This is a genomic window from Streptomyces seoulensis (genome assembly GCF_022846655.1).
GTDB lineage: Bacteria > Actinomycetota > Actinomycetes > Streptomycetales > Streptomycetaceae > Streptomyces.
Genome location: NZ_AP025667.1, coordinates 2,489,957 through 2,715,852, shown reverse-complemented (window position 1 = coordinate 2,715,852; position 225,896 = coordinate 2,489,957). Strand labels below are relative to the sequence as shown.

The 225,896-nt window shown below is 71.3% G+C and carries 202 protein-coding genes, 8 pseudogenes and 1 riboswitch (2 of these 211 running past the window's edge); of the genes and pseudogenes, 114 read left to right on the top strand and 96 right to left on the bottom strand.

Annotated features, from left to right (window positions below):
• A protein-coding gene (locus HEK131_RS12645) for an ABC transporter ATP-binding protein (RefSeq protein ID WP_244335020.1) crosses the window boundary here: on the bottom strand, nucleotides 1–1,671 show its 5' portion. Its footprint begins 132 nt before the window's first position; only the first 1,671 of its 1,803 coding nucleotides appear in the window; the start codon lies at nucleotides 1,669–1,671; its stop codon lies off the left edge, out of view.
• Between the two features lie 115 nt (nucleotides 1,672–1,786).
• Here HEK131_RS12645 and HEK131_RS12640 point away from each other — a divergent pair, with 115 nt between their 5' ends.
• The 5 genes from HEK131_RS12640 (at nucleotide 1,787) to HEK131_RS12620 (ending at nucleotide 7,123) form a co-directional block, all read left to right on the top strand.
• Nucleotides 1,787–2,233, top strand: a complete 447-nt coding sequence (locus HEK131_RS12640; RefSeq protein ID WP_217463988.1) for a MarR family winged helix-turn-helix transcriptional regulator — start codon at nucleotides 1,787–1,789, stop codon at nucleotides 2,231–2,233.
• Between the two features lie 211 nt (nucleotides 2,234–2,444).
• Complete coding sequence (locus HEK131_RS12635; RefSeq protein WP_244335018.1) at nucleotides 2,445–4,304, top strand: ABC transporter transmembrane domain-containing protein; 1,860 nt, start codon at nucleotides 2,445–2,447, stop codon at nucleotides 4,302–4,304.
• Nucleotides 4,301–6,082, top strand: coding sequence for an ABC transporter ATP-binding protein (locus tag HEK131_RS12630; RefSeq protein ID WP_244335016.1), 1,782 nt, complete (start codon nucleotides 4,301–4,303; stop codon nucleotides 6,080–6,082). Before HEK131_RS12635 ends, HEK131_RS12630 begins: the two co-directional genes overlap by 4 nt.
• Nucleotides 6,083–6,346: 264 nt before the next feature.
• Complete coding sequence (locus HEK131_RS12625) at nucleotides 6,347–6,817, top strand: DUF5709 domain-containing protein (RefSeq protein WP_217463985.1); 471 nt, start codon at nucleotides 6,347–6,349, stop codon at nucleotides 6,815–6,817.
• A gap of 42 nt (nucleotides 6,818–6,859) precedes the next feature.
• Nucleotides 6,860–7,123, top strand: coding sequence for a type B 50S ribosomal protein L31 (locus HEK131_RS12620; protein WP_217463984.1), 264 nt, complete (start codon nucleotides 6,860–6,862; stop codon nucleotides 7,121–7,123).
• A 14-nt stretch (nucleotides 7,124–7,137) separates the two neighbouring features.
• On the opposite strand, the gene HEK131_RS12615 is transcribed toward HEK131_RS12620, so the two are convergent.
• Entirely contained in the window at nucleotides 7,138–7,932 is a 795-nt protein-coding gene (locus tag HEK131_RS12615; protein ID WP_244335014.1) for a metal-dependent hydrolase, read from the bottom strand.
• Between the two features lie 145 nt (nucleotides 7,933–8,077).
• Between HEK131_RS12615 and HEK131_RS12610 the strand changes: the two genes are divergently transcribed.
• Nucleotides 8,078–10,591 (top strand): DEAD/DEAH box helicase, encoded by a 2,514-nt coding sequence (locus HEK131_RS12610; protein WP_244335012.1) that lies wholly within the window; start codon nucleotides 8,078–8,080, stop codon nucleotides 10,589–10,591.
• 19 nt (nucleotides 10,592–10,610) lie between these two features.
• Nucleotides 10,611–11,477 (top strand): acyl-CoA thioesterase, encoded by an 867-nt coding sequence (locus tag HEK131_RS12605; RefSeq protein WP_161150534.1) that lies wholly within the window; start codon nucleotides 10,611–10,613, stop codon nucleotides 11,475–11,477.
• Here the strand turns inward: HEK131_RS12605 and HEK131_RS12600 are convergent.
• A complete protein-coding gene (locus tag HEK131_RS12600) occupies nucleotides 11,464–12,528 on the bottom strand; it encodes a DUF6397 family protein (protein ID WP_244335010.1) in 1,065 nt (354 codons plus the stop codon). The genes HEK131_RS12605 and HEK131_RS12600 overlap by 14 nt on opposite strands.
• A gap of 124 nt (nucleotides 12,529–12,652) precedes the next feature.
• Nucleotides 12,653–13,066 (bottom strand): roadblock/LC7 domain-containing protein, encoded by a 414-nt coding sequence (locus HEK131_RS12595; RefSeq protein WP_244335008.1) that lies wholly within the window; start codon nucleotides 13,064–13,066, stop codon nucleotides 12,653–12,655.
• Nucleotides 13,067–13,158: 92 nt separating this feature from the next.
• Between HEK131_RS12595 and HEK131_RS12590 the strand changes: the two genes are divergently transcribed.
• Nucleotides 13,159–13,587, top strand: coding sequence for a PPOX class F420-dependent oxidoreductase (locus tag HEK131_RS12590; protein WP_217463980.1), 429 nt, complete (start codon nucleotides 13,159–13,161; stop codon nucleotides 13,585–13,587).
• A 7-nt stretch (nucleotides 13,588–13,594) separates the two neighbouring features.
• Here the strand turns inward: HEK131_RS12590 and HEK131_RS12585 are convergent, their stop codons facing one another.
• The 5 genes from HEK131_RS12585 to HEK131_RS12565 all read right to left on the bottom strand — a co-directional run bounded on the left by HEK131_RS12585 (nucleotide 13,595) and on the right by HEK131_RS12565 (nucleotide 18,595).
• Nucleotides 13,595–14,197: a GTP-binding protein gene (locus HEK131_RS12585; RefSeq protein ID WP_217463979.1), complete on the bottom strand. Its 603-nt coding sequence runs from the start codon at nucleotides 14,195–14,197 to the stop codon at nucleotides 13,595–13,597.
• Between the two features lie 191 nt (nucleotides 14,198–14,388).
• On the bottom strand, nucleotides 14,389–14,802 hold the full coding sequence (locus HEK131_RS12580; RefSeq protein ID WP_217463978.1) for a DUF742 domain-containing protein: 414 nt from the start codon (nucleotides 14,800–14,802) through the stop codon (nucleotides 14,389–14,391).
• A 17-nt stretch (nucleotides 14,803–14,819) separates the two neighbouring features.
• Nucleotides 14,820–15,257, bottom strand: coding sequence for a roadblock/LC7 domain-containing protein (locus HEK131_RS12575; RefSeq protein WP_217463977.1), 438 nt, complete (start codon nucleotides 15,255–15,257; stop codon nucleotides 14,820–14,822).
• Nucleotides 15,254–17,773, bottom strand: a complete 2,520-nt coding sequence (locus tag HEK131_RS12570; RefSeq protein WP_244335006.1) for a sensor histidine kinase — start codon at nucleotides 17,771–17,773, stop codon at nucleotides 15,254–15,256. The genes HEK131_RS12575 and HEK131_RS12570 overlap by 4 nt, the downstream gene beginning before the upstream one ends.
• 48 nt (nucleotides 17,774–17,821) lie before the next feature.
• Nucleotides 17,822–18,595 (bottom strand): MHYT domain-containing protein, encoded by a 774-nt coding sequence (locus tag HEK131_RS12565; protein ID WP_244335004.1) that lies wholly within the window; start codon nucleotides 18,593–18,595, stop codon nucleotides 17,822–17,824.
• 172 nt (nucleotides 18,596–18,767) lie between these two features.
• On the opposite strand from HEK131_RS12565, the gene HEK131_RS12560 reads away from it, so the two are divergent.
• Complete coding sequence (locus HEK131_RS12560; RefSeq protein WP_244335002.1) at nucleotides 18,768–19,364, top strand: class I SAM-dependent methyltransferase; 597 nt, start codon at nucleotides 18,768–18,770, stop codon at nucleotides 19,362–19,364.
• A 59-nt stretch (nucleotides 19,365–19,423) separates the two neighbouring features.
• On the opposite strand, the gene HEK131_RS12555 is transcribed toward HEK131_RS12560, so the two are convergent.
• A complete protein-coding gene (locus HEK131_RS12555) occupies nucleotides 19,424–20,323 on the bottom strand; it encodes an oxygenase MpaB family protein (protein ID WP_244335000.1) in 900 nt (299 codons plus the stop codon).
• A gap of 95 nt (nucleotides 20,324–20,418) precedes the next feature.
• On the opposite strand from HEK131_RS12555, the gene HEK131_RS12550 reads away from it, so the two are divergent.
• Both HEK131_RS12550 and HEK131_RS12545 read left to right on the top strand, forming a co-directional pair.
• A complete protein-coding gene (locus tag HEK131_RS12550) occupies nucleotides 20,419–20,718 on the top strand; it encodes a hypothetical protein (protein ID WP_432215624.1) in 300 nt (99 codons plus the stop codon).
• 141 nt (nucleotides 20,719–20,859) lie between these two features.
• Nucleotides 20,860–21,723, top strand: a complete 864-nt coding sequence (locus HEK131_RS12545; RefSeq protein WP_244334998.1) for a hypothetical protein — start codon at nucleotides 20,860–20,862, stop codon at nucleotides 21,721–21,723.
• 97 nt (nucleotides 21,724–21,820) lie between these two features.
• Here HEK131_RS12545 and HEK131_RS12540 read toward each other — a convergent pair whose 3' ends face one another.
• Complete coding sequence (locus tag HEK131_RS12540; protein ID WP_161149906.1) at nucleotides 21,821–22,003, bottom strand: hypothetical protein; 183 nt, start codon at nucleotides 22,001–22,003, stop codon at nucleotides 21,821–21,823.
• Nucleotides 22,004–22,279: 276 nt separating this feature from the next.
• Nucleotides 22,280–23,446 (bottom strand): xylose isomerase, encoded by a 1,167-nt coding sequence (gene xylA, locus HEK131_RS12535; protein ID WP_244334996.1) that lies wholly within the window; start codon nucleotides 23,444–23,446, stop codon nucleotides 22,280–22,282.
• A gap of 159 nt (nucleotides 23,447–23,605) precedes the next feature.
• On the opposite strand from xylA, the gene xylB reads away from it, so the two are divergent.
• The 5 genes from xylB (at nucleotide 23,606) to adh (ending at nucleotide 30,451) form a co-directional block, all read left to right on the top strand.
• Nucleotides 23,606–25,072, top strand: coding sequence for a xylulokinase (gene xylB / locus HEK131_RS12530; protein WP_244334994.1), 1,467 nt, complete (start codon nucleotides 23,606–23,608; stop codon nucleotides 25,070–25,072).
• Between the two features lie 98 nt (nucleotides 25,073–25,170).
• Entirely contained in the window at nucleotides 25,171–26,379 is a 1,209-nt protein-coding gene (locus HEK131_RS12525) for an ROK family transcriptional regulator (RefSeq protein ID WP_244334992.1), read from the top strand.
• A gap of 483 nt (nucleotides 26,380–26,862) precedes the next feature.
• Nucleotides 26,863–27,459, top strand: a complete 597-nt coding sequence (locus HEK131_RS12520; protein ID WP_217463967.1) for an N-acetylmuramoyl-L-alanine amidase — start codon at nucleotides 26,863–26,865, stop codon at nucleotides 27,457–27,459.
• Between the two features lie 77 nt (nucleotides 27,460–27,536).
• Nucleotides 27,537–28,871 (top strand): GAF domain-containing protein, encoded by a 1,335-nt coding sequence (locus HEK131_RS12515; RefSeq protein ID WP_244334990.1) that lies wholly within the window; start codon nucleotides 27,537–27,539, stop codon nucleotides 28,869–28,871.
• A 56-nt stretch (nucleotides 28,872–28,927) separates the two neighbouring features.
• Nucleotides 28,928–30,451 (top strand): aldehyde dehydrogenase, encoded by a 1,524-nt coding sequence (gene adh / locus HEK131_RS12510; protein WP_244334988.1) that lies wholly within the window; start codon nucleotides 28,928–28,930, stop codon nucleotides 30,449–30,451.
• Between the two features lie 502 nt (nucleotides 30,452–30,953).
• On the opposite strand, the gene HEK131_RS12505 is transcribed toward adh, so the two are convergent.
• The 5 genes and pseudogenes from HEK131_RS12505 to HEK131_RS30275 form a co-directional block, all read right to left on the bottom strand.
• Nucleotides 30,954–32,768: a UvrD-helicase domain-containing protein gene (locus HEK131_RS12505; protein WP_244334986.1), complete on the bottom strand. Its 1,815-nt coding sequence runs from the start codon at nucleotides 32,766–32,768 to the stop codon at nucleotides 30,954–30,956.
• The gene (locus HEK131_RS12500) at nucleotides 32,765–34,849 is read right to left on the bottom strand and encodes an ATP-dependent nuclease (RefSeq protein WP_244334984.1); all 2,085 of its coding nucleotides are present in this window, start codon (nucleotides 34,847–34,849) and stop codon (nucleotides 32,765–32,767) included. Before HEK131_RS12500 ends, HEK131_RS12505 begins: the two co-directional genes overlap by 4 nt.
• Nucleotides 34,850–35,257: 408 nt before the next feature.
• A complete protein-coding gene (locus tag HEK131_RS12495; protein ID WP_244334982.1) occupies nucleotides 35,258–36,709 on the bottom strand; it encodes a hypothetical protein in 1,452 nt (483 codons plus the stop codon).
• Nucleotides 36,706–37,023, bottom strand: coding sequence for a hypothetical protein (locus HEK131_RS12490; RefSeq protein ID WP_244334979.1), 318 nt, complete (start codon nucleotides 37,021–37,023; stop codon nucleotides 36,706–36,708). The genes HEK131_RS12495 and HEK131_RS12490 overlap by 4 nt, the downstream gene beginning before the upstream one ends.
• An 87-nt stretch (nucleotides 37,024–37,110) precedes the next feature.
• Nucleotides 37,111–37,231, bottom strand: a pseudogene (locus tag HEK131_RS30275) (IS5/IS1182 family transposase); the annotation flags it as partial.
• 465 nt (nucleotides 37,232–37,696) lie between these two features.
• Here HEK131_RS30275 and HEK131_RS12480 point away from each other — a divergent pair.
• The 3 genes from HEK131_RS12480 to HEK131_RS12470 all read left to right on the top strand — a co-directional run bounded on the left by HEK131_RS12480 (nucleotide 37,697) and on the right by HEK131_RS12470 (nucleotide 42,265).
• A complete protein-coding gene (locus HEK131_RS12480) occupies nucleotides 37,697–38,659 on the top strand; it encodes a hypothetical protein (RefSeq protein WP_244334976.1) in 963 nt (320 codons plus the stop codon).
• Nucleotides 38,660–40,030: 1,371 nt separating this feature from the next.
• The gene (locus tag HEK131_RS12475) at nucleotides 40,031–41,320 is read left to right on the top strand and encodes a hypothetical protein (protein ID WP_244334974.1); all 1,290 of its coding nucleotides are present in this window, start codon (nucleotides 40,031–40,033) and stop codon (nucleotides 41,318–41,320) included.
• 234 nt (nucleotides 41,321–41,554) lie between these two features.
• The gene (locus HEK131_RS12470) at nucleotides 41,555–42,265 is read left to right on the top strand and encodes a hypothetical protein (protein ID WP_244334971.1); all 711 of its coding nucleotides are present in this window, start codon (nucleotides 41,555–41,557) and stop codon (nucleotides 42,263–42,265) included.
• 245 nt (nucleotides 42,266–42,510) lie between these two features.
• On the opposite strand, the pseudogene HEK131_RS12465 reads toward HEK131_RS12470, so the two are convergent.
• Nucleotides 42,511–43,690 (bottom strand): annotated as a pseudogene (locus HEK131_RS12465) (IS3 family transposase).
• Between the two features lie 615 nt (nucleotides 43,691–44,305).
• Between HEK131_RS12465 and HEK131_RS12460 the strand changes: the two are divergent.
• From HEK131_RS12460 to HEK131_RS12450, 3 genes are all read left to right on the top strand, one after another.
• The gene (locus HEK131_RS12460) at nucleotides 44,306–45,256 is read left to right on the top strand and encodes a hypothetical protein (RefSeq protein ID WP_244334968.1); all 951 of its coding nucleotides are present in this window, start codon (nucleotides 44,306–44,308) and stop codon (nucleotides 45,254–45,256) included.
• An 8-nt stretch (nucleotides 45,257–45,264) separates the two neighbouring features.
• A complete protein-coding gene (locus HEK131_RS12455) occupies nucleotides 45,265–45,762 on the top strand; it encodes a hypothetical protein (RefSeq protein WP_244334965.1) in 498 nt (165 codons plus the stop codon).
• Between the two features lie 273 nt (nucleotides 45,763–46,035).
• Nucleotides 46,036–50,538, top strand: a complete 4,503-nt coding sequence (locus HEK131_RS12450; RefSeq protein ID WP_244334962.1) for a NucA/NucB deoxyribonuclease domain-containing protein — start codon at nucleotides 46,036–46,038, stop codon at nucleotides 50,536–50,538.
• 69 nt (nucleotides 50,539–50,607) lie between these two features.
• On the opposite strand, the gene HEK131_RS12445 is transcribed toward HEK131_RS12450, so the two are convergent.
• On the bottom strand, nucleotides 50,608–51,216 hold the full coding sequence (locus tag HEK131_RS12445; RefSeq protein WP_244334958.1) for an SMI1/KNR4 family protein: 609 nt from the start codon (nucleotides 51,214–51,216) through the stop codon (nucleotides 50,608–50,610).
• A 231-nt stretch (nucleotides 51,217–51,447) separates the two neighbouring features.
• A pseudogene (locus HEK131_RS12440) lies at nucleotides 51,448–51,774 on the bottom strand (HNH endonuclease family protein); the annotation flags it as partial.
• Here HEK131_RS12440 and HEK131_RS12435 point away from each other — a divergent pair.
• The 3 genes and pseudogenes from HEK131_RS12435 to HEK131_RS12425 all read left to right on the top strand — a co-directional run.
• Nucleotides 51,770–51,922, top strand: a pseudogene (locus tag HEK131_RS12435) (NUDIX domain-containing protein); the annotation flags it as partial. The pseudogenes HEK131_RS12440 and HEK131_RS12435 overlap by 5 nt on opposite strands.
• Before the next feature lie 76 nt (nucleotides 51,923–51,998).
• Complete coding sequence (locus HEK131_RS12430) at nucleotides 51,999–52,358, top strand: hypothetical protein (RefSeq protein WP_244452184.1); 360 nt, start codon at nucleotides 51,999–52,001, stop codon at nucleotides 52,356–52,358.
• Nucleotides 52,359–52,423: 65 nt separating this feature from the next.
• Nucleotides 52,424–52,597 carry a hypothetical protein gene (locus HEK131_RS12425; RefSeq protein WP_244334955.1) on the top strand — a complete coding sequence of 58 codons (174 nt, stop codon included), beginning with the start codon at nucleotides 52,424–52,426 and terminating at the stop codon, nucleotides 52,595–52,597.
• A gap of 61 nt (nucleotides 52,598–52,658) precedes the next feature.
• Here HEK131_RS12425 and HEK131_RS12420 read toward each other — a convergent pair whose 3' ends face one another.
• Together HEK131_RS12420 and HEK131_RS12415 are read right to left on the bottom strand one after the other, a co-directional pair.
• On the bottom strand, nucleotides 52,659–54,443 hold the full coding sequence (locus HEK131_RS12420; protein ID WP_244334952.1) for a Shedu anti-phage system protein SduA domain-containing protein: 1,785 nt from the start codon (nucleotides 54,441–54,443) through the stop codon (nucleotides 52,659–52,661).
• Between the two features lie 80 nt (nucleotides 54,444–54,523).
• Nucleotides 54,524–55,323, bottom strand: a protein-coding gene (locus HEK131_RS12415) for an IS5 family transposase (RefSeq protein ID WP_244451996.1) whose coding sequence is annotated in 2 segments (ribosomal slippage) — nucleotides 54,524–54,985 and nucleotides 54,988–55,323 — 798 coding nt in all. Because the reading frame shifts where the segments join, the coding sequence is not laid out codon by codon here.
• A gap of 207 nt (nucleotides 55,324–55,530) precedes the next feature.
• Between HEK131_RS12415 and HEK131_RS12410 the strand changes: the two genes are divergently transcribed.
• Nucleotides 55,531–55,827: a hypothetical protein gene (locus HEK131_RS12410; protein ID WP_244334949.1), complete on the top strand. Its 297-nt coding sequence runs from the start codon at nucleotides 55,531–55,533 to the stop codon at nucleotides 55,825–55,827.
• Between the two features lie 212 nt (nucleotides 55,828–56,039).
• On the opposite strand, the pseudogene HEK131_RS12405 reads toward HEK131_RS12410, so the two are convergent.
• Nucleotides 56,040–56,331, bottom strand: a pseudogene (locus HEK131_RS12405) (phosphotransferase-like protein); the annotation flags it as partial.
• 11 nt (nucleotides 56,332–56,342) lie between these two features.
• On the opposite strand from HEK131_RS12405, the pseudogene HEK131_RS12400 reads away from it, so the two are divergent.
• Nucleotides 56,343–56,480 (top strand): annotated as a pseudogene (locus HEK131_RS12400) (IS110 family transposase); the annotation flags it as partial.
• Between the two features lie 98 nt (nucleotides 56,481–56,578).
• On the opposite strand, the gene HEK131_RS12395 reads toward HEK131_RS12400, so the two are convergent.
• The 4 genes and pseudogenes from HEK131_RS12395 to HEK131_RS30270 all read right to left on the bottom strand — a co-directional run bounded on the left by HEK131_RS12395 (nucleotide 56,579) and on the right by HEK131_RS30270 (nucleotide 58,452).
• The gene (locus HEK131_RS12395; protein ID WP_244334947.1) at nucleotides 56,579–56,884 is read right to left on the bottom strand and encodes a hypothetical protein; all 306 of its coding nucleotides are present in this window, start codon (nucleotides 56,882–56,884) and stop codon (nucleotides 56,579–56,581) included.
• Nucleotides 56,885–56,931: 47 nt separating this feature from the next.
• Nucleotides 56,932–57,255, bottom strand: a complete 324-nt coding sequence (locus HEK131_RS12390; protein ID WP_244334945.1) for a hypothetical protein — start codon at nucleotides 57,253–57,255, stop codon at nucleotides 56,932–56,934.
• 12 nt (nucleotides 57,256–57,267) lie between these two features.
• Nucleotides 57,268–57,984: pseudogene (locus HEK131_RS12385) on the bottom strand (IS256 family transposase); the annotation flags it as partial.
• A gap of 318 nt (nucleotides 57,985–58,302) precedes the next feature.
• Nucleotides 58,303–58,452, bottom strand: a complete 150-nt coding sequence (locus HEK131_RS30270) for an IS3 family transposase (protein WP_432215623.1) — start codon at nucleotides 58,450–58,452, stop codon at nucleotides 58,303–58,305.
• Nucleotides 58,453–58,976: 524 nt separating this feature from the next.
• On the opposite strand from HEK131_RS30270, the gene HEK131_RS30125 reads away from it, so the two are divergent.
• The 3 genes from HEK131_RS30125 to HEK131_RS12375 all read left to right on the top strand — a co-directional run bounded on the left by HEK131_RS30125 (nucleotide 58,977) and on the right by HEK131_RS12375 (nucleotide 63,185).
• Entirely contained in the window at nucleotides 58,977–59,111 is a 135-nt protein-coding gene (locus HEK131_RS30125; protein WP_279614252.1) for a hypothetical protein, read from the top strand.
• 478 nt (nucleotides 59,112–59,589) lie between these two features.
• The gene (uvrB, locus tag HEK131_RS12380; protein ID WP_244334942.1) at nucleotides 59,590–61,512 is read left to right on the top strand and encodes an excinuclease ABC subunit UvrB; all 1,923 of its coding nucleotides are present in this window, start codon (nucleotides 59,590–59,592) and stop codon (nucleotides 61,510–61,512) included.
• 293 nt (nucleotides 61,513–61,805) lie between these two features.
• Nucleotides 61,806–63,185: an MFS transporter gene (locus tag HEK131_RS12375; RefSeq protein WP_244334939.1), complete on the top strand. Its 1,380-nt coding sequence runs from the start codon at nucleotides 61,806–61,808 to the stop codon at nucleotides 63,183–63,185.
• 253 nt (nucleotides 63,186–63,438) lie between these two features.
• On the opposite strand, the gene HEK131_RS12370 is transcribed toward HEK131_RS12375, so the two are convergent.
• Nucleotides 63,439–63,648 (bottom strand): DUF6243 family protein, encoded by a 210-nt coding sequence (locus HEK131_RS12370; protein ID WP_244334937.1) that lies wholly within the window; start codon nucleotides 63,646–63,648, stop codon nucleotides 63,439–63,441.
• 754 nt (nucleotides 63,649–64,402) lie between these two features.
• Here HEK131_RS12370 and HEK131_RS12365 point away from each other — a divergent pair.
• On the top strand, nucleotides 64,403–64,822 hold the full coding sequence (locus HEK131_RS12365) for a hypothetical protein (protein ID WP_244334935.1): 420 nt from the start codon (nucleotides 64,403–64,405) through the stop codon (nucleotides 64,820–64,822).
• A gap of 205 nt (nucleotides 64,823–65,027) precedes the next feature.
• Here HEK131_RS12365 and HEK131_RS12360 read toward each other — a convergent pair whose 3' ends face one another.
• Entirely contained in the window at nucleotides 65,028–66,017 is a 990-nt protein-coding gene (locus HEK131_RS12360; RefSeq protein ID WP_244334932.1) for a helix-turn-helix transcriptional regulator, read from the bottom strand.
• Nucleotides 66,018–66,110: 93 nt separating this feature from the next.
• Here HEK131_RS12360 and HEK131_RS12355 point away from each other — a divergent pair, with 93 nt between their 5' ends.
• Complete coding sequence (locus HEK131_RS12355; protein ID WP_244334929.1) at nucleotides 66,111–66,509, top strand: VOC family protein; 399 nt, start codon at nucleotides 66,111–66,113, stop codon at nucleotides 66,507–66,509.
• 176 nt (nucleotides 66,510–66,685) lie between these two features.
• On the opposite strand, the gene HEK131_RS12350 is transcribed toward HEK131_RS12355, so the two are convergent.
• The 7 genes and pseudogenes from HEK131_RS12350 to HEK131_RS12320 form a co-directional block, all read right to left on the bottom strand.
• Nucleotides 66,686–67,378 (bottom strand): alpha/beta hydrolase, encoded by a 693-nt coding sequence (locus HEK131_RS12350; protein ID WP_217463960.1) that lies wholly within the window; start codon nucleotides 67,376–67,378, stop codon nucleotides 66,686–66,688.
• 98 nt (nucleotides 67,379–67,476) lie between these two features.
• On the bottom strand, nucleotides 67,477–68,751 hold the full coding sequence (locus HEK131_RS12345) for a serine/threonine-protein kinase (RefSeq protein ID WP_244334927.1): 1,275 nt from the start codon (nucleotides 68,749–68,751) through the stop codon (nucleotides 67,477–67,479).
• Between the two features lie 179 nt (nucleotides 68,752–68,930).
• Nucleotides 68,931–69,398 carry an aminoglycoside 6'-N-acetyltransferase gene (gene aac(6'), locus HEK131_RS12340; protein WP_217463958.1) on the bottom strand — a complete coding sequence of 156 codons (468 nt, stop codon included), beginning with the start codon at nucleotides 69,396–69,398 and terminating at the stop codon, nucleotides 68,931–68,933.
• A 58-nt stretch (nucleotides 69,399–69,456) separates the two neighbouring features.
• Nucleotides 69,457–71,073: a cation acetate symporter gene (locus HEK131_RS12335; protein WP_244334924.1), complete on the bottom strand. Its 1,617-nt coding sequence runs from the start codon at nucleotides 71,071–71,073 to the stop codon at nucleotides 69,457–69,459.
• Nucleotides 71,070–71,510, bottom strand: a complete 441-nt coding sequence (locus tag HEK131_RS12330; protein ID WP_244334922.1) for a DUF485 domain-containing protein — start codon at nucleotides 71,508–71,510, stop codon at nucleotides 71,070–71,072. Before HEK131_RS12330 ends, HEK131_RS12335 begins: the two co-directional genes overlap by 4 nt.
• 337 nt (nucleotides 71,511–71,847) lie before the next feature.
• Nucleotides 71,848–72,621, bottom strand: a pseudogene (locus HEK131_RS12325) (GH12 family glycosyl hydrolase domain-containing protein); the annotation flags it as partial.
• Between the two features lie 62 nt (nucleotides 72,622–72,683).
• A complete protein-coding gene (locus HEK131_RS12320) occupies nucleotides 72,684–74,816 on the bottom strand; it encodes a glycoside hydrolase family 6 protein (protein ID WP_244334917.1) in 2,133 nt (710 codons plus the stop codon).
• A 566-nt stretch (nucleotides 74,817–75,382) separates the two neighbouring features.
• On the opposite strand from HEK131_RS12320, the gene HEK131_RS12315 reads away from it, so the two are divergent.
• The 3 genes from HEK131_RS12315 to HEK131_RS12305 all read left to right on the top strand — a co-directional run bounded on the left by HEK131_RS12315 (nucleotide 75,383) and on the right by HEK131_RS12305 (nucleotide 77,866).
• Nucleotides 75,383–75,865 (top strand): RrF2 family transcriptional regulator, encoded by a 483-nt coding sequence (locus tag HEK131_RS12315; protein ID WP_244334915.1) that lies wholly within the window; start codon nucleotides 75,383–75,385, stop codon nucleotides 75,863–75,865.
• Between the two features lie 58 nt (nucleotides 75,866–75,923).
• Nucleotides 75,924–77,147, top strand: a complete 1,224-nt coding sequence (locus HEK131_RS12310) for an NAD(P)/FAD-dependent oxidoreductase (protein WP_244334913.1) — start codon at nucleotides 75,924–75,926, stop codon at nucleotides 77,145–77,147.
• Between the two features lie 206 nt (nucleotides 77,148–77,353).
• Nucleotides 77,354–77,866, top strand: a complete 513-nt coding sequence (locus HEK131_RS12305; protein ID WP_244334910.1) for a 2'-5' RNA ligase family protein — start codon at nucleotides 77,354–77,356, stop codon at nucleotides 77,864–77,866.
• An 85-nt stretch (nucleotides 77,867–77,951) separates the two neighbouring features.
• On the opposite strand, the gene HEK131_RS12300 is transcribed toward HEK131_RS12305, so the two are convergent.
• Nucleotides 77,952–78,728, bottom strand: coding sequence for a response regulator (locus tag HEK131_RS12300; protein ID WP_244334908.1), 777 nt, complete (start codon nucleotides 78,726–78,728; stop codon nucleotides 77,952–77,954).
• Between the two features lie 110 nt (nucleotides 78,729–78,838).
• On the opposite strand from HEK131_RS12300, the gene HEK131_RS12295 reads away from it, so the two are divergent.
• Nucleotides 78,839–80,434: a sensor histidine kinase gene (locus HEK131_RS12295; protein ID WP_244334905.1), complete on the top strand. Its 1,596-nt coding sequence runs from the start codon at nucleotides 78,839–78,841 to the stop codon at nucleotides 80,432–80,434.
• Nucleotides 80,435–80,485: 51 nt separating this feature from the next.
• On the opposite strand, the gene HEK131_RS12290 is transcribed toward HEK131_RS12295, so the two are convergent.
• The 3 genes from HEK131_RS12290 to HEK131_RS12280 form a co-directional block, all read right to left on the bottom strand.
• The gene (locus HEK131_RS12290) at nucleotides 80,486–80,827 is read right to left on the bottom strand and encodes a LysE family translocator (protein WP_244334902.1); all 342 of its coding nucleotides are present in this window, start codon (nucleotides 80,825–80,827) and stop codon (nucleotides 80,486–80,488) included.
• Nucleotides 80,828–80,880: 53 nt separating this feature from the next.
• Nucleotides 80,881–81,126 carry a hypothetical protein gene (locus HEK131_RS12285; protein ID WP_244334900.1) on the bottom strand — a complete coding sequence of 82 codons (246 nt, stop codon included), beginning with the start codon at nucleotides 81,124–81,126 and terminating at the stop codon, nucleotides 80,881–80,883.
• Nucleotides 81,127–81,203: 77 nt separating this feature from the next.
• Nucleotides 81,204–81,860: a class I SAM-dependent methyltransferase gene (locus HEK131_RS12280; protein WP_244334898.1), complete on the bottom strand. Its 657-nt coding sequence runs from the start codon at nucleotides 81,858–81,860 to the stop codon at nucleotides 81,204–81,206.
• A 316-nt stretch (nucleotides 81,861–82,176) separates the two neighbouring features.
• Between HEK131_RS12280 and HEK131_RS12275 the strand changes: the two genes are divergently transcribed.
• On the top strand, nucleotides 82,177–82,617 hold the full coding sequence (locus HEK131_RS12275; RefSeq protein ID WP_244334896.1) for a GtrA family protein: 441 nt from the start codon (nucleotides 82,177–82,179) through the stop codon (nucleotides 82,615–82,617).
• 23 nt (nucleotides 82,618–82,640) lie between these two features.
• Here HEK131_RS12275 and HEK131_RS12270 read toward each other — a convergent pair whose 3' ends face one another.
• The 3 genes from HEK131_RS12270 to HEK131_RS12260 all read right to left on the bottom strand — a co-directional run bounded on the left by HEK131_RS12270 (nucleotide 82,641) and on the right by HEK131_RS12260 (nucleotide 85,795).
• Nucleotides 82,641–83,177, bottom strand: coding sequence for a hypothetical protein (locus tag HEK131_RS12270; protein ID WP_244334894.1), 537 nt, complete (start codon nucleotides 83,175–83,177; stop codon nucleotides 82,641–82,643).
• On the bottom strand, nucleotides 83,174–84,472 hold the full coding sequence (locus HEK131_RS12265; RefSeq protein ID WP_432215698.1) for a molybdopterin-dependent oxidoreductase: 1,299 nt from the start codon (nucleotides 84,470–84,472) through the stop codon (nucleotides 83,174–83,176). Before HEK131_RS12265 ends, HEK131_RS12270 begins: the two co-directional genes overlap by 4 nt.
• A 114-nt stretch (nucleotides 84,473–84,586) precedes the next feature.
• Complete coding sequence (locus HEK131_RS12260; RefSeq protein WP_254641747.1) at nucleotides 84,587–85,795, bottom strand: cytochrome P450; 1,209 nt, start codon at nucleotides 85,793–85,795, stop codon at nucleotides 84,587–84,589.
• Between the two features lie 297 nt (nucleotides 85,796–86,092).
• On the opposite strand from HEK131_RS12260, the gene HEK131_RS12255 reads away from it, so the two are divergent.
• Nucleotides 86,093–87,769, top strand: a complete 1,677-nt coding sequence (locus HEK131_RS12255; protein WP_244334888.1) for an eCIS core domain-containing protein — start codon at nucleotides 86,093–86,095, stop codon at nucleotides 87,767–87,769.
• Between the two features lie 24 nt (nucleotides 87,770–87,793).
• On the opposite strand, the gene HEK131_RS12250 is transcribed toward HEK131_RS12255, so the two are convergent.
• Nucleotides 87,794–89,029, bottom strand: a complete 1,236-nt coding sequence (locus tag HEK131_RS12250; protein ID WP_244334885.1) for a hypothetical protein — start codon at nucleotides 89,027–89,029, stop codon at nucleotides 87,794–87,796.
• A gap of 259 nt (nucleotides 89,030–89,288) precedes the next feature.
• On the bottom strand, nucleotides 89,289–90,635 hold the full coding sequence (locus tag HEK131_RS12245; RefSeq protein WP_244334882.1) for a COG1470 family protein: 1,347 nt from the start codon (nucleotides 90,633–90,635) through the stop codon (nucleotides 89,289–89,291).
• Between the two features lie 217 nt (nucleotides 90,636–90,852).
• Between HEK131_RS12245 and HEK131_RS12240 the strand changes: the two genes are divergently transcribed.
• From HEK131_RS12240 to HEK131_RS12160, 17 genes are all read left to right on the top strand, one after another.
• Nucleotides 90,853–91,566 (top strand): response regulator transcription factor, encoded by a 714-nt coding sequence (locus HEK131_RS12240; protein ID WP_161151148.1) that lies wholly within the window; start codon nucleotides 90,853–90,855, stop codon nucleotides 91,564–91,566.
• A gap of 153 nt (nucleotides 91,567–91,719) precedes the next feature.
• Nucleotides 91,720–94,917, top strand: coding sequence for a hypothetical protein (locus HEK131_RS12235; RefSeq protein ID WP_244334879.1), 3,198 nt, complete (start codon nucleotides 91,720–91,722; stop codon nucleotides 94,915–94,917).
• On the top strand, nucleotides 94,914–95,621 hold the full coding sequence (locus HEK131_RS12230; protein WP_161151147.1) for a DUF4255 domain-containing protein: 708 nt from the start codon (nucleotides 94,914–94,916) through the stop codon (nucleotides 95,619–95,621). The genes HEK131_RS12235 and HEK131_RS12230 overlap by 4 nt, the downstream gene beginning before the upstream one ends.
• Complete coding sequence (locus HEK131_RS12225) at nucleotides 95,618–97,666, top strand: ATP-binding protein (protein ID WP_244334876.1); 2,049 nt, start codon at nucleotides 95,618–95,620, stop codon at nucleotides 97,664–97,666. The genes HEK131_RS12230 and HEK131_RS12225 overlap by 4 nt, the downstream gene beginning before the upstream one ends.
• Nucleotides 97,667–97,805: 139 nt before the next feature.
• Nucleotides 97,806–99,362, top strand: coding sequence for a phage tail sheath family protein (locus HEK131_RS12220; RefSeq protein WP_244334873.1), 1,557 nt, complete (start codon nucleotides 97,806–97,808; stop codon nucleotides 99,360–99,362).
• 48 nt (nucleotides 99,363–99,410) lie between these two features.
• Complete coding sequence (locus HEK131_RS12215; protein ID WP_030803419.1) at nucleotides 99,411–99,851, top strand: phage tail protein; 441 nt, start codon at nucleotides 99,411–99,413, stop codon at nucleotides 99,849–99,851.
• Complete coding sequence (locus tag HEK131_RS12210) at nucleotides 99,848–100,345, top strand: zinc-ribbon domain-containing protein (RefSeq protein WP_217463938.1); 498 nt, start codon at nucleotides 99,848–99,850, stop codon at nucleotides 100,343–100,345. Before HEK131_RS12215 ends, HEK131_RS12210 begins: the two co-directional genes overlap by 4 nt.
• Nucleotides 100,342–100,500, top strand: a complete 159-nt coding sequence (locus HEK131_RS12205; RefSeq protein ID WP_217463937.1) for a DUF6760 family protein — start codon at nucleotides 100,342–100,344, stop codon at nucleotides 100,498–100,500. Before HEK131_RS12210 ends, HEK131_RS12205 begins: the two co-directional genes overlap by 4 nt.
• Before the next feature lie 1,465 nt (nucleotides 100,501–101,965).
• Nucleotides 101,966–103,360 carry a hypothetical protein gene (locus tag HEK131_RS12200; protein WP_244334871.1) on the top strand — a complete coding sequence of 465 codons (1,395 nt, stop codon included), beginning with the start codon at nucleotides 101,966–101,968 and terminating at the stop codon, nucleotides 103,358–103,360.
• Between the two features lie 45 nt (nucleotides 103,361–103,405).
• Nucleotides 103,406–103,831 (top strand): phage tail protein, encoded by a 426-nt coding sequence (locus tag HEK131_RS12195; RefSeq protein ID WP_031181814.1) that lies wholly within the window; start codon nucleotides 103,406–103,408, stop codon nucleotides 103,829–103,831.
• Nucleotides 103,832–103,912: 81 nt separating this feature from the next.
• Nucleotides 103,913–104,635 carry a LysM peptidoglycan-binding domain-containing protein gene (locus HEK131_RS12190; RefSeq protein WP_244334868.1) on the top strand — a complete coding sequence of 241 codons (723 nt, stop codon included), beginning with the start codon at nucleotides 103,913–103,915 and terminating at the stop codon, nucleotides 104,633–104,635.
• Nucleotides 104,632–106,452 (top strand): VgrG-related protein, encoded by a 1,821-nt coding sequence (locus tag HEK131_RS12185; RefSeq protein WP_244334865.1) that lies wholly within the window; start codon nucleotides 104,632–104,634, stop codon nucleotides 106,450–106,452. Before HEK131_RS12190 ends, HEK131_RS12185 begins: the two co-directional genes overlap by 4 nt.
• 44 nt (nucleotides 106,453–106,496) lie before the next feature.
• Nucleotides 106,497–106,817: a PAAR domain-containing protein gene (locus tag HEK131_RS12180; protein ID WP_217463933.1), complete on the top strand. Its 321-nt coding sequence runs from the start codon at nucleotides 106,497–106,499 to the stop codon at nucleotides 106,815–106,817.
• Nucleotides 106,814–107,236: a GPW/gp25 family protein gene (locus HEK131_RS12175; RefSeq protein ID WP_086696358.1), complete on the top strand. Its 423-nt coding sequence runs from the start codon at nucleotides 106,814–106,816 to the stop codon at nucleotides 107,234–107,236. Before HEK131_RS12180 ends, HEK131_RS12175 begins: the two co-directional genes overlap by 4 nt.
• The gene (locus HEK131_RS12170; protein WP_244334862.1) at nucleotides 107,236–109,188 is read left to right on the top strand and encodes a putative baseplate assembly protein; all 1,953 of its coding nucleotides are present in this window, start codon (nucleotides 107,236–107,238) and stop codon (nucleotides 109,186–109,188) included. The genes HEK131_RS12175 and HEK131_RS12170 overlap by 1 nt, the downstream gene beginning before the upstream one ends.
• Entirely contained in the window at nucleotides 109,185–109,754 is a 570-nt protein-coding gene (locus tag HEK131_RS12165) for a phage tail protein (protein ID WP_217463931.1), read from the top strand. The genes HEK131_RS12170 and HEK131_RS12165 overlap by 4 nt, the downstream gene beginning before the upstream one ends.
• 5 nt (nucleotides 109,755–109,759) lie before the next feature.
• Complete coding sequence (locus HEK131_RS12160) at nucleotides 109,760–110,908, top strand: NADase-type glycan-binding domain-containing protein (RefSeq protein WP_244334860.1); 1,149 nt, start codon at nucleotides 109,760–109,762, stop codon at nucleotides 110,906–110,908.
• A 33-nt stretch (nucleotides 110,909–110,941) separates the two neighbouring features.
• On the opposite strand, the gene HEK131_RS12155 is transcribed toward HEK131_RS12160, so the two are convergent.
• A complete protein-coding gene (locus HEK131_RS12155; protein WP_244334858.1) occupies nucleotides 110,942–112,315 on the bottom strand; it encodes an NAD-dependent succinate-semialdehyde dehydrogenase in 1,374 nt (457 codons plus the stop codon).
• Nucleotides 112,316–112,780: 465 nt separating this feature from the next.
• Between HEK131_RS12155 and HEK131_RS12150 the strand changes: the two genes are divergently transcribed.
• The 3 genes from HEK131_RS12150 (at nucleotide 112,781) to HEK131_RS12140 (ending at nucleotide 120,613) form a co-directional block, all read left to right on the top strand.
• Nucleotides 112,781–118,675: a hypothetical protein gene (locus tag HEK131_RS12150; protein WP_244334856.1), complete on the top strand. Its 5,895-nt coding sequence runs from the start codon at nucleotides 112,781–112,783 to the stop codon at nucleotides 118,673–118,675.
• Nucleotides 118,672–120,237 (top strand): hypothetical protein, encoded by a 1,566-nt coding sequence (locus tag HEK131_RS12145; RefSeq protein WP_244334854.1) that lies wholly within the window; start codon nucleotides 118,672–118,674, stop codon nucleotides 120,235–120,237. Before HEK131_RS12150 ends, HEK131_RS12145 begins: the two co-directional genes overlap by 4 nt.
• An 88-nt stretch (nucleotides 120,238–120,325) precedes the next feature.
• Complete coding sequence (locus tag HEK131_RS12140) at nucleotides 120,326–120,613, top strand: hypothetical protein (RefSeq protein ID WP_217463926.1); 288 nt, start codon at nucleotides 120,326–120,328, stop codon at nucleotides 120,611–120,613.
• Nucleotides 120,614–120,637: 24 nt separating this feature from the next.
• Here the strand turns inward: HEK131_RS12140 and HEK131_RS12135 are convergent, their stop codons facing one another.
• Complete coding sequence (locus HEK131_RS12135; protein ID WP_161149824.1) at nucleotides 120,638–121,792, bottom strand: glutathione-independent formaldehyde dehydrogenase; 1,155 nt, start codon at nucleotides 121,790–121,792, stop codon at nucleotides 120,638–120,640.
• 469 nt (nucleotides 121,793–122,261) lie between these two features.
• Between HEK131_RS12135 and asnB the strand changes: the two genes are divergently transcribed.
• The 5 genes from asnB (at nucleotide 122,262) to HEK131_RS12110 (ending at nucleotide 127,770) form a co-directional block, all read left to right on the top strand.
• Nucleotides 122,262–124,103 carry an asparagine synthase (glutamine-hydrolyzing) gene (gene asnB / locus HEK131_RS12130; protein ID WP_244334852.1) on the top strand — a complete coding sequence of 614 codons (1,842 nt, stop codon included), beginning with the start codon at nucleotides 122,262–122,264 and terminating at the stop codon, nucleotides 124,101–124,103.
• A 608-nt stretch (nucleotides 124,104–124,711) separates the two neighbouring features.
• Entirely contained in the window at nucleotides 124,712–125,608 is an 897-nt protein-coding gene (locus HEK131_RS12125) for a glycoside hydrolase family 19 protein (protein WP_217463924.1), read from the top strand.
• Between the two features lie 172 nt (nucleotides 125,609–125,780).
• The gene (locus tag HEK131_RS12120; RefSeq protein ID WP_217463923.1) at nucleotides 125,781–126,446 is read left to right on the top strand and encodes a HemK2/MTQ2 family protein methyltransferase; all 666 of its coding nucleotides are present in this window, start codon (nucleotides 125,781–125,783) and stop codon (nucleotides 126,444–126,446) included.
• A 98-nt stretch (nucleotides 126,447–126,544) separates the two neighbouring features.
• Nucleotides 126,545–126,775, top strand: coding sequence for a CDGSH iron-sulfur domain-containing protein (locus HEK131_RS12115; protein ID WP_244334850.1), 231 nt, complete (start codon nucleotides 126,545–126,547; stop codon nucleotides 126,773–126,775).
• Nucleotides 126,772–127,770, top strand: coding sequence for an iron-containing redox enzyme family protein (locus tag HEK131_RS12110; protein WP_244334848.1), 999 nt, complete (start codon nucleotides 126,772–126,774; stop codon nucleotides 127,768–127,770). Before HEK131_RS12115 ends, HEK131_RS12110 begins: the two co-directional genes overlap by 4 nt.
• A 73-nt stretch (nucleotides 127,771–127,843) precedes the next feature.
• Here HEK131_RS12110 and HEK131_RS12105 read toward each other — a convergent pair whose 3' ends face one another.
• Nucleotides 127,844–128,548, bottom strand: coding sequence for a hypothetical protein (locus tag HEK131_RS12105; protein WP_244334846.1), 705 nt, complete (start codon nucleotides 128,546–128,548; stop codon nucleotides 127,844–127,846).
• A gap of 45 nt (nucleotides 128,549–128,593) precedes the next feature.
• Nucleotides 128,594–129,172: a hypothetical protein gene (locus HEK131_RS12100; RefSeq protein WP_217463921.1), complete on the bottom strand. Its 579-nt coding sequence runs from the start codon at nucleotides 129,170–129,172 to the stop codon at nucleotides 128,594–128,596.
• Between the two features lie 216 nt (nucleotides 129,173–129,388).
• On the opposite strand from HEK131_RS12100, the gene HEK131_RS12095 reads away from it, so the two are divergent.
• Nucleotides 129,389–129,733, top strand: coding sequence for a DUF6343 family protein (locus HEK131_RS12095; protein WP_244334844.1), 345 nt, complete (start codon nucleotides 129,389–129,391; stop codon nucleotides 129,731–129,733).
• 66 nt (nucleotides 129,734–129,799) lie between these two features.
• Here HEK131_RS12095 and HEK131_RS12090 read toward each other — a convergent pair whose 3' ends face one another.
• Together HEK131_RS12090 and HEK131_RS12085 are read right to left on the bottom strand one after the other, a co-directional pair.
• Nucleotides 129,800–130,987 (bottom strand): zinc-dependent alcohol dehydrogenase, encoded by a 1,188-nt coding sequence (locus HEK131_RS12090; protein WP_244334843.1) that lies wholly within the window; start codon nucleotides 130,985–130,987, stop codon nucleotides 129,800–129,802.
• Nucleotides 130,988–131,085: 98 nt separating this feature from the next.
• Nucleotides 131,086–131,322 carry a hypothetical protein gene (locus HEK131_RS12085; protein WP_244334842.1) on the bottom strand — a complete coding sequence of 79 codons (237 nt, stop codon included), beginning with the start codon at nucleotides 131,320–131,322 and terminating at the stop codon, nucleotides 131,086–131,088.
• A gap of 307 nt (nucleotides 131,323–131,629) precedes the next feature.
• Here HEK131_RS12085 and HEK131_RS12080 point away from each other — a divergent pair, with 307 nt between their 5' ends.
• The 3 genes from HEK131_RS12080 to HEK131_RS12070 all read left to right on the top strand — a co-directional run bounded on the left by HEK131_RS12080 (nucleotide 131,630) and on the right by HEK131_RS12070 (nucleotide 133,316).
• Nucleotides 131,630–131,941, top strand: coding sequence for a hypothetical protein (locus tag HEK131_RS12080; RefSeq protein ID WP_244334840.1), 312 nt, complete (start codon nucleotides 131,630–131,632; stop codon nucleotides 131,939–131,941).
• A 13-nt stretch (nucleotides 131,942–131,954) separates the two neighbouring features.
• On the top strand, nucleotides 131,955–132,158 hold the full coding sequence (locus HEK131_RS12075) for a hypothetical protein (protein ID WP_244334838.1): 204 nt from the start codon (nucleotides 131,955–131,957) through the stop codon (nucleotides 132,156–132,158).
• A gap of 111 nt (nucleotides 132,159–132,269) precedes the next feature.
• Nucleotides 132,270–133,316, top strand: a complete 1,047-nt coding sequence (locus HEK131_RS12070; protein WP_432215697.1) for a PucR family transcriptional regulator — start codon at nucleotides 132,270–132,272, stop codon at nucleotides 133,314–133,316.
• A gap of 52 nt (nucleotides 133,317–133,368) precedes the next feature.
• Here HEK131_RS12070 and HEK131_RS12065 read toward each other — a convergent pair whose 3' ends face one another.
• Both HEK131_RS12065 and HEK131_RS12060 read right to left on the bottom strand, forming a co-directional pair.
• Entirely contained in the window at nucleotides 133,369–134,904 is a 1,536-nt protein-coding gene (locus tag HEK131_RS12065; protein WP_244334834.1) for a flotillin family protein, read from the bottom strand.
• Between the two features lie 105 nt (nucleotides 134,905–135,009).
• Nucleotides 135,010–135,519: an NfeD family protein gene (locus tag HEK131_RS12060; RefSeq protein WP_244334832.1), complete on the bottom strand. Its 510-nt coding sequence runs from the start codon at nucleotides 135,517–135,519 to the stop codon at nucleotides 135,010–135,012.
• Nucleotides 135,520–135,780: 261 nt separating this feature from the next.
• Between HEK131_RS12060 and HEK131_RS12055 the strand changes: the two genes are divergently transcribed.
• A complete protein-coding gene (locus HEK131_RS12055) occupies nucleotides 135,781–136,290 on the top strand; it encodes an SRPBCC family protein (RefSeq protein ID WP_244334830.1) in 510 nt (169 codons plus the stop codon).
• On the top strand, nucleotides 136,283–137,914 hold the full coding sequence (locus HEK131_RS12050) for a phytoene desaturase family protein (RefSeq protein WP_244334828.1): 1,632 nt from the start codon (nucleotides 136,283–136,285) through the stop codon (nucleotides 137,912–137,914). Before HEK131_RS12055 ends, HEK131_RS12050 begins: the two co-directional genes overlap by 8 nt.
• 21 nt (nucleotides 137,915–137,935) lie before the next feature.
• Here the strand turns inward: HEK131_RS12050 and HEK131_RS12045 are convergent, their stop codons facing one another.
• From HEK131_RS12045 to HEK131_RS12015, 7 genes are all read right to left on the bottom strand, one after another.
• Complete coding sequence (locus HEK131_RS12045; RefSeq protein ID WP_217463911.1) at nucleotides 137,936–138,496, bottom strand: type 1 glutamine amidotransferase domain-containing protein; 561 nt, start codon at nucleotides 138,494–138,496, stop codon at nucleotides 137,936–137,938.
• 107 nt (nucleotides 138,497–138,603) lie between these two features.
• Nucleotides 138,604–139,452 (bottom strand): STM4011 family radical SAM protein, encoded by an 849-nt coding sequence (locus HEK131_RS12040; RefSeq protein ID WP_244334826.1) that lies wholly within the window; start codon nucleotides 139,450–139,452, stop codon nucleotides 138,604–138,606.
• Between the two features lie 10 nt (nucleotides 139,453–139,462).
• Nucleotides 139,463–140,809, bottom strand: coding sequence for an STM4012 family radical SAM protein (locus HEK131_RS12035; RefSeq protein WP_244334824.1), 1,347 nt, complete (start codon nucleotides 140,807–140,809; stop codon nucleotides 139,463–139,465).
• The gene (locus HEK131_RS12030; RefSeq protein ID WP_244451994.1) at nucleotides 140,806–141,618 is read right to left on the bottom strand and encodes an STM4013/SEN3800 family hydrolase; all 813 of its coding nucleotides are present in this window, start codon (nucleotides 141,616–141,618) and stop codon (nucleotides 140,806–140,808) included. The genes HEK131_RS12035 and HEK131_RS12030 overlap by 4 nt, the downstream gene beginning before the upstream one ends.
• 46 nt (nucleotides 141,619–141,664) lie before the next feature.
• A complete protein-coding gene (locus tag HEK131_RS12025) occupies nucleotides 141,665–142,810 on the bottom strand; it encodes an STM4014 family protein (RefSeq protein WP_244334822.1) in 1,146 nt (381 codons plus the stop codon).
• Nucleotides 142,811–142,820: 10 nt separating this feature from the next.
• Complete coding sequence (locus HEK131_RS12020; RefSeq protein WP_244334820.1) at nucleotides 142,821–143,777, bottom strand: STM4015 family protein; 957 nt, start codon at nucleotides 143,775–143,777, stop codon at nucleotides 142,821–142,823.
• A 104-nt stretch (nucleotides 143,778–143,881) separates the two neighbouring features.
• Nucleotides 143,882–144,229: a DUF1330 domain-containing protein gene (locus HEK131_RS12015; RefSeq protein WP_244334818.1), complete on the bottom strand. Its 348-nt coding sequence runs from the start codon at nucleotides 144,227–144,229 to the stop codon at nucleotides 143,882–143,884.
• A gap of 275 nt (nucleotides 144,230–144,504) precedes the next feature.
• On the opposite strand from HEK131_RS12015, the gene HEK131_RS12010 reads away from it, so the two are divergent.
• The gene (locus tag HEK131_RS12010) at nucleotides 144,505–144,708 is read left to right on the top strand and encodes a cold-shock protein (protein ID WP_007502648.1); all 204 of its coding nucleotides are present in this window, start codon (nucleotides 144,505–144,507) and stop codon (nucleotides 144,706–144,708) included.
• An 87-nt stretch (nucleotides 144,709–144,795) separates the two neighbouring features.
• Complete coding sequence (locus HEK131_RS12005) at nucleotides 144,796–146,490, top strand: DEAD/DEAH box helicase (RefSeq protein ID WP_244334816.1); 1,695 nt, start codon at nucleotides 144,796–144,798, stop codon at nucleotides 146,488–146,490.
• Nucleotides 146,491–146,561: 71 nt separating this feature from the next.
• Here HEK131_RS12005 and HEK131_RS12000 read toward each other — a convergent pair whose 3' ends face one another.
• The 8 genes from HEK131_RS12000 to kdpF all read right to left on the bottom strand — a co-directional run bounded on the left by HEK131_RS12000 (nucleotide 146,562) and on the right by kdpF (nucleotide 155,449).
• Nucleotides 146,562–147,008: a response regulator gene (locus HEK131_RS12000; RefSeq protein WP_161150517.1), complete on the bottom strand. Its 447-nt coding sequence runs from the start codon at nucleotides 147,006–147,008 to the stop codon at nucleotides 146,562–146,564.
• Nucleotides 147,005–148,546: a sensor histidine kinase gene (locus tag HEK131_RS11995; RefSeq protein WP_244451993.1), complete on the bottom strand. Its 1,542-nt coding sequence runs from the start codon at nucleotides 148,544–148,546 to the stop codon at nucleotides 147,005–147,007. Before HEK131_RS11995 ends, HEK131_RS12000 begins: the two co-directional genes overlap by 4 nt.
• A gap of 139 nt (nucleotides 148,547–148,685) precedes the next feature.
• A complete protein-coding gene (locus tag HEK131_RS11990; protein ID WP_217460620.1) occupies nucleotides 148,686–149,909 on the bottom strand; it encodes a PP2C family protein-serine/threonine phosphatase in 1,224 nt (407 codons plus the stop codon).
• Nucleotides 149,910–150,074: 165 nt separating this feature from the next.
• Complete coding sequence (locus HEK131_RS11985; RefSeq protein ID WP_217460619.1) at nucleotides 150,075–150,761, bottom strand: response regulator; 687 nt, start codon at nucleotides 150,759–150,761, stop codon at nucleotides 150,075–150,077.
• A 122-nt stretch (nucleotides 150,762–150,883) separates the two neighbouring features.
• Nucleotides 150,884–151,552: a potassium-transporting ATPase subunit C gene (locus HEK131_RS11980; protein ID WP_244334814.1), complete on the bottom strand. Its 669-nt coding sequence runs from the start codon at nucleotides 151,550–151,552 to the stop codon at nucleotides 150,884–150,886.
• 5 nt (nucleotides 151,553–151,557) lie between these two features.
• Nucleotides 151,558–153,657 (bottom strand): potassium-transporting ATPase subunit KdpB, encoded by a 2,100-nt coding sequence (gene kdpB / locus HEK131_RS11975; RefSeq protein WP_244334812.1) that lies wholly within the window; start codon nucleotides 153,655–153,657, stop codon nucleotides 151,558–151,560.
• A gap of 32 nt (nucleotides 153,658–153,689) precedes the next feature.
• Nucleotides 153,690–155,351: a potassium-transporting ATPase subunit KdpA gene (gene kdpA, locus HEK131_RS11970; RefSeq protein WP_244334810.1), complete on the bottom strand. Its 1,662-nt coding sequence runs from the start codon at nucleotides 155,349–155,351 to the stop codon at nucleotides 153,690–153,692.
• An 8-nt stretch (nucleotides 155,352–155,359) separates the two neighbouring features.
• Nucleotides 155,360–155,449 carry a K(+)-transporting ATPase subunit F gene (gene kdpF, locus HEK131_RS11965; RefSeq protein WP_009326374.1) on the bottom strand — a complete coding sequence of 30 codons (90 nt, stop codon included), beginning with the start codon at nucleotides 155,447–155,449 and terminating at the stop codon, nucleotides 155,360–155,362.
• Between the two features lie 576 nt (nucleotides 155,450–156,025).
• Between kdpF and HEK131_RS11960 the strand changes: the two genes are divergently transcribed.
• From HEK131_RS11960 to HEK131_RS11945, 4 genes are read left to right on the top strand one after another with little or no spacing between them, the layout of a single operon-like run.
• Entirely contained in the window at nucleotides 156,026–157,330 is a 1,305-nt protein-coding gene (locus tag HEK131_RS11960) for an NUDIX hydrolase (protein ID WP_244334808.1), read from the top strand.
• A complete protein-coding gene (locus tag HEK131_RS11955; protein WP_244334806.1) occupies nucleotides 157,327–157,929 on the top strand; it encodes an NUDIX hydrolase in 603 nt (200 codons plus the stop codon). The genes HEK131_RS11960 and HEK131_RS11955 overlap by 4 nt, the downstream gene beginning before the upstream one ends.
• Entirely contained in the window at nucleotides 157,919–158,962 is a 1,044-nt protein-coding gene (locus HEK131_RS11950; RefSeq protein ID WP_244334804.1) for a GNAT family N-acetyltransferase, read from the top strand. The genes HEK131_RS11955 and HEK131_RS11950 overlap by 11 nt, the downstream gene beginning before the upstream one ends.
• Nucleotides 158,959–159,612 carry a M15 family metallopeptidase gene (locus HEK131_RS11945; RefSeq protein WP_244334802.1) on the top strand — a complete coding sequence of 218 codons (654 nt, stop codon included), beginning with the start codon at nucleotides 158,959–158,961 and terminating at the stop codon, nucleotides 159,610–159,612. Before HEK131_RS11950 ends, HEK131_RS11945 begins: the two co-directional genes overlap by 4 nt.
• 15 nt (nucleotides 159,613–159,627) lie before the next feature.
• Here the strand turns inward: HEK131_RS11945 and HEK131_RS11940 are convergent, their stop codons facing one another.
• The gene (locus HEK131_RS11940; RefSeq protein ID WP_244334800.1) at nucleotides 159,628–160,896 is read right to left on the bottom strand and encodes a serine hydrolase domain-containing protein; all 1,269 of its coding nucleotides are present in this window, start codon (nucleotides 160,894–160,896) and stop codon (nucleotides 159,628–159,630) included.
• Nucleotides 160,897–161,063: 167 nt separating this feature from the next.
• On the opposite strand from HEK131_RS11940, the gene HEK131_RS11935 reads away from it, so the two are divergent.
• From HEK131_RS11935 to HEK131_RS11925, 3 genes are all read left to right on the top strand, one after another.
• Nucleotides 161,064–162,608, top strand: a complete 1,545-nt coding sequence (locus HEK131_RS11935) for a M1 family metallopeptidase (RefSeq protein ID WP_244334798.1) — start codon at nucleotides 161,064–161,066, stop codon at nucleotides 162,606–162,608.
• Between the two features lie 233 nt (nucleotides 162,609–162,841).
• Nucleotides 162,842–164,788: an N-acetylmuramoyl-L-alanine amidase gene (locus HEK131_RS11930; protein WP_432215696.1), complete on the top strand. Its 1,947-nt coding sequence runs from the start codon at nucleotides 162,842–162,844 to the stop codon at nucleotides 164,786–164,788.
• Nucleotides 164,789–165,011: 223 nt separating this feature from the next.
• Complete coding sequence (locus HEK131_RS11925; RefSeq protein ID WP_244334794.1) at nucleotides 165,012–165,374, top strand: DUF779 domain-containing protein; 363 nt, start codon at nucleotides 165,012–165,014, stop codon at nucleotides 165,372–165,374.
• A 10-nt stretch (nucleotides 165,375–165,384) separates the two neighbouring features.
• On the opposite strand, the gene HEK131_RS11920 is transcribed toward HEK131_RS11925, so the two are convergent.
• From HEK131_RS11920 to HEK131_RS11900, 5 genes are all read right to left on the bottom strand, one after another.
• A complete protein-coding gene (locus HEK131_RS11920; protein WP_030809112.1) occupies nucleotides 165,385–165,579 on the bottom strand; it encodes a hypothetical protein in 195 nt (64 codons plus the stop codon).
• A gap of 101 nt (nucleotides 165,580–165,680) precedes the next feature.
• On the bottom strand, nucleotides 165,681–166,772 hold the full coding sequence (locus HEK131_RS11915; protein WP_244334792.1) for an acyl-CoA dehydrogenase family protein: 1,092 nt from the start codon (nucleotides 166,770–166,772) through the stop codon (nucleotides 165,681–165,683).
• Nucleotides 166,769–167,950 carry an acyl-CoA dehydrogenase family protein gene (locus HEK131_RS11910; protein WP_244334790.1) on the bottom strand — a complete coding sequence of 394 codons (1,182 nt, stop codon included), beginning with the start codon at nucleotides 167,948–167,950 and terminating at the stop codon, nucleotides 166,769–166,771. The genes HEK131_RS11915 and HEK131_RS11910 overlap by 4 nt, the downstream gene beginning before the upstream one ends.
• Entirely contained in the window at nucleotides 167,947–168,918 is a 972-nt protein-coding gene (locus HEK131_RS11905) for an NADPH:quinone oxidoreductase family protein (RefSeq protein WP_244334788.1), read from the bottom strand. The genes HEK131_RS11910 and HEK131_RS11905 overlap by 4 nt, the downstream gene beginning before the upstream one ends.
• 98 nt (nucleotides 168,919–169,016) lie before the next feature.
• On the bottom strand, nucleotides 169,017–169,631 hold the full coding sequence (locus HEK131_RS11900; protein WP_217460607.1) for a helix-turn-helix domain-containing protein: 615 nt from the start codon (nucleotides 169,629–169,631) through the stop codon (nucleotides 169,017–169,019).
• 102 nt (nucleotides 169,632–169,733) lie between these two features.
• On the opposite strand from HEK131_RS11900, the gene HEK131_RS11895 reads away from it, so the two are divergent.
• The 7 genes from HEK131_RS11895 to HEK131_RS11865 all read left to right on the top strand — a co-directional run bounded on the left by HEK131_RS11895 (nucleotide 169,734) and on the right by HEK131_RS11865 (nucleotide 176,556).
• Nucleotides 169,734–171,272: an ATP-dependent DNA ligase gene (locus HEK131_RS11895; RefSeq protein ID WP_244334786.1), complete on the top strand. Its 1,539-nt coding sequence runs from the start codon at nucleotides 169,734–169,736 to the stop codon at nucleotides 171,270–171,272.
• Nucleotides 171,269–171,742: an NUDIX domain-containing protein gene (locus tag HEK131_RS11890; RefSeq protein WP_279614251.1), complete on the top strand. Its 474-nt coding sequence runs from the start codon at nucleotides 171,269–171,271 to the stop codon at nucleotides 171,740–171,742. Before HEK131_RS11895 ends, HEK131_RS11890 begins: the two co-directional genes overlap by 4 nt.
• 76 nt (nucleotides 171,743–171,818) lie before the next feature.
• Nucleotides 171,819–173,204 carry an NADP-dependent succinic semialdehyde dehydrogenase gene (locus HEK131_RS11885; protein WP_244334782.1) on the top strand — a complete coding sequence of 462 codons (1,386 nt, stop codon included), beginning with the start codon at nucleotides 171,819–171,821 and terminating at the stop codon, nucleotides 173,202–173,204.
• Nucleotides 173,205–173,229: 25 nt separating this feature from the next.
• A complete protein-coding gene (locus HEK131_RS11880) occupies nucleotides 173,230–173,463 on the top strand; it encodes a DUF6213 family protein (RefSeq protein ID WP_217460603.1) in 234 nt (77 codons plus the stop codon).
• 284 nt (nucleotides 173,464–173,747) lie between these two features.
• Entirely contained in the window at nucleotides 173,748–174,800 is a 1,053-nt protein-coding gene (locus tag HEK131_RS11875) for a type III polyketide synthase (RefSeq protein WP_217460602.1), read from the top strand.
• A gap of 12 nt (nucleotides 174,801–174,812) precedes the next feature.
• The gene (locus tag HEK131_RS11870) at nucleotides 174,813–176,027 is read left to right on the top strand and encodes a cytochrome P450 (RefSeq protein ID WP_244334780.1); all 1,215 of its coding nucleotides are present in this window, start codon (nucleotides 174,813–174,815) and stop codon (nucleotides 176,025–176,027) included.
• A gap of 7 nt (nucleotides 176,028–176,034) precedes the next feature.
• On the top strand, nucleotides 176,035–176,556 hold the full coding sequence (locus HEK131_RS11865) for a cupin domain-containing protein (protein WP_217460600.1): 522 nt from the start codon (nucleotides 176,035–176,037) through the stop codon (nucleotides 176,554–176,556).
• A 49-nt stretch (nucleotides 176,557–176,605) separates the two neighbouring features.
• Here HEK131_RS11865 and HEK131_RS11860 read toward each other — a convergent pair whose 3' ends face one another.
• Nucleotides 176,606–177,832: an acyl-CoA dehydrogenase family protein gene (locus HEK131_RS11860; RefSeq protein WP_217460599.1), complete on the bottom strand. Its 1,227-nt coding sequence runs from the start codon at nucleotides 177,830–177,832 to the stop codon at nucleotides 176,606–176,608.
• A 170-nt stretch (nucleotides 177,833–178,002) separates the two neighbouring features.
• On the opposite strand from HEK131_RS11860, the gene HEK131_RS11855 reads away from it, so the two are divergent.
• The gene (locus HEK131_RS11855) at nucleotides 178,003–178,647 is read left to right on the top strand and encodes a TetR family transcriptional regulator (protein WP_161146265.1); all 645 of its coding nucleotides are present in this window, start codon (nucleotides 178,003–178,005) and stop codon (nucleotides 178,645–178,647) included.
• A gap of 16 nt (nucleotides 178,648–178,663) precedes the next feature.
• On the opposite strand, the gene def is transcribed toward HEK131_RS11855, so the two are convergent.
• Entirely contained in the window at nucleotides 178,664–179,203 is a 540-nt protein-coding gene (def, locus tag HEK131_RS11850; protein ID WP_244334778.1) for a peptide deformylase, read from the bottom strand.
• Nucleotides 179,204–179,363: 160 nt separating this feature from the next.
• Here def and HEK131_RS11845 point away from each other — a divergent pair, with 160 nt between their 5' ends.
• The 8 genes from HEK131_RS11845 to rocD all read left to right on the top strand — a co-directional run bounded on the left by HEK131_RS11845 (nucleotide 179,364) and on the right by rocD (nucleotide 186,667).
• Nucleotides 179,364–180,602, top strand: a complete 1,239-nt coding sequence (locus tag HEK131_RS11845; protein WP_135788428.1) for a MurT ligase domain-containing protein — start codon at nucleotides 179,364–179,366, stop codon at nucleotides 180,600–180,602.
• A 23-nt stretch (nucleotides 180,603–180,625) separates the two neighbouring features.
• A complete protein-coding gene (locus HEK131_RS11840; RefSeq protein WP_217460597.1) occupies nucleotides 180,626–181,354 on the top strand; it encodes a type 1 glutamine amidotransferase in 729 nt (242 codons plus the stop codon).
• A 211-nt stretch (nucleotides 181,355–181,565) separates the two neighbouring features.
• Nucleotides 181,566–182,591: a 6-phosphofructokinase gene (locus HEK131_RS11835; protein ID WP_217460596.1), complete on the top strand. Its 1,026-nt coding sequence runs from the start codon at nucleotides 181,566–181,568 to the stop codon at nucleotides 182,589–182,591.
• A gap of 107 nt (nucleotides 182,592–182,698) precedes the next feature.
• Nucleotides 182,699–183,649, top strand: coding sequence for a cytochrome c oxidase assembly protein (locus HEK131_RS11830; protein ID WP_244334776.1), 951 nt, complete (start codon nucleotides 182,699–182,701; stop codon nucleotides 183,647–183,649).
• Nucleotides 183,650–183,740: 91 nt separating this feature from the next.
• Nucleotides 183,741–183,926, top strand: coding sequence for a hypothetical protein (locus HEK131_RS11825; protein ID WP_202494650.1), 186 nt, complete (start codon nucleotides 183,741–183,743; stop codon nucleotides 183,924–183,926).
• A 52-nt stretch (nucleotides 183,927–183,978) separates the two neighbouring features.
• Nucleotides 183,979–184,464: an Lrp/AsnC family transcriptional regulator gene (locus HEK131_RS11820; RefSeq protein WP_217460594.1), complete on the top strand. Its 486-nt coding sequence runs from the start codon at nucleotides 183,979–183,981 to the stop codon at nucleotides 184,462–184,464.
• Between the two features lie 167 nt (nucleotides 184,465–184,631).
• Nucleotides 184,632–185,444, top strand: coding sequence for a dimethylargininase (ddaH, locus tag HEK131_RS11815; protein ID WP_217460593.1), 813 nt, complete (start codon nucleotides 184,632–184,634; stop codon nucleotides 185,442–185,444).
• Complete coding sequence (gene rocD, locus HEK131_RS11810; protein ID WP_244334774.1) at nucleotides 185,441–186,667, top strand: ornithine--oxo-acid transaminase; 1,227 nt, start codon at nucleotides 185,441–185,443, stop codon at nucleotides 186,665–186,667. The genes ddaH and rocD overlap by 4 nt, the downstream gene beginning before the upstream one ends.
• A gap of 51 nt (nucleotides 186,668–186,718) precedes the next feature.
• On the opposite strand, the gene HEK131_RS11805 is transcribed toward rocD, so the two are convergent.
• From HEK131_RS11805 to HEK131_RS11790, 4 genes are all read right to left on the bottom strand, one after another.
• Nucleotides 186,719–187,342, bottom strand: coding sequence for a DUF305 domain-containing protein (locus HEK131_RS11805; RefSeq protein WP_244334772.1), 624 nt, complete (start codon nucleotides 187,340–187,342; stop codon nucleotides 186,719–186,721).
• Between the two features lie 84 nt (nucleotides 187,343–187,426).
• Complete coding sequence (locus tag HEK131_RS11800; RefSeq protein WP_244334770.1) at nucleotides 187,427–187,825, bottom strand: DUF6153 family protein; 399 nt, start codon at nucleotides 187,823–187,825, stop codon at nucleotides 187,427–187,429.
• A 173-nt stretch (nucleotides 187,826–187,998) separates the two neighbouring features.
• The gene (locus HEK131_RS11795) at nucleotides 187,999–189,309 is read right to left on the bottom strand and encodes a cytochrome d ubiquinol oxidase subunit II (protein WP_347881853.1); all 1,311 of its coding nucleotides are present in this window, start codon (nucleotides 189,307–189,309) and stop codon (nucleotides 187,999–188,001) included.
• A complete protein-coding gene (locus HEK131_RS11790) occupies nucleotides 189,310–190,746 on the bottom strand; it encodes a cytochrome ubiquinol oxidase subunit I (protein ID WP_217460590.1) in 1,437 nt (478 codons plus the stop codon). It lies immediately after the preceding gene.
• Nucleotides 190,747–190,943: 197 nt separating this feature from the next.
• On the opposite strand from HEK131_RS11790, the gene HEK131_RS11785 reads away from it, so the two are divergent.
• Nucleotides 190,944–191,654: a lysophospholipid acyltransferase family protein gene (locus HEK131_RS11785; protein WP_244334768.1), complete on the top strand. Its 711-nt coding sequence runs from the start codon at nucleotides 190,944–190,946 to the stop codon at nucleotides 191,652–191,654.
• Nucleotides 191,655–191,721: 67 nt separating this feature from the next.
• Here the strand turns inward: HEK131_RS11785 and HEK131_RS11780 are convergent, their stop codons facing one another.
• The 8 genes from HEK131_RS11780 to HEK131_RS11745 form a co-directional block, all read right to left on the bottom strand.
• Nucleotides 191,722–193,317, bottom strand: coding sequence for an alpha/beta hydrolase (locus tag HEK131_RS11780; protein ID WP_244334766.1), 1,596 nt, complete (start codon nucleotides 193,315–193,317; stop codon nucleotides 191,722–191,724).
• A 114-nt stretch (nucleotides 193,318–193,431) separates the two neighbouring features.
• Nucleotides 193,432–194,235: an urease accessory protein UreD gene (locus HEK131_RS11775; protein WP_244334764.1), complete on the bottom strand. Its 804-nt coding sequence runs from the start codon at nucleotides 194,233–194,235 to the stop codon at nucleotides 193,432–193,434.
• Complete coding sequence (gene ureG, locus HEK131_RS11770; RefSeq protein ID WP_244334762.1) at nucleotides 194,199–194,876, bottom strand: urease accessory protein UreG; 678 nt, start codon at nucleotides 194,874–194,876, stop codon at nucleotides 194,199–194,201. Before ureG ends, HEK131_RS11775 begins: the two co-directional genes overlap by 37 nt.
• A 30-nt stretch (nucleotides 194,877–194,906) precedes the next feature.
• Entirely contained in the window at nucleotides 194,907–195,581 is a 675-nt protein-coding gene (locus HEK131_RS11765) for an urease accessory protein UreF (RefSeq protein ID WP_244334760.1), read from the bottom strand.
• A gap of 8 nt (nucleotides 195,582–195,589) precedes the next feature.
• Nucleotides 195,590–197,311 (bottom strand): urease subunit alpha, encoded by a 1,722-nt coding sequence (locus HEK131_RS11760; protein ID WP_244334758.1) that lies wholly within the window; start codon nucleotides 197,309–197,311, stop codon nucleotides 195,590–195,592.
• Nucleotides 197,304–197,615, bottom strand: a complete 312-nt coding sequence (locus tag HEK131_RS11755) for an urease subunit beta (protein WP_217460583.1) — start codon at nucleotides 197,613–197,615, stop codon at nucleotides 197,304–197,306. Before HEK131_RS11755 ends, HEK131_RS11760 begins: the two co-directional genes overlap by 8 nt.
• Before the next feature lie 11 nt (nucleotides 197,616–197,626).
• Nucleotides 197,627–197,929 (bottom strand): urease subunit gamma, encoded by a 303-nt coding sequence (locus HEK131_RS11750; RefSeq protein WP_164188155.1) that lies wholly within the window; start codon nucleotides 197,927–197,929, stop codon nucleotides 197,627–197,629.
• Between the two features lie 160 nt (nucleotides 197,930–198,089).
• Nucleotides 198,090–198,392 (bottom strand): type II toxin-antitoxin system Phd/YefM family antitoxin, encoded by a 303-nt coding sequence (locus HEK131_RS11745; protein ID WP_217460582.1) that lies wholly within the window; start codon nucleotides 198,390–198,392, stop codon nucleotides 198,090–198,092.
• An 86-nt stretch (nucleotides 198,393–198,478) separates the two neighbouring features.
• Between HEK131_RS11745 and HEK131_RS11740 the strand changes: the two genes are divergently transcribed.
• The 3 genes from HEK131_RS11740 to HEK131_RS11730 all read left to right on the top strand — a co-directional run bounded on the left by HEK131_RS11740 (nucleotide 198,479) and on the right by HEK131_RS11730 (nucleotide 200,449).
• On the top strand, nucleotides 198,479–199,105 hold the full coding sequence (locus HEK131_RS11740; RefSeq protein WP_217460581.1) for an ATP-dependent Clp protease proteolytic subunit: 627 nt from the start codon (nucleotides 198,479–198,481) through the stop codon (nucleotides 199,103–199,105).
• Between the two features lie 7 nt (nucleotides 199,106–199,112).
• Nucleotides 199,113–199,418, top strand: a complete 306-nt coding sequence (locus HEK131_RS11735) for a hypothetical protein (RefSeq protein WP_217460580.1) — start codon at nucleotides 199,113–199,115, stop codon at nucleotides 199,416–199,418.
• 424 nt (nucleotides 199,419–199,842) lie between these two features.
• A riboswitch (cyclic di-AMP (ydaO/yuaA leader) is annotated at nucleotides 199,843–199,972 on the top strand.
• A gap of 3 nt (nucleotides 199,973–199,975) precedes the next feature.
• A complete protein-coding gene (locus tag HEK131_RS11730; protein ID WP_217460579.1) occupies nucleotides 199,976–200,449 on the top strand; it encodes a C40 family peptidase in 474 nt (157 codons plus the stop codon).
• A 93-nt stretch (nucleotides 200,450–200,542) separates the two neighbouring features.
• Here HEK131_RS11730 and HEK131_RS11725 read toward each other — a convergent pair whose 3' ends face one another.
• Nucleotides 200,543–201,013, bottom strand: a complete 471-nt coding sequence (locus HEK131_RS11725) for an ATP-binding protein (RefSeq protein WP_217460578.1) — start codon at nucleotides 201,011–201,013, stop codon at nucleotides 200,543–200,545.
• Between the two features lie 223 nt (nucleotides 201,014–201,236).
• On the bottom strand, nucleotides 201,237–202,367 hold the full coding sequence (locus HEK131_RS11720) for an 8-amino-7-oxononanoate synthase (RefSeq protein WP_217460577.1): 1,131 nt from the start codon (nucleotides 202,365–202,367) through the stop codon (nucleotides 201,237–201,239).
• 193 nt (nucleotides 202,368–202,560) lie between these two features.
• Here HEK131_RS11720 and bioB point away from each other — a divergent pair, with 193 nt between their 5' ends.
• The 10 genes from bioB (at nucleotide 202,561) to HEK131_RS11670 (ending at nucleotide 215,139) form a co-directional block, all read left to right on the top strand.
• On the top strand, nucleotides 202,561–203,727 hold the full coding sequence (gene bioB / locus HEK131_RS11715) for a biotin synthase BioB (RefSeq protein ID WP_217460576.1): 1,167 nt from the start codon (nucleotides 202,561–202,563) through the stop codon (nucleotides 203,725–203,727).
• Nucleotides 203,720–204,997: an adenosylmethionine--8-amino-7-oxononanoate transaminase gene (locus tag HEK131_RS11710; protein ID WP_244334756.1), complete on the top strand. Its 1,278-nt coding sequence runs from the start codon at nucleotides 203,720–203,722 to the stop codon at nucleotides 204,995–204,997. The genes bioB and HEK131_RS11710 overlap by 8 nt, the downstream gene beginning before the upstream one ends.
• A 1-nt stretch (nucleotide 204,998) precedes the next feature.
• On the top strand, nucleotides 204,999–205,718 hold the full coding sequence (bioD, locus tag HEK131_RS11705; protein WP_244334755.1) for a dethiobiotin synthase: 720 nt from the start codon (nucleotides 204,999–205,001) through the stop codon (nucleotides 205,716–205,718).
• Between the two features lie 192 nt (nucleotides 205,719–205,910).
• The gene (locus tag HEK131_RS11700) at nucleotides 205,911–206,765 is read left to right on the top strand and encodes an ABC transporter ATP-binding protein (protein ID WP_432215622.1); all 855 of its coding nucleotides are present in this window, start codon (nucleotides 205,911–205,913) and stop codon (nucleotides 206,763–206,765) included.
• Between the two features lie 5 nt (nucleotides 206,766–206,770).
• Entirely contained in the window at nucleotides 206,771–209,335 is a 2,565-nt protein-coding gene (locus HEK131_RS11695) for an ABC transporter permease (RefSeq protein ID WP_244334752.1), read from the top strand.
• A gap of 206 nt (nucleotides 209,336–209,541) precedes the next feature.
• Entirely contained in the window at nucleotides 209,542–211,233 is a 1,692-nt protein-coding gene (locus tag HEK131_RS11690; protein WP_217460571.1) for a DEAD/DEAH box helicase, read from the top strand.
• A 75-nt stretch (nucleotides 211,234–211,308) separates the two neighbouring features.
• Nucleotides 211,309–211,734: a GNAT family N-acetyltransferase gene (locus tag HEK131_RS11685; RefSeq protein ID WP_244334750.1), complete on the top strand. Its 426-nt coding sequence runs from the start codon at nucleotides 211,309–211,311 to the stop codon at nucleotides 211,732–211,734.
• Between the two features lie 162 nt (nucleotides 211,735–211,896).
• Complete coding sequence (locus HEK131_RS11680; RefSeq protein WP_244334748.1) at nucleotides 211,897–213,249, top strand: hemolysin family protein; 1,353 nt, start codon at nucleotides 211,897–211,899, stop codon at nucleotides 213,247–213,249.
• A complete protein-coding gene (locus HEK131_RS11675) occupies nucleotides 213,246–214,259 on the top strand; it encodes a hemolysin family protein (RefSeq protein WP_217460568.1) in 1,014 nt (337 codons plus the stop codon). The genes HEK131_RS11680 and HEK131_RS11675 overlap by 4 nt, the downstream gene beginning before the upstream one ends.
• Before the next feature lie 79 nt (nucleotides 214,260–214,338).
• Complete coding sequence (locus HEK131_RS11670) at nucleotides 214,339–215,139, top strand: SGNH/GDSL hydrolase family protein (RefSeq protein WP_244334747.1); 801 nt, start codon at nucleotides 214,339–214,341, stop codon at nucleotides 215,137–215,139.
• A gap of 45 nt (nucleotides 215,140–215,184) precedes the next feature.
• Here HEK131_RS11670 and HEK131_RS11665 read toward each other — a convergent pair whose 3' ends face one another.
• Nucleotides 215,185–216,123, bottom strand: coding sequence for an NAD-dependent protein deacetylase (locus HEK131_RS11665; protein WP_244334745.1), 939 nt, complete (start codon nucleotides 216,121–216,123; stop codon nucleotides 215,185–215,187).
• 140 nt (nucleotides 216,124–216,263) lie between these two features.
• Here HEK131_RS11665 and purB point away from each other — a divergent pair, with 140 nt between their 5' ends.
• Both purB and mug read left to right on the top strand, forming a co-directional pair.
• Complete coding sequence (purB, locus tag HEK131_RS11660; RefSeq protein ID WP_217460565.1) at nucleotides 216,264–217,706, top strand: adenylosuccinate lyase; 1,443 nt, start codon at nucleotides 216,264–216,266, stop codon at nucleotides 217,704–217,706.
• Nucleotides 217,707–217,759: 53 nt separating this feature from the next.
• Nucleotides 217,760–218,245, top strand: a complete 486-nt coding sequence (mug, locus tag HEK131_RS11655) for a G/U mismatch-specific DNA glycosylase (protein WP_244334743.1) — start codon at nucleotides 217,760–217,762, stop codon at nucleotides 218,243–218,245.
• 12 nt (nucleotides 218,246–218,257) lie between these two features.
• Here the strand turns inward: mug and HEK131_RS11650 are convergent, their stop codons facing one another.
• Genes HEK131_RS11650 through HEK131_RS11640 form a run of 3 tightly spaced genes read right to left on the bottom strand, consistent with a single transcriptional unit; the run spans nucleotide 218,258 to nucleotide 220,319 of the window.
• Nucleotides 218,258–218,644 carry a hypothetical protein gene (locus HEK131_RS11650; protein WP_244334741.1) on the bottom strand — a complete coding sequence of 129 codons (387 nt, stop codon included), beginning with the start codon at nucleotides 218,642–218,644 and terminating at the stop codon, nucleotides 218,258–218,260.
• Nucleotides 218,645–218,685: 41 nt separating this feature from the next.
• Entirely contained in the window at nucleotides 218,686–219,396 is a 711-nt protein-coding gene (locus HEK131_RS11645) for an ABC transporter permease subunit (protein ID WP_244334739.1), read from the bottom strand.
• A 2-nt stretch (nucleotides 219,397–219,398) separates the two neighbouring features.
• Complete coding sequence (locus tag HEK131_RS11640) at nucleotides 219,399–220,319, bottom strand: ATP-binding cassette domain-containing protein (RefSeq protein WP_244334737.1); 921 nt, start codon at nucleotides 220,317–220,319, stop codon at nucleotides 219,399–219,401.
• Nucleotides 220,320–220,426: 107 nt separating this feature from the next.
• Between HEK131_RS11640 and HEK131_RS11635 the strand changes: the two genes are divergently transcribed.
• From HEK131_RS11635 to HEK131_RS11625, 3 genes are all read left to right on the top strand, one after another.
• Entirely contained in the window at nucleotides 220,427–221,581 is a 1,155-nt protein-coding gene (locus tag HEK131_RS11635; protein WP_244334735.1) for a sensor histidine kinase, read from the top strand.
• 33 nt (nucleotides 221,582–221,614) lie between these two features.
• Nucleotides 221,615–222,268, top strand: a complete 654-nt coding sequence (locus HEK131_RS11630) for a response regulator transcription factor (protein WP_244334733.1) — start codon at nucleotides 221,615–221,617, stop codon at nucleotides 222,266–222,268.
• A 75-nt stretch (nucleotides 222,269–222,343) separates the two neighbouring features.
• The gene (locus HEK131_RS11625) at nucleotides 222,344–223,495 is read left to right on the top strand and encodes an ROK family transcriptional regulator (RefSeq protein WP_244334732.1); all 1,152 of its coding nucleotides are present in this window, start codon (nucleotides 222,344–222,346) and stop codon (nucleotides 223,493–223,495) included.
• Nucleotides 223,496–223,559: 64 nt separating this feature from the next.
• Here the strand turns inward: HEK131_RS11625 and HEK131_RS11620 are convergent, their stop codons facing one another.
• Nucleotides 223,560–224,318: a GntR family transcriptional regulator gene (locus HEK131_RS11620; RefSeq protein WP_244334730.1), complete on the bottom strand. Its 759-nt coding sequence runs from the start codon at nucleotides 224,316–224,318 to the stop codon at nucleotides 223,560–223,562.
• A 155-nt stretch (nucleotides 224,319–224,473) separates the two neighbouring features.
• Complete coding sequence (locus HEK131_RS11615) at nucleotides 224,474–225,388, bottom strand: RNA polymerase sigma-70 factor (protein WP_217460557.1); 915 nt, start codon at nucleotides 225,386–225,388, stop codon at nucleotides 224,474–224,476.
• 151 nt (nucleotides 225,389–225,539) lie between these two features.
• Here HEK131_RS11615 and HEK131_RS11610 point away from each other — a divergent pair, with 151 nt between their 5' ends.
• A protein-coding gene (locus HEK131_RS11610) for an alpha/beta fold hydrolase (protein ID WP_244334728.1) crosses the window boundary here: on the top strand, nucleotides 225,540–225,896 show its start. Its footprint extends 417 nt past the window's final position; 357 of the gene's 774 nt are visible here — the first part of the coding sequence; the start codon lies at nucleotides 225,540–225,542; the stop codon falls past the right edge of the window.

Here is a 225,896-nt window from a genome sequence, read left to right as displayed (position 1 = left end):
CCGGACAGTCGAGAGCCGGTGGGCGATGGTGACGGTCGTCCGGTCGGCCGACAGGGCGTCGATCGCGTCCTGGACCGCCGCCTCGGTGCGGGTGTCGAGAGCGCTGGTCGCCTCGTCGAGGATGAGCACGGGCGGGTCGCGCAGGATGGTGCGGGCGATCGCCAGGCGTTGTTTCTCCCCGCCGGAGAACCGGTGACCGCGCTCGCCGACGATCGTGTCGTAGCCGTCCGGTAGCGCGGTGATGTGGTCGTGGATCTGGGCGGCGCGGGCCGCCGTCCGCAGTTCGTCGTCGGTGGCGTCGGGCTTGGCGAAGCGGAGGTTGTCGGCGACGGAAGCGTGGAAGAGGTAGGTCTCCTGCGCGACGACACCGACGGCACGGGCGAGGGTGTCGAAGTCGAGATCGCGGACATCCACGCCGTCCACGGTGACGCGGCCCCCGGTGACGTCGTAGAGCCGGGGCACCAGACATCCGAACGTCGACTTGCCGGCGCCGGTCGGCCCCACGACGGCGAGGCTGCCCCCGGCGGGGACGACGAGGTCGATGCCGTCGAGGACGGGGCCGCTCTTGTCGTCGTACCGGAACTCGACCCCCTCGAAGCGGACCTCCCCCTTGATCTCGTCGAGATGGACGGGGTCCACGCGTTCGGTGATGTCGATGGGCAGGTCGAGGTACTCGAAGATGCGCTGGAACAGCGCGAGGGACGCCTGGATCTGGACGCCGGTGGACAGCAGGCTGACGGCGGGCCGGAACAGGCCCTGCTGGAGCGAGACGAAGGCGACGAGTGTGCCCAGCGAGACTTCGGGGCCGCCGAACTGGAGGGCCACGCCTGCGGCCCAGTAGATGAACGCGGGCATCGCCGCCATGACGATCGTGATCACCGCCATGCGCCAGCGGCCCGCCATGCTCGCCCTGACCTCGAGGTCGACCAGGCGCTCGGACTCCTCGGCGAAGCCTGCGGTCAGCGAGTCGGAGCGACCCATGGTGCGGCCGAGCAGGATGCCGCTGACGGACAGCGACTCGGTGACGGTGGCGGCCATCACCGCCATCTGTTTCTGCCGCCGGGTGGTGATTCTCTTGCGCTCGTCGCCGACGCGGCGGCTGATCCAGACGAACACCGGGAGCAGGAGCAGCGAGACGATCGTGAGCCGCCAGTCCAGGGCGACCATCGCGACGATCGTGGCGACCACGCTGGTGGTGTTGGAGACCAGGGAGGTGGCGGTGGAGGTGACGGTGGCCTGCATGCCGCCGATGTCGTTGGCGATGCGGGACTGCACCTCGCCGGTGCGCGTGCGGGTGAAGAAGGCGAGGGACATCCGCTGGAGGCGGCCGTAGACGGCGGTGCGGAGGTCGTGCATGACGCGCTGGCCGACGGTGGTCGAGATCAGCGTCTGGAGGACTCCGAAGACGCTGGAGAGGACCGCGCTGAGGATCATGCCGAGCGCGAGCAGGCTCAGCAGTCCGGTACGACCCTGCGGGATGGCGACGTCGAGGATCTCCCGCAGCAGGAAGGGCGTGGCCACCGAGACCAGCGAGGAGGCGCCGACCAGCAGGCCGACGACCGCGAGCCGACCACGATAGGGGCGGAAGAGCTTGAGGATGCGGCGCACCTGCCGGGGTTGCTCCCCGGCGTCCGGTGGCGGCGTCCAGGACGTTTCTCGTTCGGGACTCAAAGGACTCCTACGGAAGTGAGAAGGGCCGGTCCGAGGGAGGGCCGACTCCGGATCATTGATCATAGCTCATTGTTACCTTTACTCACAATGAATGGGGTCCTGATATTGTTCCCGCATGACGACCCCAGATCCCGAGGGTGTGCTCGCAGAGCAGTTGCTGCGGCTGACCCGCCGGGTGCACCGCATCCAGAAGCGCCACCTCGAATGGCGCGATCTGGGCGTCACCCCCGCTCAGTCCCGCCTGCTGCGCACCCTCGCGCACTACGACTCACCTCCCCGCATGGCCGATCTCGCCGAGCGCCTCGAAGTGGTGCCGCGCGCGGTGACGACCCTGGTCGACGGCCTCGAGGCGCACGGCAAGGTCCGACGGGTGCCGGACCCGTCCAACCGGCGGGTCACCCGGATCGAGCTGACCGCCGAGGGCCGCGCCACCCTGGGCGAACTTCGCGGAGTGCGCCGCTCCGCCGCCGAGGAGATCCTCGCTCCGCTGACCGAGAAGGAGCGGCAGGTGCTCGGCGTCCTGCTGGACACCCTCGTCGACGGTGACACCACGAAGCGGTGAATTCCTCCCCCTTCGTCCTCACTTTCATCCCCACGTCCTCGACCTGCGCGTAGCTGGGCGACGGCACGTGGCCGGAACCCGGTGATTGTCGTGTCACACCGGGAAAACCGTTTGAAATTCCCCTCCCCGCAAGGCGAACCTTTCACGGCTTGCCGCCACCTCCAGGTGTCGCCGCAGCCTGCCCTTCCCTGACACGAGCCACTGGGACGCCATGCAGATCCAAGACCTTCCCTATTCAGATCCAGGCGTACCGGACGCGCGTTCCGGCCCCCGCTTGCTGTGGTGGCTCGGGCGTAACCAGTTGGGCGGCCAGTGCAGGGCGCTGCTGTGGGGCGTGCTGCACTTCGTCTCCGTCTGCGCGCTGCCGTTCTGTATCGGCGTGGCCGTCCAGGCGGCCGTCGACCACTCCGCCGCCCGGCTCGTCCTGACGGGCGGCCTGATGCTGGTGTGCGGTACGGCCATCGCGCTGGGCGACACCTTCCTGCACCGCGCCGCGGTCACCAACTGGATCACGGCGGCCGCCCGGCTCCAGCAACTGCTGGGCCGCAAGGCCGCGCACCTCGGCTCCGCGCTGACCCGGCGGGTCGCGGCGGGCGAAGTGGTCACCGTTTCCACGGGTGACGTCGAGAAGATCGGGTGGTTCGTCGAGGCGGTGTCCCGCTTCACCGCAGCCGCGGTGACGGTCGTGGCGGTCTGTGTCGCGCTGGTGGTCTACCAGCCCGCTCTGGGGTTGGTCGTCGCCGTGGGCATGCCGGTCGTCGCGCTGGCGGCGCTGCCCCTGCTGCCTCGGGCCACGAGCCGCGCCGACGTCCAGCGCGAGAAGGCCGGCCGCGCCACCGAGCTGGCCTCCGACACCGTGGCCGGACTGCGGGTGCTGCGGGGCATCGGCGGCGAGGAACTGTTCCTCGACCGCTACCGCCACGCCTCACAGGAGGTACGCCACGCGGCCGTGCGCAGCGCCCGGATGTGGTCGGTCATCTCCGCCCTCCAGGTGCTGCTGCCGGGTCTGCTGCTGATCGTGGTCGTCCTGCGCGGTGTGCAGTTGGCCCGCGAGGGCCGGATCACGGTCGGTGAACTCGTCACCGTCTACAGCGCGGTCATGATCGTCAACTATCCGCTGCGGCACTTCGTCGAGATCGCCATGGCGTACTCCTTCTCGCGGCCGTCCGCCCAACGTGCCGCGCGGGTGCTGTCGTTGGAACGCCCCACGGACACCACGGGTTCGCGCGCGACCGGGGTTCCGGAGGGCGATCTGTCCGACCCGGCCACCGGCCTGCTCGCCCCTTCCCCGGGGTTCACCGCGGTGGTGTGCGGCGACCCGGACATGGCAGGCCGCCTCGCGGATCGCCTGGGCGGCCATCCCGCCGAGCCCGGCCCGTCGGTGCTGCTCGGCGGAGTGCCACTGGACGAGCTTCCTCTCGACCACGCCCGCACCGCCGTCCTGGTCCAGGACAAGGACCCGGTACTGCTGTCCGGCACCTTGCGCGAACTGCTCGACGTACCCGCCTCCGGCGCCGTCCGCGCCGAAGACGCGTTGGCGGCCGCACAGTGCGCGGACGTCCTGGACGCCCTGGTGCAGGGGTCGCTGGACGCGTCCGACCCGATGGACGCGCAGATCACCGAACGCGGACGCTCCCTGTCCGGCGGCCAGCGGCAGCGTCTCGCCCTCGCCCGCTCCCTCGTCGCCGACCCGGAGGTCCTGGTGCTGGACGAACCGACCTCCGCCGTGGACTCGCACACCGAGGCGCGAATCGCGGACGGGCTGAGCCGACTCCGCTCGGGCCGGACGACCGTCGTGCTCACCTCCTCCCCGCTGCTCCTGGACCGCGCGGACCGAGTCGTCTTCCTCCATGACGGCGTGGTCGCGGCGACCGGCACCCACCGGGAGCTGATCGGCACCGACCCCCGGTACCGCGCCGTCGTGACGCGCGAGACCGATGACGAGCAGCGCGAGGCAGCCGCCAGGGACACCTCCGCCCCGCCGTCCTCGCGGGAACGACCTGGCCTCACCGACGGAGCCGCTCTCCTGGGCGCTCTCGAACCGCTCGAAGAGATCGAGGAGAGCGCATGATCGGCGTAGCACCACCGGCCCACGACCCGGCGGCCCCGACGACCGCCACCACCCTGCCCGTCGGCGCGGCGGCGACGGTGCGCGACTACGTGACGGAACTCTTCCGCCGCCATCGTCGGGCCTTCCTCCTGCTCATCGGCGTCAACACGGTCGCGGTCGTCGCCTCCATGGTGGGCCCGTACCTGCTCGGCGGCTTGGTCGAGCGCGTGGCCGACCGGGCGCAGAACCTCCAATTGGGCCTGACAGTCGGGCTCTTCCTCCTCGCACTGGTCGTACAGGCGCTCTTCACCCTGCAAGTACGCCTGCAAGGCGCGATGCTGGGCGAGCGGATGCTGGCCGACCTGCGCGAGGACTTCCTGATCCGTTCGGTGCGACTGCCGCCGGGCGTGCTGGAACGGGCCGGCACGGGCGACCTGCTCTCCCGCATCACCACCGACATCGACCGCCTGTCCAACGCCATGCGGGAAGCCGTTCCCCAGTTGGCCATCGGGTTCGTGTGGGCGCTTCTGCTGCTCGGCGGACTCGTCGTGACGGCCCCGCCGCTCGCGGCAGCGGTCCTCCTCGCCGTGCCGGTGCTGGTGGCCGGGTGCCGCTGGTACTTCAAGCGCGCCCCTTCCGGTTACCGCTCGGAGGCCGCCGGGTACGCGGCCGTCGCCGCCGCCCTCGCGGAGACCGTGGACGCCGGCCGCACCATCGAGGCCCACCGCCTGGGCGCTCGCCGGGTGTCCCTCTCGGATCAGCGGATCAAGGAGTGGACGGCCTGGGAGCGGTACACCCTGTGGCTCCGCTCGGTGCTGTTCCCCGTGATCAACGCCGTCCACGTCATCGTGCTGGGCTCCGCCCTCATGGTCGGCGGATTCTTCGTCCTGCGGGGCTGGATGGACGTGGGGCAGCTCACCACGGGCGCGCTGATCGCCCAGATGCTGGTCGACCCGATCAACCTGATCCTGCGCTGGTACGACGAGGTGCAGGTCGCCCAGGTGTCGCTGGCCCGGCTCGTCGGAGTACGGGACATCGAGCCCGACGCCGGCGACGCGTCGCTGGTGCCGGACGGGCGTCATGTGCACGCGGACCGGGTGCACTTCGCCTACCGCGAGGGCGTCGACGTGCTGCGCGAGGTGTCCCTGCGGGTCGCTCCGGGCACCCGGCTCGCCCTGGTCGGCCCTTCGGGCGCGGGCAAGTCCACGCTGGGCAGGCTGCTCGCCGGTGTCTACGCCCCTCGGGACGGCCGGGTCACCCTGGGCGGCGCGGAGCTGTCCGGAATGCCCGCCGAGCGCGTCCGCTCGCATGTCGCACTCGTCAACCAGGAGCATCACGTCTTCGTCGGCTCCCTTCGCGACAACCTCCTGCTGGCCCGCACCGAGGCACGTGACGCCGAGCTGTGGGCGGCGCTGGGCGCGGTGGACGCCGACACCTGGGCGCAGGCGCTGGACGCGGGGCTCGACACCGAGGTCGGTTCGGGAGGTCTGCCTCTGACCCCGGCACAGGCCCAGCAGATCGCGCTGGCCCGGCTGGTGCTGGCCGACCCGCACACGCTGGTGCTGGACGAGGCGACCTCGCTCCTCGATCCGCGCGCGGCCCGCCACCTGGAGCGTTCGCTGTCCCGTGTCCTCGACGGGCGCACGGTGGTCGCCATCGCTCACCGCCTGCACACCGCCCACGACGCCGATGTGATCGCGGTCGTCGAGGACGGCCGCATCAGTGAGCTGGGCAGCCATGACGACCTGGTCGCGGCGGACGGAGCCTACGCGGCACTCTGGCGTTCGTGGCACGGGTGAGCGGTGACCCGCCGGGCCAGGGCGGAGCGCGGCACAGAGCCGGCTGAGGCTGCGCGGCGGGCGGGCCCCCACCCGGCTCGCCCCCGCCGCACAGTGTTGCCGTTGCGAGGTCCCGAACCGGAGTGGAAGGCTGGATGAAGGCACAGGGCCCGGAATCCGGGGGACGTTTTCCCGGCCGTTCCATGGGACAGCAGGGCTGTATGTGCCCGTGGGCCCGCGTTCGTCATCACGACGCCGGGCCGTGCTCACCGGATGGAGGTCTCCGTGAACAGCGCCGACGGATGGGGTGACGACGTCTACCAGCCCGACACCGACGAGATCCAGGAGGACTCGGGTGTGCTCGACGTGGAGGACACGTTGGACGCCGACGGCGTCGACGATCCCCTCGACCGGGGCTGGTCCCCGCCCGAGCGGCCCTGGGCCGTCGAGCACGACGGCGTGACGGCGGCGGAACGCGCGGCCGGGGAGACGCTGGACCAGCGGCTCGCCGAGGAGCTGCCCGAGCAGACCGCCCCCGACGGCGACGGTCTCGGCGACTGCGACGGCACCGACGGCGAACTGCTCGACAACGAGGTCGGCCTCCGGCGTTCCGGCCGCCTGGTGGCCCCTGACGAGGGCGCGCACGAGGACGAGGAGAGCGCGCTCGTGGCCACCGATGTCGGCATCGACGGGGCCGCAGCCTCCGCCGAGGAAGCCGCCGTGCACATCGTCGACGAGGACTCCCTCCCCGGCTGATCCGGAAGCCTCCCGCCCCACCGAATCGTGCGAGGTGCCGCCATGCAGCAGGACAAGCAGCCCGCGTACCGTCCCGTCGTCTTCCGTGACCGCTCGGCGGGCTACGCCTTCCTCACCCGGTCCACTGCGGTGAGCGATCAGACCATCGACTGGGACGACGGCGAGACGTACCCGGTGATCGACGTGGAGATCTCCTCCGAGAGCCACCCCTTCTACACCGGCAAGGCCCGCACGCTGGACAGCGAAGGGCGCATCGACCGGTTCGAGCGCCGGTACGGAGGGAAGCCCCCGGGCGCGACCGCCTGACGGGGAGCGGTCCGTCAGATGAAGTTGAGGGCCGCCGCGCAGCCCACTCCGCCGAGGATCATGAACGTCGGCATCAGCACCCGCAGCTCGACCCAGCTTCCCGCCCGGAAGCGCAGCGCCTTCGGCGGACCGAGCGGGTACCACCGCTTGCGGCCCACGGGGATGGGCCACAGGACGGGGCAGCCGGACACGGTCAGCGCGTCCCCGAGGTCGTGTACCAGGGCGCCCAGCACGACCGGCAGGCCCAGCCACATGTACTCCTGGCCGGGGGCGGTGAACAGCCAGTCGGCACCCTGGCCCGGCTTGTCCAGCATTCCCGCCAGGATCCAGGCACTGGTCGCCGCGAGCAGCCAGACCAGCACATCGCTGCTGGAACCACGTGCCGCCCGCCACAGCAGACCTTCGATGGCCAGCACCATGTGTACGAACAGGATGCCCAGGACACCCCAGCGGCCACAGGTGATCGCCACCACGGAGCTGCCGGCGCCGATCAGGACCGCCCACAGCCAGGTGTGGGTGAGCGTGCGGTGACCGCCCGTGCGGCGCGCGTCGCCCGGCTTCCGGGTCGCCTTGTAGACGGCGTAGGACAACTTGTCGACGATCTCGCAGACCCAGCGGGACACGGGTCCGAAGGCCCGCGAGATGGTGGCCGCCTTGTGGTCGAGATCGGGTGCGAGTGCGGCGCCCGCACAGATCAGGGCACCCACCAGCAGGACCGGCCAGGGCATCGGGTGTCCGAAGGCGGCTGCCGCCGCTCCGACACCTAGCCAGGCCGCGGCCCCCGACAGTGAGTGTGCTGGTCCCATCATGGCCGCGTCCCGCCCCATTCCTCTTGTGCCGCTGTCCAGTTGACCTGCGGTGCTTATGCTCTGCCGGCGACACAGCGTAGCCTCCATGATCTTGACACCCGTAGTCGATTCCCCGGTTGACGGCATGGGCAGGCAAGATGGGGGCGTGACCCTCATCGATCAGCTCCCGCGGACCGCCGACCCCGACGCCCTCTACGAATCCTTCGAGTCGTGGGCCCAGGAGCGCGGCCTCACCCTCTATCCCCACCAGGAAGAGGCGCTGATCGAGGTGGTCTCCGGGGCGAACGTGATCGTCTCGACGCCCACCGGCTCCGGCAAGAGCATGATCGCGGCCGGCGCGCACTTCGCGGCGCTGGCCCGCGACGAGGTCACCTTCTACACCGCTCCGATCAAGGCCCTCGTGTCGGAGAAGTTCTTCGAGCTGTGCAAGATCTTCGGCACCGAGAACGTGGGCATGCTGACCGGCGACGCCTCGGTGAACGCCGACGCGCCCGTCATCTGCTGCACGGCGGAGGTGCTGGCGTCCATCGCACTGCGCGACGGCAAGGACGCGGACATCGGCCAGGTGGTGATGGACGAGTTCCACTTCTACGCGGAGGGTGACCGGGGCTGGGCCTGGCAGATCCCGCTGCTGGAGCTGCCGCAGGCACAGTTCATCCTGATGTCGGCCACCCTCGGTGACGTGTCCTTCTTCGAGAAGGACCTCGCCCGCCGCACCGGCCGCCCCACGGCTGTCGTCCGCTCGGCCACGCGCCCGGTACCGCTCTCCTACGAGTACCGGCTCACCCCGCTCACCGAGACGCTCACCGAGCTGCTGGAGACCAGGCAGGCTCCGGTGTACATCGTGCACTTCACGCAGGCACAGGCCGTGGAACGCGCGCAGGCGCTGATGAGCATCAACATGTGCACGCGTGAGGAGAAGGACCGGATCGCCGAGCTGATCGGCAACTTCCGCTTCACCACCAAGTTCGGCCAGAACCTCTCCCGCTACGTGCGGCACGGCATCGGCGTCCACCACGCCGGCATGCTGCCCAAGTACCGGCGCCTGGTGGAGAAGCTGGCCCAGGCCGGTCTGCTGAAGGTGATCTGCGGCACGGACACCCTCGGCGTCGGCGTCAACGTGCCCATCCGCACCGTGCTGTTCACGGCGCTGACCAAGTACGACGGGAACCGCGTGCGCACCCTGCGGGCCCGCGAGTTCCACCAGATCGCGGGACGGGCCGGACGCGCCGGCTTCGACACCGCCGGACTCGTCGTCGCGCAGGCGCCCGAGCACGTCATCGAGAACGAGAAGGCTCTCGCCAAGGCGGGGGACGACGCGAAGAAGCGCCGCAAGGTGGTGCGCAAGAAGGCTCCGGAGGGCTTCGTCGGCTGGACGGAGAACACCTTCGAGAAGCTGATCGCATCCGACCCTGAGCCGCTGACCTCGCGGTTCCGGGTGACGCACACCATGCTGCTGTCGGTGATCGCCCGGCCCGGCAACGCCTTCGAGGCGATGCGCCATCTGCTGGAGGACAACCACGAGCCGCGCAAGCAGCAGCTTCGGCACATCCGCCGCGCGATCGCCATCTACCGCTCGCTGCTGGACGGCGGGATCGTCGAGAAGCTCGACAAGCCGGACGCCGAGGGCCGCATCGTGCGTCTCACGGTCGATCTCCAGCAGGACTTCGCGCTCAACCAGCCGCTGTCGACGTTCGCGCTGGCCGCGTTCGAACTCCTCGACCCCGAATCGCCGTCCTACGCGCTCGACATGGTGTCCGTCGTCGAGTCCACTCTGGACGACCCTCGGCAGATCCTCGCCGCCCAGCAGAACAAGGCACGCGGTGAGGCCGTGGCGCTGATGAAGGCGGACGGGGTCGAGTACGAGGACCGCATGGAGCGGCTCCAGGACATCACCTACCCCAAGCCGATGGAAGAGCTGCTCTTCCACGCCTACGACACCTACCGCAAGAGCCACCCCTGGGTCGGCGACCACCCGCTGTCGCCCAAGTCGGTCGTCCGCGACATGTACGAGCGAGCCCTGTCCTTCACGGAGCTGGTCTCCCTCTACGAGCTGGCCCGCACCGAGGGCATCGTCCTGCGCTACCTGGCCGGCGCCTACAAGACGCTCGACCACACCATCCCGGACGACCTGAAGTCCGAGGACCTGCAGGATCTGATCGAGTGGCTCGGTGAGATGGTCCGCCAGGTGGACTCCAGCCTCCTGGACGAGTGGGAGCAGTTGGCCAACCCGGAGGTGATGACCGCCGAGGAGGCCCAGGAGAAGGCCGACGAGGTGAAGCCCGTCACCACCAACGCCCGCGCCTTCCGCGTGCTGGTCCGCAACGCCCTCTTCCGCCGCGTGGAGCTGGCCGCCCTCGACCAGGTCGACCAGCTCGGCGAGATGGACGCCGACTCCGGCTGGGACGCGGACGCGTGGGGCGAGGCGATGGACAAGTACTGGGACGAGTACGAGGACCTCGGTACCGGCCCCGACGCCCGCGGCCCCAAGCTGCTGGTGATCGAGGAGCAGCCGCAGAACGCCCTGTGGCGCGTCCGCCAGATCTTCGACGACCCGAATGGTGACCACGACTGGGGCATCAGCGCGGAAGTCGATCTCGCCGCTTCCGACGCGGAGGGCCGTGCGGTCATCCGCGTCACCGATGTCGGCCAGTTGTGAACACAGGAGAAACCCACCGATGACGAATCCGGCCGAGAGCCTGGTCGATCTGCTCGACCTGGAGCAGATCGAGGTCAACATCTTCCGCGGCCGAAGCCCGCAGGAGTCCCTCCAGCGGGTCTTCGGCGGCCAGGTGGCGGGCCAGGCGCTGGTCGCCGCGGGGCGCACCACTGAAGGCGACCGCCCCGTGCACTCGCTGCACGCGTACTTCCTGCGTCCGGGCCGGCCCGGCGTGCCGATCGTGTACCAGGTGGAGCGCGTCCGTGACGGACGCTCGTTCACCACACGGCGTGTGACGGCCGTGCAGCAGGGCCGCACGATCTTCAATCTGACCGCCTCCTTTCACAAGCCTGAGGAAGGACCGTTCGAGCACCAGCTCCCGCCCGCCCGTGTGGTGCCGGACCCGGAGTCGCTGCCGCCGGTCGCCGAGGAGATCCGTAAGCATCTCGGCGCGCTGCCCGAGCAGTTGGAGCTGATGGCACGCCGTCAGCCCTTCGACATCCGTTATGTCGACCGGCTGCGCTGGAACGCCGAGGAGATCGACGGTGCCGAGCCGCGCAGCGCTGTGTGGATGCGCGCGGTCGGACCGCTCGGCGACGACCCGCTGGTCCACACCTGCGCGCTGACCTACGCCAGCGACATGACCCTGCTCGACGCGGTCCGTATCCCGATCGAACCGCTGTGGGGCCAGCGCAACTTCGACATGGCGTCGCTGGACCACGCCATGTGGTTCCACCGTCCGTTCCGCGCGGACGAGTGGTTCCTGTACGACCAGGAGTCGCCGATCGCCATCGGCGGCCGTGGTCTGGCCCGCGGGCGCATCTACGACGTGCACGGGCAACTGCTCGTGTCGGTCGTCCAGGAGGGGCTTTTCAGGTCCCTCTAGCGTGATCTCCGGTCGGCGCGCTCCGAGGGGTTCTGCGGCACAGCCATGTCAGCAGCCCTCGGGGCGGTCGCGGAGCATCCGGTGCGGGCACATGGTCGCCTCGGGCGTGCGGTCGGGAGGCCTGCGCCTCGGAGCACGCCCGCGGTGCGGCGGTGTCGGTCGCCACTGCTGGTGAGGAAGTTCGCGGCACCGACGCTGTGGGAAGTCGCCGAGCCTGTGGCCGTCGCGTCGCGTGTTCACGCAGGCGCGGCCCTGGTGGTGCGACGGAGGACGGGAGCCGCGCGGCTTCCAGTTGCCGGGCCAAGTCCGCACCCAGCCAGGCGATCTCGTCCGCGTCCTGCGCGGTCATGATCCGCTCGCCGAGCAGCGCGGACGGGGACCCGGCGGCACCATGCTCGGGGAGGGACGGCCGGAGCCGCTCCAGCCGGACTCGCTCATGGGGACTTCTGACGATCTCCGCGATCTCCGCGCTCGGCAGGAAGGCCGCGATCGCGCCGGCTCGCGCCCACGGGTCTTCGGCCTGCCGCAGCAGGAATCCGAGGTGCCGTCCCCGCCAGTTCCGCGGGCGCAGGTCGAGCCCGGACGCCAGTTGGCTCCTGAGTGTCTCGGGCGTCGTGCCCTTGATCAGGCCGGCGTGGTCACCGTCAGCCACGAACTGCCGCAGTTCCTCCGCCAGATACAGCCAGACCACGGCTCGGTACCGGTTGAGATAGAAGCGCACCGGCACCAGTAGTCCGAGTCGGGCCAGCCGGGCGAACCTGCCTTCGGAGACGCCCATGAGCGAGGCGCCCTCCTTCGTGCCCACGACCCGCACCCGTTCCCGGAGCGTCTCGGGAAAGCCGGCCTGTTCCTGGAGACGGGCGATCTCCGCCCGCGCGACCCGCGGGCCGCCGCCTCCCGCGTCGGGCACGGTACGGATGCGGCCGAGCTGGACGGCCAGGTCGAACTCGTAGCGTTTGAGGCCCAGTTCCCGAGCCGCGCGACTCGGCGCACAGTGCGTGGGGCGCTCTGGGGTCCAGGTGGTCACGGCTGCGATGGTGGTTCCCGGCATGGCTCTGCTCCCCCGTGGAGTCCGGCTCACGCCCTGTGCGTTCGCCGTGCACACACCGTAGCCATTTCCGCGCACTCCGGGGCAAGCCTGTGGATAACCCCTCGGACCATCGCGGAATCGCAGGTCAGAGCTCGGACGCCGGAGTGTGTTCGGGCTGCCGGACATTCACGCCGAGGTGCTCGCCGACCCGGTTCACGAGCAGCGTCATCTCGTAGGCGATCTGACCGATGTCGGCCTCCGCACCGCTGAGCAGGCACAGGCAACTGCTGGGCCCGGCGGCGGTGACGAACAGTACGGCGTCGTCGTACTCGATCATGGTCTGGCGGACGCGTCCGGCGCCGAAATGGCGCCCCGAGCCCTTGGCCAGGCTGTGCAGTCCGGAGGACACGGCCGCCAGATGCTCCGCGTCCTCGCGCCTTAGTCCGGTGCTCGCCCCGGTGACCAGTCCGTCGTTCGAGAGCACCAGCGCGTGCCGCACGTGGTCCACGCGCTGGGTGAGATCGTCCAGGAGCCATCCCAGTCCCTGGTTCTGCGCCATGTTCGTTCTCCCCGTGTGGCCTCTCCCCCTGGCTGGAGGAGCTTTCCGCAAGCCTTCCCCACCTCCGGCGTCCCGGCAAGCAGGATGGGCGTATGGCACACAAGATGACCGACGAGGAATGGCGGGCGTTCGTCTCGTACGGCACCCGAACCGGCAAGCTGGCGACCGTAAGAGCCGATGGAAGCCCCCATATCGCCCCGATCTGGTTCCTGCTCGACGGTGACGAGCTGGTCTTCAACACCGGTGAGGAGACGGTGAAAGGGCGCAATCTCGCCCGTGACCCGCGGGTCGCGCTGTGCGTGGACGACGACCAGCCGCCCTTCTCGTTCGTGGTGCTGAACGGTCAGGCCCGGTTGTCCGAGGATCTGGACGAGATCCGCCGGTGGGCCACCCGGATCGCCGCGCGCTACATGGGCGAGGACCGCGCCGAGGAGTTCGGCGCCCGCAACGGCGTTCCGGGTGAACTGCTGGTGAGGGTGCACATCGACCATGTGGTCGCCGTGCGGGATCTCGCGGACTGAGGCCGCCTCAGCTCACCGAGTCGAGAAGCCGGGCGGTGTGCATGCGCCCGGCGTACTCGACGAGGCGGATCAGGACTTCCTTGCCGGAGTCGCGGTCACGGGCATCGCACAGCACCACCGGTGTCCCCTGGTCCAGGTCCAGGGCGCGCGAGACGTCATGGGCGCCGTAGGGGCGTGCGCCGGGGAAGCAGTTGACGGCGACGACGAACGGGATGCGCCGGTGCTCGAAGTAGTCGACCGCCGGGAAGCAGTCCTCGAGGCGGCGGGTGTCGGCGAGGACCACGGCTCCCAGGGCGCCTTGCGAGAGCTCGTCCCAGATGAACCAGAAGCGGTCCTGTCCCGGCGTCCCGAACAGGTACAGGGCGAGACCGGAGCGGATGGTGATGCGGCCGAAGTCCATGGCCACGGTGGTGGTCACCTTGCGGTCCACGCAGTCGGTGTCGTCGACCAGTTGGCCCGCCTCGCTGAGCAGTTCCTCGGTGCGCAGGGGGCGGATCTCGCTGACGGAACCGACCAGGGTGGTCTTGCCGACGCCGAATCCCCCCGCCACCAGTATCTTCAGCGCCAAGGCGGAGATGTCGTCGGCGGCTTCGACGTGCTCAGAGGCCATGATCACTTCTCTCGGGAGGGCCGGCTGCGGTCGACGTGTTCGGGGCGTGAGGTGAGCATCATGACAACTTCGACACCGCCTCGGGGGTTCGGACTGAAAAGCACCAGATGTGACCGACTTCCGGCCGATTGATCACCGCAAGCGTGTGGAACGGCGACAGAAGAGGCTTCGGGTCGGTCGTAAGGGTTCATCTACAGGGCCCTCAACCCTTCGATGACCTCGCGCAGGATCCGCTCGTCCGGCAGATGCGCCGGCGGCACCGGGCGGCTGACGGTGACGCAGCCCAGTTCCAGCAGATCGCCGAGGAGCACCCGGACCACACCAACCGGCAGGTCGGCGTCCGCCGCGAGTTCCGCGACCGACTGGGTCTCGGTGCGGCACAGCTCGATCAGGGTCCGGTGTTCGGGACCGAGCGCGCTGCCGTCGTCGATGCCCTGCGCCGAGGGGTCGAGGGTGACGAGGGCGATGAGGTCGAAGGGCACGCCGGTGGGGCCGGGCTGGGTGCGTCCGCCGGTCATGGCGTAGGGGCGCACCAAGGGTCCGGCCTCGCCGTCGTACCACTGGCTGCCCTCGTCCCGGAGGTCGCCCGGCGGGTTCTCGGTCATCCGTTCCGGCCTTCCGGTCAACCTGCTGCGGGCGGCCGTGATACGACGCGCGGTGCCGTGTAGAGGTGTTCGCCGACGCGTCTGACCAGACGTGCCATCTCGTAGGCGACCAGGCCGATGTCGGCGGTCGCGGCCGTCAGGACGGCGAGGCAGGAGCCGTCCCCCGCGGAGACCACGAAGAGGAAGGCGTCGTCCAGCTCCACCATGGTCTGGCGGACACCCCCTGCGCCGAAGTGACGTCCCGTGCCCTTGGCCAGGCTGTTGAAACCGGAGGCCACGGCGGCGAGGTGTTCGGCGTCGTCGCGGCCGAGACCGGTGGAGGCGCCGACCGCGAGGCCGTCGTTGGAGAGGACCACGGCGTGGCGCACCTCGGCGACCCGCCTGACGAGGTCGTCCAGGAGCCAGTCGAGTTCGCCGGATCGCTGGTCCGCAGTGGTGTTCGGCTCCTGGATCATGCCGGTTCTCCTTCGGTGCTGTCACTGCCCCTCGCGGGCGCTGGTGCGACGCGGCCGGGGCGGCGGCCGCCGCCGCGGACCCAGCCGTCGCGGTAGGCCGCCATGCGGTCCCGTACGAGTTCTGGGGTGCGCCCCTCGTCGCCGGGGGGTTCGGGTTCCACTGCCGGTTCGGCGGGGCGTTCCTTTCGGAGCTGGGGCGCGATGCTGGCCTGGCGCACCCGGCGCGGAAGGTCGTCCGAGGATTCCGGGTCGGTCGGTGGACGGTGGGGCCTCAAGGTGCTGACTCCGGGAGGCGGTGTATCGGGGACGGGATCGGCGGGCGGGGGAACGGACACGGCCAGTGCGGGCCGCTCGGCCTGCGTGGTCACCGCGGCGGGGGCCGGCGCGGGCAGGTCGGGCACGCGCGCGTACTCACGTTCCGGCTCCCGGCGGACCGGAGGTTCGTCGGCGGGCGGCTCCGACGCGCCCTGGTGCACCAGGGCGGTGGGCAGCAGCACGACGGCGGTGGTGCCGCCGTACGGGGACGTGCGCAGGTGCACCTTGATGCCGTGGCGGGCAGCCAGTCGGCTGACCACGAAGAGGCCGAGACGGTCGCTGTCGAAGAGGTCGAGGGCCTCTGACTGCTCGATGCGCCGGTTGGCCTCCACGAGGGTCTCGGCGCCCATGCCCAGGCCCCGGTCCTCGACCTCGAGGACGTAGCCGTTGCCGACCGGTTCGCCGGACACGCGCACGCGCGTGTGGGGCGGCGAGAACTGAGCGGCGTTCTCGACCAGTTCCGCGAGCAGGTGGGTGAGGTCGGCGACCGCTGCCCCGATGACGGCCGCCTCCGGGAGCTGCCGGACCTCCACGCGCGCGTAGTCCTCGATCTCGGAGACGGCAGCACGGACGACGTTGGTCAGGGACACCGGCATGCGCCAGGCCCGGCCGGGTGCCGCTCCGGAGAGGATGATCAGGCTTTCGGCGTGGCGCCGCATGCGCGTGGTGAGGTGGTCGAGCCGGAACAGGTCACTCAGCTCGTTCGGGTCGTCGGACCGGCGCTCCATGCTGTCGAGCAGGCTGAGTTGCCGGTGGACCAGCACCTGGCTGCGGCGGGCCAGGTTGACGAAGACTCCGGAGATGCCGCTGGCGAGTTCGGCGCGTTCCACCGCGGCGTGCAGGGCTGCCCGGTGCACGGTCGTCAGGGCCTCTGCCACCTGTCCGGTCTCGTCCTCCGCGGGTGGCCCGGCGGGCGCCTCCGCCCGGATGTCGATCTCCGCGCCGGCGCGCAGTTTTCGCATGGCCGCGGGAAGTTTGCGGCGAGCGATCTCCAGAGCGTCGTTGCGCAGGCTGACGAGTTCGATCACGAGGGCGCGTCCGATGCGGACCGAGATCACGAGGGAGGCGACGACCGCGGCCAGGCCGAAGAGTACGGCGGCGCCGGCCGTGCTCAGCAGCCCGTGCGTGAACGGGTCCGCCCGCCCCGCGACCGCCCGGCTCGTGTCCGCCGCGATGGTGCTCATGTCCGCCTGCACACGCGCGTGGGCGGTGGCCCAGGCCGAACCCGGCGCCGTGTCGACCGCCTTGGCGCCGGATCCCGCGTCGAGGACGCGGTCCTCGGTGGCGGTGAGGGCGAGATAGCCGCTGCCGTGGGCGACACGGTTCCAGGCGGCGCGCTGGGGTGCGGGCAGGTCGGCCACGGCGACCTGGGTGAGAGCGCGCCGGTTGGCCACCGCGCCGCCCAGCAGCCGCAGCCGTCGACCGCGAAGCTCGTCGTCCGGGCGAGTACTGCCGAGGACGGCGTTCTCCTGGGCCAGCGCCTCGGCGGCCCGGGAGAACTCGAGCAGCACGCGCGCGTCGGAGCCGACGTCGGCCCGCTGGATGCCGGAGAGGGCACCGTCCACGGCGAACGCGGCGTCGATGGTCCTGGAGTACCGGTCGTACGCCTTCGACCAGTCCGCCTCGCGGTCGATCACGGCGGCCCGCAGGGTACGGAGCTGCTCGGCGCCGCCGACGAAGGTCTCCAGGCGGGTGCCGACACCGGCGGGGAGCTGCTGGCCGGCGGCGACGGTGCTGTCGTCGCCGAGCCGCAGCTCGGCCACCGCCCGGTCGGTGGTGGCGGCGAGGCCTCGGAGGTCGTTACCGCGTGCCGCGTCCGGTGCGGCGGCGTACCGCACGGCGGCAACCCGCTCCGCCTGCAGCGCGGCCACGGCGACCGCGACGGGAGTGCGCAGCTCGGCGTCGACGCGCTGGGACCGGCGCAGTTCGGAGACGTCCTGAGCGGTAGTCACGGTGGCGTACGCCCAGAGCGCGAGCAGGGAGACCACCGGCACCATCAGGAGGCAGACCACCTTGGCGCGCACGGTCCGGGGGCGCATGTGCCAGCGGCCCGCGCGCACGGGCGCGTAGTCCGGCGAGAGGTCGGCGAAGGCGTCCGCGCCCTCGTCGGCCGGTGGCCCGGCATGCGCGCGTCGGCCGCGTAGCGGGGTCGTGGACTGCGCCGGTGGTCCGGCTTTCGGGGTGCTACGGGGTGGGCGCATGGCCTCCTCGCTCGGGCAGTGGGTCGGGGATCGACGGCCGGGCTTCCGCTAGCGGGCGGTGCTCTCGACGGGCCGTTGGGCCGTGGCGGACGCCTGGCGCTCGTCCGCCGTGGGCGAGAGGGCGACGAAGGCCGAGGTGATGAAGAGGTAGGAGCCGAGGCCCACGGCGAGCGGGAAGATGAACTGCATGGCCGTGGCTCCCGGCAGGGTCGCGCCGGAGGGGCTGACATCGACGCTCACCGCGAACATGCCGCTGTAGTGCATGCTGCTGACGGCCGCCCCCATGACCAGGGAGGCGAGGGTGACCGCGAGCGGCGACTTGATGTTGAGGCCCGCCCACAGCGCCGCCGTCGCGGCCACCACCGCGATCACGATCGACAGCCCGACGAGGACGGGATCGTAGGTCACGTCCCCGTGCAGCCGGACCGCGGCCATGCCGAGGTAGTGCATGCTCGCGACACCGAGGCCGGTGGTGAGGCCGCCGATCAAGAGGGCCCGGTTGCGGTCCTTGCTGTAGCCGACGGCGAAGACGCCCGCGCAGACGACGACCATGGCGACGACGAGGCTCAGGATCGTCAGCGGCACGTCGTAGCGGATGTCGGTACCGCTGACGCGGAAGCCGAGCATGGCCACGAAGTGCATGGTCCAGATGCCGGTCCCGATCGCCGAAGCGGCCGTGATCAGCCAGTTGCGCCGCGCCCGGCCGGTCGTCGCCAGCGCACGCACCGTGCAGCGCAGGCCGAGCGCGGCGCCGATGCATGCCATCGCGTACGAAAGCACCGGAGTCAGCCAGCCGAAGGCCGCGTGGTCAAGGTGTCCCATGGCCCCCGGACGCTAGTCGCGGCAGAGGCGTACAGAGGGGGCGCGTTTCGAAAGCTGTCACAACATGACACAGGCGGTGTCCGAACATGACGTGGAGTTGCGGTGAAGGGGCGCATCCCGCTCGTTCCGGGTGCGGGCGGCATCAGCCGGGGTGGTGCGAGATCATCGGAGCATGAGTGACGACCACACGCACGTCCAGGAGTTCTTCGCCGCTCGGGCGGCCGACTGGGACAGCAGGTTTCCCGATGACGGCCCCGCCTACGCCGCAGGGGTGTCCGACATGGGTCTGGGCGCGGGTGACCGGGTGCTCGACGCGGGGTGCGGCACGGGCCGCGCGCTACCTTCACTGCGCGCGGCTGTGGGGTCTTCCGGGACGGTGATCGGGGCCGATCTCACCCCGGCCATGCTTCAGGCCGCAGCGCGGGCCGGGCGGGACCAGGACGGTGCCCTGCTGCTCGCGGACGTCACCGCGCTGCCCCTGCGCTCGGAGTGCCTGGACGCCGTCTTCGCGGCGGGTCTGGTCGCCCATCTGCCGGAGCCGAGCGAGAACCTGCGTGAACTCGCCCGTGTGGTGCGGCCCGGTGGCACGCTCGCACTGTTCCACCCCATCGGCCGGGCCGCGCTGGCCGCTCGCCAGGGCAGGCAGCTCACGCCCGGCGACCTGCGTGCCGAGGCCAATCTCGGCCCTCTCCTCGCGCGTTCCGGGTGGCGCATGACGTCGTACGTCGATGAGCCCGGCTACTTCCTCGCGCTGGCGGTCCGCGAGTAGCGGCCTCCACACCCCATGGAGGTGCAGCGGTCAGGGCTGATCGTCGGGCGCCGCTCGGCTCACTCCACCGCGTCGGTCGGCTTCAAGTGCCTCACCGGGCAGCCGCCCATCCCCGGCACCGGGCGCGTGCCCAGGTCGGCGGTGTCGTAGCCGTTCGGGTAGCTCTTGACCTCCCGGTTCTGTCGCGCGAAATGTGGCGCGCGGCGCGGTGGCAGCAGCCTGACCAGCCGTCCGCGTACCCGTAGGACGCGGCGGACCAGGAAGGTGATGGTGGCACTCGGCGTCTCGTAGCGGAAGGCTCGCAGCAACGGCTCGTCGAGGAGGGCGAGCATCGCCGTGCGCAACAGCGGTGCGAGCGGTCGCGGATACCAGGACGCCATCAGGCCGAGCGTCGCGTCGGACACCTGCCGGGCGCGTTCGTCCCAGGCGAAGTGCGCCTTCTCGTACGAGTCGAGGAGAGCCTCGAACTCCTCGAACGTCTCGGGGACGTCGGGGATGCCCATGTGCCGCCCGAGGGTGCGGTAGTACTCCGTGGCGGCGACGATCTCGTGCCGGGACAGACGCCGCCAGCCGTAGGCGTCGATCCAGCGTCTGGGCATCACGACGAAGGTCGACAGCACGTAGCGCATGTCGTCGTCGCTGATGTCGTAGCTGCGGTGCATCTGGTTGATGCGCCGGATCGCGGTACGGCCCTCGTGGGCGGCGAAGCCGTGTTCCATGACGGCGTCGAGCAGCAGGACGGTGTCGTCGTACCGGCGCTGCGAGCGCTCGGTCAGCTCCGCCGTCTGGGCGAGCAGCCGGCCGATGCTGGGGACGGCGTAGGTGCGGTAGAGGGCCAGTTCCAATGCTCGTGTGTAGTCCCAGGGGAATTCGAGCGCGGCACTGAGGCGGTAGATCTCCGGGGCGTCGGCGACCGGATCCATCCGCCGTATCCGATCGAGCCGCTCGAAGCGCTTCACCGTGGGGTCCCCTTATGTCGCAGAAATTTCAACTCTACTTTGAGTAAAGGGACATGCGCGATGGGCGAGACCCCGACCGGGGAAAGGTGGTTCGCGTGTTCGACATGATGCGCAAGTACGCCGCCAGGCTGGGCACTTCACCGCGTGGGGAGGAAGCCTCCGCCGAGCGGAAGAGGCGTGGACACAACCTTTTCGAGGCCGCGGCGGCCTACGTGACGGCCCGCGCGCAGGACGATCAGGACGGGGTGGACGAGGCGTCGTCGTGGGTGTCGCCGGAGGCGCTCTCCTTCGGTGTCGGGGAGTTGGCGAGCCGAGCCGTCGTCGCTCTGGCCCGCGAGCGTTCCATGACTCCGAGGGCGGTGGCCCGCGACTTGCTGGGTCTCCCATCGGACTGAGGAGGACTCGTGAGGGACAGGGGTGTTTCGCCCCCGTCCGGCAGGAAAACCGCAGCTCCACCCGGTGCACGGAGTCGTGACAAGCCTCTCCCCCGCGCACTAGGGTGCGCGCCGACGGACGAACCACTGGGGAGGCTTGAGATGGCCGGGTCGGACGATGCGCCCGTGGCTGCCGCTGAGGAAGCGCTGTACGTGTTGACGGCGGTTCTGCTGACACCGGCGCAGTTCCCGAGCGTGCTCGGCGACGACTACCCCGCGGCCTGTGCGGCGCTGGGTCTCACGCCGCTCGCCGAGGGGTACGGGCTGGTCCTCGGGCAGGACGGGGACGGTGCCCGGTGGACGGCCGTCATCGACGACGTCTCCCTGGTGGCGGTGGCGATCGCCTCCTGGGACTGCGGCATGGAGTACGAGCTGTCACCCGACGAGCGCACGCTCGTGGCAGCCCTTCCGGGGTGGCCCCTGGCACTGGCCGTGGCCGCACCGGATGTACCCGCCCCGCACGACCCTGACACCGGTGCCACCGACCGGCCTCCTCTCACCCCGCCCGACACCAGCACCTGGGGCTCGGCCCAGCGGCGTCTCGGTGCCGACGAGATAGCGCTCCAGTGGGCGGAGTGGCGCGGTCGCCTCGACGACGCCGACGTCCTGCCGGGCGAGCGGCATTCCGGAGCCGCAGCGCCCTCGCCGGAGACCGAAGCCGAGGTCGAGGTCGAGCCCGATGGCCCGGCCAAGTCCGGCCATCGGGGCGTGCGACAGGTGCTGGCCGAGGCACGCGCCTACATCGACGCCCCGCCGCCGCTCGGACGTGTCCGCTCGGCGTTCGCCTCCGGTGACGCACGGACGCTGCGTGCCGACGGTCCCGGCTGGTCGATCGTGGCCCGCACCGACGACATCGCGTTCGTACTGCTGGACGCGGAACCCGGAGAGGTCATCCCGGTGGGACGGGGCCCGGAGCTCCCCGGCCTCCTGGACGGGCTGGACAAGATCGCCGTGCGTCCGATCTGACCCCAGGGCGAGCCCTGCGTACGGAGGAGGACGAAGGCGTCCCTAGCCCCGGCCCCAGGTGCGGACGCTCACCACGCACTGCACCGGACCGCCGGCGTCAGCGGCCGACCTCCTTGCGCGCAACCCGGCGCAGCCTGCGCCGCTGAGAGGGGTCCAGCGTCAGGTACGCGGCGGCGGGCACGCCCACCACGATCAGGAGCGACACCCACCAGGGCAGCCATATCAACAGGATCAGCCCGACCGCCACGCCACCCACGGCGATCTTCGCGTTTCTCGACATGAGCTCCGCCTCCTTCGTCACGACCACTGCCGCTCTCTGCATGGAGAACGGCCCCGAGCACGCCACGGTTCCGCCCGCCGCCCCTGAGACATCCCTGAAGCCCGACCCTGAGGAACCCTGAGACGCCGTTCGGAGGGCGGGCGATCTCAGTGTTCAGGACAGTGAGTACCCGCCCTCGCCTCCGACGACTCCGCCGCTCCACCGCTCGTGGTCCCGGGCGGGAAACGCACCGCGCGCGTGGTCGGCCACAGGTGACCGACCACGCGCGCGTATGCCTCAGCCGCGAGCGCCGAGCAGGTGGTCCATCGCCAGTTGGTCGAGCTGTTCGAAGGCCATGCCACGGGTGGCGGCGGAGTCGACGTCGAAGTCCTCGAACGCCGAGCGGTCGGCGAGCAGGGCGTCCAGGCCGTCCGCGGCCGTGGGCTGCGCCAGCTCGTCCAGACGCGACGCGCGCAGTGCCTCCTGCACCTCCGGGTCGGCACGGAAGGAAGCCGCGCGGTCCTTCAGGATGAGGTAGTTGCGCATGCATCCGGCGGCCGAGGCCCAGACCCCGTCGAGGTCCTCGGTCCGCGGCGGCTTGAAGTCGAAGTGCCGCGGCCCCTCGTACCCGGCGCGCTCCAGGAGGTCGACGAGCCAGAAGGCGGCCCGGAGGTCACCGGCGCCGAAGCGGAGGTCCTGGTCGTACTTGATGCCCGACTGGCCGTTGAGGTCGATGTGGAAGAGCTTGCCCGCCCACAGCGCCTGCGCGATGCCGTGCGGGAAGTTGAGCCCGGCCATCTGCTCGTGCCCGACCTCGGGGTTGACGCCGAACAGCTCGGGACGCTCCAGCCGCTCGATGAAGGCGAGGGCGTGGCCGACGGTGGGGAGCAGGATGTCGCCGCGCGGCTCGTTCGGCTTGGGCTCGATGGCGAAGCGGATGTCGTAGCCCTGGGAGGTGACGTACTCGCCGAGGAGGTCGAACGCCTCCTTCATGCGGTCCAGGGCTGCCCGTACGTCCTTGGCGGCACCGGACTCGGCGCCCTCGCGGCCGCCCCAGGCGACGTAGGTCTGCGCGCCCAGTTCGACGGCGAGGTCGACGTTGCGGATCGTCTTGCGGAGCGCGTAGCGGCGGACGTCGCGGTCGTTGGCGGTGAAGGCGCCGTCCTTGAAGACGGGGTGGGTGAAGAGGTTGGTGGTGGCCATCGGCACGGCCATGCCGGTCGCGTCCAGGGCCTGGCGGAACCGCTTGATGTGCGACTCGCGCTCGGTCTCGGAGGCGCCGAAGGGGATCAGGTCGTCGTCGTGGAAGGTCACCCCGTGCGCGCCGAGGTCGGCCAGCCGCTGCACGGTCTCCACCGGGTCGAGGGCGCGGCGGGTGGCGTCGCCGAAGGGGTCCCTCCCCTGCCAGCCGACGGTCCACAGGCCGAAGGTGAACTTGTCCTCGGGGGTGGGCTGGTAGTTCATGCCGCGGCTCCTCGGTGCGTACGACTATTTCGTCATGGCCGTTTACAAATTAGTATGCGGAGGCGCCTCTGGGAAGAGACCGGATGTCTTCGACGCCGGGGCGCCATCGATGAACGGCGTCGCTGCCGGTCGATGACGCCGCGGAAGAGGGAGAGCCCGATGTCAGCAGCCGAGGGTCCGCTCGTCGTCGGTGTGGACACGTCCACCCAGTCCACGAAGGCACTGGTCGTCGACGTCTACACCGGGCGTGTGGTGGCGAGTGGCCAGGCCGCGCACACGGTGACGTCGGGCGCCGGGCGGGAGAGCGATCCGCGTCAGTGGTGGGACGCGCTGTGCGAGGCTCTGCAGCAGTGCGGCGAGGCGGCGCACGAGGCGGCGGCGATCTCGATCGGCGGCCAGCAGCACGGTCTGGTCACGCTCGACGCGCGGGGCGAACCGGTCCGCCCCGCGCTGCTGTGGAACGACGTCCGCTCGGCGCCCCAGGCCCGCAGTCTCGTGGAGGAGCTGGGCGGCCCGGACGCGTGGGCGGAGCGCACGGGCAGCGTGCCGGGCGCGTCGTTCACTGTGACGAAGTGGGCGTGGCTCGCGGAGCACGAGCCGGACGCGGTCCGTGCGACCAAGTCCGTGCGTCTCCCCCACGACTACCTCACCGAACGTCTCACCGGCCTGGGCACGACCGACCGTGGCGATGTCTCCGGTACCGGCTGGTGGGCGTCCGCGACCGAGTCGTACGACGAGGAAACTCTCGCGCATGTGGGACTCGACCCGACGCTGCTGCCTCGGGTGGTGCGGCCGGGCGAGGTGGCCGGCACCGTGCGCGACAGTCATGACCTGCCCTTCTCCAAGGGCACTCTGGTGGCGCCCGGCACCGGGGACAACGCGGCCGCCGCGCTGGGGCTGGGCCTGCGCCCGGGCACCCCGGTGCTCAGCCTCGGCACGTCGGGCACGGTGTACGCGGTCTCCAAGCGCCGCCCCGCCGACCCGACCGGCACGGTGGCGGGTTTCGCCGACGCGCACGGCGACTGGCTGCCGCTGGCCTGCACCTTGAACTGCACCCTCGCCGTGGACCGGGTCGCGGCCCTTCTGGGGCTGGACCGTGAGGCCGTGGAGCCCGGCACCTCGGTCACCCTGCTGCCGTATCTGGACGGTGAGCGCACCCCGAACCTGCCGCACGCCTCCGGTCTGCTGCACGGTCTGCGCCATGACACGACCGCAGGTCAGGTGCTCCAGGCCGCCTACGACGGCGCGGTGCACTCGCTGCTCGGCGCGCTCGACCTGGTCCTCGACCAGGACGCCGACCGCACCGCTCCGTTGCTGCTGATCGGCGGCGGCGCCCGCGGCACGGCCTGGCAGCAGACGGTACGACGGCTGTCCGGACGGCCGGTACAGATCCCCGAAGCGAAGGAACTGGTCGCACTCGGCGCTGCCGCCCAGGCGGCGGGTCTGCTGACCGGCGAGGACCCTGCGGCCGTCGCGCGCCGCTGGAACACGACGAAGGGACAGGTGGTGGACGCCGTGGAGCGGGACGAAGAAGCCCTGGCCCGCATCGCCGGGGTACTCTCCGACGCGTCCGCGCTTCTGGAACGAGGCACGGACACCCCCCTGAGCGCGTGCTCCGCATACTGAGGCACTGCCGGAAAGGGCGAGACGCGTAGCCCGGCGAGTACGACCGACCGGTCCGCGAGCCGCGCACCTGGCCACGGACACCGAGGATCGACGGAGGCATGACCGCACCGCCGCACGACACCCGACCGACGGGCACCGGACGCCCCCTGCCGGACACCCAGCAGGGCATGCGTCGTCGCAACCTGGCTCGGGTCATGCACACCGTCAGCTCGGACGGCCCTCTGTCGCGCGCCTCGGTCGCCTCGCGCATCGGTCTCACTCGTGCTGCCGTGTCGTCCCTCGTGGACGAGCTGATCCGCTGGGACCTCCTGGAGGAGCTGGGCCCGGAACGGCCGAGCCGGGTGGGACGGCCCGGCTCCGCGCTCGCGGTGAGCGGTCGCGGCCCCGCGGGGCTCGGGGCGGAGATCGGCGTCGATCACCTCGCCGTGTGCGCCGTCGATCTTCGTGGCGCGGTGCGTGCGCGGGCCGTACGGCGCGGCGCGAACCGGGGTCGTTCCCCGGAGTCCGTGGCCCGGGAACTGGCCCGGTTGATCCAGCAGGTCACGACCGCGGCGGAGAAGGACGGCCTGTGGGTCGCCGGGCTCGCGGTAGCCGTACCCGGCTTGGTCGCCCGCGACGGCCGTACGGTCGTGCGCGCCCCCAATCTCGGCTGGCACGACGTCGACCTCGGCGGCGTGCTGCACGACTCGGTGCCACTGACCGTGGACAACGAGGCCAACTTCGGTGCCCTGGCGGAGCTGTGGCTCGGTGCCGGCACACCGGGTGACTTCCTGCATGTGTCGGCGGAGATCGGCATCGGCGCGGCGATCGTCGTGAACGGGCAGTTGCTGCGCGGCACCCGCGGCTTCGCCGGCGAGCTGGGCCATGTGCCGGTCCGGCCGGACGGTCCTCCCTGTCCGTGCGGGGGGCGCGGCTGCCTGGAGCAGTACGCCGGGGAGGAGGCCGTGCTACGGGCGGCCGGCGTCGAGCCCCGCGAAGACGTGGTGGGGGTGCTCGCGGAGCGCGCCGCTGCGGGCGACGAGGGCGTGCGCTCGGCGCTGGGCGAGGCGGGTACCGCGCTCGGCATCGCCTTGACCGGCGCGGTCAACCTCCTCGACCCCGACACCGTCGTCCTGGGCGGGGCACTGGCCGCCCTTTCACCATGGCTGCTCCCTTCACTGCAGGTCGAGCTGCGCAGCCGCACAGCCGGTCCGCCATGTCCGGTGGCGGTCTCGGAGCTGGGCCCGCAGGGACCGCTGCTCGGTGCCGCCCATTCGGTGGTGCGGGCCGTGCTCGACGATCCGGCGACGGTTGCGGAACGGCCCTGACAGTTCGGCGGATGCCCGAGAGGAAAGGCCGCCACGCTCGCTGACGCCGGAAGCCCCTCGAACGAGTGGCTGACTTATCCACAATCCGCCAGTTGTCCACGGACTCGACGCTCACCCTTCTGCCCAACTCCCCCGCGCCGTAACGTGATTCACGCGAGCCGCAACCGCCCGACCGGGCGGCGGAAGCGCAGGCCGCAACACGTGCTGAGCAATGGCTGACACCGGCATCGGGGGAGACATGTACGCGGAATCGACCGGCGCGCGACGACAGAGCCGACACCACCACGGCCATTCCTGGTTCCCGCCGACACGAGCTGACACCCTGTCGGCCATACGTGCAGAACTCTTCTGAGCTGTGCGTGCCCCTCGACGCACACTCGCATCCGCAGGCGAATCTCAAGGGCCCGGACCCCGCACACGCACCTGCCTCCTCACCCGAGGCGGGTGCCACCTCATACTGCTGAAGGGCAGCCGACGATGGAGATGAACCAGCCCCGTACCCACCTCACCCGACGCGGCGTCTTGAAGGGCGCGGCACTGGCCGCTGTCCCCTACGCCCTCCTCCCCGGCCCGCAGGCGGCCGCGCAGGCGGCGGTGGACTACCCGTCCGGAGAGTGGCAGCCCGCGAGCAGCGGTAACTACACGGTCTCCAGCCGTCCCACGGCCTACAAGATCGACCGCGTGATCATCCATGTCACCCAGGAGACCTACACCGACACGCTGGCCATTTTCCGGAACACCGAGAAGAAGGTGTCCGCGCACTACCTCGTGCGCTCGGCGGACGGCCATGTCGCCCAGTGCGTCCGGGAGGCGGACGTCGCCTGGCACGCGGGCAACTGGTCCTACAACACCCGCAGCATCGGCATCGAGCACGAGGGCTGGGTGGACCAGCCCGCCTATTTCACGAACGCCCTCTACGAGCAGTCGGCCAGGCTGACGGCCGCGGTCTGCGACAAGTACGGCATCCCGAAGGACAGGGAGCACATCATCGGCCACTTCCAGGTCCCCGGCACCGACCACACCGACCCAGGAGTGAACTGGGACTGGGTCCGCTACATCAGACTTGTCAATTTCTCCTGACCTCACACCGCCCCGGTTGTCCGCGGGGAAACCGCGCGTGAGGATGTCCCAGTGGATTCCCGCGCAGGGAGGACCAGTTGACCGATCAGTGGGTGGCTCTTGAGCCGGGAGCCGACCCAGGCGAAAGAGTTCGAGCGCTGCATCGGGCGCATGAGACGTTCACGACCGTCGGCACCGTTCCGCGCCCGGTCCGACCCGTGGTGGCCGAGTCATGGCGGCGCAGTGCGCGGGCCGGCGTGGGGCCCGACGGCACGGCGAGCGTGGAACTGACCGATGACGACCTCGGCGCCTACCGCGCCGAGCACCCCCTGGCCCAGGTCATGCCGCTGGTCCGGGAACTGGTGGGCACGTTCGCCGCCGACGGCTCGCATCTGCTGGCGGTGTGCGACGCGCACGGCAGGCTGATGTGGGTCGAAGGGCACGCGACGACGCTGCGGCTGGCGGACCGGATGAACTTCGTGGCGGGTGCGCGCTGGTCGGAGGCGGCTGTAGGCACCAATGCGCCGGGCACGGCGGTGGCCGTGGACCGTCCGGTGCAGGTCTTCGCGGCGGAGCACTTCATAAGGCGGGTGCAGCCGTGGACCTGCGCGGCCGCGCCGATCCACGATCCGCACACCGGCCGGGTGCTGGGGGCCGTCGACATCACCGGAGGGGACGGCCTGGCCCATCCGCACAGCCTGGGCTTCGTACAGGCGGTGGCACGCGCGGCCGAGTCCCAGCTCACCCTGCTCACCCCACCGAGGCAGACGGAGAACAGCATCACGCTGAGCGCCCTGGGCCGGGACGAGGCGGAACTCCGCCTAGGAGGCGGCCGCAGGATCAGGCTGAGCCGTCGGCACAGTGAGATTCTCGTGCTCCTAGCCCGCCACCCCGAGGGCATGTCCGGGGACGAGCTGCTGTGCGCGCTGTACGCGGACGAGTCGGTGACACCGGTGACGTTGCGCGCCGAGCTGGCCAGGCTGCGTCCGCTGCTGCCACCCGGGCTGCTGGCATCCCGTCCGTACCGGCTGTCCCTGCCGGTCGAGTGCGACGCGACGCTGGTGGAGCGGCAACTGGAGACGGGTGCGCTCACGGCCGCGGCACGGGCGTACCGGGGTCCGCTGTTGCCGGGCTCCCAGGCACCCGCCGTCGTGCGGCTGCGGCGTCGACTCGCGAGCGCCCTGCGGACGGCGCTGATCACCCGCAGCGACCCGGACCTGCTGGCGGACTGGGCGCACGCACCCTGGGGCGAGCACGACCTGCTGGCCTGGCAGGCTCTGGCGGCAGTGCGGCCGACGGCTCCCGTGCGGGCACGACTTGCGGCGCTGGAAGCCGAACTGGCCGTATCAGGGCTGCCGAGCCGCCGCTCCGACGTCCGCCGGACTCCTTGGGCGACCAGCGGTGCAACATACTCGCAACGTCCGCCTGTCTAGCCTCACGACGGGAGCTGCCCAACGGCGGGCAGCGCTGCACCGGGAGGCAGACCAGCATGACCCGTTACGCGACGCCCGGCTCCGAGGGCTCGATCGTCTCCTACCAGCCGCGCTACGACCACTTCATCGGCGGGGAGTACGTACCGCCGGCGCGCGGGCAGTACTTCGAGAACCCGTCGCCGGTCAACGGGCAGCCGTTCACCGAGATCGCGCGCGGTACCGCGGAGGACGTCGAGCGGGCCCTGGACGCGGCGCACGCGGCCGCGCCCGGTTGGGGCCGTACGTCGGTGACGCAGCGTTCGGACATCCTGCTGAAGATCGCCGACCGGATGGAAGCCAACCTCGAAGCCCTGGCGGTGGCCGAGAGCTGGGAGAACGGCAAGCCGGTCCGCGAGACGCTGGCCGCGGACATCCCGCTGGCCATCGACCACTTCCGCTACTTCGCGGGGGCGGTCCGCGCGCAGGAGGGGTCGTTGGGCGAGATCGACGACGACACCGTGGCGTACCACTTCCACGAACCGCTCGGGGTCGTCGCACAGATCATCCCGTGGAACTTCCCGATCCTGATGGCCGCCTGGAAGCTGGCACCCGCGCTCGCCGCAGGCAACGCGGTCATCCTCAAGCCCGCCGAGCAGACCCCGGCGTCCATCCACTACTGGATGAGCCTGATAGCCGACCTGCTGCCGCCGGGCGTGGTCAACATCGTCAACGGTTTCGGCGTGGAAGCGGGCAAGCCGCTGGCCTCCAGCGCTCGGGTGGCGAAGGTGGCGTTCACCGGGGAGACGACGACCGGGCGGCTGATCATGCAGTACGCCTCCGAGAACATCAAGCCGGTCACGCTGGAGCTCGGCGGCAAGTCGCCCAACATCTTCTTCGACGACGTGTGGGCACACGACGACGACTTCCGGGACAAGGCCCTCGAGGGCTTCACCATGTTCGCGCTCAACCAGGGCGAGGTGTGCACCTGTCCCTCGCGGGCGCTCGTCCAGCGCGGGCACTACGCCGACTTCATGGAGGCGGCCGTGGCCCGCACCCGGCAGATCAAGCCGGGGCACCCTCTCGACACCGACACGATGATCGGCGCCCAGGCGTCCAACGACCAGTTGGAGAAGATCCTCTCCTACCTGGACATCGGCCGTCAGGAGGGCGCCAAGGTCCTCACCGGCGGCGAACGCATCGAGTACGACGGCGAGCTGAAGGGCGGGTACTACGTCCAGCCGACCATCTTCGAGGGTGACAACCGTATGCGGATCTTCCAGGAGGAGATCTTCGGCCCGGTCGTCTCGGTGACGTCCTTCGACGACTTCGACGACGCGATGAAGATGGCCAACGACACGCTGTACGGCCTCGGCGCGGGCGTCTGGACCCGCGACATCAACACCGCCTACCGCGCCGGCCGCACGATCCAGGCAGGCCGCGTCTGGACCAACTGCTACCACGCCTACCCGGCCCACGCGGCCTTCGGCGGCTACAAGCAGTCCGGAATCGGCCGGGAGAACCACAAGATGATGCTGGAGCACTACCAGCAGACCAAGAACGTTTTGGTTTCATACAGCCCGAAGAAACTTGGGTTCTTCTAGGGTTGCCTGGAGGCACCGATGCGCTCCAGGCAACCCGACACGATAGCTACCCAATACAATCAGTCGGGTTCTTCTAGTTACTCTCTGGCGCCCAGTGGAGTTCCACTCGGACCAGTCACGGACCAAATTTGTGCTGGAGAACGTCACCCCGCGAGCCGCACCCGGCGTGAACAAGGCCGTGTCAGTGCCGCATACGCCGGTGGCGTCCCTTGAAGGACACCGTTGGCGAATCCAGTGCTAGTAGGGTCAGATGCGGGTGAAGCGTACGGTCCTGGTGGGGGCGAGCGGTGTTTCGGTGAGCCATGCGTCGGTGCGGATGACCACGGCCTGCGAGGCGATCCGGTGTTTGACCGGCGCTCCGACCTTCGCCCACCTCCTCCGTGATCTTGGGCGACCGGGAGCTGCCCGAGGTCGTCATGAGGCGATCGCATCCGGGCGACCAGCAACCCAGGGCATCCCTTGTCGGGGTTGGCTTGGGGATCCATCCGGCCTGCCTCGTCCCTCATTCGCCACCCACCACCGTATCCCCGTCGAACCGCAGCGCCGTGACCCGCGACTCGCCGACCCAGTCCCGGAGGGTGTCCAGTGCAGCGGGCTCAAGTTTCGTGGTGAAGAGGATGGCCAGGTGCTCTCTGGCCCGTGAGCATGCCACGTAGAACAGGTTGCGTGCCCTGATGAACGCCTCCAGTTCCTTGTCCATCAGTTCGTCACGCCGGGAGAAGTTAGCCAGCATCTCGGGGATCTGGAATCGGGAGTGTCCCTTGCTGACCACGGCGAGGACCCGGTTGAACTCCATTCCCTTGACTCCGTGTTGTGTGGCGAAGGGCGTGCCGCCGCCGAGGTGCTCGTTCAACGCCAGCAACTCCGCGTACGGCACATGGCGCAGTTGTTGGTACTCCTTCGACCGCGCCACCGCCCGGGCTTCGGCCTTGTCGTCACTCACAGCCTGCGGGTCGGTGCCGGATGGTGACACGGCCTTCCGGTGACGCTCGCGCACCTTCCCCAGGCCGTCGAAGAGCTGCTGCTCAAGACAGAGGTCGAGGACGTCGCCGACCGTTCCAGTCTTGCGGGCCTCCCCCAGTTTCGTCAGGAACGCCATCCATTCCTGCTTGTCGGCCGACGAGTTGATGGGTGGGCGGCCACGGGGGTCGAGTGCGTCGAACATCGCGCCGTAGCGCTTGTTCCGGTGGTGGAGCAGGGCCGGTTCCAGCGTGTCCATGAAGAAGGCCATGGCGTGGTCCTCCTTCCTCACGTAGGAATCGTTGCGCCGAAAGGCCCCGTGGAGCTTCTGATATCCCAGTTCGCCGGCGATCGTCTCGTGCGTGAGCATGAGGATCTTCGTGCTGGGCTCCTCCGCCCGCGCCTGGGCATCGTGACCGGATGCCCCGGTGCTCCATAACCGGTCGCGGACGTCGTCCAGTACCCATTTCCGAGCCGCGTGGGCCGCGTCCCAGCCGAGCTGACCCTTCCGGTGGTGAGTGAGCCTCGTCCCGGCCCATTCGTTGGTGTGATAGACGGCGACGGTGCCCTCGCCAACTCCTGACGCTATGGTCTGCGTCAATTCGGGACGCATCGTGTTCAGGAGGTTCACGACGGCGCGCTGCGAGCGCCGATTGCGCCGTCTGAAGACCGGTGTCGGGCGGGCGTCCTCGAGTGCCCCGCACGCGTTGTCGTAAATCTGCTGCCAATGGTCCCCGAAGAAGCCGCAGAGGGGGCCGCGCGCGGTGGCCTCATCGCCCGGCGTGCCCAGCATGGCCTCCGCCAGACCGGCGGGGGTGTCCTGGTACTCGTCCACGAAGACGATCGGGAACCGGTCGGCAGCCAGGGCCCGGAACTTGGGAAGGGCGAAAAACGCCCTCGCGAGGATGGGCAGATCGTTGTGACCCAGCTGCACGCGACGGCTGTCGTGGTCCACTTTCTGGAAGCCGGTGCTGTACTCGACGGTGTAGCCGTCCAGTGAGGTGTGGCCCTCCATCTTCGACAGCATGATGTCCAGCTCGACGATGTGGCGCAACAGGTGCTTGCGGAAAGGGGAGAGCAGCTGCCACAGGAAACCATGGATGGTTTCGGCGAACACGTACGGGCTGCGGTCGGTACGGCTGATGATCTCGTCGCGGGCCACATTGGTGTAGGTGACGCAGGCGATGCGCTGGTGGGGCCGCGGGAGGTAGCGGGGGCGGTCAGCCAGGATGCTCTGGAGCGCCTCGATCAGTGAGCTGGTCTTGCCCGCGCCGGCACCGGCCTCCACCTTGAAGTGACGGCCCGCCTGGAGAGCCGTCAGGATCGTGTGCGTGACATCTTGCGCCTCGGTCGTCACTGGACGTCCACCTTCGTCGCCGTCCCGTCCTGTGCCATGAGCCACTCGAGGCCGCGCCTGATGTACTTCGGGACCTGCCAGTCGTGGTCTCCGAGGACGTGGTCGAGGGCGAAGTCGACCTTGCTGCGCCTGGTCTCCAGGCTGCTACGGGCCTGTTGTTCCAGTTCCTCGGCGGGAGCGGCACCCGTGGGGATACCGAACAGGCCCCGGTTGGCCAGCGCGAAGGCGTCCTCGAAAGTGCGGCCGCACGGACCGCCGGGCTCCTCCGGCACCTGGTAGGCGAGGCACATGCTGCCGCCGGCGATCGGCGGGTCCGTCTCGGCCCGCTGCAGCAGCTCGGCCACCGTGATGTCGGCCATCTCGGGGGACCACGCCCTGATGGACTGGTTGGACGTGCGTCCGGATTCGGACACCAGGCATTTGCGGATCTTGGGCTCCCTGTCGTCGACGGGATCAAGATCCGTGATGATCAGGGCTGGGATCCCGAGGACCTTCAGCAGCGGATAGAACCTGTGGGCATGCGCCCCGCCGACCTCCATCAAGGTCACGTACTGGTGCTGGGGCGTCTCTCCGGGCCTCCTCGCCGCCAGCTTCTCCTCCGCAGCCGGGACGAAGATACGCTCGCTGGCGCCCTCGACGAGGATGGCCTTGTCCGCGAAGTAGAGGTCGGCCCGGGTGAGGGTCAGGTACTTGCGGAGGAACCTCTCGTCGCCGGTCACCTGGGACAGGTCCTTGATGAAGGTGCGGGCCGGCCCCGGCTCGCTTCCGCTCTCCACGGTGTCCTCCTCCTTCCGGAAGTACCGGATGTCGGAGAAGTGTCCTCGGTTGGCCACGTGTGCCGAGTGGGTGGTCACCACGAACTGAGCGTTCCACCGGGGGCTGCTGTCGATTGCGGTGCTGCTCTCCTCGACCGCTCCCTTTTGCCCGGGCATCGTCGCTCTCATCTGCGCGTCGATCCGGGGGAACAGATTGACGGAGTACGTGAGTCGCTGGATGAACGCCTCCTGCATCTGCGGATGCAGATGGGCCTCCGGTTCCTCCAGGAAGACGAGATGGATCCCCGACTCGGGAGAGGTCGCCGTGTGGTCGCGGTAGCAAGTGAAGAGCCTGAGCAGAATCATCACCAAGTTCCGCGTACCGAGGCCGTTGTACGACTCCGGGAACCGCACACCGGCCACTCCCGGATAGTGAATGCGCGCGAAGTTCCTGAGCAGTCTCTTGGAGTCCAGCCGGGCGGCCGTGACGAACTCCTGGTTGGCCAGACCCGGATAGCCGAATGCCTTCAACGTCGGCGCCACCCGTTCGCGGACCTTCTGGAGGCTGCTGTCGAGACTGCCGGAGGTGTCCACGAGTGTCCTGTCGATGTTCGCGGCGAGCTCCTCCAGCCACGTCGCGTTCTGGCTCTTCTCCGCTGCGGTCAGCAGTTGCTCGAAGACCGCTCCGATTGGTGCGGCATGCCCGTCGCTCTCGTCGTCCAGCCCTCGCTGCGCCTCGACGAAGTCCACCCTCACCAGGGTGCGCACGTCCGCGAGGTCGACCGGTCGGACGTTCGCCTCATCGGTCGGGTCGACCGCCATCACCGACATCTCGAAGTGCTTCGGGATGCCTCTGCCCAGCTGCTCAAGCGTGGCCGTGGCATCCGGCCCCACCGGCACGCCGCCGAAGAACTCCTCCAGCGCACCTTCCCCCAACGCGAAGGCGAACCTGATCACCACCTCGGAGCAGTCGGGATCGAGGTCCACCACGAAGGGGGCCAGGGGTCCGTACTGGCCGCAGTCCTTGTCGTAGGAGATGTGGAGGGTGAGGGTGACTTCCGGAACCGTGTCGCGCGCCTGCTCCGCCTCACCCGAGGCGAAGAGGCGATGGGCGGCGAGGAACTCCTCGTAGCAGTCGGCGGAGAAGTCCTCGATGCGCAGCGCGGCCTTCTTCCTCGCCACGAAGAATTCGAACAGTTTTGCCAGCGAGGTCTTTCCCGTGTTGTTGCGGCCGACGCACAGTGTCACCTTGTCCGTGAAGGAAAGCTCGGTTCTGCGGAGCAGCCGGAAGTTGCGGATGACCGCCTTGGTGAGCCGAGGCGGCACCGGGACTACGGTCCCGTGTGGTTCGGCGGAGCCGTCTCGCGGGCCTGGGATGGCACGCGGATCACTGGGCTGGGTCATCGCGGCTCCTTGCTGCGCTCGTACACACCCTGGGACGTCCGGCGGGAACACACAGCAAAGGAAGCCACAAGCCCCATGAGATGCCGTCACCCCCTCAGGATCTGGGGCCGCATCTTGTCACCATAATTCTCTAAATGCACAGCGGTCGCATTTGATTCAGTTTCGGTCACCTATCGATCTGAATTCACTCCCGAATGTTCGAGATACGGCACCCATGCGGCCACCACCTCATAGGCCGACGGACCGGGTGAGGGATGGCCATGTACGAGGCGCACAGCGTGACCGGTGCTCAGCGAAGGCGTTGCACCAGGAGCGGTGAATGGGTCCGCATCAGGTCCGATGCCAGCCTATGTCCAGTCCCGTCGAGTCCTTGAGGACCTGGTTCAGCGCTTCGACTTGTCCGACGTCGTCGAAGAGGCTGCGGGGAAGGTGGTCGTGAGCGAGAGGGCCGACGCCGTGCAGGATGTCGTCGTACGCCGACGCCACCGCGGCACCTATCAGTAGGTCCGTCGCCTCATCGAGGCCCACGTGCTCCGCCGGCCACCGGTACTCACCTTGACTCACCTGGAACACCGGGAACAGCCACTGCATGTCCCGGTCGGGCTTGATGAACCTGGTCGCTCTCTCGCCCAGGAAATTGACGCCGTAGTGCGAGATCGAACAGACGTCTCTTTCCCGCAGGGCAAGCAGACGTGAAGCGCACATGAGGGACACGGCAGGCGTACGCGCGGACAGGTGCATGGGGGCCGTGGCGGCTTCCCGGAGGGTCGAGAGGTCGGATAGACGGGAAGCCACGCTTCCCATCCGGAGCCCACTGCGCTTGGCCAGCACGTGCTGGAAGTGGACCGTCGCCTCGTGGCTCGGATACTGGAACTCCAGGTCCGTCTCCCAGCCCGTCATCGCCTTGGCTGCCGTCACGAACCGGTAGGGAGGGTAGAGCTCTTTCCAGTCGACGGACGGGTCGTCGGAGTTCAAGCCCGGCACCACAGGGTTCAGTGCGAAGTCGATGAGGGCCAGGACGGTACTTCCGCCGAGGGTGCACCCTGCGAGAGCACGTGCCAGGCGACACGGCATCCCATACTCGCCGTTCAGCACCTCGAGCAAGAACTCGCGCAGCGCCGGGTCAGCTTTCCGTATGAAGGCGCCCTCGAACTGGAAGAGTTCGTCGAGCACCGCCGCGCACTCGAAGAGGACGCGAGTGGTGAGCGGGCCCTCGGAGGTGTGCACGAGCTTCAGGGGCCCGTCGATGCCGACGCGTACGTCATCGGGACACTCGACCATCTCCATGCCCGCACCCTGGCGCCACATGTCTTCGAGGGAGTGCTCCATTGCCGCCCGCGTGTCCCAGGTGGCGGTGTCGAACTCCGTCAGACCCTCCGGGTCCAAGAGGAGGTAGTAGGCGAAGTAGAGGTTGAGCCAATCCAATTCGCTGTATTTCAGTTCCCCCTGGGCGTGCTTGGGGTAGCGCTCGAGGGAGAAAAAGGGGAGTCCGCTGCTCCGGTCCTCGTGGAGATGCTCCACGTCTTGCCGGGGCAGGTGAGAGATCGTGTACGCGGCCAACTGGTCCCTCGTGCGCCGCAGCAGGCTCAGAAGAATGCCGACAGTGGATCCGTGATATCGCGCCCAGTGGCTGCTCTCGTGGACGTAGGTCTTGTGCCAGGAGCCGACCGCCGTCACAAGATCGCTGGTGCGCGTGCGGGTCTGATCCTGGAAGAGGATCTGGCTGCGCAGATTCAACTCGGCGCCGCTCGAGTTCCGCAGACGTGGAGAGTGGACGGTCACCGGTTCACCCCTTCCGAGCCGTCCGCACCCTGGTCGTCGTCTTCCGGTCGAGGAGGCGCCTCCTCCACTGGCCCCCGGTCACGCGCCCGCTCGACCAATGCCTTCAAGGCGTCATACAGGGTGTTCGTGGCCAGTCCGGCGGCGACGGAGATGGAGATCTCCGCCCAGTGGGCGTGGCGTAAGGAGTCGCGCCTGTTCTGCTGCAGGGGCGTGAGGGCGAGAGAGCACTTTCCGGCGAGGTGCTGATCCGCCTCTATTTCCCGTGCTAGCACCTTCAAGTTCGCGGCTTCGCACCGGTATTCAAAGATCGGCATGGCGGGAGCCTACAACTGGTCGCCGGTTCCCGGATCGGGACTCGGACACCGCCGTCTTCGCTGGAGGACCGCGGTAGCGCAACGTCGGGTGAGTTCGCCCCCGGGTGGTCGTTTGAGGCCGGCGGCGACGTGGAGGGCCGGCGCCGGTATAGGCGCGGTCGGCGAGGACAGGGACGCCTTGTCGCTCACAGATCCGGATGATGTGGTGGCCCACGCCGACGCTCACTTTCCAGCAACATACGGCTGTCGTGGGTCGCTTCGGTGACTGATGGCCGGCGCGGTCCGACGCGCCCGTCGCCATCAGGGCGGCACGCGGACACAGGCGCCTGGCGTGGCCGGAGCCATGCGGCGAGCCAGGGTTCCCGGGGGATCGCTTCCGTCTCCGCTGATGCCGGGGCGGACTGCGGACCAGGGTGATAGAGAGATGCCGGTACGACGATCCTCACGGTCGGTGTATGACGGCCCTGAAACCGGAAAGCGGCGACGATGTTCTTCAATGGCCCCGCGCACGTGCGCACCGATGCCACGCTCTTCCCAGCCAGTACCGGAGTCCCCGTCAAGCAGGCTCTGCCAGTCCTGCCGCAAGACTTGGCGCGCGTTGTTCATCACGGGCAGGGCCCCGTACGACCAAACCAAGCACGGGAGGCCATCGGCGTACGAGTGGTGCCACAGGGTGGCGGTCCTGCCCGCCTATCTCAACTGGAGCGATGATCCGATCCGTCGCATCACACGTACCGACCTCGCCCGCGAACTCGACCCCTCCGAGAAGGGCATGCTGTCCTACACCCTGGGGCAGGCCATGTGCCAGATCTTCGCCGAGAGGCAGCTATCCGTCCGGTTCTTCATGCACGTCGCCCGCTACGCCTCCGCCTACAACCTCACCTTCGCCCCCGGCCGGAGCCGGGCGGACTTCTTCGGAGAGCGGACCGTCGGCGGTTATGTCGTCGCGGAAGCCAAGGGCGGCTCAGGCCCGCTGACGAAGAAACTGCGCGAAGCCATGGAGGAACAGAAGAGGACAGTCAAGACCATTAAGGGCGAAGTGCCGAAGATCGCATACGCGAGCGCGGTGCACTTCTCCTCCCCCCATAGCCCCATGCGTCTGACGGCGATCGACCCGGACACAGCCGACCCTCGCGCCGTAGACCTTCCCGTCGACCCGGACCTACATGTGCTGGCCTACTACACGCCGTTCCTGGACGCCTTCGCCCATCAGGAACCACTCATTCTGGGCGACTACGTCGTGGCTGGCTTCGCGGCGCTCGGCGTGACGCTCGGGGTCTTGGCGCCGGTGCTGCAGCGTGTGGAACGGGCGGCTCGACGCAACGAAGTCGCGGGCCTTCGCGACGACATCCTGGGCCTGCTCGCCCGCCACCGGCCTCGCCAGGAGCGCACGCTCTACATCGACGGCACTCTTTTCGCGGCAGACTGGACGGTTCCTGAGGACCGGCGCCGCCCGGGCCGTCGGGACAGCGAGGTGCTCCCCGACTTCCTGCACGAGGCGTTCCGCAGCATGAACGAGGAGGACGACTGGCGAGTGGTGTCCGTGGAGGAGGGGGACCTCGACTGGCGGGATCTGTCCCCTGCCAGGGGCTACATGCCGGGAATCCTCCCCCAGGGTGATCTCCTCGATGGCTGAGGCATGGACGGCCGCCGGGCAAGGGTCATGCAGTGAGCAGCGATCCGTCGATACCCGTAAGCAGCGCCGAACCGTCGGCAGCACTGGGAGAGCTCTTGGACCTGATGGTCGCCCTGAACGAGTCCGTATCGCGAGTGAAGGCTCCTCGCGGCGGGAGCGGCCTGCCGATGTACGAGCTGCCGAAGACCACGAAGAGGACAGCCCGGAAAGGGCTGGGCAAGGAGAGCCCGCGATGAAGCCCGCCGCAAGCTCCTGACGTGAACAAGGCCGTTGTCAGTGCCGCGTGCGATCCTCACCCCGGAAGCGGGCACTTCAGAAGGAGGCCGGGTGGCGACGGGACGTCCGCGGAAGGATCCACGCGATCCGGTGCTGATTCTGCGGGATGCCGGGCTCGAACCACTGGAGCCCTATCCAGGAAGTGATAAGCCCTGGCGCTGCCGCCATGAAGCGTGCGGGAGAGAAGTGTCACCGCGGCTGGGCAACATTGCCGCGGGCCGGCAGGGCGGCTGCGGGTACTGCTCAGGCACGGCATCGATTCCTCCGGAGGAGGCGGTGGAGTTGATGCGCTCGGCCGGCCTGGAACCGCTGGAGCCGTATCCCGGGGCGACACCCCCTTGGCGCTGCCGGCACGTGCCGTGCGGTCGGGAGGTCAAGCCGCGCTACTCGTACATCAAACGCGGAGGGGGACCGTGCCGATGGTGCGCACCGAACGCGCCGGTCGATCCCCACCAGGCCGCCGCGCTCATGAGGTCGGCGGGTCTGGAACCGTTGGAGCCCTATCCCGGGACCGACATCCCCTGGCGGTGCCGCTGCGCAACATGCGGCACGATCGGGACACCCACCCATGGGTCGGTCAAGGGCGGACAAGGGGGCTGCGGCCCATGCGGGCGCAAGAACGCCGGGCAGGGCATCAGCCGGGCATGGTCGCGTCGCCGCGAACTGCCCCGCACGGACGGCGACCGGGCCGCAATTGAGGCGAAGGACTTCGACCTCGAGCCGCTGGAGTCCTACCCGGGACCGAGCGGGCTGTGGCACTGCCGCCACCTCCCGTGCGGCCGAGACGTCGAGATCAGGTTGAGCAACCTCAGGCGCGGCCTTCGGGCATGCCCATACTGCCCTCCCTCCCCGGGTGGCCGACGCCGCTGGCCCGCGGACGAAGCCGAGGCCCTCATGCGTGCCGCCGACCTGGACCCGCTCGAACCGTACGCCGGGCGTCGTGACAAGGCGTGGCGGTGTCGCTGCAACGGCTGTGGGCGAGAGACGTCACCGAGTTTGGGCGGCATTCTGGCGGGCCAAGGCGGCTGTCGGCACTGCGCCGACGTGAGGGGGGCAGCGGGTAGAAAGACCGAACCAGACAGCGCGGTGGCTGCCATGCGCGCGGCCGGGCTGGAGCCGCTGGAGCCCTATGCCACCTCGGTGACTGCGTGGCGGTGCCGTTGCACAACCTGCGGCAACGAGGTCTCCCCGACGCTCATGAAGATCCGTGCTGGTGGAGGATGCAAGTTCTGTGCCACCCACGGCATCGACCTGGCAGGACCGTCGAAGGTCTACGTGATCACCCACCAGGAGTGGAAAGCCGTCAAGATCGGGATCGGCGCCTGCACCGGCTACACCTCTCGCCTCATCCAACACGAACGCCAGGGTTGGCAACTGCATCAGGCCCGTGAATTCACCACCGGCGCAGCCGCCTACGACGTCGAGCAGGCCGTGCTGGGCCGCCTGCGTCAGGCCGGACTCGTTCCTTTCCTCACGAGCGACGTCATGCCGAACGGCTGGACCGAGACCTGCTCCGCAGCCCGCATCACGGCGGCCGAGGTCTGGGCCATGGTCGATGAGGAAACACGGAGCGCAGAAAAACCCTATGCGCCCCGAGTTGGCGGCCGACCACGTGCTGCGGTCCTCATCGACGCGGAGGCCGCAGCCGCTGAGATGCGGGCTTGCGGATACGAGCCACTCGTGCCATATCCCGGCCGCACCAACGCGACTTGGCCCTCGCGCTGCACGACCTGCGGGCACGAGGGGCGTCCTACGTTCAACGCCGTCCGTAACGCGGGCCAGCGCTGTCGCGTCTGCCGGGCAAAGGAGACCCAGGCGAAACGCGCCGCCACGAACGCGCCGAAGGCCCGAGAAACCATGCGCACCGCCGGACTCGAACCGCTGGAACCCTATCCGGGCAGCCAAACGCCGTGGCGGTGCCGCTGCACCACATGCGGTCGCGAAACCAGCCCCACCTACTCCAACGTCAACAGCGGTTCGAAGGGCTGCCGGTTCTGTGCCCTCAACTCGGCAACCGACGAGCGTGCGTCCGCCGAAGTGCGAGCGGCCGGGTTCGAGCCGCTGGAGCCGTACCCCGGCCGCACCACGGACCATTGGCGCTGCCGCTGTTCCTGTGGAAACGAAGTAGCGACGCGCCTGTCCTCCATCCGGTCGGGCACCACCGGCTGCAAGAAGTGCCCCCGATCCGGTGGCCGAACCGATCCCGCGACAGTCGCCGCGGAGGCACGCGCCGCCGGGTTCGAGCCGTTGGAGCCCTATCCGGGGAAGACCACCGACCGGTGGCGCTGCCGCTGCAGGTGCAGCACGGCCATCACCCTCACCCTGACCAGCCTCAGAGGAGGCCGTACCGCGTGCGGAACGTGCTCCCGAGGCGCGACTCGATAACCGTCGGTCACGATGCACCCCGCCGCTGCACCCAGTAGTCGAGCAAGCCCGGGTTCCGTCGTACCAACCTTCTTTAGGAGATCGCTGCCGCCCGACGGCATCCTCGGTATCGGCCCCTTTGAAGATGCGTTCGGCGGATCATGAGCGCCTCGGCGTCCAGCGATGTGCCGACGTCCTGTCGACGGTAGTCGACGTCAGCTGACATGGGCAGGCCGCACAGTCTTCAATGGCGTCATGGCCACGCCGATGCCAACACCCCCGCCTCCGCCCGCCACTCTGGAGACGATCGCGGGTAGCGCCACGCTGGACGAAGTCCTGGAGTGTCTACGCGCGCGGCGGCCGATGTTCCACTCCGAAGCCGATCTCCAGCACAGTTTCGCCCTCGCTGTAGGCGAGGTCGCACCGGATGTCAGGTGCCGTCTCGAGATACCGGTACGCGGAAGCAACGCCTCGGAGTACCTGGACCTACTGTGCCTGGGGCCGGCGAGCCGTACGGCAATCGAGTTCAAGTACGTGACCCGACAATGGTCGGGTACAGCAGGGACGCCTCCCGAGGAGTACGCCTTGCGCGGACACAACGCCCCAGACGTCGCACGTAGGGACTTCCTGCGGGACGTAGCAAGGCTGGAACGCTTCTGCGACCGCGAGGACCAGAACGGGCTGGCCCTGCTCATCACAAACGAGGCGGCCCTGTGGCGCCCCAGGCAACGCAGGATGCCCACCAGGGACGAGGAGTTCCGCATCCACCACGGGCGCCAACTGAGCGGCACCTTGCTGTGGGCCGGCGGTTCCTTCCCGGACAACACCCGAGTGCTGCGCGGTGCCTACACGCTCGCCTGGCGTCCGTACACCCAGTTTGAGGGCCCAAGTAGCGAATTCCGCTACCTCGCGGTGTTCATCACTCCAAACCCAGCACGGCCCCAGTCGTCACACGAGGCGCCATGAACAAACTCCCTAGCATGTCATTGACGCAGCGGCAGGAGCTTGCAGTAATGGCGTCCTTTACGCGCGACCATGAGCATGCCTGGACAGGTCACCTCACCTGACTAACCAAGTCCGTCGAGGATCAATTCGACCTCAGTCCGGGGACGGGGCAGGGCGATCAAGGCGAGGTTGTTGTGGAAGTGCTCTCCAACCGGCCTGCACGCCAACAAGCTTGGGACTGCTGCATGATCGGGTGACAGCGGGTTTTATGCAGCCAGGGCTGCGGCTGGGGTCATGATGGTCTCGTACTCGACGGGGGTCAATCGGGCCAGACGTCTCTGACGCCGGCGTCGGTGGTAGGTGCGCTCGATCCAGGTCACGATGGCGATCCGCAGCTCCTGGCGGGTGGCCCAGGTACGGCGGTCGAGGACGTTCTTCTGCAGCAGCGCGAAGAAGCTCTCCATGGCCGCGTTGTCGCCGGCCGCGCCGACCCGGCCCATGGAGCCGACCAGGCCGTGACGTGCGAGAACGGACACGAACTTCCGTGAGCGGAACTGCGGTCCGCGATCGGAATGCACAGTGCATCCGGCGACCTGGTCGCGACGGGCCACCGCGGATTCAAGGGCCCTCACCGCGAGGCTGGACTTCATCCGGGCGTCGATGGAATAGCCCACGATCGGCCGGAGTACACGTCCTTGACCGCGCAGAGATACAGCTTGCCCTCGCCGGTCGGGTGCTCGGTGATGTCCGTGAGCCACAGCCGGTTCGGTCCGGCTGCGGTGAAGTCCCGCCGCACCAGATCGTCATGGACAGGCGGTCCGGCCTTGGCGTTCTTCCCACGGCCTCTGGGCTTGCCGAAGGCACTCCACCAGCCGTTGTCCCTGCAGATCCGCCAGGCAGTCCGCTCAGCCATCGCCTCACCGGCGGCCCGGGCTTCGTCGAGCAGGAAGCGGTGGCCGAACTCAGGATCGTCGCGGTGCGCGTCGAACGGGGCGTTGGCCCGGAACGCCTCGGCGAGCTCGGCGTCGGTGACCGGCCTGGCCAGCCACCGGTAGTAGGGCTGGCGGGCCAGCCCGAGCACCCGGCACGTCACCGCCACCGGCACCCGGTGAGGGGCATCGGCGGCGGCCAGCTCGCGGACGAGCGGGTACATCATTTTGCCGGCAGGTTCGCCTGCGACAGATACGCCGCTGCCCCCTTGAGGACCTCGTTCTCCTGCTCCAGCAGCCGGATGCGCTTGCGGGCCTCGCGCAGCTCGGCCGACTCACCCGACGCCGCTGCGGGCCTGGCGCCCTCGTCGGTGTCGGCACGGCGCAGCCACTTCGACAGAGTGATCGGGTGGACGCCGAAGTCGGCGGCAATCTGTTCCAGCGTGACGCCGGGCTCGCGGTTGCGCGCGACCCGTACGACGTCCTCGCGGAACTCCTTCGGATACGGCTTGGGCACTGCAACATCCTTCCAGGCCGCCTCTCAGCAAGCCAGGTCAGGTGTCACCTATCCGTGCAGCAGTCCCAACCTGCGGCGCTCTCAGCCGCATCTCCCAACGCTTCCTGCCGATCACGGCGACGGGCTCGAGTGCCATTGCCCTGCTTGGCCTTCTCCGCCTTCCAGTCGGACTCCTGCTCCGGGTCCGGGCCGTCACGGAACTTCTTCAGGTCCAACCCTGCGATCCGGGCTCGGGTTCCCTGACCAGTGTCATAGGTGAGGAACTTAACCGGCTGCCCTGCTACGCCCTGCACGGCGGCGGAGCGATGACGACCACCCCGTCCGTGAACGACGCCAGCAACCCGCTGGAGGAGCTGGGCTGGCTGCTGCAGCAGTTCGCATGAGCGCCACCGTGCCTGGCGACCGTGACCCCTAAAAGGGGCGAACTTGCAGGTGCCGAAGGTGGGTCATCGAAGCACCACGTTCCGGCTGACCGGCTATCCCCCACTCAACCACCGCTATGAGCGGAAACCAGCCAACCATCTGGCCTCGTGATCGACGCGCATGGCTTCCGTGTGGCCACCCAGTGTAGGTTGTGCATGTCATGTACACATAGGTGTTTGTGAGGGGGATCGTATGCGTAACAAGCAAGTGCTTGCTGGCTCATTCGCAGCAGCGACGCTCTTCGCCGGTGTGGCTGTAAGCGCGGTCGGTAACGGTCCGGCACCGGATGAGACTTCACCGCAGACGGTGGCGGCCAACGCTGTCGACGAGAGTAAGTGGCCAAACCGGACGCCAGAGCGTGGACTGGCCAAGGGGTTGTCCCTACCCGTGGAGAAGTATCTCGTCGGCTATACGGACGTCGTGGAATGGCAGCGCGCCCAACGTGATCTTTGGGTAAACTGTATGGCTCGGTTCGGTTTTGACAAGTTCAACCCACCGGTCCCAGGGACTAACCCGCCCACCGAATTCAACGACGCCAACATGCCCAGGCGCTACGGAGCTTCCGACGCAGCGCAGGCCGCGGCGTACGGGTACCACCTGCCGCCGGAGCAAATGGACGAGCCGCCGGTATGGGAGCCGGCCGCCGGGCCGGAGGAAGACGTGTTCGTCGGAAGCGGTCCGGAGCTCTCGGGAGGCACGTACAACGGAGCAGCGGTTCCCGAGGGAGGATGCCGCGGAGAAACAGAGCGTCAGCTGGGACGTCTCACGCAGGGCGAAGACGCCTCGGGCATCAACGCGTCGAGCATGACCGAGTCTTTGCAGCGGCTCGCCGTTCAAAAGGGCATCGCCAGCTGGGCAGCGTGTATGAAGGACAAGGGCTACGCATACGATAGCCCATTCAAGCCCGCTGAAAGTTTCAATCTGTCGACGCCGACGGCGTCGACAGAGGAAACCGAAGTAGCCACCGCCGACGTCGCCTGCAAGAGTAAGACCGGTCTGACCGCGACCTGGTACGCGGAGGAAACCGCGATACAGGACCAGAAGATCGCCAACAAAAAGACCTCACTCGAGGCGGCACTTGCCAAAACGAACACCATTAAGGCGGCCGCGCAAAGGGTGGTCTCGGAAGATGCGAACAGGTGAATAAGGCCATGCGAAACCTGATCCGTTCCATTCCCGTCGCCGCGCTCATCGCCGGAAGTATCTTCTGCGCCCAGCCCGCGCAGGCTGCCACTACCTACGAATCCGATAGCTGCTCATCCAGCGACAACGCGTACTGCTTCGTGCTCTACTACAACAGCGTTGGCTCGACCACGAACTCCGGGCAGGGCGCCTGCTACGTATCGAACACGAGCGTCCCCGACCATTACGGCTACTCTAACGGCGCGACCCTGGTCCGCCTGGTCTTTGGCTACGGAAAACTTCCTGGCGGCACCTGCAAAAGTGAAAGCGGAGACGGGATAACCCTCAAGAACAACGCCGCTTCCATAGTGAATGGCGAATGCGGCGTCACCAACCGGGTCTACTTCAGTTCTGGTTACCAAGGTATCTCGCAAGCCAGTATCGCTACCTGCGGTGGTTACGGCGGCTTGGCGGAGACCCTCGTGCCCGAGTTGAAGAACGAAAACGCTTCCCATAAGAGATATTAGCCCCTCCTCCATACCGGTGTGTTATCGCACAAAACTAGGGCCGTGGCACTTAGGGATACCCGCAGGCAAGGCCCGCGAGGCTGCCCTGATCGGCTCGAAGAGTACGTGTCCCCTTCCGCAGGTGCCGAGGATCTACGTGGACGAGTTCAGTCCATCTCCCTAATCGATAGGAAATAGTCGGCCGGACGCGCGGCGTGAGTGCATTCCTCGCATCTCCCCCGCGCGTCCGGTGGTCCAGCCGGCGTAGCTCCGCCCTGGGCGCGCCGTTCTCCCGTGCGCAACATCGTGCGGCACCCATACCCCGGTGTCGGCCGATGGCGCACCCACAGAAGGGAAAACCCGGCGAACATGCGTAAACGTTACCGAGAGAGACGGATGATGCGGTCATCCGCTCTGGCCGTCACCGCGGCGATCGCGTTGATCGCTTCCACCTTCACCATTGATGCCGCCCAGGCAGCGACACGGGGAAGTCACCACAGCTCAGGCCGGCAGCAGGCCCGTACACCGGGAAAGGCGCCCACGTCGTCGGCAGTTCCGCTCAAGGACCGCGACCCGGTTCTGGGCAAGGGCTGGAAGGGCTCCGCCGACCGGGCCGTGACCACGGCCGCCGACAGTGACGGACTCCATCTCCTGGTCGCCGACAGCCATACCGGCTACGGGTGGCGCACCACCACGGTACTGAGCGAGCCTCAGCTCCCGGCGGACCTGTGGATCGGCAACCAGTGCCTCATGGACGACCACCACGCGGCCGTTGTGTACGCGCCCCGTACCTTCACCAACAAGCCGGACCTGATGATGGGCGGCGCGTTCACGGCCATCGTGAACCTCGACGACGGCAGCGTGACCAAGCTTCCTGTCACGGCGTCCCTCGCCTACTTCGACCCCTCGTGCAACCCGGCCACGCACACCGCCGTCTTCACCGCGCTGCGCGACAGCAGGACGCGTCTGGTCACGGTGGACAGCAAGGGCGCCACCGTCGCGGACACCACCGCAAGAGGCGAGATCACCTCCGCCGTGCCCTTCGAGCACGGGGTGATCGCGGCTGCCGGCAATCAGCTGGTCCGGGTCGACGGCAAGGGGAAAGTGGCTGAACTCGCCGCGACTGAGCACCCTCCATACGGCATCCGCGTCAAGCGGGACGGCTCGGTCGGCTATCTGGATCGTTCGGACGGCGACCACGTCAGAGTTCGCACCTACGCGCACGGCAAAAAGGCGACCGTCGCCAGCGGCGACCTTGCCGCCATGAGTCTCCGCCAGGGCACGGACGGAACGGTCTACCTGACCGGAAAAGCCAGTCACGACGAGGGCCTCACGGCAAGCGGCATCAAAGCCCTGAACGTTTCACCCGACGCGGAAGTCTCCACCCGCGGACGCCTCGCCGTCGACCCAGTCCTGTCACAGGCCGTCCTGGCAGGCGTCGATCACATCAAGGCTGCCGGCCGCGGGTTCACCAGGACCGCGACCACGGAACCGGCTGCCGAGACCACACCAGGCCGCACCAGTCACGCCCTGACCATCAGCGGTACGGTGCCGGGCACGGGCAGACACACCCACCACAAGATCGCCGAACCGGGCAGCACCGCAGGCGGCAGGCCGTCACCAGCGCTCACCGGCGCCTCGAAACCACAGGTCTCGACGATCACCGCACTCACCACGGCCGCCGACCCCCGGGCCAGTGACCCGGTCGACAGCGACCGCTGGTGCTCGGTGCCCCGCAACGATGTCGGCACGCAGGCTCTCCAGCCGACCCCAAATCAGGTCGAGTGGGCCGTGGACATGGCGATCCAGGGCAACCTGCGTTCCGGCTACCTCACGCAAGGTGGCTGGCGCGCGCAGACCGGACTGTCCACGATCGACCCGCAAGGGTTGTTCCCGAGACCCACGCTGACCGGTGGTGGGCGCATCCCCGCCCAGGTCCAACTGGGCATTCTTGCTCAGGAATCCAACCTCTGGCAGGCAGAGTCCGGGGCCATCCCAGGCCAGATGGGCAGCCCTCTCGCGGCCGTCGACGGCTTCTACGGACACCAGACCGGAGGGTCCCTCTCGGAATTCTGGACCATCCACTGGGACAAGTCCGACTGCGGCTACGGTGTCGGACAGGTCACCGACGGCATGCGCAAGGCCGGCTACGAGAAGCCGAATGAAACGTCCCTGCCAGCCAGCACGCAGCGCGCCGTCGCCATCGACTACACCACCAACATCGCCGCGTCGCTGTACATCCTCGCCGCCAAGTGGAACGAGGTCCATAAGTCCGACCAGACCATCGCCGTGAACAACGACGATCCGGCCAAGCCTGAGAACTGGTTCACGGCCGTCTGGAACTACAACCTCGGATTCAACACGAAAGCCGACGCGGGCACCAACGGCAACTGGGGACTCGGCTGGTACAACAACCCCGCCAACCCGGTCTATCCGCCGTCCCGGCTCGCGTTCATGAACACCGACCTCGACCCGCTGGCGTCCAAGGACGCAGCCCATCCGCAGAACTGGCCCTATGAGGAGAAGGTGATGGGCTGGGCCGCTTGGTCCATCGACACCGGTCACTCCTACGCCACCTCCGGACGGCAGGACTGGCCGGGCGAATCCGGCTTCTCCTCCGCCGGCTTCCGCCCCGCCTCCTGGAACGGCACCAATGGGACCGTCATAGAGACGACCAGCGCGAAGTACCGCCGGGCCCATGTAGTGCCCCCGCTCGACGCGTTCTGCAACGCCAAGAACAATTGCAACACGGCGAGCCCGCCCGACTGTCCCGACGCGAACTGCTACAAGCAGTACTGGTGGCACGAGGCCAAGACGACGTGGAAGTCCGACTGCGCCACCAGCTGCGGCTTCGAAAGCATCAAGTACCAGACGGTGGTCAACGAGCCCGGCCGAGGCACCCGCCTACAGTACGGAACCCCCGTCTGCTCCGGTGCCCCGTCGGGTGCGAAGGTCGTGACCTCCGTGCCCGACGGCACCAACAGCTGGAGCAGCTGCGGCACCACAACATCCGACGGCTCGTTCCAGTTCACCTTCTACCCTGACCCGAACGCCACCGGACCGGGGCTAGGGCAGTACGATGCGAAGGCTGACCTGCACCAGATCGGCGGCGGCTACCAGGGGCACTTCTGGTACACCCACGCCCGCGACGCCGCCCACCTCGGCGGCGACGGGGGACGTATGACCGTCCTCGGCGATTGGAAGCTGAACGCCGCCCTGTCCGGCAACCACCAGGCCAAGGTCTACGTACACATCCCGGACACGGGGGCACAGGTGTCTAACGCCTCCTACAAGGTGATCACGCCGTTCGGGGCGGTGAGCAAGACCGTCGATCAGGGATCGCAGGCCAACGCCTGGGTCTCCTTGGGTGCCTACAACTTCAACAACCAGCCACCGGAGGTCCAGCTCACCAGCTCCACGCCGGACGGCAACGCCGACAAGGACGTGGCCTACGACGCCGTCGCGTTCGTACCCGGCGACTACGACGGTTTGAACGCCGTGACGTTCCCTGCAGCGGACCCGAACGCCTCCGACGTCGACTTCGTAGCCGCGCAGCGAGCGAAGGACGTCAGCACCACATTGTCGCGCATGTCTCGGCCTCTCAGCGGCGCCTCGGGCAAGCAGTCCTGCTCACTAGGCAGTGACGATGTGACCATGTGTGCCAGCTACGAGCCGCTGAACGGAAAGGACCCTAGGAGCACAAAGCCCTCGCCCCCGACCGAATCGTCTCGGGCCGCCGCAGCGGGGGCGGGACCCGTCGGATGGTGCAAGGACAGCAGCGGCGCGGCCATGCAGTCCAGGACGCAAGGATGCCTGCGCGGGCTGCTCGTCCTCACCGCGACACGTGACGGCGCCCCTATCGGCAACGCGACCATGAAGGTGATCCAGGAGATCAACCTTGATCCGAAGTCCAACCAGTTCATCACATGGACCGAGCTGTCTCTGGTCAACATGGCGGGCATCGGTTCCACGACGCTGACGTCGTTCGCCGAGGAGTGCTGGACCACCACCGCCTGCACGGAAAGCAACGGCCTCTGGTCCGGCAGCACCACATGGACCGCGGGTGACCCACACGTCGCCACCCGCACCAACATGTACTCGTGGAACAAGGTCAGCGGTGGTGAGGATCTCCTCAACTTCACCTGGGAGACGAGCTGGTCCACCCCGGACGCCGCCGTCCAAGCGGTCCCGAAGTGGAGCAACAGCGGGTTCGACGTCCGGTGCGACAACAAGGTGGGCGGCAACACGGGCTGCGTATTCCCCAAGTACACCCCGACGCTGCAGCTCAATACGAAGAAATACCCCGCCGCGGCCGCCTACTACTGGGTGCTCATGGAGAAGCTGGCATCCCATCCAGGAAGCGAGCAGCACAACAAGCCGCTGCACCGCCTGGCCGATGATACGAAGGCCAAGGACAACCGCGACAAGATGTGCATGCTGTCCGTGGCGGAGTGGAACCCGAACCCAAACGCCGAGGGGACGAGCTGCGACGAGTACCCCTTCGCCAAGTCCCGTGAGAGTGGCGGGATGACGCTCACCTCGGGCAAATACTGCGTGCAGATGTATTCGGCCAAGCAGGCCGACGGCACCTCGACGCTGGAACTGGACAGCAACTACCCCCTCCCCACCTGGAACGAGATATGCGGCCGGGCCGCGGTGCCGGTCAAGCAAAACACCGATGCTGGCGGAGATCTCGGACGATTCACCTCGGAGGTCCGACTCCTGGACTCTGACGCCTACTTCGTACAGACCGGCTTCGAGTACTGCGACATAAATTCCGTCTGCAACATCAGCTAGCCGCCCGTCTCAACTGGTCGGTCCGCCGGACAGCTTCCGTCCGGCGGACCGACCCCGAGTCTGGGGAGATCACCCCGCGACCCACTCCAGCATGCGTCCCTCGTGAATGGACGGCCGACGGCCCAGTCTCCGCAGGGGGGACATGCCCTCGACCGACTCGCACAGGTCGTGGAGCACCGCCCCTATCCCCGGTCCGAGCCACAGGAATTCCGGATCACCGAAAGAAAGTTCGCCGATGTCCCCGTAGTGCTCGCCACGGTGGTCGATGAACAGCAAATCGCCGGTAAGGCTCTGCGCGAAGGGCACCCACCGATCGTGGGCGGTGCGCCCGACTACCTCCTCCTCGTAGTCGTCCTCCACGGCCTCCCGCGCGGTGGAGGCGAGGTTGCGCTGCCACTCGAGAATTCCGTCCGTGTCGAGAAGGCTGTAACCGAACAGGAAGGCGCCGGCCTCCACACTCGACCTGCGCGGGACGACTCCGTTGTGCTTCGAGAGCAACAACAACAGGTCATCGTTGACCGGGAACCCTATCTCCTTCTCCAACTCGGCCAGCTTTGCGGCGGACGCACCCGGCCGCAGCGCTTCGTGATCCTCGGGCGCATGACGCCGGAGCCACGCCTCGAATTTCTGCCATGAGGTCTGGACGTCATACGCGGCTCCGGACCCAGACTTGATCATTCGGCTGTCTCCGTTGCTCGGTGGTGGCCAGTACCCGACTCATGTCAGCGCGGCGCCGATCATAGCGCCGGATGCCGGGGCAGGAGGAGATCGATTGCCTCCCCACGCCGACGGTTGACCGCCATCAGCGAACCAGCCAGGCCCGTTGCCTGCTGGCAACGGGGCGCTCGGCGGATTCAGCCAGCCGGCGGCACGACCACGGGACAGTAGACCCTCGCCCGCGTTTTGCCTTCAGCGAGCAAACGTGACGGTCACCGGCACGTTCGGGCACTCCTCCAGTACATCACCGAGCGCTGCCTGCTCGGCGCCGTCCATGGTGAGCCCCCACCTGGTCTTGTCCGCCACCCAGTTGGTCACGTAGGTGCACCGGTAGCCGACAGCGGTCGGCAGCCACGTGCTGGGGTCCTGGTCCGCCTTGGAGCGGTTGCTCGTAGCTGACACCGCGATGAGGGCACGGCCGTCTTCGAGATCGTTCGCCTACGCCTTCCGTTCGGCCGGCGACCAGCCGAACGCGCCTGAGTCCCAGGCTTCGGCGAGGGGGACGAGGTGGTCGATGTCGCCGAAAGCGCACGCGGCCGTCGGCGTCGGAGCGATCCTGCTCAGTGAACAGGGCATCTTGTTGGGCCTGCACCGCCGCGGCACCCTCGAACTGCCTGGCGGCAACGTGGCGGCCGGGGAATCCTTCGAGGACGCGGTGAACCGCGAACCCACCGAGGAGACCGGTCTGGTCGCTCGCGCCAAGGACGTGGGGCTCCTGGGCACGCTCGTCGATCACGTCGCTGGTGTCATGCGGGTCACCGTCGGCGCGCTCGTCCACGACGCCGGCGTGGCTGCGTGTCGACCGCAAGTCGCTCAAGCTGGACTTCACGACATTGCCGACGGCGTTCGTCCCCACCGCCAAGCGCCTGTTCTACGCCCAGCTCACCCAGGACACTCCGCTCGGGGAGCAGCCGATCACCATCGCCAGCATCAGCACTTACTTCAGCTGCGTACGCCACGTCCTGCTGTGGGCCAACGCCCGCGGACGCACGCTCGCCCAGATGAGTGGCACGGAATTAAACGACTACCACCGTGAGCTGGTCGGCCTGCGTCTGTGCCTTACTTCCACCTGCCGCTACCGGCGTGCGGTGCGGCTTCTGTGAGCCTACCGCAGCCGTCTGCCCGATCACCTCGGAGCCGATCCGCTGCGGCGGCCGTCCTGGCAGGCGTGCGCCCGCGCGAACCGGCCCTTGCCGCCGACCTGCCCGCCGCAATTCTTGCCGACCTCCTCGGCCTCCACGTCAACACGGCCGTCCGCTGGGTCACCTACGGCCGCCGAGACTGGGCCGACTACCTCGCCGCCCGCCTTACACAAGACCACGAGCAGAGTTCAGGCCGGTAACACACGCTCGGCGGCATGAGAGTGCATCGACTTGTCCGCAGAGAGACCAGCGTGTACCTCATCAGGGTGCACTCTCGATACCAGGATTTTCGAGGTCGTCCTCGACGAAGCGGAGTGCTTCTTCCGCGCGTTCGATCAGATCCAAGTAGGTGAGTACCTGAACTCGGCTCTGGTCCGTGTTGAAGGAACGGATGGTACGGGCAACCATCTGCTGAGTGACTTCAGGTACCTCCACGTGATCAGGATTCCCGATCACAACGGTTCCCCGTGTACGAAGGTAATCGTAGTCAAGGTCAAGTGTGTTGCGGTGGATTGTTTCCAGTGTCGGTCCCGCGTCATCCATTCTCTGAACGTAGTTCCTGCACTGACTCACCGCCTCGTGCACCTCGTTCGACATGATCAGGCCGTTGCGGTGCCACCTGACAAGTGCGGCGCCAGGCTTCTTGAGTTCGACGACGTGAACGCTGCGGTCAGCGCGCACGAGAAGAATGTCGTGCTGGTCGAGGGGCACCAGGTCACGTCGTTCCGAGGCTTCTGTGTACTCACCCCCGAAGATCCAGTGATTGCGTCCGATTATCCGTTGAACTGCGGCTTCCGGCGCACTCCTGTCGCTGACGACCTTCCGAAGCTCCTGCAAGAGTTCGCGGCGTTGCCTGATGACCTTTAGCTCGGCCGATCGGTGGTCCTTCTCCGTCGAGTCCAATGCGGGAACTACGCTGCCGTCTTTCCGGTACGTGACGACCTGAATCCGCACATGTTCGTCGGCGCCCGAATCAGGGGGCCCGGATTCTTCGTCGGGTCTCGCCACCGCAATTACGTCATAGTGACCGCCGCCTGTCCAGTTCACTTCATGTGTGATGCCGCTTGAGTCGTCACCGCTGATCACTTTGTCCAGACGGTCGCGGACGACGTGCGACTCGCTGTCGACAGCGATCCAGTGGCGGCCAGTTTTGTGCGCGACCGCAGCGGCCGTTCCTGAGTCGCCGAAGTAGTCGAACACGAGGTCACCGGGGTTGGTCGCGATCGTGAGAATCTGTTGCAGCAGTTGTTCCGGCGACGGAGCCGGCTGGTGCATGTCATCGAGCAGTCCGCGCAGGTGCTGGCGCGCTTGGAGACTTGTCCCCACGTCGGCCGGGCTCCATACCGTGGAAGGCGGCTTGTCAGGGGCCTCCGATAGATAGAGCTTCAGCGTCGGACGGCCGCTGGGCGACCATGCGATACGTCCGTCGCGATCAAGTTCCTCGAAACGCTGCTGGGTGAATCGCCAAGAACGGCGGGCAGGTGGCTGCACGGCCGTGCCGAACGGACCTACCACTTCGTAGCGCAGGTTCTCACGAAGAACGGGGGAGGAGAGGTCGGCTGCTCGCCACGGCCCGCGGGGATCGTTGTCAGGGTTGCGGAAACTCGACTCTGATTCGGCTGTACGAGGGAGAGGGTTCGGCTGCCATGTCGAGGCGTCTTTCGCGAAGACAAGTAGGTAGTCGTGGCTGACCGTGAAGTGACGGGAGTTATTCCGTGCAGGCTTCGGAACGACGACTGTAGATAAGAAGTTCGATCGGCCGTAGACCTTGTTCATGAGCACATGGCAGTCAGCGAACTGCCGGTCGTCGACGTGCACCCACGCAGAGCCGTCAGGGGCGAGCAGGTCGCGCACTAGACGCAGATGCACCTGCATCATGCCGAGCCAGGACGCGCGGCCAGGAGCTTCGTGGTGCTCGAACCCCCATTGCGTGTCCCACGGCGGTCGCAGATATGCCGACTTGACCCTGCCTCGATACTGGCCGGTGTCCTTCAGGGTGCGAAGTGCGTTCTCGTTGCCGCCATGGATGAGCAGGTTGTCCGCCATCTGATCAGCTTAGGGCTATGGTCCGGTGCGGGCCGGGGAGCCGAGGCCGTGCACGTACTTCGGCACCATAAGAAGTCATCTCATTTGGCGAGTCTGCGGTAGCAGATGAGGGTGCAGGCGATGGCGGTGAAGGCGAGGAAGTGCTCGGCCTTGCGCTCGTAGCGACGATGGAGGCGACGGCATCCGGCGAGCCAGGACATCGTGCGTTCGATGGTCCAGCGGTGGCGGCCGAGCCGCTGCGAGGTCTCGATCCCCTTACGGGCTATGCGGTGCCGGATGCCTCGCTGGGATAACCATCGCCGCAGGTGGGAGTAGTCGTATCCCTTGTCGGCGTGCAGTTTGCCGGGCTTGCGTCGACGGGGACCTCGACGGGATCGGATCGGAGGTATGCCCTTCACGAGCGGGATCAGGGCCTGGCTGTCGTGGACGTTGGCACCGGAGATTCCGACAGACAGGGGCAGACCGGTCTGCTCGGTGATCAGGTGGATCTTCGAGCCGTACTTGCCCCGGTCGACAGGATTCGGACCTGTCAGGTCCCCCTTTCCAGGGCTCGCATGTTCACCGAGTCGATCGCGCAGCGGGACCAGTCCAGGTCGCCACGGGAGCCGAGTTCGTCGAGGACCAGGCGATGCAGCTTGGCCCACACACGGGCCTTCGACCACTCGGTGAACCGCCGGTGAGCCGTGGCACCGGACGGCCCGAACGATGAGGCCGGCAACTGCTGCCACGTGCAGCCCGACGTCGCCACAAATACGATCGCTGCCAGTACCCCGCGGTCGCCGTGCCGGCGTCGGCCGCCGCCTTGAGGCCGCGACGGCGCCTCCGGCACGACCCGCTGGAACAGTTCCCACAACTCGTCCGGCGCCAACCGCTCGACAATCTCCACCACAGCCGACAGCCTACTCAGCCAAATGAGATGACTTCTTAGTGGTGGTCGAGGGCGATGTGGGCGGATGGTGCCTCGATCGGGATGCGCTGACAGAGGCGATCCGCGCCCGGTGGCCAGAGGTCGAGATCGACTCGATGCGCCGCAGCGAAGTGCGCAGCTGCATATGGCAGTTCCAGACGGAGAACGGTCCGAGGGAGGATGTCCCAGCAGATGAACGCACCGGATTCGCCCGCCGAACTCGTCCGCGCGGCCGCCGAGAGCATCTCTGCCCGACTGACGGGAGAGAAGGGTCCCACGGCAGCGCTGAGATCGGTCGTCCACATGGTCGACAACGATGAAGCCGAACTGGCCGTGGACGACCTCGCGCGCGTGATCGAGTACCACTGCATCCGCATCCTGCGGACGGAGTACGACCAGATCGCCGCCGCGGCCGCGCGACTCGGAGCGCTCGACCCACTCACCGAAGTGCGGCTCGACCGCTTCATCAGTGACTGAGACACCCGGCACCCCTTCAATCACCCGCACATTTCGATGGCGGCGGCCCTCCAAGCCGCCGCCATCTGCGTCGTCGCGCTCCAAGACGACGGCCCGGTGCGGACTCGTCGTCCGAGGACCGCCATGGCGGCGTTGTGTCCTGGGATGCCGCCTTCGAGACTCGTCCCAGCGTCACAGCGACAGACGGCCCGGCTGTCGATTACATGACATGCGGAGGCGATGGTGCGTGCACACTCCATCGCCTCCGCATGTGTGGTGTCCACCTCCAGGTCACAGGCCACACCCTGATGGGACCACTTCCGCCTGCGATGCAGCCATCCCGATGGTTCGATCGCCACGTCCGACCTCACGGTCTGCGGCCACCGCCGCCTCACACTTGACGCCGACCCACAGCACCTGCAGTTCATCCAAGGCTTTCTGCCATCGCTGTTGTGCGTATGTTCCGCCGAGGAAGAGCTCGTCGACGATGACCCGGGCGCCTGCACGGGCCATCGCGGCGACTCCTCCCTACGGCCGATCCCGCCTCCCGCACCTACTACGACAAGAAGATCAAGTAGGGCAAGCATCACACCCAAGCCCTTCTCTGCCTCGCCAGACGACGAGCCGACGTGCGCTTCGCAATGCTCCGCGACGGCACCTTCTACGAGCCGCAGCCAGCGCGGTCACATGACCTGCGGGTCACCCAGCAGCACCACACGGTCGGCCTCGACGTCGAAGCCGAGAACCGGGTGGAGCGGATCAGACTCCGGGCTCAGCACAACACCGGCCTGCCGAGCCGACGCCCGATTGCCCGCAGCAGACGGCACAGCACATCCACGCCGTCCTGCCCCTGCAACTCCCGCAGATCAACGTCGAAGTCCACCGATCCAGCCTCATACGCCCGAAAGATCACTAGGAATCCAGGGACCGGCCAGACCCTCAGCAACGCGCCGGCATCCTCACCGCGGGCCAGCATGTCCGCAGCTCTCGGCAGCCGGACTGCAACACCGTCCTCGGAGTACTCGCACGACCACCCCTGCGACCGAACGAGATCAAGCACTGCCTGCCAGTCCTCCACCAAGGTATCCGGGGAGTAATTGTCAAGAGTTGTGGGTCAGCAGCGGCTCACCATGATTCGCGGCTCAGGTGCACGAGACCTTGGATGGTGCTCAGGCGGGTGTGCAGGGTGCGCTCTGGGGCCGGGGTATTGGTGAGCAACAGGACCAGGACCGCCGGGTGTTCCGGGGTGTAGAGGTCGTCCTGGCCGTCATCGCCAGGGATGGCATTCGGCTGGATCTCGATGCGTCCGTAAGTGCCCTGGGCGAGGTGGTAGACGCCCCGGTAGTCACTTTCGCGCTCGGTGAAGACCACATTGAGGTGGCCGGTGACGAGGCGGACCAGTTCACTCGCGGTGTGTGTGCTGGTGCCGTAGGTGTCGTAGTCGGTCATGGTGGCCTGACCTTATGCCGCGAGTGTCTCGGGGCGTTCGAGGAGCTGGCCGCGTTCGAAGCGGGCGCCGGCCCTCACCAGGGCGACGAGGTGGGGTGCGTTGACGGCCCGCCATCGTGCATGGGCGGACTCGACGAGCTTGAACACCATCGTTAGGGCGGCCGCGCGGGAGCCGGCACCCTTGGTGACCTTCGTCCGCAGCCGCACGGTGGCAAAGGTCGACTCGATCGGGTTCGTGGTCCGTAGATGGATCCAGTGCTCAGCGGGGAAGTCGTAGAAGGCCAGCAGCTCGGCCTCGTCATCCGTGATCTTCTTGACGGCCTTGGGGAACTTCGCCTTGTACTGCTTCTCGAACGCCTTGACCGCCCTGGCCGCGTACTCCTTGTCCTCGGCGTTGTAGATGTCCTGGATGGCCTTCTTCACCGCGGGCTGGGCGGACTTGGGCAGGCTGTCGAGCACGTTGGCCGTCTTGTGAACCCAACACCTTTGGTGGCGGGATTCGGGAAAGACCTCGTGAAGCGCCTTCCAGAAGCCGAGGGCGCCGTCGCCGACGGCGAGGACGGGAGCACGCATGCCCCGCCGGGCGGCATCCCGCAGCAGGCTCGCCCAGGACTCCGCGGATTCCCGGTAGCCGTCGGCCATGGCGATCAGTTCCTTGGTGCCGTCCACGCGCACACCCATCACCACCAGGACGGCGGCCTTGGCCTCCTCCAGGCATATGCGCAGGTGGTGCCGGACGGAGTGTGTACGAAGTTGACGGATGGAAGATCACGCTGGACATGCGACCCGACCTCCGCCAGGTGCCGCACGACACGCTTGAGCGCCCGCGGCTCGGTGCCCGCCAGTGTCGCGAGTCGGGCCAGTCCGTCACCCTCGTCCTCCTTGCCGTACCAGTTATGAGCAATTCCTTCTCTTCCGCCAGCGGGCGTCGAGAGCGTCCGGGGCGGGAGCGGAGGCGCGAACGACAAGCTCGGGCGGGACGGAGCCCCGGGTCGGGAACCGTGGTCAGCCGTTCCGTCTGCGGTAGGGGCCCTGCAGCGCGGCGCCTCACGTCAGTCGGGCAATGCGGCGCCGTCCGCACTGCTCACTCCGTCGCTGCAGGACAGCATGGACCCGTGGGACGCCGTAGGTTCCGCAGGACTGCCCACAAACCTCGATGATCTTTCTTGGGCAGCTCGGCTTTCTAGACCAGTGCATGCGGATACAGAGGGCGTAAGCAGCTCTGGAAACCTTCAGTAGTTACAAGCGCGCTTGAGGTCACACCCCTCCCGCGTCAACGGCCATCTGCAATCCCCAGTGGCGGCGACATGCCCATCGCGCTCATGGCCGACTCGATGCCCGCCAGTGGCGGCCAGACATCTCCCCGCCGCCCTGAGGGCTCGTTCACCTCAGAGGGATCACGCCCTTTCCAGTGGTGGCCTCGGCGAGTCGGATCCGTATCGCGGCCCAACGCGCCGACACGAGGGCTGCGGGCCGTGCAACGCCTACACCGATCGGCTTGTGCAACAACCGTGCAAGATCATCTTCGAAGGCCCGCCGACGCGGGGGTGTTCCGCGCCGATGGCCGCTCAGGCGGCCTACAACCAGGTCTTCCCCCGCCGACGCGGGGCGTTCCGCGAAGCCCGCTGGGGGGCCTGGGCGTTTCGCGCCCTCCCCGCCGACAACGGCAGCCGCCACTCATCCCGCTGGAGTACCAACTCACTGAGACCAAGATCCGGACCATGCGCGGGCCAACAGCCCAGACACAACACCCCCACGCCTCGTTTCCGCAGTTCAGAGACCTGGAGCTGATGTACCACCAGCAGACCAAGAACCTCCTGGTGTCGTACTCACCGAAGAAGCTGGGCTTCTTCTAAACACAGAGAAGGGGCGCCTGACCAGGGCAGATGCCCGGCAGGCGCCCCTCTTTGCCGCTAGTCGAAAAACGTCCTTACTCCCAATATCCCCCACTCGTACCCCAGCCCGGACCAGCAGTTCCGGGGCATTCCGGGCCAGCGAAGACCACTCAATGGTCGCCAACGCATCCGCCAGCGCGCATCGCGCATTCCCTGCCCGGAGTTCGGCAGACCCGTCCGAGACGTTCTGGGCCTCCCTGTACGGCCGCGCCACCCTGACCCGCGCGGGACATCTGCCGACGGGGGACACCGGGCAACGGCTGGACCGGCTGGCCGTGCCGCTACCCGCCCCGCACGGTCCCGCGAGTGCCATACCACACAACTCGACCGCAAACCTAGTTAGACATTGACAATATTGGACGCTACACGCAAACTGGACGGAGCCTAAATGGCTTTTGTCCGCTTCTGTGCGGTTACATCGAGTTACAGGAGCGAACCCATGGCATTCCCGTCCGAGAACCGGCGCATCACCCTCGCCGAGCACACCGCCGACCAGGTCATACGCGCCGGTCGGCCGTTCCAGGTGGTCTCCCCCCACACTCCGTCCGGAGACCAGCCGCAGGCGATCGCCGGGCTCGAGAAGCACGTCCGTGCCGGGGAGAGCGACGTGGTCCTGCTGGGTGCCACGGGCACCGGCAAGTCCGCGACGACCGCCTGGCTGATCGAGAAGCTCCAGCGCCCCACCCTCGTACTCGCCCCGAACAAGACCCTCGCCGGCCAGCTCGCCAACGAGCTGCGCGAGCTGTTCCCGCACAACGCGGTCGAGTACTTCGTCTCCTTCTACGACCACTACCGCCCCGAGTCGTACGCCCCGAGCACGGACACCTACTTCGCGAAGGAGTCGGTCTCCAACAAGGAGGTCGACCGACTGCGGCACTCGGCGACCTGGTCGCTGCTCAGCCGCCGTGACGTGATCGTCGTGGCGTCCGTGTCGTGCATCTACGGCCTCGGCACGCCCCAGTCCTACCTCGACCGCTCGTTCCAGTTGTCGGTGGGCGACACCGTAGACCGGGAGGAGCTGCTCGCGGCGCTGGTCGACATCCAGTACACCCGCACCGACGGCGAGCCGGCCGCGGGCCGGTTCCGCGTGCGCGGCGACACCATCGACATCCACCCCGCGTACGAGAACACGATGCTCAGGGTGGAGATGTTCGGCGACACGGTCGAACGGCTGACCGTCGCCGACCCGGAGACCGGCGAGGTGCGCGAGGTCATCGACCGCACCCGCGTCTTCCCCGCCACCCACTACTTCGCGGGCCCCGAGCGGATGCGCACGGCGGCCGACTCCATCAAGGCCGAGCTGGCGGAGCGCGTCGCGGAGCTGAGCCGGGCCGGCAAGCTGCTCGAGGCCGACCGTCTGCAGACGCGGACGGAGTACGACATCGAGCTGATCCGGCACACCCAGGTCGCCTCCGGGATGGAGAACTACTCCCGGCACCTGGACGGCCGCGCCCCCGGCGCACCGCCGTCCACGCTGCTGGACTACTTCCCCGAGGACCTGCTCGTCGTGATCGACGAGTCGCACGTCACGGTCCCGCAGCTCTCCGGTATGAGCCACGGCGACGCCGCGCGCAAGAACACCCTGGTCGAGCACGGCTTCCGGCTGCCATCCGCGCTGGACAACCGTCCTCTGACGTGGTCGGAGTTCGCCGCGCGCTGCCCGCAGCGGGTCTACCTGTCCGCGACGCCGGGCCGGTTCGAGCTGACCGCCGCGCGGGGCGCGGTCGTCGAGCAGATCATCCGGCCGACCGGGCTGCTCGATCCGGAGGTGACGGTCAAGCCGACCGCCGGCCAGATGGACGACCTGCTCGCGGAGATCCGCTTGCGGTCCGCCCGGGGCGAGCGGACCTTGGTGACGACGCTGACCAAGCGGATGTCGGAGGAGCTGACCGACTACCTCGACGCAGAAGGAGTCCGCGTCCGCTACCTGCACTCCGGCGTGACCACCCTGCGCCGCGTCGAACTCCTGGCCGACCTGCGCCGGGGCGAGTACGACGTGCTCGTCGGCATCAACCTCCTGCGCGAGGGACTCGACCTGCCGGAGGTATCGCTGGTCGCGATCCTCGACGCCGACCAGGACGGGATCTTCCGCAACGACACGGCACTGATCCAGATGATCGGCCGCGCGGCGCGCAACGTCAGCGGCGAGGTGCACATGTACGCGAACCGGCTGACCCCCTCGATGGCCCGCGCCATCGACGAGACCAACCGCCGCCGCGCCCTCCAGGCGGCCCACAACGAGACCCACGGCATAAGCCCGACCGCCCTCCGCAAGAAGATCCGGCACACGGTCTCCGCCCAGTACCCCGAGTCCCAGCAGCCGACGACCGGCACGTCGTACAACCGGAGGATGGCGGCGTGAACACACGGGGGGTGCGCACCCGCCTCGCCGTGAGATGAGTGCGCCCCCAGAACTGCACACCAGGCCACAAAGTGCCTGGCCAAAGCCTCTTTGTGGCCCACAGGGGCTCATGAGCAACGTGCCGCAGACCGGGAGGTCGGGCGCGTCCTGGCCTGGCGCCCGCGATCCCTTGGCATGATGGCCGCCCGGGTTCCCGAGGACAGAACGGAGCCGGTGTCGTGCCCTTCGCGGAGTCGACCGGTGGCGGTGCGTCCGGGGCCCCTGGAGCTGCCCCGCCGGCCGCGGAGCGGTCCGTGGCGCCGCTGCTGGCCGTGTGCACGGGATACTTCATGGTCATCCTGGACGTCACGGTCATCAACGTCGCCGTGCCCGTGGTGGGCCGGGAACTGCCGGCGTCGCTCACCGGCATCCAGTGGATCACGGACGGGTACACCCTGGTCTTCGCCGGATTCCTGATGACCGGCGGCGCGCTGGGCGACCGCCTGGGCAACCGGCGCGTCTTCCGGGCGGGCGTCGCGGTGTTCACGGTGGCCTCGGCCGCCTGCGCGTTCGCGCCGAATGCCGCCTTCCTCGTCGTGGCCCGGCTGGTGGAAGGGCTCGGTGCGGCGCTGATCGTCCCCGGCTCGCTCGCCCTGCTCCAGGAGGCGTACCCGCTGCCCGCCGCACGTTCGCGGGCTTTCGGGCTGTGGGGGTCGATGGCGGGTGTCGCGGCCTCCGCCGGGCCGCTGCTGGGCGGACTGCTCGTGTCCACCGTGGGCTGGCGCTGGGTCTTCCTGATCAATCTGCCCGTCGGCGCGGCCTGCCTGTTTCTGACGTGGCGGCACGTGGCGCCCTCACCGCGTCACGCCGGCCGGTCCCTGGACTGGCCGGCGCAGTGTGCCGTCGTGGCGGCGGTGGCCCTGCTGACCGGCGCGCTGAACGAGGCCGGCCGACGCGGCTGGTCCGACCCCCTCGTGCTCGCCGGGCTGGGCCTGGTCGTGCCCGCCGTCGCGGCGTTCGTGTGGCGCGAGCGGGTCGCCCGTTCGCCCGGCCTTCCGCCGCGCCTGCTCGGCTCCCGCACGATGGTCGGCGGGGCCGTCGTCGGCCTGCTGTTCAACTTCGGCTTCTACGGCATGGTGTTCACCGCCAGCCTGGACTTCCAGCACCAGCGCGGCTTCGGCGCCCTCAGGACCGGACTGGCGCTGTTCCCGGCCGTGGCGATGACGATGTTCGCCTCCATCTTGTCCGGACGGCTCGCCCGTCGCACCGGTCACCGTCCACTGGTGGTCTCCGGCATGCTCCTCGGCGCGCTGGGGCTGGCCGGCTGGGCCGCGGCGGGTACCGATCCGGCCTACGCCCTGCTGGTGGCCCCGATGATGGCCGTCGGGTTCGGTACGTCCTTCGCGCTCACCGGCTCGACCGCCACGGTGATGGGTGCCGCGCCCCAGGAGTACGCGGGGGCCGCCTCCGCACTGTTCAACACCGCCCGCCAGATCGGCAGCGCGACCGGCGTGGCCCTCGGCGGCAGCCTGCTGGCCACCGGCGCCGACTACGGCACCGGACTTCGCACCAGCATGGCTGCCGGAGCCCTCGCCTATCTGACCGCGGCGGCCATCGCTTGGGCATGCGTCCCGGGCGGGGCGAAGGCACCGCCCGAACGTCCCACCTCCCCCGCTGACCGCACGTCCCGCTGATCGAACGTCCCGCCTCCCGCCCCTACTGACCGGGCAACCACCGCCCTCCCCGGTTCCGCGTCCAGCGGCGGCATGAGAGTCACGATCAGGGTTGCTGCTGAATCCGCGGCTCCCCCGGTGAGGTCGGCAGCGACGCGGGTGCTGGGCCGAGAGCTGAGCGGGGCAGGCCGCGCCCGGTACAGCAGCAGGGCCCGGACCACGGGTCGTGGTCCGGGCCCTGCCTCATGCGGTGCCGTCCTGCGGTGGCGGCGCCTCAGCTCTGTGCGGCGTCGTCGCCCGTCTGCCCGGCGCCCTCGGCTGTGCCTGCCTTCTCGCGCATCTTGCGCACCAGCTCCGCCTTCTGGTCGGCGGCACCCTGGCGGTCGAGGTTGCGGTGCGGACCGTTGTTCTGCCGTTCGGCGCGCGACAGCCTCTTGCGCTGGCCGCCGCCCATGCCCACGGGGTTGTTGATGTTCTTGCTCACGGATTCTCCCGGAGTGTTGTGAACTGATCTACGGATTGATCGGTGGGGGACGGGCACGGCGACGTCGAAGGACGTCAGCGGGGGCCCGTCACGCTCTCACTCGTAAATCGGCGTCTGGAAGAACATGAGAAAGACGTTACCTGGTCCCGTCGGCTCCGCATACCAAGTTTTCGCCGTCCTGACGTCGGCCGGGTCCTCGGTGAGCGCCCAGGGGCAGCCGTTTCTTCCATAGCCAGCGGGGGGCTCCGCAGCGCCGTTCCTTTCACGTCCTTGCCACGCTGAGGCGGAGCGGAGAGCGTGGCCCGGCTCGAGTTACGGGCTCACGAATACGGCTGCTTGTCCTGTGCTTCCGTAGGCCCGTCGGCGACTTGCTCAATGAGTCGTCGCCGGTCTTCGGCCCGGAGGCGTAGGCATCCATTCCTGCGGCGGCCACGGAATGGAGGGGATCTGTCTCGAGATCGCCGTGCAGGCGCAGCAGGACATGGTCGTCACCGACCAGGCCGTCGGTATACGGGGTGCGCGACAGCAGGCGGTCGAAATCATCAGCTCGATGTAGATGCGGGTATCGGTCACCTGCTACCCGCCATCCCGCGATCCGATGGACTGGGGACCCTCGACCGTGACGGACGTTCGGGCAATCACGTCGCCCACCTGCTTCACACTCGGCATGCCCGGTACCCGAGCAGGTGACGATTCATCACATCACCTTCACGTCAGGCATTATGATCCCCCGCGCCATGCCTTAGGGGGGACCATGAACAACCGCACCACCGTCGCCGCCATCCTCGCGGCCACCGCGCTCTCGCTCACCGGCTGCTCCGGCACCGACACCGGTCACGGCCCCGGAGACGCCAAGCACACCGTCACGCCGAAAGTTGCCCCCAGCCCGGGTTGGAGCGCCGCGGAGAAGGCCGCCGGCATCCCGCCGAAGCCCACCGGCGCCAAGCGTGCTCAGCTCCTCCGGGCCTTGGCCGCCGCCAACCCGGACGTCGTGAAGTACGAGGACAAGGCCGTCGACGCTGCCCGCAACCAGTGCGCAGCGATCAACGGTGGCGCACACAAGCTGGAGTGGATCGCATCGCAGCGCTTCAGCTACAAGGACGTCACCACGAACGAGGCACAGGGCAAGCAGATCAACGAAGCCCTGAAGGGCCTCGACTTCTGCAAGGTGTGATCCAGATGGCCTGAGAGCCCGGTCGCCCCCTGCGGCCGGGCTCTCACCCGGTCGGAGCGATGGCGACCGTACCAACCTGCCGTGCAAGAGAGCGGTTCGTGACTCTTTGAGTTGTTCTGTGGTCGATTGATGGTGTGAGCGAGAACGGAATCCACTGGTCTGCCGCCCATGGCGCTCGATACGGACCCACAAACGACGCTCGCCGTCAGGCTCGGCGGGCGTACGACGTGAGGCGGTCGGCGAGGGCGGTGACGAGGTCGCGTAGTTCGTCGGGGCGTTCGATGACGAACGGCCGGTCGAGTGAGGCGAGTACCGGGGGCAACCAGTCGAGCCGCTCCGCCCTTAGCTCGACGCGCAGCCAGCGTTCGGCCGCACGGTCCTCGTCGGCCGCGGACTCGTACTCCTCCAGGCACGCGACGCTGGCCGGAAGGTGCGCGCGGATCTGCTCAACCGTCCCGTGGATCCGCAAGGTGACCTGATGCCGGTACTCGGCTGTGGCGAACCCTGACAACACGCGCTGTGCCGGGCCGGGCCCCGACGGCGCTTCGAACGAGCCGGGCAAGGCCCTCGTGGCCGCGATGCGATCGAGCCGGAAGGTTCGGTCCTCGCCGACCTGGGCGTCCTGGCCCGTCACGTACCACCGGCCCCCGTGGGCGACGATCCCGTACGCGTGCAGGGTGCGTTCGCTGCGCCGTCCGTCACGGTCGGTGTAGCGGACCGAGACCGGCCGGCGGTGGCGCACCGCATCGGCGATCGTGAGCAGGACCCCGGCGTCCGGGGTGTCGGACTCGCCGGGCTGATCGGTGAAGGCGAGAGCTTCCAGGAGTGCGTCGAGCCGACGGGCGATGTGCTTGGGCAGCACCCGCCGGATCTTCGCCGACGCCGTCTCGTTCGCCGTGCGTTCCGTCGTCGTCAACCCTGCCCTGCGGCCGGCGACCAGGCCGAGCAGCACGGCCAGCGCCTCGTCGTCGCTGAGCATGAGCGGAGGCAGGCGGTAACCGGGAGCCAGCCGGTACCCGCCGTAGCGGCCGCGCACCGACTCCACGGGTACGTCCAGGTCGATCAGATGGTCCACATACCGCCGCACGGTGCGACCTTCGACGCCGAGCCGGTCGGCGAGCTCGGCCACGGTGCGGGTGCCGCCCGACTGGAGCAGCTCCAGGAGTGTCAGCACGCGGCCGGTGGGTCGAGGCATTTTCGCAGCCTAACGCGAATACAGGACCGATTCTGTCCGCTATTCCTCCTAGCCTGCGACGTGCCCGCCTCCAGCACGACCAAGGAGAATCCCATGGAGTTCGTCTCGATCCGCATCATCACCGGCGACGTCGCGCGCCTCGTCGAGTTCTACGAGCGAGCCACGGGGGCGCGGGCGACGTGGGCCACCGAGGACTTCGCCGAGCTCAAGACCGCGGGCGCCACCCTCGCGATCGCCGGAACCCGCACCGTCCCGCTGTTCGCCCCGGGCTCCGCCCGTCCGGCGGACAACCACAGCGTGATCACCGAGTTCCTCGTCGACGACGTGGACCGCGTCCACCAGAACCTGACCGGCTTCGTCACCGACTTCGTCAACGGGCCCACCACGATGCCTTGGGGCAACCGGTCGCTGCTGTTCCGTGACCCCGACGGCAACCTCGTCAACTTCTTCACCCCCGTCACCCCGGCGGCTGTCGAAAAGTTCGCACACTGACGCACGCACAGCCGCTCACGCGGGGCCCTGAGATCCCAGGGCTCCCCGTGAACGCGGCCGCCGAGTCCCCGAAGCGCCACCGGCAGAAGACATCCGAACGCACCGTTGACGTGACCAGGTCGGACCATGGACTGATCTAAAACGGCGTCGACACCCCAGCGCTTTGACCGCAGCGATCAGGCAGCCGATCCCGCGGCTTCCTCGATGAGGTCCGCGACCGGGCCCGGCTGCGAGGCCAGGGAGGCGTGGCTGGCGTCCAGTTCGATGATCTTGCGGGGGTTCATGCGCTCGGCCATGCGGCGTTCGTTGTCGGGGTGGATCATGCGGTCGCTGGTGGAGATCTGGTACCAGCTCGGCTTCGCGCGCCATGCCGGGGCGGTGACGTTGTCGCCGAACGTGGATGCCAGCGGCGCCTTCTGAGTGACGGCCATGACCAGCGCTTCCTCCGCCGACAGGTCCTGGGCGAAGCTCTCGTGGAACTTGTCCTGCTTGACCCAGAGGTAGCCGTCCGAGTCCGGAGCGAGGTTCTCGAACGCCGCCGGGGGCTTCTCCTGGCTGATCTGGCCGGGGCTCTCGCCGGCGTCCGGAGCGAACGCGGCGATGTAGACCAGACCGGTGACGTTGGGCAGGTCTCCCGCCTCGGTGATGACCGCGCCCCCGTAGGAGTGCCCGACCAGGACCACGGGCCCGTCGATCTGCTCGACCATCTTGCGGGTGCGTTCGGCGTCGTCCGCGAGTGAGGTCAGTGGAATCTCCACCGCGTGAATCGAGTCGAATCCGCGACGGTGCAGCTCGGTGATCACCTTGCCCCAATGCGCGGCATCGCCCCAGAAGCCGTGGACCAGAACAATCGCGGGCTTCTCAGTCATGAGATCTACCTTTCACAGGCCGCGGAGATTCTGCCTCGTCAAGAGGATCACATTCCCGCACATTGCGCCCGCTCATAGCCTGCGCTCCTGTTGCGGGGTCAGTGCTTGCCCTTGCCGCCGTGCTTCTCGTGCTTGCCCCGCTTGTCGGGTGCCGGCCCGGTGTCGTCGGCCGGCGTCTGTGCCTCCTGCGCGGGGGGCTGGGGCGAGGAGTCGGCGGGTGCCACTGCGGAGGGGGAGGAGGAAGCCGGTGTGGACGGATCGGCCTGCGGCTTCTTCGCCGAGTCGGAGTCCGGGGAGAACCAGCCCATGCCGATGAGGAGCGCCCCGGCGAACAGGGCGACGGTGCCCAGCGCGGCCACGAGTCTGGAGCGGCGCAGGCGTGACGCGCGAGGGCGGCGGGGCACCGATCGGTGCACGCTCGTCGTCCATTCGGTGTCTGCCGCGGGAGGCAGGGCGCCCCCGATGGGAGCGGTGCGCGAGGACATCGCGGGTCCGGGGAGTGTCGCCCTGTGGGCGGGTCGCTCGTCGTGGCGAGCGTGTTCGAGCGGGAGGGGTGCCGGGGCTCCGCGCCAGTGGCCTTGTGCGAACCAGTGCGCCGCCTCCTCGGCCGTGGGCCGGTCCTGGGGCTCCTTGGCCAGCAGGCTGAGCAGGTAGTTCTCGAAGGCGGGCGAGAGACTGGCGCCGAGCTGTCCGGGCGGTACGGGTGCGGCGTCGAGGTGCTGGTGCAGCACCGCCAGCGCGGAGTCCGCCTGGAACGGCGGTCTGCCGGTGAGGAGTTGGTAGAGCACGCAGCCCAGGGAGTATACGTCGGAGGCCGCGCCGGCCGGGCGGCCCAGGGCGCGTTCGGGCGCGAGGTAGAGGCTGGTGCCGACGATCTGGCCGGCGGCGGTGAGGGCGTTGCCGGGGTCGTCCAGGAAGCGGGCGATGCCGAAGTCGCCTATCTTCAGGGTGCCGTCGGAGTCCAGCAGGAGGTTGGCGGGCTTGATGTCCCGGTGCACGATGCCCTGCCGGTGGGCGGCGGCGAGCCCGCCCGCGGCCTCGGCGGCGACCCGGGCGACCCGCTCGGCGGGGAAGGCTCCCTGAGTGGTGAGCGCTCCGGCGAGACTGTCGCCCTCGATGAGGTCCATCACCAGGAACAGGCGGTTGTCGTACTCGCCGAAGTCACGGACACCGACCACGTACGGGTGGTTGAGACGTCCGGCGGTCTGCGCCTCCAGCCGGAAGCGGGAGACCGCGGTGGGGTCGGCCTGCTGGGTGAGCATCAGCTTCACGGCGACCGGTCTGCCCAGTGTCTCGTCGAAGGCGCGCCAGACCTCGCCCATCGCTCCCCGTCCGATGACGTCCCGCAGTTGGTATCGGCCCGCTATCAGCACCGTGTCTCTTCCTCATGCCCGAAGACGCCTTGATCGCCGCAGGACATGACTCACCGCGAGAACACGGGAAGTGGGGTAGGCCGCTGCAACTGCCTTAGCGTACCTGCCCCGTGGGGGTCGTCCTCGGCACCGGCGTCCACCGCCCGCAGCGCGGGTCCACCCGCCGGTGACCACAGGAATCAGGTGAGTTCGCCTGCGAGCAGGTCCATCAGCAGTCCGTCGCGCCAGAGGCCGGTGCGGTGGTCGAGTTCGTAGGCCCGCATGACTCCCACAGGTCTGAACCCGACCTTGCCGTAACAGCGGATCGCCGCGGTGTTGGCCGCGGCGGGGTCGATGGTCAGCCGGTGGTGGCCGCGTTCGGTCACCAGCCAGCGGGCCAGTGTGCGCACCGCGTCGGTGCCGAGTCCCTGGCCGTGATGGCGTGCCGTCAGGAAGATGTCGATGCCGGCGTGGCGGTAGTCGGGGTCGGTCTTCTCGTCGGACTGGACGGCGCCGATGACGGCTTCGCCGAGTACGACGGCGAGCATGCCCTCGTAAGTGTCCGGAGGGGGCCACCAGACGGCGACCTCCGGTTCCCGCACGATCCTGTCGAGGACCTCGGTGTCGTCCCCGGTCACCGGCCTCAGCACAACCCTGTCTCCGTGCACTTCAGCACCTCCCCTTTCCGGAAGCCTGGCACATCCGGCTCATCCGGCACCCCCGGTCTCACGGCGTCCGGTCATGTGGTGGCGGTCCCGTCAGGAGGTGGCGTTCGGCGGATTCGTAGCGCGTGCGTTCCCGGTCGGCGGATTTCCTCCCGGAGAGCAGGGTGGTGAGCCAGCCGGCGAGGAAGCCCGCGGGGATGGAGGCGAGGGCGGGTGTGTTGTACGGGAACCAGTCGAAGTCGGCCTCGGGGAAGGCGGACAGGGGGGTTCCGGAGACGAGGGTGGTGCCCGGGGTGAGGGCCAGGACGGTGAGGGAGCCGACGATGAGCGTGGCGAGCAGGCCCTTCCGGGTGTAGCGGCGCCAGAAGAGGGTGTAGAGGAGCGCGGGCGCGATGGCCGAGGCGCCGAGTGTGAAGGAGAGGGTCGCCAGGGGCTGGAGGCTGCGGTGCTGGGCGAGGGCCGCCACCAGGATGACGGGGATGCCCACCAGCAGGGCGCACGAGCGGGCGAGGGTGAGTTCGCGCGCCGGTGACAGCGGGGTGGGGCGGGAGGCCGTCAGGTCGTGGGCGAGGGCGTTGGCGCAGGCGAGCGTCATGCTCGCCACGGAGGCGAGCAGGGTGAGGAAGACGGCGGTGGTGACGGTGGCGAAGAGCAGGCTCTCCGGCCGGGAGAGGCCGGTGCCGAACGCGGCGCGGGCGCCGAGCAGGTAGGCGGTGGTGCCGTGCGGGTCGGCTCCGGCGATGCGCGGGTGTCCGAGGAGGGCGGTGGCCCCGGTGCAGATCAGCACGAGCATCAGGATGAACAGGGTGACCGAGGAGACGGCCCAGGACATGGCCCGGCGCACCTGCCGCGGTGTTCCGGCGGTGTACATGCGCATGGTGACGTGCGGCAGGCAGGCGGCGCCCAGCACGATGGCGCACTGGGTGCTCGCCATGTCGAGAGCGGGGTGCGGGCTGCTGGAGTACTGCAGGCCCCAGCGCAGGTAGGCGGGGCCGGCTCCGCTCTGGCGTGCCGCCGTCCTGAACAGGGCCTCGGTGCTCCAGCCGAAGCTGTGCAGGATCAGTCCGCTGACGATGAGACCGGAGGCGAGGAGCATCACGGTCTTGAAGACCTGGACGAGCGCGGTGCCGCGCATACCGCCCAGCGCCGCGTAGCTGATCATGAGTATCCCGGCTCCGACCACGCAGCCGTTCTTCATGGCGGGTTCCGTGAACCCCATGACGTAAGCGAGGAGTTCACCCACCCCGGCGAGCTGGACGACCATCATCGGGACGAGCGCGAGAAGGGTGACGGCGCAGGCGACGATGCGGACGCTGCGTGCGGGATGGCGGTGGCCGAGGACGTCACCCATGGTGTAGCGGCCGGTGTTGTGGAGCGGCTCGGCGAGCAGGAACATCAGCAGGAGCAGGGACAGCACGGCGCTGAGGGCGAGGACCACTCCGTCGTAGCCGCACAGCGCGATGATACCGCCGATGGTGAGCACGGTGGCGGCGGATATGTAGTCCCCGGCGATGGCGAGTCCGTTGCGCAGGGGCGAGAGGGATCTGTAGCCGGTGTAGAACTCGGCCAGGTCGTCCGTGTCCGGGCCGGTGAGGACGCAGAGCAGCAGGGTCAGTGCGACGACGGAGCAGAAGGCGGCCAGGGACCAGGACTGCGCGGGACCGCTGAACTCCGTCACCGGCCTCCTTCCCGGTTCACGGGCACCGGGTACGACTGGCGGGCGCGGCGGGCCAGTGGGTCGACGAGCCGGTACGCGGTGGCTTCGTAGAGCAGGACGGCCAGCCAGGTGACGGGGATCTGCGCGAGGGCCATGAGGAGACCGGTGGGCAGGCCCCCCGGCCCCGGACGGGTCATGAGCCAGGGGGCCTTGACCGTGAGGGTGAGGAACGCGGCGAAGTAGCCCAGCGCGGTGAGGGCCGCCACGCGCCGCTGCCAGCGGTAGGCGCGGCGCAGCATGCGCAGGGTGCGGTGCGGGCCTGAGCGCCGGTCCGGCGGATCCGGCCGGGACGATCCGTGTCCCGTCGACCAACTGGGTGCTCGATGGGCTGTGCCGGCGTGGCCGGGGTTGCCGAACGGCGGTCGGTCAGGGGGAAACTCGGAGCTGTCGTGGGACATTTCGAGGTCTCCTGGCGGGGACTGGGCCCGGAAACAGACGGACCGCGTGCGCGGGTGGCGGCTCAGGGTTCGCGTGGCGCGCTGTTCGTCGCGGATCGAGGTGGCCGTACTGGGCGCGAATGTCGATGCGGATCGCGGTCGTGTGCCAATCACACCCCATACAGGTCGAGTTCATGGCGTGCGCGAATATGTCGGCTGACAGGGACAGCTACCCATGACTCCATGACTCCATGTCGACATGTCCCCTGACGGTGGCCGTTCTTCACCACGACAGGGATCAGCGCCCCCCGGCCGGCCGAGGGGCGCTGATCGCGGTGCGGTCCCGCTGGTTCGGTCAGTTGACGCTCACGGAGAACTTCGTGACCGCCAGGCCCGCGCCGTTCTGCCAGGGCTCGAATCCGGCCTGCACGCTGGTGAGGTACCAGTCAGGGGTGGCGAGCCCCAGCGACACCGCACCGTTGATGAAGTCCTTCACGTCGAAACTCAGGCCCGCAAGCGCCGAGGGGGCCACGTAGGACACCACGTCGTTCTGTCCGTTGCCGCCCCGCCAGACGTCCCAGGTGTGCCCGGCGATGGAGGTGGTCCCGGTCTTGGAGCCGATCGGCTGGACCGGGCCGTTCCGGTTCAGCCAGATCATGATCTCGGTCCGGTTGACGCCGTCCTTCCTCGGCGTCGGGTCCAGCCAGATGTCGTACGCGGCGTCGTACACCGCGCCACCGACGTACTGATAGGCGATGGTGCTGGGCACGCGGCCGATGGTCCTGATCTGCTTGGGGAGGTTCGTGCCCGGCGAGCAGTTGGTGTAGTGGCAGCCGGCGAAGATCGAGGGGTACGACTTCGGGGCTCCGTTCGTGGGCACGGAGCCGTCGGCACGCGTGAGCTTGAAGCCGTCGCCGATCTGGTTCACGCACTGCGGGGCGCTGGTGCCCCAGGCGTTGTTCTGCACGACGTAGCCGCCCGGCGTGGTGACCGAGCCGTACTTGTCGCAGACCTGTGCGTCCGCCTGGGCCGGGCCCGTGGTGGCGGTGAGGGCGGTGAGCGTACCGGCGGCCAGTACGAGCACGGCCGCGAGCCGGCGCAGGGGGCGGGACGTGCGGGACGTCGCGTTCACAGGAGTTCCTTCCGTCCGAAGGTGGGGGGGGGTGACAGACGACCTCTCCTCGACCACCGTGTCTACGGCTCGGTACCCCAGACGAGCGTGCCGGCCACGTAGACGGTCACCTTGGGGGCGTCGGCGTACGAGGTGCCGCTGCCTCGGCTGTGGTCGTCGGCCTCGTCGAAGCTGGACCAGTCGGACTTGGCCAGGCGGAGTTGGAGGTCACCGGTACTCGCGCCCGCGGCCAGCGAGCCGGAGGTGAAGGTGACGTCGAGCGTGTGGTCGGCGCCGGTGCGGGCCGCCGGGAGTGCCGTGACGGCCGTCCTCACGGCGGAGCAGCCGATCTGGGCGTAGTCGCACCACGTCTGGTAACCGGCGGAGGCGGACTCGCCGGTGAACCAGTACCGCACGGTCACCTTGGACAGGTCGACGGCGCCGGAGCCGGCGTTGACGAGCTGGACGCCGGGCCTGATCTGGTTGTCGGTGAGCGAGGCGGCGGTGGTCTTGTACTGCGCCTTCAGGCCGGTCGCCCCGCCTCCCCCGCCGGCCGTCCTCGTGGTCGCGGAGACCGCGGCCGAGGCCGCCGAGACGTTGCCGGCCGCGTCCTTGGCCTTCACGGTGTACGTGTAGGTGGTGGCGGCGGACAGGCCCGTGTCGGTGTACGAGGTGCCGGTGACGCTTCCGGTCCTGGTGCCGCCCCGGTAGACGTCGTACCCGGTGACGCCGGTGTCGTCGGTCGCCGCGCGCCAGGTGAGGGAGACGCTGTCGGCCGCCGTCCCCGAGACCGCGAGTCCCGTGGGGGCGGTCGGCGCCTGGGTGTCGCCACCTCCGCCGCCCGAACCGCCCACCGGCGGGTAGGCGTTGGCGAGCAACTGCCGGAATCCCGCCGAGAACCAGTGCCCGGCCAGCGGCGAGTCGGGCAGCGCCCCGGTCGGGTTGTTGCCGTTGCGCCCGTTCCCGGCGTACGTGGGGTCGCACATCCGGTCGAAGCCCTTGCCCTCGTCGTTGTCCAGGGGCTTGCTGGCGCCGTCGGACTCCCCCGGCGGCTTGGCCCACACATACGCGTCGATGCCGGTGTCGGGTGCGGTCGCCGGGCGTTCACCGAGTCCGGCGCCGCTCTGGTTGCACCAGTTCCCGGCGTGGATGCGGCGGTCGATCCGGCCGCCGTCGACATACGCGTCCACGCTGGTCGTGGGCCCGGGGGCGGTCGGCCGGGCGGAACCGCCCCAGCCGTTGCGGGAGGTGTCGATCAGCATCCCGATGCCGCTGTCGAAGCCCTGGGCGACGAGGGCGGACCGCAGCCCCTGGGCGTACGTCGTCTCGTCGTCGTACTGGTTCCAGTCGATCCACTTCGACTGGCGCACGGTGGTGCCGTTGACGGTGTCGGTGATCTTGACGTTGGGTTCGCGGGTGGCCGAGTAGTTGGCCGTGTTGACGATGAACCCCGTCACGTCGCTCACGGTGGCGCCGCCGGTCGTCGCGGCCTTCTTGAACTCCTGCGCGGAGGGGACCAGGTTGCTGTCCCAGCCGAGCCAGCCGTGGTGTCCGGCGTCGACGTAGTTGTAGGCGTTGGGCAGCGCGCCGAGCTTGTGCAGGGCGTAGCCGACGCCCTTCTCGTAGTTGCCGTTCGCCTTCATGGTGGCGCACTGGGGGGTGGACCCCGCCGTGCCGCCGGCGTTGGTGACGAGGTTCGGCAGCGAGTCGGGCTCGATGAGGTTGACGACGCGCAGGCTCGCGTAGGCCGGGTCGGCGAGGACGGCCGCGATCGGGTCGATGTACTCGGTCTGGTAGCGGCTCAGTTCGTCAGCGCCCAGCTCGCCGTTGGAGGCGAGGGCCGCGCAGTCCCGGCCCGGCAGGTCGTAGATGACGAGCTGGACGAGGTTGGCGCCCTGCGCCTTCGCCGCGTCGAGGTGGGCCTTGAGGCCGCGCGCCTGCGAGGTGCCGTTGATCGCGGCGATGCGGTCGAGCCATACGAAGGTCGGCTGGCCGGACACCGCCGAGCCACCCGGTTCCGCCGCGGCCTTGGCCGACCAGTCGGGGTTCACGTAGGGCTTGGCTCCCACGTAGGGGTTGTCCAGCTTGGCGGCGGCCGACGCCGTCTGTGGCAGGGCGGTCAGGGGCAGCGCGCCGAGGAGGGCACCGGCGGCCAGTAAGGCCGTCCGTCTCGGGCAGCGGCGGATCGTGGCGGCGTCGCGTCTACGGGAGGACATGGGGGTCTCCTGAAGGTGACGGTGAACGGGTGCGGGCGTACGGCGTCGCGCAGGGCATCGGGCTTGCGGCCCTGTGGGCGCGGGTGACTCGGACGATGTCGCACGGGGTGCCCGGCAGCGAGACGCCGAGGACAGGGCACCTGCCTTGGGAGCGCTCCCACGGTGCGCCTCCACGACGAAGCTGTCAACACCTGAGGCTCCGATGGGGTTCGGAACCCCCGGACGGGCGAGGTCGGGCCACCTTCGTCGAGGCTTTCTCGCCAACTTGCCTTGTCCATAGTGGAGTTGGATGTGTGGAGAGTTGACGGCCGCACGCTCCGTGGCTTCCATGGACGCAGTTCGGCTCCGACGAGTCGCGGCCACGGGGAGCGGGACACTCCCCGGCCGGCCTCAGGGAGCCGTCGAGCCGGACACAGGACCCTTCACCACGACCAGAGGTGCCGTACGGTCGCCGCCCGGCGGGGTGGTTCACACCCGTGACCAGCCCACAGCGGGACGGTGAGCCGGCCGCCCGCCACCCGCTTCCCGCTTTGACGACCCCGAACCTGGATCTATAAGGTCCAGGTATGCGGTTGAGCCGAGGAGTCGAGTGGGCCGTGCACACGCTGCTGAACCTGGCGTGGGCGGGCGGTGACGAGCCGGTGGCTGTGGCCACCCTCGCCGCGGGGCACGACCTGCCGCGCGCCTACCTCAACAAGCAGCTCCAGCTCCTGGTCAAGGCCGGTCTGCTGGAGTCGGTATCCGGTGCCCGTGGCGGCTTCAGGCCGGCACGGGACCTCGCGTCGATCACGCTCCTCGACGTGGTCGACGCCATCGAGGGCCGCGAGCCGGTCTTCCGGTGCGCCGAGATCCGGCGGTGCGGAACCGTCGGGGAGTGCACCGTGAGCGACTTCGCCACGGCGTGCGCGGTCAAGGCGTCGATGGACCAGGCGGAGCGGGCCTGGCGCGACGCCCTGGCCGCGCAGACGCTGGCGGACGTACGCCTCCGGGCGGACGCGCACGCACCCGCGATGGGTACGGCGGTGCGCCGGGCGTTCCGGCTGGACTGAACAGGATTCGATCAGGGCGAGGCTCCTGCCGCGCCCTTTTTTTGGAAGGTGAATCTGGATGAAAAATATCCTGGTTATCGGTGGCGGTTTCGCCGGCGTGTGGAGCGCCCTCGGCGCGGTCCGCACCGCGCGGGAGAACGGCACCGATCCCGCCGACATTCAGGTGACCCTCGTGAGCAGCGGCGACGATCTCGTGATCCGTCCCCGCCTGTACGAGGCCGCCCCCGAGAGCATGCGGGTGTCGCTGGACCGGGTGCTCGGTCCGGTGGGTGTCCGGCGCGTGGCCGCCACGGTCACCTCCATCGACACCGACGGCCGGACCGTGACCGCCATCGGGCGCGACGCACGCGAGATCGTCCTGCCGTACGACCGCCTGGTGCTGGCCGCGGGCAGCCAGGTCGTGCGCCCCGAGCTGCGCGGCGCCGAGCATCTCTTCGACATCGACACGATGGGTGCCGCCGCGCGCCTCGACCACCACCTGAGGCGGGTCGCCGAACAGGGCGCTTTCGACGGGCAGTTCACCGTCGTGGTCCTCGGGGCCGGCTTCACCGGCCTGGAGATCGCGACCGAACTGACCGAGCGGCTGCGGGAACTGGCCCCCGCGGAGCGGCGCGACGAGGTACGTGTCGTACTGGTGGAGCGCGCGGATGTCGTGGGGCCGGAGCTCGGTGAGGGACCGCGGCCGCACATCGTCGGTGTGCTGGCCGACCTCGGCGTGGAGCTGCGCCTCGCCGTGACCCTCGAAGAGGCCGGGGAGCGGTCGGTCATCCTGTCCGACGGAGAGGTCGTCCCCACCGCCGCCACGGTCTGGACGGCCGGGATGCGGGCCAGCGACCTCACCGCCCTCGTGCCCGGCGAGCGGGACCGCGTCGGCCGGCTGCTGGTCGACGACCACCTGCGCGTCCAGGGCGTCCCCGGTGTCTACGCGGCGGGAGACACCGCCGCCGCCCGCGCCGAGGGCGAACACATGGTGACGCAGAGCTGCCAGCACGCCGTGCCGCTGGGCAAGTTCGCCGGCCGTAACGTGGCCGCCGATCTGCTGGGACTCGAACTCGTCCCCTTCGCCCCCGACCCGTACGTCACCTGCCTCGACCTCGGTCCCGCCGGAGCGGTGCTGACCTCGGGCTGGGACCGTGCGGTGCAGATGACCGGGCAGGAGGCGAAGGAGCTGAAGCAGCGGATCAACAGCGACTGGATCTACCCGCCGGTGGACGACGCCGACAAGATCCTCAGGGCCGCCGACCACCGCACCACGTGGCCCACTGAGGAGGCCACCGGCTGACCCACACGCCGCCCCGGCCGCCCGGTCCCTCATGGGCCGGGCGACCGGGACCGGGCTCCAGGTCGCGGTGTGTCCCGCTGGAGCGGGGGCCTCCTGTGCGACTCACCGAGAACGCCCTGCCCCCGGTGACCGGACCGAGGCAGGGACGATGACAGCACGCCCACTCCCCCGCGCGTTCAGTCCGGCCCCCGGCCTACCGTGGTCCCGTGCGCACAGTGGAGCTACTGCCCGACGAAGCGACCGAGGCACGGGTGCGGCGGGTCTGGGAGCGGCTCGCGGAGGCGGGGATGCCCAGCCTGGCCGGCCACCGGCACCCCACGAACCGGCCCCACCTCACCCTGACGACGGCGTCCGAGCTGCCGTGGGACGCGCGGCCCGGGCTGACCTCGGCCCTCGCGGTGCTCCCCCTGCCGCTACGACTGGAGCACACGCTCCGCTTCGACGGGCGTACGGCGGTACTGGCCTGGCGGGTCGTGCGCGACGCCGGCCTGGCAGCCCTCCAGCGGCAGGTACGGGATCTGCTGCCCGATGCCGGAAACCCCCTGTTCGAGCCGGACCACTGGGTACCCCACCTCACCCTCGGCCGAACCCGCTCCAAGACCGACCCCTGGCCCCCGGAACTCCTGCCCACCGAGCTGTCCGAACCCTGGGAAGGCACCTTCACCGGCGCCCGGAGCTACGACACGGAGGAGCGGACGGTGGAGCAGCTCGCTCCGTAAGCCAGACGCTCTCCACCGAGCCCGTTCAGCGCTGCCTCAGGGCGAGGAAAGCCTCACTCGATGGCCGACCGCTTCGATTCCGAGTTCAGCCGCGCGGCGGGCGGGTCGCGGTTTCCAGGTAGAAGGCGTCGATGCTCTGGACGGCCCGCTCGAACTCCGCGAGGTTGACGGGCTTGGTGACGTAGGCGTTGGCGTGGCTGTGGTAGGCGCCGGTGACGTCGTCCGGGGCGGAGGAGGTGGTGAGGACGACCACGGGGATGGTCTGGAGTTTCTCGTCCGCCTTGAGGATCTGCAGCAGCTCGCGGCCGTTCATGCGGGGCATGTTGAGGTCGAGCACGATGAGGTCGGGACGCACGCTGTCCGGGGCGCGCAGGTACTCCAGCGCGGCGACTCCGTCGGTGACCTGGACCAGGTTGCGGGCGCCTCGCTCGGAGAGGGCTTCCTCGATGAGGAGGGCGTCGGCGACGTCGTCTTCGACGAGCAGCACGTCGAAGGGGCGAGTGGGGGTGGTCATCATCGGATGCTCCGTGGGTGCTTCATTGGAGTGGGTGAAGAGTCCCGGCCAGCGGCGCCGGGCGCCCTGGCGCGTCATGTCACTGGCCTCGCCGATCTGGGGGTAACCGGCGCCCGCGTGGGCCGCGTCCACCGCCGCCGCACGCTGGAGACGTTCGGCGGCGCGCTGGAGATGTGTCAGCACGTGCAGCCGGGTCAGAGCGTGCGAGGGGTCATCCGGTGACAGGGAGCGAGAGATGCCTTCCGTCACCTGATGGGCGATGCGCCGCGCGAGTTCGTCGACCGCAGCGTCCGCGAGCGCGGCCATGTCCTGCGGGGTGGTTGGCACAACGAAGTTCTTGCCAGGCATGACCAGCAGAGTAAGCCCTGAACATCACCCGCGACAACAACCGTTGTCGTCGTCCTCTAAGGTGTGGCTGCGCCGCTGTGAGCGCACCGTCACTGCGGAGGAGACAGACCATGGCCGTCGATGAGAGACCGCCGCATGTGCCGTCCGAGTGGACGACCCGGCGCTGGCTTCGTCTCGGCGTCACCGTCGCGATGTCCGTCCTGGTGCTGCTGGGGGCGACCGGGGCCTGGGTCCTGGACCGGAGTGCGTCGATCAGCAACAACCTCGTGGACGTGAAGTCCCCCGCGTTGACGACCTCGATCCGGCTCGAATCGGCGTTGCTCAACCAGGAGACGGGGATCCGCGGTTACGGGCTCACCGGTTCCACGGACTTCCTCGAGCCGTACCGGCGGGGGCTGAGCCAGCAGAAGACCTACACGGAGAGCCTGACGAAGCTCCTCGACGGCAACGCCGCACGCCTGCGTGATCTCGAGGCGGTCGAGGACCGTATCGAGAGGTGGCAGGCGCGGATCGCGCGGCCGATCGCGTCCTCGGCGCCCGGCAAGTCCTCGCCGCTCGCCGCCAAGAACGCGGCCGAGGGCAAGGTGGACTTCGACGCCATGCGGACGGCCATGACCGCCCAGCAGGACCGGCTGCGCGCCGAACGCGTGTCGGCCAGGGCGGAGCTGGCCTCCACGATGCGAATGCGGAACTGGATCTTCACCGCCATCGCGGCCGTCATCGTGGCCCTCGCGGTGATCGTCTCCGAGGCGTTGCGCCGGGGTATCACAGAGCCCCTGGAGCGGATCGGGGCGGACGCGCGGACCATCGCGGAAGGCGAATTCGGCCATCCGATCACCCCGACCGGCCCCGCCGACCTGCGACAGCTCGGCGGCGAGATCGAGTCCATGCGCCGACGGCTGGTGCGGGAACTGGAGTTCACCGAGGAGGCCCGTCTGCGGCTGGACGCGCAGTCCGCCGACCTCAAGCGGTCCAACGCGGAGCTGGAGCAGTTCGCGTACGTGGCCTCGCACGACCTGCAGGAACCCCTGCGGAAGGTGTCCAGCTTCACCCAGTTGCTCCAACGGCGGTACGGCGGGCAGCTCGACGGCCGGGCGGATCAGTACATCGACTTCGCGGTCGACGGCGCGAACCGCATGCAGACCCTCATCAACGACCTGCTCGACTTCTCCCGCGTGGGCCGCGTCCATCACGCCCACCAGAGCGTCGACCTCAACACGGTGATGAAGCGGACCCTCACCGCGATCAGCGTCAGCATCGAGGAGTCGGGGGCGGTGATCACGCGGGACGAACTGCCGACGCTGTTCGCCGACTCCACGCAGATGGGCATGCTGTGGCAGAACCTGATCGGCAACGCCATCAAGTTCCGCCGCCCCGGCGAGACGCCCGCTGTCCACATCTCCGCGGAGCAGGATGGTGACTTCTGGCGGTTCGCCGTCACCGACAACGGCATCGGCATCGCGGCCGAGTACGCCGAGCAGGTGTTCGTGATCTTCCAGCGGCTGCACACCAAGGACCGGTACCAGGGAAGCGGCATCGGTCTCGCGATGTGCAAGAAGATCGTCGAGTTCCACGGTGGAACCATCTTCGTCGACCTCGAACACACCGGCGGCGCCCGCATCGTGTTCACCCTGGCGAACAGGCCACCGGAGCCGGGCAAGTCCCAGGACGTGGATTCCGGCGCGGTGGCGCAGTACGAGCTGTAGCGACGCGTGCCAGTCATGGGCGGGGCGCCGACGACCTGGCCCAGGGAGAGGTCAAGCCCGCGCGCGGGCCGGGACCTCCCGGGCGAGGGTGAAGCCCTGGGCCGTGGTGTGGCCGCGTGCGGGATCGATGAACTGCGGGATGAGCGCGACGTACGGGATGGCGGCCTTCGGGTTGGGCAGGTCGGTGATCGGCCCCGTCTGCGGCAGTTTCCGGTGCGAGTCGCGCTGGGGACTGCGCGGCTCGAACAACCCGCGTCTTCCCTGCCTGAGCGTCTGCCAGGCCAGGTACGCGAGGTAGGCCGCGCCGACAGCTTTGAGACCGACCCGGCGTGAGCGCCATTCCCGCGAGGTCGCGCACCATGTCGAGCAGAGGAAGGTCAGCCAGGCGCACACTGCGGAGGACGGCCCAACTTGCCTACCCTGTAAGCCTGGTGACACCGCCCTGATCAGTCGTGGGCCGTCATGCGATGGAGCATGCCGCTGGCGGTCACCGAAAGCCAGTCGCGGGGTGTCAGGCCGTCTTCACCGCGCCACGCGCTGCGGGCCACGCCTGCCAGCAGGGCACAGATCCAGCAGCCCGGCACGGGGACGAAGGCGTTGGCGGGTGGAGTGGTCCAGGACGGCTCGTGATCCATGCGGCTGCCGTTCTGCGGCGCTCGGGGCGCGCGGGCGGGCACCCTGTCTTCCTTCACGCGGGGAATCCGTATCCGTAGCGAGCGCGGATTGGTCGGGACCCTCTGCCGGGTGAGGAGTGGTCCGGGGAGAGACTTCACCGGTGCGCGAGGGCCGCGAAGCAGCGGCGTCCGCTCATCCACTGGTCGGTGACGCGCAGGCCGAGGTCCTCGGCGGCTCCGTGGAGCGCGCGGAGTCCGAGTCGCGCCCAGGGGAACATGGGGCCGTTGTGTCCGTGGATGTCTTCGAACCGGGCGGTGAAGAACTCTTCGACGTCCTGGCAGACGACCTCGATGACGAGACGCCCGGTCGGGGCGATGAGGGCGCCGCAGCGGCGCAGCAGGCCGCGCGGATCGCCGCCGATGCCGATGTTGCCGTCGATGAGCAGAACGGTCTGCCAGCCGGTCTCGGCCGGCAGCCGGTCGAAGACGGAGCGGCAGAGCGCGAGTCCGCCCAGGGCGGTGGTCAGGGCGACCGCGCGCGGGGCGATGTCGACCCCGAGGGCGAGGACTCCCCGGCCGAGGAGCTCTCGGCACAGCCGGCCCGGCCCGCAGCCGACGTCCAGAACGGGACCGACGCAGCGTTCCAGCACGGTCTTGTCGGCCATGGTGGGCCGGGCGTACCAGCGGTGCACCGGCATCCGGATCCTGCGCCCGTCCGCCGACCGCAGGTACACCGGGCCGCGCCCAGGTCTCAGAGCCAGCGCGTACGGATCCTCGTCGCCGCCGTGCAGCCGGTCCTCGTCGGTCGTCATGGGGTGGTGCCGTGGGCTGGGGCGGGCCCGGAGAGTGCGCTCAGCACGCTGGTCGGCGACGCTCCGGACGGGGCCGGACCCGATGGCCTCGCGCCACTTGCCATCGGGTATCTCCTCCGGTTCCCTGGGCCGCTTTCACGAGGGGACGGCTCTGTGCCACGACCCCTGTCTGCCGACAGGGCACCTCAAAGCTGTCACAGGCCGGGGCGGCTGTCCGGCCCGGAGCCGCGAACGGGTTCCGGGCCGCGGCCGAACGGCCCAATCGCCGCTCGGGGCGATCCCCCAGGTCCTCGCCCTCGGACCTCATGATGGACGGGTGCGACGCTTCAGCACACGACGCCAGATCTCCACCGGCCCAGGCCGCGCCACGCTGCCCGCGCAGGCCGGCTGGTTCGTCGTGATCGGCGTCGCCTCAACGGCGGGTCAGGCGCTGCTCTACTGGCTGCTGCGCCACGGCGCCTCTCCGCCGGTGGCCAATCTCGCCTCGCTCGCCGTCATCACCGTCCTCAACACCGAGGCGAACCGGCGGCTGACCTTCCGCGGTTCCCCGGTCGGCGTCCTCCGGGCACAACTGGCGGCGGGCGCCCTGTTCGTCCTGGCCTACCTGGTCACCACCGGCCTGGTCCTGCTCTTCCGCCACGTGAGGCCCCATGCCTCGCCCGCGGCGGAGACCTGTGTGCTGGTGGCAGGCTTCGCCCTGGTGACCGTCCTGCGCTTCACCGTGCTCCGGCTGGTCGTCTTCGGGCGCGGCTCCTGAGCCCAGAGGTCGCCGCGGCCCGATCACTCACTCTTCGCCGCCCTGCGCGCTCGCGCCTGGGCCCGTCGCTGCTTGCGCTGCGGGCGCAGGCGTAGCCAGGTCCGCGTGAGCAGGACGGTGGCCGAGGCGAGGTACAGGGCGGCGGCGATCAGCAGCCAGCGGGTGAGGAATCCGTCGGCGGAGAGGCTGGTGTCGGCGGTGTATCGGCCTCCTTGGCGGAAGATCAGCGGCCACCACACCAGCAGCAGGACGGCGGCGACGAACGTCGGCACGCGGAGGTAGTTGACGCTCGGGCGGTCGGGGGTCTCGCCCGCGTCCCGGCCGCCGTGGAACAGGCGCTGGGCGGCTCGGTCGGTGACGGAGTAGAGGGGCAGCAGGATCAGGTCGTGGACCATCGCGGCCCCGACGAACCAGATGATCACCCCCAGCGTGTCCCCCGCCAGCAGCCTGATCCCGGCGTAGACGGCGAGGGCGAACGAGGCGAGGACGAGCAGGAGGTGCAGCGGTGACGCCCCGTAACGGTGGCGGAAGGCCGCCGCCGTACCGCGCCCGGCCTTCATGAGGGCTCTCCGAAGACGAGCTGGGTGACCCACTTGGTGTTGTGCACGCCCGGGGCCGCCGGGAGGATCACGCGGGCCGGGTAGCCGTGGTCGTGGGACAGCTCCGCGCCGTTGACCCGCAGCGCGAGCAGCGACCGCCGGTCGCGCACCTGGTTGGCGGCCAGCACCACCGAGGAGAAGGCTCCGCCGCGCTGGACGGATTCCACCAGGAGCGACGGGGGCCGGGTGCCGAGCCCGACGAGGCCGGCGAGGTCCGTGAGGCGGACGCCGCTCCACTGCTGGTCGGAGGTGGACCAGCCCTCCACGCAGGCGATCGGCAGCGCCGACTCGCTCTGGGGCATCGCCCGCAGCATGTCCAGGGTGAGGACCACCTGCCGTCCCCCGCCGCGCACCGTCAGCCGCCACGCCGGGCCGATGTCACTGGGCCGGATGCCGACCGAGGCCGCGGTCTTGTTGATCTGGAAGCCGTTGGGCCCCGGACCGGGGTCACGGCCATGCGGGGCGAGCAGTGCCGTCCTGCGCCACCAGCCGCCGATGCTCTGACCCGCCGTCACCGCCAGCAGGGCCAGCGAGCCCGCTCCGACCATGGCGACGGCGCCCCGCCGGGAGATCGTCGGCGGTGCCGGGTCCGGCGACACGAGCCCCGCCGCCTCGTCCGAACCGGGCGCCGGCTGGAAGTCCCGGCCGGCCCGCACCGCGCGCACCGCGCGGGACAGGCGGAAGGCGACGTGGAGGACGAAGGCGGCGATGAACACCCAGGCCCCGTAGAAGTGCAGGGGGTAGAAGGAGCCGGGGAAGACGTAGTCCAACTGGATGTTCAGGATCCCGGTGGCGAAGGTGAACCCGGCACCGCCCACCAGCAGGAGCAGCGAGAGACGCTCCAGGGCCTGACCGGCCGAGCGGACCGGCGGCCACGCGAAGAACTTCGGGATGACCGACCACAGCTTCGCCAGCAGCACCGGCACCAGCACCACGCCGAGGACGGTGTGCGTACCCTGCGTCAGCCGGTAGAGCCAGTACGGCGACGTCGGCCAGGTGAACAGGTAGAAACCCAGCCAGCCCTTGTCCGGCGTCGGGTCGTTGCGCGGGGCGAGGTCGGGGTTGTACGACGCGTACGACAGCAGCCCGGTCACGAAGACCAGCGTGATTCCGACCAGGAGCACCAGCCCGAACACCCCGGTCAGCCAGGGACCCCGCAGCGGACTGCGCCAGAAGCCCGGACGGGCCGGCCCCGGCGGCGGCCCCGCGGACCGGACCCGGTCCGCGGCGGCGCGCAGCCGGTCGGCCGGCCGCACCCTGGACGGGGGCGGCGGAGAGTCGCCGTCGGGACGCTCCGGCCGACCGTCATTCGCCTCCACCCAGGACACCTCCCACACGCGAGGGCGGGCCGAACGGCGACGAGCGCCGATTCACCAGGCCACGGGCAGCTTCAGGGGGAACCGCCGGATCGTCTCGGTGTCCCAGCGCACCTCCTCGGGCGGCACGGCGAGCCGCAGTCCGGGGAAGCGCTCCAGGAGCCGCCCGATGGCCACTTCGAGTTCCGCCATGGCGAGGGGCACCGCGATGCAGCGGTGCCCGCCCCAGCCGAACGTCATGTGCGGACGGCTGGGCCGGTGGACGTCGATGACGTCCGGGTCCGGGTAGCGCTCCGGGTCACGGTTGGCGGCCAGGTACGACACGTGGACGAAGTCCCCGGCCCGGATCTGCGCGCCGGCCAGTTCCAGGTCCTCCAGGGCCAGCCGGGGGATTCCGACGCCGTTGCGGAACGGGATGTAGCGGAGCATCTCGTTCAGTACGTCGGTCAGGTCCTCGGGCCGGTTCCTGAGGTGGTCCGCCAGTTCGGGGCGGGTCAGGAGGAGGTAGACGATGTTGCTGATCTGGCAGGTCGCCGTGTCCTGGCCGCTGAGTGCCAGGGTCAGGGCGGTGACCGCCAGTTCCCGGTCGCTGAGGCAGTCCTCGCCGTCGCGGGCCTCGGCCATCAGGCTGATGAGGTCCTCGCCCGACGACTTCCGGCGCTGCTGGACGAGTTCGCCGAAGTAGGACGTGAGGTCGGCCTTCGCCGCCGCGGCGGCCTCCTTGGTGCCGGCGCCGACGTTCAGCAGTCGGCGCACGGAGTCCTGCATGCGGGACCAGTCCTCGCGGGGGACGCCGAGGAGGTCCATGACGGTGTGCTGGGGAAGCGTGTCGGCCAGGATCTCCACCAGGTCGGCCGGCGGCCCCTGCTCCTCCATCTCGTCCAGGAGGCTGTCCGCGAGCCGGACGATCCGGGGCCGCATCTCGTCGGCCCGCTGCTGGGTGAACGCCTGCGAGGCCAGTTGGCGGACACGACTGCTGTGCGGCGGGTCCATGACGTTGATCGACTCGGGCGAGACGATGGGCTCCGGCGTCAGCCGGGGGTAGTCGTGGGCGGTGATCCCGGCCCGGCTCAGCCGGGGGTCCGTGGTCACCCTCTTGACGGCGTCGAATCCGGTGACGAGCCAGGCGTCGGCGTCTCCGTAGGGAAGCTTGATCCGGGCAGGGGAGTCCCGTCGCATCAGGTCAGCGAGCGCGGGATCGAACTCGAGTGCGTCACTGAAGTCGAACGGACACTCGACGGCCCTTTTGTCGCTGGGCACCAGTCGTCTCCTCCGGGTTCGGAACGGGTACGGGATCGGTGGCGTCCACGGCGTGACGGACCCGCGGGCTGTACGCGGTGTCGCCGGGAGCCCGTTGGTTACGCAGAGTAGGCGCGATCAGAGTGTGGCCGGGCACCACGGAACTTCGGAAGCCGCCACGCCACGCTGACGGACCAGGTTCTGCCGGACGGCCCCGCGCCGCGCGTGAGGGCAGCCCCTCTGCCCGAGTGGTGCCTCACCCGCCCTGGCGTCCCGGTGCGGGTCGCGTCCACGATGGAGCCACGCGACGGAAGGTGGGAGATGGTGGCGCACCAGCGGCGGAGCCGGCAGGGCGGCCGGGGCGACGAGGCGGCCGAAGGGCGGAGCGCGGGTCCGGCGCCCCGGACGGATGCCGTCGTGCCGGCCGGGCCCGAACGGGCGGTGAGTCCGGGCAGTGTCGCGGCGCTCCAGCGGTCGGCCGGGAACGCCGCCGCGTCGGCCGCCGTCCAGCGGTCGTCGGTGCACCGGGTGCTGCGCGGTGCCGGGCGGCCGCTCGACTCCTCCGTGCGCGGGGAGATGGAGGCCCGGTTCGGTACCGGCTTCGGGGACGTACGCGTGCACAGCGGGCCGGACGCGGAGCGGTCCGCCACCGAGATCGGGGCCCGCGCCTACACCGCCGGCAGCCATGTCGTGCTGGGGCGCGGCGGCGGTGACAAGCACACCCTCGCGCACGAGTTGACGCATGTCGTGCAGCAGCGCCAAGGGCCGGTGTCCGGCACCGACTCGGGGCACGGGTTCGCCCTGTCCGATCCCGGAGACCGTTTCGAGCGGGCCGCGGAGGCCAACGCGCACCGGGTGATGTCGGGGCCCACGCCGGAGCGGGACGGCTCCTCGGACGCGGTGCAGCGGGCCGCCGCCGCGGACCCCGGCATGGTGCAGCGCGCGCTGGACATGAAGCTGGAGAAGGCGCGCGTCTCGCACTACGTGCCGACGAAGAAGGGTGCGGGGACCGCGCAGGACCTGCCGATCGAGCGCCCTCACGAGGTGAGCGGCCCGGTCCACAAGACGGGTACGAAGGGCAGGGCCGCCGCTCCCAACCCGATCGCGGTGCGCAAGCTCCAGCAGGCGTACAAGGGCAAGGCGGGCCCCAACAAGTGGAAGGTGCCCAGCGAGGCGGACGTGTGGCGGGACCTGTTCGGCGGGGCCGGGTACGACCGCGGGCACGTCATGGGTCTGGAGGTCGGCGGCGTGGACGACCCCAAGAACATCGTCCCGCAGTGGTCGCTGAACCAGGGCACCGGCATGTGGCGGCGCATGGAGCAGGCGCTCGCCGATCTGGACGCGGGCACCGTGCGGTTCGTGGTGCACTACGCGTCGGCGAACGGCAACCACCGCGCGGTGATGGTGCCGACGCGGATCGACGTCTACCACGACGGCGCGCCCTACAAGCAGTGGAACAACGAGCCGGACACCAACGACCTGATCAGGTCCGGCGCCGACCCGAGCGACCTGTTCTTCTTCTACGAGCAGGCCATGGAGGATCTCGGCCGCCGCTCCGGCGAGGTCCTGACGAGCGCGGAGATGGACGCGTTCGCCCTGCGGGCGCTCGGCGTGGACCGGGCCGACATGCTCTCGCACAACGACTACCACGACGCGGTGGCCCAGGGCGGCACACCGGCCGCGGGCGCCGCCGACCAGCACGCGGCGGGCATGTCCAAGTCCACCATCCCGGCGGACCGCCGCAAGAAGCAGATCGAGAAGTTCGTGGCGGCGGACCTGGTCACCCAGCACGGTACGGGTGACACGGCCACCTACACGCTGCACGACGCTCCGGGCCCGTCGCCGGACAGCGACTCCAGCTCGTCGAGCAGTTCGGACGTGGAGATGTCCGAGGGGTCCCAGTCGCCGGGGCAGCCGTTCCTGACGATGACCTTCGACTCGCAGAGCAGCGGGGACGAGTACCAGGGGTCCGACGACCAGATGTCGACCTCTCCCTGAGCCCGGCTTCGCCCGGCGCCGCGTTCAGGCGCCGGGCGAGCCCGACCGGGGCGATTCACGGGCGGAGCCCGCCCGCGTGTTGGGCGGGGTGCTGGTGTCCCGGAAACGCAGGTCACGCCCGTGACTGCGGAACAGTTCGCTGACGAACACGTCGAGGGCGGCGATCTCCTCCTCGCGCGAGTGGATGTCGGCGAGGGCACCGCGCTGCTCCTGGTCGATGACGCTCTGCTTGTCGCGCCATGCCTGGTCGGTCGGCGCCTGGGGCAGGTCCTCGAACTCCTTCTGCGTACGGACGTGGAAGCTCTCGACCGGTTCGAGGACGGCCGGGCCGCCCGACGGGTCGTCATGGGAGTGGTAGACGACGAAGACCAGTCCGTCCACCGCACCGTCGGCGATCCGCTGACGCAGCTCGGGCCACTCCAGGGTGCTGAGCACGCTGTTGCCTACGGTGCCGTCCAGGGCGTGGGCGGTGACGGTGCCGGTGAGGGCCTGCACGTACGTCGTCGACAGGCGCTTCCAGAGCGCGGCGAGGGCATCGGAGGCGCTCCAGGTGGGCAGTCCGAAGAGGAGGCCGTCGAAGATGCGGCCCTGGACGGACGCCTCGAGGACCACGCCCCGGCCCACGCTCGCGTCCTCCGTGGGAATGGCGGAGTTCATCTTGGCCCAGAGCTGCCCGTGTTCGGCCGAGGCGGCGGCGACCCGGTCGAGCGACTCCTGGAAGCCCTCCTTGTCCTGCTGCTGGGCGTACCAGGAGTACTGGACGCGATGACCCTGCACCCGGGGGTCATGGAATCCGGTGATGATCCGGCTGATGGCGCCCTCGTCCACCCCGGTGGGCTGCCCGGCCCTCATGTCGGCCTCGATGTTGTCGAGGAAGCCCTCGATGCCGGACATGAAGCCGTCCATCTCCGTCAGCGCCTTGATCCTGCCGACGCGCCGGAGGAGTTCGGCCTTGTCCTGGGTGAACTTGATCTGCCGCCGGTCGGCCGGCGTCATCGAGTGGGCGGACGCCTGGGAGTTCTCGCTCCGCTGTGACTCCTCGGACTTCTGGGAGGCGCGCGAGGGCGGCCGCGAGGATTCGGGCGACCGCTGCACGACCTCCTCCGACCGGGCGTGCTCGACCAGGCGGGACACCGCGGCGTTGCCCGCCGACCGCTGGAGCGCCAGGAGGGGCGCGGCCGGTGCGCCGGTCCCCGGTCGTGTCGCGTCGGTGCCGTGCGTTCCGTCCCGGTCCGTCCCGTGCCTGTGCCTGCGCAACACGCTCCCTCACCCCACTCGAGCGGAACCGGATCATGAAGGTGACCCCGCTCCGGTAGGGAGAGGAGATCAAGCCAAGTTTTATTCGTCGTGAATCGCGCCTACACGCGGTTACCGAGAGAAATTCAGCCAAGACACCCGAACATAGCTGAGTAAATCGGTCACATGACCGACAGGGCCGGGGGTCCGTTTTCCGAACGCCCGGCCCTGTCGCGGCTTTGCATCACGGCGCGTGTCCGTGAGCATGTCCGTGACGCCCTTGTCACCTGGTGCTACTGAGCACCCCGCTGACGTTGAGCACCTCATGACACTCCTGTGCCCGCCTGCCGGTGGCCGGGGTGCCCGGCTTGGCGCAGGTGACCTGGGCGGTGACCGTGTCGTTCGCGGCGATCCTGATGGGGGTGACCCAGTGATAGTCCTGGTTGCGGAAGGTCTCCAGCGCGATCGTCGTGATCTTCCGCTCGCCGAAGTTGATCGTCAACACCCCTTCGTCGCCTTGGAAGTTGGCGACGACGATGTCGGTGATCCCGAACACCTTGCCCTCGGGGACCTTGTAGGTGCCGGTCTTGTCCGCACCGCCGGCCGTCTGCACGTCGATGGTGGCCGAGCCCTGCTGGCCACCGGCGACACCGCCGCCGCCACCGTCCGGACCGGTCTCGGTGCCCGCGCCGCCGCCACCGGTGCCCGGCTGGGTGCCCGCGCCGCCGCTGCCGGTGCCGGGCCGGCCGCCGCCACTGCCGGTGCCCTGCCCCGACTGCTCGTCGCCGCCAGGGGTGGGCCGCTGCTGGACGACCTCGTCGGCCGCCTCCTTGGCGGCACTGCGCACGGCGGGCCGCACGAGGGTGAACCAGGCGAGGAGCAGGGCGACCAGAGCGGCGAGTACGGCGAGCAGCCACTTGGGGAACACCGGGATCTGCACGAACTCCGCGTCCAGCGGCGTGCGGATGGTGTCGGCCGGCTCCGGCCGCGCCGAGTCGGGTTCCGCCGTCTCGGCGACGGTGACCGTGAAGGGCCAGATGACGGGGGCGCCGAACCACACGGGCTTGCCGATGCGCGCCCGCAGGCCCACCTCGGCGGACTCGCCCGGCTCCAGCTTCTGTTCGGCCGGCTTGACGGTGAAGCGCAGTTCCTCGCCGGGCTGGGCGGGGGTGAAGCCCAGCGTGACCGGGCTGTTGCCCTCGTTGCGCAGGGCGAGGCGGTAGCGGCCGCGCAGCCAGCCCCGGCGCCGGCGCGGAGCGATCTCCGCGCGCAGTTGCCTGAACTCCTCGACGTGGACGGTCGATTCGGGCACCCGTACCGCCTCGGGGTGCTCCGTCGGCAGCACGCGCACGGCGAGCGGCAGCTCACCGGCCCGGACCTCGGGGGACCTCGGGGGTTCGAGGCGGATGGTCACCGTCTCGGAGGTGCCCGGATAGAGGGACACGCGCGCGGGCTCCACCGTGGCCCAGGCCGCGCACTCGCCGACCACCTCGAGGCCGTATGCCTCGACGATGTCGCTGTCGTTGCGGACGGTCAGGGTGGTGGTGGCGAGGCCGCCGGGCGTCACCGACACCGCGGGGATGTCGGAACCGGGCGCGCCGGGGCTTGGGGTGGGTGCTGGAGACGTCACACGGTGACCGTATGACGCGGCCCCTTCTCCTCCGAGAGACGCGAGGGCAAGCCCACGGGCAGCGCTCGTGCCCCGGACAGCTCTCTCCGACTCCCCTCCGGATGGCCTCAGTTGGCCCTCGAAGACGGTGCGCGGGCCGACTTCCGCCGCTCGGTCCCGCACGTTGCTCCACGGCGCGCCGCTCCACCCCCCACACGTTTCGACGGAAACAGGACTCATGACCACGAGCTGCCCTCAGGCCAATCGTCCCGCCACCGCGGCCCCCGCGGCCCACACCGCTCCCTGGACCACCCCCGCCGGACGGCCCGAGCGGGTGTCCGTCACCGTCTACGCCCCCGATCCCGTCCTCTACGTCGGCATCGTGCACCAGTTGCGCCAGCGCCCCGAGATCGAGTTCGTCGACGCCGGGTCGGCCGACAGCGCCCAGGTCTCCCTGATCACCGTCGACACGGTGGACGACGAGACGTCGGCGCTGCTGAACCGGCTGCGCCACGACTCGGCGACCCGTACCGGCCTGGTGGTCGGCACCTTCGAGTCGGGTGACGCCCTCCAGCGCGCCATAGACAGCGGTGTCGCCGCGGTGCTCCGCCGCGCCGAGGCCGACCAGGACCGGCTGCTGCGTCTGGTCCTCGCCATAGCCAACGGAGAAGGCATGCTGCCCGGTGATCTGCTCGCCAAACTCCTCACGCATGTGGGCAGCATGCAGCGCTCGCCGCTCGATCCGCGGGCGGCGTCGCTGTCCACGCTCGCGCCGCGCGAGACGGAGATGCTGCGACTGGTGGCCGAAGGGCTGGACACCGGCGAGATCGCCCGCAAGACCTCGTACTCGGAGCGCACGGTGAAGAACGTGCTGCACGAGGTGATCACCCGGCTGCAGCTCCGCAACCGTGCCCACGCGGTGGGCTATGCCCTGCGTAACGGCTTGATCTGACAGGTGTATTGACCATCGGCTGTCGGCACACTGCCCGAAAGCCCCTCCGCCCCTTCCCCCGAGAGCGTCCCGACGGCCCTGCCGCACCAGGGACGGCGGCGCCAGGATGGCGGGCGGTTGTGGGAAGCGGAGTGCGGACGGTGAGGTGGGCCCGTGACGGGCACGGACAAGGCCGGCGGGTGGCGGTACCCGCTGGAGCGGATCGGCTTGGCATTGCTGCTGCTGGTCCCCCTGCTGGCGGTGACCGCGGCCGCCGGTCCCGGTACGGCGAAGGCTCGGCCACGGGCCGGTGACGGCTCGGTGACCCGGATCGCCTTCGCGGGCACCCGGCACCGGAGCCTCGGCCGGGTGGCGACCACGACGTCCAGCACCCCGCTGTTCGGCGCCGGCGCGACCCACTACGACGTGGACCCCTCGGCGCTGGGCGATCAGTTGGTCTTCGCCAGCCGCCGGGACGAGCGGAACCCGCAGATCTATCTGCGGGCCGCCGACGGCTCCGTACGCCGCCTGACCAGCGGCCGGGACGCGGCGCATCCGCGGCTGACGCCGGACGGCGGGGCGGTCGTCTTCGACTCGGCCGAACCCGGCGGCGCCGGCGGGACGACCCAGCGCGACCTGTGGCTGGTGCGTACCGACGGCACGGGTCTGACCCGGCTGACGAACACCCCGGCCGACGAGGAGTGCCCGACGGTGTCTCCGGACGGGCAGCGGCTCGCGTACTCCAGTGACGCCGATCCGCTCGCGGGTCAGCAGATCTATGTCCGCCCGCTCCAGGGCGGCACAGCTAACCGGGTCACCGATCCGGCGAACGGCACGGCGAGCGAGCCGGCGTGGAACCCGCTGGACAACCCGGACAAGCGCGACATCGTCGCCTACACCGCGACCGACGCCGACGGCCCCGAGCTGCGCTACGTCTACGCGAGTTCGGGTGACGGCGGTCCGCTGCTGGGCAGCACGGAGGCAGGCTGGCGTACCCATGGGGCAGCCTGGTTGCCCGACGGGAACCAGTTGCTGTTCCTCAGCCCGGACCGCGACTGCACCTGCGAGGGCGATTACGACCACGTCTTCAAGACGGTCGTGCACTCCGACGACGACGGCAACCGCTCGCTGGTGCTGAACGAGGACCGCGAGGTCGGGACGGCCACCTGGCTCGGACCGGTCCAGGGCGGCGGGGCCGTGGTGGACCGCACCACCGCCTCGGGACCGCACGTGGTGACCCTCCAGGACGCCCGTGCGGACGGCTCGGACCCGCGCGACCTGGGCCTGACCATCCTCAAGGAGGACCCGGCGGCCGACACCAACACCGATCCCACGAAGGACCCGCTGTTCCAGCCCGCCGCCGGGTCCGACCCGTGGACGGAGCGGCAGAACTACACCCCGGACGGGCGGCGGATCGTGCTGACCCGGTTCGAGGACTCCGACGCCGGACGCATCGAGCGGATCTGGCTGGCCGACGCCGACGGCTCGAACCCCCGGGCCCTGCCGCTGGCCGGGCGCGGCCCCAAGGACTGGGACACCGACCCGACCATCTCCCCCGACGGCAAGTCCATCGCCTTCCGGCGGACTTCACCGGGCGGGACCGGGGACGCGGCCGGGCCCAGCCGCGTACTCGTCGCCGACCTGGCCACCGGCGCGCTCCGGGGCACGATCACCCCGCCGGCCGGGCAGACGCAGGGCACCGACGCCCAGCCCACCTGGTCGTCGGACGGCACCCGGCTCGCCTTCACCCGTACGCAGATCATCGACGGCGGCAACGGCAACAAGCACATCTGGACCGTGCCGGTGGACCGGCTCGACCAGCAGCGCGACATCAGCGCCGCCGAGTGCCCCGGTGCCTGCGACGTCATCGACGACAGCCCGGCCTTCTCCCCCGACGGGCTGACCATCGCCTTCAACCGCAAGGCGGGCGGCGGCCGCGCCGACCAGCAGGGCGGACTCCTGCTCACCTCGGTGTCGGGCGACGACTGCCGGGTGCTGCTGCCCGCCGCCGCCCGCGATCTGCCGGGCGCCTGCGGCCGGGAGCTGCCGGACGCCACGGCGACGGGTCCCTACCAGCCGCGTGACGCCGCCTGGACGGCCGACGGCACGGGTCTGGTGTTCAGCTCGCGCGCCCGACTCGCGGTGAACAGCCCGGAGAAGCTGAGCCGGGTGGACGTGGAGTCGGGCGCCCTGACCCCGCTCACCACCGGGCTGGGGGGCCGTCAGAAGGAGCCGTCGGTCCAGCAGTCCGTGGACCTGGCGGTGCGGGCCCCCGACACCTCGGGCCAGGTGACCGTCGGCCGTACTGGCACCGTCCGCGTCGACGTCGTGAACCAGGGCCCGGCGGCCTCGCCCGGCACCCGGTTCACCGTGGCGCCGCCTCTCGGGGCGACCGTCACCGGGCTGACCGCGCCCGGCCGGAACTGCGACGCGCGCGCTCTCACCTGCGACCTGGGAGTGGTGCCGCCCGGCGCCACCGTCCCGGTGACCGTCACCCTCACCGGGGTCGCGCCTGGCGACCAGCCCGTCGACTGGTCGGTGACCGGCGCCGTGATCGACCCCGACCCGACCGACAACGCCGACCGGACGGTGGTGCCGGTGCGCGAGGCACCCGCGCCGCCGGACCCGACGCCGAGCCCGACCCCGCCCACTCCGACGCCGCCCACCACGCCGCCGGTGCCGCCCGCGCCCCCGGCACCCCCGGTTCCGGAGCCCCCGGCGCCGAAGGCCGGCCCGGGTGTGACGGTCACCGCGAATCCCAACCCCGGCTATGTCGGCGGCCGTGTGGTCGTCACGTACACCGTCCGCAACGGCCGCAACGCCCTGGCCACCGGGCTCCGGCTGCGCATCGGGCTCCCCGCGAACGTGCCGGACAACGGCCCCCCGCCGGGCTGCGACGCCGACTGGCTGTGCGCGCTGCCCGATCTGGCGCCCGGCGCCCGCAGCACCCTCCAGGTGGTGCTCAGCCCCAAGAAGGCGCTGACCGCCGAGGTCACCGGCACCCTGACCACCACCGGCACGGACGCCGACCGGGGCGACAACTCGGCCCGGCAGCGGTTGCGCGTCCTCCAGCCGAAGATCGTCGCCGTGCCGCCGATCGGCAAGCCCGGCTTCGTGACCTCGGTGCGCGGCAAGGACTTCCCGCCCGGCGTCCCGGTCCGGTTCCGCTGGAAGCCCGGCATCACGGCCGCCGCGGCGCCGACGGTGCCGCTGCCGGACGGCACGTTCATCGGGCAGCTCCTGATCCTCGCCAAGGACCAGACGGGTCCGCGCACCATCACCGCGAGCGGCCCCGGCTTCTCCCCGGTGAAGACGGACTTCCTGGTCGTCAACGGCAGTGTGCAGCCGCCCGACGAGGTGACCCGCCGATGATCCACGAGGTCGACGAGGCACTGCGGGGCCTGCTGGAGGAGTCCGGGCTGGCCGCGTCGGGCGTCGAGGTGGTCTTCGACGCGCCGACCAGCGACTGGGCGGCCCGGCGCAGCGCGCCCACGGTGTGCGCGTTCCTGTACGACATCCGGGAGGACAACACCCGGCGCAACAGCAGCGCGGGCGAGATCTACGACGAGGACGGTTTCGTCGTCGCCCGTCGCTCGCCCGCCCGCTGGTTCGAGCTGACGTATCTGGTCACCGCGTGGGCGAGCCGCCCGCAGGACGAGCACCGGCTGCTGTCCCAGGTGCTGACCACCCTGGTGTCCACGGACACCCTGGCCCCGCACCTGCTCACCGGCACGCTCGCCGAACTCGGCCTGATCGTGGGCATCGACGGGGGCGGCACCGGCCTGGACGCCCCGGCCGCGTCCGACGTGTGGTCCGCGCTCGGCGGCGAGCTGAAGCCCTCGCTCGGGGTCCGGGTACGGGCGCCGCTGGCCGGTATCGTGCGGGTCGCCGCACCGCCGGTGACCGAGGGCGTGGTCGTCCGGTCGGTGCCCCGGTCCCTGCCGGACGAGCCGGAGTCGGCGCGCCGACTGCGCTACGCGGAGATCGACGACCCCGGCGAGGAGGGCTTCGGCGGCTCCCGCGAGCGGCGGCCCGCGCCCGCCCGGCGACGCAGGCGGGGTGACCGTCAGCCATGACGCAGACCGTCGAGACGGAGCTGTGGCGGCGGCTGCGCGCCGTGGAGGAGCGGGTGCAGAAGGCGGTCGCCGCGCGGCGGGCCGTCGACCCCGACCCGGACGACCCCTACCGCGGCCAGTACCTCACCCCCGAGGCGGCGCAGCGCCTCCTCGACATCCGCCGCGAACCGTCCCCCGCCGAGCCCGAGCAGGCGGCGCAGGATTCTCCACTGGGCCGCCTGGCAAGGGACTTCGACCTCACCCCGCTCGATCTGGACCTGCTGCTGGTCGCGTTGGCCCCGGACCTGGACGCCCGCTTCGAGCAGCTCTACGGCTATCTGAACGACGACCTCACCCGGCGCAGGCCCACGGTCGGGCTGGCCCTCGAACTGTGCGGGCACGACGGGCTGTCCCCGGCCCGCTTCCGCCTCTCCCCCGGCGCGCCGCTGCTCGCGGGCGGTCTGCTGGAGGTCCAGGAGCCGGAACGGCCGCCGCTGTCGCGGGTGCTGGCGGTGCCCGACCGGGTGACCGCGCATCTGCTGGGCGACACCGCACCCGACGCCCGCCTCGGTTCCGTGCTCGGGGAGCACGCGGCCGACCCGGCGGCCGACCTCGAACTGGTCCGGCGGGCCGCCGGGGCGGCCCGGAGCGGCACCGGCCATGTGCACCTGCGGGCACTCGGCGGTGCCCCCGAGGGCCTGGCGGACGCGGCACTGCGCGAAGCGGGCCGCCTGCCGCTGGTCCTGGACGCGGCCGCGCTGGCCCGGCACGCCCGTGCGCTGCCGGAGCTGGCCGCGGCCGCCGCCCGCGAGGCACGCCTGACCGGTGCCGGGGTGGTGCTCGGCCCGCTGGACGACCTTCCCGACAAGCCGTCCGAGCGGACCGACGTCCTGCGCACGGTGTGCGCGGCGCTGTCCGGCATCCCGCTGTTCACGTACGGCGCGCAGGGGTGGGACCCGGGGTGGGCCGTCCGTACGCCGGTGTCCTTCGTGGTGGGCAAGTCCTCGCCGGAGCAGCAGGCCGTGCGGTGGCGGTTCGCGCTGGAGGCGGCCGGCGCCCCGCCGGACAGGACGGCGGGCGAGGAGCCGGCCCGCGCCGTGGCCGCGCACCGGCTCGACTCGGGTCAGCTCAGGCGGGCCGCGGACGCGGCGGTGCGCACGGCGGCCCTGGCCGGGCGGCCGGTGGGCGCGGAGGACGTCCGGACCGCGGTACGGGCGCAGAACGGCGCGGGTCTGGCCCGGCTGGCCCGCCGGGTGGAGCCCGGGGTCGGCTGGGACGACCTGGTGCTGCCGCCGCGGACCCTGAAGGGTCTGCGCGAGCTCTCGGTGCGTGCCCGCCACCGCGACCAGGTGCTCGGCCGGTGGGGCATGCGTCCCGGCGGGGGCCGGGGCCGCGGGGTGATCGCGCTGTTCGCCGGTGAGTCCGGCACCGGCAAGACGATGTCCGCCGAGGTGGTCGCCACCGACCTGGGCATGGATCTGTACGTGGTGGACCTGTCGACCGTGGTCGACAAGTATATCGGGGAGACCGAGAAGAACCTGGAGCGGATCTTCACCGAGGCGTCGGCGGTCAACGCGGTCCTGCTGTTCGACGAGGCCGACGCGATCTTCGGCAAGCGCTCCGAGGTGAAGGACGCCCGCGACCGGCACGCCAACATCGAGTCGGCCTACCTGCTCCAGCGCATGGAGTCCTTCGACGGCATCGCCGTGCTGACCACCAATCTGCGGGCCAACCTGGACGAGGCGTTCACCCGGCGGCTCGACGTGGTGGCCGACTTCCCGATGCCCGACGCGGCGCAGCGCCTGGCGCTGTGGGAGCGGTGCCTGGGCGAGCGGGTGCCGCGCGCCGCCGACGTGGACCTGAGGTTCTGTGCCGACCGGTTCGAGCTGGCGGGCGGTTCGATCCGGTCCTGCGCGGTGACGGCCGCGTATCTCGCGGCGGAATCCGGGCAGGAGCTGACGATGGGGCAGGTGGTGGAGTCGGTCGCGCAGGAGTACCGCAAGCTCGGCCGGCTGGTCCTCGCGGCGGAGTTCGGTTCCTGGCTGGCGCAGGTCACGGGCGCCTGAGCCTGCACGCACGGTGCGGCGCGCACGCCCGCGCGGGCAGGACGGCTGCCCCCGGACAGGGCCCGATGTCCCCTCCGGCGGCGGCGTCCACGGGAGAGGGTGAAGGGGACCCGGACCGCAGGACCGTGAAGGAGCGAGCATGCCGACGTACCTCACCCCAGGTGTTTACGTGGAGGAGGTGCAGTCCGGTGCTCGCCCCATCGAGGGTGTGGGCACCGCGGTCGCCGCGTTCGTCGGCTTCGCCGAGGACGGGCCGTTCCACGAGCCGACGCTGGTGACGAGCTGGGACCAGTACACCCGTCTGTTCGGCGGTTTCGTGCAGGGCGCGTACCTGCCGCACTCCGTCTACGGCTACTTCGCGAACGGCGGCGGCTCCGCCTACATCGTGCGGATCGGCGGCTCCGCCAAGGACTCCTCCGCCCCGGCCGGGAACGGCGACGCGCGGCGTGAGCAGGCGGCGCTCGCCGTCGAGGTGGGCGGCTTCCAGATCGCGGCCAAGCCCGGCGTGAGCGGCGTGTCCATCGAGATCGCCGACCCGGAGGGCGAGAACCCGCCGGAGGACCGCTTCCGCGTCCTGGTCCGCCAGGGCGAACAGGTGGCCGAGACCTACGACGCCTCGACCCGCCGGAACGTCAAGGGCTACCTGCCCACCCAGGCCCGCGCCTCGAAGCTGATCGAGGTGACCGAGCAGCGGGGCGGGAACGCGACGCGGCCGGCCACGCAGACGATCGCCGTGCCGGACGCCCCGGCCTCCCCCGCGCCCGCCGCCTCCGGCCAGGTGGCCCGGCTGGACCCGGCCGAGTACGTCGGCGACGCGGACGCCCGTACCGGCTTCGCCGGTCTGGAGAGCGTGGACGAGATCACGATGGTCGCCGTCCCCGACCTGATGAGCGCCTACCAGCGTGGTGACATCGACGCCGAGGGCCTGCGCACGGTGCAGCTCGCGGTCATCTCGCACTGCGAGCAGATGGGCGACCGCGTCGCCGTCCTCGACGCCCCGCCCGGCCTGTCCGCGCAGGCGGTCCGCAACTGGCGCAACGACGAGGCGGGTTACGACTCCCGCTACGCCACCCTGTACTACCCCTGGGTCCGGGTGCTGGACCCGGCCGCCGGACGCAACATCACCGTCCCGCCGAGCGGGCACGTCGCCGGCCTGTGGGCGCGCAGCGACGCCGAGCGCGGTGTGCACAAGGCGCCAGCGAACGAGGTGATCCGTGGCGCGGTCGACCTGGAGCTGCGGCTGAGCAAGGGCGAGCAGGACCTGCTCAACCCGATCGGCGTGAACTGCATCCGTACCTTCCCGGGCCGGGGTGTGCGGGTGTGGGGTGCGCGCACCCTCTCCTCCGACCCGGCGTGGCGCTACCTGAACGTGCGCCGGCTGTTCAACTACCTGGAGGAGTCGATCCTGCTCGGCACCCAGTGGGTGGTGTTCGAGCCGAACGACGACCGGCTGTGGTCGAGCATCCGGCGCAACGTCAGTGCCTTCCTCACCGAGGAGTGGCGCCGGGGCGCGCTGTTCGGGCGGACGGCGGCGGAGGCGTTCTACGTCAAGTGCGACCGGGACAACAACCCGCAGGAGTCCATCGACCAGGGACGCGTGGTCTGCGAGATCGGTGTCTCGCCGGTCAAGCCGGCCGAGTTCGTGGTGTTCCGGCTGGCGCAGTTCTCCGACAGCACCAGCCTCGTCGACGAGTGACCTCCGTCGCTTCCGGCACTTATCCACCCAGAAAGGTGACAGACAGTCATGGCTGAGGGCGATGCTCTTTCCACCCATATCTTCGGCGTCCAGCTCGGCGGCTACCTGGTCGAATCCATCCAGGAGATCAGCGGCCTGAGCGTCGAGGAGGAGGTGGTCGAGGTCCGGCAGGTCAGCTCCGAGGGCAAGCAGATCATCCGCAAGCAGCCGGGCGCCCGCCAGGCAGGCGAGATCACGATCACCCGTGGGCTCGACCAGAGCAGCGAGTTCACCTCCTGGATCAAGGAGACGCTGAACAACGGCGCGGTGGACACGGCGCGGCAGAACCTCACCATCGAGATCAAGGACTCCACCGGTGAGACCGTGCGGCGCATCCAGCTCATGCAGGGCTGGGCGTCCAAGTGGGAGGGCCCGTCCCTCAAGGCAGGCGAGTCGTCGGCCGCCACCGAGTCCGTGACCATCGTGTTCGAGGAGATCATCGTCGAATGAGGCGCCGTACGGTGACCGCGGGCAACCTGGACGAGATCCTCCAGGCGACGGCTCCCGCGAAGGACGAGGCGGAGGCGGTGTCCAAGCCGTTCACGCCCGCGGCGCCGCCGCGCCAGGAGCCCGCGCTGCGCACGGAGTTCGAGTTCGAGCTGCCGCGCGGGTACGTGGACGAGGCGGGCACCGTGCACCGGCACGGCTCGATGCGCCTGGCCACGGCCCGCGACGAGCTGCGCCCGCAGATCGACCTGCGGGTCAAGGAGAACCCCGCGTACCTCAGTGTCGTGCTGCTCAGCCAGGTGATCACCCGGATCGGCACGATCACCGATGTGCACGCGGGGGTCGTGGAGCGGATGTACGCGACCGATGTCGCGTTCCTCCAGGACTTCTACCGGCGCGTCAACAGCGAGGGCCACACGCGTGCGGCGGTCACCTGCCCGCACTGCGAGGGCGGCTTCGAGGTCGACCTCTCGGGTGGGCGCCTGGGGGAATCGTGACGTACGCGCTCCCCCGGCTGCGGGAGGAGATCGCGTACGTCGCCTACCACTTCCACTGGAGCCGCGACGAGATCCTCGACCTGACCCATGGCGAGCGCCGGGAGTGGGTCGGCGAGATCGCCCGCATCAACACCCGCGTGAACGAAGGCGGTTGACCGCATGGGATGGCGAGACAGGGTGCGTCGGCCCCGGCCGTCCACCGTCGAGAACGTCGGCAGCGCCGGCTCCGGTCCAGTGGAGCGGGCGCCTGCCGGCGTCGGCGTGCCCGAGGGCTGGGACGGTGGCTGGCGTGCGGCTTCCACGCCGGAACTGACTCTGGCCCGCGCCCCGTTGGCGGTCAGTGACGGTCTCGCCTTCCGCGCGGGGCTGGCCGCCTGGCGCGATCCGTCGTTCGACACCGGACTCGCGCACGGGGTGCTGCCTTCGGCCCCGGCCGGGCTGGTGCGGGGGGTCGCCCGGACGGCTTCGGGCTCCGGTGAGACGTTCAGTGGCGGAGGGCCGCTGCTGTTGCGTGCCGTGCGGCGAGAGGACCCGGAAGAGGTCGCGCCCGCGGGCGGGGAGCGGCTGGAGAGGGTCGTGACCGGTCGCCCCCGGCAGGCGGAGCGTCCGGCCGCGCGGGTTACGGCGGGCTCGGGCTCGGCGCCGGAGGGGGGCGCCGAGGCGGGGCGCGTCGGCATGCCCGCGGTGCAGCGGCGCCGGGCTTCGTCGGGACAGGGTCCGGTCAGCCGTGACGTACCGGGGGCGCCTGCGGCCCCTGTCGAGGAGCAGCGCGGCCTCACGCCCACATCGTCTCCGGCCGTGCTCGGCACTCCGGAGCCCACGGTGCAACGTGCGGCCACGGCGGCAGCACCCGCGCGGGCGCTCCCGGTGGTGCGGCGCGTCGCGGCGGTGGACCCCCGCACGGGCGGGGCGGTACCGGCTCCTCGGCCAACTCCCGCGCGTACAGCCACCGTTCCCCGCGCCGACAGCGCTCCGGCGTCGTCCGGCACGGGCGGCGGCCGGACGGCACCTGTCACCCCCGCGACGACCAGTGCCCCAGTGCGTCCGCTCCCGGTGGGGCGCTCGCTGATCGTGGCCCGACGGCCCGCCGGCCCGACGCGCCGCGTGAATCCTGTGCCGACGGCCGCCCCGAAGGTGACGGCCACCCCCGCTCCGCAGACCGAGCGGCAGCCGGAGGCCGCCCGGCCGAAGGAGGCGACGGTCCAGCGACACGAGGGGAGCCGCCCTCCGCTGGGCGCACCTATGTCCCAACTCCCGCCGACCGCCGTGCCGATGAAGCAGGGCGCGGTCGAGGGAAGCGCTCCGGGGCCCACGCTTCCCGTGGTCCAGAGCCGGCCGGAAGCGACGAGCGAGCGCTCATCGACCCCCGGTGGCACACCGACCACGCCCTCCACCGAGCCCGCCCGCCGCCGAGCTGCCGAGCCGACGGCCCCGCGTACGAGGACGGGACTGGGAGCACCTCTGTCGGCGCTCCCGGCCACGGCCGACGTGCCAGGCAACCGGCAGAGGTCGGGCCGGAACCCCGTGCCGCGGTCCGCCGCCCCCGCACCGGGAGCGCCTCAACAGCCCTCTCAAACGCCGTTGTTGGGCACCACCCAGCCCGACGTCACCAGCACGCCCGTGGGTCGGACGCCTTCCGACGCGCCCACCCCGACATCCCCGCCCGGCGCCCTCGTCCAGCGCCGCACGAGCCCGGACTCCGCACCGACCGGCGACCCCGCCCACTCGGCACCGCTGACCGTGGCGCGTACCGGCACTCCCGCGTCCGAGACGCCCCGCACCGCACCCCAGGACTCCCCCGCGCGCCGCTCCCCGGCACCCGGGGACACGGGGCGCACGGCACAACGCGCCCCGGCACCCCCGGCCGCGCCCCGCACCCCCGAACGCCCGACCCTCGGCTCCCCGGACCGCCAGACCCCCGTGTCCCCGGCCCCCGGCCGCCCCGCACCCGGCACGGCCCAGGGCGAGTCGCCCCTGCCCCCGGTGCGTCCGGGCACGCCGGCCCGCCAGGCGTCCGCCACCGGCCAGGGCCAGGCCCCCCTGACAACCGCGCGCCCAGGCACACCCGCCCACCACGCACCCGGCACCACCCAAGGCGCAAGCCCCCAGACCCCGGCACGTCCGGGCACGCCCGCCCACCACACACCCGGCGCCACCCAAGGCTCCACCCCCCTGCCCCCGGCACGTCCAGGCGCGCCCACCCACCACGCACCCGGCACCACCCACACCCCGGCAGCTCCGGCCTCGGGGCGTCCAGGCACCCCGACCCGCCGGGCGCCCGGCGCCAGCGGCCAGGGTTCAGCCCCGGTACGCCCAGGTGCCCCCGCCCGCCAGGCACCCGGCGGCACGCCCCTGGTCGTGGCGCGGGCGGTGACGGTCACAGGCAAGGCCGCCCCCGCCGCGCCGTCACCCACCCTGAGCCTCCTCCCCGCACGCCCCCTCACCCTGAGCACTCAGGCGGCACCCCCCATTGCCGCGCCCGCACAGCGCAGGGCCGCCGAACGTCCGGTCGTGGCTCCCCGCTGGACACGTGAGACAGCCGGGGCTCCCACCTCGGCCGCCGTCCAGCGCGCCCCCCAGGCGCCGGTCGCCCCCGCCCCCGCGCGTGCCGTCCGCCCGACCCCGTTGGCACCGGCACCCACCGCGCCCGCCGCACGCCCACTGCCCGTGACGGCGCCCCAACCCCCGGCGGTGCAGCCGTTCCTGGCGAACGCGCCCGCACGCGAGGCCACCCCGCCGAACCCCGCTCCCCCGTTGGTGCGCCCCGTGCGAATCCAGCGCGACGCGGACGGCACCACCTCGCCCCCCGCCGCCGGTCAGGTCAAAGCCGACTCTCCGCCCCCGGAGCAGTCCCGGACCGCCACCACGAGCCGCGCCAAGACCCCGGCCCCGGAGTCCGCCCCCGACCTCGACGACCTGGCCCGCCGCCTGCTGGACCCCGTCTCCCGCCTCCTGCGCTCCGAACTGCGCCGGGGCAGGGACCGCACGGGCCGTCCCTTCGACGGCCGTCGCTGAACCCCACGCCACCACCGAACGCACCACGGACGGAACACGAGCAGCATGACGGACAACATCTTCGCCACGAGCGTGTTCTTCCGCCTCGCCATCGGCGGCAACGACCTCGGCGCCTTCCACACGTGTTCCGGCATGGGCGCGCAGGTCGAGATGGAGACGTACGCGGAGGGCGGCAACAACGGGTTCACCTGGCAGTTGCCGGGCCGGGTCACCTGGTCGAACATCACCCTGACCCGGCCGGTCACGGCCGACACGGCGAAGATCGGCCGCTGGCTGGACGAGACGCTGCGCAGGGTGGAGCCCAAGGACGGCGAGATCGTGGCGCTGCGGCCCGACCTGAGCCGGATCATCGGCTGGCAGGTGTACGGGATCGTGCCGGTGCGCTGGCAGGGCCCGTCGTTCGACCCGGCCAGCTCGCAGGCGGCGGTGGAGACGCTGGAGATCGCGCACGAGGGGCTGGTCCCCTCCTAGGTCCCCCGGGCCAGTCCGTGTCCCTCGGGCCCGTCTGTGTCTCCCGTCTCCCGTCTCCCGTCTCCCAGGAAGGAACGCCCCATGTCCCCATCGGGCCGCGCCAGTCGGGCCAGGGCTCAGCTCACGCTCAAGGAGCCGCCGGCCTCCGTCGGCGCCCGGCCCGGCGGGACGCTCGCGCGGCTCGACCTGCAGTTCAACCCCTCCACGCTGGAGTTGAGCAAGTCCACCGAGTGGCGGCGCACCCCGGCCCGCATGGCGGGCGAGTCGGCGCTGCCGGAGTTCGTCGGCAGCGGTCCGCGGGTGCTGAGCCTGGAGGTGTTCCTGGACGCCACGGCCACCCACGACAACTCCGTGGAGCAGGCCGTGGAGAAGCTGATGAAGGCGTGCGTGCCGACCCAGGCGAGCCTGGGCCGCAAGAAGCCGGCGAGTCCCTGGGTGCGGTTCGAGTGGGGCACGGCGCGTACGACGTCCTTCGACGGGGTGCTGTCCAGCCTGTCGGTGTCGTACACGCTGTTCGACGTGGACGGGAAGCCGCTCCGGGCCACCTGCTCGCTGTCCATCGAGGAGGCGAGCGTCGACCCGCCGGGGCAGAACCCCACCTCGGGCGCGCGGACGGCCCGCAGCACGCACACGCTGGTGGCGGGCGACAGCCTGGCGATGCTCGCCTGGCGGGAGTACGGGGACGCGACGGCCTGGCGGGCCATCGCGGAGGCGAACGGCATAGACGACCCGATGGCGCTGGAGCCGGGGACCGAGCTGGTGGTGCCCGGACTGCGGGACGCCGGGTACGAGGAGGAGTTGTGACGGCTGCCGAGTCGGGGGACGTCCGGTCGTTCGCGGCCGATCCGGTGGTCGAGGCACCGGGAGAACTGCCGCAGACCTGGGCGACGCAGCTCGTGAGCTGTGTGGTCGAGGAGAGCGTGGGGCTGCCGGACACGGCGGTCCTCACCTACCGCGATCCGCAGCACGAGTTCCTCGCCGCGACCGGCGTCACGATCGGCACGCCGCTGCGCGTGTCGGTGGTGACGGTGAAGGGCCAGGCGCGGGAGCCGCTGTTCAGCGGTGAGGTGACAGCGCTGGAGCTGGACCGGGACGGCACCGGCACGTTCACCGTCGTGCGGGCGTACTCCAAGGCGCACCGGCTGCAGCGCGGCCGGAAGGTGGTGGCGTACCGGAACATGACGACCGCGGCGATCGTCCGCAAGGTCGCCACCTCGGCGGGGCTCGCCTGCGGCAAGGTGGAGGCTCCCGCGGTCACGCACAAGCAGCTTTCGCAGGCGAACGTCTCCGACTGGGACTTCCTGCAGTATCTGGCGGCCGAGTGCGGTGCGCAGGTCCGGGTGGACGACAAGGGTGTCCTGCAGTTCACCCGCCCGGTGAAGGCGTCCGGCGCGCCCGCTCCGTCGACGCCCGCGACGCGCAGTCCGCTGGTGCTGGAGTACGGGCGGAACCTGCTGGCGCTGCGGGCGTCGCTGTCGATGGCGGACGCGGCGCAGAAGGTGCAGGTGCGCGGTTGGGACGCGACCACGAAGCGGGCGGTGGTGGCCGAGCAGGCGTCCATCACCAGCGGCACGGTCGTACCGGGTCTTAATCCGGCGTCGGTGAACCGGTTCGGGAAGAAGACCCAGGTGACGGTGGCCGACACCCCGTACCGCACGCAGGCCGAGGCGGCGGCGGTGGCGCGGGCGACGGCGGAGCAGGTGAGCGCTTCGTACGGTGACCTGGAGGCGCTGACCACCGGCAATCCGGCGCTGCACGCGGGCAAGCCGGTCGCGCTGGGCAATGTGGGCCCGGCGTTCTCGGGGCGGTACACGGCGACGGCGGTGCAGCACGTCCTGGAGCCGCACGGCGGGTACCGGACGACCCTGTGGGTCAGCACCCGCCCTGATCCCTCGCTGACCGGGCTGACCGGTGCCGGAGGCGGCTCTCGCGGTCCGCGTATTCCGGGGCTGGCGATCGGCGTGGTCACCGACGTGCGTGAGCCGAACGGTGCGGAGCAGGGTGCGGTCCGGCTCAAGTTCCCCTGGCTGGACGACACCTACGTCTCGGACTGGGTACGTACGGTGCAGTGGGGCGGCAAGGGCGGCGGCGGCGTGGTCAGCCCCGAGGTCAACGACGAGGTGCTGGTCGGGTTCGAGCAGGGGCTGCTCGACAGCCCGTACGTCCTCGGCGGGCTCTACAACGGGGTGGACAAGCCGTCCAAGCATGACGTGCCGTTGGTCGACAAGACGAGCGGGAAGGTCAACCGGCGTTCGTTCGCGTCGCGTTCGGGGCACCGGCTGGAGCTGCTCGACGCGCCCCGGCCCGGTCCGTCGGGACTGCGTCTGGTCACGGCGGACAAGCGCCTGGAGGTGCGGATGGACGACCGCGAGGACCGCATCGAGGTGACCGTGTACCGGTCGCCGGGGCAGGCGGGCACGTCCATGGTGATGGACAAGCAGGACATCACCCTGAGCGCGCCGCAGGGCCAAGTGACCCTGAAGGGGCGCCGCGTGGTGCTCGAAGGCCAGTCGCGGGTCTCCGTGTCCGGCCGGGCGGTGGCGGTGTCCGGGCGCTCGTCCGTCGAGGTGGACGGCGGCCTGCTGGGCGTCCTGAAGGCCAAGCTCATCCGGATCAACTGAGCCGCTCCGCATGCCTGTTGTTGTCGATTACCGAGGAGTTCACGATGCCGGCCGCAGCCCGTACCGGTGATCCGACGAGCCATGGCGGCCGGATCACCACCCCGCCGCCCACGGCCGCCGCGAGGGTGGCGACCGTGCTGATCGGCGGCCGCCCGGCGGCGGTCGTGGGCAGCCTGCACGTGTGCGTGGTCCCGCCGCACGCGGCGACCGGACCGCTGAACGTGATCGTGCCGGACCCGATGGCGTTGGCCGGTCAGGGAGTCCTGATCGGCGGGCTGCCCGCCGCGCGGATGGGTGACAAGACGGCGTGCCAGGCACAGATCGTGATGGGTGAGTTGAGCGTGGAGATAGGTGGCTTGCTGTGAGCGAGCGGTTCATCGGCCGTGGCTGGGCGTTCCCGCTGCGGGTCGGCCCCACCGGCGGCATCGCCATGGTGGAGCGGGCGCGGGAGATCGAGGAGGCGATCCGGCTGGTCCTCGGCACGGCGCCCGGCGAGCGGCCGATGCGGCCCGAGTTCGGCTGCGGCATCCACGACTACGTGTTCGCGCCGGGTGACGGCGCCACGGCGGGGCGGGTCGCGCAGCAGGTGCGCGAGGCGCTGGAGCGGTGGGAGCCGCGGATCTCCGTGGACGACGTCGTGGTGGCCTTCGACGCGGTGGACGCCGGGACGCTCTACATAGACGTGCACTACACGGTGCGTTCCACCAACGACCGGCGCAATCTGGTGTTTCCGTTCTACACGATTCCCTCCGAGGAGGGTGTCGAGGAAGTGGTCGGCGACTGATGGTCCTGCCCTCCCCCAATCTGGACGACCGGCGCTTCCAGCAGCTCGTCGACGAGGCGAAACGGTATGTGCAGCAGCGAGCGCCCGAGTGGACCGACCACAACGTGTCGGACCCCGGCGTCACGCTGATCGAGACGTTCGCCTATCTGGTGGACCAGTTGCTGTACCGGCTCAACCGGGTGCCGGAGAAGAACTACCTGGCCTTTCTCGACCTGTTGGGCATCCGGCTGTTCCCGCCGTCGGCGGCGGCCGCCGAGGTCGACTTCTGGCTCTCCGCCCCGCAGCCGGAGACGGTGACGGTGACCGCCGGGACGGAGGTGACGACCGCGGCGGGCGAGGACGAGGACGCCGTCGTCTTCGCCACGACCGGGGAACTGCGCATCGTGCCCAGCGAGTTGGTCCGGCTGGTGACGGCGCCGCGCGGCGGCGAGCAGACCGACCGGACGAACGCGCTCTCCGAGGGCCGGGACGTGCCCTGCTTCCAGACGACGCCCGAGCCCGGTGACGCGCTGCTGTTCGGGCTGCCGACGGCGGTGCCGCGCTGTGTGATCGCCGTCCGCCTGGACAGCCGGGTCGAGGGCGTCGGTGTCGACCCTCGCCAGCCGCCGCTGGCCTGGGAGGCGTGGGACGGGTCGCGCTGGGTGGGGTGCGAGACCGGCGAGGACACCACGGGCGGGCTGAACCGGCCCGGCGAGATCACCGTCCACATGCCCGCTTCGCACACGGCGTCCGTGATCGGCGGGACGCGGGCGGGCTGGCTGCGCTGCCGGGTCGTGCCGGCCGAACCCGGCCAGCCGTTCTACTCCGAGTCGCCGACCGTGCGGGAGGCCGCCGTGTTCACCGTGGGCGGCACCATCACGGTGGAGCACGCGGAGACGGTGTCGGACGTGCCGCTCGGCGCCTCGGAGGGGGTCGCGGGGCAGACGTTCCGCCTCGAGAGGCCACCGGTGCTGCTCGACGGCGAGCCGCCCGTGGTGGAGGTGTCCTCGGCCGACGGCTGGCAGCGCTGGCAGGTCGTGGAGCACTTCGGGCGCTCCGGGCCCGAGGACCGGCATGTGCGGGTCGACGCCACCTCGGGCGAGTTCGGCTTCGCGCCCGCCCTGCGCGAGCCCGACGGCACGCTGCGCGTGTGCGGCGCGGTGCCGCCCAAGGGTGCCCAGGTGCGCGTGGCCCGCTACCGCACCGGCGGCGGGCCCGCGGGCAACGTGGCGCGTGGCGCCATCAACGTGCTGCGCAGTTCGGTGCCGTACATCGCCCGCGTCGGCAACCGGGAGGCGGCCCGCGGGGGTGTCGCGGGCGAGACCGTGGCCAACGCCCGGCTGCGCGCCCCGCAGGCGCTGCGCATGCAGGAGCGTGCGGTGACAGCCGAGGACCACGAGATCATCGCCCGGCAAGCGGCCCCCTCAGTGCGCCGGGTGCGCTGCCTGCCCGCCGACGGGCCGGGCGCGGTACGGGTGCTGGTGGTGCCGGACGCGGTGCCCGACGACGACGGCCGGGTCCGCTTCGAGCAGCTCATCCCGTCCGACCAGGTGCTCGCCGCGATCACCGGGGCGCTGGACGAGCGGCGCCTGATCGGCACCCGGCTCGTCGTGGAGCCGCCGGTCTACCAGGGCGTCACCGTGGTGGCCCGGCTCACCGCGCCGGCCGCCGTCGCGGACCGGGTGCGCGCCACGGCACTGGCCGCGCTCTACGACCACCTGGACCCGCTGCACGGCGGTCCCGACGGTACGGGCTGGCCGTTCGGGCGGCCGGTGCAGTACGGGGAGGTGTTCGGCGTCCTCCAGCGTGCCGTGGGCGACGTCCTGGTGGAGGACATCCGGCTGTTCCCGGCCGACCCGGTGACCGGTCGGCGCGGTACACCGGTCGACCGGGTCGACATCGGCGCGGGTGCGCTGGTCTTCCCGTACCAGCACCAGGTGGTCGTCACGGCGGAGCCGGAGGCCCGCGGATGAGCCGGGCCGCCGTCCCCGGTCTGCCCAGCCGCCATCCGATCGGCGGGCAACTGCCCGCGCTGTACGCGGAGGACGACTTCGCCCAGCGGTTCACCGCCGGCCTCGACACGGTCCTGGCCCCGGTGTTCAGCACCCTGGACAACCTGCCCGCCTACCTCGACCCGCGGGTGGCCCCGGCCGACTTCGTGGCCTGGCTCGCCTCCTGGGTGGGCGGGGTGGACGATCCGCGCTGGCCGGTCGAGCTGCGCCGCGAGGCCACGGTGCGGGCGATGGAACTGCACCGGTCACGCGGCACGAAGCGCGGCCTGCTGGAGGCGCTGGACCTGATCCTCGGGGTACGTGGCGAGGTCGTCGGCGACGGCGCCGCCGTCTGGTCCCGCACCCCAGGAACCGAGCTGCCGCCCGCGCCGGACGCCGAGATCGTCGTACGGGTGTGGCCGGGCCGGGAGGCGACGGTCGAGGAGTCGCGCGTCCATGAACTGGTCCGGGCACTGTGCCCGGTGCACACACGGTGCCGGGTGGAGGTCCTCTCAGCCGCTCCCTCCGGCTCCGGCGAAGGAGAGTGACGAAGATGCGCGAGTGTCCCGCCTGCGGGGCTTCGAACGAGGCGACGGACGACTTCTGCTGGAACTGCGGGAGCTACCTCGGCTGGTCGGAGGGGTCGGCGCGGGGGCGTGGCGCGGAGCCCGCCCCCGTGCCCACCCCCGCGCCCACCCCCGCGCCCGCGCCCGCGCCCGCGGAAGCGGAACGGGCCGTCGAGCCCAAGCCGGTGGCCGAGGACGCGGACCCGCCCGACGCGGCCCCCGTGCCGACGCCCGAGCCCGCCGCTCCCGTGGACTCCGCCCCGGTGGCGCCTGCTCCCCGGCCCGTCGCTCCCGAGCCCACCCCGGACCCGCCCCGCACGGCCGCCGTCCCGCCCCCCGAGCCACCGGCTCCCCCGGTGGCCCCGCAGCCCGTCAAGCCGGCCAAGGCGGTCGCGCCCCGGCCGGTGGTACGCCCGGTCGCGGCGGACGAGGAGACCTCGGGCATCCCGTGTCCGGTCTGCCGCACGCCCAACCCGGCGTACCGGCGTTTCTGCCGGAAGTGCGCCGCGCCGCTCGCGGCCGTGGCGGCGCCGGAGCGGCTGCCGTGGTGGCGCACCGTGTGGCCGTTCCGGCGGCGTACCCGCGGCGGTTCCGGCCGGCTGGTGCGGCTGCTGGTCATCCTCGCGGTGGTGCTGGCGCTGGGCGTGGCCGGGTTCCTGCTGCTCCCGGCCGGGCGGAACCTGATCGAGGACACGCGGGACAAGCTGGGCACGCCCAAGGCGGTCAGCCCGTCCCGCGTCACCGCGACGGCCGAGCTTCCGGGGCACCCGGCCCGGCTCAGCACGGACGGGCTCGCCAACCGCTACTGGGCGATTCCCGGCAAGACAGCGTCGGTGACGTACACCTTCGCCAAACCGTTCCGCCTGGTGGACGTGCTCGTCACCAACGGCCCGGCCAGGAACGCCGAGGACTACCGCTCCCAGGCCCGCGCCCTCCATCTGGACATGGACGTCACCTCAAAGGACGGCCGGGTGCGGCGCAAGGAGATCGACCTGAGCGACAAGGCCGGGTCGCAGACGATCATCGTGGGCATGAGCGACGTCACCACGATCCGGCTGACGCTGTCCTCCCCGGTAGGTCTGTCCGCCGGCCGGCATGTCGCGCTGGCGGAGGTGGAGTTCTTCCAGCGGACCTGACGTCCGGGGAGGCGGGGCGGGGGGGGCGGGGCGTCAGCGGGTGATGCGGACCAGCTTGTGGTTGGCGAACTCCTCCATGCCGAAGCGGCCCAGTTCCCGGCCGAAGCCGGAGCGCTTGACCCCGCCGAAGGGCAGCTCGGCCGCGGTGCCCGCCGGACCGCCGACGAACACCATGCCGGTGGCAAGGCGCTGGGCCACCCGGTCGGCCTGCTCGGCGTCGTCGGTCTGCACCGAGGCGCTCAGCCCGTACGGCGAGTTGTTGGCGAACTCGACCGCCTCGTCCTCGGAGCCGACCTTGAAGAGCAGCGCGACCGGGCCGAACAGCTCCTCCTGGTAGGCCCGCATCTCGGGGGTGATGCCCGCGAGGACGGTCGGCTCGTACCAGGCACCCGGCCAGTCCATGCGGCGGCCGCCGGCCAGTACGGTCGCCCCCTTGTCGACGGCGTCCCGGACCTGCTCGTCCAGGGTGTCGACGGCCTTCTCCGACGAGAGCGGGCCCATGAAGGTGTCGGGGTCGGTGGGGTCGCCGGGGACGATGGCCCGGACCGCCTCGGTGTACCGCTCGGCGAAGTCGTCGTAGTGCTCGTCCAGCGCGATGATCCGCTTGCTGGCGTTGCACGCCTGGCCCGCGTTGAACATGCGGCCCTGCAGGGTGTCCTTCACGACGCGGGACATGTCCGACACGCCGAGGATCAGATACGGGTCGGAGCCGCCCAGCTCCAGCACGACCTTCTTCAGGTTCCGGCCCGCGATCTCGGCCACCGCGGCACCCGCACGCTCGGAGCCGGTGAGGGAGACGCCCTGGACGCGGTCGTCGGCGATCACGTCCTCGATCTGCTCGTTGGTGGCGAAGATGTTGACGTACGCGCCCTCGGGCAGACCGGCGTCCTGGAAGATCCGCTCCATCTCCAGCGCGGACTCCGGACACTGCGGGGCGTGCTTGAGCAGCACGGCGTTGCCGAGCATCAGGTTCGGCGCGGCGAAGCGGGCGACCTGGTAGTAGGGGAAGTTCCACGGCATGATCCCGAGCAGGGTGCCGACGGCCTCCTTGCGGATGACGGCCCGGCCGCCGGAGGCCACGTCGAGCTCCTCCTCCTTCAGGAACTCCTCGCCGTGGTCGGCGTAGTACCGGTAGATCGAGGCGACGATGTCGATCTCGCCGAGGGCCTGCCTGACCGGCTTGCCCATCTCCTGGATGATGATCGCGGCCAGCCGGTCCCGGCGCTCCTCGTAGAGGTCGGCCACCCGGTGCAGTGCGGCGGCACGCTCCTCGGGCGGCCGGGCGGCCCAGTCGCGCTGGGCGGCATCGGCGAGCCCGAGCGCCTCGCGCAGTTCCGCGTCGGTCGCGGTGGGGTACTCCCGCACGGTCTCGCCGGTGGCGGGGTTGACGATTCGGTAGTGCTCCATGACGTCCTCTCGTTCTGCCGGTCCGGAAACCGCGGCGGGTGTCGGCGCCCGGGGCGTCCCGGACGGCACGGACGAGCGGCTACCCGTCGGCTGGCGCGAGACACCCGCACCAGCCGACCGCCTCCCCCAGGCTGTCCGAGGTCCGCCGGACTCGCTCGCCGGAGAGCGGACCGGGCAGGGCCGTCCGAGGCGCTTCTGAGCGACGTGCCACGAGCCACGCTGCCGCGAACGGTTCCGCCTCCGGAGTGCGTGGCTACCGTCGGGAATCTCTCGCCGTTGTCCGACCTGTTTGATATGACTGTCCATCACCGGAACTCCGGCACTCGCGCCGAGCCAGCAGGCTCGTCCTCATGAGCGGTGGGAGCCCGGGCGGGGGAAGGGCGCGCCACGCGCGCAGTTGGGGGGATCGTGACTTCCGTTTCGTCGTTCAGGCAATGGCTGCGGGACAGACCTGACCTGGTGCTCATGCTGTTCCGGCACGTCGAGAAGACGCACGGCCCCACCGCGCTGCACTACGACGGTGGCCCCGCCGCCTCGAAGCTGCGCAGGAACGCCGGTGCACGGATGTGGGTGACCCGGGCACCCGAACGGCTGATCCTCAGCCTCTGCGCGTGCGGAGTCAGGCTCGCTGACTCCCGGCTCACCGAGACGGGACACACGGCACGGCTGCCGGACGCCGGGCTTGAGCAGCTCACGCAGATGCTGTCGGAGCTGCCGCCGGACCTGGCGCGACTCGTCCTCCAAGGGCTCTCCCTCTTCGAGGACCTGCCCACCTGTGAGCTGGTGCGAGAGCACGCGGAGCAACTCCGGCAGGCCGCCGAGAGAGCCGCGGCTCCTCTGACGCAGCCCGACTACGAGCGCCTGTCCTGTGAGGACTGGGTACCGCGGGACACGGACAGCGGGGCGCCACCAAACACTGACACAGAGCAGACGACTCGACCGGAAGCGAGGGGGAGCCGGATCGTGGTGCGACGGGACACCGAGGAGATCGGGCAGCAGACGACGCGGCTGAAGGAGGCCGCGGAGCAACTGGCCGAGCGGCTCGACACCTTCGTCGCGGCCGTCCGTGCCGGACGGCTGGCCGGTGACCGGGAGCTGTTGCGCGCGACCGTGGAGTGGGTCGGAGAACGCCGGACTCTGGTCAGCGCGTTCAGGGACGCCTACGCAGGCGAGGTCTGGGCCGACGACCAGGGCTGGGACGCGGCCGAGTCGCTCGTCGAGCGGATCCGGGAGAACGAACGTCGCCGGGAGGAGGCCGACCGGGAGATCGAGGAGACCGAGCAAGCGCTCGGCGAAGCTCGCACCATCTACGAGTCTTCCGCGAGCGAGATGCTCCGGGGCCACCTGCGCGCCCAGATCACGGAGTACGAACAGCGGCTCCGTCAACTGCGCGAAGGCGAGCCGGAAGAGGTCCACGCCCCGCCACCTCTCGGTGAGGTTGGCCGTGCCGAGGCGGAGGCGGAGTCCGTCGACGACGTCGCCGCACGGCCGCCGGACGATGCGGGCACCGGCGCGGACGACGTCCCGGTCACGGCTGAGCCCGAGACCGTCGTGCTCGTGGCCGACGCCGGACACCACGGTGAAGTGGGACCTGCCCCGGAGGATGCGCACGCCGACGAGCCTCCGGCCGGCTCCGCCACGGACCCGGGTCCGCATCCGGAGGAAGAGCCGGAGGAGGAAGGGCTCGCCGGGTCCTCGGAGCACGAGGGACTGGACACGGACCGGGAGCCGGGCGAGTCGGCGGGGCCGGAGAAGCACGCGGAACTCGCGGTCCCCGGACAGGCCGAGGAATCGGCACGTGCGGCGGAGGCCGAGGAGACCGGACCCGGCACGCCCTGGGCCACGGGCGAGGCGCCTACCCTCACCGCCCAGGACGGAGCCGCGCGCAGGGAGACCCCGGCGATCGCGGTGAAGCACGAGGGCTCCACGCTCGCCCGGGACTGCGTACCCGCCCAGCGCCGTCCGGCCACGGCACCGAAGACGGCCGACGTGTGGTCCGGTGACTCCGCCCCGGTGGCGGATCTGGTCGGGAAGGGAAGGCTCGCCGAGTCCTACTGGCTGAGCCGCGCCGCCGGCGAGGACACACACCGCTCGGTCGCGCTGGCGTTCGCGGACGCCGCCTTCCACACGTCGTCGGGGTGGGCCTCCGATCTGCAGGTGGAGGCCGAGGAACGGATCGAGGCGGTGGTCGAGGAGCGCCCCTGGGACGACGACCGCGACGCCCACCTGGTTCTGCTGACCGCGGCCATCCGCAGCGGCCTGTCGGCGCGGTGGGCCGGCAGCGTCCTGACCGACTTCACGTCGTTGCCGGGTCTGTCCGGACCGTGGGCGACGCTGCTGGAGGAACTGGTGCACGCGGTGCGGCAGTCCGTCGAGATCCAGCCCGGCGCCCTGGACACACCCGCCGCGACGTCAGCCGTCGACAGCCGCGAGGAGATCGGTGAGCGGGCCCGCCAGCTCGCGCTCGACCTGCCTCAGCGCACCATCAAGTACCAACGCGCCACGATCGTGCTGCAGGCCCTGGCGGCGCCCGACGGTGTGCTGGGAGGCACGCTGGAGAAGATCCAGGGCTGGGCCGAGGGACGGGTCGAGGCCGAAGAACTCGTCACGGAGATGGAGGAGCGTTACAAGCGCTCCGATGCGGCCGACCGGATCATCGACGCCACGGACCGCGCGAAGCGGACGCCCAAGCAGGCGAAGTACCCGATCCACTCGGCCGCACGCGAACAGCTCCGGGGACACGTCAAGAGCGTCCAGGACCTGCTCACGGCAGCCCTGCGTATCGCCGCGTCCTCCCGCCCGTCCGGCAGCCGCGACGTCGGACGGGACCTGATGAAGGCGATCACGGCCGCGCGGCAGGCCGAGCCGGTGCCCGGTGTGGGTGGTGCGCTCCTCGCGCTGCTGCTGCGCTGGCTCGACGGCTCCTACTCCCCCGATCCGCGCGACACCCGGTTCCGCCCTCCCGCCGACGGCCTCCTCCACCTGCCCGGCCTGTCCTGGCGGGTCCACGAGGGCCAGGACGAGCCCGATCTCGAGAGGCCGGACGCCTTGGAGGCCATGCTCGGCCTGCTCGGTCCCACGGACATCGCCCTGGCGCTGCGCCGCCACCAGGGCGAGGGCGACCTGCACTTGGCGACCCGGCTGCTGGACAGGCTGGAGCAGGGGCTGCTCGTCGGGACGGCGCCTCAGCCGGCGCAGCTCGCGGACTGGCGGGAGCAGTTGTCGGACTCGGCCACCGGCTGGCGGCGCAAGTGCGCCGAGGAACACCGGCGCGCCCAACTCACCCTGGCGCAGATGCGGGTGCAGAACCTGCTGAAACCCGAGGACGAGCACGACTTCACCGTGCGTCTGCTCGATCTGGAGGCGCACCACGGGGACCGGCACGGAGAGAAGTTCCGCGCGACCGCCGAGATCGGCCGTCGCCTTCGTGCGCTTGAGGAGGAGCAGACCGCTCAGCTCTACCATGAGCTCGACGCCACGCGCCTGAGCGAGTCGGAGGAGCAGCGCATCCGCGCGCTTCTGGACCGCGGTGAGACGGTCGCCGCGGAGGAACTCCTGTCCTTCGCCCGTGGTGGCGACGCGCTGCCGGCCCCGACCGAGCCCGTCGGTCAGGAACTGTCGCGCTTCCTGGCCGGCGTCTCCCACCCCGAGGCTCCGCCGCCCACGCGGCACGGGGTGAGCGCCCGTTGGTGGGCACAGCACTACGCGGGCGACGACTCGCTGGTGCAGAACGCGGTCGCCGGGCTCGACTCCTGGGAGAACCTGATCCGCGAGCGCGACTCGCGCAAGATCCGCGGTCAGGCCAGGAGTGTGCTGCGCCTGCTCGGCCTGAGCGTGACCGAGTCCAATGTCGAGGAGGCCCGGCACGGTGTCACCAGACTGAGCGTGCGGGCCGACATCACCGAGAGCACGCCTGGCTACGTCGCCGCCCTGGGCTCCCAGGCCCGCCGCATGTACAAGGTCGTCGTCATCGCCGACGAGCTCCGGGGCGAGGGCCCGCTGCGGCACCTCCCGGACTCGGCCATCGGCGCCAACGTGATCCTCTACCTCCAGCCCCTCGGTGTCGAAGGGCGCCGCAAGCTGGCGCTCGCCTCCCGTAGCCGCGGTCAGCAGGCACTGGTGGTCGACCCGGCCGTCGTCGGCTGGGTCGCGGCCCGCGCCCCCCGGTCGTTCCGGGCCGCGCAGCGGGTCACACTGCCGTGGACCGGGTACACCCCGTACACCCCGCACGTCGCCGGGCTCGTGCCTCCGGAGGTCTTCAAGGGCCGTGCCGAGGAGATGCGCGAGGTCCTGAAGCCCGACGGCTCCATCTTCCTCTTCGGCGGACGTCAGCTCGGGAAGTCGTCCCTGCTCCGGCAGGCGGTCGAGGTGTTCCAGAAGGCCGACCCGGACAGCAACATCGCCGTCTACATCGACCTCCTCAAGGCGGACATCGGGCATGCCGAGCCCCCGGACGGCATCTGGCGGGCACTGCTCACGGAGTTGAAGCGCCGTGACGTCATCCCCGCGAGCACCTCCGACAGCAGTCCCGTCGACACCATCGCGGACAAGATCCGGCAGTGGATCGAAGCGGAGCCCGGGCGGCGCATCCTGCTGCTTGCCGACGAGGCCGACGCCTTCCTCACGGCCGACGCCCAGGCCGTCTACACGGGTGGCGGTCAGTCGACGTTCCGTACCGTCAAACGACTGCAGCGGCTGATGGAGGCCACCGCCCGTTCCTTCAAGGTGGTCTTCGCCGGTCTGCACCAGGTCCAGCGCTTCAACCACCTGACCAACGTCGTCACCGCCCACGGCGGCCCCGGCGTCCTGGTCGGTCCGCTCAAGCCGCAGGCCGCCGTCGCACTCGTCGAGGAGCCCCTGGCCGCCGTCGGTCTCGTCTTCGAGAGGCCCGACCTGGTCTGGCACATCCTGGGCGTCACCAACTACCAGGCGAACCTGGTGCAGATCTTCTGCGATCACCTCGTCGCCTACATGCAGCAGCGGGCCATGCCTGCCGACGGTCGCCGCGCACCGATCACCTGGGACGATGTCCAAGCCGTCGCCAACCTGGAGCGGGTACGCGAGCTCATCGCGGAACGCCTGCGCTACACCATCAACCTGGAGGACCGCTACCGCGTCCTCACCCTGCTGATCGCCCTGCGCGCCCTCGAACACGGCTATGCGCACGCCATACGGCCCGGCGAACTGCTGGAGGAGGCGCACGAGATCTGGCAGGAGGGGTTCCCGCTCAACAGCGAGCGCCAACTGACCATCTTCCTGGACGAGATGGTCGGTCTCGGCCTGCTGATCAAGCTCCCCGCCGAGGAGCGGGCCTACGCCATGCGCAGCCCCAACGTGGTCAACATGCTGGGCACCCGCAACGAGCTCAAGAGCGAGCTGAACGACACCGAATTCGATCTGCCCTACGACTACAACCCACGCTCCGCCCGCCGCTCCGTCGGCATCATGCGAGGCGTCCAGCGGATGAGTCCGCTGACCGAGGGGCAGTTCGACGAGATGCTCGCCCACTCCACCCGCACGAGCATCGTGCCCTGCACCCGGGCGCTCGGCGACCACCTCGTCGAAGGCGGCCTGCGGCTGTACGGCGAGGGGTACGGATTCGATGTCGTCACCGTGGATCCGGCCGACGACCTCGTCGACGCGATCACGGCGAACTCACGACGCCGGCGTGGGTCCAGGCTCCTCTTCGTCGACCTGCGCGGCCGAGCGGGGTCCGAGGTGAAGGAGGCCGCGGAGCGCCTGGTCGAGCACACGGGAGCCACGGCCATCGATGCCGAGGCCGCTTCCGGAGCGCCTCGGCGGTACGCGGTCGTCCTCTGCTCCCCGGACGCGGTGGTGCAGGCCGAGACGACGAAGGCCGGGCTCGTCGTGCCGCAGCGGTGGACCGTCGACAGCGTCCGCGCCTGGCCCGAGTCGCCGTTCGGGCTTCCGCAGGAACGCCGCAGTCTCATCGCCGCCACGGGGGGCTGGCCCGCTCTGGTCGAGCTCGCGATGCACAACGTGCGCTCCGGTATGCGGCAGAAGGAGGTGCTCCAGAGCCTGTGCGAGCGGTTCGACGCCTCCGACGCGGCCATGGCCCACCTGAATGCGGCCGGACTCGTCGAGGCGGACATCGCCCCCATCACGGCCTGGGCACAGTTCTACGGTATCGAGGAGTACCTCGGCGGTGACGCCGTCATCACCCCCGGAGACCTGGCGGCCGCGTTCTTCGAGGAGAGCGACGGCGACGAGGCCCTCCGCTCGGCCGAGCGCCTGCTGGAGCGCCTCGATCGGCTGGCGGTCCTCGACCAGGTTGGAACGGGTGTCCGGTTCGACGCCGTCACCTTCCGATCGCTGAAGACGATCGGCCCGGATCGGTGACCGCTGCCGACCCCTGGGCGCTGGGCGCCGAGCCCAGGGGTGCCCGGTCCTCGGACAGTGACGGCCGCGGCGCGCAGGTCCCGAAGGCGCGCGTTCCGGCTGCGGACAGCGGGGGCGCCACCTGGCAGGGCGACGACGAGGGCCTCGCGCAGCTCCCCGGACCGCGTCGACACCTCGATCTCCTGGAGGCGGACCTGCTGTCCGGGCGCAGTTGCGTCTGGTACTTCCCCGACCCCTTCGTGGAGTCCGGACGCGCCGACTTCTTCGTCGATGAACTGGCCCACCGCATCGACGGAGTGATCGCGGTCCCCGGGGCCGTGTCACTGACCACCCGCGGGCCCTCGCGCTCGGAGCGTGTCCAGTTACCCGAATCGCTTGCATCTCCCGATGCCACGAAATCGGCAGGGGGAGCGGATTTTCAGGACGACCCGTACGGCGATCTGCTGAGCGATCTCGTCGTCGCGATCGGTGCGGAGAGGCCGAAGGCGTCGCCCTCCGCACCCGTACCGGCCTCGACACTGCAGGACCGCCTGGCCAAGGAGCTGGGGGTCACCGGGGACCCCGTCGTAGCGCTGGCGGACCAGGCAGCAGCCGGTCTGGCGCCGCACACCGTCTTCGTCCGCTGCTGGAACGAGACCTCTCACGAAGAAGCGGCGAGAGTCCTCCGTGTCGCCGTGGCCACCTTCCACGAAGCCGGTCTCTCCGGCCGTGCCCAGCCGCGATTCCTCTTCGCGGCCCGAGCGGGCGACCTGCCACGCCATGTGCTCGGAGACCCCGGCCGGTCGTCCGTCCACTGGTGGTGGAAGGTCTGGAACCGTCTGGACACCGAGGTCCTCATGGCCTGGCGATCCCGCGGCCACACCGACAACCCGGCCGGCGCCCTTCTCCGACGCGTCACGGATGCCGTCGTCGCCGAGGTGTGCGGCCCCGACATCGACCGCGCTCTCGCCCTGCGGGACGCGTGGGGCGGCGGAGACCTGGACAGTCTGCGCGCGGCGCTCGTCGGCGTACTGCCTGACGAGCGGCACACCGAGGCGGAGTACGAGCCGAGCGTACGCATGTCGGCCGCCCACGCGTGGGCCCCCGACCCCGAGATCCACGATGCGTGGGCCGACGGCTCCGTCGACAGCTGGGACGGACGCATCAGGCTGGTGCACGGGCGTCGCCTGCTGGACTCCCGGTCGAACGAACTGCGCGTCCTCGTGTGCCACGCTCAGAACCGCGTTCTCCTCCCCCTCATCGAGGAGGCTCGCACAGCCCTCATCCACCTGGTGCCCGAACTGCTGCGCAAGGGCAGACACAGTATCGAGGACTTCTGCGCCAAAGCCCGTTCGCAGTACAAAAACAGGAACGATGAGACGACGGCGTTGCCCGACCTCCACGAACTGGAGATCGGCGGTCTTTCGGCCGCCGCCTACATGCTGAACCTGACCAGCCCGCAACGTCACCGCCTGCGATCGCTCCACACCGCCCGCAACACCCTCTCCCACCGCACTCCGCTCGGCCACGAGGATCTCGTGGCCCTGACAAAGGTGCTGACCACGGACTGGACCGCGAAATGACCGCCTCTGACCTGTGCGGTCTCGTCTGACGAGGACAGGGTGCGATCACAGGGTCGTGTGACGCGGGATCGGGGGTACACGGGCCCGCATGGCAGCGATGAACGATCACTCCAAGTCCCTGCGAGCCGTACGGCAGTTGCGCCGGGTGCGTGGTTTCTACGCGAGCGGTGTGCTCCTGTGGCTGACCGCCGCGATCTGGACGGGATGGATGCGTCCCGGCAGTCGTCAGATGTGGGTCTCCCTGCTCCTCCTCGCGCTCTTCGCCGGGCTGCTGGTCACGGCGACCCTGTGGCTCCAGCGCCTGCGCACCCCGGACGCGGAGGTTCCGGCCCACCATGCCGCGCCGGGACGGAAGATCACCGCCCGGCACGCCTGATTCCGGCGGGCCGGAGCCTCAAGGTCACGCCGCGAGGTCATGGCCGGGGTGCAGTACCACCTTGGTGTAGCCCTCGATCCGCTTGTCGAACTTCTCGTACGCCTGCGGGGCGTCCTCCAGCGGCAGTTCGTGGGAGACCACGAAGCTCGGCCGGGCGCGGCCGGAGGCGATCAGGTCGCGCAACTGGCGGTTGTACTTCTTGACGTTGCACTGGCCCGTGCCCATCTTCTGGCCCTTCTCGAACATCTTGCCGATCGAGACCAGGAGTTGACCGTGCTTGGCGTTCTCGTCGGGCCCGCCGGGGTCGGACGGCACGTACAGGCCCGGTATGCCGAGCCGGCCGGTCGGCCGGACCGTCTCCACCAGTTGGTTGAGGACGATCGCGGGCTCCTCGTGACCGCTGTCGTCGCCGGTCTGGGCCTGGTAGCCGACGGCGTCGATGCCCTTGTCGGTGCCCTCGCCGTTCGTCAGCGCCTTGATCTGCTCGGCCGGGTCGCCCTGGGTGAAGTCGATCGGGATGGCCCCGATCTCCTCGGCCTTGGCGAGCCGCTCGGGCACGCGGTCGACCACGAACACCTTGGACGCGCCGCGCAGCAGCGCCGAGTAGGCGGCCATCAGGCCGACCGGTCCGGCCCCGTAGACCGCGACCGTCTCGCCGGGTGAGACCTGGGCGAGTTCGCAGCCGTGGTAGCCGGTCGGGAAGATGTCGGCCAGCAGGATGTAGTCGGTCTCGTTCTCGTCACCCTCGGGCAGCTTCAGGCAGTTGAAGTCGGCGAAGGGCACCCGCAGCCGCTCCGCCTGACCGCCCGTGTACGGGCCCATGGCCACATAGCCGTACGCGCCGCCCGCGAAGCCGGGGTTCACGGTCAGGCAGAACCCGGTCTCGCCGGCGAGGCAGTTCTTGCAGAACCCGCACGCGACGTTGAAGGGCATCACGACCCGGTCCCCCACGGACAGGGAGGTCACGCCGTCGCCGACCTCCTCGATCACTCCGAGGTTCTCGTGACCGAAGACGATGCCCGGCTCGGCCGCCGTGCGTCCTTCGTACATGTGGAGGTCGGAGCCGCAGATCGCGGACGAGGTGATGCGGACGATCACGTCGTTCGGGTGCTGGATCTGCGGGTCCTCGACTTCCGTCACCGTGACGCTGAAGGGCCTTTCGTAGACGACGGCTTTCACCTGTGTCACCTCCGCGTCTAGTGCTGGATGACGGTGCGGGGCGAGCCGCTGCCGGGACGCGCGACGAGGTGCGACCGTGCCGGGGCCCGCTGCCCTCGCTTCACCGCCGTTGCTTCCAGGTAACGCCCCCACGCCGGGCGCTGCAACCCGCCTGCGGGGGTCCGGGAATCGACATCTGGCCGATTTCGCCCCCGAAGGAGCGGCCCACCTGGGGATTGGCGAAGTTTTTGCCTGTGGCCTGATCGCGGCGCCGATGACCAGCTCACCCGGCATGCATCGGTTTTCGCTTCGGCAAAGTGCGGCCGAAACCGTAAGGGGGCGGCGTCGTGCGTGTTACGGCGGCGTTGACCGGCGCGGCCGCCGGGCGGAGGCTCGTCATATAGGTGCTCGATACAACTGGTTCGGCCACCGGACACGGCCCGAGCGGGAAACCGCAGGCCGGGGGTGAGCCGCAGGCAGGAGGCAGCGCATGTGCGGCATCACCGGCTGGGTGTCCTTCGACCGTGATCTCGGCGCCGAGGACTCCGTATTGGATGCGATGACCGAGACGATGGCCTGCCGGGGCCCGGACGACCGCGGCACCTGGGCGCAGGGCCCCGCCGCGCTGGGGCACCGCCGCCTCGCCATCATCGACCTTCCCGGCGGGCGCCAGCCGATGTCCGTCCACACCCCGCAGGGGAACGTCGCCCTCGTCTACTCGGGAGAGGCGTACAACTTCACCGAGCTGCGCCGTGAACTCACCGACCGCGGGCACCGGTTCACCACCGACTCCGACACCGAGGTCGTCCTGCGCGGCTACCTGGAGTGGGGCGAGACGGTGGCCGAGCGGCTGAACGGCATGTACGCGTTCGCCGTGTGGGACGGCCGCCACGACAAGCTGGTGATGATCCGCGACCGCATGGGCATCAAGCCGTTCTACTACCACCCGACCTCCGACGGCGTCCTCTTCGGCTCCGAGCCCAAGGCGATCCTCGCCAACCCGCTGGCCCGGCCCCGCGTCACGCTGGACGGCCTGCGGGAGATGTTCACCCTGGTCAAGACCCCCGGGCACGCGGTCTGGGACGGTATGCGCGAGGTCGAGCCGGGCACCGTCGTCACCGTCGACCGCTCCGGTGTGCGCACCCGCGTCTACTGGCGGCTGGAGACCCGGCCGCACACCGATGACCAGGACACGACGATCGACACCGTCCGCGCGCTCCTGGACGACATCGTGCGCCGCCAGCTCGTCGCCGACGTGCCGCGCTGCACCCTGCTCTCCGGGGGACTCGACTCCTCCGCCATGACCGCGCTGGCGGCCCGGCAGCTCGGGGAGCGGGGCGAGAAGGTGCGCAGCTTCGCGGTCGACTTCGCCGGGCAGGCGGACAACTTCGTCGCGGACGAGCTGCGCGGGACCCCCGACACCCCCTTCGTCCACGACGTGGCCAAGCTCGCCGGGACCGAGCACCAGGACATCGTCCTCGACGTCCAGTCCCTGGCCGATCCCGCCGCGCGCGAGACGGTGATCCGCGCCCGTGATCTGCCCGCCGGGTTCGGCGACATGGACGCCTCCCTCCTGCTGCTCTTCCGCGCCATCCGGGACCAGTCCACGGTGGCCCTGTCCGGCGAGTCGGCGGACGAGGTCTTCGGCGGGTACCTCCAGTTCTTCGACGAGGAGGCCCGGCACGCGGACACGTTCCCCTGGCTGGTGGCCTTCGGCCGCCACTTCGGCGACGACACCGGTGTGCTGCGGCCCGAGCTGGTGGGGGCGCTGGATCTGGAGGGGTACGTCGCCGACGGCTTCCGTACGGCGGCCGCCGGCATCGAACGGCTCGACGGCGAGAGCGACTTCGAGTACCGCATGCGGCGGATGTCCAACCTGCACCTGACCCGCTTCGTGCGGACGCTGCTCGACCGGAAGGACCGGATGAGCATGGCGGTCGGACTGGAGGTGCGGGTGCCGTTCTGCGACCACCGGCTCGTGGAGTACGTCTACAACACGCCGTGGGCACTGAAGTCGTTCGACGGGCGGGAGAAGAGTCTGCTGCGTGAGGCGACGGCGGATGTGCTGCCCCGCTCGGTGTACGACCGGGTCAAGAGCCCGTACCCCTCCACCCAGGACCCCGGGTACGGACGCGCCCTCCAGGACCAGGTCAAGGACCTCCTGGCCCGGCCCTCCCACCGCGTCTTCGACCTCCTCGACCGGGAGAAGGTCCGCACGGCCGCGGAACGCCCGGACCTGGCGGGCACCCAGGCGGCCCGGCGGAGCCTGGAGCGAACCCTCGACCTCGCCGTGTGGCTCGACCTCTACTCACCCGAGGTGATCACCGGCTGAGGCGGGCGGGGGTGCGGAGGGCGCACCCCCTGACCGCACCTCCGCCGGCCACACGCCAGCCACTTGTTCCCCCGGTGCGGAGGACGACGCCGGTCTTCGCCGCCCGCCCTCCCGCCTGCTCCCCGGTCCCCGTGGAGGAGGCCGACCACGGATGCCCGGTGCCGCTCCCTGACGACACGCGATTGCGGGTGCGCTGGATCAACCCTCCTGTCCACGAACGCGCCCGCGCCGAGGCCCGCGTCGGCGACCCCCTCGCCCCCGCCCCGCTCGAAGCCCCTCCCTGACGCACCCTCATTCCAGCCACCCTGCTCAGGCACGGCACCTCCCGGCCAAGCGCGCCCGGATCGACACCCGCGCTGGTGAGACACGTCGAGCACGAGCGCCCTCCCTCACCCGACTCCTCTCTCTCACAGGCAAGTTGACCGAACTTCGCCCCTCCCCCACCCGCCCGCTTGACTGGTACATACCAATGCGTTTGAGTGTGGCCCCACACCCCCCATCACGGCCGCCCCCCACGCCTTCGCCGGTGTCTCCGGCATGCCCGCAGGAAGCCCGTCCGCGTGCGGTCCTGCGCTGGAACGGCCGTGGAATTTCGAGGAGTTGATTCAGTGTCGAGACGGCACATCTCCGCCGCGCTGGCCGCGCTCACGCTCGCCGTGGCCCCCGTACTGCTTCCGGCACCGGCCGCTTCGGCCGCTCCGGCGGCCTCCTGTTCGAGCTACCCGAACTGGGCGGCCGGTCAGTCGTACCGGGCCGGTGACATCGTCCGGTACACGGACGGCAAGGCGTACATCGCCGAGCACGACAACCCGGGCTACGACCCGATCATCAGCACCTGGTACTGGGACCCGTACTCCTGCGACGGCGGCGGCACCACGCCGGTCGGCAACTTCGTCGTCACCGAGGCCCAGTTCAACCAGATGTTCCCGAACCGGAACTCGTTCTACTCGTACAGCGGGCTCGTGAACGCGCTCAGCGCGTACCCCGGCTTCGCCAACAGCGGCAGCGACACGGTGAAGAAGCAGGAGGCCGCGGCCTTCCTCGCCAACGTGAACCACGAGACCGGCGGTCTGGTCTACGTGGTCGAGCAGAACACCGCGAACTACCCGACGTACTGCGACTGGAGCCAGTCGTACGGCTGCCCGGCCGGGCAGGCGGCGTACTACGGGCGCGGTCCGATCCAGTTGAGCTGGAACTTCAACTACAAGGCGGCGGGCGACGCGCTCGGCATCGACCTGCTCCACAACCCGAACCTGGTGCAGAACGACAGCGCCGTGGCCTGGAAGACCGGCCTCTGGTACTGGAACACCCAGTCCGGCCCCGGCTCCATGACCCCGCACAACGCCATGGTCAACCAGGCGGGCTTCGGGCAGACCATCCGCAGCATCAACGGCTCCCTGGAGTGCGACGGCCGCAACCCCGCCCAGGTGCAGAGCCGCGTCGACGCCTACCAGCGCTTCTCGCAGATCCTCGGCGTCTCCCCCGGCGGCAACCTCTACTGCTGACGAGGGCCCCGCTCCCGGCGCGCCACGGCCACCCCGGCCGTGGCGCGCTCGTGCGTCACCGGTCGGCTCCGCCCCGTCACACAGGGCCGCGCCGCCCCGGTCGAGGTGTGGCCACCGCAGCGAGGGGCACTCAGACACAGCCGCGCGAACGCCCGGCGTGCAGGAGGCGGACATGGGACCACTGGCAGCGCTGCCGACACCGCCGGGTGTGTACGCCCCGCAGCACGACACCGACCTCATCGCCCGCGCCCTGGCACACGAACGCCTCGACGCCGGCTCCGCCGTCCTCGACCTGTGCACCGGCAGCGGCGCGCTGGCCGTCCGGGCGGCGTTGCGCGGAGCCCGTGTCACGGCGGTCGACATCTCCTGGCGCGCCCTGGCCACCGCGTGGTGCAACGCGCTGCTCGCCGGGCAGTGCATCACCGTGCGCCACGGCGACCTCGTCTCGGCCGTGCCGGGCCGCAGATACGACCTGGTGGTGAGCAACCCGCCCTACGTGCCCGCGCCCGCCCCGAGCCCGCCGAGCCGGGGTGCGGCCCGCGCCTGGGACGCCGGTCCGGACGGCCGGGTCTTCGTGGACCGGATCTGCGACAGCACCGCCGGTGTACTGCACAGCGGCGGGGTCCTCCTGCTCGTGCACTCCGCGCTGTGCGGCACCGCGCCGACCCTGGACCGGCTCTCCGACGCGGGACTGGACGCCGCCGTGGTGAACAGGGCCACCGTGCCCTTCGGCCCCGTGCTGCGCGAGCGCCGGCCCTGGCTGCACAGCCGGGGCATGCTGCGCGACCGGCACGAGGACCGGGAGGAGCTGGTGGTGGTCCGCGCCGTACGCCGCTGAGCGCGGCCGGGCCGTTTCGGCGGCTTCCAGCGGGTACTCGTGGGACACGGGGGCCGCGAGCACGCACCAGGACGCGAGCGAGAGGGCGGTGGTCAGCCGTGGGCCGAGAAACCGAGACCGCGGTCGGCGTGACGATCACGCCCGACGGGCCGCTGCTGCTGCCGGGGCCGGTCGAGGTGACCTGTCCCGACGGCACGGTGGTCACCTCGCGCCGCTTCACGGTGGCGCTCTGCACCTGCCGCCGCAGCCGCATCTACCCCTGGTGCGACACCAGCCACCGCCGCCGCCGGAAGAACGCGAAGGACGAGAACGCCGAGGACGGCCGGTGACCGCGCCCCCGCTCCCCCGGCCGCGCGGCGGGCTGTCCGCGTCCGTCGTCTCCGCGCTGGCCGGCGACGGCACGACGGCCCTCGGGACACCCCCGGCCACCGCCGACCCGTACGGCGACGACCTCCAGCTCGCCCTGTACGTCCTCTACGAGCTGCACTACCGGGGCTTCGAGGGCGTGCCCGAGGAACTGGAGTGGGACCCCGGCCTGCTGGCCCTGCGCCGGTCGCTGGAGCGGCCCTTCCTCGCGGCCCTGCGCCGGGACGTGCCCCCGGGCACGAACGCCGAGGAGGCGCTGGACGCGCTGCTGGTCGAGCCCGTGGGGCACGACGACAGCAGTGTCAGCCACCACCTCCAGCGTGACGGCGAGTTGTGGCAGCTTCAGGAGTACGCGGCCCTGCGCTCGCTGTACCACCTGAAGGAGGCCGACCCGCACGCCTGGGTCATCCCCAGACTGCGCGGCCGGGCCAAGGCGGCCATGGTGGCCGTCGAGTTCGACGAGTTCGGCGCCGGACGCCCGGACGAGATCCACGCCCGGCTGTACGCCGACCTGATGGGCGACCTCGGCCTGGACACCACGTACGGCCGCTACCTGGACCGGGCGCCCGCCCCGGTGCTGGCCACGGTCAACCTGATGTCCCTCTTCGGCCTGCACCGCGCCCTGCGGGGCGCCCTGGTGGGCCATTTCGCCACGGTCGAGGTGACGTCGTCGCCGGGGTCCCGGCGGATGGCCGCGGCGATGCGCCGCACCGGCGCGGGGGCTGCGGCGCAGCGGTTCTACGACGAGCACGTGGAGGCGGACGCCGTGCACGAGCAGGTGGTCCGCCGTGACGTGGTCGGCGGCCTGCTGGCCGACGAGCCGCACCTCGAAGCAGACATCGCCTTCGGTGTGCACGCCACCGGCCTGCTGGAGGACCGGCTCGGCGCCCATGTCCTGAAGGCGTGGCGGCAACAGCACACCGCCCTGCGGACCGTGGCACCTGACGACACGGAATGAGCACGGCGCGTACGCCGCCGCGGCCCGGACCGACAGGGTCCGGGCCGCGGCGCCGTGCGACGTCAAGGCGTGCTCAGGCGTCCAGCAACTGGTTGAAGAAGGTGCGGTACTGCTGGAGCGCCACGCGCAGTCCCTCGGTCTCGACCTGCTCGCCCCGGCTCCACTGGCCCTCGAGGTCCTTCTTGTGGTCGGCGAACGTCGCGGCCAGCGACTGGATGACATCGGCGACCAGCGCGTCCGCCGAACGCACCGCGTCCTTCGGGTCGTCGACGAAGGTGCCCTGGATCTTCGCCCAGCGCTGGCGGTAGTCCTGGGCCTCCTGGTGGGCGATCAAGGGGTCGGAGCCCTCGTCCACCGAGCGGGGCCGGTCGCCGTCGTGGGACCGGTCGTGGCCGGCTCGGTCCGCGGGGGCGCCGGTCCGCTCGCCGGTGGCGTCCCGCGAGTCGTCGGTGGCCTCCCGCGAGCGCTCCTGCGCGGCCGTCGCCTCACCGGGGTAGGAGGGCGGGGGCGTGTCGGGCGTCCGGTCGGGGCGCGCACCGGACAGCGGGCCGGAGCGGGCCTCGGACGGCTCGTCGCGGCCGGTGTCGGACGGTGCGCCGGACCGCGTCCCGGTCGCCTCGGACAGCGGGCCGGAGCGCGCCTGGGAGGGCGCGTCGCGGCCGGCGTCGGACAGCGGGCCGGAGCGGCTGTCGGGGCGGCTGTCCCGGCCGGAGCGGGCCAGGTCCTCCGTGGTCAACTCGCCCTCGCCGGGGCCGCTGTTGGTGTGCCGATCTGACATGACAACCTCGCTTCCGCTGATGCCGTGATGGGGATGGGCGCCGGGTCAGGCCGCGTCGTGCCCGGTGCTCTCGTGGTGCGGGGGACGACCGCTGCCCAGCAGGTCGTCGAAGAGGGTGCGGTAGCGCACCATGGCGCCGCGCAGCTCCTCGGTGGTCGCCTCGCCGTTCTCGTTGCGGAGGCTCACCTCGTGGGCGTCGCGGTAGTGCTCCAGGGTCTGGGCGTGCTCGACGGACAGGTCCCTGAGCTGCTGCTCGTACCCCTCGGTGGGGTAGCCGCGGTCCCGCATGAGCTGGGTGACCAGGCGGTCGGCGTCGTCCACGCTCTGCGCCGGGTGGTCGACGAACCGCTCCTGGGTGCTGCTCCATTCGCCGGCGTACCGGTCACGCTCCTCGGGGGAGAGCTCCTTGAGGTCGAGGCCGCGGTGCCGCTTCTCGCGGGCCTGGAGTTCGCGCTCCGCGTCCCGCCTGCTCTCGCCGGACTGCACGGCCCGGTCGTACTCGGGGCCGAACCGTTCTTGGAGGTGGCGCCTGCGGCGGCGCGCCACGAGCCACGCTCCCGCGGCGATCAGGATCAGGATGACCACGATGAGGACCAGAATGCCGATCAGTGCTGCGGTGGACATCGCCTCTCCCGCTGGGTGAGTTGAGTGGAGGGGCCGCTTCGGTCGACGAGCAGCCTGTTACTCCGCCCGAGTACCCCGGCCCTGTTCCGGCACACCGGGGAAGGTGGTTGCCCGGCCGCGCCGACGGGTACGCGGAGGCGGCACCGGGCAGCCCGGCCGTCCGTCGTGCGGCGGGCCGCCCCTCCTTCGACCTTCGACGTGGACGGGGATGAGGGCATGAGCCGACGGCACACTCAGGACGACACGGCACGCGTGCCGCGCTCGCGTCCGGGGACGACCGGCCACCACCGGGAACGCACCGGGACCGAACCGGTCACCGCCCGCAGCCCGCTGAAGCTGCGACTGATACTCGGCGTGATCGGCCTGCTCGTCTTCCTGCTCGGTACGGCGCTCTTCGCCCTGTGGGCGGGCGCGGTGACGGAGCAGGACGTACCGGACCCCACGCAGCTCACGGTCCTGGCCGTCATCTGCGGTGTCCTCGCGCTGCTCGCCGCAGTGGACCTCGTCGTCGTCGTGCTGCGTCTGGCACGCGAGCGGGCCGGGCGGGCCCATCCGGGGTGATCCGGCACGCGCCCGCGACTCGACCCGACCGAGTGGCAGCCGGGTCGAGTCGCCGGAGCGTACGGCTCACCAGGGTTCGAGGACCGCCTTGATCATGCCGTCCTGCTTCGCCTGGAACGTCTCGTACGCCTGGGCGGCCTGTTCCAGCGGCAGGGTGTGGGTGGCGAAGGTGTCCACGCCCAGCGGATCCTCGTCGGTGAGCAGCGGGAGGATGTCGTCGACCCAGCGGTGGACGTTGGCCTGTCCCATGCGCAACTGGATCTGCTTGTCGAACAGGGTCAGCATCGGCATCGGGTCGGTCATGCCGCCGTACACGCCGGAGAGCGAGATGGTGCCGCCCCGGCGGACGATGTCGATGGCCAGGTGCAGCGCGCCCAGCCGGTCGATGCCCACCTTCTCCATGATGCGGTGGGCGAGGGCGTCGGGGAGCAGTCCGGTGGCGAACTGGGCTGCCTTGGCGAGGGGTGCGCCGTGCGCCTCCATGCCGACGGCGTCGATGACGGCGTCCGCGCCGCGGCCGTCGGTGGCGTCGCGGATCGCGTCGGCCAGGCTGTCGCCGTACTCCTCCAGGTCGTAGGCCGTGATGCCGTGTTCCCGGGCGCGCTGGAGGCGTTCGGGGACGAGGTCGACGCCGATGACGTTCTCGACGCCCCGGTGCCGGGCGATGCGGCAGGCCATCTCGCCGATCGGGCCGAGGCCGAGGACCACCAGGGTGCCGCCGGGCGGGGCGTCGGCGTACTCGACGGCCTGCCAGGCGGTGGGCAGTACGTCGGAGAGGTACAGGAAGCGCTGGTCGGGCGGGTCGTCGGGGATCTTCACGGGGAGCTGGTCGCCGAAGGGCACCCGGAGGAACTGGGCCTGCCCGCCGGGTACCTGGCCGTACAGCTTGGTGTAGCCGAAGAGGGAGGCGCCCTTGCCCTGGTCGTGGACCTGGGTCGTCTCGCACTGGGAGTGCAGGCCCTGGGCGCACATCCAGCACTCGCCGCAGGAGATGTTGAAGGGCACCACGACGCGGTCGCCGGGGGCGAGGGAGGTCACCTGGGGGCCGGTCTCCTCCACGATGCCCATGGGTTCGTGGCCGAGGATGTCACCGGCGTCGAGGAACGGCCCGAGGACTTCGTACAGATGCAGGTCCGAGCCGCAGATCCCGCTCGACGTCACACGGACGATCACGTCGGTGGGGTCCTGCAGTTGCGGGTCGGGGACCGTCTCGACCCGCACGTCCCTCCTGCCCTGCCAGGTGAGAGCGCGCATGTCTCCTCCAGTGATGTAGGTGCCGCGTCTCGCTCCCCGCCGGGTACCCGGCGCTCCGGTGCTCACCCGGACCGCGCCACGGCCGCCCGGCGGGCGCCTCAGCCGGAGGGCTCGTCGGGTACGGGCTGGTCCGGGCGCACCCCGGCCGGCTCCGGTGCCCCGCGCGGGCCCGCTCCCGCCTCGTCCGTGTCGGGCACGTCGGCACTCTCGCCTTGCGTGGGGGCGCGGCGCTCGTCCGGACGGGCGTCCCAGCGGTCGTCGCCGTGGCTCGCCTGCTGGTCGGGCAGGTCCCTCGGGACGCGCCGCGTACGGGGGTCGTGCTGCTGCTCGGACATGGCTTCTCCTCAACTGTCGTGAACCGGTTCCTCCGCGCGCGGACGCGGGCCGGGCGGGCGGTCCGTCGCGGGTACCCCGTCCCTCCCGGGGCATGCGGCACGAGGCGGGCCGGGATTCCGGGGCACCGAGTGAGCGCCTCGCTCCGGGCGAGGCGAGCGGTCCAAACAATTGAGCGATTCACGTTTCAGGACAAACAACCCGGATACCCGCAGGCAGTCGTACCAACAGCCCGAGGAAGTGTTCACGGTGGGCGCAGCAAGCCTTACCCCGCAGGAATGGCGCAAACTGACCGAGATAGAGCAGAGCTTGAGCGATGACGAGGTGCTCGCCCGGCGGCTGAGCACCATGCGCGTCGCGACCCGGTCCGTGACCTGGGTGCATCAGGCGCGGCGCCGGGCGCTCCCGCTCTGGGTGTCCGTGGGCGCGCTGCTGACCCTGACGCTGCTCGGCCTCGACATCGCGTTCCGCGAGACCTATCTGACCTGGGCCGTCGCCGTCGTATGGCTCGCCACCGTGGCCGGTCTCGTGGGTCTGGTCGTGCGGGCCTGCCGTCGCTGGGAAGCGGCGGAGCGGGCAGGCCTGAGGACCCCGTGGCCGATAGATCCGTCCCAGGTGTGAGGGGGGCCGGATCATGCCGGACGACCTGAACGGCGAGGACCCCGGAGAGGCGGAGCTGCCGCGCGCTCGGCGCCGGCTCACGGAGGAGGAGTTCCGTGAGCTGATGCGCGAGGCACGGCAGGAGGCCCGCCGGCTCCGGTACGGCAAGCCGCCCGAGGAGGATTCGGCGGTCGCGCTGCGCACCCAGCACGCCGAGTTCGGCGGCGCCGCCCACTGACCGCGGACCCACTGTCGGTGGGGGCGGATACGCTCGACCGGACGGACCACATCAGGGACACATCAACTGAGGTGGCGGGGAGTGCGGGAGGGCGCGGTGGCGGAGCTGGACATGGCCGAATACCTGGGCGGGTACGCCCCGATGCTGGCCGAGGTCTCCCGCACCGGACGGCGCCCCACCCGTACGGAACTGGGCGAGCGGCGCGCGCTCGGGGAGCGGGCCGCCGAGGCGGGACACAGTCTGCGGGCCCTGGTGCGCGGGCATCTGGCGGCCACCCGGAGCGACTGGCCGGACGGCACCCGGGTGAGTTCCGTGAACGGGGTGCTGGCCGCGGTCGAGCTGGCGGTGGACGCCTTCGCCGAGGGGTACGAGCGGGCACAGCGGCTGGCGGTGCGTCAGGAGGAGGCCGCGCGGCGGGAGTTCATCGACGACCTGCTGTACGGCCGCAGCGATCTGGGGCGGCTGGCCGAGCGGGCCGAGCGGTTCGGCCTCGTCCTCTCCCACGCGCACGCGGTCGCGGTCGCCGAGGGCCCGGAGGCGTTCGTCGACACCGCCCCGGTGACCCGGCAGGTGGAGTCGGCGCTGATCGCCCGGTTCAGTGAGCGGCGCATCCTGCTGACCACGAAGAACGGCAAGCTGATCTGCATCGCCCCCGGCGACCAGGAGGAGGTGCTGGCCCGTTTCGCCGAGCAGGTGCGGGCCACCCCGGACTGCGGCCGGGTCGCCATCGGCCGCCCCCGGCAGGGCCCGGGCGGGGTGGTGCAGTCGTACGAGGAGGCGCTGAGCGCGCTGGAGCTGGCGGAACGGCTCGACCTGGGCGAACCGGTGGTGCGCGCGGCCGACCTGCTGGTGTATCCGGTGCTGCTGCGGGACCGGCAGGCGATGACCGACCTGGTGCTCAGCGCGCTGGGCCCGCTGCGGGACGCCCGCGGGGGCGCGGAGCCGCTGCTGCGGACGCTGGAGGCGTACTTCGAGTCGGGGTGCCGGGCCGCCGAGGCGGCACGCCGGCTCGCGCTGAGCGTGCGCGCGCTGACGTACCGGCTGGAGCGCATCCACCAGCTCACCGGGAACAACCCGGCCGACCCGGTGCACCGCTACACGCTGCAGACGGCCGTCATCGGAGCCCGGCTGCTGGGGTGGCCCGCGCGGGAGCTGTGAGCACGGCGAAGGGGCCCGCCGCCGAGGCAGGCCCCCCTTTTTTTCCGGTGACTCAGCCCGTGATCTCGACCTTGCCGTTGTCGCCCTGCGCGGGGCGCTCCACCGGGGTGACGCTCGCGGCGGCGCGCTCGGTGACGCCCTTGAGGAGCTGGGTCAGGTCGACGCCGGTGGTGGAGCCGAGCAGTTCCATCCCCTGGGCCACGTTGTCGGCGACCGCGCGCGGGATCCGGCCGGCGCCGTCGGTGGAGATCACCGTCATCTTGCCGATGGCGCTCAGCGGCTCGGACGCCTTGGCGACGACCTCGGGCAGCACCGAGACGAGCATCTGGAGGACGGCGGCGTCGCCGTACTGCTCGTACGCGTCCGCCTTCTTGCGCATGGCCTCGGCCTCGGCGCTGCCCTTGGCGGTGATCGCCGCGGCCTCCGCGTCGCCCTCCAGCCGGACCGCCTCGGCGGCCGCCGCACGGCGGGACCGCTCGGCCTCACCCTGCTTGAGTCCTTCGACGGCGTCCGCCTCGGCCAGCGCGCCGCGGCGCTGCTTCTCGCCCTCACCGGTGAGCCGGGCCCGCTCCGCCTCGGCCTCGGCGGCCGCGATGGCCGCCAGCCGCTCCGCCTCGGCCTGCTTGACGCGGGCGACCCGGCGGGCCTCCGCCTCCTGCTCGGCGGCGTACCGCTTGGCGTCGGCGGGCTTGCGGACCTGGGTGTCGAGCTGACGGTCCGTCAGAGCCGCTTGGCGCTCGGCGACCTTCTCCTGCTCGGCGAGGATCTCCTGCTGACGGGCGGCCTCGGCGAGCGGTCCGGCGGCGGCCGCGCGGGCGGCGGCCTCGTCGGTCTCGGCCTTGATCTCCGCCTGCTTCAGCGCGAACGTCCGCTGGGCGACGGCGATCTCCTCCTCGGCCTTGAGGCGTGCCTGCTCGGCGGCCCGCCGGGCCACGGCCTCGGCGATGTCGGCCTCCTGCCTGGCGCGGGCGGCCTCGGGGCGGCCGAGGTCCTCCAGGTAGGAGCCCTCGGTGGTGATGTCCTGGATCTGGAAGGCGTCGAGCACCAGGCCCTGCCCCGACAGGCTGGACTCGGCCTCCTCGGCGACCTGTCCGGCGAAGGCGGCGCGGTCGCGGATGACGTCCTCCACGGACATCCGGCCGACGATGGCGCGCAGCGCGCCGGAGAGCACTTCCTGGGTGAAGCCGACGATGCCGTCCTGCTGCATCAGGAACCGCTGGGCGGCGGCGCGGATGGAGTCCTCGGTGCCGCCGACCTTGACGATGGCGACGCCGTCCAGGTTGGCCTTCACCCCGCGCAGGGTGACCGCCCCGCGTACCGCGACCGGGATGTGCCGCGAGGACAGGTCGAGGGTGAACCGCTGCTGCACGAACGGCACGACGAACACACCCCCGCCGACGACGACCTTCTGGCCGCTGTTGTCGGTGAAGACGCGCCCGGTCTCCGGATCGGTGGCCTTCTTGCCCCGGCGGCCGGTGACGATGAACGCCTCGCTCGGCCCGGCGACCTTGTACCGGCTGACCACGGTGAGCGCCAGCAGGACGAGGAGTACGACGACTCCGGCCACTGCGATGACGACAGGACTCATATCAATGCCCCCAGACACATGACACCCCGGCAGGGGTGGGAAAGAACCGCCCGCTTCAAGGGGCGGTGAGCTCATCGAGGTGGACGGCCGGACCGAGTGCCGCGGTCAGCGCTCCACCGGGCGCACCACGAGGGAGGTCGGCGACGGCACCGCTTCCACCCACACCTCGGCGCCACGCGGCACCGGCACCGTGCTGCGCGCGGCGAACTTGACGGTCTGCCCGCCGAGCCGGACGAGGACCTCGCCGTAGCCGGCGGCCGGGATGGCCGTCACCACGTTGCCCGAGGTCCCGATCAGGTCGCTCCCGGTCGGGGTGGCGTCCGTCTGGTCACGCAGCAGCATCCGGCTGAGGCGGTAGGTCAGCCAGGCCGTGGCCACCCCCGCCGCCGCGCCGATGGCGGTGGCCCCCGCCGGGGCGATGCCCAGGCCGTCGTGGGCGATGACCCCGCCGAAGCCCGTCATCGACAGGAACCCGGCGATGACCGGCAGCGACAGCCAGCCGTCGAGGGCGCCTTCCAGCGCGCCGTGGAACAGTCCGTCCAGCAGTCCGTCGAAGATCAGCGACAGGACGAGCAGCACGACCCCCGTGATGCCGATTCCAAGAAACCAGGCCATTCGCGCCGTCCCCCTCCCGCCCGCCGCTGATCTCCGGCTTGGCGGAAGCTTCACACAGGCTTTCGCCCTTTTCATTGCCTGATTCCGGCAATCTTTACGCTTCTTTTATGCCGCCTTCCCGCCGGCCGCACCAGTAGCCACAACGGCCGCTCCTGCCGTCCGTTCGGGGCGCGGACGCGTGATCCGTGGTCACCGGGTTACTCGGGCCACAGCGCGCGGGCGGCCCCGGCCCGCGGCGCGTCGTACGCGAAGGAGGCAACCGTGGCCATCAGGTACCAGCTCATCCGGCGTCCGCCGGCCGCCGTGTGGAAGGTCCTGAACCGGCCTTCCAGCTATGCGGACTGGGTCGTCGGGACCGACGAGTCCGCTCCCCGGGAGGGCCGCTGGCCCGAGCAGGGTTCGTCGCTCAGCTACACGATCAAGCTCGGCCCCCGGCGACTCGACGGCTGGACCGTGGTACGCCGCTACGAGCCGCCCCGGTACCTGGAACTGGAGGCCCACGCCCCGTTCGGCAACGCGCGCATCGCCATCGACGTACGCGAATGGGGCGACGAGACCCTCCTCATCGTGGACGAGCACCCGCTGCGCGGGCTGGGCGGGAAGCTGCACAACGTCGTGCTCGACTCGGTGATACAGCTCCGGCACCGGGACATGCTGGCCCGGCTGGCCCGGCTGGTCGAGCGGGAGACACCGCGCGAGTCCGCCGGGGGCGGAGGGCGGAAGGGTTCCAGGCCGGCGCCCTCGGCCGACAAGGAGGCGAGCCGTGAGTGACGCGGTGGTCATCGGGGCCGGGCCGAACGGGCTGGTCGCGGCCAACCTCCTCGCCGACCAGGGCTGGAGCGTGGAGGTGCTGGAGGCCCAGCCGACGCCCGGCGGCGGCGTACGCAGCGACCGCGCCGTCCATCCCGACTTCGTCAACGACGTCTTCAGCTCGTTCTACCCCCTGTCCGCCGCCTCGCCGGTCATCGACGGACTCCGGCTGGAGGAGGAGGGCCTGCGCTGGTCGCACGCCCCGCAGGTGCTGGCCAACCCCCTCGCCGACGGCCGCTGCGCGGTGCTCGACCGGGACGTCGACGTCACCGCCGAGGGGCTGGCCGAACTCGCCGCCGGGGACGGCCGGTCGTGGCGCGCCCAGTACGCGACCTGGGACCGGGTGGGCACGGATCTCGTCCGGGCGCTCTTCACCACGATGCCCCCCGTCCGGGCGCTCGCCGGCCTCGGCCTGAAGCTGCGCGGCGGCGGTGCCCTGCGCCTCGCCCGCGCCATGCTGCTGCCCGTGCGCCGGCTCGGCGAGGAGGAGTTCTCCGGCGAGGGGGCCAGGCTGCTGCTCGCGGGCAACGCCCTGCACGCCGACCTGGGCCCGGAGTCGGCGCTCGGCGGCGGCTTCGGCTGGCTGATGTCGATGCTCGGCCAGCAGTACGGCTTCCCGGTGCCGGTCGGCGGCGCGAACGCCCTGACGGACGCGCTGGTCAGCCGCCTGCGGCGCAGAGGCGGCGTCATCCGCTGCGGGGAGCAGGTGACGGAGATCGTCGTGGAGCGCGGCCGGGCCGTCGCGGTCCGCACGGCGGGCGGCGACACGGTCGGGGCCAGGCGAGCCGTACTCGCGGACGTGTCCGCGCCCGCCCTGTACGGCCGGCTCGTCGCACCTGAGCATCTGCCCTCGCAGGTGCTCGACGACATGCGGCGCTTCCAGTGGGACTTCGCCACCTTCAAGGTCGACTGGGCGCTGGACTCCACCATCCCGTGGAAGGCCGGGGCGGCCGCCGGAGCGGGCACCGTGCATCTGACGGACAGCGTGGACGACCTCACCCGGTTCGCCGCGCAGATCGCCATGGGGCTGGTCCCCGACCGGCCCTTCCTGTTGGTGGGCCAGATGACCACCGCCGACCCCACCCGGTCCCCCGCGGGCACCGAGTCCGCCTGGGCCTACACCCACCTGCCGCGCGAGATACGCGGCGACGCCGGGGACGCCGGTCTCACCGGCTCCTGGGACGCCACCGAGCGCGAGATCATGGCGGACCGGATGGAAGAACGGGTCGAGGAGTACGCACCCGGTTTCCGCGCCCGTGTGCTGAGCCGGCGCGTGCTGGCACCGCCCACACTGCAGTCCGCCGACGCCAATCTGAGCGAGGGCGCCCTGAACGGCGGCACGACCGCGCTGCACCAGCAGGCCGTCTTCCGGCCGATCCCCGGCACGGGCCGCCCGGAGACGCCGGTCCGCGGGCTCTATCTCGCCTCCGCCTCGGCACACCCCGGCGGCGGGGTGCACGGCGCCCCCGGCGCCAACGCGGCGCGGGCCGCGCTGGGCATCCGCGGCTCCTTCGGGGACGTGCTGGCCCTGCTGCAGCGGTCCCTGACCCGTGGAAGCGGGGCGGCCGCGGTCGGAAACCGCTGACCACCCCGCCTCCGGCCGGGCTCAGCCCGCGTCGCCGCCCAGGCTGCGGATGATCGCGGACGAGAAGGCGTCGAGATCACCGGGGTTGCGGGAGGTGATCAGGGGGTGGCCGCCCTCGGTGTCGACCACGACCTCCTGGTCGGTCCACGTGGCGCCCGCGTTCACCAGGTCGTCCAGCAGCGACGGGTAGGAGGTCATGTCGCGGTCCTCGGCGAGTTCGGTGTTCACCAGCAGCCAGGGGCCGTGGCAGATGGCCGCCACCGGCTTGCCCTCCCGTGCGAACGCGGTGACCAGGCGCTGCGCGTCCGCGTCGACGCGCAACTGGTCGGCGTTGAGGGTGCCGCCGGGGATCACCACGGCGTCGTGACCGTCCGAGGTCGCCTCGGCGAGCGTGGTGTCCGGCTCGACCTTGTCGCCGGGGTCCTTGTCGGAGACGAGGGTGGCGATGGCCTCCGGTTTCTGGGCCGCGATCACGACACGGGCGCCCGCCTCGCGCAGGGCCGCCACCGGCTTGAGAAGTTCGTCTTGTTCCGTCCCGTAGTTCGTCGTGAGGACGAGGACGCTCTTTCCGTCGAGAGCCATGGGTTCGTACTCCTCCCGGTCTCCCCCTGGTTCCCGGCACACGGACCCGCTCGCTGCGGCGTCCGGCACCGGTCTTACCCAGCACCGGCTGCCCCTTTGGCCCCGGTTCATTCGACGGCGGCCGGAATCCGTTCCAGCACCCCGCCCGCGAACACGTCGTACAGGGGCAGCGTCTCCAGATGGACGTAGCCGATGTGGCAGTCGCAGCTCGTCAGCGGGCAGGGCCGGGGGCGGAGCGCGGCACGGTAGGAACCGTCGTAGAGGTTGCCGAGCTCCGCCGGCACGAAGTGGCAGCGGCGGACCGTGCCGTCGCCGTCCACCGAGATCACGGACTCGCCGGTACGGCACGGCAGTCCGGCACTGGCGTGCGGGTGCCGGCTGTACGGGAACAGCGGGTCAAGGCCGGTCCACAGGGCCGCCTCCGCGTCGTCGTAGGTGTGCCCCTCGGCCGCGTTCACCCACAGGTACACCCGCGAAGGCAGCTCGGCGCGCAGCCGCCGGGCCGCCTGGAGATGCTCCGGGAGCCCGACGATGCCGACGCTGTACCGGATGCCGAGCCGGTCCAGCTCGCGGCACTTGCCGAGGAAGCGGTCGTAGGGGGTCTGGCCGGGGTGGTACGTGCACCACAGCGCCAGGGTGTCGGGGTCGGCGTCGGCCAGCCAGTCGGTGCGGCAGCTCAGGTTGGTCTGGATGGCGACGCGGCGGATGTGCGGCCGGTGGGAGAGGTCGGTCAGGGCGCGCCGGTACCAGGAGCGCACCAGGCCCTCGCCCCAGGGCGTGAACAGCAGCGAGAGCCGGTCCTCGGTGCGGGCGGCCGCCCAGGCGGCGAACCGCTCCAGGCTCGCCCGGTCGGCACGCAACTGTTCCCGGCTGTCGCGGCGCTTGGCGAACGGGCAGTACGGACAGTCGTAGTCGCAGGAGGCCAGCGGGCCCCGGTACAGCAGGGTCAGGTCCATGACGGCCGCCTCACTTGCGCTCGTAGGCGGCCATCGCGGCCCGCACGGCGGGGGAGAACAGCTCGGGGCCGAGGGCGTCGGAGTGGGCCAGCCCCTCCGGACTCAGGCGCAGCACCGGGTCCTGGCCCGGCTCCAGCCAGCCGCGCTCGGCGAACCGCTCCAGCTCGGCCGGGAAGTCACCGGCCGGGGTACGGCCGCCGAACCGGGCGCGGTAGTCGTCGCCCGCCAGCCCGTCCGCCTGGAGCAGCGACTGGAGCAGATGACGGCGGCGCGCCTCGTCACCGGTCATCCTGCGCCCGTACTCGGCGTGCGCGAAGTCGGCGGCGGGGCGGGCGCAGTAGTCGTCGATGATCGAGCGGATCTCGTGCATGCCGACGGCGTAGTCGAAGGAGTAGTGCAGCGCCGAGGTGTAGGACCGGGCTCCGCAGCCCAGGCCGATCATGCCGTCGGTCTGGCAGGCGTAGTCCTCCGCGCCCTCGGCCGGGGCGTCGGCACGGCGGAACATGCGCATGGACCGCTGCTCGTAGCCGTGCGCGAGGAGATGGTCGCGTCCGGCGCGGTACAGGCGCAGCCGCTGCTCGTCCCACTCCGGGTCGGCCGTGCCGGCGCGGCGTCCGAGGCCGGTGAGCGGGCGTATGTAGAGCGGGTAGAGGTACAGCTCCTCGGGCCGCCAGGCCAGGGCGGCGTCCAGCGAGCGCAGCCAGGTGTGCTCGCTCTGGCCGTCGATGCCGTAGATCAGGTCGATGTTGAGCACGGGTATCCCCGCGTCCCGGACCCGGCCGAGCGCCGCCTCCACGTCGGCGCGGCGCTGCGGGCGTACGGCGGCCCGCGCCTCGGTGTCGTCGAAGCTCTGCACGCCGAGGCTGAGGCGGGTGGCACCGCGCTCGGCGAGGACTTCGAGCCGGTCGGCGGTGGCCGTGGCCGGGGACGCCTCCACGGAGAGCGGGACGGCGCGCAGGTCGGCGCCCATGCGGTGCTCGGCGATGTCGCAGAGCCGGGTCAGTTCGGCGGCCGTGAGGAAGGTGGGGGTACCGCCGCCGAAGGCCGCGGTGGCGAACCGGACCGGCTCCCGCTCCCCCAGCGCCTCCCGCACGGCGCCCGCCTGTCGCTCCAGCGCGTCGAGATAGGCGCCGGTGAGACCGTCCGGGGCGCTGATGCGGGTGAACAGGTTGCAGAACCCGCAGCGGACCTCGCAGAACGGGATGTGCAGATAGAGCGAGAGCGCGTCCTTGGGCTCGCCCGCCCACAGCTCGCTCAGCCGCGGCCGGTCGGTGAGCTTCCGGTACGCGGTCTTGTGCGGGTAGGCGTACACATAGCTCTGGTACGGGGCCGGGGCGGCCGCGGTGGCCGGAGTCATCGGGTGGCCCCCTCTTCGAGCAGGAAGTGGGCGTAGGGCACGGTCCACACCGACTCGTGGCCGATGCGGTGGCCGCTCCAGCCGTCGTCGCCGTAGGCGGTGCCGTGGTCGGAGCAGACGATGGCGAGGCAGGGGCGGCGGCTGCTCATGGCGGTGAAGAGGCGGCCGATGTGCCGGTCCACGTACTCCAGCGCGGCGGCGTGGGTGGCGCGGGAGTCGCCGTCCGCCCTGCTCGCGCCGGGCAGATGGAACCAGTTGGGCTGGTGCAGCGCGGAGACGTTGACGAAGAGGAACAGCGGCTGTTCCGGTGCCGTCCGGGCGGCGATCTCCTCGGCGCGGGCCACCTGGGACTCGAATGAGGTCGGGGAGGCGACCCCGAAGTCCGGCTCCCAGTGCGACTCCTCGAAGAGTCCGGGCAGTACCGAGCCGAGCGCGCCCTGCTTGTTGAAGAAGCCCACTCCCCCGACGCACGCCGTGCGGTAGCCCGCCTCGGCGAGGCCGGAGACCAGGTCGGGGGTGTCGTAGACGTACGTGCCGTCGGCCGTGGTCTCGCTGCCCGCGAAGTCGGCGGCGAACAGGCGCGGGTGGCGGCCGGGTTCGGCCGGGGTGGGCAGGAAGCCCGCGAAGATGGCCTGGTGGGAGGCGTAGGTGAAGCTGCCGGGCGCGTGCCGCTTCTCCCAGCGGCCGGCGGGCAGATGGCGGGCGAGGTTCGGGATGCGGCCGGCCTCGGCGAGTTCGGCGGCCACGTCGAAGCGGAGCGTGTCGAGGGTGACCAGCAGGATGTCGTGGCTGCCGACGATCCGGTTCATGTCCGGTACGCCGGGGGCCACTTCGGGCAGGCGGGCGGTGGCCGGGTCAGGCGCTGACATGGGTGGTTCCTGTTCTGTGCGGGTGGTGCGGGCCGGGCCTCGCGGTGCGCGGGGCCCGGCGCAGGGCGGCGGCGACCTGCGCCGCGTAGGTGTCGAGGCCCTCGGCGCCGCTGCCGGGCAGGCCGGTGAGCCGGGGCAGCAGATCGCCGAAGGCGTTGACCTCGCCGACGAAGGCGCGGCGCCAGCCGACGGCGGGCAGCAGGTCGACGCCGACGCAGAGGGTGTCCGGGAAGCAGGCCGCGGCCCGCTCGCAGATCCCGAGCACCTCCGGCCAGCGCAGCCCCGCGCTCTCGGCCGCCTGCCGGGCCCCGGCAAGGTCGCCCCGGCGGCCGCCGAGGTGGAGGTTGGTGAGCGGTCCGGCGCTGGTGCGGACCACGGCGTGGGTGGCACGGCCGTCCACCACGACCACCCTGAGGTCGGCGGCGCGGCCGTCCTGGGACGCCTTGGGCACCCAGCGCTCCAGGTGCAGCCCGTCCGGGGCGAGGGTGTCCACGATGGCGGCGATGTCCCGCTCCCGCCCGTAGCGGCGCACCTTGAGGGAGTTGAACAGCCATCCGTCGGGGTCGAGTTCGACGGAGGTCGTGGCCCTGATCCGGCCCCCGCCCGCCGAGTCGACGGCGAGCACGCCGGAGGCCGACGAGCCGTGCGCGGGCTTGACGAACAGCCGGGGCATCCGGTGCTCGCGCATCAGCGCCCGCACGTCGTCCCAGCCACGCACCGGGGCGCCGGCCGCGCCGGAGGTGGGCGACTCCGGCACCGGTACGCCCGCCGCGGCGAGGAGTCCGTGGCAGCGGCGCTTGTCGAACATGACCGCCACGTCCTCGGCGCCGTCCAGGCGGATGCCGCCGCGCAGGGTGCCCAGGGCCGCCGTGAAGCGCTCGTACCAGCGGGCCGTGCCCTCCACGCGGGTCGGGTCGGCCACGCCGCGCAGGAGGAGGTCGACCTCGGGGTCCTCGCCGGGCGAGTCCACGCGGACGATCTCCTCCGGGCCGAAGCCGGCCCCGCCCGCGCGCAGCACCTCCAGCCAGGGCACCACGCGGGGCGCGGGCAGGCCGGCGGCCCGGACCGCCGCGGCGAACAGGGTGACCCTGCGGCCGGCGGGGTTGCCGACCACCGCGAAACACCGGTTCATGGACGGGACCTCACTCGCCGATGGCGACGAAGCGCTCCACTGTGCCGTCCTCGTTCTCGTACGAGTCGGCGTCGTCCGGGTCGAGGTCCAGCCGGACGCCCGCCGGTTCGAGTGTCTCCCGGAGGCGCTGCTGGAGGGGCTCGGTGATGTAGTGGTGGTGCAGGTCGAGCGAGCGCAGGTGGGTGAGCGGCTGACCGGCGAGCAGTGCGGCCGCGCCCTCGTCGCCCAGGGTGCCCATGGAGAGGTCCAGCGTGTGCAGCCGGGCCACGACCGGCGCCGAGGCGACGGCGGCGGCTATCTCGTCCTGGATCTCGCTGTTGCGCAGGCCCAGGTGGCGCAGTCCGGGCAGCCGGGTGCCCGAGAGGACGGGCTCCAGGTCGGACACCTTGGTGTCGGCGCCGTACTGGGAGTCGCCGAGCCACAGTTCGAGGTGCTCCAGGGCGGGCAGGTCGCTGCCGCCGACGCCCCGCACGACCTCGGCGGGCAGGCCGCCGGTCTCCACGACCAGCTTGCGCAGCGCGGTGTGGGCGAGCGCGGTGAACCCCAGCCCGGTGCCCCCGCGCACGCCGAACTCGGCCAGCTCGGGGAAGCCGGTGAGCAGTGCGGTGACGTCCGTCTGCTGGATCCAGGAGAGCTCGGCCTCCTCCATGACGAGGTCGCCGAGGAACAGCGCGCGCAGGGCGGGCAGCCGGTCACGGGCGCCGAGCAGCGCCGTCATCACGGCGGAGGAGTCCGTCTCGTACGCCTCCGTCCAGGCGCCGACGATCAGCGCCCGCACCCGTGTCGTGTCCACGGTGGCGAGGAAGCGGGCGAAGGCGTCCTCCCACTCCTCCTCCGCGTCGTACACGTCCCCGGCGATCCGCCAGGCGACGGCGTCGGGCTCGGGCAGCTCGGCCGTCTCGTCGGGTCCGGGGAAGGCGAACGAGGGGAGGCCGTACAGCTCCTCCAGGTGGTGACCGATGGTCATGCGGGCTGCTCCTGACGTGCGATGGGCGCGAACGTGTGCGGTCCACGGCGTACGCGGAAGTTCTACCAACCCGCACTGACAGCCCGGCACGCGGCTGTGGACGACTACTCGGCGGGCAGCGCCTCGCGGAGGGTCTTCGCGGTGGTGCCGGGGTCGTAGCCCTCCGGGACGCCGTCGACCAGGACGATGTCGCCGGCGATGTGGCGGGAGCGCAGCGGGGCGATCTCCCGGTAGGCGGGCGAGTCCCACCAGGCCCGCGCCTCGGTGATCCCCGGGAAGCCGATGATGACGACATGGCCGGGCCAGTCGCCCTCCTTCACCTCGTGCTGCGCGCCGTGGACGAGGAACCGGCCGCCGTACGGTTCGAAGGTGGCGGTGATGCGCTCGATGTATTCCGCGATCTCGGGGTGCGGCGCGGCTTCACGGAGATGGGCTACGGCGTAGGCGGTCATCGAGTCCTCCACAGGCGGCGGTCGTCGGATCTTCGCACCGGCGATGCTCCCACCCCCGCCGACCGGCGTCGATGGCCCGTCGGGTGATCGACTCGGACACGCCGGGTCGGCGCGGCCGCCCCGACCTCCGGGACGGATCTGTGCTAGTCTTTCTCTTGTTGCAGTTGTGGTACCCATGAACTTTATGTGCGCCTGACGGGAAATGTTTCTCTTTCAGGCGCATTTTGTTTTCCGGCATCTCCGGATGGGGCCTCTGCCATCCGAAGGAGAAAAAAATGGCACAGGGAACCGTCAAGTGGTTCAACTCCGAAAAGGGTTTCGGCTTCATCGAGCAGGACGGTGGCGGTCCGGACGTCTTCGCCCACTACTCGAACATCGCCACCCAGGGCTTCCGTGAGCTGCAGGAGGGCCAGCGGGTCTCCTTCGACGTCACGCAGGGCCAGAAGGGCCCCCAGGCCGAGAACATCGTTCCCGCCTGATAGCTCGACGCGTATTCCGCTCACCGGGGTCCGCACCGTCAAGGTGCGGACCCCGGTTTGTGCTGTTTTCAGGAAGGCAGTAACCGCATGCCCCGCAGGTCCCAGAAGCCGAACCGCGGCTCGTCCTCGTCCCGGCCCACGTCGTCCCCCCAGGCACCCCAGGAATTCCGCCTGCCGGAGAGCACGACGCCCGCACTGCCCGCCGTCGCGGAATTCGCCGACCTCGACATGCCCGCGGCACTGCTGAAGACCCTCACCGCGCAAGGGGTCACCACCCCCTTCCCCATCCAGGGCGCCACGCTGCCGAACTCGCTGGCGGGCCGTGATCTCCTGGGCCGCGGCCGCACCGGTTCCGGCAAGACCCTCGCCTTCGGTCTCGCCCTCCTGGCCCGCACGGCGGGACTGCGCGCCGAGCCGAAGGCCCCCCTCTCCCTCATCCTGGTGCCCACCCGCGAGCTGGCCCAGCAGGTGACCGACGCGCTGACCCCGTACGCGACGGCGGTCAACCTCCGGATGGCCACCGTGGTCGGCGGTCTGTCGATCACCAAGCAGGCCGCCACGCTCCGGCGCGGCGCCGAGGTGCTGGTGGCGAGCCCCGGCCGGCTGAACGACCTGGTGGAGCGCGGGGACTGCGTGCTGAGCGACGTCCGCATCACGGTGCTGGACGAGGCCGACCAGATGACGGACATGGGCTTCCTGCCGCAGATCACCAGGCTGATCCAGCAGGTGCGGCCCGACGGCCAGCGGATGCTGTTCTCGGCCACGCTGGACAAGAACATCGACCGTCTGGTGCAGCGCTTCCTGACCGACCCCGTGGTGCACTCGGTGGACCCGTCCGCCGGCGCGGTCACCACGATGGAGCACCATGTGCTCCACCTCCAGGACGAGACCGACAAGAAGGCCGTCACCACCCGTATCGCGGCCCGTGACGGCCGGGTCATCCTGTTCCTGGACACCAAGCGCTCCGCCGACCGGCTCGCCAAGCGCCTGCTGTCGGTCGGGGTCCGCGCCGCCGCCCTGCACGGCGGCCGCTCCCAGCCGCAGCGCAACCGCGCCCTGGACCAGTTCAAGACCGGCGAGATCACCGCGCTCGTGGCGACGAACGTCGCCGCGCGCGGCATACACATCGACGACCTCGACCTCGTCGTGAACGTCGACCCGCCGACCGACCACAAGGACTACCTCCACCGCGGCGGCCGCACCGCCCGCGCCGGTGGTTCCGGCAGCGTGGTCACGCTGGTGCTGCCCGAGCAGAAGCGGGAGGTGAACCAGCTCATGTCGGCCGCCGGCATCCGCCCGAAGACGGCACGTGTCACCTCCAGCGCCCCGGAGCTGGTCACCATCACCGGTGCCCGCGAGCCCTCCGGTGTGGCCGTCGTCATCGCGGCCCCGGAGCCGACGCAGCCGAAGGCGTCGCGTCCGGCCCGCCGGTCCGGTGCCGGGTCGGACGGCGGTGGCCGATCCGGCCGCCGGCGCCGTCCGGGCGGCGCCGCCGCCGAGGCCACGGGCGGCCAGGGCCGCAAGCCCGAGGGCCGCTCCAAGCCGGGCGCCTCCGCGACGAGCGGTGGCACCGCTTCGTCCGGCGGGCGCGGTACGGGCCGCCGCACGAGCGCGGAAGGCGCCAAGGCCGGCGGCGCGTCCGGCCGCCGTACCGCCGCCGGCGGCGCGGCTCCCGGCAAGGGGGCCGCAGCCCGTGGCAGCGGTCGCAGGGCGCCCGGCGAGCGGGCGGCGGGCACCGGCGGCTCCGACCGCCGCGGCGGCCGCCGACCCGCCGCGAGCTGACGACGGTAAAGCGAAAACACCCCCCGACCGGGCCGGTCGGGGGGTGTTTCACGTGCGGGGCCGTCGGGGGGTCACCTCCGCCGGGGCAGGCGGACCACCTGGACGAAGAAGTCGTCGATCTGGCGGACGGCGGCGATGAACTGGTCCAGGTCGACGGGCTTGGTGACATACGCGTTGGCGTGCAGCTTGTAGCTGCGGAGGATGTCCTCCTCGGCCGCCGAGGTGGTGAGGACGACCACCGGGATGTCGGCGAGGTCCTGGTCCGACTTGATCCGCTCCAGCACCTGGCGCCCGTCGTACTTGGGCAGGTTGAGGTCCAGCAGGATCAGGTCGGGCCGGGGCGCTCCGGTGTGGCCGCCGCGCCGGTAGAGGAAGTCCAGCGCCTCCTCGCCGTCGCGGACCACGTGCAGCGTGTTGCCGATCTTGTTGTCCTCGAAGGCTTCCCTGGTCATCAGCTCGTCGCCGGGATCGTCCTCCACCAGGAGGACGTCGATCGGAGTGGCGTCGGGAGTCGTCATGTCAGGGCCTTCTCCTGGGAATGGATGCCGGGCTCGTCCGGAGTGATGGCCACGGGCAGGGTGAAGCAGAAACGGGTGCCGTCGATGTACTCGGTGTCCAGCCAGATCCTGCCGCCGTGATGCTCCACGATCTTCTTGCAGAGCGCCAGGCCGATTCCGGTACCACCGTAGGCATCCCGGCTGTGCAGCCGCTGGAAGATGACGAAGACCTTCTCGGCGAACTCCCCGGGGATGCCGATGCCGTTGTCCGCGACGCTCACGCGCAGGCTGCCCGGCTCCTCCGGATCGGTCTCGCAGGTGACGGTGACCTGCGGGGCGCGGTCGGGGTGGCGGAACTTCAGGGCGTTGCCGATCAGATTCTGCCAGAGCATGGTGAACAGGGTCGGGTCGCCCACCACCTCGGGCATCTCCCGCGGCCGTTCGACCCGGGCGCCGGACTCCTCCACGGCGGTGCCCAGGTTCATCATCGCCTTCTCCAGCGCCTTGTCCAGGCCGACCGGCACGCGGTCGTCGGTGAGACGGCCGACACGGGAGAAGGTGAGCAGGTCGTTGATGAGCACCTGCATGCGCTTGGCGCCGTCCACCGCGAAGTCGATGTACTGCCGGCCGCGGTCGTCCAGGTTGTCGTAGTACCGCTTCTCCAGGAGCTGGCAGAAGGAGGCGACCTTGCGCAGCGGCTCCTGGAGGTCGTGGGAGGCGACGTAGGCGAACTGTTCCAGCTCCACGTTGGAGCGGCGCAGCTCGACCGCCTGGGCGTCCAGGTCGGCCGCCTGGGTGGTGAGGATGCGCTGCTGGGCGTGGGAGGCGTCCAGCTCGGCCACGATCCGCGTGCGCATGCCCTCCACGTCGACCGCCACGGCGGTCAGGTCGGCCGGACCGCCACCGGTGATGACATGGTCGAAGTCGCCGCCCGCGACGCGGCGGGAGGCGGTGCGCAGCCGCTCCAGGGGCCGGGTGACGAGCAGCCGCACGAAGACGGCGAGGGCCAGGCCGGTCAGCAGGAACGCGGCGACCATGGCGACGAGCACCGAGTTGCGCAGCGTGCGTTCCTGGGCGATGTGATCGCGCCCGTCCTCGACCGTGCGGGCCATGTGGGCGTTCTGGTCGGCCCAGGTCGCGCGCAGTTTGTCGAAGTCCTCCTTGCCGCGTTCGACCGTCCGCAGGTCGACGGCCTTCGGAGCTCCGGGGGTCACGGAGGCGACGAGCGGCTCGGAGTAGTGACGGCGCCAGTCGGCCGCCTGGCGTTCGACGGCGGCCAGGTCCGCGCGCAGCTCGGGCCGCTTCCCGAGCAGCTTGCTCAGCCGGGCCGCGGACTCCGCCTCGTTCCGCTTGCCGTCGGTGTACGGAGTGAGGAAGCGCTTGTCCGCGGTGATCGCGTAGCCCCGGATGCCGGTCTCCTGGTTGACCAGGGCGGCCTGGAGCCGGTACGCCTCCGTCTGGGCGGGCTGTACGCCCTCCAGCAGCGTGTCGGTCGCGTCGGCGGTGCGGTTGAGCAGGTTGGCACCGACCACGGTGCCGAGGAGCACCAGGAACGTCATGAGCGACAGCACCAGGTAGAACCAGCCCTGCACGGTCAACCGGCGTCCGGTCCACGGCTTGCCCGTGACGTCGTTCACCCTGTGCTCCGAACCGACTCTGCACTCACGCGTGTCACTCGTTTCTCTCGTCTCACGTATCTCAGTTCCAGCTCACATGGACGACGGCGACGTCGTCCGCGAGGCCCCCGCGGTCCTCGGCCAGCCCCTCGGCCTCGCCGATGAGCCGGTCCACGAACTCGTCCGGCGCGAGACCGGCCGCCTCGCGGGCGAGTCCGAGCAGCCCCTCCTCGCCGAGGCGCTGCGGGCCGTCGTTGACGTGCCCCTCGAAGAGCCCGTCGGTGAAGAGGACCACGGAGGCGCCAGGCGGCACGGACAGTTCCGCGATGGGCCAGCGCGCGCCGCCGGGGACGAGCCCCAGCGCGGGCCCGCCAGGCACCTCGACCCAGTCCACGTCGGCGCCGCCGCGCCGGAGCAGGCCGTGGTGGCCGGCCCGCACGACGCTGGCCCGGTGTTCGCCGGGTACGGCGGACAGGCTGACCAGGGTGGCGAAGACCTCGTCCCTGGCGCGTTCGGCGACCAGGATCTCCTCCAGGCGGCCGACCTGCTCGGCGCCGGTGATGCCGCTGAGCACCAGGGTGCGCCAGGCTATCCGCAGGGCGACGCCGAGGGCGGCCTCGTCGGGTCCGTGCCCGGAGACGTCGCCGACCAGGGCGTGCACGGTGCCGTCCGCGCTCTGCACGATGTCATAGAAGTCGCCGCCGAGCAGCGCCTGGGCGCGGCCGGGGCGGTAACGGGCGACGACCTGGACGCCGTCGGCGCGCAGCAGCGGGCGGGGCAGCAGTCCGCGTTCCAGGCGGGCGTTCTCCTGGGCCTGCATCAGGCTGGCCTGGAGAGCCACCGCCGACTGTTCGGCCTGCTTGCGTTGGATCGCGTAGCGGACGGCGCGTCCGAAGAGTTCGGGTTCCACGCGTCCCTTGACCAGGTAGTCCTGGGCTCCGGCGGTGACCGCGGCGAGCCCGGTCTGTTCCTCGGCCAGGCCGGTGAGGACGACGATCGCCACCCGGTCGGCGTGCGCCTTGACCAGGGAGACCGCTTCCAGACCGCTCGCGTCGGGCAGGTGCAGGTCGAGCAGGACGCAGTCGGGGCGCTCGGTCGCCAGCACCTCGGCGGCCTCGGCCATCGAGCGCACCCAGCGCAGCCGCATCTTGAGGGCGCTGTCGGCGACCAGTTCCTCGACCAGCAGCGCGTCGCCCGGATCGTCCTCGACGAGGAGCACGGACGGTTGCCGCTCGTCCCACGCGAGTTCCACACCGACCGCGGTCACCGGCGTCAGCGCATCGGCATCAGCCCGCGACGTCACCATGGTCTCGCCCTTTCGCCCACTCGTGCCGCCCGCCGTCAGAAGTTGTCGACCGACAACATTGGATGAGCATACTCAGTGCGAAGATCCGGATGTGACCAGTCCGAGTGACATCATTCACCCATCCGGACCCGGACGCGACGGTGCGGTCCGCGAAGGGCACGCGGTTCACCCCTCGAAGCGGTAACCCATGCCCGGCTCGGTGATCAGATAGCGGGGGTGGGAGGGGTCCGCCTCCAGTTTGCGGCGGAGCTGAGCCATGTACACACGAAGGTAGTTGGTCTTGTCGCTCAGGGAGACGCCCCACACCTCGCGCAGCAGGTGCTTCTGGCTGACCAGGCGGCCGGGGCTGGTGACGAGGATCTCCAGCAGATGCCATTCGGTCGGGGTGAGGCGGATGTCACGGCCGTCGCGCACGGCCTTCTTCGCGGCCAGGTCGAGGGTGAAGTCCGGCGTCCGCACCACCGTGGTCTCCGGCGCGGCGAGGCCGGCCTCCGTGCGGCGGACGGCGGCACGCAGCCGGGCGAGCAGTTCGTCCATGCTGAACGGCTTGGTGACGTAGTCGTCGGCCCCGGCGTCTAGGGCGGCGACCTTCTCCTCGGACGCCTGGCGGGCGGACAGGACGAGGATCGGCACGCGGCTGCCGCCGCCGCGCAGGGATCTGATGACCTCGGCGCCGTCCACGTCGGGCAGCCCGAGGTCGAGCACGACCACGTCGGGTGCGCGGGCGGCCGCCAGCCGGAGCGCGGTGGCGCCGTCGGGCGCGGAGTCGACGGCATACCGGCGGGCCTGGAGGTTGATCACGAGGGCCCGTACGAGCTGCGGGTCGTCCTCCACTACGAGCACCCGTGTCATGGACGCGCGCCCTCCTGTCGTACGCCGCTGGGATCAACGGCAGCAACTTACGGCATGCGGGCGGGAGTCGGCGGTCCCGGAGCGGCTCGGCGGACACCGCCGGCCACTCCGGGACCGCTTCGTCAGTGCCGGGCCGCCAGTTCCTCGAGCGCGATGTTCAGCTCCAGTACGTTCACGCGGGGTTCGCCCAGGAAGCCCAGGGTCCGTCCCTCGGTGTGGTCGCGGACGAGCCGGGCGACCTCGGTCACGGGCAGGTGGTTCCTGGCGGCGACGCGGTGGACCTGGAGCCGGGCGTACCGGGGGGAGATGTCCGGGTCGAGGCCGGATCCGGAGGAGGTGACCGCGTCGGCGGGGACGTCGGCCGGGCGGACGGTGTGGCCGGGCACCGAGTTCTCCTTCACGACGGCGGCCTTGGCGGCCCGGACCCGCTGGAGCAGGACCTCGCTGTCGGCGGCCAGGTTGGTGGCGCCGGACAGCAGCAGCGTGTAGCGGGTGTTCCGGCTGTTGGTGCCGAGGCCGTCCGCCGGGCGCCCCTGGAACCATCTCGGGTCCGGCTCCGGCGTCTTGTGGCCCTCCGCCGGGGGGAGCCGGTACGACTGGCCGATGAGGGAGGACCCGACGACGCGCCCGTCCGACCTCACCTCGGAGCCGTTCGCGGGGCCGGGGAGGAGGAGTTGGGACACACCGGTCACGGCGAGGGGGTAGAGCACGCCGGTGACGAGGGTGAGCACGAGCAGCGCGCGCAGGCCCGCGCCCAGTGACCGGGCTTTGCCGGTGAGGGAGTTGTTCATGGTGGTCAGCCGATCCCGGGGATCAAGGAGATGAGCAGGTCGATGAGCTTGATGCCGATGAAGGGCGCGACGAGGCCGCCGAGGCCGTAGACGGCGAGGTTGCGCCGCAGCAGACGGTCGGCGCTCACCGGCCGGTACCGCACCCCGCGCAGGGAGAGCGGCACCAGCGCGATGATGATCAGGGCGTTGAAGACGACGGCCGAGAGGATCGCGGAGTCGGGCGAGGACAGCCGCATGATGTTCAGCCGGTCGAGGCCCGGATACACGGCGGCGAACAGCGCCGGGATGATGGCGAAGTACTTGGCCACGTCGTTGGCTATGGAGAACGTGGTCAGCGCGCCCCGGGTGATGAGGAGTTGCTTGCCGATCCGGACGATCTCGATGAGCTTGGTGGGGTCGGAGTCGAGGTCGACCATGTTGCCGGCCTCCTTGGCGGCCGACGTGCCGGTGTTCATGGCCACGCCGACGTCCGCCTGGGCCAGCGCGGGGGCGTCGTTGGTGCCGTCACCGGTCATGGCGACGAGCTTGCCGCCCGCCTGCTCCCTCTTGATGAGGGCCATCTTGTCCTCGGGAGTGGCCTCCGCGAGGTAGTCGTCGACGCCCGACTCCTCGGCGATGGCCTTGGCGGTCAGCGGATTGTCCCCGGTGATCATGACCGTCCTGATGCCCATGCGGCGCAGCTCGGCGAACCGTTCCCGCATGCCCTCCTTGACGACGTCCTTGAGGTGGACGACGCCCAGGACGCGAGCCCCGCCGCCGTCCCGCACGGCCACCAGCAGCGGGGTGCCGCCTGCGCGGGAGACACGGTCGGCGGTCCGCTCGGTCTCGTCGGCCACCGTGCCGCCCTGCTCGCGCACCCAGCGCAGCACCGAGCCCGCCGCGCCCTTGCGGACGCCGCGCCCGTCCACGTCGACGCCGGACATCCGGGTCTGCGCGGTGAAGGGGATCCACTCGGCGCCGGTCAGCTCGCCCTGGTGGCGTTCGCGCATGCCGTACGCCTCCTTGGCCAGGACCACGACGGAACGGCCCTCGGGGGTCTCGTCGGCGAGCGAGGACAACTGCGCGGCGTCGGCGAGTTCGGCTTCCGTGGCGCCGCCCACCGGCTCGAACGCCGCGGCCCTGCGGTTGCCGAGGGTGATGGTGCCGGTCTTGTCCAGCAGGAGTGTCGACACGTCACCGGCCGCCTCGACGGCCCGGCCCGACATGGCCAGCACATTGCGCTGGACCAGGCGGTCCATGCCCGCGATGCCGATGGCGGAGAGCAGGGCGCCGATGGTGGTGGGGATCAGGCACACCAGCAGGGCGACCAGGACGACCATCGTGAGCCGGGTGCCGGCGTGGGCGGCGAACGGCGGCAGCGTGGCGCAGGCCAGCAGGAAGACGACGGTGAGCGAGGCCAGCAGGATGTTCAGCGCGATCTCGTTGGGCGTGCGCTGCCGGGCCGCGCCCTCGACCAGGCCGATCATCCGGTCGATGAAGGTCTCTCCCGGCCGCGTGGTGATCCTGACGACGATCCGGTCGGAGAGCACCCTGGTGCCGCCCGTGACGGCACTGCGGTCGCCCCCGGACTCCCGGATGACCGGCGCCGACTCGCCCGTGATCGCGGACTCGTCCACCGAGGCGACGCCCTCCACGACGTCGCCGTCCCCGGGGATCACCTCGCCCGCCTCGCAGACGACCAGGTCACCGACGCGCAGCGCGGTGCCCGGCACCCGCTCCTCGGCGGCCCCGGTCAGGCGGCGGGCGACGGTGTCCGCCCTGGCCCTGCGCAGGGTGTCGGCCTGCGCCTTGCCGCGTCCCTCGGCGACCGCCTCCGCGAGGTTGGCGAAGAGCACGGTCAGCCACAGCCAGACGCTGATCGTCCAGCCGAACCAGTCGGTGGGGTCGGTGCAGGAGAACGCCGTGGTCAGCACGGAGCCGGTCCACACCACGAACATCACGGGCGACCTGACCATGACGCGCGGGTCGAGCTTGCGGAAGGCGTCCGGCAGCGATCGGGCCAACTGCCGGGGATCGAAGAGGCCCCCGCCGACGCGTCCGTCCGCGGGCTGCTGTCCGGCGGGCGCGTCGCCGTGCGGCGCCCGGGCGGGAGTGATTGTGGACATCGAGTCCTCTGACTTCTCTGTACGGATGGTCATCACGCCAGCCCCTCGGCGAGCGGTCCCAGCGCCAGCGCCGGGAAGTACGTCAGGCCGGTGATGATCAGGATCGCCCCGACCAGCAGGCCCGCGAACAGCGGTTTCTCGGTGCGCAGGGTGCCGGCGCTGACGGGGACCGGCCGCTGTGCGGCGAGCGAGCCGGCCAGCGCGAGGACGAACACCATCGGCAGGAAGCGGCCGAGCAGCATGGCGAGCCCGGTCGTGGTGTTGAACCAGTCGGTGTCGGCGTTCAGCCCGGCGAAGGCCGAGCCGTTGTTGTTGGCGGCCGAGGTGAAGGCGTACAGCACCTCCGAGAACCCGTGCGCGCCCGGATTGAGCATGGAGTGCGGCGGGGTCGGCAGGGCCGTCGAGGCCGCGGTGAACACGAGGACCAGCGCGGGGGTGACCAGGATGTAGCAGGCGGCGAGCTTCATCTCGCGGGCGCCGATCTTCCTGCCCAGGTACTCGGGGGTGCGGCCGACCATCAGACCGGCGATGAACACCGCGATCACGGCCATGATCAGCATGCCGTACAGACCGGAGCCGGTGCCGCCGGGCGCGATCTCGCCCAGCATCATCCCGAGCATGGTGATGCCGCCGCCGAGCCCGGTGAAGGAGGAGTGGAAGGAGTCCACGGCGCCGGTGGAGGTGAGGGTGGTGGACACCGCGAAGAGCGCGGAGCCGCCGACGCCGAAGCGGACCTCCTTGCCCTCCATCGCGCCGCCCGCGGCCTGGAGCGCCGGGCCGTGGTGGGTGAACTCGGCCCACATCATCAGGGCGGTGAAGCCCACCCAGACGGTGGCCATGGTGGCGAGGATCGCGTGGCCCTGCCGGACGCTGCCGACCATCAGGCCGAAGGTGCGGGTCAGGGAGAACGGGATGACCAGGATCAGGAAGATCTCGAACAGGTTGGTGAACGGCGTCGGGTTCTCGAAGGGATGGGCGCTGTTGGCGTTGAAGTAGCCGCCGCCGTTGGTGCCCAGTTCCTTGATGGCCTCCTGGGAGGCGACGGCGCCGCCGTTCCACTGCTGGGTGCCGCCCATGAACTGACCGACCTCGTGGATGCCGGAGAAGTTCTGGATCGCGCCGCAGGCGACGAGGACCAGCGCGCCGAGCACGGCGGCCGGAACAAGGACGCGCAGCGTGCCGCGCACCAGATCGGTCCAGAAGTTGCCCAGTTCGCCGGAGCGCGACCGGGCGAAGCCCCGGACCAGGGCGACCGCGACCGCCATGCCCACGGCGGCGGACACGAAGTTCTGGACCGCGAGCCCGGCCGTCTGTACGACGTGCCCCATGGTCTGTTCGCCGTAGTACGACTGCCAGTTGGTGTTGGTCACGAACGAGACGGCCGTGTTGAAGGACTGCGCCGGGCCCACCGAGGAGAACGCGGGCGAGCCCGGCAGCACCCCCTGGAGCCGCTGGAGCAGATAGAGGAGGAGGACACCGGCGAGGGAGAAGGCGAGCACCGCGCGCAGGTAGGCGGGCCAGCGCATCTCGGTGTCGGGGTCGGCGCCGATCGCCCGGTAGATCCACCGCTCGGCCCGCAGGTGCCGGCGTGCGGTGTACACCTTGGCCATGTAGCTTCCGGCGGGCGCGTGGACGAGCGCCAGTGCGCCGATGAGGGCGAGGAGCTGGAGCACGCTCGCGAGTACGGAACCCATACCGGCTCTCAGAACCTCTCCGGGAAGATCAGGGCGAGGACGAGATAGCCCAGCAGGGCGACGGCCACGACCAGGCCGACGACGTTCTCGGCGGTCACAGCTTCGTCACCCCCTTGGCGACGAGTGCCACCAGCGCGAAGGCCGCGAGCACGGTGACGACGAAGGCCAGGTCGGCCATCTTGGGACTCCTGAACGGACTCGGGGTCGAAAGGGGAACCCTTCGAGGAAACCCCTGCTCCGCCCGGTCGGGACCCCACGTTGACGCCCCTCATACGGCGCGGGCGGCCGCCTTGACGGGACTCTGACGCGCGTGGGTGTCACGGGCGACGCTCCTGTCCCGCGCCGGGACGGCCTCCCGGAGCCCTGTCCAGGCGCCACACCGGCCGTTCCCCCGCAAGAGCGCACCTCCCCCGATCGAACGAGTTTGAGAACGGCACCCCTTGGCGCGCAGGGCCGAGCGGGCGGTGGGAACGCGTGTTCCGGATTTTTTCGCGGAACAGCCGTGACAAGGGCGGTGTCCGGCGCGTTTTTAGAGCACCAGTACCACTCGCCCCTCAGATGGAGGACGCCATGCATCCCGTACCCGCCCGCGCACCGCGGTCCTCCGGATTCGAACAGCGGGCTTCTGCCGGGGCGATGGCCCATTCGGGCGCATCCGGGCCGAGGTGGGCGGCATGAGCGCGTTCGCTCCGGGCTCCGCCCGCCTCACCTGCCGCGCGCTCGTCATCGACCGCGAGGGGCGGGCCCTGCATGTGCCGGACGCGGCCGGAGGTCCCGCGGTGGTGCCCGGCGCACGGGCCGGGGAGGGCGACCGTACGCTGCTCGCGGCGGCGGTGCGCGCGGTGACAGGGCGGACACGGCTCGCGCCGGGCGACCTCTGCCTGACTCCCTCGCTGCTCGGCGCTCCGGTCCAGGTCGAAGCCACCGCTCCGGCCGACTACGAGTTCACCTTCGCCCTGTACCTGTCCCGCGAACCGACCGAACCTCTGCCCGGCGCCGACTGGTTACCCCTCGACCGGCTCGAATCGGCCGCCTTGAGGGAGAGGTTGAGCGCGGCGGGGCTCGACGGCCGGCCGGAGCCGGTGAACGCCTCGGCGCTGATCCACGACGGCGAGGGCCGCTACCTGCTCCATCTGCGCGACGACGTTCCCGGCATCTGGGAGCCAGGCGCGTTCGCCCTGCTCGGCGGCGGCCGGGAGCCCGGGGACCGCACGCTGGAGGACACCCTCCGGCGTGAACTGGCCGAGGAGGTACCGGGACTCGAACCGGCCGGCCTGGCACCGTACGCCGTCGGGGAGGAGACCGGCACCGACGGGCTGTGCGTGCCGGTGCAGGTCTTCTCCGGCCGCTGGAGCGGCGATCCGGACGGGGTGGGGCTCGCGGAGGGCGTGCTGCTGCGCTGGTTCCGCCCGGACATGCTGCACCGGCTGCGGCTGAGCCCCGGCACGCGTGAACTCATCCTGCGCCACGCGGCCGGCCCGGCCGTGCGGACCCCGCTGGTCCCCCGGCCGGCGAAGGCTCCGGACGCGCGCGGTACGGAGCTGAACATCGTCGGGGTGCATCTCTACGCCGAGGACGGCGACGGCCGCGTCCTGCTCGGCCTGCGCCACCCCGACTCGGCCTTCGCGGGATCCACCTGGCACTTCCTGGCCGGGCACTGCGAGCGGGAGTCGGCCGTCGCCTGTCTGGTGCGGGAGGCGCATGAGGAGGCCGGCCTGGTCATCGTCCCCGCCGACGTGGAGCTGGCCCATGTGGTGCACGTGCTGCACGGACCGAGCGCGCGGCCCCGCCTGCAACTGGTCTTCCGTGCCCACCGCTGGCAGGGGACGCCGTCGCTGAGGGAGCCGGACAAGTGCCTCGACTGGCGCTGGTGGGACGCGGACGGACTGCCGGAGCCGCTCGTCCCCTACGCCCGCGCGGCCATCGACGGCATCCGCGCGGGCCGGGCCTACTCGGAGATGGGCTGGTGCCCGGCATGAGCGGGCACCAGCGGTACACCGTGCCGGTCGACGTACATCTGATCCTGCGCCGGGAGAGCGGGGCCGGTACGGAGGTGCTGGTGTCACGGCGAGCCGGGGCGGTGTACGCCGCCGGGCTCTGGCATCTGCCCTCCGGTCACCTGGACGGCCCGCACGAGGACATGGCCGACGCGCTGATCCGCGAGGCACGCGAGGAGACCGGTGTCGCCGTCCGCCGGGCGGACGTGCGCGGGGCGGTCACGGTCCACCACCGGGCCCCCGGCGGGGACGCCCGGGTCGGCTTCTTCTTCGAGGTCCGGCGCTGGGCGGGCGAACCCCGCCTGATGGAGCCGCACGTCTGCGACGCCATGGCATGGGCCCGGCTGGACGCCCTGCCCGCACCGATGGTGGCCTACTGCCGGGCCGGTCTGGACGCGTACCGCGCCGGGGAGCACCTGGCCGTGCACTTCCAGCGCCCGGACGACCCGATCGCCCATGACGCGACGGCCGTCCGGCTCCGCGTCCTCCCCGGGGTCGATCCTCGCCGCCCCGGCGGACTTCGGCAGGGCGCACGCCGGGCCGGCCCGCCGCACCCCTTGGAGACGCATCGTGAACAGTGACGCCCTGCACACCCGTCCCCGGCACCCCGGCACCGCGCACGCCGGGCCCGCCGCACGGCCCGCCACGCCCGCCGACGCGGAGGGCATCGCCCGTCTCCGGTCCGCCTTCGTGCTCGCCGAGCCCCTGGCGGAGGAGTGGATCACCCGGTCCAGCGCCGAACTGGCCGCCCGGCTCGCCCCCGGCGGCGACGCCCGCGCCTCGGTCGTCGACGCCCCGGACGGCACCCTGGCGTCCTGCGCGCTCGCGCTGGTCCACGCCGTGCTGCCGGAACCGGCCTCGCCCTCGGGTCGTGCGGCGCGGGTGCACGCGGTGGCCACACATCCCTCCTGGCGCCGCCGGGGATACGCCGGATCGGCGCTGACCGCGCTGCTCGACCGGCTCCGGGCGGAGCGGGTGTCACCCGTCGACGCGGACGTGTCCGGTGCCTCGGCGGCGCTCTTCCGCGCCTCGGGATTCTGCGGCAGCCTGGCGCCCATGCGGATGACATGGCCCGAGCCTCCGGTCCGGGGCCGGGTGGACGCGAAGACCGGCCATGTCTGGCTGCCGCAGGAGCAGTACGCCGAGACGGTCATGAAGGCGACCGGCTTCGCCTGCCTTCTCTTCACCGACACGCACGACCGCCCGGTGCAGCTCCACGCGGTCTACAGCCGGACCCACCCCTGGCAGTTGGCCGGCGGCACGATGGACCCCGGCGAGCGGCCCTGGGAGACGGCCGTACGGGAGTGCCGGGAGGAGACGGGCATCGAGATGACCGGGCCACCGAAGCTGCTGGCGACGGTGTACGGCCTGCCGGGCACCGAGTGGCCGTACAGCACGATGGGCCTCGTCTTCGACGGCGGACGGCTCGACGAGGCACAGATCCGGGACATCAGGCTCGACCCTCGGGAGCACGACGAGGTGCGGGTGCTGCCGCTGCCGCGGTGGCGGCCGCTGATGCCGGCACGGGACTTCGCGCGGCTCGCCGCGGTGCTGGAGGCCCGCCGCACCGGTGTGGCCGCCTACTTCGACACCTGGGACTGGGGGACGGAATGAGCGTCGTACTGATGGCGGACCGGCGGGTGGCGGCGATCCCGGTGCGGGAGTGCGGCGAACCGCTGGTCGACGTCCGGGCGCACGGCGGCCTGTGGGTCGACCCGCGCAGGCAGGACGCCGCAGGCGCCTTCGCGCACCTGCGCCAGGGCGTCCTGCACCGTCTGCTGCACGCCCAGTCGCTCCTGCCGGGCGGCCTGCGGCTGCTGTACGTGGAGGGGTACCGGCCGCCCGCCCTCCAGCGCCGGTATTTCGAGGAGTACGCCGGGGTGCTCGGCCGGGACAACCCCGAGTGGCCCCCGGCCCGCGTCCGGGAGGCGGCCAGCCGCTACGTCTCCCCGCCGGAGATGGCCCCGCACGGCGCGGGCGCGGCCGTGGACCTGACCCTGGTGGATGCCGACGGCCACGAACTGGACCTGGGCACCCGGCTGAACGCCGATCCGGAGGAGAGCGAGGGCGCCTGCTACACCGCGGCCTCGAACATCACCCCCGAGGCCAGGTCCCACCGGACCGTCCTGGCCGCCGCCCTGTCCGAGGCCGGTCTGGTCAACTACGCCACGGAGTGGTGGCACTGGAGCTGGGGCGACCGTTACTGGGCCCTCCAGACGAACAACCCCACCGCCCTCTACGGCCCGACCGACCTCGGGCACTGATGCCCCGGGGCTGGCTCAGTCGGCGTCGGTGGGCAGCGACAGCCCCGAGTAGACCTGGTTCAGCACGGTCGGCAGGAGCGCGTTGGCGGTGGTGTGGCCGCCCGGGGAGAGGGTGAGGTTGGTCCAGATGACGAGGGTGACGTCGTGGTCCGGGTCATGGCCCATGAAGGAGTTGAAGCCGGGCAGTTCGCCGCCGTGGTAGTACATCGCGGCGTCCGGGCCGAACCGCTGGTGGGTGATGCCGTACCCGTAGCTCTGCCCGTCGGGCGGTGTCGCGGGGTCTTCGGCCTGCGGGCTGTGCAGCCACTGCCGTTGGTGCGCGGGGTCGAGGACCCTGCCCGTCACCAGGGCCCTGGTCCAGGTGGCCAGGTCGTCCGCCGTGGAGACGGCGCCTCCGGCGGCGGTGGCGTACGACGGGTTCTGGTGGGTGTAGTCCAGTGGCCGGAGCTTCCCGGACCGCGCCGCCGCCTCCAGGTGGGCGGGGTAGGGCTGGTCGGTCAGCGCGTAGGCGGTGCCTCCGTACATGTACCCGTGCGCGTAGGGGGTCGGCAGGGAGGTGTCGGTGATGCCCGGCAGTGAGGTGCCCGCGAGGCCGAGGGGTGCGAAGAGGCGTTCACGGAACTGCCGCGCCAGGGGCGTGCCGCCCGCCTTCTCGGCGACGAGGCCCAGCAGGACGTAGTTGGTGTTGCTGTACTCGTAGGACGCGCCGGGCTTGAAGTTCGGCGGGTGCCGGAAGGCGAGGGCCAGCATCTCGCGCGGGGTGCGGGCCTCGGCGGGATCGGCGTCCAGGGAGGCGGCGAGCCGGGGGTCCTCGGTGTAGTTGTAGAGCCCGCTGCGCATCTTCAGCAGTTGACCGAGGGTGATGTGGTCACCGTTCGGGACGCCGGGCACGTAGCGGGACACCGGGTCGGTCAGCCGGAGCCTGCCGTCCTGGGCGAGCAGGAGGATCAGCGCCGAGGTCATGGTCTTGGTGTTGGAGGCGATCCGGAAGTGCTGGGCGGTGGTGGGCACCTGTTCCTCGCCGAGCCGGCTCGTGCCGACGGTCGCCCGGTAGGTGCCCTGCGGGGTGCGGAGCAGGACCACCGCACCCGGCACTTCGAGCTTGCGCGCCGCTCGCTCCACGGCGGACTGGAGAGCCGCCTGATCGACGGGTCTCAGCGCGGGGTCGGCGGGAGCCGGAGCGGCGACCGCGACCGGCACACCGGTGAGCACCGGCAGCCCCGCGCCCGCCGGCAGGAGGCAGCCCGCGACCAGCAGAGCCGCGTACGGCGCGGGCCGGGTCACGCGGCGCGGTGCACGGAGCCCGCGGGCTCGGAGAATCCTCATCCCGACGTCACTGTCCTGACGGTTTCTACGGGAATGCGCGGAACAAAGCACCCAATTTTAACAGTCGAGCCCTGTCGACCAGACATATAAGCCGCATATCGCTCTCCCGCTGGCATAGTGCCGCCATGACCCTCACGCCCGGTAAGAACGGCTCGCGGCGGGGCGGCGGCCGCCGCACGGCCCTCGCACTGGTCTGCGCGCTCGGGATCACGGGCGGTGTCGTCCTCGCGCTCGACCTGCCCTCGGACGAACCCCGGACGCCCGCGCTCCCCGGCCACCCCGCACCCGCTCCCTCGGACGCCCCCTCCCCCGGCGCCCCCGGCATCGGCGACCCGCTCATGCCGCTGGACGGGAACGGCGGCTACACGGTCCGCCGCTACACCCTGGACCTCGACTGGCAGGCCCCCCGGACACCCTTCGCCGCCGCCACCACGATCAGCGCCACCGCGACCCAGTCACTCTCCCGCTTCGATCTCGACTTCGCGGGCAACACCCTGCACGCCGTCACGGTCGACGGCGCGACCGCGCGCACCGTGCGCGAGGGTGACGAACTGGTAGTGACCCCGGCCAGACCGATCGCGCGGGGCCGCGCCTTCACCGTGCGCGTCGCCTACACCGCCGACCCCTCGCAGCGGCGGCACCGCACCGACGCCATCCAGGACTACGGCTGGGTGCCCACGGCCGACGGCACCCTGCTGTCGCCGCAGCCGAACGGCGCCAGGATGATCTTCCCGGCGGACGACCACCCCAGCCTGCGGGCGCCGTTCACCTTCCACATCACCACTCCGCCCGGTCTGACGGCGGTGGCCAACGGCCGCCTCGTCGCGCGCGCGCCCCGGCACGACGGCCGGATCCGGTGGACGTACGACTCGGAGCACCCGGTCGCCCCGCAGTTGGTGCAGATGGCCATCGGCCGGTTCGACGTGGTGAACGGCACCGGCCCGCACGGACTGCCCCTGCGGGACGTCGTGCCACGGGGACTGGTGGAGGAGACCGAGGCGTACCGGGCGCTGACACCGGACCACCTCACCTGGCTGGAGAAGCGGCTCGGCCCCTACCCGTTCCGGCGCTACGGCGTGCTGGTCGGCGACACCGAGCTGCCGGTGGCGCTGGAGACGCAGTCCCTCTCGGTGGTGCCGAGCGCGGATCTGCTGGGGGATCAGGTCGGCGCCGAACGCAACCTCGTGCACGAGCTGACCCACCACTGGACCGGGGACAGCGTGGCCATCCGCCGCTGGTCGGACCTGTGGCTGAGCGAGGGTCACGCCCGTTTCTACGAGCTGCTGTACGCCGACACCAGGGGCGGCCCGCGCCTGGAGGACATGATGCGTTCGGCCTACGAGCAGCACGACCAGTGGCGGCACGACGACGGCGCGCCCGCCGAGCCGCACGAGGAGGGCCTGTTCCGGCAGATGCGGTACGACGGCTCGGCGCTGGTGCTGTACGCGCTGCGGGAGAAGGTCGGCGCGGACGCCTTCGAGCGGGTGGAGAAGGCGTGGGTGACGGCGTATCGGGGACGCGTGGCCGGGACCCGGGACTTCGTCCAACTCGCCTCGAAGGCGGCGGGCGAGGATCTGACGGGTTTTCTGACTCCTTGGCTGTACGGGTCGCACACCCCGCCCATGCCGGGCCGGCCGGACTGGCGGGTGGACCCGGTCGAGGAGGAGTGAAGCGTTGCCCCCACCCGGCGGGGTCCGCTGCCGCCGACCGGGTGGCCTGGGCGTCAGGGCTGGTCCACGCCAGTGACGCTCGGCGCGACGCGACGCGCGAGGCAAGGAAACGTGAGCGGGGTGACATGCGGGGCGCGCCCTGGTTCGCGCCCTGGCCGCATGTTCCGGCCGCGCCGAACCTCGTTGGAGCCACCCGTATGAGAAAACGCGTCGCCCCCCGCCTGTCCAGTGCCATGCGCGGGCATCGGCGGATCGTCTGCGTGACCGCCGCGTCGGCGGCGCTCCTGGTGCCCTTGCTGATCGACCGCTCGGAGGACTCCGGGCCACCCGACCAGCGCCTCCAGGACGACTACACGGCCGCGGCGGACGAGTTCCATGTCCCGCGCAGCGTGCTGATGGGGGTGTCCTACCTGCAGTCGCGGTGGGACTCCCACCAGGGCGCGCCGAGCGTCATCGGCGGCTACGGGCCGATGCACCTGGTGGACTCCGCCGGGCCGCCGGCCGAGACGCCTCCGCACCACGTGACGCCCCGTCCGAAGGTGCAGAAGGCCAGTCCGTCCCCGGCGCAGAAGGCGGCCGAGGACGCGCAGCGCTCCGCCGACCTGCGGCGGGCGGCCGATCTGGTCGGTCTCCCGGTGGAGCGGCTGCGCACGGACGACGCCGCCAACGTGCGCGGCGGCGCGGCCCTGCTGGCGGCGGCCCAGCGGGGGCTCGGCAAGCCGCTCAGCACCGACCCGGCCCAGTGGTGGGACGCGGTGTCGCGGTTCCCGGGCACGACCGACGCGGGCTCGGCGGCGGCCTACGCCAACGACGTCTTCGACATCATCCGCCGGGGCGCGGACCGCGTCACCGACGCCGGTCAGCATGTCGTCCTGGCCGCGAGCCCCCGGGTGCGTCCCCACGCCGGGGCGGCGGGCTCGTCCCGTTCGAAGAACGTGGAGTGCCCGGCGGAGCTGGCGTGTTCCTGGCTGAGCGCGCCGTACGTCCGGATCGACGACGAGGCGTACGGCAACCACGACCTGGCCGACCGGCCCAAGGACCAGCGGATCGAGTACATCGTCATCCATGACACCGAGGCGCCGCTGGCCTCGATGCTGCTGACCGTCCAGGACCCGACGGAGGCGTCCTGGCACTACTCGATCCGGTCCAGCGACGGCAGTGTCACCCAGCACGTCAAGACCAAGGACGCGGCCTGGCACTCGGGCAGCCAGTTCGTGAACGGCCGCTCGATCGGCATCGAGCACGAGGGCTTCCTGCGGCAGCCGAACGCCTGGTACACGGAGCAGATGTATCGTTCCTCCGCCCGGCTGGTGCGGTACCTGACCAAGAAGTACGACATCCCGCTGGACCGGCAGCACATCTTCGGCCACGACAACGTGCCCGCGCCGACCGAGGACACCATCCCGGACATGCACGACGACCCCGGTCCGTTCTGGGACTGGCGGCACTACTTCGACCTGCTCGGCGCGCCGCTGAAGGCCACGGCGGGGCCGGACAGCGACACGGTGATGATCCTTCCGGAGTACGCCAAGCACCGGCCGGTGTTCACCGGCTGCGTGGAGAGCGGCGAGAAGTGCGCGCCGCACGGTTCCAGCGCGGTCCGGCTGCACACCGAGCCGAGCGCGGACTCCTCGCTGATCCAGGACCCGGGCCGCAAGCCGGACGGCGACGACACCACGGTGGACGTCAACGACCTGGGCTCACGGGTCTCCGCGGGGCAGACGTTCGCGGTGGCCGGGCGCAGCGGTGACTGGACGGCGATCTGGTTCCAGGGCCACAAGGCGTGGTTCAAGAACCCGAAGGACCAGCCGACCGCCGTGGGCGCGCGGGTCCGGACGGTGACGCCGAAGGAGGGCCGCCACGAGATCCCGGTGTTCGGGCGGGCGCTGCCGGAGGAGTCGGCCTATCCGGAGGGGGTGGACGAGGAGCAGGAGGCACCGCTGCCTTACACGATCGACGAGGGGCAGCGTTACGTGACGCAGTCCGTCGTCCACGGCACCTACGTCGACCGGTCCTCGTTCGGTGACGCCCCGGCGCCGGTGGTGAAGGGTCAGGAGGAGTACTACGAGATCCAGCTCGACCACCGGCTGGCCTATGTCCGGGCCAGCGACGTGGACGTGCAGGAGCCTCCGGCGGCCGCCGGTGCGCCGAAGCCGGCCGAGCCGAAGAGCAAGAACTGACACACTGCGGCCGTGGCCTGTCCCCCACCGGGACCGGCCACGGCCGTTTTGCGTGCCGGCCCGGCGAAGGAGACGTGTGATGTCCGTACGGCGTGTGGTGCCCACCGTTCCGGCGGCCGTGTGGTGAACGTCCTCAGCCATCGCTGACCACTGGACTGCCCGCCGGCCGGCGCCCAGACTGGGGGTGTCGGACGCTTCGCTCCTCCTTGCTGGGACGGTGACCGTGGAAACGCAGGAGAGTCGGCGCGTCGAGTTCACGCCCGAGGCGGCCGAACTGGTGCGGCGGCTGCGGGAGCAGCACGGTCCGCTGATGTTCCACCAGTCCGGCGGCTGCTGCGACGGCAGCGCACCGATGTGCTACCCCGAGGGCGAGTTCCGCACCGGCGGCTCCGACGTCCTGCTGGCCGAACTGTCCGTGGCGGGCGTCGCGGAACCGGTCGGCTTCTGGATGTCGAGGTCCCAGTTCGACCTCTGGAGCCACACCCGCCTCATCGTGGACGTGGTCCCCGGCCGTGGCAGCGGCTTCTCCCTGGAAGCCCCGGAGGGCGTCCGCTTCCTGCTCCGCTCCCGCGTGATGGGCGCCTAGCCGTCCCGCGTCAGGGCCGCAGCCCGCTCACCAGGTCCGCCGTGGCGGTGAGGCCGCTGCTGATGGTCGGGGCCATGCTGGTGCTGGCCAGGTAGAAGCCGAGCAGCATGCAGACCAGGGCGTGCGAGATCTTCAGTGCGCCGTTGCGCATGAAGACCACGGCCAGGATCAGGAGCAGCAGGACCACTGAGATGGAGACAGCCATCGAAACCTCCTCCGCCACGCCCGGTGTGCGGCGTTCGGCCGCAAGTGTGGCGTAGCGGAGGGTCCGTCCGGGGCGCTGACGTGTCCCCCGTACGGGTGGTGTCAGGGGGCGTCGAGGCCGGCCAGTGCGGCGAGGGCCTCGCGGTGGGCGCCCGCGGTGCCGTAGGCGAGGGAGTCCGCCTTGGCCCGCTTCAGGTACAGGTGCACGGGGTGTTCCCAGGTCATGCCGAGCCCGCCGTGCAGTTGCAGTGCCTCCTCGGTGGCGCGGACGGCGACGGGGGCGGCGTAGGACTGGGCGACGGCGACCGTGACGTCGGTGTCGTCGCCCGTGGTGAGCGCGTCGGCGGCGGCGCGGGCGGCCGCGCGGAGGTTGACCACCTCCAGCCACGACTGGGCGAGCCGGTGCTTGAGCGCCTGGAATCCGCCGACCGGACGGTTGAACTGCTTGCGCTCCTTCAGATAGCGCACGGTCTCGGTCAACGCCCAGTCCGCGATGCCCCATTGCTCGGCGGCGAGCAGCCCCGCACCGGCCCGCAGAGCGCGCCGTACGGCCACTTCGGCGGGGCCGAGACGGCGGCCGGACGCTCCGTCGAGGGTGACGGTGGCGAGCGGGCGGGTGAGGTCGAGCGGGATCTGCGGGGCGAGGGTGACCGCGTCGGCGGCCACGGCGTACAGGGCGCCGTCGTCGGCCGGGACGAGCAGCACGTCGGCCGCGACCGCGTCCGCGATGGAGGTCAACTCACCGTGCAGGGAACCGTTCTCGACCCGGACGGTGCCGAAGGCGGCGCCGGGGGCGGTGGTCAGGGAGACGGCGAGGGCGCCCACGGTACGGCCGGAGGCGAGCTGGCCCAAGAGCTCGGCGTCATCGCAGGCGAGCAGCGCCTCGGTGGCGACGACGGCACTGGTGAGGTACGGCACCGGTGCGACAGCCCGCCCCAACTCCTCCAGCACGACGGCGACTTCGCGGTGGGTCGCGCCCTGGCCGCCCTGCGCCTCGGGGATCAGCAGTCCGGCCAGGCCCATGCCCTCGGCGAGCTGCTTCCACAGGGCGGGGTCGTGCGGGGTGTCCGACTCGGTGCGGGCGATCACCGCGGCGGGCCCGCAGTGGTCGGTGAGCAGGTCGCGGACGGCGGCGCGCAGCGCCTCCTCCTCCTCGGAGTAGAGGAGGTCGGGCTCGGCGTTCGTCGTGCTCATCGGGCCAGGTCCTTCCAGGGGACGTCCTTGTCGGTGCGCGGTTCGGCGGGCAGGCCGAGGACGCGCTCGGCGACGATGTTCAGCAGGACCTCGCTGGTCCCGCCCTCGATGCTGTTGCCCTTGGAGCGCAGATAGCGGTACCCGGCGTCGCGCCCGGTGAAGTCGACCAGTTCGGGGCGGCGCATGGTCCAGTCGTCGTAGAGCAGCCCCTCCTCGCCCCGGAGTTCGACCTCGAGGCCGCTGATCTCCTGGTTGAGGCGGGCGAAGGCGAGCTTCATGCCGGAGCCCTCGTAGCCGGGCTGGCCGGCGTCGAGCTGCTGGCGGAGCCGTTCGGCGGTGAGCCGGGACACCTCGGCCTCGACCCAGAGCTTCAGCAGCCGCTGGTGCAGGTCGTGGGTGCGCAGTTCGGGGCGTTCCCGCCAGGTCTTGGCGACCGGGCCGATCATGCCGCCCTCGCGGGGCAGGCGCATGCCGCCGATGGAGACGCGTTCGTTCATCAGCGTGGTCTGGGCGACCCGCCAGCCGTCGCCGACGTCGCCGAGGCGGCGGCTGTCGGGGATGCGGACGCCGGTGAGGAAGACCTCGTTGAACTCGGCCTCGCCGGTGATCTGGCGCAGCGGCCGGACCTCCACGCCAGGGTCGGTCATGTCGCAGATGAAGTAGGTGATCCCGGCGTGCTTGGGCACGTCCGGGTCGGTGCGCGCGATGAGGATGGCCCAGCGGGCCAGATGGGCGCTGGAGGTCCACACCTTCTGTCCGTCGACCACCCAGGAGTCGCCGTCCCGGACCGCGCGGGTGCCGAGGGCCGCGAGGTCGGATCCGGCGCCGGGCTCGCTGAACAACTGGCACCACACCTCCTCGCCGGTCCACAGCGGGCGCAGGAAGCGGGCCTTCTGCTCGTCGGTGCCGTAGCGCAGCACGGTCGGGGCGGCCATGCCGAGGCCGATGCCGATGCGGCGCGGGTCGTTGTCCGGGGCGTCGGCGGCGGCCAGTTCCTCGTCCACGACGGCCTGGAGGGAGCGGGGGGCACCGAGTCCGCCGAGGCCCTCCGGGTAGTGCACCCAGGCGAGTCCGGCGTCGAAGCGGGCCTTGAGGAAGTCGAGTCGGCCGGTGGTGGCGGGCGGGTGCGCGGCCAGCAACTCCTGGGTGCGGCGGCGCAGTCCCTCTGCGTCGGTCATGCGGTGACTCCGTTCTGCGGCAGGACGGCGATCCGGCCGGTGGTCACGCCGTCGGCGACCCGCTGCACGGCGTCGGCGGCGCCGGCGAGCGGCACGCGCTCGCTGACCAGCGGCTTGATCGCGCCGCGCGCGGCCAGCCCGGTCAGCTCCTCGTGGCAGCGCAGCACCAGCTCGGGGTTCTTGGTGTTGTACAGGCCCCAGTGCAGGCCCACGATCGAGTAGTTCTTCACCAGGGCGTGGTTGAGGGCGGGGCTCGGGATCGCGCCGGACGCGAAGCCGACGACCACGATCCGTCCCTCGAAGGCGACGAGCTTGGCGGACTGCGCGTACGCGTCCCCGCCCACGGGGTCGTAGATCACATCGGCGCCCTTGCCGCCGGTGGCCTCCTTGACGGCCGCGACCACGTCCTCGGCGCGCCGGTCCACGACCACGTCGCAGCCCAGCTCACGGGCGACGGCGGCCTTGTCGGCGCCGCCCACGACGCCGATGACCCGCGCCCCGGCGGCCTTGCCGAGCTGTACGGCAGCGCTGCCGACACCGCCCGCGGCCGCGTGGACGAGCAGGGTCTCCCCCGCCTCCAGGTGGGCCCGGCGGTGCAGGCCGAACCAGCCGGTCTGGTAGCCGATGTGCAGGGCGGCGGCCTCGGCGTCGTCCAGCGCGTCGGGCGCGGGCAGCAGCGCGCGGGCGTCGGCGAGGGCGTACTCGGCGAAACCGCCGTACGGCAGTGCCGGGTTGGCGATGACGCGGCGGCCGTCCTCGGTCTCGCCGCATATCTCCACGCCGGGCGTGAAGGGCAGCGGGGGCCGGATCTGGTACTGGCCCCGGCAGAGCAGGGCGTCCGGGAAGTTGACGTTGGCGGCGCGCACTCGCAAGCGCACCTGGCCCTCGCCGGGCGTGGGGGTCTCCACCTCCGCCAGGCGCATCACCTCGCGCGGCTCGCCGTTCTCGTGCACTTGCCATGCCTGCATGCCGGGCCTCCACGGGACTGCGTCGTCTGAACCGGGGTCCCCGGCATACTAAGCGGTCGCTTGCCGATCAGGGAACAGTCCACCGGCCCCGGAAAGCCTCAGCCGTCCCCCTCGGCCCGCCGTCCCGCCCGCGCCCGCAGGTGCATCCGCTCGCCCTGCGGCCCGAAGAGGCTCAGGAACTCCACCGGCCCGTCCCACGCCGACCCGAACCAGTGCGGTACGCGGGTGTCGAACTCGGCGGCCTCCCCCGGCCCCAGAACCACGTCGTGGTCCCCGAGGACCAGCCTGAGGCGCCCGGAGAGGACGTACAGCCACTCGTACCCCTCGTGGGTGCGCGGGTCCGGCTGCCGGTCGCGGCGCGGTTCGATCACCTTGTACGCCTGAGGGCCGCCGGGGCGCCGGGTCAGCGGGTAGAAGGTGCGGCCGTCCCGCTTGACCGGCTCGGTGCGCACCCGGGGGTCACCGACCGGCGGGGCGCCCACCAGCTCGTCGAGCGGGACCCGGTGGGCCTGCGCGATGGGCAGCAGCAGCTCCAGGCTGGGGCGGCGCAGCCCGGACTCCAGCCGGGAGAGGGTGCTGACCGAGATGCCGGTGGTCTCCGACAGCGCGGCCAGCGTCACGTCCCGCTCCTTGCGGATGCGGCGCAGTCTCGGGCCCACGGCGGCCAGTACCTCGTCGGTGCTCTCCGCGCCCGGGTCGTTCGTGTCACTCATGCCGATATTGCAGATACGGCAAAGCCGTTTGTCAATCCGGCAGGTGCCGGTGAACCCCGCGGCGCGGGTGTGGGGCGGGCTCCCGCGGTGCACCATTGCTGCATGCTGCTCAACCGGCTCGCGGAGGTGTCGGGCCAGGTCGCCGCGACGGCGTCCCGGACCCGCAAGACGGACCTGCTCGCGGAACTGTTCCGGGACGCGGAACCGGAGGACGTCCCGGTGGTCATCCCGTATCTGGCGGGACGGCTGCCGCAGGGCCGGATCGGCGTCGGCTGGAAGGTGCTGAGCCTCGCGGTGCCGCCCGCCGCCGAGCCCACGCTCACGGTGCGGGGAGTGGACGCGCTGCTGAGCGAGCTGGGCGCGGTGTCCGGCGCCGGTTCCCAGGCGGAGCGGGCGCGGATCGTCGGAGAGCTGATGGGCGCGGCCACCGAGGACGAACAGCGCTTCCTGCGGGGGCTGCTGACCGGTGAGGTCCGCCAGGGCGCCCTGGACGCGCTCGCCGTGGAGGGGCTGGCCCGCGCGACGGACGCCGACCCCGCGACGGTGCGCCGGGCGGTGATGCTGGCCGGGTCGCTCCAGACGGTCGCCCGGACGCTGCTGGCCGAGGGGCCCGGCGCGCTGGACCGGTTCCGGCTCACGGTGGGGTGCCCGGTGCTGCCGATGCTCGCGCGCAGCGCCTCCTCGGTGGCGGAGGCGGTGGAGAAGCTCGGGACGTGCGCGGTGGAGGAGAAGCTCGACGGCATCCGCGTCCAGGTCCACCGGGACGGTGACGAGGTGCGGGTGTACACCCGCACGCTGGACGACATCACCGACCGGCTGCCGGAGGTGACGTCGGCGGCGCTGGCGCTGCCGGGCGAGCGGTTCGTGCTGGACGGCGAGGTGATCTCCTTCGGGCCCGACGGGCGCCCCCGCTCCTTCCAGGAGACGGCGGGCCGGGTCGGCTCCCGGGTGGACGTGGCCAGGGCCGCCGAGGAGGTCCCGGTCGCCCCGGTGTTCTTCGACGCGCTCTCGGTGGACGGCCGGGACCTGCTGGACCTGCCCTTCACCGAGCGGCACGCGGAGCTGGCCCGGCTGGTGCCGGAGCCGATGCGGGTGCGCCGGGCCCTGGTGGCCGGGCCCGAGGACAGCGCGCGGGCGGAGGAGTTCCTGGCCGGGAGTCTGGCCCGCGGGCACGAGGGGGTGGTGGCCAAGGGGCTGGACGCGCCGTACAGCGCGGGCCGGCGCGGGGCCTCGTGGCTGAAGGTCAAGCCCGTGCACACCCTCGACCTGGTGGTGCTGGCCGCCGAGTGGGGCCACGGCCGCCGCACCGGCAGGCTCTCCAACCTCCACCTCGGCGCCCGCACGGCCGACGGGGGGTACGCGATGCTCGGCAAGACCTTCAAGGGCATGACGGACGCGATGCTCGCCTGGCAGACCGAGCGCCTCGGCGAACTCGCGGTGGAGGAGAAGAGCTGGGGCGTGACCGTACGCCCCGGCCTCGTCGTGGAGATCGCCTACGACGGGCTGCAGCGCTCCACCCGCTACCCGGCCGGGGTGACCCTGCGTTTCGCGCGGGTCATCCGCTACCGCGAGGACAAAAGGCCCGAGGACGCCGATACGGTGGAGTCCCTGCTCGCGGCCCACCCGGAGGTCAAGGCGTGACAGTGCGTGCGACGAAGCGCAGTGCGGGACTTCTGTTGTTCCGCCACACCAGCCAAGGCATGGAGGTGTTGCTCGGCCATATGGGCGGCCCCCTCTGGGCCACGAAGGACGAGGGGGCGTGGTCGGTCCCCAAGGGCGAGTACGAGCCGGACGAACCCGCCTGGGAGGCGGCCCGCCGGGAGTTCCAGGAGGAACTGGGCGTCGCCCCGCCGGACGGCACGGCGCTGCCGCTGGGCGAGATCGCACAGCGCAACGGCAAGATCGTCACCGCCTGGGCGATGGAGGCCGACCTCGACCCGGCGACCATCGTGCCCGGCACCTTCACCATGGAGTGGCCGCCCCACTCGGGGCGCGTCCAGGAGTTCCCGGAACTGGACCGGGTGGCCTGGTTCACCCCGGAGCAGGCCCGGCCGCTGATGGTCTCCGGACAGGGCACGTTTCTCGACCGTCTGGCGGAGCACTCGGGCTGAACAGGGGACCGGAGCGTTGCGGTACCGCATGCCGCGCGCGATGGTCGACGCACACCCCGGTACCAGGAGGTCAGCCATGCCCATCGCCACGGTGAACCCGGCGAACGGCGAGACGGTCAAGACGTACGAGCCGATGGACGACGCCGAGGTGGAGCGCCGGCTCCAGCTCGCCGAGGCCACCTTCCGGACGTACCGGACGACGTCGTTCGCCGAGCGCGCCGAGCGTCTGAACCGGGCCGCCGACCTGCTGGAGGCGGACAGGGACGAGGTCGCCCGGGTCATGACGACCGAGATGGGCAAGCCCCTCGCGCAGGCCCGCGCGGAGGCCGCCAAGTGCGTCAAGGCGATGCGCTGGTACGCCGAGCGGGCCGAGGGGCTGCTCGGCGACGAGGTGCCGGACGAGGCGGACGTACGGGACTCCGGGGCCTCGCGGGTCCGGGTGGTCTACCGCCCGCTGGGCCCGGTGCTCGCGGTGATGCCGTGGAACTTCCCGCTCTGGCAGGTGATCAGGTTCGCCGCGCCCGCACTGATGGCGGGCAACGTCGGACTGCTCAAGCACGCCTCCAACGTGCCGCAGACCGCCCTGTATCTGGAGGACCTGTTCCAGCGGGCCGGGTTCCCGGTCGGCTGCTTCCAGACGCTGCTGGTCGGCTCGGCCGCCGTGGACGAGATCCTCCGGGACGACCGGGTCAAGGCGGCCACCCTCACCGGCAGCGAACCGGCCGGGCGCGCGGTCGCCTCCGCCTCCGGCGAGATGATCAAGAAGACGGTGCTGGAACTGGGCGGCAGCGACCCGTACCTGGTGATGCCCTCCGCCGACCTGGACCGGGCGGCGAAGGTCGCGGTGACGGCGCGGGTGCAGAACAACGGGCAGTCCTGCATCGCCGCGAAGCGGTTCATCGTGCACACGGACGTCTACGACGCCTTCGTGGAGCGGTTCGTCGCCGGCATGAAGGACCTGACCGTCGGCGATCCCATGGACGACCACACCGACGTCGGGCCGCTGGCCACCGAGCAGGGCCGGGCGGACGTGGAGGAACTCGTCGACGACGCGCGCCGCAGCGGGGCGGACGTGCTGTGCGGGGGCGAGCAGCCCGAGGGGGTCGGCTGGTACTACCCGCCGACCGTGATCGCGGACGTCACGCGCGAGATGCGCATCCACCGCGAGGAGGCGTTCGGACCGGTGGCGACCGTGTACCGGGCTGGCGACCTGGAGGAGGCGATCCTCATCGCCAACGACTCCCCGTTCGGGCTGAGTTCGAGCGTGTGGACCGAGGACGAGGACGAGATGGCGCACTGCGCGCGGGACCTGGAGGCCGGAGGCGTCTTCGTCAACGGGATGACCGCCTCGCACGCCGCTTTCCCCTTCGGCGGGGTGAAGCGGTCCGGGTACGGGCGTGAACTGTCCGCGCAGGGAATCCGGGAGTTCTGCAACATCACCACCGTTTGGCAAGGAGCGTGAGGATCGCACGGATACGATCCGGTCTGTGAACGGCGAAGTGACCCTGCCCCTGATCGTGGACGAGCGTGGTGCGCTGCGGGTGTCGGCGTCCGACGTCAGCAAGTTGCTGCGCAGCGTGGGCGCGCGGTGGGTGCATCTGGTGGAGGCCGGTGAACGGGGGCTGGACGAGGACACCGTCGCCGAGCTGACGATCGAGCTGGCGAAATTGGCGGATCGGATCGATGTGGCGTGCATCGCTCACAGCAGCGGGGCGCCCTAGGGGTCGGGGGTGTGGCGGGGTGCCGCGTCGTCGTGGCCCGTGGCGCAGTTCCCCGCGCCCCTCGGGGCGGACCCCCCGTGGCGCAGTTCCCCGCGCCCCTCGGGGCGGACCGGCCCCGCACATTCAAGCGGCTCTGAGCTGCCCAAACGGCCTTTCGTCACTGTCTGTCGTCCCCGGTTCGGAGTAACTCGGCGCGAGATCGTCGGCCTTCCGGGTGAGTGTGGGTGGACCACCTTCTGACCGGCGGACGAAGGCCCGCCGGACGGCGAAAGCAGGGACCGCTCATGGCGACTTTGTGCAGACCCTCGGTGTCCGTGCCGGAACACGTGATCACCATGGAGGAGACCCTGGAGCTGGCCCGCACCCACCACGCGGACAACCCACAGCTCCCGCTGGCCCTCCGACTGATCGAGAACACCGGAGTACGCACCCGGCACATCGTGCAGCCGATCGAGGAGACCCTGAAACACCCCGGCTTCGAGCAGCGCAACAAGCTGTACGAGTCGGAGGCCAAGGCCCGCGTGCCCGCGGTGATCCAGGAGGCCCTGGACTCGGCCGAACTCCTCACCACCGACATCGATGTCATCGTCTACGTGTCGTGCACCGGCTTCATGATGCCGTCGCTGACCGCGTGGCTGATCAACGAGATGGACTTCTCCAGCACCACCCGGCAGTTGCCCATCGCCCAGCTGGGCTGTGCGGCCGGCGGTGCGGCCATCAACCGGGCGCACGACTTCTGCATGGCCTACCCGGACGCCAACGCCCTCATCGTGGCCTGCGAGTTCTGCTCGCTCTGCTACCAGCCCACCGACCTCGGCGTCGGCTCCCTGCTCTCCAACGGCCTGTTCGGCGACGGCATCGCGGCCGCCGTGGTGCGCGGTCGGGGCGGCACGGGTGTGGAACTGGAGCGCAACGGCTCGTACCTGATCCCCAAGACCGAGGACTGGATCTCGTACGACGTCCGGGACACCGGCTTCCACTTCCTGCTGGACAAGCGGGTGCCGACCACGATGGAGCCGCTGGCCCCGGCGCTCCAGGACCTCGCGGGCACCCACGGCTGGAACGCCTCCGACCTGGACTTCTACATCATCCACGCGGGCGGCCCCCGAATACTCGACGACCTCAGCAAGTTCCTGAAGGTCGAGCCGCACGCGTTCCGGTTCAGCCGGGCCACGCTCACCGAGTACGGCAACATCGCCAGCGCCGTCGTCCTGGACGCGCTGCGCCGGCTGTTCGACGACGGCGGCGCCGAGAACCGGGCGCGCGGGCTGCTGGCCGGGTTCGGCCCCGGCATCACGGCGGAGATGACCGTCGGCCGCTGGGCCGACCGGGACTGAGAGGGGAGCGCCATGAGCGACGAGACGCTCACCGAGACCCCGCCCCCGATCCGGGAGTGGCCCGCGACCGACCTGGCGGGCACCGACTTCGACCCGGTGCTGACCGAGCTGATGCGTCAAGGCCCGGTCACCCGCATCCAGTTGCCCAACGGCGAGGGCTGGGCGTGGCTGGTCACCCGGTACGAGGACGTACGCATGGTGACCAACGACCCCCGCTTCGGCCGGGAGGCGGTGATGGAGAAGCCGGTCACCCGGCTGGCGCCGCACTTCATCCCGGACCGTGGCGCGGTCGGCTTCCTCGACCCGCCCGACCACACCCGGCTGCGCCGCTCGGTCGCCGCCGCGTTCACCGCGAAGGGTGTGGAGCGGGTCCGGGAGCGGTCGCGGATCATGCTGGAGGAGCTGGTGGACGAACTCCTCCAGGACGGCCCGCCGGCCGACCTCACCAGCACGGTGCTCAGCCCGTTCCCCATCGCGGTGATCTGCGAGCTGATGGGTGTTCCGCCCGCCGACCGGCACGCCATGCACGACTGGACCCAGTTGATCCTGTCTTCCGCGCACGGCAAGGAGGTCAGCGAGCAGGCCAAGCGGGAGATGAGCGCCTACTTCACGGATCTCATCGGGCACCACGCGCACGGCGCGGGCGACGACGTCTGCTCGCTGCTGAGCGCGGCCGTGGACCGGGACGAGGTCACGCTGGTGGAGGCGGTCGGCCTGGCCGTGCTGCTCCAGATCGGCGGCGAGGCGGTCACCAACAACAGCGGGCAGATGTTCTATCTGCTGCTGACCCGGCCGGAGTTGGCGGAGCGGCTGCGCTCGGACCCGGCGATCAGGCCGAGGGCGATCGACGAGCTGCTGCGCTACATCCCGCACCGCAACACGGTCGGCCTCTCGCGGATCGCGCTGGAGGACGTGGAGATCCGAGGCGTCCGCATCCGCGCGGGCGAGGCGGTCTACAACTCCTACCTGGCCGCCAACCGCGACCCGGACGTCTTCCCCGACCCGGACACCATCGACATCGAGCGCAGTCCCAACCCGCACGTGGCGTTCGGCTTCGGCCCGCACTACTGCCCCGGCGGGATGCTGGCCCGGCTGGAGTCCGAACTGCTGGTGGACGTCCTGCTGGACCGGATCCCGGGTCTGAAGCTCGCGGTGCCGCCGGAGGAAGTCCCCTTCCGCAAGGGCGCGTTGATCCGGGGCCCCGAGGCCCTTCCGGTCACCTGGTGAGGCGGCCATGACGGCGACCGAGGGACTGCTCGTACCGCCGGGACACGGCCGGACCGTGGAGACGGCCGCCCAGCGGGTCACGTTCAAGGTCACCGGCACCCACTCGCGGACGGCCTCCACCTTCGAGGTGGAGGTCCCGCCGGGCTTCGACGTGGGCGCCCATGTGCACACCCGCAGCGAGGAGTTGTTCTACGTCCTCGACGGGGAACTCGACGTCCTCGCCTTCGAGCCCCGCATCCGCACCCCCGACAACTGGCAGAGGTGGGAGTCGGCTTCGGGCAACCGGGTCGTACGGGCCACACCGGGCACGGTCATCGTCGTCCCGCCCGGCTGCCCCCACGCCTTCGCCAACCCCACCGACACCCCGGCCCGCATGTTCTTCCAGGCATCTCCCCCACCGGACCACGAGCGCTACTTCGAGGAGCTCCTGGAGATCCTGGACGCGGGAGGCCCCCCGGACCACGCGGCCATCGAGGAACTGAGGAAGCGCTACGACATAGACCAGCTCACCCCCTTGAAACACCGGTGAGCGTCCATGTCCTGAAGGGGCGCGGGGCTGACCCCGCGCCCCCGGAGCGCTACCGGATGGGCACCCCGGCCAGGGTCCGAGCGATCACCAGGCGCTGGATCTCACTGGTGCCCTCGAAGATCGTGTAGATGGCCGCATCCCGGTGCATCCGCTCGACGGGGTACTCACGGGTGTAGCCGTTCCCCCCGAGGATCTGGATCGCCTGCCCGGTGACCTTCTTCGCCGTCTCGCTGGCGAACAGCTTGGACATCGACCCCTCGGCCGCGGTGAACGGCTTGCCGTTGACCGCCATCCAGGACGCCCGCCACACCAGCAGCCGGGCCGCGTCGATGGACGTCCGCATGTCGGCGAGCTGGAAGGCGACTCCCTGGTTGTCAACAATGGGCCGCCCGAACTGCTCACGCGTAGTGGCGTATTCGAGGGCGACCTCATAGGCGGCCCGAGCGGTACCCACGGCCATGGCGCCCACGGCGGGCCGTGACGCCTCGAACGTGGCCATCGCCGCGTTCTTCACGCGCTCGCCGCCGCTGCGGGCCCGCTCCCGCGCCCGGGCCAGCCGCTCGTCCAGCTTCTCCTTGCCGCCGAGCAGGCAGGAGCCGGGCACCCGCACGTTCTCCAGGACGACCTCGGCGGTGTGCGAGGCGCGGATGCCGTGCTTCTTGAACTTCTGGCCCTGGCTGAGACCGGGCGTGCCGGGCGGGACGATGAAGGAGGCGTGCCCCTTGGACCCCAGCTCCGGGTCGACCACCGCGACGACGACATGGACGCCCGCGATACCGCCGTTGGTGGCCCAGGTCTTGGTGCCGTCGAGCACCCACTCGTCCTTGGCCTCGTCGTACACCGCACGCGTGCGCATGGAGGCCACGTCGGAGCCGGCGTCGGGCTCGGAGGAGCAGAAGGCGGCGACCTTGACGTCGTTCACGTCGCCGTACATCTGCGGGATCCAGGTGCCGATCTGCTCCTCGGTGCCGTTGGCGAGGACGCCCACGGCCGCGAGGCCGGTGCCGACGATGGAGAGGGCGATGCCGGCGTCCCCCCAGAACAGCTCCTCCATGGCCATCGGTATGCCGAGGCCGGTGGGGTCGAAGTACTGCTGGGCGTAGAAGTCGAGGGAGTAGACGCCGATCTTGGCGGCCTCCTGGATGACCGGCCAGGGAGTCTCCTCGCGCTCGTCCCATTCGGCGGCCGCGGGCCGGATCACATCGGCGGCGAAGCCGTGCAGCCAGTCCCGGACCTCCTTCTGTTCGTCGTTGAGCTCCATGGTGAACTCGGCCATGTCCCCTCCAGCGGCGCACGTACGGTGTTACTAGCGGTAACCAGAGTGTGTTACCGACCGGTAGACAAAGTCAACTCCGGATGACGCCTCGGTATCCCGTTCGATGTCAGGGCCGCAGTGGGTGTTAGTTTGCGCAGGCGTCACCGAATCAGCACGGGTGGGGAGACCACATGGACACCACACAGCGGACCGATCAGCAGAGGTCCGCCGACCGACGACGGCGGGAGCTGCTGGAGGCCGCCGACCGGGTGGTGCTGCGCGACGGCCCGCAGGCGTCGATGAACGCCATCGCCGCGGAGGCGGGCATCACCAAGCCGATCCTCTACCGCCACTTCGGCGACAAGGGCGGCCTCTACGCGGCCCTCGCCATGCGGCACACCGACGCCCTGCTCGACTCGCTGCGCGCGGCGCTGGACGCCCCGGCCGACCGCCGGGAGCGCGTGGAGTCCACGCTCGACACCTACCTCGCCGCGATCGAGGCCCGGCCGCAGGTGTACCGCTTCCTGATGCACCCCTCGGAGGGCGGGCAGGGCGGCGAGGCCGGCTTCGACGTCGGCAAGCACAGCGCCCCGCTGCTGCGCCGGATGGGCGAGGAGCTGGCCCAGGTCATCGAGGAGCGCGTGGACCTCGGACCGGGCAGCCAGCAGCTCGCCCGCGTCTGGGGGCACGGGATCGTCGGCATGATGCACGCCGCCGGGGACTGGTGGCTGGGCGAGCGCCCCTGCTCGCGGGCCGAACTGGTGCGCTCCCTGGCCGACTTGCTGTGGGGCCGCCTCGCGGCCGCCGGGGACCGCGTCGGCGGTCCGGGCTTCTGACCCGTCCCGCCCGCCCTCACGCGCCCCAGGGGGCCCGTCGCACCTGCCGGTCCAGCCTGCGCCGGCGGCGTCCCGTCACGCGGTCGGCGTAGACCGTGCCGTCCAGATGGTCGCACTCGTGCTGGAGGCAGCGGGCGAAGAACCCGGTGCCGTCCACGGTGACCGGCTCCCCCGTCATCGTGACGCCCTCGACCACCGCGTGGTCGTACCGCACGGTCCCCGCCTCCAGGCCCGGCAGCGACAGGCAGCCCTCGGGCGCCAGGAACTCCAGCCCGTCCGCGGTCACCAGCCGGGGGTTGACGACATGGCCGAGGTGGCGGACCTCCTCGTCGTCCGGGCAGTCCCACACGAACACCCGCAGGTCCACGCCGATCTGGTTGGCGGCCAGACCCACGCCCTCGTTGGCGTACATGGTGGCGAACAAGTCCTCCACGAGCGCCGCGAGTTCCGGGCCGAAGTCGGTCACGTCCCGGCAGGGGGCGTGCAGCACGGGGTCGCCGAGGACGGTGAGGGGCCGGACGCGCCCGTGGGCACCCGGTATCGAGCGGTGTCGCATGGCGGCAAGGGTACGGTTCGTTCGGCCCGCGCCGAACGCGCGAGGGCGGGCAGGGTGGACCGGGATTCGGGTGTGCGAACGGTTCTCGATAGGCTGAGGTCCACACCACGCTGCCGGATGGCCCCAGGCGCGGCGCGTACGCAAGGAGGATCGAGGACTGATGGCAGGCAACTCGGACCCGCTCTCGCCGCGGGCCAAGCTGGCCGTGACCGCGGGCAAGGCGGTCGCGGCGGCATCGCGCGCCGCGGGGCGCGGCAGCGGGTCGGTGATCGGCGGAAAGGTCGCCCTGCGGCTCGACCCTGACCTGCTCGCCCGGCTCGCCACCCACCTGGACGTGGTCCTGGTGTCGGCGACGAACGGCAAGACCACCACCACCCGGCTCATCGCCGAGGCACTGCGCGCCGCCGGGCCGGTCGTGTCCAACGCGCTCGGCGCCAACATGCCGGCCGGCATCACCTCCGCCCTCGCGGGCGGCTCGGACGCCAAGTTCGGCGTCATCGAGGTGGACGAGAAGTACCTGGCCGGTGTGGCGCGCGACACCAGCCCCAAGTGCATCGCGCTGCTGAACCTCTCCCGCGACCAGTTGGACCGCGCGGCCGAGACCCGGATGCTCGCGGAGAACTGGCGCGAGGGCCTGTCCGGCTCCAAGGCCGTCGTCGTCGCCAACTGCGACGACCCGCTGGTGGTGTGGGCGGCCTCGTCCTCCCCGAACGTGGTCTGGGTCGCGGCCGGCCAGATGTGGAAGGACGACGCCTGGTCCTGCCCGTCCTGCGGCGGCGTGATGCAGCGCCCCGGCGACGACTGGTTCTGCGGCGAGTGCGGCTTCCGCCGTCCGACGCCGACCTGGGCGCTCTCCGGCGACCACGTCCTCGACCCGCACGGCTCGGCCTGGCCGATCCACCTCCAGCTCCCCGGCCGCGCCAACAAGGCGAACGCGGCCAGCTCGGCCGCCGTCGCCGCCGTGTTCGGGGTGCCGCCGCAGGTGGCGCTGGAGCGCATGTACCAGGTGCAGGCGGTCGCCGGACGCTACGACGTGGTCCAGTTCCAGAACCGCGACCTGCGTCTGCTGCTGGCGAAGAACCCGGCCGGCTGGCTGGAGACCTTCTCCCTGATCGACCCGCCGCCCACCCCGGTGATCCTCTCCGTGAACGCGCGCGGGGCGGACGGCACCGACACCTCCTGGCTGTGGGACGTGGACTACACCCGGCTCACCGGCCACCCGATCTTCGTGGTCGGCGACCGGAAGCTGGACCTCGCCGTGCGTCTGGAAGTGGCGAACCAGCACTTCCAGGTGTGCGAGAACCTGGACGAGGCCGTCGCCGCGGCCCCGCCGGGCCGTATCGAGGTCATCGCCAACTACACCGCGTTCCAGGACCTGCGCCGCCGCGTCGGCAACTGAGCCAGAAGGGCGAACACCTCCTCATGAGCGACAACCAACTGCGGCTGGTGTGGATCTATCCCGATCTGCTGAGCACCTACGGCGACCAGGGCAACGCCCTCGTCGTGGAGCGCCGGGCGCGCCAGCGCGGCCTGGACGTGGCCCGTCTCGACGTGCGCAGCGACCAGCCGATCCCGACCTCGGGCGACATCTACCTGATCGGCGGCGGTGAGGACCGTCCGCAGCGGCTGGCGGCCGAGCGGCTGCGCCGCGACGGGCACCTCACGCGTGCGGTGGAGAACGGCGCGATCGTGTTCTCCGTGTGCGCCGGGTACCAGATCCTCGGCCACGAGTTCATCAACGACCTCGGCCAGCGCGAGCCCGGCCTCGGCCTGCTCGACGTGACATCGACGCGCGGCGAGGGCGAGCGGTGCGTGGGCGACGTGCTCGGGGACATCGACCCGCGCCTCGGCCTGCCGCCGCTGACCGGCTTCGAGAACCACCAGGGCGTCACCCATCTGGGCCCGTCCGCCCGCGCCTTCGCCCAGGTCCGTCTGGGCCGGGGCAACGGCACCGGGGACGGCACGGAGGGGGCGTACAACGGCACCGTGTTCGGCACGTACATGCACGGCCCGGTGCTGGCCCGTAACCCGCAGATCGCGGACCTGCTGCTGAAGCTGGCGCTGGACGTGAACGCGCTGCCGCCGATCGACGACCACTGGTACGAGGCCCTGCGCGACGAGCGCATCGCCTCGGCGCAGCAGCCGGCGTAATCACCGCGAGAACCGCATATCAGTACATCCGTCAGGCGGGCCCGCGCGTATGCGCGGGCCCGCCTGACGCGTCGTCCGCTCACCTGTGCGGGTGCGTCCAGCAGGCGGACGCCCGCTGGGTGAGGGGCCCCTGCCGCCGGTAGTCTGGCCGGGAACCCGCCGGACAACGTGGTCCGGCCTCCCGGCCCACGTCGAGAAGGTAAATCGGGCTATGCGCATTGGTGTCCTCACCTCCGGCGGCGACTGCCCCGGCCTGAACGCCGTCATCCGGTCCGTCGTGCACCGAGCCCTCGTCGACCACGGCGACGAGGTCATCGGCTTCCGCGACGGCTGGAAGGGCCTCCTCGAGTGCGACTACTTGAAGCTCGACCTGGACGCCGTGAGCGGCATCCTGGCGCGCGGCGGCACGATCCTCGGCTCCTCCCGCGTCCGCCCGGAGCATCTGCGCGGCGGGGTGGAGCGGGTCAAGGGCCATGTCGAGGAACTCGGTCTCGACGCGATCATCCCGATCGGCGGTGAGGGCACGCTGAAGGCGGCCCGGCTGCTGTCCGACAGCGGGCTGCCGATCGTGGGCGTGCCCAAGACCATCGACAACGACATCGCGGCGACCGATGTCACCTTCGGCTTCGACACGGCGGTGGGGGTGGCCACCGAGGCGCTGGACCGGCTGAAGACCACCGCCGAGTCCCATCAGCGGGTGCTGATCGTGGAGGTCATGGGCCGCCACACCGGCTGGATAGCGCTGAACTCCGGCACGGCGGCCGGCGCGCACGCCATCGTGGTCCCGGAACGGCCCTTCGACATCGAGGAGTTGACGCGCCGGGTGGGCGCCAGGTTCGAGGCGGGCAAGCGCTTCGCCATCGTGGTGGCCGCCGAGGGCGCCAAGCCCCGCGCCGGTTCGATGGAGTTCGACGAGGGCGGCCGGGACATCTACGGCCACGAGCGCTTCGCCGGGATCGCCCGCCAGCTCTCCGTCGAGCTGGAGCAGCGCCTCGGCAAGGAGGCGCGGCCGGTGATCCTCGGACATGTGCAGCGCGGCGGCACGCCGACGGCGTACGACCGAGTGCTGGCGACCCGGTTCGGCTGGCACGCGGTGGAGGCGGTGCACCGGGAGGAGTTCGGCCGGATGACCGCGCTGCACGGCACGGACATCGTGATGGTTCCGCTGGCCGACGCGGTCAGCACCCTGAAGACGGTCCCGGCCGAGCGGTACGCCGAGGCGGAGTACGTGCTGTAGCGGACGGCGCGGGGTGCGGCGGACCCCGCTCACGGCCGGGCGCGGGGGCGCCCGTACCCTGAGTGCGGACAGAAACCGCTCAACCCCCACGAACCAGGAGCCGCAGGATGGACCACAGCGGGCACGGCATGATGCCGGATCTGCCGCCGTTCACGCTGGGACGGGGGCTCGTGTGGTCGGCCGACCCGTTCTTCCTGGTCGCCTGTGCGGCCGGGCTGGCCCTGTACGGCTGGGGTGTTCTTCGGCTGCGGCGGCGCGGGGACGCGTGGCCGGTGTCGCGGACGGTGTCCTACGTGGTGGGTGTACTGACCATCGGGCTGGTGATGTGCACCCGGCTGAACGACTACGGCATGGTCATGTTCAGCGTGCACATGGTGCAGCACATGGTGATCAGCATGCTGTCGCCGATCCTGATCCTGCTCGGTGCGCCGGTGACACTGGCGCTGCGGGCGCTGCCGACGGCCGGCCGGGACCGCACCGGCCCGCGTGAACTGCTGCTGACGCTGCTGCACAGCCGGTACATGCGGTTCATCACGCATCCGGCGTTCACGATCCCGCTGTTCATCGCCAGCCTGTACGCGCTGTACTTCTCGCCCGTCTTCGACTTCCTGATGGGCTCCAGGGCCGGGCACATCGCCATGATGGTGCACTTCCTGGCGGTGGGCGTGGTGTTCTTCTGGCCGATCATCGGCGTCGATCCGGGCCCGCACCGGCCCAACCATCTGATGCGGATGCTGGAGCTGTTCGCGGGCATGCCGTTCCACGCCTTCTTCGGCATCGCGCTGATGATGGCGTCGGAGCCGATGGTGGAGACGTTCAAGAACCCGCCCGCCTCGCTCGGCATCGACGCGCTCGCGGACCAGGGCGCGGCCGGCGGCATCGCCTGGGCGTTCAGCGAGATCCCGTCGGTGCTGGTGCTGATCGCGCTGCTGTTCCAGTGGTACCGCTCCGAGCAGCGGCAGGCCCGCCGCAAGGACCGGGCGGCGGAGCGGGACGGCGACCAGGAGCTGGCGGCGTACAACGCCTATCTGGCCTCGCTGAGCGCGCGCGAGGGCTGATCCCGCGCGGATCCGCGGGGTGCACCGGTGTGCCGGTGGCGCCGGAACCAGGGCACGATGGTGGTGGACGGACCACGAGGAGGGTGCCGCGATGCCCGGTTCCATGCGAGGTTCCAGCAAGGCGGACGGTTCCACCAGGGCGATGGGGGCGCTGACCGTGGGCGGTCTCGTCGTCGTCACGGCGTACACGGTCGCGCTCGGCAGCAACGGCTGGCTCTGGTTCGGGTGGGTGGTGCTGGGTCTGCTCACCCTGGCGCTGGCCGTCACACAGTCCTAGTACGCCGCGTCGCCGTGGCGGGAGGGCGGCCGCGGCTGATTACAGTGCCCGCATGAACAGCAGGGCCGCGTCCTTCGACGACCTCGACCGCAAGATCATCACCGCGCTGATGGCGAACGCCCGGAGCAGTTTCGCCGAGATCGGCGCGGCCGTCGGGCTGTCGGCCACGGCGGTCAAGCGGCGGGTGGACCGGCTGCGGGAGACCGGGGTGATCACCGGGTTCACGGCGACCGTGAAGCCCGTCGCGCTCGGCTGGCGCACGGAGGCGTACGTCGAGGTCTACTGCGAGGGCGCGGCGCCGCCCCGGCGGCTGGCGGAGGTGGTCAGCAACCATCCGGAGATCACGGCCGCCATGACGGTGACCGGGGGCGCGGACGCCCTGCTGCACGTACGGGCGCGGGACGTGGAGCACTTCGAGGGAGTGCTGGAGCGCATCCGCGCCGAGCCCTTCATCCGGAAGACGATCAGCGTCATGGTGCTGTCCCACCTCCTCCCGGAAAGCCCGGAGGCGGGCGCCACCCAGGCCGCTCCGGAGTGATCGCCGCCCAAACCCGCCGAGCACGCAAGTGTCGTGCGTTCTTGCCGGTGAATGCGCAACGATGGTGCGCGATCGCGCAGCTTTCGTCGCTTGTCGCGCGTCGCCCGGAGTTTCTACCGTGGTGTCACCCCCGTGAGTAACACAGTGGAAAGCGGAGGAAACCCTCTGTGGCCGAAACCCGAGTGCAGCGCCCCCGGCGCTTCCTGGTCTGTGAACCCAGGCACTTCACCGTCCAGTACGCGATCAACCCCTGGATGCGCCCCGACTCCCCCGTGGACGTCGATCTCGCCCAGTCCCAGTGGCAGGCGCTGATCGACGCCTACCGCGCCCATGGACACACCGTGGACGCGGTCGACCCGGTGCCGGGCCTGCCCGACATGGTCTTCGCGGCCAACGCCGCCTTCGTGGTCGGCGGCCGGGTCTTCGGCTCGCTCTTCCACGCGCCCGAGCGGCGTCCGGAGTCCGTCCACTACGACTCCTGGTTCAAGACGGCGGGGTACGACGTGTACCGCCCGCTGGCGGTGACCGAGGGCGAGGGCGACCTCGTGTGGACCGGCCGGTACGTGCTGGCCGGGACCGGCTTCCGCACCACCCGCGACGCCCACCGCGAGGCGCAGGAGTTCTTCGGCCACCCGGTGATCGCCCTGACCCTGGTGGACCCGTACTTCTACCACCTGGACACGGCGCTGTTCGTGCTGGACGACGACAACATCGCCTATTACCCGGAGGCGTTCTCGGCGGGCAGCCGCGAGGTGCTCCAGCGGCTCTACCCGGACGCGGTGCTCGCCACCCGCGACGACGCGATGGCGTTCGGCCTGAACTCGGTGTCCGACGGCCGGCACGTCTTCATCGCCCCCCAGGCCGAGGTGCTCGCCGAGCGCCTGGCCAACCACGGCTACGACCCCGTGCCCGTCGACCTGTCGGAGCTGCACAAGGCAGGCGGCGGCATCAAGTGCTGCACTCAGGAGATCCGCTCATGACCGCACCCGCGCACGCGCGCACGTCCGCCGACCTGATCCGGGCGGAGGAGCCGGTGCTCGCGCACAACTACCACCCGCTGCCCGTCGTCGTGGCACGGGCCGAGGGCGCCTGGGTGGAGGACGTCGAGGGCCGCCGGTACCTCGACATGCTGGCGGGCTACTCGGCCCTCAACTTCGGCCACCGCCACCCGGCGCTGATCCAGGCCGCGCACGACCAACTGGACCGGCTGACGCTGACCTCCCGCGCCTTCCACAACGACCGGCTGGCCGAGTTCGCGGAGCGGCTCGCGGCGCTGACCGGACTGGACATGGTGCTGCCGATGAACACCGGCGCGGAGGCGGTGGAGAGCGGCATCAAGGTGGCCCGCAAGTGGGCGTACGACGTGAAGGGCGTGCCCGAGGGGCAGGCCACGATCGTGGTCGCGGCGGACAACTTCCACGGCCGGACGACGACCATCGTCAGCTTCTCCACGGACGAGACGGCCCGGGCGGGCTTCGGCCCCTTCACCCCCGGGTTCCGGATCGTGCCGTACAACGACCTGGCCGCGCTGGAGGAGGCGGTCGACGAGACCACGGCGGCGGTGCTGATCGAGCCCATCCAGGGCGAGGCCGGGGTGATCATCCCGGACGAGGGCTATCTGGCCGGGGTGCGGGAGCTGACCCGGCGCAAGGGGTGCCTGTTCATCGCCGACGAGATCCAGTCCGGGCTCGGCCGCACCGGCCGCACCCTGGCCGTCGAGCACGAGTCGGTCGTGCCGGACGTGCTGCTGCTGGGCAAGGCGCTGGGCGGCGGCATCGTCCCGGTGTCGGCGGTGGTGGCCCGGCGCGAGGTGATGGGCGTACTGGGTCCGGGCGAGCACGGCTCCACCTTCGGCGGCAACCCGCTGGCGGCCGCGGTCGGCACGGCGGTGGTCGGACTGCTGGAGACGGGCGAGTTCCAGCGCCGGGCCGACGAGCTGGGTCTCGTCCTGCGCGAGGGGCTGGAGGCGCTGCGCGGTCACGGGGTGAGCGGGTTCCGCGCGCGGGGCCTGTGGGCCGGCGTGGACGTGGACCCGGCCCTGGGCACGGGCCGGGAGATCAGCGAGCGGCTGATGCGGGAGGGCATCCTCGTCAAGGACACCCACGGCTCCACGATCCGGCTCGCTCCCCCGCTGACGGTCACGGCCGACGAGCTGCGCTCCGCGCTGGGCACGCTGGAGAAGGTGCTGGGACAGGCGGGCTGAGCCCGCGCGGGCGGGGCCGGGGCCTTCCAGCACCGGCCCCGCCCGCCTTTCTCACCTGGCGGCGAGCAGGCCCTTCATCTCCTTGATCTCGGCGCTCTGCGCGGTGATCACGTCGTCCGCCATCCTGGTGGCGCGGGCGTCGCCGCCCTTGTCCTTCTCCGTGGTGGCCATCTCCACGGCGCCCTGGTGGTGGGCGGTCATCAGGGTCAGGAACTTCCTGTCGAAGTCCGCGCCGGTGCTGTTCTCCAGGGACGTCATGTCGTCGGCGCTCATCATCCCGGACATGCCCGTCATGCCGCCGTGCCCCGAGTGGTCCATGCCCGCCATGGGGGCCTCTTCACCCCAGGACGTGAGCCAGCCGGTCATGGTGCGGATCTCCGGGTCCTGCGCCTTCTCGACACGGGCGGCGAGGGCCTTCACCTGGGCGGAGGCGGAGCGGCCGGAGGCCAGCCGGGCCATCTCCAGGGCCTGCTGGTGGTGCGGGATCATGCCCTGCGCGAAGGCGACGTCCTGGGCGTTGTGGGCGTCCGCCCCGGTGGAAGCGGCCGGGGCTCCGTGGGCGCCGGTCGCTCCGTGGGCGCTGGTGTCCTTGCCTCCGCAGGCGGCGAGGAGGACGACGGCACAGGCGGTGGCGGCGCCGAGCGCGGCACGGCGGATCGGGTGAGAGGTGGTCATGCTGGAACTCCTGCTGGTGGATGGGTGTCGGGCACGTCTGAGCACGGCCGCGCGGTCCGTTCCGGGACGCGGTCGTGGGTGCCTCTAGATCCGCAGGAGCTGGAGTTCGGCCAGTGAGGGTGGTGCTCGCGCGCCGTCCGGCGCGCCGGCGGTACGGGTGCGGGGTTCACCGCACGGCTCGTACGCACGCACCGGGCCCGCGACCGGCCCCGGCAGCTCGGGCCCGCCACCGACGGCGCCCGAGGCGCAGCTCGGGTCGGCGTGGTGCAGGTGGTGGCCGCCGCAGTGGCCGTCGGGGCAGTCGCCGGGCGCGTCCATGACGACACCCCGGTGGGCGGCGTGCGCATGCTCCGGGTGCCCGGTACCGCCGACGGGTGCCAGCGCGTGCATCCCGAGCAGTCCGGCGAGCACCGCGAGCACGAGCAGCCCGAGCGGGCGCCGCAGTGGCGCTCGCGGGGCGCGCTGGGGCGCGGTGCCGGGCATGCCGGTCATCCTACGAGCAGCGCGCGGGGTCACCGCGGCGGGCTCGCCGCCCCGGCACGTGAGCGGGGCCCACGGCAGGCGGCGCACATGCCGTGGGCCCAGCGGACCGGCCGTCGGCTCGGCCGGTGTCCCGATGTCTCGAACGGTGTCCGGGTGTTCGCGTGCGCGGGGGTTCAGTTCGCGGAACCGGGGGACTTACCGCCGTACCGCGTGTGCTCCCGCGACCGGCGGACCACGCGCACTCCCGCGACCGCGGTCGCGGCCACCGCCCCGGCGCACAGGGCGTAGGGCACCCAGCGGGGGCGGGGCTCCTGCTGGACGGCGGTCCGGTCGAGCGGTACGGCGGGGACCTGGTCGCCGCCGCCCTTCGTCAGAGAGGCCCGGCCGCCTGCCGTCCCGGCATCGTGGTGGCCCTTGGCCGCGACAGCCAGGCTCCCCTCCGTGCCGGCGCTCCGGTCCCCCTCCTTCACAGCGCCCCGAAAGGGCCGGTCACCTACCCCCACGGTGCCGCGGCCGCTGAGCCGGAACAGGAGCACCAGGGACGGCACGATGAGCACCGCCGCCACGATGGCGACGCCGACGACCACGGCCAGGGTGGAGTTCGGGGCCGCGGCCTCGTTGATGGTGAGGTGGGTGCCGAGGAGGTACGGCGTCTGCGCCACGCCCCAGCCGATCACGACCAGTGCGACGGCGCCCGCCGCCGCCACCCGGGTTCCGATGGTCCGCTTGGCCCGCAGCAGGGCCAGTCCGACCAGCCCGGCGGCGGCCGCGAGGACCACCAGGGGCAGCGCGGGGCCGCTGAGGCGATCGAAGAGGCGCGGCGAGTCGGCCTGCAGGACGAAGATGCCCGCGATGGTCACCGCGCCGGTCACCGCACCGGCGGCCAGCGCCCGGTTGCGGTAGTACCGGTACAGGGTGTGGTCGTCGCGGTGCAGCGCCTCCACGGTCAGATAGGTGGCGGCCAGGTAGGAGCAGGCCAGGATCGCGAGGATGCCGCCGAGGATGCTGGTGGGGTTGACCCAGCTCGACACCGCGTCGCCGTTGCCCGCCGTGGGCACGCGGCCGGAGGCCAGGCCGCCGGCGACGGCGCCGAAGCAGTACGGCGTCAGCACGGAGGACAGCGCGAACGCGGCGCCGTAGAGGCGTTGCTCCTCGGTGCGGACGGTCGCCTTGCGGAAGGCGAACCCGGCGCCGCGCAGCACGATGCCGAGCAGGGCGAGTACCAGCGGGATGTAGAGCGTGGTGGTGATGGCGGCGAAGGCGGTGGGGAAGCCGCTCCACAGGACCACGAGGCAGTAGATCAGCCAGGTGTGGTTGGCCTCCCACACCGGCGCCAGGGAGACGTCGATCAGGTGGCGTGGCTCGCGGCCGCGCTTGGCGCCGCCCGCCATCAGGTCCCACAGGCCCGCGCCGAAGTCGGCTCCGCCGAGCACCGCGTAGGCGACGACGCCGATGAAGAGGAATACCGCGACCAACTCGGCCATTTACAGCACCTTCCCCTTGGAGCGTTCCAGCCGGGAGCCGGGTGTGGCGTCGGGTCCGTAGGGCACGTGGACGCTCTCGTCACCCTGTTTCTGCCAGCGTCGCTTCATCGACAGCAGCACCCAGATGGCACCCGCACCGACCGCGGCATAGAGCACGATCACCCCCGCGAAGGTGGGCCAGAGGTTGCCCTGGGTGGTCACCGCGTCTCTGGTGCGTAGCAGCCCGACGACGATCCACGGCTGCCGGCCGACCTCGGTGGTCACCCAGCCCGCTTCCAGGCTGAGGATGGAGACGATGCCGCACACGGAGGCGGCGCCCAGGAACCAGCGGTTGGTCTGCAGGGTGTTCCGGCGCTTCCACCAGATCCAGACGAACCAGGCGGCCACGGCCAGCATCAGCATGGAGGTGCCGACCATGATGTCGAACGCCCAGTGCACGATGTTGACCTGTGCGGTGGTGGGTCTGACGTCGGCGGGGACGGCTTCGAGTCCCTGGATGCGGGTCGAGGGTTTGAACCCGGCGAGGATGGAGGCCACCCACGGCACCGAGATGCCGTAGCGGACCTCGCCGTCGATGAGCACACCGCCGAGCGTCTCGGGCACATGGGTGCCTGTCGTGGGCAGCAGCTCGATGGCCGCGAACTTGGCGGGCTCGTCGTCGAAGACCTGCCGGGCGATGGTGTCACCGACGAAGATCTGCACCGGCAGGGCGACCGCGGCGGTGATGAAGCTGATCAGGAAGCCGAGCTTCTGGTAGTGGCCGCGCCGCCCTCTGATCATGCCCACCGCGTAGACGCTCGCCACGCAGAATCCGGCGACGATGTAGGCGGCCAGCAGCATGTGCCAGAACTGGAGCCAGAAGGCGTTGTTGAAGAAGACCTCGCCCGGTCTGACGTCGACGAGCTTGCCACCGCGCATCGTGATGCCGCCGGGCTGGTTCATCCAGCTGTTCGCGGCGATGACGGCGCCCGCTCCGCCGATGCTGGCCAGCGCCACCGGTACGCCCGACCAGAAGTGGGCCCAGGGTGGCATCCGGTCCCAGCCGTAGATGTAGATCGCCACGAAGATCGCTTCGAGGAAGAAGAACAGGCCCTCGATGGCGAAGGGGAAGCCGAAGGCGGCGCCGTACTTCCCCATCAGCCCCGGCCACAGCAGACCGAGCTCGAAGGACAGGACCGTTCCGGTGATGGCGCCGACCGCGAAGAGCAGGGCGGCCACCTTGGACCAGCGCCGGGCCAGCAGCAGCGCGGCCTCGTCACCCTTGCGCAGTCCCCGGTAGTTGGCGATGAGCATCAGGCTGGTCAGCGCCACGCCGAAGGGCACCAGGATGATGTGGAAGCCCAGGGTGAAGGCCATCTGTTCTCTGGCCGGCAGTAGCTGATCCGGCTCGGCGGCGGCCAGGAGCATGGGGTACCTGGCCAGGTCGACCGTCAACATGGACGGGCCCTCCTCTTCGCTGGTTCAGCCGTCTTCTGACGAATCTGCCACTATTTCTCCCGCTTCGCCCGATACGGATGCACCGGGTGAGCGGGACGGGACAGAGCCGCTTCCGCGAATTCAGCGCTCGGTGAGCATGAGCCCGGCCGCTCGCGGTAACAGGTGACTGCACAGGCCGCTGCGGGCGAGGGGGAGCCGTGTTCTACCACTTGCTGAAGTACGTACTGCTGGGTCCGGTGCTCAGGCTGCTCTTCCGGCCCCGGATCGAAGGGCTGGACCATGTGCCGGACTCGGGCGCGGCGATCATCGCCGGGAACCATCTGTCGTTCTCCGACCACTTCCTGATGCCCGCCATCCTCAAGCGCCGGATCACCTTCCTGGCCAAGGCGGAGTACTTCACCGGGCCGGGGCTCAAGGGGCGCCTCACGGCGTTCTTCTTCCGCAGCGCGGGCCAGATCCCGGTGGACCGTTCGGGCAAGGAGGCCGGTCGGGCGGCCGTCCGGGAGGGGCTGAAGGTGCTGGGCCGAGGCGAGCTGCTGGGGATCTACCCCGAGGGCACGCGGTCGCACGACGGGCGGCTGTACAAGGGGAAGGTCGGGGTCGCCGTGATGGCGCTGAAGGCCGGGGCGCCGGTCGTGCCCTGCGCCATGATCGGCACGTTCGAGGCCCAGCCGCCCGGCCGGAAGATCCCGAAGCTGCGCCCGATCACCATCCGCTTCGGCGAGCCGCTGGACTTCTCCCGCTACGAGGGCATGGAGGACGAGAAGGCCGTCCTGCGGGCCGTCACGGACGAGATCATGTACGCCGTTCTGGCGCTCTCGGGCCAGGAGTACGTGGACCGGTACGCGGCCGAGGTGAAGGCGGAGGCCGAGGCGGCGCGCACCCGCCGGTTCCCCCGGCGGCGCTGAGCCGTACGGGGAACGCCGGGAGGGGCGGCCGGGATGCCGGCCGCCCCTCCCTCGTCGCTCCGGGCCGTTACGGCTGGGGCGTGGCGTGCGGTGCGCAGGTGACGTCGGAGCTGTCGAGCTTGCCGCTCAGCAGGTAGGCGTCGACGCGCTGGTTGATGCACGGGTTGACCAGTCCGGTCACCCCGTGGGAGCCCGCGCCCTTCTCGGTGATCAGGCGGGAGCCCTTGAACCGCTCGTGCAGCGAGACGGCGCCGGCGTACGGCGTCGCCGCGTCATTGGTGGACTGCACGATCAGCACGGGCGGCAGCCCGCGGTGGGTGCCCACCTCGACGGGGGTGTGCTGCTTGGAGCCCCACGTGGCACAGGGCAGGTTCATCCAGGCGTTCGCCCAGGTCATGAACGGGTAGTCCTTGTGGAGCCGGGTGTTGTCCCGGTCCCAGGTGTGCCAGCTCGTGGGCCACTTGGCGTCGGCGCACTCGACGGCGGTGTAGACCGCGTTGCCGTTCTCCGCGGAGATGTTGCCCGCGGTGTCCGACAGGTCGGGCGCGGCGGCGTCCACGAGAGCCTGGGTGTCACCGGCGACGTACTTGCTGAACGCCGTGGCGACCGGCACCCACGAGGAGTCGTAGTACGGGGCGCTCTGGAAGAAGGAGATCAGCTCGGCCGGGCCGACGACCCCGCCGAGCGGGCTCTTCGCGGCGGCGGCGCGCAGCTTGAGCCACTGCGCCTGCACGGCGCCGCGGGTGGTGCCGAGGTGGAAGGCGGCGTCGTTGGCGGCGACCCAGTCCTGCCAGTCCTTCCAGCGGCCCTCGAAGGCGATGTCCTGGTTCAGGTTGGCCTGGTACCAGATGTTCTCGCGCGCGGGGTCGACGACGCTGTCGACGATCATCCGGCGGATGTGCCCCGGGAAGAGCGTGCCGTAGACGGCGCCGAGGTAGGTGCCGTAGGAGACGCCCAGGTAGTTGAGCTTCTTCTCGCCGAGCGCGGCCCGGACGACGTCCAGGTCACGGGCGGTGTTCGGCGTGGTCATGTGCGGCAGCATCGCGCCGCTGCGCTCGGCACAGCCCTCGGCGTACTCGCGGGCCAGCTTGCGCTGGGCGCGCTTGTCGGCCTCGCTGCCGGGCACCGGGTCGGCCTTGGGCGCCTTGACGAACTCCTGCGGGTCGACGCAGGAGATGGGGGTGGAGTGGCCGACGCCGCGCGGGTCGAAGCCCACGAAGTCGTACGCCTTGGCCGTGTTGGCCCACAGCGCGCTCTTGGTGGTGACCCGGCGCGGGAAGCGCAGGCCGGAGCCACCGGGGCCGCCGGGGTTGTAGATGAGGGCGCCCTGGCGCTCCTCCTTGGTGCCGGTGTTGCCGATGCGGTCCACGGCGAGCTTGATCTGCTTGCCGTTCGGCTTGGCGTAGTCCAGCGGCACGGAGACCCAGCCGCACTGGATGGGCTTCTCAAGCCCCCAGTCGGCGGGGCAGTCCTGCCAGTCGATGCCGGCCTTGGCGGCGCGGGCGGCGGCCGTGGCGGCGCCGCGGGCCTCGCGGTCCTGGCCGTGGCGGCTGTCGGCGCTGGCCGCGGGTGCCGTCACCGCGCCGGCTATCAGCGTGGCGGTGACGAGCGCGCCGGCCGAACCGAGCGCCAGCAGGCGGCTCTTCGGTTTGTTCTCCCTCAAGGGGTCCCCTCCCCGTGACTTCACTGCGAGTGGTCAGGCGGGGAATCCTCTCGGCTGTGAGCCGTCCGGGAACAGGGGTGACGGACCTTCTTTACCAATCCGATAAACGGATGGTCAGCTCCGATCGGCGGTCAGTAGCGTCAGCGCCTCGTCCAGGCGGCGGCGCAGGGCCAGCGCGTCGGGCGCCACGGCGCTGACGAGGACCGCCGGCCCGGCGAGCGGCATCAGCGCGGTGCCCTCCCCCAGCATCCGGGGCTCCGCCGGGATATCACGCAACTCCGGTGACACGAGGACCAGTTGCCCGACCGAGCGATGTCCGCCCAGTACGGCGGGGCCGTCCCAGCCGCCGGGTGCCCCTGGACCGCAGCACAGCTCCTGGTCGAGCAGCGTGGCGCCCGCGAGGCGGACGGTGAGCCTGCTGGTGAGCCGCCCCGACTCCTCCCCGGCCCGCCCGAGCACCTGCTCCTCGCGCAGCAACAGTCGTGCTCCGGGTGCCAGTTCGGCGCGCGTGGTGACGTGCAGGTCGCTGCCTCGGGCCGAGATCAGTTGCTCGGGCAGCCAGTGCAGCTCGCCTCCGGCTGCCACGTCGAGCCGTACGTCGTAGCGGGCCTCGCCCTTGGCCTGGCCGGGCAGTGCGAGGGTGGCGGCGGCCGACCCCAGGTGCAGCCGGGCGCCCTCCCCCACCCGGGTCTCGACGGAGAAGCGGTCGCCGCCGAGCGGGCCGCTCATCGCGCCGACCAGCAGGACACGGGCCTCGGTGCCGTGGGCGCGGGTACGGCGCGGGGCCAGCGGGCCGTCCCCCTCCAGCACCGGGAGCGCGGTGCCGCCCCGGCCGTCGGCGCGGGCCTCGATCCGGGCGCGGGCGCGGACCCCGGTGGCGGTCACGCCGTCCACGCGGCGAGCCGCTCGCGCACCCATCCGGCCACCTCGCCGACTCCGTCCTCGACGCGCAACGTCTGGAAGACCACCGGGAGTTCGGCCCGCTGCGCCTTGGCGTCGGCGGCCATGCGGGCGAGGTCGGAGCCGACGTACGGGGCGAGGTCGGTCTTGTTGACCACGAGCAGGTCGGCGGTGGTGACGCCGGGGCCGCCCTTGCGCGGGATGTCGTCCCCTCCGGCGACGTCGATGACGAAGATCTGGGCGTCCACGAGCCCCTTGGAGAAGGTGGCCGTGAGGTTGTCACCGCCGGACTCGACGAGGATCAGGTCGAGAGGGCCGACCGCCTCCTCCAGGTCCTCCACGGCTTCGAGGTTGGCGGAGATGTCGTCGCGGATCGCGGTGTGCGGACAGGCGCCGGTCTCCACGGCCGTGATCCGCTCGGGCGGCAACACGGCTTCCCTCAGGAGGAATTCGGCGTCCTCACGGGTGTAGATGTCGTTGGTGACGACAGCGAGGGACAGCTCGTCGCGCAGCGCCCGGCACAGCGCGGCGACGGTCGCGGTCTTGCCGGACCCCACCGGGCCCCCGAGGCCGATGCGCAGGGCGCGCCGGGCACCGTCGGGGCGGTGCGCGTCGGCGCTGACGGCGGCGGGACCGGGGTGGGTGTGGTCGAGATGCATGTACGGCTCCAGTTGCGTTTCGGTGAGGCCCTACGAGGCGAAGAGGCGGACCGGCCAGGCGGCGTGGCCCTCTGCGCCGATCTCCAGCAGGGGCGCGGAAGCGGCGGGCAGGGCGCCGGTGCCCTCGGCGGACGCGCGCCGGGCGGCCTCCACGGCACGGTCCGCCACCCGGTCCAGCTCGGGTGCCAGCCGGGCCAGTACGCCGGTGGCGTCGAACGGGTCGAGGCTGAGCAGCCGTACGGTGGCGCTCGCGGGGCCGCTCACGCTCTCGTACAGCGCACAGTGGGCGGCGTCGAGCGGCTCCAGACCGGCCGCGCGTGCGGTGAGGCCCAGGACGACCGGCTGGTGGGCGCCCTTGGGGAACTCCTGGGCCAGTGCGTCCAGTTCGGGGTTCGGCCAGGTGGCACGCGCCGCCCGGAGCAGTTGGCGCCCGAGCCGGCGCGCGGCGGTGCGCAGCGCGGGCGACGGGGTCCGGGCATCGGCAGCCGCGTCCAACTCCCCCACCGGCAGGCCGAGTACGGCCGCCGCCGCGAGGGAGGCGGCGACCAGGCCGGTGGTGTGCAGCCTCCCCCGGCAGAAGTCCTCCAGGCTCGCGGCGTCGGCGATCCGGCCCGCCTTGACGGCGGCCTCCGCCCCGCCGGAGTGGGCGTGCCCTCCGGCGGGGAAGCGGCCGTCGGCGAGGACGAGCAGCGCTGCTCTCGACATCAGCGGCCTCAGAAGAGGAAGTAGCGCTGGGCCATGGGCAGTTCGGCGGCCGGTACCGCCTCGACCAGCTCACCGTCGATGTGCACGGCGAAGCTGTCGGGGTCGATCCGTACGTCCGGCATGGCGTCGTTCTCGCGCAGGTCGGCCTTGGTGACCGCGCGCGTGGACCGGATCGCCACGAACCGCTTGCCGAGCCCGAGCCGTTCGGGCAGGCCGTCCTCGATCGCCAACGGCGAGACGAAGTTGAAGGAGTTGGCGGCCGGGGCCCGTCCGATGGCGCCGAACATCGGGCGGGGCAGGATCGGCTGAGGGGTGGGGATGGAGGCGTTGGCGTCGCCCATCTGCGCGTAGGCGATCTGGCCGCCCTTGAGCACGAGCAGCGGCTTCACCCCGAAGAACGCCGGTTCCCACAGCACGAGGTCGGCCAGCTTGCCGGTCTCGACGGACCCGATCTCGGCGGCGAGGCCCTGCGCGAGCGCCGGGTTGATCGTGTACTTGGCGACGTACCGCCGCACCCGGTGGTTGTCGGCGCGGCCGTCGCCGGGCAGCGCCCCCCGGCGGCCCTTCATCACATGGGCGGTCTGCCAGGTACGCAGGATCACCTCGCCGACGCGGCCCATGGCCTGGGAGTCGGAGGAGATGATCGAGATGGCGCCGAGGTCGTGGAGGATGTCCTCCGCGCCGATGGTGGACGGCCGGATGCGGGACTCGGCGAAGGCGAGGTCCTCGGGCACGGCCGGGTTGAGGTGGTGGCAGACCATCAGCATGTCGAGGTGTTCCTCGGCGGTGTTGACGGTGAACGGCCGGGTCGGATTGGTCGAGCTGGGCAGCACGTTGGGCTGCGAGACGACCGTCATGATGTCCGGCGCGTGCCCGCCCCCGGCACCCTCGGTGTGGTACGAGTGGATGCCCCGCCCGGCGATGGCGGCGAGGGTGTCGCCGACGAAACCGGCCTCATTGAGGGTGTCGGTGTGGATGGCGACCTGGACGCCGGTGCGGTCGGCCACGGTGAGGGCCGCGTCGATGACGGCCGGGGTGGAGCCCCAGTCCTCGTGCAGCTTCAGGCCGACGGCGCCGCCTCTGATCTGGGACAGCATCGCCTCGTGCGAGACGGTGTTGCCCTTGCCGAGGAAGCCGACGTTGACCGGGTACGCCTCCATCGCCTCCAGCATCCGGGCGAGGTGCCAGGGGCCCGGTGTGACGGTGGTGGCCTTGGAGCCCTCGGCCGGGCCGGTGCCGCCGCCGACCAGTGTGGTGACGCCGGAGGAGAGCGCCTCGTCGGCGATCTGCGGGCAGATGAAGTGCACATGGGCGTCGATGGCGCCGGCCGTGAGGATGCGTCCGTTGCCCGCGATGATCTCGGTCTCGGGGCCGATGACGAGGTCGGGGTGGACGCCGTCCATGGTGTCGGGGTTGCCGGCCTTGCCGATGCCGGTGATCCGGCCGTCGCGGATGCCGACGTCGGCCTTGATCACGCCCCAGTGGTCCACGATGACGACACCGGTGATCACGGTGTCCGGGGTGCCCTCGGCGCGAGTGGCGCGGGACTGGCCCATGGACTCGCGGATGACCTTGCCGCCGCCGAAGACCGCCTCGTCGCCGGAGGCGCCGGGGCCGCCGGAGCGGTCCTCCTCGATCTCGACGAGCAGGTCGGTGTCGGCGAGGCGGATGCGGTCGCCGGTGGTGGGGCCGAACAGGTCGGCGTAGGCGGCGCGGGAGATCTCAGGCATCGAGGGCGCCTCCGGTCTCGCCGCGCAGTCCGGGCACGATCCGGGCGCCGCCGAGCGGGACGAGTTCGACCTCGACGGGGATGCCGGGCTCGAAGCGGACGGCCGTACCGGCGGCGATGTCCAGCCGCCTGCCGTGCGCGGCGGCCCGGTCGAAGTCCAGGCCGGGGTTGGCCTCGGCGAAGTGGTAGTGGGAGCCGACCTGGACGGGCCGGTCGGCGGCGTTGAGGACGGTGAGCCGGGTGGTCTCGCGGCCCTCGTTGCAGACGACCGGGCCGTCCGCGAACAGCACTTCTCCGGGAATCATCGCGGGGCCCCTCAGACGATCGGGTCGTGGACGGTGACCAGCTTGGTGCCGTCCGGGAAGGTGGCCTCCACCTGGACGTCGTGGATCATCTCGGGGATGCCATCCATCACGTCGTCGCGGGTGAGCACCTTGCGGCCGGAGGACATCAGCTCGGCGACGGTGCGGCCGTCGCGGGCGCCCTCCAGGATGTGCGACGTGATGAGCGCGACCGCCTCCGGGTGATTGAGCTTCACGCCGCGGGCCCGGCGCCGCTCGGCCACGTCGGCCGCCACATGGATCAGCAGTCGCTCTTGCTCGTGCGGGGTCAGTTGCACGTCCCACCTCACAGTCCTCGCTCCGGACCGTGCGGGGCCCGGACGCCGCGGCCACGACGCGGGGCGGCTCGTCACGAAAACCCCTGGTGGCGTGGGAGCGAAGGCTAGTTGGCCGGCGTTTCGGCGACGTTAACCGCAGGGTGTTCGGCGCGCCTCGGCCTCAGGAGGTGCCCGGCCGGCGGTGCTCGGCGGCGATGCCGAAGCGCTGCCGCTCCAGCGGCGGGGAGGCGGAGACCTCGTGCACGCCGGAGACGGAGCTGATCACCTGCTCGTCGCGCTCCGGCGCGTCGGAGGCGGCCTGCGCGTCGAGCGCCTCCAGCCGCTCCAGGTCGGCGGCCGAGACCAGCGCGACGAGCGGCTTGCCGTGCCGGGTCACCGTGACGCGCTCACCGCCGTACACCACGCGGTTGATCAGGTCGGCGAGCTCAGCCCTGGCTTGCGTCACCGGAATCTCGTAGGCCATGACCCCATTCTAACGTCACGTACGTCCTGTACATTTTTTACAGAAGCGGGGTCTGAAGCGGCCCCGCCGATCAGGAGGGGTGTGCCATGACCCGATCGAACGCCCGACATGTCCTGCCCGAGTTCACCGAGCGCGAGGGCGGCGTGCGCCGCACGCTCGACCCGTACTCCAAGCTGTTCGAGCACCGGATCGTGTTCCTCGGGACGCCGCTCGACGGCGCGGCGGCCACGGATGTGATCGCGCAGCTCATGCAGCTCGAACACGCCGCCCCGGACCGGGACATCACGCTGTACCTGAACTGCCCCGGCGGCGACTTCCATGCCATGACGGCGGTGTACGACACGATGCGCTACATCGGCTGCGACGTGGAGACGTACTGCCTGGGCCAGGTCGCCTCGGTGGCCGCCGTGCTGCTCGCGGCCGGAGCGCCCGGCAAGCGGTTCGCGCTGCCCGGCGCCCGGGTGGTGCTCCGCCAGCCGGAGCTGGCCGAACCGGTGCGGGGGCAGCCCAGCGACCTGGCCATCAAGGCGGCGGAGCTGGTGCGGGCGCGGGATCTGATGGAGGAGATGTTCGTCCGGCACACCGGGCGGGACGCCGCCACCGTCCATGCCGACCTGGAGCGCGAGCGGGTGCTTGACGCCGCCGGCGCCCTGGAGCACGGCCTGGTGGACGGGATCGTGGGCGACCGCAAGAGCCTGCCCGGCGCCCGGTGAGCGGGCCGTGCTGCCGGAGCTGCCACCACTGCCCGCGCTGACCCGCGCCGAGGGCGAGCTGATAGACCGTTACCTGGAGGCGGCAGACCTGCTGGGCCGGATCAACCCGGCCCGGCACGGAGACACGTACCGGGCACTCAGGGCGGCGCAGGCGCTGGCGCGCACGGCGGCCGCACTCCGTGACGCGCTCGCGCTGATGCACGGGCGGGGCGAGACGGAGCTGCACGGGGGCACGCTGGCACACGCGCTGCGGGTGCTGGACGGGGAGCGCCGGACCGCGCGCGTCGCGCTCCCGCCCGATGGTGTCGGCTGACCCGGACACCGCCTCCGGCCGGGCGGCCCCCCACATACCGCCCGCCGAGCCGAAACGGGCCGAACGTGGTACCGCCGACCGGTGTATCTCCGCGCCCGTTTCCGTGCTCGCCGAGTTGCGCGCGGCGCGCCCCACGGGCCGCCGCGCGGCTGACGAACCCCAGGTCCGGGCCTACGGCGGGGAACTGACGGGGGCTCGAAAACGCCACTGTCCACCCGAACGGGTGAGTGGTGAGTAACGCCACAAACCACCGGTTCCATTGGGATTTTCGGACAGGAGTGGGCCAAGATCCCTGTCTGACGACAAGCCCCCGCCGCAGCGGCGGGGCGGTCCGGGCGGACGCCGAGTCCTGCCGCCGCCCGGATGCCCGGTCGACAGAAGTGCATCGGCAGGAGTGGAGGACCCGAGCAAGACGGGTCGCCGGGACGGATGTCCGCCAACAGCGGGCAGTCGTGCCGAGCAGCCCTTGGGGTGAAGCCGTGGTGACACGGCCGGGCAACTTCGCCAGCCCGAATCCGACAGGTCATCCTTCACAGGCGGCTGACGAAGGGTTGCGCATGACTGCGCTCAATCGTGTCCCGTCGCTGATGGCCCGGGCCGGTACGGCCTCGGCTCTCACCCTGGCCGCGGTCGGCGGCTCCATCGTGGTGCCGGGACTGGCCACCGACGCCTCCGCCGCGACCACCGCGACGAAGGCACTGAACGTCGCGGCTTCCAAGAAGGGCGCACCGTACCGCTACGGGGCCACCGGTCCCCGCAGGTTCGACTGCTCGGGCCTGACGCTGTACTCGTTCAAGAAGGCGGGCAAGTCCCTGCCGCGTACGGCCGCACAGCAGTACAACAAGACGCACCACATTTCCTCAGGCCGCCGCAAGGCCGGTGACCTGGTGTTCTTCCACTCGGGTTCCAGCGTCTACCACGTCGGCATCTACGCCGGTAAGGGCAAGATCTGGCACGCGCCCAAGACCGGGGACGTGGTGAGGCTGCAGAAGATCTGGACCAAGAGCGTCTGGTACGGCCGGGTGAACTGACCCACGGAGCGCGGCGGGAGCGGTTCCCCACGGGCGTACAGGCCCCTGGAGCCGCTCCTGGCCCCGGCGGGCCTCCCAAGGCCCCCGGGCGGCTCAGCGGGCCGGGGAGGGCTCCGGCCGGGCCGCGGTGGCCCGCGGCTGGCTCGGGACGCTCCAGGGCAGCTCGACGAAGACCGTCTTGCCGCCCTCGCGGGTCGGACGGACGCGGAGCTTGCCGCCGCACTCGACGGTGAGACAGCGGATGATGGCCATGCCGCGCCCGTTGTCCTGGGCGACGGCGGCCGGAAGTCTCTTGGGCAGCCTCGGATGGCTGTCCGTCACGCCGATGAGCAGCAGCTCGTCCCTGGCCAGCACGACGTCCACGGTGAAGGTGGGCGACTGGCCCAGGGTGTGCTGGACGGCGTTGGTGGCGAGTTCGGAGACGATGAGGCGGACGGTGTCGGTCACCTCGTCGTCCGAGGGCAGCCCCCAGCCGGCCAGGGTGCCCACCACATAGGACCGGGCCGTGGAGACCGAGGCGGGATCGCTCGGCAGCGTGACGGATGCTTCCAGGTGGTCTGCCATGGCGACGTCGTCCCTTTCCCACGGGCCCGCCCGCCGGCCTTCCACGGGCCGCGCGGCGACGCGGGGCGGAGGGTTCGGGGACGGTCCCGCACTGATGCCTGCACGTCACCCTGCCATCAAGGGGCCGGTCCGGGGAACCAACCCCCCAGATACGCGGACATCTGTCGCTCAACGGGGTGAACTCTGCGACGCGAGACCGTATTTGACGGGGTTTTTCCCGGCCTCAACAGGGCCGAACAGCGGTGATGACCCTTACGGCCTGTTCGATCTGGGCCTCTGACAGGTCCGCGCGGGCGGTCAGCCGCAGCCGGGACACGCCGTCCGGGACGGACGGCGGGCGGAAGCAGCCCACCGACAGTCCCTCGGCACGGCAGTCGGCGGCCCACCCCACGGCCGCCTCGGGCGACGGCGCCCGCACGGAGACCACGGCCGCGTCCGGGCGTACCGCCGCGAGGCCCTCGGCGGTCAGGCGGGCGTGCAGTTCGGCGGCGACCGCGCGGACGCGCGCCGGGCGCTCCGGTTCGCTCCGCAGCAGCCGCAGCGCGGCCAGCGCGGCCCCCGCGGCGGCGGGAGCGAGTCCGGTGTCGAAGATGAACGTCCGCGCGGTGTTGACCAGATGGCCGATCACCCGCGCCGGGCCCAGCACCACCCCGCCCTGGCTGCCCAGCGACTTGGACAGCGTCGCCGTGACCACCACGTCGGCCGCGCCCGCGAGGCCGGCCGCGTGCGCCGCGCCCCGGCCGCCCTCCCCCAGCACGCCGAGACCGTGCGCGTCGTCCACGACCAGTCCGGCGCCGTGTTCCCGGCAGGCTTCGGCCAGTCGGCGCAAGGGGGCCGCGTCGCCGTCGACGGAGAACACCGTGTCGGAGACGGCGATCGCCTCGCCCCGGTGTGTCGCCAGCGCCTTGGCGACGGCGTCCGGGTCGGCGTGTCCGACGACCTGTGTGGTCGCGCGTGCCAGGCGGCACCCGTCGATCAGGGAGGCGTGGTTGCCCGCGTCGGAGACGATCAGCGAGCCGTGCGGGCCGAGCGCGGTGACGGCGGCCAGGTTGGCGGCGTACCCGGAGGACAGCACGAGGGCCGCCTCGAAGCCGCAGAACGCGGCGATTTCGGCCTCCAGCCGGGCGTGCAGCTCGGTGGTGCCGGTGACCAGACGGGAGCCGGTGGCGCCGCCGCCCCAGGTCCTGACCGCCTCCGCCGCGCCCGCGACGACCTCCGGGTGACGGGCCAGGCCCAGGTAGTCGTTGCTCGCCAGGTCCAGCAGGGGCGAGTCGGCGGCACGGGGGCGCAGGGTCCGCAGGAGTCCGGCGCGGCGGCGCGCCTCGGCCTGCTCGTCGATCCAGCCGAACGCCATGGGCTCCTCCGGGCTTTCGCGGACGCGTGCCGTGGCCGGCACGGTCTTCGGGACACGGGCTTTTGTAGACAACAGACAGACACTAGCGGCGCGGAGAGCCGCCCATGATGTGGCAATACCCACACGGTGAACCCCGGTCGTTGTGTGAAGTCTCCTTGGCCCGAGGCGGTCGCGTAGGACAGGATCGGGCCTCATGGACCTGCTGAACACGCTGGTGGACAAGGGACTGCGGCGCGAGACGCCGACGCGCGAGGAAGCGCTCGCCGTACTCGCCACCTCCGACGACGACCTGCTCGATGTGGTGGCCGCGGCCGGGAAGGTGCGGCGGCACTGGTTCGGCCGCAGGGTGAAACTCAACTATCTGGTCAACCTCAAGTCGGGCCTGTGCCCGGAGGACTGCTCCTACTGCTCCCAGCGGCTGGGCTCCACGGCCGGCATCCTCAAGTACACCTGGCTCAAGCCGGACGAGGCCTCCGCGGCGGCCGCCGCGGGGCTCACCGGGGGCGCCAAGCGGGTGTGCCTGGTGGCGTCCGGGCGCGGGCCCACGGACCGGGACGTGGACCGGGTGTCCGACACCATCAAGGCCATCAAGGAACAGAACGAGGGCGTGGAGGTGTGCGCCTGCCTGGGTCTGCTGTCGGACGGTCAGGCGGAGCGGCTGCGCGCGGCGGGTGCCGACGCCTACAACCACAACCTCAACACCTCCGAGGCGACCTACGGGGACATCACCACCACCCACACCTACGCCGACCGGGTGGACACGGTGCACAAGGCGCACGCGGCCGGCCTCTCGGCCTGCTCGGGGCTGATCGCGGGCATGGGCGAGCGCGACGAGGACCTCGTGGACGTGGTGTTCGCGCTGCGCGAGCTGGACCCGGACTCCGTTCCGGTGAACTTCCTGATCCCGTTCGAGGGCACCCCGCTGGCCAAGGAGTGGAACCTCACCCCGCAGCGCTGCATGCGCATCCTGGCGATGGTCCGCTTCGTCTGTCCGGACGTGGAGGTCCGGATCGCGGGCGGCCGTGAGGTGCACCTGCGCTCGCTGCAGCCCCTCGCGCTGCACCTGGCCAACTCGATCTTCCTCGGGGACTACCTGACCAGCGAGGGCCAGGCGGGCAAGGCCGACCTGGAGATGATCGCGGACGCCGGGTTCGAGGTGGAGGGCGCGGACGAGGTGACGCTGCCGGAGCACCGGACGGCGGGCGGTTGCGGTTCGCGGGCGGCAGAAGCCGGGTGCGGGTCGCACGCCGGGGGCGGGGTGTGCGGCACGGCCGAGGCGCCGGCCACCGCCGAGCCGCGTACCGACCTGGTCGCCGTGCGCCGCCGGGGTGCCGGTACGGACCTCGCGCCCAATGCCTGAGCCGGGCACGGCCGAGCTGCTGGAGCTGGACCGGCGGCACGTGTGGCATCCGTACGGTCCGATGCCGGGCCGGACCGAACCGCTCGTCGTGGAGTCGGCGAGCGGGGTCCGGCTGCGGCTGGCGGACGGCGGTGAGCTGGTCGACGGGATGTCGTCCTGGTGGTCGGCGATCCACGGCTACAACCACCCGGTGCTGAACGAGGCGGCGCGGGAGCAGTTGGGGCGGATGAGCCATGTGATGTTCGGCGGGCTCACCCACGAGCCCGCCGTCCGGCTGGCGAAGCTCCTCGTCGACATGGCGCCGGAAGGTCTCGAACACGTCTTCCTCGCGGACTCCGGCTCGGTCTCCGTCGAGGTGGCCGTCAAGATGTGCCTGCAGTACTGGCGTTCGCTCGGCCGCCCCGGCAAGCGGCGCCTGCTCACCTGGCGCGGCGGCTACCACGGCGACACCTGGCACCCGATGTCGGTGTGCGACCCGGAGGGCGGCATGCACGGGCTGTGGTCCGGCGCGCTGCCCCGCCAGGTCTTCGCGGACGCGCCGCCCGCCGTCTACGAGGAGGCGTACGCCGAGCATCTGCGGTCCGCGATCGAGCGGCACGCGGACGAGCTGGCCGCCGTGATCGTGGAGCCGGTGGTGCAGGGCGCGGGCGGGATGCGGTTCCACTCCCCCGCGTACCTGCGGGTGCTGCGCGAGGCGTGCGACGCGCACGACGTACTGCTGGTGTTCGACGAGATCGCCACCGGCTTCGGGCGCACGGGCGCGCTGTTCGCGGCGGAGCACGCGGCGGTCTCCCCGGATGTGATGTGCGTGGGCAAGGCGCTGACCGGCGGCTATCTGACGCTGGCGGCGACCCTGTGCACCGCGCGGGTGGCCGACGGCATCTCGCGCGGCGAGGTGCCGGTGCTCGCGCACGGGCCGACCTTCATGGGCAACCCGCTGGCCGCCCACGTGGCGCGCGCCTCCATCGAGCTGCTGCTCGGCCAGGACTGGCGGGCCGAGGTCAAGCGGATCGAGACCGGCCTGCGGGACGGTCTGGCCGAGGCGGCGGAGCTGCCCGGTGTCCGGGACGTGCGCGTGCTGGGCGCCATCGGGGTGGTCCAGCTCGACCACGAGGTGGACATGGCGGCCGCGACGCGGGCCGCCGTGCGGGAGGGCGTGTGGCTGCGCCCCTTCCGTGACCTGATCTACACGATGCCGCCGTTCGTCACGGACGACGCGGACGTGGCACGGATCGCGCGCGCGGTGTGCGCCGCCGCGCGGGAGGGATGACATGCCGGTACTGGTGATCACGGGGACGGGCACGGAGATCGGCAAGACGGTGGTGACGGCCGCCGTGGCGGCGTCCGCCCTCGCGGCCGGCCGCTCGGTGGCGGTGCTCAAGCCCGCCCAGACGGGCGTACGCCCGGACGAGCGCGGCGACGCCGACGAGGTGGCCCGCCTGGCGGGCGCGGTGACGGCCCGCGAACTGGCCCGCTACCCCGACCCGTTGGCCCCGGCCACGGCCGCCCGCCGCTCCGGCCTCCCCCCGGTCCACCCGCACGACGTGGCCGAGGCGGCGGCCAAGCTCGCCACCGAGCACGACCTCGTCCTGGTCGAGGGCGCCGGCGGCCTGCTCGTCCGCTTCGACGCGGAGGGCGGCACCCTGGCCGACGCGGCGGCGCTCCTCGGCGCCCCGGTCCTGGTCGTCGCCCCGGCGGGCCTGGGCACGTTGAACTCCACCGAGCTGACGGCGCGCGAACTGCGTTCCCGCGAACTGGAGTTGGCCGGTGTGGTGATCGGCTCCTGGCCGGCCGGCCCCGACCTGGCCACCCGCTGCAACGTGGCCGACCTGCCGGAGGTGGCGGGGGCGGGGCTGCTCGGCGCGGTCCCGGAGGGCACGGCCCGGCTCACCCCGGCCGAGTTCCGCAGGCAGGCACCGGCGTGGCTGGCGCCCCGGCTGTGGGGGACGTGGGACGCGGAGGGGTTCCGGAGGCGGGAGGGGGCGGGGTAGGGACGGCTGACGGCGCACACCCGCGCTTCGGTCGGGCCGGAGCCATCGCGCGGGCGGCTCGCCCCGTGACCGGTACGGATCGCTCCCCGCTCACCCCGCGACCGCGTACAGATCGCTCCCCGCTTGCATCCGCCGCTCCGCCGATTGCCGAACACCGTTTCAGGTGTGGTTCGGGTCACACTAGGCTCGGCCATGGCCAAGGAGTCGGAACGTCGAGGCGACGGGGAGACCATCTTGTTCACATCTGCTGCTCAGGACGCGCCGGGTGCTGTGCCGGGTGACGGGACGGTGGCCCGTGCCCGGGGGCTGACGAAGGCGTACGGCACCGGCGAGACGGCCGTGATCGCACTGGACTCGGTGGACGTGGACATCGCGCGGGGGCGGTTCACCGCCGTGATGGGGCCCTCCGGGTCGGGCAAGTCCACGCTGATGCACTGCCTGGCGGGGCTGGACACGGTCTCGGCCGGTCAGGTGTGGCTCGGGGACACCGAGATCACGGGGCTGAAGGACGGCGAGCTGACCAGGCTGCGCCGGGACCGGATCGGGTTCGTCTTCCAGTCGTTCAACCTGATCCCCACGCTGACGGCGGCCGAGAACATCACGCTGCCGATGGACATCGCGGGCCGCACGCCCGAGCCCGGCTGGGTGGACCAGGTGATCGACCGGCTGGGTCTGCGTGACCGCCTCGGGCACCGCCCGGCGCAGTTGTCCGGCGGCCAGCAGCAGCGCGTCGCGTGTGCGCGGGCGCTGGCCTCGCAGCCGGAGCTGATCTTCGCGGACGAGCCCACCGGCAACCTGGACTCCCGCTCGGGTCTGGAGGTGCTGGGCTTCCTGCGCAGCGCGGTGGACGACCTCGGGCAGAGCGTGGTCATGGTGACGCACGACCCCGGCGCGGCCGCCCACTCCGATCTGGTCCTCTTCCTCGGTGACGGCCGGATCGTGGACCGCATGGAGCGGCCCACGGCGGACGCCGTGCTGGAGCGGATGAAGGCGTTCGACGTGGTCCGGGGCCGGCTCGGCGACGACGCCGTGGCACAGGAGGACTGAACCCCGTGCTCAAGGCGACTCTGCGCAGTTTCCTCGCGCACAAGGGGCGGCTGGCGCTCTCCGCGCTGGCCGTCGTGCTGTCCGTGGCGTTCGTCTCGGGCAGTCTGATCTTCTCCGACACGGTGACCCGTACCTTCGACCGGCTGTTCGCCTCCACGGCGGCGGACGTGACGGTCGGACCGAAGCAGGACCTGCGCTCCCCGGTGCCCGGCGGCGCGGTGCAGACGGTGCCCGCGGACCTCACGGACCGGGTGGCGAAGGTCCCCGGTGTCGCGTCGGCGCACGCGGACGTGTCGGTGCAGAACGTCACGGTGATCGACAGCCGGGACAAGTCGGTCGGCCCGACCACCGGCGCCCCGACGATCGCCACCTCCTGGTATGTGACCGACCGCAGCCCGGTGGAGCTGACCTCCGGTCACGCGCCGCGCGGTGCGGGCGAGGCGCTGCTCGACGCGGACACCGCGAGCAAGAAGCATGTACGCGTCGGCGACGCGCTGACCGTGCAGGCGCAGCCGGGGACGTTCCGGGTGCGGGTCGTGGGCATCGCCACCTTCCGGACCACCAACCCCGGCGCGGCGCTGGTCTTCCTGGACGGGGCCACGGCGGGACGGCAGTTGCTCGGTTCGGCGGACCGGGCCACCGCCATCTCGGTGGACGCCGCGCCGGGTGTCACCGACCCGGAGCTGAAGGGCCGGGTCGGTGCCGCGATCGGCGGCGGCTACGAGCTGAAGACCGCCGCCGAACAGGCCAAGTCGGCCGCGGCCGACCTCGGCGGGTTCCTCGACGTGATCAAGTACGTGATGCTGGGCTTCGCCGGGATCGCGGTGCTCGTCGGGATCTTCCTGATCGTCAACACGTTCTCCATGCTGATCGCGCAGCGCACCCGTGAGCTGGGCCTGCTGCGGGCGCTGGGCGCGGACCGACGCCAGGTGCGGCGCTCGGTGCTGCTGGAGGCGCTGCTGCTCGGGGTGGTGGGCTCCACGCTGGGGCTCGCGGCCGGGATCGGGCTCGCGTACGGGCTGATCCGGCTGATGAGCCTGTTCGGGATGAACCTGAAGGCCGCGGAGATGGTGATCGGCTGGGGTACGCCGGTCGCCGCGTACGTGGTCGGTGTCGGCGTCACGTTCGTCGCCGCGTATCTGCCCGCCAGGCGGGCGGCGACGGTGTCGCCGATGGCGGCGCTGTCGGACGCCGAGATCGCCGGGGTGGACAAGCCGCTGACGGGCCGGGCGGTGGCGGGCGGGGTCATGGGCGTGGCCGGGGCCGCGGCACTGGCCGGATGCGTGGCGGCGACGAAGACCGCTCCGGCGGCCTCGCTGCTGGCGCTCGGCGTGGTGCTGACGCTGATCGCCGTGGTCATCGCCGGGCCCCTGCTGGTGCGGCCGGTGATCCGGGTGCTGGGCGGCGCCTTCCCGGCGCTGTTCGGTTCGGTGGGCCGGATGAGCCAGCGCAACGCGCTGCGCAACCCGCGCCGTACGGGCGCCACGGCGGCCGCGCTGATGGTGGGACTGGCACTGGTCGGCGGGATGTCGGTGGCCAGCGCCTCGATGTCGGCCTCGTTCGACCGGCAGATCGACCGCACGCTGGGGGCCGACTTCATCGTGCAGAGCACCAACTTCACCCCGTTCAGCGACGAGGTGCGGCGCACGGTGCTGGGCACCGAGGGGGTCGGGCTCGTCGTACCGCAGCGGATCACGCCGCTCGCGGTGCGGATGCCGGACGGCAGACGGGTGCAGACGGCCGCCGCGGCCTACGGGCCCCGCCTGGACGACGTCGTGCACCTCACGTACGCGCGGGGCGGCACCGGGTCCGCGCTGGCGGACGGGCGGCTGGCGATGGACGCGGGGTTCGCGCGGGAGCACGGCGCGCGGGTCGGCAGTGTGCTGCCGGTCGAGTTCCCCGGCGGACGCGTGGCGCGGCTGACGGTCGGCGCGCTCACCAACCTGGAGTCGCCGGAGGGCTTCGGCACGCAGGGCGGCATCTTCCTGGGACTCGGCACGGTGGACGAGTACGTCCCCGGCGGCCAGGACTCGGTGCTCTACGTCGACGCGGCGCCCGGCACCGACGCGGCCGCGCTGCGGTCCTCCCTGGAGTCGGCGCTGAAGTCCTACCCGCAGCTCCAGGTCCGCGACCAGGCCGACTACAAGAAGCTGGTGCACGACCAGATCTCGGTGCTGCTGTTCCTGGTGTACGCGCTGCTCGGGCTGGCGATCGTCATCGCGGTGCTCGGCGTGGTCAACACGCTCGCGCTGTCGGTGGTGGAGCGCACCCGTGAGATCGGGCTGCTGCGGGCGATCGGGCTGAGCCGCCGGCAGTTGCGCCGGATGATCCGGCTGGAGTCGGTGGTGATCGCGGTGTTCGGCGCGGTCCTCGGTCTCGCGCTGGGACTGGTGTGGGGCGTGTGCGGTCAGCAGGTGCTGGCGCTGCGCGGGCTGAAGGAGCTCCAGGTGCCCTGGGGCACCATCGTCGCCGTGGTCATCGGCTCGGCGGTGGTGGGCGTGGTGGCGGCCCTGCTCCCGGCGCTGCGGGCCTCGCGGATGAACGTGCTGGCCGCGATCGCGCACGAGTGATCCTGCCCCGGTCCGGTGGCGGGTTTCCCCTGGGCACGGCACGGTATAGATGGTCCGTACCGCGTGATCTGCAAGGGGGCGCGTCCCGGCGCGGACTTCGGGCTCGCCTGCGGGCCCGCGCGTCTTCCGGGCCGGGCCCGGCCGGCCACCAACCCTTGGACCCCGTGTCCGGGGCACCGCGTCCCCAGCCGGAAGAGGGATGCGTCATGACGACCAACTCCAGCGACGGGCAGGTCGGCTTCGCCGATCTCGACCTGGCCCCCGAGATCCAGCGGGCGCTGACCGCGCTCGGCTACGAGGAGCCCACCCCGATCCAGCAGGAGGCCATCCCGCCCCTGCTGGAGGGCAACGACCTGCTGGGGCAGGCGGCCACGGGCACCGGGAAGACGGCCGCGTTCGCGCTGCCGGTGATCCAGCGCATCGCCCGCGAGGGCAAGGGCAAGGGACCCAGCGCCCTGGTGCTGGTGCCGACCCGCGAACTCGCCATCCAGGTCTCGGAGGCCGTGCACCGCTACGGCACCGACCTCGGCGTACGGGTGCTGCCGGTCTACGGCGGGCAGCCCATCGGCCGCCAGCTCCGCGAGCTCCAGCGCGGGGTGGACGTGGTGGTGGCGACGCCGGGCCGGGCCCTGGACCACATCGCGCGGGGCACGCTGCGCCTGGACGACCTGCGCACGGTCGTGCTGGACGAGGCCGACGAGATGCTCGACATGGGTTTCTCGGAGGACATCGACTCGATCCTGGAGAACGTGCCGGACGAGCGGCAGACGGTGCTGTTCTCGGCGACGATGCCCTCGCGGATCGACTCCATGGCCCGCAAGCACCTGAACGACCCGGTCCGGGTGCGGATCGAGCGGGAGGCCCCGGCACCCGGCGAGGCGCCGCGCGTGCGGGAGTCGGCGTACATCGTGGGGCGGGCGCAGAAGGCGGCCGCGCTGGGGCGGCTGCTGGACGTGGAGTCCCCGGAGGCGGCGATCGTGTTCTGCCGCACCCGTGACCAGGTCGACCAGCTCTCCGAGACCCTGAACGGCCGCGGCTACCGCGCCGAGGCGCTGCACGGCGGGCTGAGCCAGGAGCAGCGGGACCGGGTGATGGGCAGGCTGCGCGGCGGTACGGCGGATCTGCTGGTCGCCACCGATGTCGCGGCCCGCGGCATCGACGTCGAGCACCTCACCCACGTGATCAACTACGACGTCCCGTCGGCGCCGGAGTCGTACGTGCACCGGATCGGGCGGGTCGGGCGGGCCGGGCGCGAGGGTGTGGCGATCACGCTCGCGGAGCCGCGCGAGTCCCGGATGCTCAAGGCGATCGAGCGGGCGACGGGCCGCAAGGTCCCGCTGGAGAAGGTGCCCTCGGTCGCGGATCTGCGGGCCAGGCGGCTGGAGCTGACGCGGGCCGCGCTGCAGGAGAGCCTGCTCCAGGACGAGGACCTGGACCGGTTCCGGGTGGTGGTGGAGACCCTCGGGGACGAGTTCGACGTGATGGACGTGGCGCTGGCGGCGGTGAAGCTGGCCCACGAGTCGGGCGGCGCGGCGTTCGACGAGGAGGAGATCCCCGAGCTGGCGCCGAGGGACCGGGACCGGGACCGCGGCGACCGGGGCAGGGACCGGGACCGGGGGCCGCGCGCGCGGCGGCCCCAGCGGACCTCGCCGGGGATGACACGGCTGTTCGTCGGCGCCGGGCGCAGTTCGGGCGTGCGGCCGCAGGACCTGGTCGGTGCCATCGCCGGGGAGACGCGGCTGAGCGGGCGGGACATCGGGGCGATCGAGATCGCCGACCGCTTCTCGCTGGTGGAGGTGCCCGAGGAGGCGGCGGACGACGTGGTGCGCGCGATGCGCGGCGCCAACGTCAAGGGGCGCAAGGCCCCGGTGCGCCGGGAGCGCGACCAGGCACGCTGACAGGGGCGGGGCGCCCGGTCTCGCATGCCGGAAACTTACTGGCCTGCCTGCCGGGCGCTCTGCTTGGCTCGGATCATGAGCGATCCGTACATCCGGCACGCCACCGCCGGTGACATCGACGCCGTGCTGCGGTTCTGGGGCGAGGCCGCCGAGGGCACGAGCATCAGCGACGACCACGCCGGGGTGGCCCGGCTCATCGAGCGGGACCCGGAGGCCCTGCTCCTGGCCGAGCTGGACGGGGCCCTGGTGGGCACGGTCATCGCGGGGTTCGACGGCTGGCGTTGCTCGGCCTACCGGCTCGCGGTGCACCCCGGCCACCGGCGCCGGGGCCTCGCCAGGGCGCTGCTGGCGGCGGCGGAGGACCGGTTCGCCGCGCTGGGCGGGCGCCGGGTGGACGCGATGGTGCTGGTCCGCAACGAGAGCGCGCACCATGCCTGGCGCGCTGCGGGGTATGGGCCGGAGGAGAGATGGCGTCGCTGGGTCAAGCCGCTCACCGGCTGAGGCCCGACGCCGTCGCTTTGCTGATCCTTTACCATTGGGGCAGCATCTCGGCACTCGATGGAAAGGTCGTGAGCGTCCACCCATGGGCGAGCCTCCCGGTCCGCGCCACCGACATCGCGCGGTCCACCCCGTCCTGACCGATCCTGGGACGGAGGTGACCCGATGACCGAAGTGCTGCTCCTGCTGGTGGCGATCCTGCTCTCGCTCGCGTGCGGCGCCTTCGTGGCGGCCGAGTTCTCGCTGACCACCGTCGAGCGGGGCGAGCTGGAGCGGGCCGCGGCGAACGGTGAGCGCGGGGCGGCCGGCGCGCTGAAGGCCGTACGCAAGCTCACCTTCCAGCTCTCCGGCGCCCAGCTCGGCATCACCGTCACCAACCTGGTCGTCGGCATGCTGGCCGAGCCGTCCATCGCGGCCCTGCTCGCGGGGCCGTTCCGCGCGATGGGTCTCTCCCCCGCCGCGGCGAGCTCGGCCGCGCTGGTCCTGGGCACCGCGCTGTCGACGGTGTTCCTGATGGTGGTCGGCGAACTGGTGCCGAAGAACTGGGCGATCTCCTCGCCGCTGGCCGTGGCCAAGCGGGTGGGCACACCGCAGCGCTGGTTCAGTCTGGCCTTCCGCCCCTTCATCACGCACCTCAACAACACCGCCAACCGCGTGGTGCGCCGCTTCGGCCTGGAGCCCGCCGAGGAGCTGGCCTCCGCGCGCGGCCCGCAGGAACTGGTGGCGCTCGCCCGGCACTCCGCCAAGGCGGGCGCGCTGGAGCCGGACACCGCCGAACTGTTCGTGCGCACCCTGAACCTCGCCGACCTGACGGCGGAGAACGTGATGACCCCGCGCGTCCAGGTCGTCGCCCTCGACACCCTGGCCACCTGCGAGGACGTGTCGAACGCGACGCGGGCGACCGGCCTGTCCCGCTTCCCGGTCTACCGGGGCAACCTGGACTCGGTCGTCGGCGTGGCCCACATCAAGGACGTACTGGCGCTGCCCGCGGAGGACCGCCCCGTCCGCTCGGTCACCCAGATCATGCGCGAACCCCTGCTGGTCCCCGAGTCCCTGACCGTGGACCGGCTGCTGGACCGGCTGTCGGGCAAGCGCACCATGGCCGTCGTCATAGACGAGTACGGCGGTACGGCGGGCGTGGCCACCCTGGAGGACATCGTCGAGGAGGTCGTCGGCGAGGTCCGCGACGAGCACGACCCGCACGAGACCCCCGACCTGGCCCCGGCCGGCACCGACGACCAGGGCCGCGCCCTGTACTCGGCGGACGGCGCCGCCCGCACCGACCAACTGGCGCGGGTGGGCCTCAGGGTTCCCGAGGGACCGTACGAGACGCTGGCCGGGCTGGTCGCCACCAAGCTGGGCCGCATCCCGGAGATCGGCGACAGCGTCGAGGCCGACGGCTGGCGGCTGGACGTGGTGGACGCCTCCGGGCACCGGGCCGCTCGGGTGCTGCTGCACGCGCCGGCCGAGGGGTCGCACGGCAGGCACGCCGACGAGTCGACGGAGAGGGCGCGATGACCGCCGTACAGATCCTGATCGGTCTGGCGACCCTCGTCGTCAACGCGTTCTTCGTGGGCGCCGAGTTCGCGCTGATCTCGGTGCGCCGCTCGCAGATCGAGCCGCTGGCCCAGGAGGGCGACAAGCGGGCCCGGCGGGTGCTGTGGGGGCTGGAGCACGTGTCGGCGCTGCTGGCCGCCGCCCAGCTCGGCATCACGCTGTGCACGCTGGTGCTCGGTGTGGTCGCGGAGCCGGCCATCGCGCATCTGCTGGAGCCGGTGTTCCACGCGATGGGGGTGCCCTCGGGCGCCGGGCACGCGGTGTCCTTCGTGATCGCGCTGACCCTGGCCACCTATCTGCACATGCTGCTGGGCGAGATGGTGCCGAAGAACGTCGCGCTGGCCGAACCGGTACGCACCGCACTGCTGCTCGGTCCGCCGCTGGTGGCGCTGGCCCGCGCGCTGCGCCCGGTGATCTTCACCATCAACGCCTTCGCCAACGGCCTGCTGAAGCTGCTGCGGGTGGAGGCGAAGGACGAGGTCTCCGCGACGTTCACCGACACCGAGCTGGCCGAGATCGTCAAGGACGCCACCGAGGCCGGCCTGATCGACGGCCGGGCGCAGGAGCGGCTGCACGACGCCCTGGAGCTGGGCAGCCGCCCGGTCCGGGACGTGATCGTGCCGCTGGAGCGGGTGGTCTACGCCCGCGTCGGCGTCACCCCCGAGGAGCTGGAGCGGCTGTCGGCGGAGTCGGGTTTCTCCCGGTTCCCGGTGGTCGACGTGGGGCGCCGGATCGCGGGCTATCTGCATGTGAAGGACGCACTGGACGCCTCGCCGCGCGACGTGCCCTTCCGGCTGGGCGACATGCGGCCGATCGCGCGGGTGCGCGAGACCTCCCCGCTGGACGACGTGCTCACCGCGATGCGCAGCAGCCGGACGCACGTGGCGGCGGTGACCGGCGCGGACGGCAAGCTGGCCGGCCTGGTGACCATGGAGGACGTGCTGCGGGAGCTGTTCGGGCAGCCCGCCTGAGGGGCGCGGGGCCGGGCACGGGTACGGGTACGGGGGCACCGACCGGCGGGTATGGCGCCGGGATACCATCTCTGTCGCCATGCAGACGAATTCCACACCTCCCGCGTACACCAGCCTCGTCGCCGTCGGCGACTCCTTCACCGAGGGCATGTCGGACCTGCTGCCCGACGGCTCCTACCGGGGCTGGGCGGACCTGCTCGCGGCCCGGATGGCCGCCCGTACGCCCGGCTTCCGGTACGCCAACCTGGCGGTGCGCGGGAAGCTGATCCAGCAGATCGTCGACGAGCAGGTCGGCCTCGCGGCCGCGATGCGGCCCGACGTGATCACGCTGGTCGGCGGCCTCAACGACACCCTGCGGCCCAAGTGCGACATGGTCCGGGTACGGGACCTGCTGACCGAGGCCGTGGAACGGCTGGCGCCGAACTGCGAGCGGCTGGTGCTGATGCGCAGCCCCGGACGCCAGGGCCCGGTGCTGGACCGGTTCCGGCCGCGCATGGAGGAGCTGTTCGCCTGCGTGGACGAGCTGGCCGCCAAGCACGACGCGGTCGTGGTCGACCTGTACGGGGCGCCGTCGCTGGGCGACCCGCGCCTGTGGGACGTGGACCGGCTGCACCTGACCCACGAGGGGCACCGCCGGGTGGCGGAGGCCGTCTGGCAGTCGCTCGGCCACGACGCCGAGGACGCCGAGTGGCGTACTCCTCTGGCTGCCACCCCGCCGCCCGGCTGGCGGGCCCGCCGGGTCGCGGACGTCCGCTTCACCCGGCAGTACCTGCTGCCCTGGATAACCCGCCGCCTCACCGGCCGCTCCTCCGGGGACGGCCTCCCGGCCAAGCGGCCGGACCTCCTCCCGTACGAGCTGACGCACGAGGAACCGGCGTGACAGCGGCCCGGTGACGGAGCCGGGCCGCCGCTCTCGCCGCCGGGTTCAGGACGCGGGAACCCGGCCCTGCCCCGTCGCGTCGGCCCCGGCCGCCGCGTCTTCCTCCACGGGGATGCCGAGCCGGCCGGCGACGGTGGTGAGGGCCGTGCCCAGCGGGAGGGCGACCCGCGCGCGGGCGTGGACGTCGCCTCGGGTCGGGTCCAGGTTGACGACGAACACCGGCGTGCCGGCCTTGGCCGCCTGGCGGACGAAGCGGAGCCCGGACATCACCGTCAGCGAGGAGCCCAGGACCAGCAGCGCCGCCGCCTCCTCGACCAGCCCGCGGCAGTGCTCGACCCTCGGGGGCGGGACGGCCGCGCCGAAGAAGACCACGTCCGGTTTGAGGATGCCGCCGCAGACCGTGCAGGGCACCACCCGGAAGTCCCCGACCTGGTCGTCGGTGAGGTCGGCGTCGCCGTCCGGGTTGATGCCGGCCGCCACCGGGTCGAACCCCGGGTTCGCCTCCTCCAGGCGCCCGGCGAGGACGCGGCGCGCGCTGCGGGCGCCGCAGGAGAGGCAGACGACACGGTCGAGGCTCCCGTGGAGTTCCACGACGTCCTCGCTGCCGGCCGCCTGATGCAGGCCGTCGACGTTCTGGGTGATCACCCCCGAGAGCAGGCCGTGCCGCTCGAACGCGGCCACCGCCCGGTGTCCGGCGTTGGGGCGGGCCCGGCCGAAGGTGCGCCAGCCGAGGTGGCTGCGTGCCCAGTACCGGCGCCGGGCCTGGGCGCCGGCGGTGAAGTCCTGGTACGTCATCGGGGTGTGCCGGCTCAGGCTTCCGCCCTCGCCCCGGTAGTCGGGGATGCCCGACTCGGTGGAGATGCCCGCACCGCTGAGCACGAGCACCCCGCCCGCGCTCAGCGCCTCGGCGACCGGCTCCGGGTCGGTGATGCCCGGCGGCAGTTCCCCGCTCGGGGTCCAGCTCAACGTGGGACGCATGCGCATACTGCAAGAGTAGGGAACGCGCCGCGACTCCCCCGCGCGCCGTCCCCGCCCGCTCCGGCGCACGCACCGCGCGCCTCGTAGGTTCCTCCGAACCACCCCACGGCGCTGGCCTGCACGAATCGCCAGTACAATCCGTACACGTGACTTCAGCGCCCGCCAAGCCCCGCATCCCCAACGTCCTCGCCGGACGGTACGCCTCCGCCGAGCTCGCCACGCTCTGGTCGCCCGAGCAGAAGGTGAGGCTCGAACGGCAGCTCTGGCTCGCCGTGCTGCGCGCCCAGAAGGACCTGGGCATCGAGGTGCCGGACGAGGCGATCGCCGACTACGAGCGCGTCCTCGACACCGTGGACCTGGCCTCCATCGCCGAGCGCGAGAAGGTCACCCGGCACGACGTGAAGGCGCGGATCGAGGAGTTCAACGACCTCGCCGGGCACGAGCACGTCCACAAGGGCATGACCTCGCGCGACCTGACCGAGAACGTGGAGCAGCTCCAGATCCGGCTCTCCCTGGAGCTGGTCCGCGACCGCACGGTGGCCGTGCTGGCCCGCCTCGGCAGGCTGGCCGGCGAGTACGCCGAGCTGGTCATGGCCGGGCGCTCGCACAACGTGGCCGCGCAGGCCACCACCCTGGGCAAGCGCTTCGCCACCGCCGCCGACGAGCTGCTGGTGGCCTACGGCCGGGTGGACGAGCTGCTCGGCCGCTACCCGCTGCGCGGCATCAAGGGCCCGGTCGGCACCGCGCAGGACATGCTGGACCTGCTGGGCGGGGACGCCGCCAAGCTGGCCGAGCTGGAGCAGCGCATCGCCCACCACCTGGGCTTCGGCCAGGCGTTCACCTCGGTCGGCCAGGTCTACCCGCGCTCGCTCGACTACGAGGTCGTCACCGCGCTGGTCCAGCTCGCGGCGGCCCCGTCCTCGCTGGCCAAGACCATCCGGCTGATGGCCGGACACGAGCTGGTCACCGAGGGCTTCAAGCCGGGCCAGGTCGGCTCGTCCGCGATGCCGCACAAGATGAACACCCGCTCCTGCGAGCGTGTCAACGGCCTGATGGTGATCCTGCGCGGCTACGCCTCGATGACCGGTGAGCTGGCGGGCGACCAGTGGAACGAGGGCGACGTGTCCTGCTCGGTGGTGCGCCGGGTCGCGCTGCCGGACGCGTTCTTCGCGCTGGACGGCCTGCTGGAGACGTTCCTGACCGTGCTCGACGAGTTCGGCGCCTTCCCGGCCGTCGTCGCCCGCGAGCTGGACCGCTACCTGCCGTTCCTCGCCACCACCAAGGTGCTGATGGGCGCGGTGCGTTCGGGCGTGGGCCGCGAGGTCGCGCACGAGGCGATCAAGGAGAACGCGGTGGCCACCGCGCTCGCCATGCGGGAGCAGGGCGCCGAGCGCAACGACCTGCTGGACAAGCTCGCCGCCGACGACCGGCTGCCGCTCGACCGCGACCAGCTCGCGGCGCTGATGGCGGACAAGCTCTCCTTCACGGGTGCGGCCGCCGACCAGGTCGGTGTGGTCGTGGGCCGCATCGAGGAGATCGCCAAGCAGCGCCCGGAGGCGGCCGGTTACACCCCCGGAGCGATCCTCTGACCGGGTTCAGCCAGGCGGAACTGGAGGCCGCCCGCGACCGTCTCGTCCCCGACGTGATCGCGGACGGCCTCCATGTCCTTTTCTGCGGCATCAATCCGGGCCTGATGTCGGCGGCCACCGGCCACCACTTCGCCCGCCCCGGCAACCGCTTCTGGCCGGTGCTGCACCGCTCCGGCTTCACCCCGCGCCGGCGGGAGCCCGCCGAGGAGCGCGAACTGCTCTCCCACGGGCTCGGCATCACCAACGTGGTGGCGCGGGCGTCGGCGCGCGCGGACGAGCTGGCGCCCGAGGAGTACGTGGAGGGCGGCCGGCTGCTGGCCGCCAAGGTGGAGCGGTACGCACCCCGATGGCTGGCCGTGGTCGGGGTGACCGCGTACCGGGCGGCCTTCGACGACCGCAAGGCCCAGGTGGGCCCGCAGGAGCGGACGTTCGGGAGGACGCGGGTGTGGGTGCTGCCCAACCCGAGCGGCCTGAACGCACACTGGACGGCGGCCGGCATGGCGGAGGAGTTCGCCCGGCTGCGTGAGGCGGCCGCCTAGGGCGGCGGCCGCCTAGGGCGGCGGCGTACGGGTGACCGTGGCGAGAAGGTGTATCGCGTCCGCCTCGTCCCGGTCGGCCACGCCGACGGCCAGCCACACCTCTTCCGTCCGCCACACGTCGAGTTCGTCGGTGCGCAGGCAGAGGGTGGCCCAGGGCTCGGGTATGCGCTCGCCCCGCGAGAGCCGGAGGCGGAGGGTGAGCTGACCCCAGGGAGGTGCTTCGCCCCAGCGGGCACCGAGGCGCTGGGCCATCGCCTCGCGCAGGGCGTGGAAGTCGTCCGAGGCCGTTCCCGGCCGGCCGGTCTCCAGCTCCACGGTGTGGTGTCCGGCCCCGCCCGGCGGGAGGTCCCGCGCGCGGAGCCGGTCGATGGCGGCCAGATGCCGTGCGACGACGTCCATGTGTTCCAGTAAAGCGGCGACCACTGACAATTGGCGGCGCGTCAGGCGTCCCGGCGCCGCACGCACCACGCGCCCGCCCCCAGCGCCGCCGCCGTCCACAGCGCGGTCACGGCGAGCCCGCTCCAGGGGCCGAGCGGTCCTGCGGACGTGCTGTGCAGGGCGAGTTGGCCCGCCCGGTCGGGCAGGTGGTCCGCGGCACCGGAGTCGAGGTCGCCGACGACGAAGGACACGATCAGCAGGAACGGGATCAGCAGCCCGAGCGTGCCGACACCGCTGCGCAGCACGGCGGCGAGCCCTGCGGCGAGGAGGGCCATCAGCGTCAGGTACAGGGCGCAGCCGACCGCCCCGCGCAGCCCCTCGGCCCAGCCCGGCCCGGACTCCCCCACCGTCGCCCTGCCCACCGCGAGCGTCACCAGCCCGGTCAGCAGGCCCACGGCGAGCACGGGCAGCGCGACGGCGACGGCCTTGGCCGCGAACCACCGCGTCCGGTCGGGCACCGCGGCGAGCGTCAGCCGCAGCGCACCGCCCCGGTACTCGCCGGCCACCGCCAGGGCACCGAAGGCGACGGCGGCGACCTGGCCGAGGCTGACGCCGAAGAACACCGAGAACAGCGGGTCGGAGCGGTCCGGCTCGGCGGCGGCGACCGCCGAGAAGGCCACGGTGACGACGAGGACCGCGGCCAGGCAGCCGAGCAGCGACCGCAGCGTACGGATCTTGATCCACTCGGCGTGCAGCACGGGGACGAACGGCATGGTCAGACCTCCTGCGGCTGTGCGGTGAACTCGGCGTCGGCGGCGGTCAGATCGAGGTACGCCTCTTCCAGGCTCGCCTCCTGCGCCGCGAGTTCGAGTACGGGCAGCCCTGCCTCGGCCAGCAGATGCCCGAGTTCGTCCCCGCGCGCGTGACGGACGGTCCACGTGCCGTCCGCCGCGCGCTCGCCCTCGTGCCCGTGCCGGGCGAGGAGCGCGCCGAGCGCGTCGGCGTCGGTGGTGCGGACCCGGACACAGGGGCGCACGCGGGCGTCGATGAAGGCCCGTACCGGGGTGTCGGCCAGCAGGCGGCCCCGGCCGAGGACGACCAGGTGGTCGGCGAACGCGGCGGTCTCGCCCATCAGATGGCTGGACACCAGGACCGTACGGCCCTCGGCGGCGAGAGCGCGCAGCAGGGAGCGGACCCAGACGATGCCCTCGGGGTCGAGGCCGTTGGCGGGTTCGTCGAGCAGGATCACCTCGGGGTCGCCGAGCAGCGCGGCGGCGATGCCGAGGCGCTGGCGCATGCCGAGGGAGAAGGTGCGCACCCGGCGCCGGGCCACGGAGGCGAGGCCGGTGCGCTCCAGCACCGTGCCGACGCGGGCGGCCGGGAGGCGGTTGCTCACGGCGAGGGCCAGCAGGTGGTCGTGGGCGGTGCGGGAGCCGTGGGCGGCGCGGGCGTCCAGCAGGGCGCCCACCCGGCGCAGCGGGTCGCGGAGTTCGGTGTAGGGGCGGCCGCCGAGGGTGGCGGTGCCGGAGGTGGGGCGGTCGAGGCCGAGGACGAGGCGCATGGTGGTGGACTTGCCGGCGCCGTTGGGGCCGAGGAAGCCGGTCACCCGGCCGGGGCGGACGGTGACGGTCAGGCGGTCGACGGCGCGTCTGCCGCCGTACTCCTTGGTGAGGTCCCGCAGTTCGATGCTGGTCATGGGACGAGCCTGGCCGGGCGGGCGGCCGTGCGCCTCCCCCGCGGGCGGGGACCGGCTCCCCCGTGCGGGGGAGGCCGGGGCCGGTGCCCGGCTGCGACGATGGCGGCATGGTCCGCTTCCTGCGCCCGCTGCTGCGCGGGACGACGTACACGCGTCTGCTGCATCTGTGGGTGCCCATGCTGAGCGTCGCGTTCTGGATGTTCATCGACCCGAGGACACCGTGGGCGCCCGCGCTGTTCCTGGTCCCGCTCGGGCTGGTCGCGGCCGTGCGGCGGGGCGAGGGCGTGCAGGCGCGGCTGCTGCTGACACCCGGCGAGGCGGAGCCCGGCATCTCCGAGGCCCCGGCGGCCTCTTGGCGGGACCGGGGCCGCACGCTGATCTGGCTGGAGCTGCGGATGGTGCTCGGCGCGGCGGCCATGTTCGCCACGGTGTGGCTGCCGGTCCTCTCCTTCGAGCTGGCGAAGTGCGCCTGGGGTGAGCCGCCCGCCGACGTCCCCTTCCTGGACGCCCTCGCGCCGCACCGGGCGTACGCCCTGCTGGCCCCGCTCCCCCTGCTCGCGCTGTACGGCGTCGTGCTCGGGCTGGGCGCGCTGATCACCCGGTGCGCGCGGTGGCTGCTCGGACCGTCGGCCGCCGAGCGGCTGGCCGCGCTGGAGGAGCGGACCGAGCAGCTCCTCGAACGCACCCGGATCGCGCGGGAGTTGCACGACTCGATCGGGCACGCGCTGACCGTGGCCGTGGTGCAGGCGGGGGCCGCGCGGGCGGCCGGCGACCCGGAGTTCACCGGGCGGGCGCTGGCCGCCATCGAGGAGACGGGCCGGGCCGCGCTGGAGGATCTGGAACGGGTTCTCGGGGTGCTGCGTGAGGCGGAGCGGCCGGTGAGCGCCCGGCCCACGCTGGCGGACGCGGGCCGTCTGCTGGAGTCGGCGCGGGCCTCGGGAGCGAAGGTGGACTTCGAGGTGACGGGCGCGGTGGAGTCCCTGCCGGGCCCGGTGTCCCGCGAGGGCTACCGCATCCTCCAGGAGGCGCTGACGAACGTGCTGCGGCACGCGGGCGCCGTCCCGGTGCGGGTACGGGTGACGGTCACCGGGCGTGAACTCGCCCTGGAGATAAGCAATCCGCTCCCGGCCGCCCTTTCCACCGGCAGAGGCGGCAGCGGGCTGCGCGGGATACGGGAACGGGCCGCGCTGCTCGGCGGCGACGCCCGTACCGGCCCGGAGGCGGGCGACTGGCTGGTGCGGGCGGAGCTTCCGCTGGGCTGATCCACCACGGGGGAAAGGCCCTACGCTGGCCGGATGCCGGTCACCGTACTTCTCGTCGACGACGAACCCCTGGTCCGCGCCGGTCTGCGGGCCGTCCTGGGGGCGCAGCCCGACATCGAGGTGGTCGGCGAGGCGGCCGACGGTGCCGCCGTCATCCCGCTGGTGCGGAGCCTGCGGCCGGACGTGGTGGCGATGGACGTCCGGATGCCGCTGCTGGACGGCATCGAGGCCACCCGCGCGGTGCTGCGCACGGTGCCCGACCCGCCCAAGATCCTGGTCGTGACCACCTTCGAGGACGACGAGTACGTGTACGAGGCGCTGCGCGCCGGCGCCGACGGGTTCCTGCTGAAGCGGTCCCGGCCGGAGGAGATCGTGCACGCGGTGCGCCTGGTCGCGGCGGGCGATTCGCTGCTGTTCCCCGCCTCCGTACGGCAGTTGGCCGCCCGGTACGCCGATGGGCGGGCGGCCGGTGAGCCGCTGTCGGCGGCCCGGCTGACCGAGCGCGAGGCGCAGGTGCTGCGGCTGATGGCGCGGGGGCTGACCAACGCGGAGATCGCGGCGCGGCTGGTCCTCGGGGCGGAGACGGTGAAGTCCCATGTGAGCGCCGTACTGGCCAAGTTGGGTGCGCGCGACCGCACCCAGGCGGTGATCGCCGCCTATGAGTCGGGCTTCGTCGCACCCCGGTGACCGCCCGGCCCTCGCCGGGGTGGGCCGGGCCGAGTACGATCCGCCCCACACGCCCGCGAGCTGGGAGGACGGACCGTGGGGCAGTTGACCGGTGGTGATCCCTCGCTGCTGCGAAGGATCAATTCCGCGGTGGTGCTGCGCGCGCTGCGCGAGACCGACTGCGCGACGCTCACGGAGATCACCCGGGCCACCGGGCTGTCCCGGCCGACCGTCGAGGGGGTCGTGGAGGGCCTGGCAGAGGCGGGGCTCGTGGTGGAGCGGGCGGCGGAGGAGGGCACCGCGCGCCGTCAGGGGCGGCCCGCGCGCCGGTTCCGGTTCCGGGCCGAGGCGGGGCATCTGCTGGGGCTGGAGATCGGGGCGCACCGGGTGGTCGCGGTCGTCTCCGACCTGGACGGGCGGGTGCTGGGCACGCAGACCAGGGAGGTCGACGAGAAGGCGCCGGCCGACGAGCGGCTGGAGAAGCTGCGCGCGACGGTCGCCGAGCTGCTGCGGCGGGCCGGGGTCGCGCGGGTATCGCTGCGCGCCGTGGGCGTCGGCACACCGGGCATCGTGGAGGCTGACGGAACGGTTCGCCTGGGCACGGCGCTGCCCCAGTGGACGGGCCTGCGGCTGGGCGAACGGCTCAGCCGCTCCTTCCGGTGCCCGGTGCTGGTGGAGAACGACGCCAACGTGGCCGCGGTGGCCGAGCACTGGCAGGGCGCCGCGAAGGACACCGACGACGTGGTGTTCGTGCTGGCCGGGCTGAGTCCGGGCGCGGGCTCGCTGATCGGCGGCCGGCTGCACCGGGGGTACGGCGGGGCGGCCGGGGAGATCGGCGCGCTGCACCTGCTGGGGCGGGAGGCGACCCCGGAGGCGCTGCTGTCCACCACGGACGAACCGCTGCCCCCGCTGGACGAGCAGGCGGTCACCCACGTCTTCGCACTGGCGCGGGAGGGCGACGACTCGGCGCGGGCGGCGGTGGAGCGGTTCATCCAGCGGCTGGTGCACGACGTGGCCGCGCTGGTGCTCGCGCTCGATCCGGAGCTGGTGGTGGTAGGCGGCTGGGCGGCCGGTCTGGACGGCGTCCTCGACCCGCTCCGCCGCGAGCTGGCCCGCTACTGTCTGCGGCCCCCCGCCGTGGCGCTGTCCCTGCTGGGCGAGACGGTCGTGGCCACGGGCGCGCTGCGGCTGGCGCTGGACCACGTGGAGCGGCAGTTGTTCGCGGTCGAGGGTGCGGTCGGGGCGTGAGCCGGGTCCGGTGAAACGCCGGACGCCCCGGTGGAGTTCCGGGGCGTCGGGTCCCTGCGCGGTCTCAGGAGGCGCGGCGTTCGGGGTCGTGGTGTATCTCGACGTCCGGGGTGTCGCCGAAGGTGAGGCGGCAGGTGTCGGCGCGATAGGTGGCCACACCGAGCGCGGCGGTACGTCCCCGGGCCGTGAACCGGGTGGTGACGACGAGGACGGGCGAGCCGGGCAGCCGGTCGAGTTCCTTGGCGTCCTCGGCACCCGCCGAGCCGAGTTCCACCGCGCGGTCCTGGCCGTCGAGTTCGAGGCGCTGGAGTTCGCGCAGCACCGCACGCGCGCGGGCCGGCCCCGAGGGCGCGTCGATCGCGCTGAGTTCGGGCACCGAGGCGGCCGGCACGTACAGCAGCTCGGTGGCGACCCGGCGCCCGTGCGACATCCGGGACCGGCGCACGAGGTGCACCTCGTCCGCACCGGTGCCCAGGGCCGCGGCGACGGAGGCGGGCGGTACGGCCCGCTCGCAGTCCATCGGCTGCCAGGCGTCGTCGCCCGTGCCGGGCCAGGTGTGGCGCCCGGTGCCGAGGGCGACGCCGACGCGCGGCGGCGCGACGGTCGTACCGACGCCCCGGCGGCGCTGCAGCCGTCCCTCCAGCTCCAGTTGCTCCAGCGCCTGCCGGAGCGTGGCGCGGGCGACGCCGAACCGGGCGGCGAGATCGCGCTCGTTCGGCAGGATCTCGCCGACCGAGAACTCGGAGTCCAGTGCCTCGCTGAGCACGGTCTTGAGATGCAAGTACTTCGGTTCCGGCACCGTTTCCAGTTGCGTGGTCCCCACCCTGTCCTCCGCAAGAGCCGTGGTCCGGCGGTTTTGGCGCCCTTGTTTATTAAAGGTTGTTGCAGTTCTTTGCGACCATAGGGCGGCCCTGATGCTTGGTCAAGACCAATTGTCCCATCCCTGCCCACTCGCCCGGTGCCCTGGTGACCGAGCGTTCACATGGAGTTCGCACGCCCCGGAGGTCCGTCCCCGGCGAGGACGCGCAGCTTGTCGGGGTTGCGGATGATGTAGACGGCACTGATCGCGCCGTCGGTGATGCCGAGCTGGAACAGGGTGTCCGGCCCGCCCTCGGACAGCACGAGCACCGCGACACCGCCGTTCACCTCGATGTACCGGGTCGTCATGCCGGGCAGCGGGTTCTTCAGGGCGACGCCCGCCAGGAAGCGCGCCACCTTGTCCGCGGTGAACAGCACGCGCACCGGCGCCTTGGCCTTGCCGCCGCTGTCGCCGACCAGGCGGGCGTCCGGAGCGAGCAGGGACATCAGCCCGTCGAGGTCACCGTCCGTGGCGGCGGCCAGGAAGCGCTCGGTCAGCCTCCGGCGCTGGGCGGGATCGACGTCGTAGCGCGGCCGGCGCTCCTCGACGTGTCTGCGGGCCCGCCCCGCCAACTGCCGTACCGCCGGCTCGCCCCGGTCCAGCAGCTCGGCGATCTCCGCGTACGGGTAGCCGAACGCCTCGCGCAGCACGAACACGGCGCGTTCCAGCGGGGACAGGGACTCCAGCACGACGAGGACGGCGAGGGAGACGGAGTCGGCGAGCAGGGCCCGGTCGGCGGTGTCCGGGACGGTGTCGCCGAAGTCGGTGGTGTACGGCTCGGGCAGCCAGGGGCCGACGTACGCCTCGCCGCGCGTCTTGACCTGGCGGAGCCGGTCGAGGGCCAGCCGGGTGGTGACGCGGACCAGGTAGGCGCGGGGCTCGCGGACCTCGGCGCGATCGGCTCGGGACCAGCGCAGCCAGGCGTCCTGCACCACGTCCTCGGCGTCCGCGACGCGGCCCAGCATGCGGTAGGCGACGCCCGTCAGGAGCGGCCGGTTCTCTTCGAAGACATCGATCGCGGTCTCGGTCGTCACGACCCCCATCCCATCCCGGTACACCCGCCGGTGTCCAGACGAATTCGGTCGTTCCTGGCGCGTTCCGGATCACGGCGGGGCGGGGCGCCCCGCGGGGCCGCGCCGGGACTAAGATCGTCCGCTCGTACGCCGTGCAGCAGGGGGAATCGCCGTGAGTGTCCGTGACGCCGTCGTCACCTCCGAGGGTGACCGCATCCGCTGGGTGGAACTGCCGGGGAGCGACGCGCCCCGGGTCCATCTGCACGGGCTGGGGGCCACCGCACCCGCCTACTTCGCCGAGGCCGCGGCCCATCCGCTGCTCGCCGGCCACCGCACGCTGCTGGTCGACCTGCTCGGGCACGGTCTGAGCGACCGGCCGCAGGAGTTCGACTACAGCCTCGAGTCGCACGCCGACACGCTGGCCGCAGCGCTGACCGAGGCCGGGGTGACGGGCGCAGAGGTGATCGCGCACAGCATGGGCGGTTCCGTCGCCGTCGTGCTGGCGGACCGGCACCCGGAGCTGGTCTCC

What these genes read in the sequence shown, in the direction of transcription:
- HEK131_RS12640 (WP_217463988.1), top strand. Translation starts at nt 1,787, where the DNA reads ATGACGACCCCAGATCCCGAGGGTGTGCTCGCAGAGCAGTTGCTGCGG.
- HEK131_RS12635 (WP_244335018.1), top strand. Translation starts at nt 2,445, where the DNA reads ATGCAGATCCAAGACCTTCCCTATTCAGATCCAGGCGTACCGGACGCG.
- HEK131_RS12630 (WP_244335016.1), top strand. Translation starts at nt 4,301, where the DNA reads ATGATCGGCGTAGCACCACCGGCCCACGACCCGGCGGCCCCGACGACC.
- HEK131_RS12620 (WP_217463984.1), top strand. Translation starts at nt 6,860, where the DNA reads ATGCAGCAGGACAAGCAGCCCGCGTACCGTCCCGTCGTCTTCCGTGAC.
- HEK131_RS12615 (WP_244335014.1), bottom strand. Translation starts at nt 7,932, where the DNA reads ATGATGGGACCAGCACACTCACTGTCGGGGGCCGCGGCCTGGCTAGGT.
- HEK131_RS12605 (WP_161150534.1), top strand. Translation starts at nt 10,611, where the DNA reads ATGACGAATCCGGCCGAGAGCCTGGTCGATCTGCTCGACCTGGAGCAG.
- HEK131_RS12600 (WP_244335010.1), bottom strand. Translation starts at nt 12,528, where the DNA reads ATGCCGGGAACCACCATCGCAGCCGTGACCACCTGGACCCCAGAGCGC.
- HEK131_RS12595 (WP_244335008.1), bottom strand. Translation starts at nt 13,066, where the DNA reads ATGGCGCAGAACCAGGGACTGGGATGGCTCCTGGACGATCTCACCCAG.
- HEK131_RS12590 (WP_217463980.1), top strand. Translation starts at nt 13,159, where the DNA reads ATGGCACACAAGATGACCGACGAGGAATGGCGGGCGTTCGTCTCGTAC.
- HEK131_RS12585 (WP_217463979.1), bottom strand. Translation starts at nt 14,197, where the DNA reads ATGGCCTCTGAGCACGTCGAAGCCGCCGACGACATCTCCGCCTTGGCG.
- HEK131_RS12580 (WP_217463978.1), bottom strand. Translation starts at nt 14,802, where the DNA reads ATGACCGAGAACCCGCCGGGCGACCTCCGGGACGAGGGCAGCCAGTGG.
- HEK131_RS12575 (WP_217463977.1), bottom strand. Translation starts at nt 15,257, where the DNA reads ATGATCCAGGAGCCGAACACCACTGCGGACCAGCGATCCGGCGAACTC.
- HEK131_RS12570 (WP_244335006.1), bottom strand. Translation starts at nt 17,773, where the DNA reads ATGCGCCCACCCCGTAGCACCCCGAAAGCCGGACCACCGGCGCAGTCC.
- HEK131_RS12565 (WP_244335004.1), bottom strand. Translation starts at nt 18,595, where the DNA reads ATGGGACACCTTGACCACGCGGCCTTCGGCTGGCTGACTCCGGTGCTT.
- HEK131_RS12560 (WP_244335002.1), top strand. Translation starts at nt 18,768, where the DNA reads ATGAGTGACGACCACACGCACGTCCAGGAGTTCTTCGCCGCTCGGGCG.
- HEK131_RS12545 (WP_244334998.1), top strand. Translation starts at nt 20,860, where the DNA reads ATGGCCGGGTCGGACGATGCGCCCGTGGCTGCCGCTGAGGAAGCGCTG.
- HEK131_RS12540 (WP_161149906.1), bottom strand. Translation starts at nt 22,003, where the DNA reads ATGTCGAGAAACGCGAAGATCGCCGTGGGTGGCGTGGCGGTCGGGCTG.
- xylA (WP_244334996.1), bottom strand. Translation starts at nt 23,446, where the DNA reads ATGAACTACCAGCCCACCCCCGAGGACAAGTTCACCTTCGGCCTGTGG.
- xylB (WP_244334994.1), top strand. Translation starts at nt 23,606, where the DNA reads ATGTCAGCAGCCGAGGGTCCGCTCGTCGTCGGTGTGGACACGTCCACC.
- HEK131_RS12525 (WP_244334992.1), top strand. Translation starts at nt 25,171, where the DNA reads ATGACCGCACCGCCGCACGACACCCGACCGACGGGCACCGGACGCCCC.
- HEK131_RS12520 (WP_217463967.1), top strand. Translation starts at nt 26,863, where the DNA reads ATGAACCAGCCCCGTACCCACCTCACCCGACGCGGCGTCTTGAAGGGC.
- adh (WP_244334988.1), top strand. Translation starts at nt 28,928, where the DNA reads ATGACCCGTTACGCGACGCCCGGCTCCGAGGGCTCGATCGTCTCCTAC.
- HEK131_RS12490 (WP_244334979.1), bottom strand. Translation starts at nt 37,023, where the DNA reads ATGCCGATCTTTGAATACCGGTGCGAAGCCGCGAACTTGAAGGTGCTA.
- HEK131_RS12475 (WP_244334974.1), top strand. Translation starts at nt 40,031, where the DNA reads ATGCGCGCGGCCGGGCTGGAGCCGCTGGAGCCCTATGCCACCTCGGTG.
- HEK131_RS12470 (WP_244334971.1), top strand. Translation starts at nt 41,555, where the DNA reads ATGGCCACGCCGATGCCAACACCCCCGCCTCCGCCCGCCACTCTGGAG.
- HEK131_RS12460 (WP_244334968.1), top strand. Translation starts at nt 44,306, where the DNA reads ATGCGTAACAAGCAAGTGCTTGCTGGCTCATTCGCAGCAGCGACGCTC.
- HEK131_RS12455 (WP_244334965.1), top strand. Translation starts at nt 45,265, where the DNA reads ATGCGAAACCTGATCCGTTCCATTCCCGTCGCCGCGCTCATCGCCGGA.
- HEK131_RS12445 (WP_244334958.1), bottom strand. Translation starts at nt 51,216, where the DNA reads ATGATCAAGTCTGGGTCCGGAGCCGCGTATGACGTCCAGACCTCATGG.
- HEK131_RS12420 (WP_244334952.1), bottom strand. Translation starts at nt 54,443, where the DNA reads ATGGCGGACAACCTGCTCATCCATGGCGGCAACGAGAACGCACTTCGC.
- HEK131_RS12410 (WP_244334949.1), top strand. Translation starts at nt 55,531, where the DNA reads ATGTCCCAGCAGATGAACGCACCGGATTCGCCCGCCGAACTCGTCCGC.
- HEK131_RS12390 (WP_244334945.1), bottom strand. Translation starts at nt 57,255, where the DNA reads ATGACCGACTACGACACCTACGGCACCAGCACACACACCGCGAGTGAA.
- HEK131_RS30270 (WP_432215623.1), bottom strand. Translation starts at nt 58,452, where the DNA reads ATGCACTGGTCTAGAAAGCCGAGCTGCCCAAGAAAGATCATCGAGGTT.
- HEK131_RS30125 (WP_279614252.1), top strand. Translation starts at nt 58,977, where the DNA reads ATGCGCGGGCCAACAGCCCAGACACAACACCCCCACGCCTCGTTTCCG.
- uvrB (WP_244334942.1), top strand. Translation starts at nt 59,590, where the DNA reads ATGGCATTCCCGTCCGAGAACCGGCGCATCACCCTCGCCGAGCACACC.
- HEK131_RS12365 (WP_244334935.1), top strand. Translation starts at nt 64,403, where the DNA reads ATGAACAACCGCACCACCGTCGCCGCCATCCTCGCGGCCACCGCGCTC.
- HEK131_RS12360 (WP_244334932.1), bottom strand. Translation starts at nt 66,017, where the DNA reads ATGCCTCGACCCACCGGCCGCGTGCTGACACTCCTGGAGCTGCTCCAG.
- HEK131_RS12355 (WP_244334929.1), top strand. Translation starts at nt 66,111, where the DNA reads ATGGAGTTCGTCTCGATCCGCATCATCACCGGCGACGTCGCGCGCCTC.
- HEK131_RS12350 (WP_217463960.1), bottom strand. Translation starts at nt 67,378, where the DNA reads ATGACTGAGAAGCCCGCGATTGTTCTGGTCCACGGCTTCTGGGGCGAT.
- HEK131_RS12330 (WP_244334922.1), bottom strand. Translation starts at nt 71,510, where the DNA reads ATGTCCCACGACAGCTCCGAGTTTCCCCCTGACCGACCGCCGTTCGGC.
- HEK131_RS12320 (WP_244334917.1), bottom strand. Translation starts at nt 74,816, where the DNA reads ATGTCCTCCCGTAGACGCGACGCCGCCACGATCCGCCGCTGCCCGAGA.
- HEK131_RS12315 (WP_244334915.1), top strand. Translation starts at nt 75,383, where the DNA reads ATGCGGTTGAGCCGAGGAGTCGAGTGGGCCGTGCACACGCTGCTGAAC.
- HEK131_RS12310 (WP_244334913.1), top strand. Translation starts at nt 75,924, where the DNA reads ATGAAAAATATCCTGGTTATCGGTGGCGGTTTCGCCGGCGTGTGGAGC.
- HEK131_RS12300 (WP_244334908.1), bottom strand. Translation starts at nt 78,728, where the DNA reads ATGCCTGGCAAGAACTTCGTTGTGCCAACCACCCCGCAGGACATGGCC.
- HEK131_RS12295 (WP_244334905.1), top strand. Translation starts at nt 78,839, where the DNA reads ATGGCCGTCGATGAGAGACCGCCGCATGTGCCGTCCGAGTGGACGACC.
- HEK131_RS12280 (WP_244334898.1), bottom strand. Translation starts at nt 81,860, where the DNA reads ATGACGACCGACGAGGACCGGCTGCACGGCGGCGACGAGGATCCGTAC.
- HEK131_RS12270 (WP_244334894.1), bottom strand. Translation starts at nt 83,177, where the DNA reads ATGAAGGCCGGGCGCGGTACGGCGGCGGCCTTCCGCCACCGTTACGGG.
- HEK131_RS12255 (WP_244334888.1), top strand. Translation starts at nt 86,093, where the DNA reads ATGGTGGCGCACCAGCGGCGGAGCCGGCAGGGCGGCCGGGGCGACGAG.
- HEK131_RS12240 (WP_161151148.1), top strand. Translation starts at nt 90,853, where the DNA reads ATGACCACGAGCTGCCCTCAGGCCAATCGTCCCGCCACCGCGGCCCCC.
- HEK131_RS12230 (WP_161151147.1), top strand. Translation starts at nt 94,914, where the DNA reads ATGATCCACGAGGTCGACGAGGCACTGCGGGGCCTGCTGGAGGAGTCC.
- HEK131_RS12225 (WP_244334876.1), top strand. Translation starts at nt 95,618, where the DNA reads ATGACGCAGACCGTCGAGACGGAGCTGTGGCGGCGGCTGCGCGCCGTG.
- HEK131_RS12220 (WP_244334873.1), top strand. Translation starts at nt 97,806, where the DNA reads ATGCCGACGTACCTCACCCCAGGTGTTTACGTGGAGGAGGTGCAGTCC.
- HEK131_RS12215 (WP_030803419.1), top strand. Translation starts at nt 99,411, where the DNA reads ATGGCTGAGGGCGATGCTCTTTCCACCCATATCTTCGGCGTCCAGCTC.
- HEK131_RS12210 (WP_217463938.1), top strand. Translation starts at nt 99,848, where the DNA reads ATGAGGCGCCGTACGGTGACCGCGGGCAACCTGGACGAGATCCTCCAG.
- HEK131_RS12195 (WP_031181814.1), top strand. Translation starts at nt 103,406, where the DNA reads ATGACGGACAACATCTTCGCCACGAGCGTGTTCTTCCGCCTCGCCATC.
- HEK131_RS12190 (WP_244334868.1), top strand. Translation starts at nt 103,913, where the DNA reads ATGTCCCCATCGGGCCGCGCCAGTCGGGCCAGGGCTCAGCTCACGCTC.
- HEK131_RS12180 (WP_217463933.1), top strand. Translation starts at nt 106,497, where the DNA reads ATGCCGGCCGCAGCCCGTACCGGTGATCCGACGAGCCATGGCGGCCGG.
- HEK131_RS12170 (WP_244334862.1), top strand. Translation starts at nt 107,236, where the DNA reads ATGGTCCTGCCCTCCCCCAATCTGGACGACCGGCGCTTCCAGCAGCTC.
- HEK131_RS12165 (WP_217463931.1), top strand. Translation starts at nt 109,185, where the DNA reads ATGAGCCGGGCCGCCGTCCCCGGTCTGCCCAGCCGCCATCCGATCGGC.
- HEK131_RS12160 (WP_244334860.1), top strand. Translation starts at nt 109,760, where the DNA reads ATGCGCGAGTGTCCCGCCTGCGGGGCTTCGAACGAGGCGACGGACGAC.
- HEK131_RS12155 (WP_244334858.1), bottom strand. Translation starts at nt 112,315, where the DNA reads ATGGAGCACTACCGAATCGTCAACCCCGCCACCGGCGAGACCGTGCGG.
- HEK131_RS12150 (WP_244334856.1), top strand. Translation starts at nt 112,781, where the DNA reads ATGCTGTTCCGGCACGTCGAGAAGACGCACGGCCCCACCGCGCTGCAC.
- HEK131_RS12140 (WP_217463926.1), top strand. Translation starts at nt 120,326, where the DNA reads ATGGCAGCGATGAACGATCACTCCAAGTCCCTGCGAGCCGTACGGCAG.
- asnB (WP_244334852.1), top strand. Translation starts at nt 122,262, where the DNA reads ATGTGCGGCATCACCGGCTGGGTGTCCTTCGACCGTGATCTCGGCGCC.
- HEK131_RS12120 (WP_217463923.1), top strand. Translation starts at nt 125,781, where the DNA reads ATGGGACCACTGGCAGCGCTGCCGACACCGCCGGGTGTGTACGCCCCG.
- HEK131_RS12105 (WP_244334846.1), bottom strand. Translation starts at nt 128,548, where the DNA reads ATGTCAGATCGGCACACCAACAGCGGCCCCGGCGAGGGCGAGTTGACC.
- HEK131_RS12100 (WP_217463921.1), bottom strand. Translation starts at nt 129,172, where the DNA reads ATGTCCACCGCAGCACTGATCGGCATTCTGGTCCTCATCGTGGTCATC.
- HEK131_RS12095 (WP_244334844.1), top strand. Translation starts at nt 129,389, where the DNA reads ATGAGCCGACGGCACACTCAGGACGACACGGCACGCGTGCCGCGCTCG.
- HEK131_RS12090 (WP_244334843.1), bottom strand. Translation starts at nt 130,987, where the DNA reads ATGCGCGCTCTCACCTGGCAGGGCAGGAGGGACGTGCGGGTCGAGACG.
- HEK131_RS12085 (WP_244334842.1), bottom strand. Translation starts at nt 131,322, where the DNA reads ATGTCCGAGCAGCAGCACGACCCCCGTACGCGGCGCGTCCCGAGGGAC.
- HEK131_RS12075 (WP_244334838.1), top strand. Translation starts at nt 131,955, where the DNA reads ATGCCGGACGACCTGAACGGCGAGGACCCCGGAGAGGCGGAGCTGCCG.
- HEK131_RS12070 (WP_432215697.1), top strand. Translation starts at nt 132,270, where the DNA reads ATGGCCGAATACCTGGGCGGGTACGCCCCGATGCTGGCCGAGGTCTCC.
- HEK131_RS12065 (WP_244334834.1), bottom strand. Translation starts at nt 134,904, where the DNA reads ATGAGTCCTGTCGTCATCGCAGTGGCCGGAGTCGTCGTACTCCTCGTC.
- HEK131_RS12060 (WP_244334832.1), bottom strand. Translation starts at nt 135,519, where the DNA reads ATGGCCTGGTTTCTTGGAATCGGCATCACGGGGGTCGTGCTGCTCGTC.
- HEK131_RS12045 (WP_217463911.1), bottom strand. Translation starts at nt 138,496, where the DNA reads ATGGCTCTCGACGGAAAGAGCGTCCTCGTCCTCACGACGAACTACGGG.
- HEK131_RS12040 (WP_244334826.1), bottom strand. Translation starts at nt 139,452, where the DNA reads ATGGACCTGACCCTGCTGTACCGGGGCCCGCTGGCCTCCTGCGACTAC.
- HEK131_RS12035 (WP_244334824.1), bottom strand. Translation starts at nt 140,809, where the DNA reads ATGACTCCGGCCACCGCGGCCGCCCCGGCCCCGTACCAGAGCTATGTG.
- HEK131_RS12030 (WP_244451994.1), bottom strand. Translation starts at nt 141,618, where the DNA reads ATGAACCGGATCGTCGGCAGCCACGACATCCTGCTGGTCACCCTCGAC.
- HEK131_RS12025 (WP_244334822.1), bottom strand. Translation starts at nt 142,810, where the DNA reads ATGAACCGGTGTTTCGCGGTGGTCGGCAACCCCGCCGGCCGCAGGGTC.
- HEK131_RS12020 (WP_244334820.1), bottom strand. Translation starts at nt 143,777, where the DNA reads ATGACCATCGGTCACCACCTGGAGGAGCTGTACGGCCTCCCCTCGTTC.
- HEK131_RS12015 (WP_244334818.1), bottom strand. Translation starts at nt 144,229, where the DNA reads ATGACCGCCTACGCCGTAGCCCATCTCCGTGAAGCCGCGCCGCACCCC.
- HEK131_RS12010 (WP_007502648.1), top strand. Translation starts at nt 144,505, where the DNA reads ATGGCACAGGGAACCGTCAAGTGGTTCAACTCCGAAAAGGGTTTCGGC.
- HEK131_RS12005 (WP_244334816.1), top strand. Translation starts at nt 144,796, where the DNA reads ATGCCCCGCAGGTCCCAGAAGCCGAACCGCGGCTCGTCCTCGTCCCGG.
- HEK131_RS12000 (WP_161150517.1), bottom strand. Translation starts at nt 147,008, where the DNA reads ATGACGACTCCCGACGCCACTCCGATCGACGTCCTCCTGGTGGAGGAC.
- HEK131_RS11995 (WP_244451993.1), bottom strand. Translation starts at nt 148,546, where the DNA reads ATGACGTTCCTGGTGCTCCTCGGCACCGTGGTCGGTGCCAACCTGCTC.
- HEK131_RS11990 (WP_217460620.1), bottom strand. Translation starts at nt 149,909, where the DNA reads ATGGTGACGTCGCGGGCTGATGCCGATGCGCTGACGCCGGTGACCGCG.
- HEK131_RS11985 (WP_217460619.1), bottom strand. Translation starts at nt 150,761, where the DNA reads ATGACACGGGTGCTCGTAGTGGAGGACGACCCGCAGCTCGTACGGGCC.
- HEK131_RS11980 (WP_244334814.1), bottom strand. Translation starts at nt 151,552, where the DNA reads ATGAACAACTCCCTCACCGGCAAAGCCCGGTCACTGGGCGCGGGCCTG.
- kdpB (WP_244334812.1), bottom strand. Translation starts at nt 153,657, where the DNA reads ATGTCCACAATCACTCCCGCCCGGGCGCCGCACGGCGACGCGCCCGCC.
- kdpA (WP_244334810.1), bottom strand. Translation starts at nt 155,351, where the DNA reads ATGGGTTCCGTACTCGCGAGCGTGCTCCAGCTCCTCGCCCTCATCGGC.
- HEK131_RS11960 (WP_244334808.1), top strand. Translation starts at nt 156,026, where the DNA reads ATGAGCGCGTTCGCTCCGGGCTCCGCCCGCCTCACCTGCCGCGCGCTC.
- HEK131_RS11955 (WP_244334806.1), top strand. Translation starts at nt 157,327, where the DNA reads ATGAGCGGGCACCAGCGGTACACCGTGCCGGTCGACGTACATCTGATC.
- HEK131_RS11945 (WP_244334802.1), top strand. Translation starts at nt 158,959, where the DNA reads ATGAGCGTCGTACTGATGGCGGACCGGCGGGTGGCGGCGATCCCGGTG.
- HEK131_RS11935 (WP_244334798.1), top strand. Translation starts at nt 161,064, where the DNA reads ATGACCCTCACGCCCGGTAAGAACGGCTCGCGGCGGGGCGGCGGCCGC.
- HEK131_RS11930 (WP_432215696.1), top strand. Translation starts at nt 162,842, where the DNA reads ATGCGCGGGCATCGGCGGATCGTCTGCGTGACCGCCGCGTCGGCGGCG.
- HEK131_RS11920 (WP_030809112.1), bottom strand. Translation starts at nt 165,579, where the DNA reads ATGGCTGTCTCCATCTCAGTGGTCCTGCTGCTCCTGATCCTGGCCGTG.
- HEK131_RS11915 (WP_244334792.1), bottom strand. Translation starts at nt 166,772, where the DNA reads ATGAGCACGACGAACGCCGAGCCCGACCTCCTCTACTCCGAGGAGGAG.
- HEK131_RS11910 (WP_244334790.1), bottom strand. Translation starts at nt 167,950, where the DNA reads ATGACCGACGCAGAGGGACTGCGCCGCCGCACCCAGGAGTTGCTGGCC.
- HEK131_RS11905 (WP_244334788.1), bottom strand. Translation starts at nt 168,918, where the DNA reads ATGCAGGCATGGCAAGTGCACGAGAACGGCGAGCCGCGCGAGGTGATG.
- HEK131_RS11900 (WP_217460607.1), bottom strand. Translation starts at nt 169,631, where the DNA reads ATGAGTGACACGAACGACCCGGGCGCGGAGAGCACCGACGAGGTACTG.
- HEK131_RS11895 (WP_244334786.1), top strand. Translation starts at nt 169,734, where the DNA reads ATGCTGCTCAACCGGCTCGCGGAGGTGTCGGGCCAGGTCGCCGCGACG.
- HEK131_RS11885 (WP_244334782.1), top strand. Translation starts at nt 171,819, where the DNA reads ATGCCCATCGCCACGGTGAACCCGGCGAACGGCGAGACGGTCAAGACG.
- HEK131_RS11875 (WP_217460602.1), top strand. Translation starts at nt 173,748, where the DNA reads ATGGCGACTTTGTGCAGACCCTCGGTGTCCGTGCCGGAACACGTGATC.
- HEK131_RS11870 (WP_244334780.1), top strand. Translation starts at nt 174,813, where the DNA reads ATGAGCGACGAGACGCTCACCGAGACCCCGCCCCCGATCCGGGAGTGG.
- HEK131_RS11865 (WP_217460600.1), top strand. Translation starts at nt 176,035, where the DNA reads ATGACGGCGACCGAGGGACTGCTCGTACCGCCGGGACACGGCCGGACC.
- HEK131_RS11860 (WP_217460599.1), bottom strand. Translation starts at nt 177,832, where the DNA reads ATGGCCGAGTTCACCATGGAGCTCAACGACGAACAGAAGGAGGTCCGG.
- HEK131_RS11855 (WP_161146265.1), top strand. Translation starts at nt 178,003, where the DNA reads ATGGACACCACACAGCGGACCGATCAGCAGAGGTCCGCCGACCGACGA.
- def (WP_244334778.1), bottom strand. Translation starts at nt 179,203, where the DNA reads ATGCGACACCGCTCGATACCGGGTGCCCACGGGCGCGTCCGGCCCCTC.
- HEK131_RS11845 (WP_135788428.1), top strand. Translation starts at nt 179,364, where the DNA reads ATGGCAGGCAACTCGGACCCGCTCTCGCCGCGGGCCAAGCTGGCCGTG.
- HEK131_RS11840 (WP_217460597.1), top strand. Translation starts at nt 180,626, where the DNA reads ATGAGCGACAACCAACTGCGGCTGGTGTGGATCTATCCCGATCTGCTG.
- HEK131_RS11835 (WP_217460596.1), top strand. Translation starts at nt 181,566, where the DNA reads ATGCGCATTGGTGTCCTCACCTCCGGCGGCGACTGCCCCGGCCTGAAC.
- HEK131_RS11830 (WP_244334776.1), top strand. Translation starts at nt 182,699, where the DNA reads ATGGACCACAGCGGGCACGGCATGATGCCGGATCTGCCGCCGTTCACG.
- HEK131_RS11825 (WP_202494650.1), top strand. Translation starts at nt 183,741, where the DNA reads ATGCCCGGTTCCATGCGAGGTTCCAGCAAGGCGGACGGTTCCACCAGG.
- HEK131_RS11820 (WP_217460594.1), top strand. Translation starts at nt 183,979, where the DNA reads ATGAACAGCAGGGCCGCGTCCTTCGACGACCTCGACCGCAAGATCATC.
- rocD (WP_244334774.1), top strand. Translation starts at nt 185,441, where the DNA reads ATGACCGCACCCGCGCACGCGCGCACGTCCGCCGACCTGATCCGGGCG.
- HEK131_RS11805 (WP_244334772.1), bottom strand. Translation starts at nt 187,342, where the DNA reads ATGACCACCTCTCACCCGATCCGCCGTGCCGCGCTCGGCGCCGCCACC.
- HEK131_RS11800 (WP_244334770.1), bottom strand. Translation starts at nt 187,825, where the DNA reads ATGCCCGGCACCGCGCCCCAGCGCGCCCCGCGAGCGCCACTGCGGCGC.
- HEK131_RS11795 (WP_347881853.1), bottom strand. Translation starts at nt 189,309, where the DNA reads ATGGCCGAGTTGGTCGCGGTATTCCTCTTCATCGGCGTCGTCGCCTAC.
- HEK131_RS11790 (WP_217460590.1), bottom strand. Translation starts at nt 190,746, where the DNA reads ATGTTGACGGTCGACCTGGCCAGGTACCCCATGCTCCTGGCCGCCGCC.
- HEK131_RS11775 (WP_244334764.1), bottom strand. Translation starts at nt 194,235, where the DNA reads ATGGGTGCGCGAGCGGCTCGCCGCGTGGACGGCGTGACCGCCACCGGG.
- ureG (WP_244334762.1), bottom strand. Translation starts at nt 194,876, where the DNA reads ATGCATCTCGACCACACCCACCCCGGTCCCGCCGCCGTCAGCGCCGAC.
- HEK131_RS11765 (WP_244334760.1), bottom strand. Translation starts at nt 195,581, where the DNA reads ATGTCGAGAGCAGCGCTGCTCGTCCTCGCCGACGGCCGCTTCCCCGCC.
- HEK131_RS11760 (WP_244334758.1), bottom strand. Translation starts at nt 197,311, where the DNA reads ATGCCTGAGATCTCCCGCGCCGCCTACGCCGACCTGTTCGGCCCCACC.
- HEK131_RS11755 (WP_217460583.1), bottom strand. Translation starts at nt 197,615, where the DNA reads ATGATTCCCGGAGAAGTGCTGTTCGCGGACGGCCCGGTCGTCTGCAAC.
- HEK131_RS11745 (WP_217460582.1), bottom strand. Translation starts at nt 198,392, where the DNA reads ATGGCCTACGAGATTCCGGTGACGCAAGCCAGGGCTGAGCTCGCCGAC.
- HEK131_RS11740 (WP_217460581.1), top strand. Translation starts at nt 198,479, where the DNA reads ATGACCCGATCGAACGCCCGACATGTCCTGCCCGAGTTCACCGAGCGC.
- HEK131_RS11730 (WP_217460579.1), top strand. Translation starts at nt 199,976, where the DNA reads ATGACTGCGCTCAATCGTGTCCCGTCGCTGATGGCCCGGGCCGGTACG.
- HEK131_RS11725 (WP_217460578.1), bottom strand. Translation starts at nt 201,013, where the DNA reads ATGGCAGACCACCTGGAAGCATCCGTCACGCTGCCGAGCGATCCCGCC.
- HEK131_RS11720 (WP_217460577.1), bottom strand. Translation starts at nt 202,367, where the DNA reads ATGGCGTTCGGCTGGATCGACGAGCAGGCCGAGGCGCGCCGCCGCGCC.
- bioB (WP_217460576.1), top strand. Translation starts at nt 202,561, where the DNA reads ATGGACCTGCTGAACACGCTGGTGGACAAGGGACTGCGGCGCGAGACG.
- HEK131_RS11710 (WP_244334756.1), top strand. Translation starts at nt 203,720, where the DNA reads ATGCCTGAGCCGGGCACGGCCGAGCTGCTGGAGCTGGACCGGCGGCAC.
- bioD (WP_244334755.1), top strand. Translation starts at nt 204,999, where the DNA reads ATGCCGGTACTGGTGATCACGGGGACGGGCACGGAGATCGGCAAGACG.
- HEK131_RS11700 (WP_432215622.1), top strand. Translation starts at nt 205,911, where the DNA reads ATGGCCAAGGAGTCGGAACGTCGAGGCGACGGGGAGACCATCTTGTTC.
- HEK131_RS11690 (WP_217460571.1), top strand. Translation starts at nt 209,542, where the DNA reads ATGACGACCAACTCCAGCGACGGGCAGGTCGGCTTCGCCGATCTCGAC.
- HEK131_RS11685 (WP_244334750.1), top strand. Translation starts at nt 211,309, where the DNA reads ATGAGCGATCCGTACATCCGGCACGCCACCGCCGGTGACATCGACGCC.
- HEK131_RS11680 (WP_244334748.1), top strand. Translation starts at nt 211,897, where the DNA reads ATGACCGAAGTGCTGCTCCTGCTGGTGGCGATCCTGCTCTCGCTCGCG.
- HEK131_RS11675 (WP_217460568.1), top strand. Translation starts at nt 213,246, where the DNA reads ATGACCGCCGTACAGATCCTGATCGGTCTGGCGACCCTCGTCGTCAAC.
- HEK131_RS11670 (WP_244334747.1), top strand. Translation starts at nt 214,339, where the DNA reads ATGCAGACGAATTCCACACCTCCCGCGTACACCAGCCTCGTCGCCGTC.
- HEK131_RS11665 (WP_244334745.1), bottom strand. Translation starts at nt 216,123, where the DNA reads ATGCGCATGCGTCCCACGTTGAGCTGGACCCCGAGCGGGGAACTGCCG.
- HEK131_RS11650 (WP_244334741.1), bottom strand. Translation starts at nt 218,644, where the DNA reads ATGGACGTCGTCGCACGGCATCTGGCCGCCATCGACCGGCTCCGCGCG.
- HEK131_RS11645 (WP_244334739.1), bottom strand. Translation starts at nt 219,396, where the DNA reads ATGCCGTTCGTCCCCGTGCTGCACGCCGAGTGGATCAAGATCCGTACG.
- HEK131_RS11640 (WP_244334737.1), bottom strand. Translation starts at nt 220,319, where the DNA reads ATGACCAGCATCGAACTGCGGGACCTCACCAAGGAGTACGGCGGCAGA.
- HEK131_RS11635 (WP_244334735.1), top strand. Translation starts at nt 220,427, where the DNA reads ATGGTCCGCTTCCTGCGCCCGCTGCTGCGCGGGACGACGTACACGCGT.
- HEK131_RS11630 (WP_244334733.1), top strand. Translation starts at nt 221,615, where the DNA reads ATGCCGGTCACCGTACTTCTCGTCGACGACGAACCCCTGGTCCGCGCC.